Annotated in this window: 196 protein-coding genes and 4 tRNA genes (2 of these 200 cut by a window edge); 102 read left to right on the top strand and 98 right to left on the bottom strand. The window is 42.5% G+C overall.

What is annotated here, in order from left to right; translation table 11 throughout:
- The 8 genes from hutH to BUC10_RS10700 all read left to right on the top strand — a co-directional run.
- Positions 1-562: the 3' portion of a histidine ammonia-lyase gene (gene hutH / locus BUC10_RS10665; RefSeq protein ID WP_073179364.1), read on the top strand. Its footprint begins 1,016 nt before the window's first position; 562 of the gene's 1,578 nt are visible here — the last part of the coding sequence; its start codon lies off the left edge, out of view; its stop codon occupies positions 560-562.
- 1 nt (position 563) lies between these two features.
- Complete coding sequence (gene hutI / locus BUC10_RS10670; RefSeq protein WP_073179367.1) at positions 564-1,799, top strand: imidazolonepropionase; 1,236 nt, start codon at positions 564-566, stop codon at positions 1,797-1,799.
- 2 nt (positions 1,800-1,801) lie between these two features.
- Positions 1,802-3,811, top strand: a complete 2,010-nt coding sequence (locus BUC10_RS10675; RefSeq protein WP_073179369.1) for a urocanate hydratase — start codon at positions 1,802-1,804, stop codon at positions 3,809-3,811.
- Positions 3,812-3,816: 5 nt separating this feature from the next.
- The gene (hutG, locus tag BUC10_RS10680; RefSeq protein ID WP_073179371.1) at positions 3,817-4,788 is read left to right on the top strand and encodes a formimidoylglutamase; all 972 of its coding nucleotides are present in this window, start codon (positions 3,817-3,819) and stop codon (positions 4,786-4,788) included.
- A gap of 228 nt (positions 4,789-5,016) precedes the next feature.
- On the top strand, positions 5,017-5,244 hold the full coding sequence (locus BUC10_RS10685; RefSeq protein ID WP_084732623.1) for a hypothetical protein: 228 nt from the start codon (positions 5,017-5,019) through the stop codon (positions 5,242-5,244).
- Between the two features lie 10 nt (positions 5,245-5,254).
- Positions 5,255-5,536 (top strand): type II toxin-antitoxin system RelE/ParE family toxin, encoded by a 282-nt coding sequence (locus tag BUC10_RS10690; protein ID WP_073179374.1) that lies wholly within the window; start codon positions 5,255-5,257, stop codon positions 5,534-5,536.
- A 105-nt stretch (positions 5,537-5,641) separates the two neighbouring features.
- Complete coding sequence (gene dinB / locus BUC10_RS10695; protein WP_073179376.1) at positions 5,642-6,856, top strand: DNA polymerase IV; 1,215 nt, start codon at positions 5,642-5,644, stop codon at positions 6,854-6,856.
- Positions 6,857-6,895: 39 nt separating this feature from the next.
- Positions 6,896-9,904 carry a DNA polymerase III subunit alpha gene (locus BUC10_RS10700; RefSeq protein ID WP_073179379.1) on the top strand — a complete coding sequence of 1,003 codons (3,009 nt, stop codon included), beginning with the start codon at positions 6,896-6,898 and terminating at the stop codon, positions 9,902-9,904.
- A 2-nt stretch (positions 9,905-9,906) separates the two neighbouring features.
- On the opposite strand, the gene BUC10_RS10705 is transcribed toward BUC10_RS10700, so the two are convergent.
- The 6 genes from BUC10_RS10705 to BUC10_RS10730 form a co-directional block, all read right to left on the bottom strand.
- On the bottom strand, positions 9,907-11,085 hold the full coding sequence (locus BUC10_RS10705) for an acyl-CoA dehydrogenase family protein (protein WP_073179381.1): 1,179 nt from the start codon (positions 11,083-11,085) through the stop codon (positions 9,907-9,909).
- Positions 11,086-11,140: 55 nt separating this feature from the next.
- Entirely contained in the window at positions 11,141-11,854 is a 714-nt protein-coding gene (locus BUC10_RS10710; RefSeq protein WP_073179383.1) for a tRNA1(Val) (adenine(37)-N6)-methyltransferase, read from the bottom strand.
- Positions 11,851-13,278, bottom strand: a complete 1,428-nt coding sequence (locus BUC10_RS10715; RefSeq protein WP_073179385.1) for a sulfatase family protein — start codon at positions 13,276-13,278, stop codon at positions 11,851-11,853. The genes BUC10_RS10710 and BUC10_RS10715 overlap by 4 nt, the downstream gene beginning before the upstream one ends.
- Before the next feature lie 48 nt (positions 13,279-13,326).
- On the bottom strand, positions 13,327-13,854 hold the full coding sequence (gene rimM, locus BUC10_RS10720; protein ID WP_073179387.1) for a ribosome maturation factor RimM: 528 nt from the start codon (positions 13,852-13,854) through the stop codon (positions 13,327-13,329).
- Between the two features lie 12 nt (positions 13,855-13,866).
- Entirely contained in the window at positions 13,867-14,469 is a 603-nt protein-coding gene (locus tag BUC10_RS10725; RefSeq protein ID WP_073179390.1) for a 30S ribosomal protein S16, read from the bottom strand.
- Between the two features lie 118 nt (positions 14,470-14,587).
- Complete coding sequence (locus tag BUC10_RS10730) at positions 14,588-16,006, bottom strand: sulfatase family protein (protein WP_245812814.1); 1,419 nt, start codon at positions 16,004-16,006, stop codon at positions 14,588-14,590.
- Positions 16,007-16,201: 195 nt separating this feature from the next.
- Between BUC10_RS10730 and dnaE the strand changes: the two genes are divergently transcribed.
- From dnaE to BUC10_RS10785, 11 genes are all read left to right on the top strand, one after another.
- Positions 16,202-20,587 carry a DNA polymerase III subunit alpha gene (dnaE, locus tag BUC10_RS10735; RefSeq protein ID WP_073179392.1) on the top strand — a complete coding sequence of 1,462 codons (4,386 nt, stop codon included), beginning with the start codon at positions 16,202-16,204 and terminating at the stop codon, positions 20,585-20,587.
- A gap of 105 nt (positions 20,588-20,692) precedes the next feature.
- Entirely contained in the window at positions 20,693-21,010 is a 318-nt protein-coding gene (gene trxA / locus BUC10_RS10740) for a thioredoxin (RefSeq protein WP_073179395.1), read from the top strand.
- 81 nt (positions 21,011-21,091) lie between these two features.
- Complete coding sequence (locus BUC10_RS10745) at positions 21,092-22,021, top strand: DUF58 domain-containing protein (RefSeq protein ID WP_073179397.1); 930 nt, start codon at positions 21,092-21,094, stop codon at positions 22,019-22,021.
- A gap of 127 nt (positions 22,022-22,148) precedes the next feature.
- Positions 22,149-22,222: transfer RNA gene (locus BUC10_RS10750), tRNA-Asp, on the top strand.
- A gap of 275 nt (positions 22,223-22,497) precedes the next feature.
- Entirely contained in the window at positions 22,498-22,728 is a 231-nt protein-coding gene (locus BUC10_RS17975) for a hypothetical protein (RefSeq protein ID WP_073179399.1), read from the top strand.
- Positions 22,729-22,873: 145 nt separating this feature from the next.
- Positions 22,874-23,095, top strand: a complete 222-nt coding sequence (locus tag BUC10_RS17980; RefSeq protein WP_245812825.1) for a phage integrase SAM-like domain-containing protein — start codon at positions 22,874-22,876, stop codon at positions 23,093-23,095.
- Positions 23,096-23,326: 231 nt separating this feature from the next.
- A complete protein-coding gene (locus BUC10_RS17985) occupies positions 23,327-23,719 on the top strand; it encodes a tyrosine-type recombinase/integrase (protein WP_073179404.1) in 393 nt (130 codons plus the stop codon).
- A 188-nt stretch (positions 23,720-23,907) separates the two neighbouring features.
- On the top strand, positions 23,908-26,112 hold the full coding sequence (locus BUC10_RS10770) for a peptidase domain-containing ABC transporter (RefSeq protein WP_073179406.1): 2,205 nt from the start codon (positions 23,908-23,910) through the stop codon (positions 26,110-26,112).
- A gap of 4 nt (positions 26,113-26,116) precedes the next feature.
- The gene (locus BUC10_RS10775; protein WP_073179409.1) at positions 26,117-27,427 is read left to right on the top strand and encodes an HlyD family secretion protein; all 1,311 of its coding nucleotides are present in this window, start codon (positions 26,117-26,119) and stop codon (positions 27,425-27,427) included.
- Positions 27,428-27,688: 261 nt separating this feature from the next.
- Entirely contained in the window at positions 27,689-27,871 is a 183-nt protein-coding gene (locus BUC10_RS10780; protein WP_073179411.1) for a hypothetical protein, read from the top strand.
- 176 nt (positions 27,872-28,047) lie between these two features.
- On the top strand, positions 28,048-29,259 hold the full coding sequence (locus BUC10_RS10785) for a lanthionine synthetase C family protein (RefSeq protein WP_073179413.1): 1,212 nt from the start codon (positions 28,048-28,050) through the stop codon (positions 29,257-29,259).
- Between the two features lies 1 nt (position 29,260).
- Here the strand turns inward: BUC10_RS10785 and BUC10_RS10790 are convergent, their stop codons facing one another.
- On the bottom strand, positions 29,261-30,211 hold the full coding sequence (locus tag BUC10_RS10790) for a thiopeptide-type bacteriocin biosynthesis protein (protein ID WP_073179415.1): 951 nt from the start codon (positions 30,209-30,211) through the stop codon (positions 29,261-29,263).
- Between the two features lie 10 nt (positions 30,212-30,221).
- On the bottom strand, positions 30,222-32,453 hold the full coding sequence (locus BUC10_RS10795) for a lantibiotic dehydratase family protein (protein WP_165614886.1): 2,232 nt from the start codon (positions 32,451-32,453) through the stop codon (positions 30,222-30,224).
- A gap of 645 nt (positions 32,454-33,098) precedes the next feature.
- On the opposite strand from BUC10_RS10795, the gene BUC10_RS10800 reads away from it, so the two are divergent.
- The 5 genes from BUC10_RS10800 to BUC10_RS10820 all read left to right on the top strand — a co-directional run bounded on the left by BUC10_RS10800 (position 33,099) and on the right by BUC10_RS10820 (position 38,098).
- Positions 33,099-35,450 carry a tetratricopeptide repeat protein gene (locus BUC10_RS10800; protein WP_084732624.1) on the top strand — a complete coding sequence of 784 codons (2,352 nt, stop codon included), beginning with the start codon at positions 33,099-33,101 and terminating at the stop codon, positions 35,448-35,450.
- A 220-nt stretch (positions 35,451-35,670) separates the two neighbouring features.
- Positions 35,671-35,744, top strand: a tRNA-Asp gene (locus BUC10_RS10805).
- Between the two features lie 261 nt (positions 35,745-36,005).
- Positions 36,006-36,491, top strand: coding sequence for a hypothetical protein (locus BUC10_RS10810; protein WP_073179422.1), 486 nt, complete (start codon positions 36,006-36,008; stop codon positions 36,489-36,491).
- An 84-nt stretch (positions 36,492-36,575) separates the two neighbouring features.
- Positions 36,576-36,905, top strand: a complete 330-nt coding sequence (locus BUC10_RS10815; protein ID WP_073179425.1) for a YegP family protein — start codon at positions 36,576-36,578, stop codon at positions 36,903-36,905.
- Positions 36,906-36,961: 56 nt separating this feature from the next.
- A complete protein-coding gene (locus tag BUC10_RS10820; RefSeq protein WP_073179427.1) occupies positions 36,962-38,098 on the top strand; it encodes a formylglycine-generating enzyme family protein in 1,137 nt (378 codons plus the stop codon).
- Here the strand turns inward: BUC10_RS10820 and BUC10_RS10825 are convergent.
- The 7 genes from BUC10_RS10825 to BUC10_RS10855 all read right to left on the bottom strand — a co-directional run bounded on the left by BUC10_RS10825 (position 38,091) and on the right by BUC10_RS10855 (position 47,808).
- The gene (locus BUC10_RS10825; RefSeq protein WP_073179429.1) at positions 38,091-40,136 is read right to left on the bottom strand and encodes a c-type cytochrome domain-containing protein; all 2,046 of its coding nucleotides are present in this window, start codon (positions 40,134-40,136) and stop codon (positions 38,091-38,093) included. The two genes, BUC10_RS10820 and BUC10_RS10825, sit on opposite strands and share 8 nt — an antisense overlap.
- 9 nt (positions 40,137-40,145) lie before the next feature.
- Positions 40,146-40,985: a chitobiase/beta-hexosaminidase C-terminal domain-containing protein gene (locus tag BUC10_RS10830; protein WP_073179431.1), complete on the bottom strand. Its 840-nt coding sequence runs from the start codon at positions 40,983-40,985 to the stop codon at positions 40,146-40,148.
- A complete protein-coding gene (locus BUC10_RS10835) occupies positions 40,982-42,019 on the bottom strand; it encodes an NHL repeat-containing protein (protein WP_245812816.1) in 1,038 nt (345 codons plus the stop codon). The genes BUC10_RS10830 and BUC10_RS10835 overlap by 4 nt, the downstream gene beginning before the upstream one ends.
- A complete protein-coding gene (locus BUC10_RS10840) occupies positions 42,016-43,506 on the bottom strand; it encodes a DUF1501 domain-containing protein (RefSeq protein WP_073179435.1) in 1,491 nt (496 codons plus the stop codon). Before BUC10_RS10840 ends, BUC10_RS10835 begins: the two co-directional genes overlap by 4 nt.
- A 2-nt stretch (positions 43,507-43,508) precedes the next feature.
- A complete protein-coding gene (locus BUC10_RS10845; protein WP_073179438.1) occupies positions 43,509-45,866 on the bottom strand; it encodes a PSD1 and planctomycete cytochrome C domain-containing protein in 2,358 nt (785 codons plus the stop codon).
- 146 nt (positions 45,867-46,012) lie between these two features.
- Positions 46,013-46,729, bottom strand: coding sequence for a LytR/AlgR family response regulator transcription factor (locus BUC10_RS10850; RefSeq protein ID WP_073179440.1), 717 nt, complete (start codon positions 46,727-46,729; stop codon positions 46,013-46,015).
- Positions 46,726-47,808 (bottom strand): sensor histidine kinase, encoded by a 1,083-nt coding sequence (locus BUC10_RS10855; RefSeq protein ID WP_073179443.1) that lies wholly within the window; start codon positions 47,806-47,808, stop codon positions 46,726-46,728. Before BUC10_RS10855 ends, BUC10_RS10850 begins: the two co-directional genes overlap by 4 nt.
- Before the next feature lie 228 nt (positions 47,809-48,036).
- On the opposite strand from BUC10_RS10855, the gene BUC10_RS10860 reads away from it, so the two are divergent.
- From BUC10_RS10860 to BUC10_RS10920, 13 genes are all read left to right on the top strand, one after another.
- Positions 48,037-50,280 (top strand): GH92 family glycosyl hydrolase, encoded by a 2,244-nt coding sequence (locus BUC10_RS10860; protein WP_073179445.1) that lies wholly within the window; start codon positions 48,037-48,039, stop codon positions 50,278-50,280.
- Between the two features lie 18 nt (positions 50,281-50,298).
- Entirely contained in the window at positions 50,299-52,176 is a 1,878-nt protein-coding gene (locus BUC10_RS10865; RefSeq protein WP_073179447.1) for a sodium:solute symporter family protein, read from the top strand.
- Positions 52,177-52,203: 27 nt separating this feature from the next.
- Entirely contained in the window at positions 52,204-53,181 is a 978-nt protein-coding gene (locus BUC10_RS10870) for a glycoside hydrolase family 130 protein (RefSeq protein ID WP_073179450.1), read from the top strand.
- Positions 53,182-53,200: 19 nt separating this feature from the next.
- The gene (locus tag BUC10_RS10875) at positions 53,201-54,280 is read left to right on the top strand and encodes a carbohydrate-binding family 9-like protein (protein WP_073180091.1); all 1,080 of its coding nucleotides are present in this window, start codon (positions 53,201-53,203) and stop codon (positions 54,278-54,280) included.
- Between the two features lie 38 nt (positions 54,281-54,318).
- On the top strand, positions 54,319-56,556 hold the full coding sequence (locus tag BUC10_RS10880) for a GH92 family glycosyl hydrolase (protein ID WP_073179452.1): 2,238 nt from the start codon (positions 54,319-54,321) through the stop codon (positions 56,554-56,556).
- A gap of 3 nt (positions 56,557-56,559) precedes the next feature.
- On the top strand, positions 56,560-58,908 hold the full coding sequence (locus BUC10_RS10885; RefSeq protein WP_073179455.1) for a GH92 family glycosyl hydrolase: 2,349 nt from the start codon (positions 56,560-56,562) through the stop codon (positions 58,906-58,908).
- Positions 58,905-61,145: a GH92 family glycosyl hydrolase gene (locus tag BUC10_RS10890; RefSeq protein WP_073179457.1), complete on the top strand. Its 2,241-nt coding sequence runs from the start codon at positions 58,905-58,907 to the stop codon at positions 61,143-61,145. The genes BUC10_RS10885 and BUC10_RS10890 overlap by 4 nt, the downstream gene beginning before the upstream one ends.
- Before the next feature lie 219 nt (positions 61,146-61,364).
- Positions 61,365-64,493, top strand: coding sequence for a SusC/RagA family TonB-linked outer membrane protein (locus tag BUC10_RS10895; RefSeq protein ID WP_073179459.1), 3,129 nt, complete (start codon positions 61,365-61,367; stop codon positions 64,491-64,493).
- A gap of 11 nt (positions 64,494-64,504) precedes the next feature.
- On the top strand, positions 64,505-66,187 hold the full coding sequence (locus BUC10_RS10900) for a SusD/RagB family nutrient-binding outer membrane lipoprotein (RefSeq protein ID WP_073179462.1): 1,683 nt from the start codon (positions 64,505-64,507) through the stop codon (positions 66,185-66,187).
- Between the two features lie 158 nt (positions 66,188-66,345).
- Entirely contained in the window at positions 66,346-69,690 is a 3,345-nt protein-coding gene (locus BUC10_RS10905; RefSeq protein WP_073179464.1) for a VCBS repeat-containing protein, read from the top strand.
- A 9-nt stretch (positions 69,691-69,699) separates the two neighbouring features.
- Positions 69,700-70,641: an ROK family protein gene (locus tag BUC10_RS10910; protein WP_073179466.1), complete on the top strand. Its 942-nt coding sequence runs from the start codon at positions 69,700-69,702 to the stop codon at positions 70,639-70,641.
- A 508-nt stretch (positions 70,642-71,149) separates the two neighbouring features.
- Positions 71,150-71,575 (top strand): hypothetical protein, encoded by a 426-nt coding sequence (locus BUC10_RS10915; protein ID WP_073179468.1) that lies wholly within the window; start codon positions 71,150-71,152, stop codon positions 71,573-71,575.
- A complete protein-coding gene (locus tag BUC10_RS10920) occupies positions 71,541-72,209 on the top strand; it encodes a LytR/AlgR family response regulator transcription factor (protein ID WP_245812817.1) in 669 nt (222 codons plus the stop codon). The genes BUC10_RS10915 and BUC10_RS10920 overlap by 35 nt, the downstream gene beginning before the upstream one ends.
- Here BUC10_RS10920 and BUC10_RS10925 read toward each other — a convergent pair.
- The 18 genes from BUC10_RS10925 to BUC10_RS11015 form a co-directional block, all read right to left on the bottom strand.
- Entirely contained in the window at positions 72,204-72,569 is a 366-nt protein-coding gene (locus BUC10_RS10925) for a DUF7009 family protein (protein WP_073179472.1), read from the bottom strand. The genes BUC10_RS10920 and BUC10_RS10925 overlap by 6 nt on opposite strands.
- The gene (locus BUC10_RS10930) at positions 72,559-73,152 is read right to left on the bottom strand and encodes a precorrin-2 dehydrogenase/sirohydrochlorin ferrochelatase family protein (RefSeq protein WP_073179474.1); all 594 of its coding nucleotides are present in this window, start codon (positions 73,150-73,152) and stop codon (positions 72,559-72,561) included. The genes BUC10_RS10925 and BUC10_RS10930 overlap by 11 nt, the downstream gene beginning before the upstream one ends.
- Positions 73,139-73,738 carry a DUF4202 domain-containing protein gene (locus BUC10_RS10935; protein ID WP_073179476.1) on the bottom strand — a complete coding sequence of 200 codons (600 nt, stop codon included), beginning with the start codon at positions 73,736-73,738 and terminating at the stop codon, positions 73,139-73,141. The genes BUC10_RS10930 and BUC10_RS10935 overlap by 14 nt, the downstream gene beginning before the upstream one ends.
- 77 nt (positions 73,739-73,815) lie before the next feature.
- Positions 73,816-74,103, bottom strand: a complete 288-nt coding sequence (locus BUC10_RS10940) for a DUF6958 family protein (RefSeq protein WP_073179478.1) — start codon at positions 74,101-74,103, stop codon at positions 73,816-73,818.
- On the bottom strand, positions 74,096-74,665 hold the full coding sequence (locus BUC10_RS10945; protein WP_073179480.1) for a hypothetical protein: 570 nt from the start codon (positions 74,663-74,665) through the stop codon (positions 74,096-74,098). The genes BUC10_RS10940 and BUC10_RS10945 overlap by 8 nt, the downstream gene beginning before the upstream one ends.
- 61 nt (positions 74,666-74,726) lie before the next feature.
- A complete protein-coding gene (locus tag BUC10_RS10950) occupies positions 74,727-75,560 on the bottom strand; it encodes an alpha/beta hydrolase (RefSeq protein ID WP_165614887.1) in 834 nt (277 codons plus the stop codon).
- 143 nt (positions 75,561-75,703) lie between these two features.
- The gene (locus BUC10_RS10955) at positions 75,704-76,537 is read right to left on the bottom strand and encodes a GIN domain-containing protein (protein ID WP_073179486.1); all 834 of its coding nucleotides are present in this window, start codon (positions 76,535-76,537) and stop codon (positions 75,704-75,706) included.
- Between the two features lie 16 nt (positions 76,538-76,553).
- A complete protein-coding gene (locus BUC10_RS10960; RefSeq protein ID WP_073179489.1) occupies positions 76,554-78,896 on the bottom strand; it encodes a TonB-dependent receptor in 2,343 nt (780 codons plus the stop codon).
- A gap of 195 nt (positions 78,897-79,091) precedes the next feature.
- Complete coding sequence (locus BUC10_RS10970; RefSeq protein WP_073179494.1) at positions 79,092-79,760, bottom strand: hypothetical protein; 669 nt, start codon at positions 79,758-79,760, stop codon at positions 79,092-79,094.
- A 108-nt stretch (positions 79,761-79,868) separates the two neighbouring features.
- The gene (locus BUC10_RS10975) at positions 79,869-80,957 is read right to left on the bottom strand and encodes a hypothetical protein (protein WP_131819068.1); all 1,089 of its coding nucleotides are present in this window, start codon (positions 80,955-80,957) and stop codon (positions 79,869-79,871) included.
- Positions 80,938-81,486, bottom strand: a complete 549-nt coding sequence (locus BUC10_RS10980) for a hypothetical protein (protein WP_073179498.1) — start codon at positions 81,484-81,486, stop codon at positions 80,938-80,940. Before BUC10_RS10980 ends, BUC10_RS10975 begins: the two co-directional genes overlap by 20 nt.
- On the bottom strand, positions 81,483-82,022 hold the full coding sequence (locus BUC10_RS10985; protein WP_165614888.1) for an RNA polymerase sigma factor: 540 nt from the start codon (positions 82,020-82,022) through the stop codon (positions 81,483-81,485). Before BUC10_RS10985 ends, BUC10_RS10980 begins: the two co-directional genes overlap by 4 nt.
- 156 nt (positions 82,023-82,178) lie before the next feature.
- Positions 82,179-84,128: an OmpA family protein gene (locus tag BUC10_RS10990; protein ID WP_073179500.1), complete on the bottom strand. Its 1,950-nt coding sequence runs from the start codon at positions 84,126-84,128 to the stop codon at positions 82,179-82,181.
- Position 84,129: 1 nt separating this feature from the next.
- The gene (locus BUC10_RS10995; RefSeq protein WP_073180096.1) at positions 84,130-85,050 is read right to left on the bottom strand and encodes a PorP/SprF family type IX secretion system membrane protein; all 921 of its coding nucleotides are present in this window, start codon (positions 85,048-85,050) and stop codon (positions 84,130-84,132) included.
- Between the two features lie 37 nt (positions 85,051-85,087).
- Positions 85,088-95,626, bottom strand: a complete 10,539-nt coding sequence (locus BUC10_RS11000; protein WP_073180098.1) for a PKD domain-containing protein — start codon at positions 95,624-95,626, stop codon at positions 85,088-85,090.
- A 427-nt stretch (positions 95,627-96,053) separates the two neighbouring features.
- Complete coding sequence (locus tag BUC10_RS11005; RefSeq protein ID WP_073179502.1) at positions 96,054-96,683, bottom strand: pyridoxamine 5'-phosphate oxidase family protein; 630 nt, start codon at positions 96,681-96,683, stop codon at positions 96,054-96,056.
- Positions 96,684-97,100, bottom strand: coding sequence for a nucleoside deaminase (locus BUC10_RS11010; RefSeq protein WP_073179504.1), 417 nt, complete (start codon positions 97,098-97,100; stop codon positions 96,684-96,686).
- Positions 97,101-97,223: 123 nt separating this feature from the next.
- Positions 97,224-97,305: transfer RNA gene (locus BUC10_RS11015), tRNA-Leu, on the bottom strand.
- Positions 97,306-97,468: 163 nt separating this feature from the next.
- On the opposite strand from BUC10_RS11015, the gene BUC10_RS11020 reads away from it, so the two are divergent.
- The 3 genes from BUC10_RS11020 to pth all read left to right on the top strand — a co-directional run bounded on the left by BUC10_RS11020 (position 97,469) and on the right by pth (position 99,870).
- Positions 97,469-98,410 (top strand): ribose-phosphate pyrophosphokinase, encoded by a 942-nt coding sequence (locus tag BUC10_RS11020; RefSeq protein ID WP_073179506.1) that lies wholly within the window; start codon positions 97,469-97,471, stop codon positions 98,408-98,410.
- A gap of 83 nt (positions 98,411-98,493) precedes the next feature.
- Positions 98,494-99,150, top strand: coding sequence for a 50S ribosomal protein L25/general stress protein Ctc (locus BUC10_RS11025; RefSeq protein ID WP_073179508.1), 657 nt, complete (start codon positions 98,494-98,496; stop codon positions 99,148-99,150).
- Positions 99,151-99,240: 90 nt separating this feature from the next.
- Positions 99,241-99,870, top strand: a complete 630-nt coding sequence (pth, locus tag BUC10_RS11030; protein WP_073180100.1) for an aminoacyl-tRNA hydrolase — start codon at positions 99,241-99,243, stop codon at positions 99,868-99,870.
- Here pth and BUC10_RS11035 read toward each other — a convergent pair whose 3' ends face one another.
- Positions 99,871-100,554, bottom strand: coding sequence for a hypothetical protein (locus BUC10_RS11035; protein WP_073179510.1), 684 nt, complete (start codon positions 100,552-100,554; stop codon positions 99,871-99,873).
- Positions 100,551-104,225 carry a zinc-dependent metalloprotease gene (locus tag BUC10_RS11040; RefSeq protein ID WP_245812818.1) on the bottom strand — a complete coding sequence of 1,225 codons (3,675 nt, stop codon included), beginning with the start codon at positions 104,223-104,225 and terminating at the stop codon, positions 100,551-100,553. The genes BUC10_RS11035 and BUC10_RS11040 overlap by 4 nt, the downstream gene beginning before the upstream one ends.
- 148 nt (positions 104,226-104,373) lie before the next feature.
- On the opposite strand from BUC10_RS11040, the gene BUC10_RS11045 reads away from it, so the two are divergent.
- The 8 genes from BUC10_RS11045 to mgtE all read left to right on the top strand — a co-directional run bounded on the left by BUC10_RS11045 (position 104,374) and on the right by mgtE (position 112,689).
- On the top strand, positions 104,374-105,327 hold the full coding sequence (locus BUC10_RS11045) for a bifunctional riboflavin kinase/FAD synthetase (RefSeq protein ID WP_073179515.1): 954 nt from the start codon (positions 104,374-104,376) through the stop codon (positions 105,325-105,327).
- On the top strand, positions 105,305-106,621 hold the full coding sequence (locus BUC10_RS11050; protein ID WP_073179517.1) for an HTTM domain-containing protein: 1,317 nt from the start codon (positions 105,305-105,307) through the stop codon (positions 106,619-106,621). The genes BUC10_RS11045 and BUC10_RS11050 overlap by 23 nt, the downstream gene beginning before the upstream one ends.
- Positions 106,622-106,672: 51 nt before the next feature.
- The gene (serS, locus tag BUC10_RS11055) at positions 106,673-107,944 is read left to right on the top strand and encodes a serine--tRNA ligase (protein ID WP_073179520.1); all 1,272 of its coding nucleotides are present in this window, start codon (positions 106,673-106,675) and stop codon (positions 107,942-107,944) included.
- A 78-nt stretch (positions 107,945-108,022) separates the two neighbouring features.
- Positions 108,023-109,810, top strand: coding sequence for a tetratricopeptide repeat protein (locus BUC10_RS11060; protein WP_073179522.1), 1,788 nt, complete (start codon positions 108,023-108,025; stop codon positions 109,808-109,810).
- 20 nt (positions 109,811-109,830) lie between these two features.
- Positions 109,831-110,148, top strand: a complete 318-nt coding sequence (locus BUC10_RS11065) for a DUF4286 family protein (RefSeq protein WP_073179524.1) — start codon at positions 109,831-109,833, stop codon at positions 110,146-110,148.
- 2 nt (positions 110,149-110,150) lie between these two features.
- Positions 110,151-110,459, top strand: a complete 309-nt coding sequence (locus BUC10_RS11070) for a gamma-glutamylcyclotransferase family protein (protein WP_073179526.1) — start codon at positions 110,151-110,153, stop codon at positions 110,457-110,459.
- Positions 110,460-110,477: 18 nt separating this feature from the next.
- Complete coding sequence (gene rsmA / locus BUC10_RS11075) at positions 110,478-111,350, top strand: 16S rRNA (adenine(1518)-N(6)/adenine(1519)-N(6))-dimethyltransferase RsmA (RefSeq protein ID WP_073179528.1); 873 nt, start codon at positions 110,478-110,480, stop codon at positions 111,348-111,350.
- Complete coding sequence (mgtE, locus tag BUC10_RS11080; RefSeq protein WP_073179530.1) at positions 111,337-112,689, top strand: magnesium transporter; 1,353 nt, start codon at positions 111,337-111,339, stop codon at positions 112,687-112,689. The genes rsmA and mgtE overlap by 14 nt, the downstream gene beginning before the upstream one ends.
- A 5-nt stretch (positions 112,690-112,694) precedes the next feature.
- On the opposite strand, the gene BUC10_RS11085 is transcribed toward mgtE, so the two are convergent.
- Both BUC10_RS11085 and BUC10_RS11090 read right to left on the bottom strand, forming a co-directional pair.
- A complete protein-coding gene (locus tag BUC10_RS11085; protein WP_073179532.1) occupies positions 112,695-113,399 on the bottom strand; it encodes a hypothetical protein in 705 nt (234 codons plus the stop codon).
- A 6-nt stretch (positions 113,400-113,405) separates the two neighbouring features.
- Positions 113,406-113,807 carry a DoxX family protein gene (locus BUC10_RS11090; protein WP_073179534.1) on the bottom strand — a complete coding sequence of 134 codons (402 nt, stop codon included), beginning with the start codon at positions 113,805-113,807 and terminating at the stop codon, positions 113,406-113,408.
- A 141-nt stretch (positions 113,808-113,948) separates the two neighbouring features.
- Between BUC10_RS11090 and BUC10_RS11095 the strand changes: the two genes are divergently transcribed.
- The 12 genes from BUC10_RS11095 (at position 113,949) to BUC10_RS11150 (ending at position 120,411) form a co-directional block, all read left to right on the top strand.
- On the top strand, positions 113,949-114,827 hold the full coding sequence (locus BUC10_RS11095; protein WP_073179536.1) for a LytTR family DNA-binding domain-containing protein: 879 nt from the start codon (positions 113,949-113,951) through the stop codon (positions 114,825-114,827).
- A 17-nt stretch (positions 114,828-114,844) separates the two neighbouring features.
- Complete coding sequence (locus tag BUC10_RS11100) at positions 114,845-115,210, top strand: cupin domain-containing protein (RefSeq protein WP_073179538.1); 366 nt, start codon at positions 114,845-114,847, stop codon at positions 115,208-115,210.
- A gap of 18 nt (positions 115,211-115,228) precedes the next feature.
- Positions 115,229-116,161: a 2-hydroxyacid dehydrogenase gene (locus BUC10_RS11105; RefSeq protein WP_073179540.1), complete on the top strand. Its 933-nt coding sequence runs from the start codon at positions 115,229-115,231 to the stop codon at positions 116,159-116,161.
- A 9-nt stretch (positions 116,162-116,170) separates the two neighbouring features.
- Positions 116,171-116,587, top strand: coding sequence for a response regulator transcription factor (locus BUC10_RS11110; RefSeq protein ID WP_073179542.1), 417 nt, complete (start codon positions 116,171-116,173; stop codon positions 116,585-116,587).
- A 98-nt stretch (positions 116,588-116,685) separates the two neighbouring features.
- Entirely contained in the window at positions 116,686-117,192 is a 507-nt protein-coding gene (locus BUC10_RS11115; RefSeq protein WP_073179545.1) for a DUF4199 domain-containing protein, read from the top strand.
- Positions 117,193-117,214: 22 nt separating this feature from the next.
- Positions 117,215-117,676, top strand: coding sequence for a DUF1801 domain-containing protein (locus BUC10_RS11120; RefSeq protein WP_073179548.1), 462 nt, complete (start codon positions 117,215-117,217; stop codon positions 117,674-117,676).
- Positions 117,673-118,059: a VOC family protein gene (locus tag BUC10_RS11125; RefSeq protein WP_073179559.1), complete on the top strand. Its 387-nt coding sequence runs from the start codon at positions 117,673-117,675 to the stop codon at positions 118,057-118,059. The genes BUC10_RS11120 and BUC10_RS11125 overlap by 4 nt, the downstream gene beginning before the upstream one ends.
- A 51-nt stretch (positions 118,060-118,110) precedes the next feature.
- Positions 118,111-118,551, top strand: coding sequence for a hypothetical protein (locus BUC10_RS17685; protein ID WP_084732628.1), 441 nt, complete (start codon positions 118,111-118,113; stop codon positions 118,549-118,551).
- Between the two features lie 99 nt (positions 118,552-118,650).
- Positions 118,651-118,974, top strand: a complete 324-nt coding sequence (locus tag BUC10_RS11135; protein WP_073179561.1) for an ArsR/SmtB family transcription factor — start codon at positions 118,651-118,653, stop codon at positions 118,972-118,974.
- Between the two features lie 2 nt (positions 118,975-118,976).
- Complete coding sequence (locus tag BUC10_RS11140; protein ID WP_073179563.1) at positions 118,977-119,474, top strand: DUF6428 family protein; 498 nt, start codon at positions 118,977-118,979, stop codon at positions 119,472-119,474.
- A 12-nt stretch (positions 119,475-119,486) separates the two neighbouring features.
- Positions 119,487-119,978: a GNAT family N-acetyltransferase gene (locus tag BUC10_RS11145; RefSeq protein ID WP_073180105.1), complete on the top strand. Its 492-nt coding sequence runs from the start codon at positions 119,487-119,489 to the stop codon at positions 119,976-119,978.
- 10 nt (positions 119,979-119,988) lie between these two features.
- A complete protein-coding gene (locus BUC10_RS11150) occupies positions 119,989-120,411 on the top strand; it encodes an arsenate reductase ArsC (RefSeq protein ID WP_073179565.1) in 423 nt (140 codons plus the stop codon).
- A gap of 64 nt (positions 120,412-120,475) precedes the next feature.
- Here BUC10_RS11150 and BUC10_RS11155 read toward each other — a convergent pair whose 3' ends face one another.
- From BUC10_RS11155 to BUC10_RS11170, 4 genes are all read right to left on the bottom strand, one after another.
- Positions 120,476-121,495, bottom strand: a complete 1,020-nt coding sequence (locus BUC10_RS11155; RefSeq protein WP_073179568.1) for a carboxypeptidase-like regulatory domain-containing protein — start codon at positions 121,493-121,495, stop codon at positions 120,476-120,478.
- 110 nt (positions 121,496-121,605) lie between these two features.
- Positions 121,606-123,402 (bottom strand): GNAT family N-acyltransferase, encoded by a 1,797-nt coding sequence (locus tag BUC10_RS11160; RefSeq protein ID WP_073179571.1) that lies wholly within the window; start codon positions 123,400-123,402, stop codon positions 121,606-121,608.
- Positions 123,403-123,476: 74 nt separating this feature from the next.
- Positions 123,477-124,727: an aspartate kinase gene (locus tag BUC10_RS11165; RefSeq protein ID WP_073179574.1), complete on the bottom strand. Its 1,251-nt coding sequence runs from the start codon at positions 124,725-124,727 to the stop codon at positions 123,477-123,479.
- Between the two features lie 16 nt (positions 124,728-124,743).
- Positions 124,744-125,235 (bottom strand): GNAT family N-acetyltransferase, encoded by a 492-nt coding sequence (locus BUC10_RS11170; protein WP_073179576.1) that lies wholly within the window; start codon positions 125,233-125,235, stop codon positions 124,744-124,746.
- Positions 125,236-125,349: 114 nt separating this feature from the next.
- On the opposite strand from BUC10_RS11170, the gene fbp reads away from it, so the two are divergent.
- Positions 125,350-126,354: a class 1 fructose-bisphosphatase gene (fbp, locus tag BUC10_RS11175; protein ID WP_073179579.1), complete on the top strand. Its 1,005-nt coding sequence runs from the start codon at positions 125,350-125,352 to the stop codon at positions 126,352-126,354.
- A gap of 1 nt (position 126,355) precedes the next feature.
- Here the strand turns inward: fbp and BUC10_RS11180 are convergent, their stop codons facing one another.
- Entirely contained in the window at positions 126,356-126,778 is a 423-nt protein-coding gene (locus BUC10_RS11180; protein WP_073179581.1) for a tellurite resistance TerB family protein, read from the bottom strand.
- Positions 126,779-126,889: 111 nt separating this feature from the next.
- On the opposite strand from BUC10_RS11180, the gene BUC10_RS11185 reads away from it, so the two are divergent.
- The 3 genes from BUC10_RS11185 to mfd all read left to right on the top strand — a co-directional run bounded on the left by BUC10_RS11185 (position 126,890) and on the right by mfd (position 133,422).
- Positions 126,890-129,352 (top strand): ligase-associated DNA damage response DEXH box helicase, encoded by a 2,463-nt coding sequence (locus BUC10_RS11185; protein ID WP_073179584.1) that lies wholly within the window; start codon positions 126,890-126,892, stop codon positions 129,350-129,352.
- Entirely contained in the window at positions 129,349-129,981 is a 633-nt protein-coding gene (pdeM, locus tag BUC10_RS11190) for a ligase-associated DNA damage response endonuclease PdeM (protein WP_073179586.1), read from the top strand. The genes BUC10_RS11185 and pdeM overlap by 4 nt, the downstream gene beginning before the upstream one ends.
- 75 nt (positions 129,982-130,056) lie before the next feature.
- Entirely contained in the window at positions 130,057-133,422 is a 3,366-nt protein-coding gene (gene mfd / locus BUC10_RS11195) for a transcription-repair coupling factor (protein ID WP_073179588.1), read from the top strand.
- Here mfd and BUC10_RS11200 read toward each other — a convergent pair.
- From BUC10_RS11200 to BUC10_RS11210, 3 genes are read right to left on the bottom strand one after another with little or no spacing between them, the layout of a single operon-like run.
- Complete coding sequence (locus BUC10_RS11200; protein WP_073179590.1) at positions 133,419-135,971, bottom strand: TonB-dependent receptor; 2,553 nt, start codon at positions 135,969-135,971, stop codon at positions 133,419-133,421. The two genes, mfd and BUC10_RS11200, sit on opposite strands and share 4 nt — an antisense overlap.
- 3 nt (positions 135,972-135,974) lie before the next feature.
- Positions 135,975-136,880, bottom strand: coding sequence for a FecR family protein (locus tag BUC10_RS11205; protein WP_073179592.1), 906 nt, complete (start codon positions 136,878-136,880; stop codon positions 135,975-135,977).
- Positions 136,881-136,889: 9 nt separating this feature from the next.
- Positions 136,890-137,408 (bottom strand): RNA polymerase sigma factor, encoded by a 519-nt coding sequence (locus BUC10_RS11210; protein WP_073179594.1) that lies wholly within the window; start codon positions 137,406-137,408, stop codon positions 136,890-136,892.
- 228 nt (positions 137,409-137,636) lie between these two features.
- On the opposite strand from BUC10_RS11210, the gene BUC10_RS11215 reads away from it, so the two are divergent.
- From BUC10_RS11215 to BUC10_RS11225, 3 genes are all read left to right on the top strand, one after another.
- Complete coding sequence (locus BUC10_RS11215; RefSeq protein WP_131819069.1) at positions 137,637-138,683, top strand: putative zinc-binding metallopeptidase; 1,047 nt, start codon at positions 137,637-137,639, stop codon at positions 138,681-138,683.
- Positions 138,684-138,693: 10 nt separating this feature from the next.
- A complete protein-coding gene (locus BUC10_RS11220) occupies positions 138,694-139,125 on the top strand; it encodes a DUF6438 domain-containing protein (RefSeq protein ID WP_131819070.1) in 432 nt (143 codons plus the stop codon).
- A 92-nt stretch (positions 139,126-139,217) separates the two neighbouring features.
- Positions 139,218-139,940 carry a Dph6-related ATP pyrophosphatase gene (locus tag BUC10_RS11225; protein WP_245812819.1) on the top strand — a complete coding sequence of 241 codons (723 nt, stop codon included), beginning with the start codon at positions 139,218-139,220 and terminating at the stop codon, positions 139,938-139,940.
- On the opposite strand, the gene BUC10_RS11230 is transcribed toward BUC10_RS11225, so the two are convergent.
- On the bottom strand, positions 139,932-141,080 hold the full coding sequence (locus BUC10_RS11230; RefSeq protein WP_073179600.1) for a serine hydrolase domain-containing protein: 1,149 nt from the start codon (positions 141,078-141,080) through the stop codon (positions 139,932-139,934). The genes BUC10_RS11225 and BUC10_RS11230 overlap by 9 nt on opposite strands.
- 71 nt (positions 141,081-141,151) lie before the next feature.
- Positions 141,152-143,116 (bottom strand): DUF3352 domain-containing protein, encoded by a 1,965-nt coding sequence (locus BUC10_RS11235; protein ID WP_073179602.1) that lies wholly within the window; start codon positions 143,114-143,116, stop codon positions 141,152-141,154.
- 113 nt (positions 143,117-143,229) lie between these two features.
- On the opposite strand from BUC10_RS11235, the gene BUC10_RS11240 reads away from it, so the two are divergent.
- Positions 143,230-144,669 (top strand): amidohydrolase family protein, encoded by a 1,440-nt coding sequence (locus BUC10_RS11240; RefSeq protein ID WP_073179604.1) that lies wholly within the window; start codon positions 143,230-143,232, stop codon positions 144,667-144,669.
- Here the strand turns inward: BUC10_RS11240 and BUC10_RS11245 are convergent.
- Positions 144,664-145,323, bottom strand: coding sequence for an aspartate kinase (locus BUC10_RS11245; RefSeq protein ID WP_073179606.1), 660 nt, complete (start codon positions 145,321-145,323; stop codon positions 144,664-144,666). The genes BUC10_RS11240 and BUC10_RS11245 overlap by 6 nt on opposite strands.
- A gap of 52 nt (positions 145,324-145,375) precedes the next feature.
- A complete protein-coding gene (locus BUC10_RS11250; RefSeq protein WP_073179608.1) occupies positions 145,376-145,735 on the bottom strand; it encodes a YraN family protein in 360 nt (119 codons plus the stop codon).
- Positions 145,736-145,904: 169 nt separating this feature from the next.
- Here BUC10_RS11250 and BUC10_RS11255 point away from each other — a divergent pair, with 169 nt between their 5' ends.
- Together BUC10_RS11255 and BUC10_RS11260 are read left to right on the top strand one after the other, a co-directional pair.
- Positions 145,905-147,398, top strand: coding sequence for a DUF1800 domain-containing protein (locus BUC10_RS11255; RefSeq protein WP_073179610.1), 1,494 nt, complete (start codon positions 145,905-145,907; stop codon positions 147,396-147,398).
- 10 nt (positions 147,399-147,408) lie between these two features.
- Positions 147,409-149,121, top strand: a complete 1,713-nt coding sequence (locus BUC10_RS11260; RefSeq protein ID WP_073179613.1) for a DUF1501 domain-containing protein — start codon at positions 147,409-147,411, stop codon at positions 149,119-149,121.
- Positions 149,122-149,205: 84 nt separating this feature from the next.
- Here BUC10_RS11260 and BUC10_RS17845 read toward each other — a convergent pair whose 3' ends face one another.
- Positions 149,206-149,370: a hypothetical protein gene (locus tag BUC10_RS17845; protein WP_165614889.1), complete on the bottom strand. Its 165-nt coding sequence runs from the start codon at positions 149,368-149,370 to the stop codon at positions 149,206-149,208.
- Between the two features lie 165 nt (positions 149,371-149,535).
- On the opposite strand from BUC10_RS17845, the gene metG reads away from it, so the two are divergent.
- The 5 genes from metG to BUC10_RS11285 all read left to right on the top strand — a co-directional run bounded on the left by metG (position 149,536) and on the right by BUC10_RS11285 (position 156,158).
- Entirely contained in the window at positions 149,536-151,617 is a 2,082-nt protein-coding gene (gene metG / locus BUC10_RS11265; protein ID WP_073179615.1) for a methionine--tRNA ligase, read from the top strand.
- Between the two features lie 76 nt (positions 151,618-151,693).
- Entirely contained in the window at positions 151,694-153,820 is a 2,127-nt protein-coding gene (locus BUC10_RS11270; protein ID WP_073179617.1) for a Tex family protein, read from the top strand.
- A gap of 7 nt (positions 153,821-153,827) precedes the next feature.
- Positions 153,828-154,730 carry a histone deacetylase family protein gene (locus BUC10_RS11275; RefSeq protein ID WP_073180110.1) on the top strand — a complete coding sequence of 301 codons (903 nt, stop codon included), beginning with the start codon at positions 153,828-153,830 and terminating at the stop codon, positions 154,728-154,730.
- 138 nt (positions 154,731-154,868) lie between these two features.
- The gene (locus tag BUC10_RS11280; RefSeq protein WP_245812820.1) at positions 154,869-155,600 is read left to right on the top strand and encodes a phosphatase PAP2 family protein; all 732 of its coding nucleotides are present in this window, start codon (positions 154,869-154,871) and stop codon (positions 155,598-155,600) included.
- Between the two features lie 36 nt (positions 155,601-155,636).
- A complete protein-coding gene (locus tag BUC10_RS11285; RefSeq protein ID WP_073179621.1) occupies positions 155,637-156,158 on the top strand; it encodes a ferritin in 522 nt (173 codons plus the stop codon).
- A 251-nt stretch (positions 156,159-156,409) separates the two neighbouring features.
- On the opposite strand, the gene BUC10_RS11290 is transcribed toward BUC10_RS11285, so the two are convergent.
- Positions 156,410-156,835, bottom strand: a complete 426-nt coding sequence (locus tag BUC10_RS11290; RefSeq protein WP_073179623.1) for a hypothetical protein — start codon at positions 156,833-156,835, stop codon at positions 156,410-156,412.
- A gap of 137 nt (positions 156,836-156,972) precedes the next feature.
- A complete protein-coding gene (locus BUC10_RS11295) occupies positions 156,973-157,305 on the bottom strand; it encodes a single-stranded DNA-binding protein (protein ID WP_073179626.1) in 333 nt (110 codons plus the stop codon).
- A gap of 744 nt (positions 157,306-158,049) precedes the next feature.
- Between BUC10_RS11295 and BUC10_RS11305 the strand changes: the two genes are divergently transcribed.
- Positions 158,050-158,721 (top strand): 3-keto-disaccharide hydrolase, encoded by a 672-nt coding sequence (locus BUC10_RS11305; RefSeq protein WP_245812821.1) that lies wholly within the window; start codon positions 158,050-158,052, stop codon positions 158,719-158,721.
- Positions 158,722-158,741: 20 nt separating this feature from the next.
- Here the strand turns inward: BUC10_RS11305 and BUC10_RS11310 are convergent, their stop codons facing one another.
- The 4 genes from BUC10_RS11310 to BUC10_RS11325 form a co-directional block, all read right to left on the bottom strand.
- Positions 158,742-159,179, bottom strand: a complete 438-nt coding sequence (locus BUC10_RS11310; protein WP_073179632.1) for a PH domain-containing protein — start codon at positions 159,177-159,179, stop codon at positions 158,742-158,744.
- A gap of 74 nt (positions 159,180-159,253) precedes the next feature.
- The gene (locus tag BUC10_RS11315) at positions 159,254-161,443 is read right to left on the bottom strand and encodes a xanthine dehydrogenase family protein molybdopterin-binding subunit (protein WP_073179634.1); all 2,190 of its coding nucleotides are present in this window, start codon (positions 161,441-161,443) and stop codon (positions 159,254-159,256) included.
- Positions 161,440-162,957: a CRTAC1 family protein gene (locus BUC10_RS11320; RefSeq protein WP_084732629.1), complete on the bottom strand. Its 1,518-nt coding sequence runs from the start codon at positions 162,955-162,957 to the stop codon at positions 161,440-161,442. The genes BUC10_RS11315 and BUC10_RS11320 overlap by 4 nt, the downstream gene beginning before the upstream one ends.
- 131 nt (positions 162,958-163,088) lie before the next feature.
- Complete coding sequence (locus BUC10_RS11325; RefSeq protein WP_073179636.1) at positions 163,089-163,844, bottom strand: LytTR family DNA-binding domain-containing protein; 756 nt, start codon at positions 163,842-163,844, stop codon at positions 163,089-163,091.
- Between the two features lie 158 nt (positions 163,845-164,002).
- Here BUC10_RS11325 and BUC10_RS11330 point away from each other — a divergent pair, with 158 nt between their 5' ends.
- The 5 genes from BUC10_RS11330 (at position 164,003) to BUC10_RS11350 (ending at position 166,861) form a co-directional block, all read left to right on the top strand.
- Positions 164,003-164,842: a methylated-DNA--[protein]-cysteine S-methyltransferase gene (locus BUC10_RS11330; RefSeq protein ID WP_073180112.1), complete on the top strand. Its 840-nt coding sequence runs from the start codon at positions 164,003-164,005 to the stop codon at positions 164,840-164,842.
- A 7-nt stretch (positions 164,843-164,849) separates the two neighbouring features.
- The gene (locus BUC10_RS11335) at positions 164,850-165,551 is read left to right on the top strand and encodes a 2OG-Fe(II) oxygenase (protein WP_073179637.1); all 702 of its coding nucleotides are present in this window, start codon (positions 164,850-164,852) and stop codon (positions 165,549-165,551) included.
- Position 165,552: 1 nt separating this feature from the next.
- Positions 165,553-165,798, top strand: a complete 246-nt coding sequence (locus BUC10_RS11340; RefSeq protein ID WP_073179638.1) for an Ada metal-binding domain-containing protein — start codon at positions 165,553-165,555, stop codon at positions 165,796-165,798.
- Between the two features lie 119 nt (positions 165,799-165,917).
- A complete protein-coding gene (locus BUC10_RS11345) occupies positions 165,918-166,193 on the top strand; it encodes a hypothetical protein (protein WP_131819071.1) in 276 nt (91 codons plus the stop codon).
- 71 nt (positions 166,194-166,264) lie between these two features.
- Complete coding sequence (locus tag BUC10_RS11350; RefSeq protein ID WP_073179640.1) at positions 166,265-166,861, top strand: GNAT family N-acetyltransferase; 597 nt, start codon at positions 166,265-166,267, stop codon at positions 166,859-166,861.
- Here the strand turns inward: BUC10_RS11350 and BUC10_RS11355 are convergent.
- The 5 genes from BUC10_RS11355 to BUC10_RS11375 all read right to left on the bottom strand — a co-directional run bounded on the left by BUC10_RS11355 (position 166,858) and on the right by BUC10_RS11375 (position 174,275).
- Entirely contained in the window at positions 166,858-167,994 is a 1,137-nt protein-coding gene (locus tag BUC10_RS11355) for a glycerate kinase (protein WP_073179641.1), read from the bottom strand. The genes BUC10_RS11350 and BUC10_RS11355 overlap by 4 nt on opposite strands.
- Before the next feature lie 12 nt (positions 167,995-168,006).
- Positions 168,007-169,611, bottom strand: a complete 1,605-nt coding sequence (locus tag BUC10_RS11360) for a sodium:solute symporter family protein (RefSeq protein ID WP_073179643.1) — start codon at positions 169,609-169,611, stop codon at positions 168,007-168,009.
- A complete protein-coding gene (locus tag BUC10_RS11365; protein ID WP_073179645.1) occupies positions 169,608-170,201 on the bottom strand; it encodes a GNAT family N-acetyltransferase in 594 nt (197 codons plus the stop codon). The genes BUC10_RS11360 and BUC10_RS11365 overlap by 4 nt, the downstream gene beginning before the upstream one ends.
- 9 nt (positions 170,202-170,210) lie before the next feature.
- Positions 170,211-171,527 carry an MGH1-like glycoside hydrolase domain-containing protein gene (locus BUC10_RS11370; RefSeq protein WP_073179647.1) on the bottom strand — a complete coding sequence of 439 codons (1,317 nt, stop codon included), beginning with the start codon at positions 171,525-171,527 and terminating at the stop codon, positions 170,211-170,213.
- Positions 171,528-171,611: 84 nt separating this feature from the next.
- Positions 171,612-174,275, bottom strand: a complete 2,664-nt coding sequence (locus BUC10_RS11375; protein ID WP_073180113.1) for a TonB-dependent receptor domain-containing protein — start codon at positions 174,273-174,275, stop codon at positions 171,612-171,614.
- A gap of 184 nt (positions 174,276-174,459) precedes the next feature.
- Between BUC10_RS11375 and BUC10_RS11380 the strand changes: the two genes are divergently transcribed.
- The 3 genes from BUC10_RS11380 to BUC10_RS11390 are packed head-to-tail and all read left to right on the top strand — an operon-like array spanning position 174,460 to position 176,757.
- Entirely contained in the window at positions 174,460-175,485 is a 1,026-nt protein-coding gene (locus BUC10_RS11380) for a LacI family DNA-binding transcriptional regulator (protein ID WP_073179650.1), read from the top strand.
- Between the two features lie 39 nt (positions 175,486-175,524).
- Complete coding sequence (locus BUC10_RS11385; protein ID WP_073179652.1) at positions 175,525-176,226, top strand: SIMPL domain-containing protein; 702 nt, start codon at positions 175,525-175,527, stop codon at positions 176,224-176,226.
- Between the two features lie 39 nt (positions 176,227-176,265).
- Positions 176,266-176,757: a DUF6265 family protein gene (locus BUC10_RS11390; RefSeq protein WP_073179655.1), complete on the top strand. Its 492-nt coding sequence runs from the start codon at positions 176,266-176,268 to the stop codon at positions 176,755-176,757.
- Between the two features lie 5 nt (positions 176,758-176,762).
- Here BUC10_RS11390 and BUC10_RS11395 read toward each other — a convergent pair whose 3' ends face one another.
- Both BUC10_RS11395 and BUC10_RS11400 read right to left on the bottom strand, forming a co-directional pair.
- Complete coding sequence (locus BUC10_RS11395) at positions 176,763-177,341, bottom strand: TetR/AcrR family transcriptional regulator (RefSeq protein ID WP_073179657.1); 579 nt, start codon at positions 177,339-177,341, stop codon at positions 176,763-176,765.
- A gap of 36 nt (positions 177,342-177,377) precedes the next feature.
- Complete coding sequence (locus BUC10_RS11400; RefSeq protein WP_073180115.1) at positions 177,378-178,127, bottom strand: SDR family NAD(P)-dependent oxidoreductase; 750 nt, start codon at positions 178,125-178,127, stop codon at positions 177,378-177,380.
- A gap of 146 nt (positions 178,128-178,273) precedes the next feature.
- On the opposite strand from BUC10_RS11400, the gene BUC10_RS11405 reads away from it, so the two are divergent.
- The 3 genes from BUC10_RS11405 to BUC10_RS11415 are packed head-to-tail and all read left to right on the top strand — an operon-like array spanning position 178,274 to position 182,365.
- Positions 178,274-181,420, top strand: a complete 3,147-nt coding sequence (locus tag BUC10_RS11405) for a VPS10 domain-containing protein (RefSeq protein WP_073179659.1) — start codon at positions 178,274-178,276, stop codon at positions 181,418-181,420.
- 9 nt (positions 181,421-181,429) lie between these two features.
- Positions 181,430-182,002 (top strand): pentapeptide repeat-containing protein, encoded by a 573-nt coding sequence (locus BUC10_RS11410; protein ID WP_073179661.1) that lies wholly within the window; start codon positions 181,430-181,432, stop codon positions 182,000-182,002.
- Between the two features lie 9 nt (positions 182,003-182,011).
- Entirely contained in the window at positions 182,012-182,365 is a 354-nt protein-coding gene (locus BUC10_RS11415; RefSeq protein ID WP_073179663.1) for a hypothetical protein, read from the top strand.
- Positions 182,366-182,382: 17 nt separating this feature from the next.
- On the opposite strand, the gene BUC10_RS11420 is transcribed toward BUC10_RS11415, so the two are convergent.
- Positions 182,383-182,853, bottom strand: coding sequence for a CBS domain-containing protein (locus BUC10_RS11420; protein ID WP_073179665.1), 471 nt, complete (start codon positions 182,851-182,853; stop codon positions 182,383-182,385).
- Positions 182,854-182,974: 121 nt separating this feature from the next.
- Between BUC10_RS11420 and BUC10_RS11425 the strand changes: the two genes are divergently transcribed.
- From BUC10_RS11425 to BUC10_RS11440, 4 genes are all read left to right on the top strand, one after another.
- Positions 182,975-185,254, top strand: a complete 2,280-nt coding sequence (locus BUC10_RS11425; protein ID WP_073179668.1) for a M28 family peptidase — start codon at positions 182,975-182,977, stop codon at positions 185,252-185,254.
- Positions 185,247-186,056 carry a Rossmann-fold NAD(P)-binding domain-containing protein gene (locus BUC10_RS11430; protein ID WP_073179670.1) on the top strand — a complete coding sequence of 270 codons (810 nt, stop codon included), beginning with the start codon at positions 185,247-185,249 and terminating at the stop codon, positions 186,054-186,056. Before BUC10_RS11425 ends, BUC10_RS11430 begins: the two co-directional genes overlap by 8 nt.
- A 121-nt stretch (positions 186,057-186,177) precedes the next feature.
- A complete protein-coding gene (locus BUC10_RS11435) occupies positions 186,178-186,552 on the top strand; it encodes a hypothetical protein (protein WP_073179672.1) in 375 nt (124 codons plus the stop codon).
- Positions 186,553-186,672: 120 nt separating this feature from the next.
- Positions 186,673-187,368, top strand: a complete 696-nt coding sequence (locus BUC10_RS11440; RefSeq protein WP_073179674.1) for a hypothetical protein — start codon at positions 186,673-186,675, stop codon at positions 187,366-187,368.
- Between the two features lie 3 nt (positions 187,369-187,371).
- Here BUC10_RS11440 and BUC10_RS11445 read toward each other — a convergent pair whose 3' ends face one another.
- Both BUC10_RS11445 and BUC10_RS11450 read right to left on the bottom strand, forming a co-directional pair.
- A complete protein-coding gene (locus BUC10_RS11445; protein ID WP_073179676.1) occupies positions 187,372-187,869 on the bottom strand; it encodes a nuclear transport factor 2 family protein in 498 nt (165 codons plus the stop codon).
- Complete coding sequence (locus tag BUC10_RS11450; protein ID WP_073179679.1) at positions 187,859-188,356, bottom strand: hypothetical protein; 498 nt, start codon at positions 188,354-188,356, stop codon at positions 187,859-187,861. The genes BUC10_RS11445 and BUC10_RS11450 overlap by 11 nt, the downstream gene beginning before the upstream one ends.
- Before the next feature lie 64 nt (positions 188,357-188,420).
- Here BUC10_RS11450 and BUC10_RS11455 point away from each other — a divergent pair, with 64 nt between their 5' ends.
- A complete protein-coding gene (locus BUC10_RS11455; RefSeq protein WP_073179681.1) occupies positions 188,421-189,371 on the top strand; it encodes an NAD-dependent epimerase/dehydratase family protein in 951 nt (316 codons plus the stop codon).
- Positions 189,372-189,399: 28 nt separating this feature from the next.
- On the opposite strand, the gene moaC is transcribed toward BUC10_RS11455, so the two are convergent.
- Entirely contained in the window at positions 189,400-189,828 is a 429-nt protein-coding gene (moaC, locus tag BUC10_RS11460; protein WP_073179682.1) for a cyclic pyranopterin monophosphate synthase MoaC, read from the bottom strand.
- Between the two features lie 3 nt (positions 189,829-189,831).
- Entirely contained in the window at positions 189,832-190,272 is a 441-nt protein-coding gene (locus BUC10_RS11465; RefSeq protein WP_185116261.1) for a molybdenum cofactor biosynthesis protein MoaE, read from the bottom strand.
- A 353-nt stretch (positions 190,273-190,625) separates the two neighbouring features.
- Here BUC10_RS11465 and BUC10_RS11470 point away from each other — a divergent pair, with 353 nt between their 5' ends.
- From BUC10_RS11470 to BUC10_RS11495, 6 genes are all read left to right on the top strand, one after another.
- Complete coding sequence (locus BUC10_RS11470) at positions 190,626-191,882, top strand: cation:proton antiporter (RefSeq protein ID WP_073179683.1); 1,257 nt, start codon at positions 190,626-190,628, stop codon at positions 191,880-191,882.
- A 70-nt stretch (positions 191,883-191,952) separates the two neighbouring features.
- Positions 191,953-194,313: a TolC family protein gene (locus BUC10_RS11475; protein ID WP_073179684.1), complete on the top strand. Its 2,361-nt coding sequence runs from the start codon at positions 191,953-191,955 to the stop codon at positions 194,311-194,313.
- Positions 194,314-194,333: 20 nt separating this feature from the next.
- Positions 194,334-195,416 (top strand): efflux RND transporter periplasmic adaptor subunit, encoded by a 1,083-nt coding sequence (locus BUC10_RS11480; RefSeq protein WP_073179685.1) that lies wholly within the window; start codon positions 194,334-194,336, stop codon positions 195,414-195,416.
- Positions 195,417-195,438: 22 nt separating this feature from the next.
- Positions 195,439-198,552, top strand: a complete 3,114-nt coding sequence (locus BUC10_RS11485) for an efflux RND transporter permease subunit (RefSeq protein WP_073179686.1) — start codon at positions 195,439-195,441, stop codon at positions 198,550-198,552.
- 131 nt (positions 198,553-198,683) lie between these two features.
- On the top strand, positions 198,684-199,346 hold the full coding sequence (locus BUC10_RS11490) for an ion channel (protein WP_073179687.1): 663 nt from the start codon (positions 198,684-198,686) through the stop codon (positions 199,344-199,346).
- Complete coding sequence (locus BUC10_RS11495) at positions 199,343-200,365, top strand: DUF6588 family protein (RefSeq protein WP_073179688.1); 1,023 nt, start codon at positions 199,343-199,345, stop codon at positions 200,363-200,365. Before BUC10_RS11490 ends, BUC10_RS11495 begins: the two co-directional genes overlap by 4 nt.
- 8 nt (positions 200,366-200,373) lie before the next feature.
- On the opposite strand, the gene BUC10_RS11500 is transcribed toward BUC10_RS11495, so the two are convergent.
- From BUC10_RS11500 to BUC10_RS11525, 7 genes are all read right to left on the bottom strand, one after another.
- Positions 200,374-201,990 (bottom strand): hypothetical protein, encoded by a 1,617-nt coding sequence (locus tag BUC10_RS11500; RefSeq protein ID WP_073179689.1) that lies wholly within the window; start codon positions 201,988-201,990, stop codon positions 200,374-200,376.
- A 53-nt stretch (positions 201,991-202,043) separates the two neighbouring features.
- The gene (locus BUC10_RS11505) at positions 202,044-202,682 is read right to left on the bottom strand and encodes a hypothetical protein (RefSeq protein WP_073179691.1); all 639 of its coding nucleotides are present in this window, start codon (positions 202,680-202,682) and stop codon (positions 202,044-202,046) included.
- A gap of 281 nt (positions 202,683-202,963) precedes the next feature.
- Positions 202,964-203,035, bottom strand: a tRNA-Arg gene (locus BUC10_RS11510).
- Positions 203,036-203,083: 48 nt separating this feature from the next.
- Positions 203,084-203,497: a DUF6691 family protein gene (locus BUC10_RS11515; RefSeq protein ID WP_073179693.1), complete on the bottom strand. Its 414-nt coding sequence runs from the start codon at positions 203,495-203,497 to the stop codon at positions 203,084-203,086.
- Positions 203,494-204,051 carry a YeeE/YedE family protein gene (locus BUC10_RS11520; RefSeq protein WP_073179695.1) on the bottom strand — a complete coding sequence of 186 codons (558 nt, stop codon included), beginning with the start codon at positions 204,049-204,051 and terminating at the stop codon, positions 203,494-203,496. Before BUC10_RS11520 ends, BUC10_RS11515 begins: the two co-directional genes overlap by 4 nt.
- 36 nt (positions 204,052-204,087) lie before the next feature.
- Positions 204,088-204,213, bottom strand: a complete 126-nt coding sequence (locus BUC10_RS18020) for a hypothetical protein (RefSeq protein ID WP_262493196.1) — start codon at positions 204,211-204,213, stop codon at positions 204,088-204,090.
- A 135-nt stretch (positions 204,214-204,348) separates the two neighbouring features.
- Complete coding sequence (locus BUC10_RS11525) at positions 204,349-204,555, bottom strand: YgaP family membrane protein (protein ID WP_073179697.1); 207 nt, start codon at positions 204,553-204,555, stop codon at positions 204,349-204,351.
- Positions 204,556-204,724: 169 nt separating this feature from the next.
- Between BUC10_RS11525 and BUC10_RS11530 the strand changes: the two genes are divergently transcribed.
- Genes BUC10_RS11530 through BUC10_RS11540 form a run of 3 tightly spaced genes read left to right on the top strand, consistent with a single transcriptional unit; the run spans position 204,725 to position 207,278 of the window.
- A complete protein-coding gene (locus BUC10_RS11530; protein WP_073179700.1) occupies positions 204,725-205,945 on the top strand; it encodes a sulfite oxidase in 1,221 nt (406 codons plus the stop codon).
- 1 nt (position 205,946) lies between these two features.
- Positions 205,947-206,396 (top strand): hypothetical protein, encoded by a 450-nt coding sequence (locus tag BUC10_RS11535; RefSeq protein ID WP_073179702.1) that lies wholly within the window; start codon positions 205,947-205,949, stop codon positions 206,394-206,396.
- Between the two features lie 9 nt (positions 206,397-206,405).
- Positions 206,406-207,278 carry a sterol desaturase family protein gene (locus BUC10_RS11540; protein ID WP_073179704.1) on the top strand — a complete coding sequence of 291 codons (873 nt, stop codon included), beginning with the start codon at positions 206,406-206,408 and terminating at the stop codon, positions 207,276-207,278.
- Between the two features lie 3 nt (positions 207,279-207,281).
- On the opposite strand, the gene BUC10_RS11545 is transcribed toward BUC10_RS11540, so the two are convergent.
- The 16 genes from BUC10_RS11545 to BUC10_RS11620 all read right to left on the bottom strand — a co-directional run bounded on the left by BUC10_RS11545 (position 207,282) and on the right by BUC10_RS11620 (position 222,124).
- Positions 207,282-207,548: a heavy-metal-associated domain-containing protein gene (locus BUC10_RS11545; RefSeq protein ID WP_073179706.1), complete on the bottom strand. Its 267-nt coding sequence runs from the start codon at positions 207,546-207,548 to the stop codon at positions 207,282-207,284.
- 13 nt (positions 207,549-207,561) lie between these two features.
- On the bottom strand, positions 207,562-207,906 hold the full coding sequence (locus BUC10_RS11550; protein ID WP_073179709.1) for a rhodanese-like domain-containing protein: 345 nt from the start codon (positions 207,904-207,906) through the stop codon (positions 207,562-207,564).
- A gap of 17 nt (positions 207,907-207,923) precedes the next feature.
- A complete protein-coding gene (locus tag BUC10_RS11555) occupies positions 207,924-208,268 on the bottom strand; it encodes a rhodanese-like domain-containing protein (protein WP_073180119.1) in 345 nt (114 codons plus the stop codon).
- 42 nt (positions 208,269-208,310) lie between these two features.
- On the bottom strand, positions 208,311-209,723 hold the full coding sequence (locus BUC10_RS11560; protein WP_073179711.1) for an MBL fold metallo-hydrolase: 1,413 nt from the start codon (positions 209,721-209,723) through the stop codon (positions 208,311-208,313).
- A gap of 57 nt (positions 209,724-209,780) precedes the next feature.
- Positions 209,781-211,514 carry a SulP family inorganic anion transporter gene (locus BUC10_RS11565; RefSeq protein WP_073179713.1) on the bottom strand — a complete coding sequence of 578 codons (1,734 nt, stop codon included), beginning with the start codon at positions 211,512-211,514 and terminating at the stop codon, positions 209,781-209,783.
- A gap of 64 nt (positions 211,515-211,578) precedes the next feature.
- Positions 211,579-212,211 (bottom strand): Crp/Fnr family transcriptional regulator, encoded by a 633-nt coding sequence (locus BUC10_RS11570; RefSeq protein WP_073179715.1) that lies wholly within the window; start codon positions 212,209-212,211, stop codon positions 211,579-211,581.
- A gap of 52 nt (positions 212,212-212,263) precedes the next feature.
- On the bottom strand, positions 212,264-212,680 hold the full coding sequence (locus BUC10_RS11575) for a GNAT family N-acetyltransferase (RefSeq protein ID WP_084732630.1): 417 nt from the start codon (positions 212,678-212,680) through the stop codon (positions 212,264-212,266).
- Positions 212,681-212,684: 4 nt separating this feature from the next.
- Positions 212,685-213,836 (bottom strand): phosphatidylserine decarboxylase, encoded by a 1,152-nt coding sequence (locus tag BUC10_RS11580; RefSeq protein WP_073179720.1) that lies wholly within the window; start codon positions 213,834-213,836, stop codon positions 212,685-212,687.
- A 56-nt stretch (positions 213,837-213,892) separates the two neighbouring features.
- The gene (locus tag BUC10_RS11585) at positions 213,893-214,438 is read right to left on the bottom strand and encodes a DinB family protein (RefSeq protein WP_073180121.1); all 546 of its coding nucleotides are present in this window, start codon (positions 214,436-214,438) and stop codon (positions 213,893-213,895) included.
- Positions 214,439-214,446: 8 nt separating this feature from the next.
- A complete protein-coding gene (locus BUC10_RS11590) occupies positions 214,447-214,773 on the bottom strand; it encodes a winged helix-turn-helix transcriptional regulator (RefSeq protein ID WP_073179722.1) in 327 nt (108 codons plus the stop codon).
- Positions 214,774-214,907: 134 nt separating this feature from the next.
- Positions 214,908-215,981: a sulfatase-like hydrolase/transferase gene (locus tag BUC10_RS11595; RefSeq protein WP_073179724.1), complete on the bottom strand. Its 1,074-nt coding sequence runs from the start codon at positions 215,979-215,981 to the stop codon at positions 214,908-214,910.
- A gap of 126 nt (positions 215,982-216,107) precedes the next feature.
- The gene (locus tag BUC10_RS11600) at positions 216,108-217,289 is read right to left on the bottom strand and encodes a Gfo/Idh/MocA family protein (protein ID WP_073179726.1); all 1,182 of its coding nucleotides are present in this window, start codon (positions 217,287-217,289) and stop codon (positions 216,108-216,110) included.
- Positions 217,290-217,295: 6 nt separating this feature from the next.
- Positions 217,296-218,624 (bottom strand): Gfo/Idh/MocA family oxidoreductase, encoded by a 1,329-nt coding sequence (locus BUC10_RS11605; RefSeq protein WP_073179729.1) that lies wholly within the window; start codon positions 218,622-218,624, stop codon positions 217,296-217,298.
- A 2-nt stretch (positions 218,625-218,626) separates the two neighbouring features.
- Positions 218,627-220,009, bottom strand: a complete 1,383-nt coding sequence (locus tag BUC10_RS11610) for a 3-keto-disaccharide hydrolase (RefSeq protein ID WP_073180124.1) — start codon at positions 220,007-220,009, stop codon at positions 218,627-218,629.
- Between the two features lie 23 nt (positions 220,010-220,032).
- Positions 220,033-221,229, bottom strand: a complete 1,197-nt coding sequence (uxuA, locus tag BUC10_RS11615) for a mannonate dehydratase (RefSeq protein ID WP_073179731.1) — start codon at positions 221,227-221,229, stop codon at positions 220,033-220,035.
- A 43-nt stretch (positions 221,230-221,272) separates the two neighbouring features.
- Positions 221,273-222,124, bottom strand: a complete 852-nt coding sequence (locus BUC10_RS11620; protein ID WP_073179733.1) for an SDR family oxidoreductase — start codon at positions 222,122-222,124, stop codon at positions 221,273-221,275.
- Positions 222,125-222,209: 85 nt separating this feature from the next.
- On the opposite strand from BUC10_RS11620, the gene BUC10_RS11625 reads away from it, so the two are divergent.
- Positions 222,210-222,884 carry an NUDIX hydrolase gene (locus BUC10_RS11625; RefSeq protein ID WP_073179735.1) on the top strand — a complete coding sequence of 225 codons (675 nt, stop codon included), beginning with the start codon at positions 222,210-222,212 and terminating at the stop codon, positions 222,882-222,884.
- 9 nt (positions 222,885-222,893) lie between these two features.
- On the opposite strand, the gene BUC10_RS11630 is transcribed toward BUC10_RS11625, so the two are convergent.
- The 7 genes in view from BUC10_RS11630 to BUC10_RS11660 are tightly spaced (at most 17 nt apart) and all read right to left on the bottom strand, a layout consistent with a single transcriptional unit that may run on beyond the window.
- Positions 222,894-224,054, bottom strand: a complete 1,161-nt coding sequence (locus BUC10_RS11630) for an alpha-hydroxy acid oxidase (protein ID WP_073179738.1) — start codon at positions 224,052-224,054, stop codon at positions 222,894-222,896.
- A 6-nt stretch (positions 224,055-224,060) separates the two neighbouring features.
- The gene (locus BUC10_RS11635) at positions 224,061-224,399 is read right to left on the bottom strand and encodes an L-rhamnose mutarotase (protein ID WP_073179740.1); all 339 of its coding nucleotides are present in this window, start codon (positions 224,397-224,399) and stop codon (positions 224,061-224,063) included.
- A 5-nt stretch (positions 224,400-224,404) separates the two neighbouring features.
- A complete protein-coding gene (gene fucP, locus BUC10_RS11640) occupies positions 224,405-225,703 on the bottom strand; it encodes an L-fucose:H+ symporter permease (protein ID WP_073179743.1) in 1,299 nt (432 codons plus the stop codon).
- 17 nt (positions 225,704-225,720) lie between these two features.
- A complete protein-coding gene (locus tag BUC10_RS11645; protein WP_073179745.1) occupies positions 225,721-226,500 on the bottom strand; it encodes an L-fucose dehydrogenase in 780 nt (259 codons plus the stop codon).
- Positions 226,501-226,502: 2 nt separating this feature from the next.
- Complete coding sequence (locus BUC10_RS11650) at positions 226,503-228,578, bottom strand: alpha-L-fucosidase (RefSeq protein ID WP_073180126.1); 2,076 nt, start codon at positions 228,576-228,578, stop codon at positions 226,503-226,505.
- Positions 228,579-228,591: 13 nt separating this feature from the next.
- Positions 228,592-230,127: a sulfatase gene (locus tag BUC10_RS11655; RefSeq protein ID WP_073179747.1), complete on the bottom strand. Its 1,536-nt coding sequence runs from the start codon at positions 230,125-230,127 to the stop codon at positions 228,592-228,594.
- Between the two features lies 1 nt (position 230,128).
- Positions 230,129-230,686, bottom strand: the 3' portion of a protein-coding gene (locus BUC10_RS11660; protein WP_073179749.1) for an alpha-L-fucosidase. It continues 780 nt past the right edge of the window; the window shows 558 of its 1,338 coding nt (coding positions 781-1,338); its start codon lies off the right edge, out of view — the gene reads right to left on this strand; the stop codon is at positions 230,129-230,131.

Below are 230,686 nucleotides of genomic sequence, written 5' to 3' on the forward strand. Positions count from 1 at the left end.
TCTCGATTATGCCGCTCTGGCTGCTTCGGAATTGGGAAATATTTCGGACCGTAGAATCTATCTCGCCCTTGAGGGGAATAGCCCCGGTGTGCCCAAATTATTGATGCAAGACACCGGAATCAATTCTGGATATATGATCTTACAATACACCTCAGCAGCTTTGGCCAGCGAAAATAAAAGTTTGTGTTTTCCTGCAAGTGCTGATAGCATTCCCACCTCTCTGGGGCAGGAAGACCATGTAAGTATGGGGTCCATCAGCGGCAGAAAAGCATTGCAGATCATTGAAAATGTTGAAAAGATTCTCTCCATTGAATTGTTGACCGCGGCCCAGGCCTTTGAATACAGAAAACCACTTAAATCAGGGGTTGTTCTGGATGAAATCCATAAATTCATAAGAACCAAGGTATCTTTTGCTGAAAATGATCGGGTATTTGCCGATGATATTGAAATGGGAATAGCGACCATCCAAAAAGGCGAGATCATTGATTTGGTGGAAGGCGTAATGAAAAGAAAGAATTTAGAATGGAATACCCCCCATCAAGAAGCATTTGAAACATACTAATATGAACCAACCTGTTTTAATCGGCCCTTTTTCACAACTGTTGCCCATGTCGGGCTTACCGCTAAAAGGTTCGTTATCGGACACACAACTTCCCCTTATTGAAAATGGCGGAATTGTAGTTTCGGAAGGAAAAATTATCAGAATCGGGGTCTTTGAAAACCTCAAGTCCGAAGTAGATCATATCCATCGGATTGAAGGGGAACAAGTATGTTTACCTGGATTCGTGGATGCCCATACCCATATTTGTTTTGGTGGGACAAGGGCTCGGGACTATGCCCTAAGAAATGCAGGAGTATCCTATTTAGAAATTGCCAAAGCAGGAGGTGGAATTTGGGATACCGTGACCCAAACCCGGAAGGCAACACAAGCAGAATTAGAACAGGGCATCCATACAAGGGCCAAAGTTCATCTGCAAAGCGGAACCACCACTATTGAGGTTAAAAGCGGATATGGTCTTTCTGTCCAAGAAGAACTAAAAATGCTTCGGGCCATCAAAAATGCCAACAAAACCCAAGTGGCCGATTTGATTCCGACTTGCCTTGCAGCTCATATCAAACCTAAAGATTGGGAAGGTGAAGGTCCCTATTTAGATGAAATCATCTCAAAACTATTTCCTGTCTTAAAATCGGAAAACTTGGCACACAGGGTAGACGCCTTCGTGGAAGACAGTGCATTTACTCCTCAAGAAATTGAACCCTATTTTCAAAAGGCAAGGGAATTGGGCTTTGACATTACGGTCCATGCCGACCAATTTACAACGGGTGGTAGTGAAGTCGCCATAAAATTCAATGCCATCAGCGCAGATCATTTGGAGGCTAGTACGGAAACAGAAATCCAACTGTTCGCCAACAGCAATGTCATTGCAACCGCTTTACCAGGTGCTTCTTTGGGACTAGGCTGCGATTTCACTCCAGCACGTAAAATCTTGGATGCCGGTGGAGCTTTGGCCATTGCCAGCGACCACAATCCGGGTTCCGCGCCCATGGGAGACCTGCTGACCCAGGCCAGCATTTTGGGAACCTTTGAAAAACTCTCCAATGCAGAGGTTTTGGCCGGAATCACTTTTAGGGCCGCCGCCGCTTTAAACCTTTCTGATAGAGGAACCTTGGACCCGGGAAATCTAGCCGACTTTGTAACCTTCCCAACATCCAACTATCAAGAAATTACCTATCACCAAGGGCAATTAAAGCCATCTTCCGTTTGGAAAAAAGGCCATCAAGTTTTTGAAAATCAGTAATCATGGAGCCAAAAGATTTTAAATCACAAATCCTACAGGGTATCCCGGAACAACTTCCCCCATCAAGACCTTATCCCGAGAGAGGAAATCCTGCACCAAAGCGAAAAGACATTTTATCCCAAGAGGAAAAAAAGTTGGCGGTTCAAAATGCTTTGCGATATTTTCCAAAAGCATGGCACCAAGAATTGGCCAAAGAATTTGCTGAGGAATTAAAAACCTATGGCCGAATTTATATGCACCGGTTCAAACCGACGTACAAAATCTATGCCCGACCCATATCTGAGTATCCTTCTCAATCCCAACAGGCCGCTGCCATCATGCTCATGATTCAGAATAATCTGGATCCCGCTGTTGCCCAACACCCTGAAGAATTGATTACCTACGGAGGCAATGGGGCTGTGTTCCAAAACTGGGCGCAGTACCTACTGACCATGAAATATTTGGCCGAGATGACCGAAGAGCAAACCTTGCATATGTATTCTGGTCATCCCATGGGACTGTTTCCATCGTCCAAGGAGGCGCCTAGGGTCGTGGTCACCAATGGAATGATGATTCCCAATTATTCCCAACCCGACGATTGGGAAAAATTCAACGCTCTGGGCGTGACCCAATACGGGCAAATGACCGCAGGTTCATACATGTATATTGGGCCCCAAGGCATTGTACATGGAACCGCCATTACGGTAATGAATGCTTTTAGAAAGGTTTTGGACAAAGGAGACAATCCAAAAGGCAAGGTATTCCTCACCGCAGGTTTGGGAGGAATGAGCGGAGCCCAACCCAAAGCCGGAAATATCGCCGAATGTATCACTGTCTGTGCCGAGGTGAATCCCGAAGCTGCCAAAAAAAGACATGAACAAGGCTGGGTAGATGAGTTATGGAGTGACATTTCAGAACTTGTCCAAAGAACACGAAAGGCCATTGCACAAAATGAAACGGTCTCCCTGGCTTATATTGGAAACATCGTAGAAGTCTGGGAGCAGTTTTATAGCGAAGATATATTTGTTCATCTAGGATCTGATCAAACTTCATTGCATAATCCTTGGGCCGGAGGCTATTATCCGGTTGGCCTGTCTTTTGATGAGGCCAATGTAATGATGGCGGAAGACCCATCAGCATTCAAAGAAAAAGTGCAGGAATCACTCCGAAGACAGATAACGGCCATCAACAAGCATACGGCCAAAGGAACCTATTTCTTTGATTATGGCAACGCCTTTTTGTTAGAAGTTTCCCGTGCCGGCGGCGATGTTATGGCGACAAATCAAATCGATTTTAGGTACCCTTCCTACGTTCAGGACATCCTGGGCCCCATGTGTTTTGACTATGGTTTTGGCCCGTTCCGATGGGTATGTACTTCCGGCAACCGAAAAGATCTCCAAAAAACGGATGCCATAGCCCTGGAAGTAATGAAAGCTATCAAGGGTGAAGCTCCGGAAGAAATCCAGCAGCAAATGCAGGATAACATCAAGTGGATAGAAGAAGCAGAACAAAACAAATTGGTTGTAGGTTCACAGGCCCGGATTTTATATGCCGATGCCGAAGGGCGGACAAAAATTGCGGAAGCTTTCAACCAAGCCATTTCCAAGGGAGAAATCACTGCCCCAGTAGTTTTGGGAAGAGATCATCATGATGTGAGTGGAACCGATTCGCCCTTTAGGGAAACCAGTAATATCTACGATGGCAGTAAGTTCACCGCCGATATGGCCATCCATAATGTTATTGGTGATAGTTTCAGAGGTGCCACTTGGGTTTCCATCCATAATGGTGGAGGCGTTGGTTGGGGCGAGGTAATGAACGGGGGATTTGGAATGGTTCTCGATGGAACCGAAGAAGCTTCCCGTCGCTTACAAAACATGTTGTTCTATGATGTGAACAACGGAATTTCCCGAAGAAGTTGGGCCAGAAATGAGGAAGCACTGTTTGCCATCAAACGGGAAATGGAACGCACTCCAAATTTAGAGGTAACTTTGCCCAACTTGGTAGAAACCGATATTTTGGACCATCTCTTTTGAACGGAATGAAACATTATTTGGCACCGGACACAACTATTTGGAAAGGGCGTATCAGCAATAAAAGCCTATATCTTCACGAAAAAGTGAAGTGCGTTTCCTTGTCCGACATTCCTGAGCCGCCAAAAAAATCCATTACGCTTCTGGGTTATGCCTGCGATGAAGGCGTAAAACGAAATCAAGGTCGTGTTGGGGCCGTAAAAGGTCCAGAAACCATTAAAAATAGTCTTGGAAAAATGCCCAATCACCTGCCCAGTACAGTTCAACTGTATGATGGGGGAAGTATTACATGTTCCAAGGGAGATATGGAAGCTAGCCAAGAAGCACTGTCAGCTGCCGTTGCTTCCTTGCTTCAAAAAAAGCAGTTCCCCATTGTTTTGGGAGGAGGACATGATGTGGCCTACGGACACTACCATGGTATTAAAAATTATCTCGATTCCAAAAAAGAAGGCCAAACCATAGGCATTATTAATTTTGATGCGCATTTTGATTTGCGCCAAAACACCCATAACAACAACTCTGGCACGCCCTTCTATCAAATTGCAATGGAATGCGAAAAGGAGAATACCGATTTTAAGTACCTGTGCTTAGGCATCCGAAAAGATGCCAACGACCGGTCTCTTTTTCAAACGGCCAAGGAACTGGATGTTACCTATGTACTTTCCGATACTTTCCAAATTCAGTTTTTGGATGAGATCAACACTTGGATACACGCTTTTATCAAAACTGTAGATCATGTTTATCTGACCATCGATTTGGATGGGTTTTCTTCTGCCTATGCACCCGGAGTAAGTGCCCCCTCACCTATGGGCTTTACGCCCCACATCGCGCTGGAATGCCTCAAAACCATCATTGGTTCAGGGAAATTGATCAGTATGGATATTGCCGAAATGAACCCGAAATACGATGTGGATGGGCAGACGGCAAAACTCGCCGCTTCGTTGCTACACCATGTAGTGGACACCTTGTACAAGGCATAAAAACCCTATAAACAAAAAAAGCCTTCCAAATGGAAAGCCTTTCATTGGCGAGCATCATCCGATGCCTCAACCTGATTCCAATCGTATAGATTGAAATCCAACACAACGCGACAAAGATAGGGATGATTTTTGACAAATAGCGCCAGACAGTGTAATTATCATTTGTATATCATTTGTATATCATTATGATATACATTAGATTTGTTTACTACCTCAATCCAAAAAAAGATGAAAACGAAACAGGTTGCCCTACGTTTTGATGAAGAATTGATTGAACTTGTTAAGGCAAAAGCAAAAGCGCAACGCAGAAGCCTTAATAATTATATTGAGTTCTTACTCTATAATGACGTTGGCAATATTCCCAATGAGGAAACCAAATCCGCAATTGAAGAGGCAAGGAATGGTGAAGACCTGTCTCCAATCGACGATTTAGACAAGTTCCTAAACGAGCTTTAACCAACACTGCATGTACCAATTAATCCCTACAACCCGGTTTAAAAGAGATTTAAAGAAGGTAAAACACAACGAAAAAGATTTTAAACTGACCACCGCGGTTCTCAAGGTATTGCAAGCAAAAGGGATTAAGGGTATTCCGCTCAAAATGAAACACCACAAACTTGCAGGAAAGTACAGTGATAATTGGGAATGCCATATCAAACCCGACCTACTCATTATCTGGATTCAAATAGAATCCCCCAAAGTCATCAAGCTTATTCGGATTGGCAGTCATTCAGATTTATTTAAATAAGACAATCCCAGAGTATTTTCTAAAGATCTCTTGAGTTTAATTATTTGGATATTTTCCATTTTTTAGGAATTATTCCATATTTTAGCTTCCCTCCTAAACTAAACAATGAAAAAGACCATTTTACACATGGACTTGGACACATTCTACGTCTCTGTGGAACGCATCATCAATAGTGAGTTGAAGAACAAGCCCTTATTGGTGGGTGGCACCAGTGACCGAGGCGTAGTGGCTGCTTGCAGCTATGAGACCCGGGGATTTGGGGTGCATTCCGGCATGCCCATGAAAATGGCCAAAGAACTTTGTCCGGACGCTGTGGTAATCCGTGGCAATGCAGGCACCTACAGCAAATATTCCGATGTGGTAACGGATATCATCAAGGAACACGTGCCGCTTTTTGAAAAATCCAGTATTGATGAATTCTACGCGGATCTTTCTGGAATGGATCGTTTTTTTGGTTGTTACAAATACGCCACGGAAATGCGCCAAAGAATAATCCGGGAAACCGGATTGCCCATTTCTTTTGGTCTTTCTGTAAATAAGGTCGTTTCCAAAGTGGCCACCAATGAGGCCAAGCCCAATAATCAGCTTAAAATCGATTTTGGACTAGAAAAACCTTTTTTGGCACCCTTATCCATCAAAAAAATCCCCATGGTGGGTGACAAAACATATCAAACATTAAGAAATTTGGGTATCCGACAGGTCAGGACCGTCCAGGAGATGCCCATGGATATTATGCAGCGGGTCTTGGGTGCCAATGGAAGGGTCATCTGGAAACGGGCCAACGGCATGGACAATACCCCTGTAATTCCCTTTCACGACCGCAAGTCTATTTCCACCGAACGTACTTTTGACCGTGATACCATTGATGTGGCCAAGCTCAAAGGTATTTTACTTGCCATGACCGAAAATCTGGCCTTTCAATTGCGCAGGGGGGATAAGCTTACAGCTTGCATTGCGGTAAAAATCCGCTATTCCGATTTCAACACTTACTCCAAACAACTTCGGATTCCCTATACCAGTGCAGACCATATCCTTATCCCAAAAATCCTGGAACTGTTCAATGTCCTGTACAACAAACGTATGCTGGTCCGTCTCATTGGAATCCGATTTAGCCATTTGGTTTCGGGGAATTACCAAATCAACCTTTTTGAGGATACAGAGGAAGCTTTGAACCTATACCTGGCCATGGATCATGTACGGAAAAGATTTGGGAGTCGCAGTGTATTGCGGGCCTCTGCCATGGGAGCAAGGACCATTGGAAGCATGCACAATCCCTTTAATGGGGAACCCCCTGTGGTGTTAGCCCATCGGAAACAATAAATAATAGGTGATGGGGAACTAAAAATGAAAAATTGATAATTGTACTTAAACTGTCACACATATTACAGCATGCGCTATGGCACTTTCTCGGAGCTGGAACTCTTGGAATTGGCCCAACAAAACCATGTTACCCAATTGGTGCTGACCGATATCAACAACACTTCTGCCTGTTTAAATTTCGTCCGTAAGGCACCCGAATATGGTATCAAGCCCATTTTGGGAATCGATTTTAGAAATGGCGTACAACCGTGTTTTGTGGGAATTGCCCAAAACAATGAAGGGTATCTGGAACTAAACAATTTTCTATCGCATCATCTCCACAACGAGCTGGAAATACCACAAAGGGCACCTGTCTTTAAAAATGCAGTTGTCATCTATCCCTTTGAACAGGTCTTGCTCCACGAACTGGAGGAATTTATGGATCATGAATTCATAGGGATTTCGATTCAAAACCTTCGGAGGTTGCCGTTCTCCAAATTGGTGAAGCTGAAACCTAAATTGGTTTTTCAGCAACCGGTCACCTTTCGAAACAAATCCGATTTTAATAGTCATCGTCTGCTCCGTGCCATTGACAACAATGTGCTTTTGAGCAAACTTCCAAAGCAAGAGGAAGCAAATGAAGATGAAAAAATGTTCCCAATGCAAAATGTGGCCCTAGCGTTTTCCGAGTACCCCTTTATTTTAGAGAATACCGAAAGATTGTTGAACCGCTGCCATATCCATTTTGATTTTTCCAAAGGCCGGAAACCCCAAAACCTCAGCAGCTATTTGGGTAGTGTGGAAGAAGATGAACAGCTCATTGAAAAGTTATGCAACAAAGGGCTTTCTTATCGATACAAAGAGATTACCGATTCCATTCAAAATCGACTGGACAAAGAGCTAGGGCTTATCAAAAAAATGGGATTTGTATCCTACTTTCTCATCAATTGGGACATTGTATCCGAAGCCCATCGAAGAGGGTTTTATTATGTAGGCCGTGGTAGCGGTGCCAATAGTATTGTGGCCTACCTGCTCCGTATCACCGATGTAGATCCCATGGAATTGGACCTTTATTTTGAGCGCTTCATCAACCTATATCGGGCCAACCCACCAGATTTTGATATTGATTTTTCTTGGCGGGACCGGCCGGCGATGACCGAATACATTTTTAGACGTTTTGATCATGTAGCCCTTTTGGGCACTTATGTCACTTTTAAGGAACGGGGCGTTATCCGGGAACTGGGTAAGGTCTTTGGGCTGCCCAAACAGGAAATCGATTTCTTGGTAGAGGGCAGGTACAACCCAAACCAATTGGACAGCATGTCCAAACTTGTCCTAAAATACGGAGGACTTTTAAAGGGCAAACCCAATTACTTGAGCATCCATGCGGGTGGTATCCTGATAAGCGAAAAACCCCTACACTGGTTTTCGGCCACCCATCTCCCTCCAAAAGGATTTCCCACCACCCAATACGATATGGTGATTGCCGAGGATGTCGGTCTTTATAAGTTTGATATTTTGGGGCAACGCGGACTGGGAAAAATCAAGGAGGCTTTGGAAATCGTGGCCTATAATCAACCGGAGAAACACAAGGACATCGATATCCATGACATCCAGAGCTTTAAAACGGATGATATCATCAACAACCTCATTAAAACCGCCCAGTGTATGGGTTGCTTTTATGTAGAATCGCCCGCTATGCGCATGCTACTCAAAAAATTGGAGGTGGACAATTATTTGGGTCTAGTGGCAGCCAGTTCCATTATTCGTCCCGGCGTGGCCAAAAGTGGCATGATGCGGGAGTACATCCTACGCCACCGGAATGAGGGTCGAGCCGAAGAAAAGGCCCATCCTGTAATGCTGGACATTATGCCCGACACCTATGGGGTAATGGTCTATCAAGAAGACGTCATCAAGGTGGCCCACCATTTTGCAGATTTGGATTTGGGCGAAGCCGATGTGCTCCGTAGGGGAATGAGCGGAAAGTTCCGTTCCCGGGAGGAATTTCAAAAGGTAAAAGACAAGTTTATCTCCAATTGTAGGAAAAAAGGATATGCGGATTCGCTCATTTTTGAAATTTGGAACCAGGTGGCCAGTTTTGCAGGTTATGCCTTCGCAAAAGGACACTCCGCTTCTTATGCTGTGGAAAGTTATCAAAGTTTGTTTCTACGTGCTTACTATCCATTGGAATACATGGTGGCCGTGCTTAACAATGGAGGTGGGTTCTATCGCTCCGAATTTTACATCCACGATGCCCGAATGATGGGCGCTACCATTCATGCGCCTTGCATCAACAACAGTGCTGTTGCCAACCGTATCCAAGGCGCCCACATTTATTTGGGGATGCTATACCTTCGTGATTTGGAAAACAGGGTCATGGAACGCATCATCAAGGAACGAACCCTCAACGGAACGTTTGTTTCCTTGGAAGACTTTCTTGACCGAGTCCTCATTTCGGTGGAACAATTATCCATTCTTATCCGTATCGATGCTTTTCGTTTTACAGGAATCAACAAGCATAAGCTATTGTGGAAGGCCCATTTGATGCTTTCTAAAAATGACCGTTTGGAACACCCAAAGCTCTTCCCTCCGAGACATCAAAAATTTAAGATTCCCAAACTGTACACCACAAATCTGGAGACTGCCTTTGACCAATTGGAGCTTTTGGGCTTTTGTTTGTGCAGCCCGTTTGAGCTCTTAGTAGCACCTCCCAAAAATACCAATGGACAACGAGACCTAGAACGTTACCTTAACAAGCACATTGACATCTACGGGTATTTGGTCACCGTAAAAAACACGAACACCCATAGCGGTAAACGGATGCATTTTGCCACTATGGTAGACCAGCACGGAGAGGTGTTCGATACGGTACTCTTCCCACCCGTGGCCGCCAAATATTTTTTTAGGGGAAAAGGTATTTATCGCTTCTACGGAAAGGTGGTGAGTGAATTTGGGTTTTTGAGCATTGAGGTAATCAAAATGCAAAAACAGGATTATATCCCTGACCCACGTTATGCGGATATGAAAACGAGCAAGAAATTGCTCAAACCAAAAGCTGTAAAAGAATGATACTACTTAAAAGCCTGATGTCCTGTAATATCGGCTCCTGTGATCAGAAGATGGATGTCGTGGGTACCTTCGTAAGTGATCACACTTTCCAAATTCATCATGTGGCGCATGATGCTATACTCGCCAGTGATTCCCATTCCACCCAATATCTGTCGCGCTTCACGGGCAATCTTAATGGCCATATCCACATTGTTTCGCTTGGCCATGGAAATTTGAGCGGTAGTGGCCCTTCCTTCATTTTTAAGCTGACCCAATCTGAACGCTAACAACTGTGCTTTGGTGATTTCCGTAATCATTTCAGCCAATTTCTTTTGTTGCAATTGATAGGCCGCAATGGGCTTTCCGAACTGAACACGTTCCTTGGCGTAGCGCAATGCGGTATCATAACAATCCATGGCCGCGCCTATGGCTCCCCAAGCAATACCGTAGCGGGCGGAATCCAAACATCCTAAAGGTGCGCCCAAACCATTTTTTCCGGGAAGCAGATTTTCCTTGGGCACTTTTACATTATCAAAAATAAGCTCTCCGGTTGCCGAAGCTCGTAGCGACCATTTATTGTGGGTCTCGGGAGTTGAAAAACCCTCCATTCCACGTTCCACAATCAAACCGTGGATACGCCCTTCTTCATTCTTGGCCCAAACCACCGCAACATCGGCAAATGGTGAATTGGATATCCAAAGTTTGGCCCCGTTCAACAAAAAGTGGTCTCCCATATCCTTGAACTTGGTTTCCATCCCTCCGGGATTGGAACCATGATTGGGTTCTGTAAGTCCAAAACATCCCATCCACTCCCCTGTTGCCAATTTGGGTAAATATTTTTTGCGCTGTTCCTCCGTCCCATAGGTAAAAATGGGATACATCACCAAAGAAGATTGTACGGAAGCTGTAGATCGCACCCCACTATCCCCTCTTTCAATTTCCTGCATGATCAAGCCATAACTGATCTGATCCAGCCCAGCACCACCATACTCTTCTGGGATATAGGGACCAAAGGCTCCAATTTCTGCGAGACCGCCTATAATCTCCTTTGGAAACTCTGCCTTTTGGGCATAATCCTCAATAATTGGCGAAACATCCCTTTTCACCCATTGGCGAGCGGCATCCCGCACAAGTTTGTGCTCTTCAGAAAGTAAATCATCTAAGTTATAGTAGTCCGGAGCTTCAAATAAATCAGGCTTCATTCAGAAAAATTTTATCAAATGTACTAACGAAATATAACATTGCATTGATCAAATGTTACATTTTTAAATAAAACGCTTTAGTGAGTTCAATATAGTCCTTTGTATACACATGACGTTCATGTTCGATAGTCAATTCTGTGATAATTGGCCCACCTTCGTTCCAAGAAAATTCCATTAAACTCCGTTTAATCTCAGCGTCACCATTTCCCCTAACTCGGGTAATTCTATTCGCAAAAAAACCCAATGCTATCGCCAACCCAATAAGCTCCTTTTCCGAAACAGAAGGCGCAATAACAGCAAATGTTCCCGATTCCGAGAGAAGTCTGGACGCACCTTCAAAGAGTTCTGGAAATGGAAGCGAACTATTTTGCCGTGCCAAATCCCGTGTTGCATCCCCACTGGAAACTTCTTCAACATAAAAGGGAGGGTTGGAAACAATCAAATCATAGGTGTCTTCTATTTCATCCACAAACTCATCCAATCCGGCATGATAACAGAAAAGGCGATCGCCCCATGGTGAAGCTTCAAAATTTTCAACGCATTGCTCGTATGCATTTTCGTCCAATTCAATGGCATCTATGATTTCGGCCTGGGAACGCTGCGCCAATTGAAGTGCTATCAAACCCGTGCCCGCACCAATGTCTAAAATGGAATTTGGATTTTTATCCAATGAGACCCAAGCCCCCAGCAACACCCCATCCGTACCCACTTTCATGGCACACCGGTCTTGATGTATCGTAAATTCTTTAAATCTAAAAGGTTTGTTCATTCCAATCTTCCCGGCTCCCTTGTTTCGGTCCCTTCCAGTTCCAATAAAGAATCTCCAAGTCTTGTCCGCATGGTGTTTGCCAAAAGTTTGATTTCCTCGACCACCTCCGGATTTTCAGCAGCTACATTTTTAGTTTCACTGATATCATTTTCCAAATCGTACAGCTCAATTTCCTCCAAATCCACCATACGATAATCGCCAGGCTCCCCATCCCATCCCGGTTCTTGACCTTCCATGGTTCTATAGCGATGTGGAAAATACAGTTTCCATTTCCCGGAACGCACCCCGAACATTTCATTTACCCGATAGTAAAAGAAATACGCTTCCTGCACAGGTTCTTTTTGCTCTCCCGTGAAAACCTTGGCAATGCTTTTACCATCAATTATCTTTTCAGGCAGTTTGGCATTTGTCCATTCCGCTATGGTTGGCAATATATCAATCGCCATTACCGGGACATCCGTCACTTTACCTCCCTCCAATTTATTCGGATACTTTATGATAAAGGGTTCCCGTTGTCCGCCTTCCCAAGCTGTTCCTTTGCCTTCACGGAACGGAAGGGCGCTTCCCGCATGGTTGCCATACGAAAGCCAAGGTCCATTGTCCGATGTGAACATTACAATGGTGTTTTCCTCCAGCCCATTTTCCTTCAGCGCCTCCAAAATTTGGCCAACAGACCAGTCAATCTCCATGATCACATCCCCATACAGTCCCCTTTCCGACTTCCCTTTAAACTTATCCGACACAAACAGAGGAACGTGGGGTTGCGGGTGCGGTACATATAAAAAGAAAGGATTATCCGTATTTCTTTTAATAAAGTCCACGCTGCGTTCCGTGATTTGCGTAGTCAGCATGGATTGTTCCGTCAAGGTGTCGATAACGGTTTCATTTTCATAAAGTGGCAGGTCCGGGAAGTTAAAAATGGGTCCCTGTTGTGGGTGATAGGGCCACATATCGTTGGAATAGGGAATTCCAAACCATTCATCAAAACCGTGCCGTGTGGGCAAGAATTTTTTATGGTGTCCCAAGTGCCATTTACCAAAGATGCCCGTGGCATATCCCTTTTCCTTGAGCATTTCGGCCAAAGTGGTCTCGGAAGCATTGATACCATGCGTGTTATCCGGACCAAGTGCATTATGGATTCCGATACGATTTGGATAGCAACCGGTCAAAATTCCGGCTCTAGATGCGGAGCATACCGCTTGGGCAGAATAATAGCTTGTTAACCTCACCCCTTCCGAGGCCATTTTATCCAAGTTTGGGGTTTTGATGTTAGGCGAACCGAAAACGCCTACATCCTGATAGCCCTGATCATCGGTAAAAATCAGTACGACATTTGGAGGACCTACAGGTTTTTCTTTTTTTTCCTGCTTTTTTCCACAAGAAATGACACTTAAAACCAAAAGGAAAAGACTAATTCGAAGCATGGTTGGGATGTTAGGGTTTAAAGATAACCCATTACTATGAATCCATGATTACTGTAAATACAAATCCACCAAACCTTCCGGGGTCTTTACATGGATGGTTTTGGCCTCACGGTCTACTTTCGTAATAATGTCATCACTTATTGGAATCAGCAATTCCTTTCCATCCTTTTCAGCTTCGAACAATTCTTGTGAAGCACTGTCATTAACCGCCTTGATGATTCCTATATCGCCATGTGTCTCATCCAAAAGGGTAAACCCTATGACCTCATGAAAATAGAACTTGTCTCCTGTCAAAGGTGGGAGCATGGTCAAGGGCAGGTACAATTCAGATCCTATGATTTTATCGGCTGACGACTCCTCCTTCACCTCTTCAAAATCGATGCGAAGCAAAGCAGATTTGTGCAATCGGCAACGGTCAATAAAAAATGGAACCAGATTGTTTCCGAGAGAAACAAAAACTGATTCCATGTTTTCGTAGATTTCGGGTTCATCGGTATCCAGTTTCACCAACACCTCACCCTTAAAACTGTATCTTGAAACGACTTTGCCCAGGTAGAAGCAATCTTCCTTGCGCATCGTTAGAGTATTTTACTCTTCTTCCTTACTTGCCTCAGCAGCTGGAGCTTCTTCTGCCTCAGCAGCTGGAGCGGCTTCCTCTTTAGCTGGTTCTTCAACGGCTGCAGGCGCTTCCGCTGTTTCCGTTACCTCTTCGGCAACTTCTTCCACAGCCTCTTCTTCTACCTCTGGCAATGCAGCAGCGGCTCTTTTATCGCTTACTTCTTTTTCAGCTTCCAAAGCTTTGGCTTTTGCTTCAGCTTGTGCTTTGTCCAAACCGTCAACCTTGGCCGCAACGGCTTTTTCTTTTTCTTCTACCCAAGCCTTGAATTTTTCTTCAGCTTGCTCCTCGGTCAAAGCTCCTTTGCGAACCCCACCCAACAAGTGGTGTTTCAACAAAACACCTTTGTAGGAAAGGATGGCCCTGGCAGTATCCGTAGGCTGAGCTCCATTGTTCAACCATTTTACGGACCCATCAACATCCAAGTTGATCGTTGCAGGATTGGTGTTAGGGTTATAAGTACCTAACTTTTCCAAAAATTTACCGTCCCTTTTTGCTCTTGAATCTGCGGCAACAACCCAATAGAAAGGTTTTCCTTTTTTACCGTGTCTTTGAAGTCTAATCTTTACTGGCATATCACATTAATTTGTAGGGTGCCCGACCCTGGTTATTAATTCTTTTTTATTCGCTTGCTCTTTAAGCGGGTGCAAATATACTTGATTTCTTGTAATCCGCAATGGTATTGCGGACTTTCTATTCCCTTTCTGCCAATTGATCTTTGCCCCTCATCAATTTGGCCCGATGTGACTGGACCAGCTCTTTGATTTCTGTGATAACTTCTGGGTTTTCTTCGGCAATATTGAAGTGTTCAGAGGCATCATGATTCAGCTGATATAATTGGGGAGTTTCATGTTCTTCCCTATCCCCAAATTGTCCGTATGCACCCTGTGTAATAAAATGCGCCTTATAATCCCCAAGCCGCACGGCATACAGTTCCGTACCTCGATAATACATGATATGCTTCCTTGTACTTGAATCATGGTTCAACAAGGTTGGCCCCAAATCGTAACTATCCATAATCCGGTCCTTGGGGATTTCAACTCCCGCCATCCGGCTAAAGGTGGCGAACAAGTCCATAGTGGAGCCCAAGTCGGTTACCAGTCCAGGTTTGATAAATCCCGGACCCCAAAATATTCCGGGTTCGCGCATGCCACCTTCCCAAGTGGTTCCTTTTCCTGCTCTTAGAAGACCGGCACTACCACCGTTTTCCTTAAATGGCAGCCAAGGCCCGTTATCAGAGGTGAAGACCACGATGGTATTTTCATCCAAACCCTCATCTCTAAGGGTCTCCAAAATCAGCCCAACACCATGGTCAATTTCCTGAACCACATCACCATAAAGCCCTCGCTCACTTTTACCTGTTGCCTCTTCAGAAGCAAACAAGGGGATGTGGGGAAGATTATGTGCCAAATAAATAAAGAATGGCCCTTCTTTATGCTCTTTTATGAACTTAACCGTCTCATCACTATATCGTTTGGTGATGGTATTCTGATTGGCAGGTCGTTCAATAATTTCAGTGCCGCGAAGCAACGGAACATTGAAATGTTCTGTTTTAATGGCATCATCCTGTTGGCTCCAATAGTCTCCATTAGGATATTCGGCCACCCTGTCCATATCATTGGAATATGGAATTCCGTAATAGTAGTCAAACCCATGATTGGTGGGCAGGTACTGTTCTTTATGCCCCAAATGCCATTTACCGATGGCCGCGGTGGCATACCCTGCCTTTTTCAGTTGCTCCGCAAGTGTAATTTCAGTTTGCGGCAATCCATTTTTGGAATCGGGAAAAAGTACCCGATTTTTATTACTTGCCATCCCACTCCTCACAGGCAATCGCCCTGTAAGCAAAGCCGCCCTACTCGGCGTGCATACGCTAGCACCCACATAAAAGTTGGTCCATTTTTGACCTTCAAAGGCCATTCGATCTAAGTTGGGGGTATGAATGGTGGGATTACCATAACAACTTAGGTCCCCATAGCCCAGATCGTCCGCAAAAATGACTATAAAATTGGGTCGATTCTGACTTTGGGCATATAATTCTACGTTGCATAATCCCGCTATGGAGATTATTAAAATCAGCATAATATTTTGGGAAAAACGCGGTGGTTTCATCTATTGTAGTTTATCGGTGGCTATATATAAGACCTAAAAATAGGAAGAACGACATCAACTGAGGCGGAATTTATCCCGATAAACCACACTATCCCATGGATGGACCTCAAGTTGATAACTCCTAAAAACTAGTTTTTAATATACCTTCCTGTTTCTCTATTTTTAAAGGCTCATTTTTTTGATTGAAAATCGCCCATGTATCTAATTTTTGACACAGAGACCACCGGATTGCCCAAACGCTGGGATGCTCCCATAACCGATACCGACAACTGGCCTAGATGCGTTCAGATTGCCTGGCAACTTCATGATGAACTGGGGAATCTGGTAGAGCACAAGGATATGTTGGTAAAACCTGATGGATTCAACATTCCTTACGAATCGGAGCAGGTACACGGCATTTCAACAGCATTGGCAGAAGAACAAGGTATTTCGTTGCAAGAGACATTGGATGCTTTTAACGAGGCCCTATCCAAAGCCAAATTTATCGTGGGTCAAAATGTGGGTTTTGACGTTAACGTCATGGGCTGCGAGTTCTACAGACTGGATGTCAAAAATAGTTTGACATCGCTTCCCGTTTTGGATACCTGTACTGAGGCTACTGCCGAAATGTGCAAAATCCCAGGAGGTCGTGGTGGAAAATTTAAATTGCCGACCCTAACCGAACTCCATGAGCATTTGTTTGGGGAACCTTTCGCAGAAGCCCATAATGCCACCGCTGATGTTGAGGCCACCACGAGATGCTTTTTGGAATTGGTTCGGAACAGACACTTTTCAATTCAGCAGCTGGATGTTCAACCTGATTATTTTGAAAAGTTTTCAGCCGCCAACCCTCAGGAAATCGAACTTATTGGCCTCAAACACCTCAACCTAAAAAAGGCCTCCAAAGAAATTGCGGATGCACTTTGGGCCAAGGATACTGGCGGAATCTCCGAAGATGAAATCAACCAAAATGTTGCCCATCTTGCCGATGTACCTTTTGCACATTTGCACAACCACTCCCAGTTCTCCGTACTGCAGTCTACCATAAACATTAAAAGCCTGGTTAAATCAGCAGCTGAAAATGACATGCCGGCCGTTGCCCTAACGGACCATGCCAATATGATGGGGGCTTTTCATTTTGTGAAAGAGATAAAAGCCCACAACAAAGGTGTTAAGGAAAGAAATGCTGAACAGGAAGCCAATGGGGAAACTCCTTCCGAAAAAGAGATTACCCCAATTATTGGATGTGAATTTCATGTATGCGATGACCATACCAACAAGAATGTAAAAGACCACGGTTACCAAATTGTCCTATTGGCCAAGAACAAAAATGGCTATCACAACCTGGCCAAGATGTCCTCCATCGCCTATACGGATGGTTTTTATTACGTTCCCCGAATAGATCGAAAAATCATATCGCAATACAAAGAGGATGTCATGGTCCTCACAGGGAATCTGTATGGGGAAGTACCCAATAAAATTCTCAACACCGGTGAAAAACAGGCAGAGGAAGCCCTACTATGGTGGAAACAGGAATTTGGAGACGACCTATATATTGAAATAATGCGCCATGGCCAGGAAGATGAAGATAGGGTCAACCAGGTTTTGCTCCAACTGGCCAAAAAACATGAGGTAAAGTTAGTTGCCACCAATAACACCTATTACTGCGCTAAAGAAGATGCAGAGGCGCACGACATTTTATTGTGCGTAAAGGACGGCGAAAAGCAGACAACACCGATTGGAAGAGGTCGAGGTTACCGATATGGCCTGCCCAATCAGGAGTATTACTTCAAATCCTCAGACGAAATGAAGTCCCTTTTCAAAGATGTTCCGAAAGCCATTCTGAACATTCAAGAAATTGTGGACAAGGTGGAACCTTTTGATTTAGCCCGAGATGTTCTGTTGCCCAAGTTTGATATTCCAGCCGAATTTAAGGTTGAAGCAGATATGGCCGATGGCGGGAAACGTGGAGAGAATGCCTATCTCAAACACATTACCTATCAAGGTGCGGAAAAACGGTACGGCACCATTACAGATGAGATTACGGAACGAATAGATTTTGAGTTGGGCACTATCGAAAATTCTGGATATCCCGGTTACTTCCTCATTGTGGAGGATTTCATCAGGGAGGCCAGAAATATGGGTGTTTCTGTAGGCCCTGGCCGTGGATCGGCCGCAGGGTCCGTGGTAGCCTATTGTCTGGGAATCACAAATATAGACCCTTTAAAGTATGACTTACTTTTTGAGCGATTCCTTAATCCGGACAGGGTGTCCATGCCCGATATTGACATTGACTTTGATGATGAGGGGCGCGGCAAGGTCATGGATTATGTTATCGATAAATATGGGGCCAATCAAGTGGCCCAGATTATCACCTATGGCACTATGGCCGCCAAATCTTCCATTAGGGATACGGCGAGGGTGCTGGATTTACCCTTAAGCGAAGCGGATAGAATTGCCAAGCTCATCCCGAACATGTCCAAACTGAACAAAATATTTGGAGTGGACGAGGCAGACCTTAAGAAAAAGTTTCGTTCAGATGATCTGGATAAAATCCATCAACTCCTCAATATTTCTGAAGGCGATGATTTAGAAGGACAGACGGTCAACATGGCCCGAGTGCTTGAAGGCTCACTAAGAAATACGGGAATTCATGCCTGTGGGGTAATCATTACTCCGGATGACATTACCAACTTTGTTCCTGTTGCCACGGCGAAGGATTCGGATTTATATGTTACCCAATTCGACAACTCTGTTGTGGAGAGTGCAGGTCTGCTCAAAATGGACTTTTTAGGGCTTAAGACGTTGACGCTGATCAAGGATACGGTAAAAATAGTAAAAGCAAGAACCGGAGTGGAACTTGTTCCGGATGATTTTCCTTTGGACGATGAAAAGACCTATGAGCTTTTCCAACGGGGTGATACGGTTGGGATATTCCAGTACGAATCTCCGGGGATGCAAAAGCATATGAAAAACTTAAAACCTACGGTTTTTGATGATCTTATCGCAATGAATGCGCTCTACCGCCCCGGTCCTATGGAATATATTCCCAGCTTTATTGCCCGGAAGCATGGGGAGGAGGAAATCACATACGACCTTCCAGATATGGAAGAGTACCTTAAAGAGACCTACGGAATCACCGTTTACCAAGAACAGGTGATGTTGCTTTCCCAGAAGCTGGCAGGTTTCTCCAAAGGTGATGCAGATGTGTTACGGAAAGCCATGGGGAAAAAAATCTTCGCTCTACTGCAGAAACTAAAACCACAATTTTTAGATGGTGGGGAAAAGAACGGTCATCCTAGGGAGGTTTTGGAGAAAATATGGAAAGACTGGGAAGCCTTTGCTTCCTATGCCTTCAATAAAAGCCATTCCACCTGTTATGCGTATATCGCCTACCAAACAGCATACCTTAAGGCCCACTACCCCGCTGAGTATATGGCAGCGGTGCTTTCCAATAATATGAACGATATTAAGCAGGTGACCTTCTTTATGGAGGAATGTAAGCGGATGGGACTTGAGGTGCTTGGGCCGGATGTCAACGAATCCTATTACAAGTTTGCGGTAAACCAAAACAACGCTGTACGTTTTGGAATGGGGGCCATAAAAGGTGTTGGGCGTTCTGCTGTGGAAACCATTGTGGAAAATCGAAAAGAGGATGGTCCATACACCTCTGTTTTTGATATGGCCAAACGCATTGACCTGAGAGCGGCCAATAAGAAATCGTTCGAGAATTTGGCGCTCGCAGGAGGGTTTGATTCTTTTGGCGGCATCCATCGGGCCCAATATTTCCATGATGAGGGTGATGGTGTTGTTTTTCTGGAAAAGCTCATTAAAAACGCTTCCAGATTTCAGGAGAGTCAGAATGCATCACAACTGGACATGTTTGGTGAATCGAGTGAAGTTCAGATTCCTGAGCCTGTTGTTCCGCCTTGCGAAGATTGGGGCACTATGCAAAAGCTTAGGCGCGAAAAGGAAGTGGTGGGCATTTATATTTCGGGACACCCTCTGGACGATTTCAAAAAAGAAATCAAAGCATTTTGTAACACCGGTGTTTCCTTCGTCCATAATCTTGAGGACTATGTGAACCGGGAGCTTTCATTCGCTGGGGTCATTACCGACGTTCAACATCGAACTTCAAAGAATGGAAAACCCTGGGGCATTTTCACCTTGGAGGATTATACGGAATCCTATGAGTTCCGAATTTTTGGTGAACAATACCTGGAGCATCGTAAGCATATGCTTATCAATCATATGGTTTATGTCAGGGCTTTTGTAAAAGAAGGATGGGTGAACAGGGAAACAGGTAAAAAATCTGACCCACGATTGGAATTCAGGATGATCAAGATGATTCAGGATGTTATGGAGACCTTTGCCAAAAAACTGACCATCAAGCTGGACATTGCCCGTTTGCAGGAAAAGAGAATCCAAACCCTAAAAGATACACTTCGTTCCCATAAGGGCGACCATACCTTAAATTTTGTGGTCTACGAGATGCAGGAGGAAATCAAACTCAATCTATCCAGTAGAAAACAAAAGGTAAAAATCAATAGCGAATTACTTTCGGCCTTGGAAGAGAACGAGATACATTACAAATTAAACTAGGAGACGTATAACAAACGCTGATGGCACAATAATGAAAACGAATACCTTAGCAGTAAGGAAAGTGGGCATTATTTGACTAAATTTGCGAATATTAAAACAAATACAATGGCACTAGAAATAACAGATGCAACTTTTGATGACGTGGTACTTAAGAGCGACAAACCTGTAGTCGTGGATTTTTGGGCAGCTTGGTGCGGTCCTTGTAGAATGGTAGGTCCTATCATCGAAGAAGTAAGTCAAGAATATGAAGGCAAAGCGGTTGTTGGTAAGGTTGATGTTGATGCCAACCAGCAATTTGCAGCTAAATATGGAGTGCGTAATATCCCCACAGTATTGGTTTTCAAGAATGGAGAAATTGTAAATCGTCAAGTTGGGGTATCGCCCAAAAAGGTATATACCGATGCCATAGAGGCTGTGTTATAAACAAATTAATCCTAAAGGATTTTAAAAAAGGTTTGGCAAATGTCAAGCCTTTTTTGTTTTATATTGAGCCTGAATTTGATTATGGACGTAAGATCGGAACTTCATAAATCGCAGCTCTTCCAAAATCTGGAGTTGTTGGCCAACCAAATTGTGGAAGGCTTTATTAGCGGTATTCACAAAAGTCCGTTCCACGGTTTTTCAGCAGAGTTTGCGGAACATAAGATTTACAACCCTGGGGAGAGCACCAAACATATAGATTGGAAGCTTTTTGCTAAAACGGACCGATTGTATACCAAACGCTATGAGGATGAAACCAACCTCAGGTGTCATATGATATTGGACAATTCGACTTCCATGTACTACCCAAAAGTGGAAAATTTAGGAATTGACAATCTCAACAAGATTGGTTTTGGAGTACTGGCCATTGCTTCCCTAATGCAAATTTTAAAACGACAGCGAGATGCCGTTGGATTAAGTATTTATTCCGATATGTATGATTTCCATACCTCTGAAAAAAGTAGTGAACGACATTTTCAGATGCTCTATTCCAAACTTAACGAGGTTTCAAGGGTACTCAGTGCATCTCAAGAGACGAAGACTTATACCTTTCTACATCAAATTGCGGAAAAAATACATAGACGAAGTCTTATTTTTTTGTTTTCGGACATGTTCCAGACCGAAACTGAGGAAGCCCAGCTTTTTGAAGCCCTCCGGCATTTGAAGTACAATAAACACTCGGTCGTCCTTTTTCATTTGTTGGATTATGAGCATGAGCTTGAGTTCAATTTTGAAAATTCCCCGAAGCGTTATTTGGATGTTGAGACCGGGGCACATATTGATCTTTATGCCGAAAATATACGGGAGGTATATCAGGAAAAAGTGAAGCAGTACCAAGAAGGATTAAAACTTAAATGCGCGCAATACAAAATCAAATATGTTGATGTGGACGTGCGCTCCAATTTCTCGCAAGTACTCAACACCTTTATGATTGAGCGGCAAAAATTTGTTTAGCTCAATTTTTAAAAAATTCTTTTGTTGAATACGAAACGGAAATGTATATTTGCACTCGCTTTGCAAAAAGCAAATGAACAAGATTTGAATCTGGCTGTTGCCAGAGTCTGCAAAAGATAAAATCATTGGTCTGGTAGTTCAGTTGGTTAGAATACCTGCCTGTCACGCAGGGGGTCGCGGGTTCGAGTCCCGTCCAGACCGCTGAAAATTTATTAAATTTCAGCATAAAGCCTGTAGGTCAATGATTTACAGGCTTTTTCATTTTATTTAGTTCCAAAAAAACACCATCTAAAACCATAAAAAAGGTGACTCTCACCATGCCTCTGAACACCCCTTTAAAAGAGTCACCAATGTTTGGAGCAATAAATGTCCTTTTTTACCCTAAAAAAGAGAGTCTGATACAGACGGAAAAGTAACGATTTACGCTAGGGTTACGGTCAATGGTAAGCGGGCGGAATTTAGTTTAAGATGGACTGTTGAAGAACGGCGACGGGAATCCAGAGCAGGCAGATTATGGGGGAACTGGTCTTGAAGTGTCGAAGGTCAATCGATTTTTGGACACAGTCAAAAACCGTTGTTTTAAAATCCGAGATACTTTACTTAGCGAAGACCAAGGTGTTTCCGTCACCACTATCAAAAACATCTATTCGGGTAAGGAAAGTAAAGTACACATGGTTCTAGAAATCTTCCAGGAACATAATGATTAAATGGAAAATTTGTTGGGGAAAGGTTTCACAAAAGAAACTTTACAACGATATAAAGCGGCTTATAAGCACGTTTCGGGATATATCCAACAACTAATCTAGAAATGACATTCCTGTTCGTAGGGTCGACCGTAAGTCTGTCACAGGGCTGGGATACTTTTTAAAGTCAAAACGAAATTGCGAACATAATATGACCATAAAGTATATCGTTAACTTCAAAAAAATTATTCGCATTGCCTATGCCAATGAATGGATCAGCAGAGATCCTTTCTTTCATTGGAAGGCCAGTTGGAAGACCGAGGAGAAACAATTTTTAACCCAAGCAGAGCTGGACTTTACAGAACAAAAAATCCTTTTTGCCACGACTTGACTTAGCGCGTCATATTTTTGTGTTCTGTTGCTATACAGGTCTGGCTTATGCCGATGTGAAACTGTTGAAATAGGAAGATATCATCATCGGGATCGGTGGTTACCGATCAATCAAGATGGCGCGAAAGAAAACAAAGGCCATTAGTAGCATTCCCCTACTACCTCCCGCTGAAACTATTGTTAAAAATATAGTGAACATCCATGCGTTTTGGATGGCTAAGGGGTGTTGCCCGTGCAGACCAATCAAAAGTCAAATGCCTATCTAAAAGAGATAGCGGATGTCTATTGCATCAGCAAAAGCCTGACCACCCATTTAGCACGGCATACCTTTGCGACCACGGTCACCCTGTCCAAAGAAGTTTCAATTTCGACTGTGAGCAAAATGTTAGGGCATCATTCCTTAAAAACCACTCAAATCTATGCCAAGGTTCTCGATAGCAAGATTCCGGATGGAATGGGACAATTAAGAGAAAAGACACAACAGAATGAAACCTCTAGAGTAAAGGCAAAATTGAAAACTAAAACTGTCTACTTGGAAAGCAGATATCCTATCCAGCTGAGCTACGTGGTTTTTTTGCGGGTGCCAAATATTCAACAAAGAAGAAACAGCTATATTAAAATATAAAAATACCTCTAGTTAAAATCTATCAAATTATACCTGCCCGCCAAAGCAATTTGAACTCTTATCAATATCCACATTGGGGCCTTTTACAGATTCAGAAACTTCAAAATGATTTATTGTAGTTTTTATGCTATTAAAAAGAAAGAATATTCTTTACATTTAGAAAATTATTACAACTTCCAACTTAGCCAATGCCCTCAAAAAAGTTTCCTTATTTCAAACAGCTGGATCAAATGGATTGTGGCCCAACTTGTTTGCGAATGATTACCAAGTTCTACGGTAAAGAATATGCTATCGATTTTTTACGACAAAAATCAAATATTACAAAAACTGGTGTCTCCTTAGGGGGTATTGCGGAAGCCGCCGAAGAAATAGGTTTTCATACCATGGCTGTGAGTCTTGACTTTGAAACTTTTGAAAAGGAAGCTCCTTTGCCCCTTATAGCCCATTGGAGGCAAAGACATTTTGTTGTTGTGTACAAAATTGAAAGGAACAAAGTATACGTTGCTGATCCCGCATATGGATTAATACAGTATTCCAAAAAAGATTTTTTGACTGGATGGATTGGGGAGAATGCTAATGAGAAGACTTCCGAAGGGTATTTATTGTTATTAGAGCCCACTCCAACATTCTATAAATCAGAGGCAATAGAAAAAAAGGAGTACGGTTTCAGATTTTTATTTTGGTATTTCAAGCCCTATAAAAAATATATAGTACAGCTTTTTATTGGACTTGCGGTTGGAAGTTTATTACAACTAATTTTTCCATTTTTGACACAGGCTGTTGTGGATTATGGAATTAGTCACCAAAATATCAACTTCATTTATTTGATTCTTATTGCTCAACTCACTTTGTTTTTGTCCCAAACCAGCGTTGAAATCATTCGAGGATGGATTTTACTCCATCTAACAAGTCGAATAAACATCAATTTAATTGCAGATTTCCTTACAAAGTTGATGAGACTCCCAATCTCCTTTTTTGATTCCAAAAATACTGGGGATATTATCCAAAGAATCTATGACCACGATCGTGTACAAAGCTTTCTATCCAGTACTACCCTGAACACCCTTTTTTCTGCCTTTAATTTAGTTGTCTTCGGCATAGTGTTGGCATATTACAACCTAGTGATATTTACCATTTTTATGCTGGGGTCTTTAATTTATGTTGGATGGACCCTAATTTTTTTAAAAAAACGGGCAGAATTAGATTATAAACGATTTGACCAGTTAGCGGATAACCAAAGTAGTATTTACCAGCTCATTTCTGGGATGCAAGAAATAAAGCTTAATGGGTCTGAAAGAAGAAGGCGCTGGGAATGGGAAGCCATTCAAGTCAGGCTGTTCAAAGTGTCGATCAAAAGTTTATCCCTTTCTCAAACTCAAAATGTGGGAGGTCAATTCTTTAATGAGCTCAAAAACATTTTTATAACCTTTATCGCTGCTAAATCAGTTATTGAAGGAAATCTAACATTGGGTATGATGCTATCAGTCCAATATATAATTGGACAACTTAACTTGCCAATAAATAATTTTATAACTTTTCTTCAAACAGGTCAGGATGCAAAAATCAGTCTGGAAAGACTTGCAGAAATTCATGCAAAAAAAGATGAGGAAGAGGCCAACGACAATCTCATATCAGAATTTCCAAAAAACAAGGTTATTGAAATTAAAAACCTCAGCTTCAGATATGGTGGCCAGACATCACCATGGGTATTAAAAGACATTAATCTAAAAATACCTGAGGGTAAGGTAACAGCCATTGTAGGTGCTAGCGGGAGTGGAAAAACCACATTGATCAAACTCTTGTTGAAATTTTACAACCCTACAACTGGAACCATTTCAGTTGGTAATACTAAACTTAAAAACATACATGCCCGATTTTGGAGAAGTAACTGTGGCACTGTAATGCAGGATGGATTTATATTTAATGATACCATTGCCAGGAATATTACAGAATCGCTTTCAGAAGGTATTATCGATAGAAAAAAATTATCCCATGCGGCTCATGTAGCCAACATCGAAGAATTCATAGAGACCCTTCCATTGGGCTACCAATCCAAAATAGGCAGTAGTGGAGCGAATATTAGTGGTGGTCAAAGGCAACGTATATTAATTGCTAGATCTGTTTATAAAGATCCGGCCTACATTTTTTTTGATGAGGCTACAAGCGCATTGGATGCTAATAACGAAAAAATTATCATGAAACGGTTGCAGGATTTTTATAAAGGTAAAACTGTCCTTGTAGTGGCACATAGATTGAGCACGGTAAAAAGCGCGGATCAAATAATTGTTCTGGATGGAGGAATGGTCATAGAGCAGGGAAACCATGATGAGTTAACCTCAAAAAAAGGTATGTATTATACATTGGTAAAGAACCAATTGGAATTGGGAAAATAACTGTATGGAACAATCAAGTAGACATATGGATAATTGGGATGAGCGTTCCGATCAGGTAAGGGAAATTCTTGGAAAAGCTCCTAACTGGGTCATACGGTTCGGGACTACGGTAATATTCGTTATTTTTCTTTTACTATTGTTCGCTACCTCCATAATTAGCTATAATGATATAATCCCAGCCCAAATAATTGTTACCAGTAAGAACCCTCCAGTACATTTGAAATCTAAATCTTCAGGAAAATTAGCCAACATTTTCGTTGAACCAGGCCAGTTTGTTATCAAAGATCAAAGATTGGGTGAAATAGAGAATACTGCAAATATTGAAGATATCTACTATTTATTGGAGAAAACTAAAAATTTAGGGCAACCTATGGCGCATTTGGATAGTCTTAAGGCCGTATTTCCCCCTCACCTTGAGGTGGGAGAAGTACAAAGTGCTTATGGGGATTTCATCACAAGGTACCAGGATTACATTCTATATAATTCCTTGACTCCAAACAAAAAGGAATCTGCTGTAATCAGCAAACAATTAATGGAACAGAAATTTCTTTTGGCGAAACAACAAGAGCAATTATTGCTAATTCAAGAAGATCTAAAACTATCAAATATTGCTTTGGATCGTAGTAAGAGATTATTCGAAAAAGGAGTGATATCCAAAGCTGAACATGAAGGGAATCAAAGGAAATTTTTATTGGATAAACAACAATATGAAGGTTTTAGAACTGGTATCTCCAACACACAAATTGCCATCGCCAGCTTTAACAACTTGCTGACAAAGTCCAATATTGAAGGCATGGAACTTAAAAACAGTCACATACAGCAACTAGAAAAAGCACATCAAAATCTGATAAATAGTATAATGCAATGGGAACATAAGTATATTTTTAAAAGTCCTATCACGGGAAAAGTTACCGTTTTTGACATATGGAACAAATATCAAAATGTTTCTATTGGGCAAACAGTTTTCACGGTAGTACCAAGGGACAATCTAGATGGATTTATTGGTAGAGTGACCTTGCCCATTCAAAACTCTGGAAAGGTTAGATCGGGACAGAGGGTAATCGTTAAACTGGATAACTATCCATTCCAAGAGTGGGGAAGTTTGGAGGGAAAAGTGCAGAATATTTCAGAAGTTCCAAAACAGGATGGACAAACGTTGTATACACTTTACATTGAAATTAAAAGTTTAACCACCTCTTTTGACAAAAAAATCAACTTTAGACAAGAAATGCAGGGTACAGCTGAAGTAGTTGTTGAAGAACTTTCAATTTTGCAACGAATATTTTATCATTTAAGAAAGACTTTTAGCCGTTGAGTATTTTTTTAGTAGTAACCGTTCAATTTTAAATTAAACATATTTATTCATCTAAATTGGTGAATCAAGAACTTGAATATCAAACTAGACAACCTCCTAAGGGTTTTATGCCCCCACAACTAAGTTATTGTCAGAATAAGAAACCCGAACATTTGAAACTTTGAGAACAATAGAAGATATTAATTTAACTTTTTTCTGAATTTTTTGTAAGAATTTATCTATAAATTTATTAATGTATTTAATATTAAAAAGCAACATGTCATGAAAAAAAACAAAAAAAATCTTCTGGAGCTTAACAAAAAGGTTATTTCCAACTTAAGTAAGGAAAACCTCAGAGGAGGAACTTGGACCTTTCCCACTTTCCAAACAGGATGCAACACGGGCAATACCTGCACTTGCGATGGTGGAACAATCCATAATCCCAGTGATTGCGCCTGCCCGTAATTCTTAAACATCTAACTCTTCAAGGTAGGTTATTGGCTAATCTACCTTTTTTTATTCTTGCCCAAATTATATACTTTTTTCATCCATTATTGCCACTCGGTTTAGCCTTTTGAGCTTTTCGGTCATACATTATCATTGATAACCCTTGCCCTTGATGGATTATTTGATACTTCAGCATGAACATTAGAACCACCCTAAAAGAAAAATTAACTGATATAAGCCAAGTCGTCCAGGAGAAATATTCGGAAGAAAAGGACATAGGTGTTTTGGCTGGAATCTCCGGCTGTGCGATGTTTCAATTTTACTATGCACAATATCTAAATTCTGAAAAACAAATGGATTTAGGCCTGGAAATGATCTCACTTTGTATTGACAAAATGAATAAGGGGTATACCTATTCTACATACTGTAGCGGAATTGCCGGTATGGGTTGGACAGTTCAGCATTTAGCTGCTGAAGGTTTTATTGAAGTGGATTGCGATGATTTTTTAGCGCCTTTTGATGAGTATCTATTTACATGCATGAAATCTAGCCTATTAAAGGGCGATTACGATTTTCTGCATGGAGCTATTGGCTATGGCTTTTATTTTTTTAAGCGCTATAAACACACTCAAGACGAAAAGTTAAAAAAAAGATATCGAACATACCTAACGAAACTAATCCTTCAATTGGATTCAATTTCTATCGTTAATGACGACATGCGCAAGTGGCAATCCATTCTATATGCCAAGAACAACGCAAAGGTTTATAATCTTGGTCTATCGCATGGTATGTCAAGTATTCTCAATTTCCTGACAAGGGTATCTGCCATAGATGAAGTTTCTGATAGCTCAATAAAAATGGTTGAAGGAATACTTAATTATTTGCAAGAACAGAAAAATCCAGATGATTGTGGGCTGTCCGTATTCCCAAACTGGGTAGAACCCGGACATCCAGTTGAATATAATGGAAGAATAGCTTGGTGTTATGGAGATCTTGGAATTGGCATTTCACTTTTGCAAACAGCAAAGGAGAGGCAAGATATGACACTGGAAAAATATGCTACACAAATTCTGCTTCAGACTTCGGAAAGAAAAGAACCCAACGAAACCAAGGTGGTAGACGCCGGAATTTGCCATGGTTCGTTTGGAAATGCACTGATATACAACAAATTGCACAAACTCCATCACAGTCATCATTTTAAAAGCTCCGCTGCTTTTTGGATTAAAGATGGAATTGAAAAAGCTTGTCATGCCAATGGATATGCTGGCTATATGCAGTGGGACGGTGACAAACTTGGATGGAACACAAAACTTTCATTATTGGACGGTGTTGCCGGAATTGGGTTGGCAATTATGGATTATTTATCAGAAAAGCAGAACAATTGGGATGAATGTCTAATGTTGTGAACTAGTTACCTTTGACAACTCCCATTTTATGAGCTACCATCTTAGCAGAGGTATTTGGTTTTTTATATTTCTTCCGCGCAACTACCGATTTATAATAACGATAAAGAAAATCATAGCAGACCAATTCATGAAGACGGTTTTTGGATTTAAATAATCGATTCATAAACATATGCAGGTAACTGGCCATTAAATCATTATATCTCACCTTAAGACCGTCTCTTTTCTTGTGCCCATTAATACGCAAAGCCAATGGTTGGATTCGGAACTCTCTTTGATCCAAGATTTCTAGGATAGGGTAAAAAGTCGACTTGTCTTCATTTTTCAGTCGCATGAATCGCTCTATTTTTTTACTTTCTGCACGATACTTATCATCCAGCTGTTTTTTTAAAGGCCTGGAAATTCCAAATTCAATTCCAAATCCAGTTTTTAAACGATCTAAGAGGCTCAATTTCTCCTCAAGTGAATATGCAAAAGTATCAAGGAAGCGGTCCATTGCCCTAAGGGAAAATAACCATCTAAGTTCTTCTCCTTCATCTCCTTCTATCATATCTAAAAAGTTGACGATACAGACACTGTCATGAAAAAAAATCTCCTCCGACAATTCCATGGTATTATCTCCATACCTTTCCAATTCTCGCTGATATGTCTCTATTTGGGTTTTCCAAATTAAATCTTCATTCATAAGCTGTTTAAAATATGGGTATAATCTGTTAATTACCTCGCCAATGTTTTTCAAATCAAAAACTTGGAACCGTAGCCGTAGGTGGTGTTTGGGGTCAGTGTAACGAATGAAAAACCAACTCTTTATTATTTTTTCCTCTAACAACTTTTCCGTAACAGGTTTAATAATATCCGTAAGAATAGAATCCGAGGTTTTCGGGCCTGCGTAAACTTTGTAGTATAGCCATTCATCTCCGGGAATTAAGTTTCTATCAACTTTGATGTTATTCATTTAAAACATTTTAATCCAGTTTGGATGAATTGTAAAATGATACAATTATTTGGTTGGTAAAGTAAGTATCGTTCATTGCTACAACGCCTTCTTTTCCATGTAAAAATTCAGATAGTCTGAAACTATCCCTTTTGGTAATTATATCCAGAAGCATCCTTACCGATGTGAGATTATCCAGATTTACTAGAAGCTCATTATCACCATCTAAAAGCTTAACAAATGAAGGCATGTTCATCCTTTTTTTAAAGACTTTCAGTTCATCAATTAAGGCGATATCATCTTCCTGATTTTCAATCAATTCTCGCACGTGATCTTTTTTCAGGTTCCATGTTGCTTCTAAGAGAATCAAGTTTTCATACTCTATCCTAGGGAAGAAATCAAAATCCTCCGTAAACTTGTCCAAATTCAACCACAACCCTCCCCTGTTTCCTTGATTCTGTATATCAGATAAAAAGTGATATATAGGAAGTGCATTGCTACTATAATTATGTGCGTTGGTCAAACGGGGAATTACTTCAGCATTGTATTTTTTTGATCTGAGAACTAACCTGTTCCCTTTTACCGACACCCACAAGTCATCGATGCTCAGTTGGTATTGTGAAGGTTGAATGGACCTTGCTAAATAAGGAATTTCGTACTTTCGAAAATCCGGTCTCATAAGTATATTGCCCACTCTGGATTCGGGCAGGTGAACAATCTCCGCCATGATTTTGTCCTTATTCATTTGGTTCTCAACCTCAATTATTTTATTAGCATGTTCGAAAAGCTTGGAATCCCCGTGACAAAAACGGCCAATCAGATTGGCTGCACTGGAACCACCGCCTCCATTGAATTTTATTTTCTTTACCCCATCCACATTAATAAGTTCAATCATACATGAGATTGTATCAGGCAAGTCATCCCATATAACCTCATATCCTTCAAAGTCTTCATCAGTAACTTTAATTGTATAAGCACCGGTTTTATGTGCCTCAAGTAATTTTTTTTGAAAGAAAGAATCTATTGTTGTCCATTTTAGGTTTCTTGCTTGACTTTCTTTTTTTTGAGCGTTGACTACCAGATTATCTACCAAGGGATTAACATCTCCCGTATCTTGGTTTTGAATATACCCTAATCCCATTTCCGTATCCAATGCGATGGCCAATGGAACCTCCCTACCTTCGAACCTATCGTAAAATGCATCTTTAAACTTAGAAAGTAGAGTGTCCTCTCGACGAAGAGATATTCTGTTCAAAAAGGTAAACCCTTTTTGGACATCATACATTACTTCATTACTGAGTGTGTTTTTATTGAAGGTAGGTTCTAAATCCACTTGAAATAAGTATTTGGATTCAAATTCTGTTTCCAAGCTTTTGATTTTATTACCTAGTCCCAAGTATTTTTTGTGACACACTCCCAATTGATCGTTCATACTTTCAAATTCCTTATGAACATCGTTTAGAACAGATAAGATTTCGTCTGTTTTTTCCAATCCACTTAGGACTGAGCGGATTTGGTCCATAAATTCAGGCCCCGATACCGATGGTTCTAATTCGCTGACCAGAATTTGATTATCAATTAATTCATATACGAACGCATGTGCTTCTTCAAAAGATATATCCTTGGTAACCAACAATTTGGATAGTTCCATTACAGATGAACCTTTGACGGCCTTGTCAAGTATTTTCCTAATAAACTCACTTCCATCGACAGCGGAAATTTGATGATGCCTCTTTGAACCAACATAGCTATATTCTACATACCGCAATTGGTTTCCTGCTTTATATAAACTGGAATTGGGATAGTAAAGAAGTTGTTCCTTGATTGATCTGTTTTTTGCCAGGTTCTGAGACAATGCAACTAAATAGTTCATATCCAGTCGAGTATGGCGTCTGATTGCGAGCAAACCCCTTGGTTCTATTTTTGTTTCATGTCCAAACTGGCCTATCGCACAACCAGCAAATATTCCAAAAGGTGTGCACCTCGATGTCATTCGGGCATAATATTTTAGAATGGAATGTTGCAGTTTTTTAATCTTTGATCTATCTGTGATACCCTTTTCCAGCCATCTATCTATTTCCATTAGTAATGACGGTGAAGCCAAGAAAAGAGCTTCTCGAGTTATTGGGTCATTACAGATATCCTTAAAATCTTGGTTTGAAACTGTCTTTTGAGTGGTCAGATTTTTATACGCATCAAAGGAAAGTAGAGGTGTGCGTAGCACATAATTCGGAAAAACCTCATATTGACATCTATGTGTCATAAGAAATATACTTTTTAGAATCTTTTTCCTGAGTTTTAGTAAAACATCAAAAATGGACTGCATTTAGGAACCATGATGGTTTGAAAAAGAGTATCCATGAAACCTACTATAGGTACGATTCATAAATCGAATTGGATAGGCCTAGGATGGCTAACTATAAATTAATTGTACTATAAAGTTCCAAAAACCGGCTTCTAGTCCGCACTACAATTGGCTAATCCCCCAGAAAATTTAGCCTTAACTTAAATCGTCAAATAAACAAAACATCGATTATTACGAATAACAATCGATGTTTTTTTGTTATTTAAATAGAGTTACACTTATAGATGATTGCAACCTGGATAATTGGTATGTGAAGGTGGGCTACAAGCATCACAAGTATGACCTGTTTTACCACCTACAATTTTGTTCAACGCGTTCAGGTTGGAGATTACTTTTTTGTTTAATCTCAACTCTTTTAAATCTTTTTTCATAAATGTTTCATTTTAAATTATTAGGCTACAATATATAAAATAAATTCCTACAAATTGAATAAGATATTAGAGTATAATAATTTTTAAATTACTTTTGTATTTAATTGAACTGATGTTTTTTCTAAAAAGAATTTATTTCTTTTAAATGTCAAGTTAGCACCCAAATTATCGTATGATATTTTACTTTTTAAAAACTCACCTGCTTTTATTGACCTTAGGCTGTAGCTCGTTAGTTGGTATGGAATACCATCTGTCCAATAAAAAACCTGCTTCGGAAAGTTCAATAATTAATGAACCCCGTAAAGAGCGAAAAAAACCTTCTCATGTGACTATCCTATGGGATGCATCGTTCTCACTTTCATCCAAAAAGATTGAACAAGAGATTCTTCTTTTGGATGAGTATTTTGAATATCTGAATGATGCGGATGTATCACTATTGATATTAAGCAACGATGTAACATTCTCTCAGAAATATCAAATAAAAAAAGGTGATTGGAGCCATCTAAAATTGAAAATAAGGGATATCACTTATGATGGTGGCATAGCCTATGATATTTGGAATAAAATTGGAAAACTTTCAGGAACGGTATTATTATTTTCCGATGGAATAAATTTTCCAGATAAAACGAACACAGAAAAAGAATTGGTGCTTTTCACCATTAACAGCAGAAAAAAATACAATAGACTTTTTTTAAAAACACTAGGGGAAGCCAATGGGGGAAGCCACATTGATTTAGGACACGGTATTAAACAGAATAAAAGTCCAATAATGTACTTGAAAAGTCCTGAAAGACAAGATTTAACCAAGTTTGAAGATTATTCCTATAAAAATCCAATACACAAAGAAAAATCCATATCTGGAGTAGTAACTGACCTAAGTGGGCCATTAGAGGGTGTCAATGTATCTGTTAAAGGAACTGATCGGATCACCACCACCGATAAAAACGGAAAGTACCGTATAGATGGAAAACCCTCAGAGTCCCTCATTTTTTCGTATCCAGACCGTGATTCCATTGAAGTTCTGATAGATGAAACCACAAATGAGGAAGACATCTTCATGTCTTCAAACCTAAACTACCTAGATGAAGTTGTAGTTGAAGGAGAAACTAAGTCCGAGGCAGGTATTGATAGCAAACAAAAAATCAAAACAAATTTTGGAGTACTTGATAAAAAAAGTTCGGGTTTCTCAGTACGGACAGTGACTTCGGACAAAATCCCTCCTTCTTCTGTGGACATCTATGATGTTATTCAGAATGCATTACCAGGTGTAAGGCTGGCCCCTACCGGTTCAAGTGACAACAAATTAGTATTGATCAGGGGAGGGCATAGAAACTTCTCCGGATTGGTAGGAGCAGCATGGGATATAGATGGTAACATTCTTAAGGACACTGATAATATTCCTTTTATAAGTGCCCATGAGATAGAAACTGTCACCGTTATGCCTGGGAGCTGGGCTGCAGCACGTTACGGCTCAATAGCTGTAGCCGGAATTGTGATAGTGAGAACACGTAGAACATCTAACAATGGGCAGGATAACCCAAGCAATAACGGAAATCCTAATTCAGGGTTCTTGAATAGAAATGTTTATCAAAAGGATGCTATTATTGGGATATCCAAATCCGGAGGCACTTCCAAACCTGTTCAAAAGATAATCGAAAGCAAGGATGCCTCAGAGGCTTATAAAAGATATTTAGAGATTAGAGATTTGTATCGACACTTCCCCCATTTTTTTTCCGATGTATTTGAGGTTTTTGAAGATAAATGGCACGATAGAAATACCTCTTTATTGATTTTGTCGAATATAGAAGAACTTTTTTATGACGATTCAAATGCCCTTAAAATAGCTGCCTACAAATACGAAGAAGCTGGTCAGTTGGAAAGAGCTCTTCAGATTTACAGAAGAATTTTAAGGCTAAGACCCTTGCATTCTCAATCTTATCGAGATTTGGCCAATATCAATACAAAAATAGGAAGGAAGAAAAGGGCATGGAATCTATACAATGGTTATCTAAATTTATTCGCGGAAGGTGCAAATTACGATGACGGTCTTGATCAAATAGTCAAAAAAGAAATGGAACGGCTTATGGAGCATGGAAAAGGATTTAATTCTCCTGCTCCAAACTATTCAACTAACTCATTAGAAGGTCCTATTGAAATCATTGCTGAATGGAACCAACCAGAGGCCGAATTTGAACTTCAATTTGTTCATCCTAATGGCCTTTTTTATGATTGGAAACATTTTTTGACACCAGAAAATGACCAGAGGATGTTAAGTGAAAAAAAACGGGGCTATTCAGCGCAAAGTTTTTTTATCGATTCTTTATCGAAAGAAAGATGGCTAGTAAACATTAGATATAAAGGCAATAAATCCGAGTTCATTCCAACTTTCATAAAACTCACGATAAGGGATACCAGGCAAAAAGGTTTTACAGAAGAAGTAGTAAAAGTTTTGAAGCTGAAAAATCAAGAGATAAATTACAAAGTTGCAAGTATCAACAGTGAAAATTTTGATTTTTTCGAATAATGATTACAAGGATTTTTTTAATCTAAAATATACTTTGATCATTTTTATATAAGTATTTCACCTACTTACTATTTGTACTTTTTAAATGAAGTACATATCCAAACTAAGTATTATTACCAACTAGAGAACCTTGATTATTTTCTATTTTTTTGCTTTGCAAAAAGCATGAACAAGATTTGAATCCCGCTTTTGCTGGAGTCTTGGAAAAGATAAAATCATTGGTCTGGTAGTTCAGTTGGTTAGAATACCTGCCTGTCACGCAGGGGGTCGCGGGTTCGAGTCCCGTCCAGACCGCAAAAACCCCGATAGTTAATTAACTATCGGGGTTTTGTTTTTTGCAGTTTTTGAATTTCAATTCTAACCTCTCTTTTTAGTTTGATCTTAATGATACTTTTTTTTTGCTGAATTGACAATTCACATATAAATGTTCTTATTCCGCAGTACCAAAAGATACCAACTAATACGACCACAGTTAAATCATAAAATATTCCTAACACCCATTACCCTTTGCCACCATTCTTCTGAACTTTAGGATTGATTATTAACACTAACAATATGAGACTGCTTTTCACATTTTCTTTTTTACTGATTTCGACCCTAGGTTTTTCGCAAAATGCTTGGAAACTCATTTATGAGAATGATGCGGAGGGATCGGCACTACATGGAAAACTGGACGAACTTATCTCCGCCATTCAAAATGGCGCATCCATAAGGATTTATTATAATTCCAAGAAATCCATCGATTCGGATACTTATGTGGAACATACTGCCTTAGTTAAATTTTTTACCATCATGAATTCGCCAAAAGGGCAATTCGTTACAGCTCAAATTGATCCTATAGTTGGGCAAATTCCCAACTTTGAGGAGGAGACCATGACCTTAAAGGAAAACTTGGAATGGTCCCTTATTGCTTCCACCAATGGAAAAAACGATACCATGACCAGAAACGTAATCACTGGAGAGATTATTAGTCATGAGGTTAGAAACTGGGGCACCAAATGGTTTGTTGAAGATAATCCAAGGCCAACATCCTCACATTAGGTTGCCCCTTCAAAAAGGATTTCATACCAACCATTAGCAACTTTTCAATAAAATAGCTAGATTTAGGACTCTAAACATTTAATCATGGGTAAATTCGAAATTAAAACAGACAAATCTGGTCAATTCAGATTCAACTTAAAAGCAGGCAATGGTCAAGTTATCCTCAGCAGTGAGGCTTACACCACAAAAGCAGCCTGCGAAAATGGTATCGAATCTGTAAAAACAAACTCTCAAGACGACAACCGTTTCGAAAGAAAAACAGCAAAGAACGGTAGTCCATACTTTAACCTGAAAGCTTCTAATGGGCAGGTTATTGGTGCCAGTGAAATGTACTCCAGCACCTCAGCCATGGAAAATGGTATTGCCTCTGTAAAGAGCAATGCTCCAGGAGCTGATGTTGAGGACAATTCGTAACTCAAAGAAACTTTTAAAGCACGAAAACAGCCCAATAGGGCTGTTTTTTTTGACCAATGAACACTAAAATCTTGATACTTAAAAACTTGTTTCCATACTATTATTCCACTTTGGCCCTCATGCTACTTTTTAGTTGTAAGCAATCGCCGAACAGCCAAAGTAAAGGAGATGCGACCCCAAATATCCAAGTATCGGTAGCCGACAGTATCATCACCAAAATCCCAAGTGGTGTTGAAACTCCCGAAGGCATGGTCTGGATTCCCGGAGGAACATTTCACCAGGGCGCTGTGCCAACCGACAACATGGCCATGAATCATGAGAAGCCGAGACATGAGGTCGCCATAGATGGTTTTTTCATGGACATTACCGAAGTGACCAATGCCCAATTTGAAACATTTGTGGTAGCCACAGATTACATCACACTAGCTGAAAAAGAAATAGATTGGGAGGAAATGAAAAAGCAACTCCCAGAGGGAACCCCCAAACCGCATGATTCCATTATGCAGCCAGGGTCTCTGGTGTTTAAAAAAGGGCAGGTTTCCAATCTTCAAGATTATTCGCAATGGTGGCAGTGGACCATCGGGGCCAACTGGAGACATCCATATGGCCCAAAAAGTTCAATAATTGGGATGGAAAACGAACCCGTAGTCCATATCGCCTATGAGGATGCATTGGCCTATTGCGAGTGGGCGGGCAGGCGATTACCAACCGAGGCAGAATGGGAATATGCAGCCCGTGGCGGCAATGCCAATAATATTCATTACTGGGGAGATGCGGTGGATTCCTTAGCGCAAAACGCAAACACATGGACGGGCAACTTCCCAAAAGACAATGACAAAGAGGACGGTTTTGAACGTAGGGCTCCAGTAAAATCGTATCCTCCAAACGGATATGGGCTTCACGACATGGCGGGTAATGTTTGGGAATGGACCAGTGATTGGTATAACAGTAATTATTACCAAGAATTATCATCGACAGGAACGATAACCAAGAACCCTAGGGGAGCTACGCGGGCATTCAATAGCGGAAATCCCTATGCGGTGGAGCGGGTGATCAAAGGAGGCTCTTTTTTGTGCAGCGCCTCATATTGTGCTAGTTATCGAGTATCAGCAAGAATGGCTACCTCTCTTGATTCCTCGTTAGAGCATCTTGGGTTCCGCACAGTGAAGGATGCCCTGCCAAAAACTAATTAAAAACCAATTCGTCCACAAAAATAAAGCTGGGTCCGCCAGGAGAAATATGCCAATCCGGGTTCTTCAAAGGACTTTCTACAAATAACCTTACCTTTTTAAGGGAAGTGGGTTCAAAATCGATATTGTAAACAAAACGTTCAATATCGTTGGAAGGAGGCACGTCTGGTAATTTTATCGTTTTTATTTTGGAAAAATTCTGTCCATCGGCCGACCCCCAAACCGTATATCCTACTGGTCGAAAAATCCAATTGGTAGGTTGGGACAAGCAACCCACAGCAATATTGGAAATTGTGGTTTGTTCCTCAAACTCAACGGTTGCCGTCATATGCTCAGCTTCATAACCCAGCCAATTCCCATCCACAAAATTAGTGGTACCACGTTTAAAATCCGCTAGCGTCTTACCTCCCTTAGCCGTATACTTGGGATGTGGGTTTTTGGCCAATGAAACGCTGCTCACTTGAACCCTGTTCTTCAAAAAATCCGCTGTGCTTTCCTCGCTAGGTTCCCATTGGTCCAAGGTAGCGTAAGCTCTAAGTTTTGAAGTCTCCTTAATGTAAAAAGGTTGGTGGTATTCGCGGGGAACAGTATCTTTTTTGACGTCTTCCAGCACATAGAATATCTTGGCCCCTTCAAAATATTGTTCAATGGAAACCTGGACCGAGTCCCTAAAGATTTCTTGTTCCGCTATAATCGTTGGTGGGCCTAAACTGCTTGCTGCAAAAACACTATCGGCAATCTGTCCTTGAATCTCTACCGTTTGGTTACCCTGTTTGAAAGATGTAAGTCCATCCGCAGACATTTGGGTCTGCCAGACGAAAAGTTTTTTAAGGTTGGGCAGATCCGAAATACGGGCAAGTGATGCATCATCTAAATCGGTTCCAAAGAGATTCAAAGTCTCCAGAAATTTAAAACCCTTGAGCTGTTTAGCACCTTCATTGGTGATTTGGGTATTCTGTAGTTGTAGTTTAATGAGGTTTTTAAAGGACTTCAATTGTTTTGCCAATTCATCATCAAAGTTGGTATATGCCAAATTTAATTCCACAATGTTTTCCTTATGTTTTTTGAGCAGTTCAAAGTCCTCTGGAGAAACATCTTTTCGTTGCATGAAATTGACGGACAACAACGGCATTTCCTCTGACAGCAATTGCGCCGAGAGCTTATTTGCGGCCAAGGAGGCCATAAAATCCGCAGGTATCCCGTCCACTTTTTCAGCAATCTGCGCTTGTGAAGAGGTATCCTTTTCCAGAGAGGCTAACACGGACTCCAATTTCCCCTCATGGGGCAAATCCTTCACCAGGCAATCAAAACAATTATTATTGGCCATCCACCATTCCAACAACAACACCTCTTCAGAAGTGAGCTGTACCTTTCCCTTGGGCGGCATATGTTCTTCCTCCATTTCTGGGAGATGAATGCGGTGCATCAACAGGGAAGTCCCTTCCTTGGGCAAGGAATCCAATAAAGCCCCAGAGTCACCACCTAACAACAATTCACCTTGGGAGGTCAACAACAGTCCACCTTTGGCCTTACCGCTATTATGACAACTGACACACTTTTTGTTCAAAATAGGTTGAACTATTTCGGTAAATACCCGTGCCTCATCTACATTTTCAATTACAGGCTCTTCATATTTTTTAGCGAACAGAAAGTCTTCCCCATGGGTAAGACTTCCGCCATAATGCCCTGTTAAGGTTAGCAATAGTAAGACCACTACAAATATTGGCATGTAGGCTTTTTGAGGCTGTTTTTTGGAGGATTTCTTCAAAAAATAAAGACCAATTGCCCCAACAGCAAAGGCTACAGCAATCCAACGATGTCTATCTAATAAAACCTCATCATATCCGCCATTGTCCCCCAAAAACCATCCTGAAATGATCGAAAAGACCGCACTAGCAGCACCTATCCCAAGGGTAAACAAAATGGTACCATTGTCCTTTGGGGCAGGTTTCTTCGCATAAAATAATTCCATTAGAAAAGCCAACAACAAAATCCCAATAGGGAGATGGACAAATAATGGATGTAAATTACCTAGCTGCATAGTCTTAAATTATTCTGCCCATATCTCGTCAATGAACACCCAGGGCATTGTGCCCTTGCCCTGATGCCAATCCGGTATTTCAGAAAGTGGTTCAATGGTTATGGTCAGTTCTTTATAATTACCCGTTGTTACCGGAACTTCCAAAAACAACATCTTCTTTTCTCCAGCTTGGGCACTTTCCTTAAAAACAAGGGTTCCAATTTGGTTGCCCAACACCGCTATGGTTATCGTTTCAGGCGAAAAAATCCAGGAACCTTGATCCTGGAGCACACTTACAATGACACTTTCAATATTCCGACTTTCCGGAAATCTCAAATCTACCGTAATTCGATTCTCTTGAAATCCCAGCCAGTGGTTTCCATTCCTAAAATTGGTGGATCCTTTTTGTCCATCCGCAAGCGAAGCCGCCCCATTTCCAGGATAATTCACATGTGGTTCCGTATGTAATTTGGCTTCAACACCAGATAGATTTCCCTTTTGCTTCCGCACCCCAACCTCTTGTGCTTCACTTGTCCTATACGCTGGATGAAAAGCTTTTGCCTTTACAGTGGCCGTGTTATAAGCCTGAATTGGCCCACTATAGGTTTGGGAATTAGCATCTACCTCACTACCATCCAAGGTGTATTTGATCAGGGTACCTTCCTCCTCCAAATGAAGTGTAATTGTCGCCATTTCTCTAAAAAGCACAGAGTCTGCCAAAATTTTTGGCGATGCCAGTTGGATGGAATCGGTCAGCAAAAAAACCTTCTTTTTGGATTGGCATGAGACCATGGTTCCAAAAAGAAAGAAAAGTAACGGTAAACCCCAACGGAAGCCAATGCTATGTAAACCCAAACCTGGTACATTCATACTCTGTACAGTTTTATGGGGTAGCTGGCCCAAGAATTCCATTGCGCCACATAAATGTTCTCATCTTCGTCCACACAGACATCATGGGGGTGCCTAAAGATTTTTAAGGTCTGGTGCATTGGATTTAGTTTTTCCTGTTCGTATACCGGTTTACTTCCGCCAGGAGCGGATATGAGTCGATTATTTTCATCCAAAATGGAAACGAACCCAGTGCCTTCAGAACCATCCCCGGACCAGATGGTGGCCAGATATACATGATTTCCATGAATCACCGGACGACAAATATAGGCTCCTGGCAAATCAATGGAATCCAAATAAGTGCCATCCAAAGCAAAGCGTTTGAGTTTGTTCTGCTGACGGGCAGTTATGAGCAATATTGGATTTTTTGCGTCTCGTTTATCGATGCAAATTCCGTGGGCATTATTGAAAAGATGGTCATCTTCCCCCCTTCCTCCAAATATATTTTTGATATTTCCTTTGGCGTCATAGTGGGTGATATATTGGGCACCATACCCATCGGCCACATAGATATCGCCATTATCTGCAATGGCCGTTTCGGTGGGAATGTATTCTTCTTTCTTTTGATATTTACCACTTTCCTTTGGAAATGGAAACACTTGGATTACCCTTCCATCCAAGGTGGTTTTTATGACTTCATGTCGATTATTGTCGGAAATGTACAGATACTCGGTTCCATTTTCATCATGAAGCGTTAGTCCATGCGCCCCGGGATAGTCTGTCCCCCATGAATCCAACAACTTGCCGGATTTGTCATAGATGAGAACATTGTTCTTGGTATGATTGGTCAACAAAATAATCCTCCCTTTGGCATCCTGTACCATTTCATGACAATCCTGCACAGGAAATTGCTTGCTGTTCAACTTTCCCCAGTCCAAGTCGATTTTATACCGATGGGAACCGTGCCCGATAACGGCATCCTTTGCATTCCATCCTGAAAATGACATGGAACCCATTGCCGCTAAACCCAAAGATGCAACACTGGTCTTTTCCAAAAAGTGCCTGCGTTTCATCATGCCAAAATATCCTTTACCACATGTCCTTCCACATCGGTCAATCTAAATCTTCTTCCCTGGTATTTGTAAGTTAGGCGTTCATGATCTATACCCAAAAGATGAAGTAATGTAGCTTGAAAATCATGCACATGCACAGGGTTCTCGGTGATATTATACCCAAAATCATCAGTTTCCCCATAAACAATACCCGGTTTAATGCCACCGCCCGCCATCCACATGGTAAAGCATCTTGGGTGGTGGTCTCTTCCGTAATTGGTATCGGTAAGTAAGCCTTGCGAGTAATTTGTTCTTCCAAATTCGCCTCCCCATATCACCAAGGTATCGTCCAACATACCACGTTGTTTTAGGTCTGCAACTAAGGCCGCAGAAGCCTGGTCCACATCTTTGGCTTGTTTTTCTATGGCCGAGGGCAGGTTATCATGTTGGTCCCAGCCCATGTGGTATAATTGGATAAAACGCACATCCTGTTCTGCCAATCTTCTTGCCAACAGACAATTGGCTGCATAGGTTCCAGGGATTTTTGCATCCGCCCCATACATTTTATAAATGTATTCCGGTTCGTTTTCTGTATTGATTACTTCAGGAACGGAGGTCTGCATCCTGTAGGCCATCTCATATTGGGCAATCCTACTTTGAATCTCACTATCGCCAAATGCTTGGTATTGTTTTTCGTTAAGCTCGGCAAGATTATCCAAAATTGCCCTTTTGGTAGATTTGGAAATCCCTTTCGGGTCATTTAGATAAAGTACCGGATCTTTTGCTGCCCTAAACTGAACACCCTGATGTAGGGAATGCAAAAATCCATTGCCCCATAAGCGGGTATAAAGAGGTTGACCGTTAGGTCGTCCACTACCTCTGGACAATAACACCGTAAAAGCCGGAAGATTTTCATTTTCACTGCCCAAGCCATAGCTCAGCCATGAACCAATACTTGGCCTCCCTGGTTGCTGCGAACCCGTTTGAAAAAAGGTGACGGCCGGGTCGTGATTAATGGCCTCCGTGTACATTGATTTTACAATGCAGAGGTCATCCACCATTTTTGCCGTATAGGGCAATAGATCACTTACCCATGTACCATTTTTTCCATATTGTTTGAAACCAAAATTGGAGCCCACCAACGGAAAACTATCCTGACCAGAGGTCATACCCGTTAAACGTTGGCCATTACGAATGGATTCGGGCAAGTCCTCTCCCCTTCTTTGATTGAGCAGGGGTTTGTAATCAAAAAGTTCCAATTGCGAAGGGCCTCCACTTTGGAAAAGATAAATAACACGCTTGATTTTGGCTGCATGGTGTGGTGAATTCAAGATTCCCTTGATTCCCATTGGACCATCGGCCTTGGTGAGCAACTCCCCTTCTTTTTTGTAAAAGTTACAGCCCAACAAGGACCCTAAGGCCACACCTCCAACACCTAGGGCGGTTTTTCCCAAAAAAGCCCTTCTGTTGAGATTGATGGCGTTATCCGCAATAATTTTCTTTTCGCTCATAACTATCCTCTTGTGATGGTTTCGTCCAAATTCATAATGGTCTGCGCTGTCAAGGCCAACGCTGTTAGTGCTTCTGCAGGCAAATCCGAAACAACGGCAAATTCCCCGATGGAAAGATATTCTTCCGGAACAATTTCACCATCCTTGATTCGCTCCAAGGTATCCGAGTGGAACTTTTGAAGCACGTTCAGTTCCTCTTCATCCGGAGTTCTGGATGTGGCGTTTTGAAAAATGTATGAAATCTGATTTTGCAATTCCCCGTTGGTTTTGGCAACTGCCTTTACTGCCATTGCCCGGGCCGCTTCTATGAGTTGTGGATCATTCAGCAACACCAATGCTTGAAGCGGGGTATTCGTTTCCTGCCGCTTAACCGTGCACAGATCTCGTGAAGAAGCATCAAAAGTCATCATGCTTGGCGGAGGAACGGTTCGTTTCCAAAAGGTATACAAACTCTTTCGATATAAATCCTTGCCCTCGCTCTGAACATAGGTGGCCGTGCTTCCACCTCCACCACCGGTTGTTTCTTCCCAAATACCTTCGGGCTGATAGGGTTTTACACTTGGGCCGCCCACCTCTGGATTCAGCAATCCACTGATCTTCAAGGCTTGATCCCGAATCATTTCAGCACCCAACCGCAATCTTGTTGCTCTGGCCAAATACGTATTTTCTGGGTCTTTTTCCTGCATCTCTTCCGAGATTTCGCTACTCTGCTGGTAGGTGGCGGACATTGCCATATATTTCAACATCTGTCGAATATCCCAGCCTTCTGTACGGAATTTTACCGCTAAAAAATCCAATAATTCTGGATGGGACGGAAGTGCGCCCTGGTTCCCAAAGTCGTATGAGCTTTCAACAATTCCTTTCCCAAACATCCGCTGCCATAATCGATTCACCGCTACTCGCGAGGTCAGCGGATTATCTTCATGGAACAACCATTTGGAAAGACCCAATCTGTTTTTTGGCAAATCTTCCGGGAAGGGTAAAATGGCATCCGGGGTAGCTGGGAATACCTGATCTGCCGGTTGATCATACACACCCCTGTTCAACACAAAAGTCTCGCGCGCCTTTGGCATGTCCTTCATTACCATGACCTGGACATTGCTTTTTGGACTATTGGTCATATTCACAAAATCCAAAACTCCGTCCGCCTCATTTTTGGAAATGGTGATATAGGGTTTGGGAATGACCTGGGCATTGGCCATAAGTCCATCCTCATCGATATTGTTGAAAAAGCTGAACAGCTCAAAATGATCTTGTTGGCTCAACGGGTCATATTTATGATCATGACATCGGGCGCATTCCATTGTCATGCCCAAAAAGGCCGTTCCAAAGGTATTGGTCCGATCTTCCACATATTCAATTCGATATTCTTCGGGGATGACCCCTCCTTCCGCTGTAATTTTATGGTTCCGGTTGAATCCGGTTGCCAAAATGGACTCTTTGGTGGTATTCGGCAACATATCGCCTGCCAATTGATAGGTTACAAACTCATCATAGGGCATATTTTTGTTGAATGCATGGATGACCCAATCCCTCCATGGCCACATGATTCGTTCAAAATCATCCTGATAACCATGAGTATCCGCATAACGCGCCACATCCATCCAGTCTGCAGCCATGTATTCGGCGTAATCCGCTGTCCCTAATAGGGAATCCACTATTTTTTCATACGCCTCCTTAGAGCTATCCTTCATAAATGCATCCACTTGTTCCACACTTGGCGGAAGGCCCGTAATACTGAAATAAAGTCGGCGAATCAATTGCTCGTTGTTAGCCTTTCTTGATGGTGAAAAACCTCGGGAGTTTAATTTGTCCAACACAAATTTGTCAATTTCATTCTGACTCCAGTCATCTTCATCAATAACGGGAATCTCTTGATTTTCTGGAGCTACAAATGCCCAATGTTTTTTGTAAACGGCCCCTTGTTCAACCCACTTTTTCAAAAGTTCCTTTTCATACTCCGAAAGGGAAAGATTGGACTCCTGTGGTGGCATTACCAAGTTGGGATCTTCGCTCAGGATTCTTTGAACAAGTTCACTTTTTTCCAAATCGCCGGGTACTATGGCGTACCGATCTTTGTTTTCCCCAATGGCGGCATAGGCGTCTTCGGGTTTGTTTAACGAAAGGCCACCTTCAACCGCATTTTTATCGGGACCATGACAAGCAAAACACCTGTCCGACAAAATAGGCTTGATATGAAAAGAGAAATCGATGGAATCCGGGACCTGCATATTGGATTCACCTTCTTGTACAGTAGCATATTCACCTTTTTTTCCTTGACAACTCGACAGAACGAGTGCAACAATCAGGGAGATTGTAAAGGCTACAATACTTTTTATGGTTGATGAGTGGAGCGTCATGCCAAAAAATTAAAGCTGGTTTGTTCTGAAGCTACCCAGATAAAATGATTCTTGGGAAAAATTTCGACAAATAGCAATGCTCAAAAGACTAATGCAGTCTGCTTAACCGCATGGGTCTAAGTATGTTCTGTAAATTAGACGGAAGCTTAGGTTATCGTATCATTAAGGATACGGCTTTTGGCTTCGTTCAAATAGCTGCGTCCAATGGTATATCGTATACCATCGACTTCCAGACTATTACCTTCAATTGCCTGCACTTTATCTATGGCAATTGTATATGATCTATGTATTCTTAGAAACTTGTCTGCCGGGAGCTCGTCGGTAAAACTACCAAGGGTTTTATGGATGATATATTTTGCAGAGGTGGTCTTAATTCGGATATAATCTTTTAGACTTTCAACCACTACAATTTCATCCAAAAAGATTTTTTGCAGTTTTTTCTTATCCACTTTTACAAAAATACTTGGCTTTTCATTGGCGCTCTGGTTTCCACCCGTGGAACCCTGTTTTAGACCAATAATCCGATTCACGGCCTTCAAAAATCTTGGAAAAGGAATGGGTTTCACTAGATAATCAATCACTTCCAACTCAAAACTTTTAAGTGCGTATTCTTCATGTGCCGTGGTAATCACAATCATGGGAGCAGTCTGCAAGGATTCCAGAAAATTAAGCCCGTCCAAAATCGGCATATTGATATCCAAGAAGATAATATCCACCTCATTCTCCTGGAGGAAAAGGTTGGCGTCTATGGCATTGGAAAATGTCTGCACTAGCTCCAATTGGCTTACTTGTTCCGCATAGTTTTTCAGCACATTTATGGCCAAAGGCTCATCATCAACAATTATAACTCTTAGAGCCTTCATACTTTTAGTTTTAAATCCACATGAAACATTTTTTCCTTCTCAAAGATGGAAAGTTCATAATCATTTTGGTCATATCCCAATTCCAAGCGCTTTTTTACATTGGAAAGGCCAATACCACCGCCTCTAGTGGCAACTTTGCTATCCGCCTCGTTTTTCGGAATAGTATTGGATACATTAAAATACAAAAAATCGTCATCTACGTTGATTTCAATATCGATATGCATGTCCCCAATATTTTTGCTGGCCCCATGTTTAAAGCAATTCTCAATGAGTGGAACCAATAGCATTGGTGCAATTTCCTTGTTTTCCAAATCCCCTGAAATACCAATGTCTATCTGAAGTGCATCATTGAATCGAATGCGTTCGAGGTCGATATAGTTCTGGATACAATCAATCTCACTTTTAAGGTCCTGCTTACGTTTACGGGTGGCGTAAAGCAGATATCGCATTAGTCCGGAGAGCTTTAATATTACTTCTGGGGCCTTATCCGATTTCTCCAGGGTAAGTGAATAGATATTGTTCAAGGTATTAAAGAAAAAATGTGGTGACACCTGAGACCGCAAAAACTTGAGCTCCGTGGTCAACTGCCTCTTTTCAAGATCATGTAATTTGCTATGCTCCCGTAACCAGTCCACAGTAATTTTTATCGCAGTGGCGAAGGCGACCACATAAAGTTCACCAAACATGGTAATAATAGCATAGTTTAAGGTAAGTGTATCGGTTTCAGGGCCCTCGGGCATTACATTGGTGCTCACTAGATAATAGGTAAGATTAAACTTCACCAAAAGCATTACAAAAAGACATGCCACAACGAGCAAAGCATATGTGATATACTTCCTTGTGTACACATACCTGGGCATTAAAAAGTAAATATTGAAGTAAGAAAGGGCAATATGGATTGGAAAACCGATCAAGTTCGTTTTAATGGACAATGCAAAATCATTGTGAATACTTCCCCAGCGCAAAGTATTCAGCAAAAAATAGATGGCCCAAAAAATAATGTGGTGCTTATAGGTAATCTTGTATTGCTGAGGAGATTCAACTTTTAAAAGCTCTTCTAACTTATCATTTATATACATTATTGACACTGTAAATTAATCGAAGGGTTTTTCTGTTGTTTAGCTTTTGGGCTTTGTTGTTGGTCTAATTTTATTCCGCTGCAGGATAAAATTATAAATATTTAGATATACATTTTTTAACCTAACTGAACCATTGACTCTAGCACTACCAACACTTTTCCGCTATAAGAAATTCATATATAATTCGCCGAAAAGTATAAAAAATATAAATACTAATAGGAAGCGCCCATGAAGAGGACCTTTTACTTCATATGTGCCACGCTATTGCTGACGGTTCTTTCTTGCGAGACAGAAAAGACAGAAAAGAAAACGGAAAAAGTTAGCTCACACGTGGATCCTTTTATTGGTACGGGAGGTCACGGACATACATTTCCTGGGGCCACTGCCCCATTTGGGATGGTACAGGTTAGTCCAGATAACGGAACTGCCGGATGGGACTGGTGCTCTGGATACCATATCACAGATTCCATTATATCAGGATTTGGTCAATTGCATTTAAGCGGTACCGGCATAGGGGATCTCGCCGATCTGCTACTAATGCCCACCCATGGGGAAGTGGACCTTTCCCTTTTTGGCAAGACCAGGGATAGCCTACCCTATACTTCTGGTTTTTCTCATAACCAAGAACAAGCAACCGCTGGATATTACAGTGTTGATCTGGAGGACCCTCAGGTCAAGGTTGAATTAACAGCCAACGATTATATTTCTTTCCACAAATACACCTACAACCAAGGCAATCCCTCCTTTATATTGGATTTGGGCTATGCCGTGAATTGGGACAAGCCTTTGGAGACCTCCATCACCAAGGAAGGCACCACCCATTTGGTCGGACACCGGTTCAGCACGGGCTGGGCCAAAAACCAAAAGGTTTTCTTTGTCATTGAAACTTCGGCACCCATTAAAAAGTTCAAATTGGTCGCTGATGGACAAGTAAAAGCTGAGGTCAGTGAAGTCCAAGGAAAAAATACAGGGGGCCAATTCTTTTTTGACCAATCGGAGTCAAATCAAATCGAGATTAAAATAGCCGTTTCCTCGGTAAGCGTGGACAATGCCAGGGAGAACCTTCAAAAGCATGGTTCATCCAAATCTTTCGACCAGGTAAAAGCGGAAACCCAAGATCAGTGGGAAAACATACTTTCCAAAATACGCGTTGAAACCCCCACCGATTCTTTAAAGACCATTTTTTATACCGCACTCTACCACACCCATGTTGCCCCAGTGCTTTTCAGCGATGTCAACGGAGAATTCAGGTTGCAGAACGATAGCATTGCAAAGACTTCTGGATGGAATGCTTATTCTACCCTCTCACTTTGGGATACGTTTAGGGCCGAGAACCCATTATTGAACATTTTACAGCCGGAAAGGGTAAACGACATAGTCCAATCCATGTTGGTCTATTATGACGAGCAGGGAAGACTGCCGGTTTGGACCCTTTATGGCAATGAAACAAATACCATGACAGGCAATCACGGAGTATCCGTAATTGCCGAAGCTTTTTTAAAGGGAGTTAAGGGTTACGATGTGGAAAAAGCTTATGAGGCGGTGCGGACCACCATGATGGATTCCATCCGAGGTTTACAGCCCTACCAAGAATTCAGCTACATTCCATTCGATATCATGGATCAATCGGTAACCATAAGCTTGGAATTTGCTTACAACGACTGGTGTATTGCACAAATGGCCAAAGTGTTGGGAAAAACAGAGGATTACGAATATTTCAGCAAGCGCTCCCAGGCCTTTGAGTACCTGTTTGATGCAGAAACTGGTTTTATGCGCGGGAAATCAAAAGATGGCAAGACCTGGAACGAGCCCTTTGACCCGAAGCATTCCAGCCATATTGTAAACACGGATTATACAGAAGGCAATGCATGGCAACACAGTTGGTTTGTGCTCCACGATGTTCCAAAATTTATTGAACTGCATGGCGGACCAGAGCCCTTTACCCAAAAATTGGAGCAGTTGTTTACGGAAAGTTCTGAAATCCCAGGTGAAAATGTTTCGGCAGATATATCAGGATTGATTGGGCAATATGCTCATGGCAATGAACCCAGTCACCATATCGCCTACTTGTTCAATAAAGCCGAAAAGCCATGGAAAACCCAATATTGGGTTCGGGAAATCATGGATTCCCAATACAGCACCAAGCCAGACGGGCTCAGTGGCAATGAGGATTGTGGTCAAATGTCGGCTTGGTACGTTTTCAGTGCTATGGGATTTTATCCCATGAACCCGGGATCGGGTCAATATGAGTTGGGAAGTCCCGTCTTTGAAAACACTGAGATAAAAGTCGATGCCGAAAAAAGCTTTAAGATCAGTGCAAAAAATACTTCATCAATCAACAGGTACATTCAATCAGTCAAACTAAACGGAGAATTATTGCAGCGTACCTATATCACCCATGAGGAGATTATGGGTGGCGGCACTTTAGAATTTGAAATGGGTCCAGACCCCAACAAAGATTGGGGCAACTAACAAGGCCAATATGAATTTATGGATGTAATAGACATTTCAATAATAGCAATCTATGTATTGCTTACGCTCTTTATTGGTATTTGGGTTTCCAAAAAAGCTTCCAAAGACCTCAACTCCTACTTCTTGGGCGGAAAAAACATCAAGTGGTACTTTCTGGGTTTAAGCAATGGTTCTGGTCAGTATGATGTTTCCGGTACGGCTTGGATGGTTGGCATGCTGTTCTTATACGGCACCAAAAGCTTTATGCACATGTGGACATGGCCCGTATGGAACCAAATATTTGTAATGATGTTCTTGGCCGTATGGATAAGGCGTTCCAATATCATGACGGGTTCCGAATGGATATTGACCCGGTTTGGCGATGATAGGGCTGGGCGGGCTTCGCATAGTATTATTGCCATATTCGCCGTGGCTTCGGCACTTGCCTTCATTTCGTATTTTTTTGAAGGTGCAGGTAAGTTTTTGGCCGTTATCCTACCTTGGGACATTCCTTTTATAATTGATGGGTTAATTGTCTTTACTTCGGAACAGTCCTATGCCCTGATCATTATTTTCCTCACAACAATTTATACCGTTAAGGGAGGCATGTTTTCCGTAGTTGCAACTGAGGTACTCCAATATATCATCATGGTCATTGGAGGCGTTCTAATTGCAGGGTATACATTTTTCCATATCACGGATGTAGAGATAAACGCAGTGATTTCGGAGGAATGGAGAAATATATTCTTTACAAATGAACTATCCCCGCACTGGAGCAGCAAATACCAAGCTTTCAATGATCTGATCGACACGCAGGGCTATAAGATGTTTGGCGCCTTCATTGGGATGTCTTTATTCAAAGGATTCTTTGCAAGTATTGCCGGCCCGGTCCCGAGTTATGATTTTCAGCGTATTCTGTCCACAAGGAATATCAAGGAAGCAGCTTATATGAGTGGGTTTACAAGTATCGTACTTTATATTCCAAGATATCTATTAATAACTGGTATTGTGGTCATTGCCCTGGTAGTATTGGCCCCTGAAATGGCAACAACATCGGGATTATCCAATGACCACCTTGAAGTTATCTTACCAAAAATCATTAACAATCATATTCCGGTGGGTATAAAGGGATTATTACTAGCTGGTCTTTTGGCTGCTTTCATGTCAACCTTTTCAGCCTTTGTAAATTCCGCTCCGGCATACATCGTAAATGATATCTATAAAAAATATTTTAAGCCCAAAGCCACAAATAAGCACTACATAAAGGCAAGCTATATTGCCTCATTTTCAGTTGTTCTGTTGGGGGTAATGATGGGGTTCTTCGCAGAATCCATAAATTCATTGACACTCTGGATCAGCACCTCTCTTTACGGGGGCTACATTGCCGCCAACTTTTTGAAATGGATTTGGTGGCGCTTTAACGGGTGGGGGTATTTCTGGGGCATGTTGGCCGGTTTGGTAATTGCAACCTTGCAGTTTTTTCTCGACCAGAACAAAGGTCACTTGACCGAAGGGTCATGGCTTTATGAGATGGCCAATATGCCAGCATTTTATCTGTTCCCTTTGATATTTGGATTTTCACTTTTGGGTTCGTTTTTGGGGACCTATCTCTCTCAACCCACCAATAATGAGGTACTGAAATCATTCTATAAAAATGTAAGACCCTGGGGTTGGTGGAAACCCATTTATGATCAGCTCAAAGCAGAAGACGGCAGTTTTGAAAAGAACAAGGATTTTGGAATGGATATGCTCAACTGTGCCATTGGCATTGTCTGGCAATCCAGCATGATTTTGCTGCCAATTTATTTGCTCATACGTGATTATCCAAAAACTTTGGTCACACTACTGGTATTTTTAATAACTTCTGTTATTCTGAAATTTACCTGGTTGGACAAAGTGCGTAAAATTCCAGACTAGCAATCCACAACAGAAATGACGAATCAAATGCTAAAAAATACCGCTACCCTCCCTTGGCAAGAAAGGCCGGAAAACAGTTCCGATGTGGTTTGGAGATATAGTGGGAATCCCATAATTAAAAGAGACGCCATTCCGTCTTCCAACAGTATTTTCAACAGTGCGGTTGTCCCGTTTAAAGATGGCTACGCTGGGGTCTTCCGCTGTGACAACAAAGCGGTCCAAATGAACATTTTTGCCGGATTTAGCACCGATGGACTTCATTGGAATATCGATCATGACCCCATAGATTTTCAGGCTGGAAATACAGATATGATCCATTCGGATTATAAGTATGATCCACGAGTCACCTTTATTGAGGACCGGTATTGGATCACATGGTGCAATGGTTATCATGGACCAACTATCGGAATAGGTTACACGTTTGACTTCAAAGAATTTTTCCAGTGCGAAAATGCCTTTCTTCCGTTCAACAGAAACGGAGTTTTACTTCCAGAAAAAATTGACGGGAGGTATGCCATGTTAAGCAGACCTAGTGACAATGGACATACCCCATTTGGGGATATTTATATCAGCTATAGTCCAGATATGAAATATTGGGGCGAACATCGCTGTGTAATGAAAGCAACCCCTTTTGAGGACAGTGCATGGCAATGCACCAAAATTGGAGCAGGCTCCGTACCTATTGCAATCAATGAAGGGTGGTTAATGTTTTACCATGGCGTCATCAATACCTGCAATGGGTTCCGATATGCTATGGGCGCGGCCATATTGGACAAAGAGCAGCCGGATAAGGTCAAATACCGCACCCAACCCTACTTGATGACCCCAGAGACCCCCTATGAATGTGTTGGGGATGTTCCCAATGTGATTTTCCCCTGTGCATCGTTGCATTCCATGGAAGAGGACAAAGTGGCCATCTATTATGGAGCTGCCGATACCGTAACAGGCATAGCCTTCGGACGAATTTCAGAAATTGTAAAGTTTACTATGGAAAACAGTTTATGATTGAGTAATGGATGATTTCATGGAAAAATATAGAAAACTCATCAGTCTTATCCTCTTCTTTCTGTATGTGGGATGTATTATTCTAATTGCGCAGGAAGAGCCAAGAAGTTATGTTGCCTATAAAACTTCCGATTCCATGATTATAGATGGAATTCCAGACGAATCGTCCTGGACCAAAGCACCTTGGTCTGATCTTTTCATCGATATTGAAGGGATCAAAAAACCCACTTATGATACCCGGGTAAAAATGCTTTGGGACGAAAACAATATCTACTTCTTTGCCCAAATGGAGGAACCCCATGTCTGGGGGGACATTACGGAACATGACGCTGTAATCTTCCATAACAACGATTTTGAGGTTTTTCTAGATCCCGAAGCTGACGTGCACGGCTATTATGAATTGGAATGGAATGTTTTGAACACAATTTGGGACCAATATCTTACCGCTCCCTATAGAGCAGGAAACGAAACCATAAATGGTTGGGAATCTTTGGGACTCCAATCTGCGGTCGCTGTTGAGGGAACCTTGAACGACCCTTCTGATGAAGATCAGGGATGGACCTTGGAAATTGCAATTCCATTCAGAGATCTACGTACAGGATATTATCAGGACAACGTCCCAAAAAGCAAATTTTGGAGAGTAGGATTTTCAAGGGTGAACTGGGATTTTGATATCACCAATGGAAAGTACTCTCGCAAGAAAAACCCTGAAACAGGTGAGTTTCTGCACGAGTACAATTGGGTCTGGTCTCCTCAATATGTGATTAATATGCATGAACCAGAGCGTTGGGGCTATGTCTATTTTTCCGAGAAAGAAGTGGGCAGAACCCCCGAAGAATTCATCATCCCCCAGGATGAACATATCAAGTGGTTCCTCTACGAGTTATATAGGGACTTAATTGGTGAAGACCAACGAAAAATCAAATGGCAAAGTGCTGACGGAGAAATATTCCTAAAGCCGAAACAAATTTTAGGCAAACCGGTCAGGGTTATGCTGGACAAGCACGATTTTGGGTTTACGCTTTGGACAAAAAGTCCGTTCACAAAGAACAAGCTTTCTGTAACGGCTGACGGGAAATTTAGAACGCATAAGAAATAAAAAAGTCAACTTACCAATAACGAAGACATAGGGAATCAATGAGGTTGGGGTATTTGTACATAGGGTTATTTTTCATAGGGTTAAACTGTTCCCCACAACCGAAAAACCCTGAAAAACACAATAACATATACACCTATGTAAACCCCTTTATTGGAACAGATGGCCCCGGTAACACTTATCCCGGGGCCACAACCCCTTTTGGCATGGTGCAATTAAGTCCCGATATTGGAATCCCAGGCTGGGACCGGATTGCCGGCTATTACTATCAAGATTCCATCATCACTGGATTTTCGCATACCCACCTTACGGGAACAGGAGCTGGTGACCTATACGATATTTTGGTGATGCCCACCAACGACCGATTCTCGCAACAAATCGAGGCAAACAACTTTAAGCCCTTTTCACGTTTCAGTCATGATGAGGAAGGTGCTTCACCAGGGTACTATTGGGTCAATTTATTGGACTACGAGATTAAGGCAGAAATGACTGCTACGCCCCGAGTCGGTGTTCACCGATACACCTTTCCGGAAAATGATAGCACAAAAATCCATATAGATTTGGGCTATTCATTAAACTGGGACAGTCCAACGAAAACCTTTATCAAGGTAGTCAACGATTCAACACTGCAAGGACACCGCATGTCCACAGGTTGGGCCAGAAACCAACGCCTGTTTTTTGAAATGCGGTTTTCCAAGCCCTTTACGTCCTTTGTTCAAGAAGGGGATAGTACCTCATCCAAAATTGTTTTGCATTACCAAACCAAGGATGAGGATCAACTTGTCATCAAGACCGGACTCTCATCCGTAAGTTCGAGTGCAGCAGGTAAAGCCATCCAACAAGAGGCAAAAGGAGGTTTTGAGGAAATCAAGCAGAAGGCAGAACAGGAATGGGAAAGGGAGTTGAACAAGATCAGTATCGTTACGACCGACACCAATAAAAAGTCGATTTTTTATACCATGCTTTACCAATCCATGTTGGCGCCTACCCTTTATAGCGATGCCAATGGGGAATACAAAGCAGCCAATGACACAGAAGGCAAGCATCTAAATGACACCTTGGCCAAAGCCGAAGGATTTAGTAGGTACGACACTTTTTCTCTATGGGACACATTTAGGGCCGCACACCCCTTGTACACCATACTGCAACCGGATCGGGTCCCTGACATGGTCAAATCCTTATTGGCACATTACCAAGAAACGGGAATATTACCTGTTTGGTCCATGCAGGGCAGCGAAACCAATATGATGATCGGTTACCATGCCGTACCCGTAATTGTGGATGCCTATTTCAAGGGGTTTGATTTTGATGCCGAACTGGCATACCGGGCTTGCAAAGAAAGTGCCATGCTGGATGAACGCCAAATCGATGTTTATAAGGAAAAAGGATTTATCCCGGTTGACGAGGGACATGAGAATTGGTCCGTTTCAAAAACCATGGAGTACGCCTATGACGACTGGTGTATTGCCATGTTTGCCAAAGCTTTGGGCAAAACGGAAGATTACAGCTATTTCCTAAGACGTTCAGAGAATTGGAAAAATCTTTACAATACCAAACGAACCTGGCTTCAGCCGAAAGACCCGGAAGGCAACTTCATAGAACCCTTTGTGCCAAAAGAATATTCTCCCTATTTCTGCGAAAGTAATGCTTGGCACTATTACTGGTTTGTTCCCCAAGATGTTGACGGCTTAATCTCCGAAACAGGAGGCATGGAACCTTTCACCCAAAAGTTGGATTCCATGTTCAGCTATGCTCCAGAACCCGGGGATAAATTACCATTGTTCAGTACTGGCATGATTGGACAATACGCGCATGGCAATGAACCCAGCCACCACGTAGCCTATCTATACAACTACGTGGGTAAGCCTTCCCAGACCCAAAAACTGGTACGTCAAATCTTATCGGAACAATACAAAAACGAACCCAACGGACACTGCGGGAACGAAGACTGTGGACAGATGTCTTCTTGGTACATTTTTAGCGCTTTGGGTTTTTATCCCGTAAATCCTGCCCAAGGGGTTTATGATCTGGGAATCCCATTGTTCGAGGAAGTCACAATCCAAGTCAACAGAGATTCCATTTTTACAATAAAGGCCAAAGGCGTAGCTCAGCTTCCCTATGTTGAAAAAGTACTTTTGAACGGAAAAGAATTACAACGGAACTACATCACCCATAAGGAAATCAGCACTGGAGGTCTGCTGGAATTTATACTCACAGACGATCCTGCACTTGCTGACAAAAATTCCAAACCAACCCCAATGGTTGATGAAATATATTAGAAAATGAATCGTACTAAAGTAAAATTGAATGTTGGTGGCCTAACCATAGGTCTTCTTTTTCTAGGATTGATTTCCTGCGAAAACAACACTAAAAGCGATATCGCTGAACTGACATATCCAAGCTCGGAGGAGCTATTGGATTTCGTTAACCCCTTAATGGGTACCGATTCGGATTTCAGTCTTTCCAACGGGAACACCTATCCGGCCATCGCCACACCTTGGGGCATGAATTTCTGGACCCCCATGACATCCAAAATGGGAGACGGATGGACCTACAAATATGATGAGAAGACCATCCGAGGTATCAAACAGACACATCAACCAAGTCCATGGATCAATGATTATGCGGCCTTTTCGCTCATGGCGGTTACGGGGGAACTAAAATACAAGGAAGATGAACGGGCCTCCCATTTTTCGCATAAGGCAGAAACGGTGCGCCCGGATTATTACAGCGTCTATCTGGCCGACTACGATGTGGTTGCTGAGGTAACCCCAACCGAGCGGGCGGCCCATTTCAGATTTACCTTCCCGGAAACGGATGAAGCGTACATTTTGCTTGATGGTTTCTTTAAAGGTTCCATGGTTAAGATAATTCCTGAAGAACGAAAAATTATTGGGTATTGCCGAAACAATAGTGGGGGCGTCCCAGAAAATTTCCATAATTATTTTGTTGCGGAGTTCGATAAGGCCTTTGAACTCAACCATACCTGGGGCGATGATTGGTCGCTCCAAAAAAACACTTCAGAGAGCCAAGGTGAGCATGTAGGTGCAATCATTGGCTTTAAGACAAGAAGAGGCGAAGCCGTACATGTGAAGGTAGCTTCCTCATTTATCAGTCCAGAACAGGCCCAATTGAATTTGGATAGGGAAATCGGGAAAAGGACGTTTAAGGAAACCCGAAGCGCTGCAACGGAAGCCTGGGAAAAGGAATTGGGTCGGATTCAAGTGAGCACGTCAAATATAGACCACTTGCGTACCTTTTATTCTTGCCTATATCGAGTGCTGTTGTTCCCAAGAAAATTTTATGAGTTTGACAGCTCCAACCAAGTGGTTCACTATAGTCCATACAATGGTGAGGTCTTACCAGGTTATATGTTTACGGACAATGGATTTTGGGATACGTTCAGGGCCGTTTTTCCCTTTTTTAATATGATGTATCCTGAACTCAATAGCAATATCATGGAAGGATTGGCCAACACCTATAAGGAGTCCGGTTGGCTTCCTGAATGGGCCAGTCCAGGACATAGAGATTGTATGATTGGGTCCAATTCAGCACCCATTATTGCGGATGCCCACTTAAGTGGGGTCAGCGGGCTGGACGAAGAAACTCTGCTCGAGGCCATTATTAAGAACGCAACGGTTCCTGATGGCAGACCTGTGAACAGCGTTGGGCGGGCAGGCTTGGATTATTATAATGAGTTGGGGTATGTCCCTTACGATGTAGGTATCCATGAAAATGCCGCTAGGACCCTGGAATATGCCTACGCAGATTTCACCATTGCCCAAATGGCAAAATCCTTGGGGAAAACCGAATTGGCCAACGAATACTACCAGAAATCATTGAACTACAAAAAACTCTTCGACCCCACTACCAAGTTAATGCGGGGAAAAAATAAGGACGGAAGCTTTCAAAGCCCTTTCAACCCCTTAAAATGGGGCGATGCCTTTACCGAGGGAAACAGCCTCCATTATACTTGGAGCGTCTTTCATGATGTTCAAGGGCTTATTGACCTAATGGGGGGGAGTCAAGAATTTGCAGGTATGCTCGATGGTGTTTTTAATATGCCGCCGGAATATGACGATTCCTATTACGGTTTTACCATTCATGAGATTCGAGAAATGCAGATCATGAACATGGGCAACTATGCCCATGGCAATCAGCCCATTCAACACATGATCTACCTTTATAATTATGCCAAGGAGCCTTGGAAAACCCAGAAAAAGGTTCGGGAGGTGCTTACAAAACTATATACTCCCGCTCCCGATGGCTATTGTGGTGATGAGGACAACGGGCAGACTTCAGCATGGTACGTTTTTAGTGCTTTAGGGTTTTATCCAGTAGCTCCTGCCACCAATCAATACGTACTTGGCAGTCCTTTATTTGAGGAAGCTAAACTCCATTTACAAAATGGAGAGACCTTCACCATAAAGGCCAACGGTAACGGCAAGCATAATCCATTTATTCAATCAGCAGCGTTAAATGGAAAGACATTCGATAGCACTTGGATCTCCACGGAAACCGTGCAAAATGGAGGCTCACTTTTTTTTGAAATGGGTCCTGAGCCCAACAAGAATTGGGGGACTTCTGATGAAGCTGCTCCATACTCATTCTCCAATTCATTGAACCAATGAAAAAATTTACACTGACATCGGCTTTTTTAGTTTGCGTGGTAACCATGTATGCTCAAAACCAAACTGTGGATTATGTAAACCCATTTATTGGCACCTCCAATTTTGGAACCACAAATCCTGGACCTATTGCAGTTAGGGGCATGGCCAACATATCCCCGTTCAACGTGGCTGGACCAGAAAATCTTCCCTTGGAAAAAGATAGTCGGTGGTTGTCAACACCTTATGTGCACGAAAACAAATTTTTGACGGGGTTCAGTCATGTCAACCTCAGCGGTGTTGGGTGTCCCGAACTGGGTGTCATCTTGGCCATGCCCACGACCGGTGAAGTACAGACTGATCATTTAAAGTACGGCTCGACTTATTCGGAAGAAGTTTCCAAGGTGGGTTATTATTCCAATACTCTGGACAAATACCAAGTTAAAGTTGAAGCTACGGCAACTACCCGAACCGGGGTGAGCCGGTATTCATTTCCCGCGGGGAAATCAAACATTTTATTGAATTTAGGACTGGGACTGACCAATGAACAGGGAGCTCAGGTCAAAGTTGTTTCGCCAACAGAAATAGAAGGTATTCGAAGCGTAGGTTCCTTCTGTTATTACAAACCGGAAGAGACCTATCCGGTGTATTTCGTGGCTCAATTCTCGGAACCGGCAGATGAATTCGGAACATGGAAAAAACCGACTACCTACAAAGGAGAAGAAGCCCAATGGATGGGATACAACGGTAAAACCCGTTTGATGAAAGGATACACCAAAGAAGTTGTTGGAGATAGTATTGGAGCTTATATGCGATATAACTTTGAAGCTCCTACCCAAGTGGAACTAAGAGTTGGAGTTTCTTATGTGAGCATCGAAAATGCAAGGGAGAATCTGGAAAGAGAAACCTCAGGAAAGACCTTTGAGCACATCATGAATGCCACCAAAAAAGAGTGGGAAGAGCATTTGTCCAGAATAACCGTGGAAGGTGGAACAGATGATGACAAAACAATTTTTTACACAGCACTTTATCATACTCTGATACATCCAAGCACGCTGAATGACAGCAATGGGGAATATCCCAAAATGAAAACGCGGGAAACCTTAAAAACGAATGGTACGCGATACACCGTTTTTTCCCTTTGGGATACCTATAGGAATCTACATCAATTGATGAGCTTGGTATATCCCGAGCAACAGTCCAACATGGTAAAAAGCATGTTACAGATTTATGAGGAATCCGGTTGGTTGCCCAAATGGGAGTTGAATGCCACCGAAACCACTACCATGGTAGGAGATCCTGCAGGTATTATCATTGCCGACACCTATCTAAAGGGCATAAAGGATTTTGATGTTGAAAAGGCATATGCTGCCATGCTTAAAAGTGCTGATATGTTGGAAGGAAACCCATTACGTCCCGGAATTGTAGATTACATCAAAAAGGGATATCTCACTACAAAGACCACCAACAGCGGATCGGTATCCACCACTCAGGAATACAATATTACGGATTACGCCATTGGGCAATTGGCCAAGGCCTTGGGCAAAAAAGAAGATTATGCCCGTTTCAGAAAGCGAAGTACCTCCTACCGAAAACTGTTCGATAAAGAATTCAACCTGTTAAGGCCCAGAAATGATGATGGAAGTTGGCTTACCCCGTACAATCCAGAAACAGGAGCCAACTTTGTAAAGAACGTTGGTTTTATTGAGGGCAATGCCTGGCAATATACCTTTATGGTTGCTCACGATGTAAAAGGACTTATCAAACTAATGGGTGGACCGAAATCCTTCTCTAGCAAGTTACAGGAAGTTTTTGACAAGAATCAATTTGACATGGCCAATGAACCGGATATTGCCTATCCCTATTTGTTCAACTATGTAAAGGGCGAGGAATGGCGCACTCAGAAAACAGTATCCGAGCTTTTACAGACCTATTTCAAGAACAAACCTGACGGACTCCCAGGAAATGACGATACCGGAACCATGAGCGCATGGGCCGTGTTCTCCATGATGGGAATGTACCCTGTAAGTCCTGCCAACCCTATTTACGCACTTACCAGTCCGGTTTTTAACAAGGTCACTCTTCGTTTAAACCCAAAATATTACAAGAACCCGGTCCTAACAATTACAAGGGAGCCGTCCACAAATGATGCTGGAAACAGGCTTCAGGATATTTATCTGGATGGTAGAAAACTACGAGCTAGATTCGTAGACCACAAGGATCTCGTAAACTCCAAAAACCTGACGTTTATCGTAAACTAAACAGGATTTTCAGCAACAACCATTGCGGGAATCTTCTTGCTAGACAAAGGTTTTCAGGCAAAATGGGGGTCGCAAACGTTTTCGTTCTTACGCCCTTTAGCTTTTCAGCATCGTTATTAGTCGAAATTTTTTCCTATATATATAAGGAATTAGAACTTTTATGAAGCGAACTTTAAGCTTTTATTAAGCTTTATAACTAATAACCTAACTCAGAGTAGTATGAACAAAAAACTTCATTACTTTTTTATGCTTGCGTGTATCCTATGTTTTCAAGGAATACTAGCGCAAGGAAAAACCGTTACAGGAACGGTTACTGATGCAAGTACTGGAACTCCGATTCCAGGTATTACAGTTGTGGAACAGGGCACCACTAATGGGACCTCCACAGATTTCGACGGAAATTATTCCATTTCTGTTTCCGGCAATTCAGCCGTTTTGGTGTTTACCGGAATCGGCTACACCACTCAAGAAGCTCCAGTCGGCTCGCAATCAGCAATCAACATTCTTTTGGTTGAAGACGTGGAACTACTGGATGAAGTAGTGGTAACCGCCTTAGGTATTAGTCGGGAGAAAAAATCTCTTGGTTATGCCGTTACAGAAGTTGGCGGAGATGCGGTGTCCTTGGTAAAGGAACCAAACGTGGTGAATTCACTGGCTGGTAAAGTAGCTGGGGTAGTAATCTCTCAGGGTACAGCCGGTGCAGGTAGTGGTTCCCGTGTGGTAATCCGTGGAAACAATTCCATTACTGGTAACAACCAACCTCTATACGTAGTTGACGGGGTACCAATCGACAATACCGCTTTGGGAGCACCTGATGGTTCAGGTCAATTTAACATTAACAATTTAGGTGATGGTATCTCTGATATCAACCCAGATGACATTGAATCCATTTCGGTACTTAAAGGTCCCAACGCTGCGGCTTTATATGGTTCTAGGGCAAGTAACGGGGTAATCATCATCACTACCAAAAAAGGAGATTTGGATAGAGGTTTAGGTGTTTCTTTTACATCAAACGCCTTGTTCGATGACCCTTTGGTACTTCCTAAATATCAGAATGAGTTTGGAAGGGGTACGGATGGTGCTTTTCCACAAATCAACCCAGACGACCCATTGGCGACTCAGGTAAATACGGTTGCGGGAGCTGGTTCTTGGGGTCCAAGATTTGATGGTTCGCAACAACTGGCCTATAATGGGCAGCAAAGAGCTTATGTGGCACAACCTAACAATGTCAAGAATTTCTTTGAAACGGGAACGAGCTTTATCAACACAGTTGCGCTAAGCGGTGGTAGTGAAAATGCGTCTGTCCGTTTTTCCTATACCAATTCGGACATAGAGTCCATCCTTCCAAATTCTGGAATTGATAGAGACAACTTCAACCTAAGGGCATTTGCTAATCTATCGGATAAACTGAGTTTAGATACTAGGATTACTTATTTCAAACAAACCGCGCGTAATCGTCCAAATCAAGGTACGGAAGGTGTAGCCGCTTATCTATGGACTTTGGCAAGAAACGTGAGACTTTCTGACCTTCAGGTTTTTCAGGATATTGAAAATCCAATCAATCCAGATGATATTTACAGAGTTATTGCTCCTACCGCCTCAGGCGGTAACCCATACTGGATTCTTCAAAATGATTCTAATGAAGATAGAAGAACCAGAATTACGGGCTTTGCCAAATTGCAATACCAGTTTAACGATTGGCTATCGGCTTTTGTTAGGGTAGGTACGGATGATATCACGCAAGATGTTGAGAGTGTAACACGGGTAGGACACCACTTCTTTGGAGATGGTAGGATTAGATTTCAGAAAAACGACCGAACAGAAACCAATTATGACTTCTTGGTTATGTTCAATAAGGCTTTAAGTGATAAGTTCAGTTTAACGGCCAATGCTGGTGCAAATGCACTACGCTTCTCATCCATAACCTCCGAGACACGCGGGGAGAACTTTAAAATTCCTGGAAGACCATTATTGGACAATACAGAAGAACTTTTTGCCACACAAGGCCAAAGAGTGCCAAAGGATATCAACTCGGTTTACGGTTCGGCCTCATTGGCCTATGATAACACGATTTATCTTGACTTGACAGGTAGAAACGACTGGTCTTCAGCATTAGCTGACGGCAACAACTCTTATTTCTATAGCTCTGCCAGTTTGAGTGTTTTGCTGAATGAAGCATTTGACTTGGGAAGCAAGGTTGACCTTCTTAAACTAAGGGGTAGTATTGCTACCGTTGGTAATGATACCGACCCACAGCAATTGGTCAACGTATTTAGAGTTGCCGCCGATGGATTCTTAGGCAATATCACTGTTAGTAGGGACAACATTCTCTTTAGTGAAAGTCTTCGTCCAGAAGAGGTGACTTCTACCGAATTAGGTCTTGAATACCGAGGCTTCGGAAATCGTCTTTATGCGGATCTTTCATACTATGACATTAAATCCCAAGATTTGATTTTTGACGTACCATTGGGCACTGGAGCTGCATTTGACTCCTTCAGAACCAATGTTGGTGAAATCAGCAATAAAGGTTTTGAGATATTGGTTGGTGGAACTCCTCTACAGACCAAGAATTTTTCTTGGGACACTTCCATAAATTTGGCGAGAAACAAAAACGAGCTTGTGAGTCTAGTTGATGGACAGGACTTTTTCGAGTTTAGCCGGGACAATGGGGGTACGGTAGCAGTGGTAGCTAGAGCCGAAGAGGGCTTTGGTGATATTGAGACCACAACTTGGCTAAGAAATGACCAGGGCCAGCTCATCGTAACCGCTGAAGGTCGGCCACAAGCGACAACTGAAAGGGAAAAATTCGGAAACTATCAGCCTGATTTAACCGGTGGTTTTACCAATACGTTCCGTTACAAAGATTTCACTTTAAACACCCTAATCGATTTCCGAATCGGTGGTGAAGTATACTCCTTTACCGATGCAGCTTTGGATGCAGCAGGGGTTTCAGAACGATCTTTACAGTTTAGGGATAGTGGAATTCTTGTTGAGGGTGTTATTGATAACGGTGATGGAACTTTCACTCCAAATACCACAACAATTAGTGCCCAAGATTATTGGGGAGCTGTTAGTGGTATTGGATCCGAGTATGTTTTTGATCAAACCAACTTCAGGTTAAGAGAGGTAAGTTTGAGTTATACTTTCCCAAGTAAACTCCTGAAAAACACATTTGTACGTAGCGCTACCTTGAGTGCAGTCGGAAGAAATTTGTTATTTTTATATAAAAAAGCTGATAACTTCGATCCCGAATCAAGTTATTCCACATCCAATTTTGCCCAAGGAGTGCTGTTTTATGCGCTTCCGACTACAAGAAGTCTAGGACTTAGCCTAAATGTCAACTTTTAAAAAATTGTGAAATGAGAAAAATTGAATTAGTAATCTGCATGTTGCTGTGCCTAGGATTGGCCAGTTCGTGCACTGAGAATTTCGAAGAAATGAATACCGATCAGGAAGGTTTCCTTGCTGAAGAGGTAAGTGCCAAGTTCTTCCTAACGGACGTACAGTTCCGATTGTATTCCCCTGATCGTTTTCCATATTGGAGGGCCCATTTGATCCATGCGGATCGTTATGCCGGACATTTTACGTTTGGACATACATCCTCCTGGTGGTCAGATGAACTCTGTTATTCCTACAATGCAGGATATACAGACGCTTCCTTTGACTGGCTCAACAGTTACCTTGGACGTGTAATTGAGTTCCAGAATTTTGTTAAGGAAGGTGGGGATTTGGAAAACGAATTCATGTTTGCCATGTCCTTAATCATTAAAGGCCTCTACTATCAGATGTATACCGATACTTTTGGTATGGTTCCTTATACTGAAGCAGGTGTTGAGGGTATATTAACACCCAAGTTTGATGAACAATCCGTTATCTATCAAGGTGTCATTGCTGACTTAGATGCCGCCATGGCAATCATAGGAGATACTGAAAGAACAGGAATCGGTGTTAATGATGCTGGGGACAACGACATCTATTGTGGTGGTGACTTACAACAGTGGAAACGTTTGGCCAATACATTAAAACTGAGAATAGCCATGCGTGCTTTAGGTGCTCCTGGAGAAAGTTTTGCAGAATCTGCAATCAATCAGGCTTTGGCCGCTCCCCTTTTGGATGATGCCAATGGAAGTGTGGTGATGACCAAAGATTTTGTGATCAGTCAATGGGCGGCAGCTGCATATGGAGATATCTGGCATAACTTTGGCGGAGGGTCTGATTGGACCGTTGGTGCTCCTCTAATTAACATGTTGAAAAACAACAACGACCCAAGGTTATCGGCTTATGCCAAACCTGCAGTTGGTGGCACTTTCAAATTTGTTGACAATCCCGAAACTCCAGATCCAAATTATCAGGATCGTGTGGACTTCATAATAGCCTCTCTTGACGATGCTGGAGCTACATACGCCTCATCAATGAGTGGAGACACTACTATCATAGAAATGGGACCAGGTCAGTATGTAGGGCAACCCGTCAGAATAAATGGAGACACGAAATCCTATGTTCGTTACGACCTTTTCAGCACCCCTAGCGATAGGGTAATACAGGAAAAAGGTTCTCAAGTAGATGCCTATCCTGAGGTTATTTTAACTAGTGCAGAATCTTACTTCTTGCAGGCTGAAGCTGCTGTTCGAGGATTATCTGGTGGTGATGCCCAAATGTTGTTTGCAACAGGGATTAAAGAAGCCATGAAACTTTGGGGTATTCCGGAAGGCGATGCGGACACCTATATAGCTACTGAGGCAGCGGCGGATATCACGGCCGGCACCACGGATGAGAGATTGGAAAAAATAGCGCTTCAAAGATGGTTGGCAAGCTATACCGATGGTTTTGAAGCATGGGCCGTAGTTAGGGATACAGGTTATCCATCAGAATTGGCAGCTGGAGTTTCTGACCAGATAATTTATGGGCTTGGTAATTTAAATGGTGATTACCCGCAGCGTATGAGATATGGTTCAGGAGCACAGGACAATCCAAACTTCAGCGCTGTTGCAGGTGCCCAAGGAGAAGACGTGCAGGCAACCACATTGTGGTTTGCCCAATAAGAACTTACTGTAGAGTAATCCATTGAGTTGATTAATTTATAGTTTGAGTTAGTTTCATTTATAGTTAATTTCAAGTAAAGGAAGAGCAATCTTCCTTTACTTTTTTATAATTTTCTTTCAATTAGTACCGGTCTTTTACAGACCATCAACCTCTTCTAATGAAAAAGAAATCAACCTTCCGTTTATTGGGAGCGCTTATTCCATTGCTAATGGTATTGTGCTCTTGTATGCCTAAAAAACAAGAATCATCATTTCTCTTCCACAATCTGGATAGCGATTGGACCAACATCCACTTTAAGAATACTATAGTAGAAAATGGACTGACAAACTCATTTCTCTACGAATATGTATACAATGGCGGGGGTGTAGCTGTGGGCGATCTGAACAATGACGGTTTGGAAGATATTTATTTCACCTCCAACCTAAGCAAAAACCATTTGTATCTAAATCAGGGACAGCTCCAATTTGAAGATATCACTGCCGAATCCGGGACAGCGGGAAACAAGGGTTGGACCACCGGAACAAATATGATAGATATAAACAACGATGGATTGTTGGACATCTATATCTGTAAATCTGGCCCGTACAAGAGAAAGGCTTTGTTACAAAACGAACTTTACATTAACCAAGGGCCAAATGAAGATGGCGTTCCGACATTTAAGGAAGAAGCAGAAAAATTTGGTTTGGCCGATGCTGGCAACTCCATTCAATCCGCCTTCATTGATTATGACCTGGACGGAGACTTGGACATGTATCTCATGAACCACAATCCTCAAACTTTCGGAATGGGCAACACTGAAAGTCTCTCCCCACTGGGCGACCAGTTCTACGAAAATAACAATGGCAAATATGTAAACGTCACCAGAAAAGTCGGTATTTACTCCAATGCCATTTCCTATGGTCTTGGAATAGGCGTTGGCGACCTCAACAAGGATGGTTGGCCCGACATATATGTTTCCAATGATTATGATGAGCCGGACTATATGTACATCAACCAAAAGGATGGTTCATTTAAGGAGGTTGCCAAACAAGCCCTCAACCACATGTCCAATTTTTCCATGGGCAACGACATAGCCGATTTTGATAATGACGGTTACCTAGATATACTTACGCTCGATATGGTTTCAGAAGACAATTATGGGATGAAAACCAGTATGGCAAGCATGAACCCGGAAAAATTCCAAAACAATGTGCAGGCTGGCAAGCACTATCAATATATGTACAACACACTCCAAAAACATAGCTCCCATGTTGATAGTAATGGAATACCCTTCTTTTCAGAGGTCGCCCAAAAAACTGGCATATCCAACACGGATTGGAGCTGGGCTCCTTTGATGGCGGATTTCGACAATGATGGATTAAAGGATGTTTTCATCTCCAACGGTATTAAAAGGGACTTTAGGAACAAGGACTTTTTCGCAAAAATGAAGGAGTACATGAACCAGCATCAAGATGCACTTTCCAATCCTGAAAAAATCACCTACCTCATCAATAGCACCCCTCACCGACCCTACCAAAATTATTTTTACAAAAATACCGGAGGTTTGGCCTTTGAGAATGCCACCAACCTATGGCTACAAGATTCCATCACCACCTATTCCAACGGTGCCGCTTATGCGGATTTGGACAACGATGGCGATCTGGATGTTGTGGTAAACAACGTTGACGAAAAAGCTTCAATTCTAGAAAACAATTCCAATCGTCTATTGGAAAACAATTATATCAAATTACGCTTTAAGGGACCTAAAGCGAACTCCATGGGTATTGGCGCTAAAGTGAAAGTATACACCCAAGGTGAGCTTCAGGAATATACCAACTATAGTGTTCGGGGGTATCAGTCTTCGGTCCCACCAAATTTAACCATTGGCTTGGGCATGGCCGATCAAATAGATTCCCTATTCGTGTATTGGTCAAAGGATGAAGTACAACTGGTTGAAAATCCTCAGATCAATATTGATAACATCATCAGTTACGACCAAAAAGCAATTATCAACAAAAAGAAAATCCAAGATTCAGAAAAATTATTTCAAGTCGCTCATGTAGTTGAGGGCATTTCCCACTTGGAAAACTACTATGACGACTATGAAAAGCAAGTGCTGTTGCCCCATAAACTGTCCAAATTTGGCCCGGCTCTAGCGGTGGCCGATATCAATGGGGACAATAAGGAAGATTTTTTTCTTGGCCAAAGTACCGGGACACCCTCTTCCCTATATGTGCAACTACCCAATGGCAGTTTTAAAGAGCATCAGGTTTTTCATGACTCAGCAATATTTGAAGACGTTGATGCCCAGTTTTTTGATTACGACAACGACGGTGACCAAGATTTGATTGTAGCCTCAGGAGGAAATGAATTTGAACAAGGTTCGCCCAATTATGCGGATCGTTTGTACGAAAACAGAGGTGGCAGATTCTACCTAAGGTCAGACTTAATGCCCCAAATACATAGCAGTAGCTCCAGGATCAAAGTATCGGATTTTGACCGAGACGGTTTTATGGATGTTTTCATTGGAGGAAGGTTTGTTCCCCATGATTACCCCTCCCCTGCCAGCAGTCATTTACTTAAAAATGACAAGGGCAAATTTGTGGATGTCACAAATGAAATAGCGCCGGAACTTAATGCCATCGGACTGGTCACGGATGGCGTTTGGATGGACTATGATCAAGATAAGGATTTGGATCTATGCCTAGTTGGTGAGTGGATGGGGCCTACCTTTTTTGAGAATCAAAATGGAAAATTCAAGAAAAGGGACCTACCTGTAACGGAAATCTTATCCGGTTGGTATTATGCCATAGAGTCCATGGATATTGATAACGATGGGGATGAGGACTTGATTTTGGGCAACCTAGGTCAAAATTACAAGTACAAAGCAAGCAAGGACGAACCATTTGAAGTGTATTACCATGATTTTGACACGAATGGAAGCAAGGACCTGGTACTGGGTTATTACAATTTTGGAGAATTGTTTCCCGTCCGAGGCAGGGAATGTTCGTCCCAGCAGATGCCATCAATCAAAAAAATAACGCCTACGTACGACCTATTTGGAAAATCGACAATTAGCGATATCTATGGCCATGAAAATCTTAGTGAAGCATTGCACTTGACCGCGTACAACTTTAAAAGTGGAGTTTTGCTGAACAACGGAAATATGGATTTTGAGTTCATCGCTTTTCCAGAAATGGCTCAGTTATCATCCATAAACGCCATTTTGGGCCATGATTTTGATGAAGATGGTAAAATTGATCTTATTATCGGTGGAAATCTGTTTTCGTCCGAAATCGAAACCCCCCGAAATGATGCTGGCTATGGCTTAGTCCTAAAAAACTTGGGCAAGGGACAATTTACTTCGTTAAATGCAAATAAAACAGGCCTATTCGTCCCTACCGATTTAAAAAATTTAAGTTTTATTGAAATTTCCGGAACAATGCATCTTTTGGCTGGAAATAACGATGACGCTTTACAATCTTTCTCCATTAAACAAAAAAGGCCCAACTCAAACCTTTAGCCCCTAACAATGAACAAACATGGCACATACGTTGTTGGAGTGGATGTAGGTGGAACACACATCGCATCAGCTGTTGTGGATGTCCAGAAAAAGAAGATTTTGGAACACACCTACGCTTCCAGTCATGTGGCCAATATGGAGCCTTTTGAATCCATAATGGAACTATGGGGCAGCACCCTTAACAAGACCATTAGTGCCACATATCCATTACCTATTAAAGGAATAGCCTTTGCCATTCCAGGCCCTTTCAATTATAAAGACGGTATTGCCCTATACCCGGAAGGTTTCAAATATGGTGAACTATATGGAATGAACATTGAGCGGACGCTCTCCGCCCTTTTAGACCATACCCCTCCCCTAGCACTACGTTTTTTGAATGATGCCACTTCGTTTGCCGTAGGAGAAGCATGGCTATCGGAAGAAAAAGGGCATAGCCGCCAGCTTTGCATTACACTTGGAACAGGCCTAGGAGCCGGGTTTATAGCGAACGGAATACCGGTGGTACACGGATCATCAGTTCCAGAAAATGGCTGCCTTTGGAATCTTCCCTACAAAAACGGTATCGCTGATGATTATTTTTCCACTAGAGGATGCATCAATGCCTATTATGACTTGACAGGTGAAACAGTTACTGGAGTAAAGCAATTGGCTAATCTCTATTCCAAAGACTTGAATGCTCAACAAATGTTTGCTGATTTCGGGAAAGAACTAGGAGACTTTTTAGCCCCCAGATTGATTCGGTTTAGAGCCAACACCTTGGTTTTGGGAGGAAATATCTCCAAAGCCTACGCCTGTTTTGGGCGCGAACTCCAAACCAGTCTCAACCACAATGGTGTTTCACTTCCCATACGGATATCAAACCATATGGAAAAAGCGGCCATTATGGGATGTACCAGAGTGTTTGAGCCTCATTTTTGGAAAGGAATCAAGAATAATCTCCCTGTTTTATAGAACCTCTTTGTCTGATTTTTTTTTCTCAAGGATGTATATCCACCAATTCAAACTGCCCATTCATGAACTCAAACACCCCATTCGTTAATTGGCAACCATTTTCTAAAAGGCTATCCATTAAGTTTGAACCATACGTATTTAGCAATGTCAATTTGATTGAAGTGGTTCAATTCGTTTTGGCTTAAATACATAGCAATGCACTTTTAGGCTGATGGTCACAAAGTGTTTAGTTTAGTTGAGGTTTCCATTGCACCAGGGAATTTATTTTCCCTGGTCGTAATGGATTTTTTGCTTTCCCCTACTTTCCATCCCAATATTATATTACCCAACACCAAATCTACCCTCTTAAAAAGACTTCAATTTTGCCAACCGTTAACCCAACCGCTCCATCCGTCAATTGAAACAGGGCATACGTTCATTTATCCTCACCCACACCCACCATTTACATTCTCTTTGCAGCCAGTTAAACCATAACCCTTCCCTAAATGGGGTTTAATAAGATTTTATCATGAACTTTAAGATTTTTACATTGGGTCTGCTTTTTTTCATCACAACCCAAATCAATGCCCAATCTTACTCCGGTTTTCTGGCGGACAATTATAATGGGGTCCATGGAGTGCTCCAAAATCCTGCAAACATTGCTGATTCGAGACTAAAACTGGATCTTAATCTTTTTGGCATCAGTACATTCTTTGGAAATAACTATTTGGGCATTAGACTGGACGATGCCTTTTCGAATGTAGGTTCTGTTTTTGATACGGCCGAGCAAACGCCAAAAAGAGACAATTTTCTGAGTGCCAACCTAGACATTTTGGGACCTTCCATAATGTTGGGCATCAACAAAAAAAGTGCAGTGGCCCTATTCACCAGGGGACGTTTCTTTTTTAATGCGGATGATATTGACGGGACACTTTTGGACAAGGAAGGTGGATGAAGCGGTAAAGGTACTTTCCGTTATGAGTCCTGATGTGGTATTCTTGGATATTGAACTACAAACCGGCCAGGGTTTTGATGTTTTGGACAAGATCAAGGACCCTACCTTTGAGGTCATATTTACAACTGCCTTTGAAAAATATGCCATCAAGGCAATAAAGTTCAGCTCCCTGGACTATCTGCTCAAACCCATAGATCTTGATGAACTAAAACAAGCTGTTGAAAAGGCCAGAAACCGGATGGACACCAATGTGTACAGACAGCAAATAGACACCCTGATGCAGAACCTTTCCAAAGAGACCTACAAACAGGAAAAAATATGCCTCGCCACCACCGGAGGTATGGAATTTATTGCCATTGAAGATATAGTTTTCTGCAAAGCGGATGGCTCCTATACCTGCGTGGTCCTAAAAAATAAGAGCAAACTTTTGGTAAGCAAGCACTTAAAGGAATATGAGGCTCTTTTGGGCGACCACGACTTCATGCGAGTGCACAACAGCTATGTAATCAATTTAAAAGAAGTGAAAAAATACATTAAAGCGGATGGAGGCTACATTATGATGAGCAATGACATGCATGTTAGCCTATCCCCTCGAAAAAAAGAGGAACTTATCGATGCAATGAAACGATTATAACGCCTTGGGGTTTGGGTAATTATCCGATTGGTCCTCAATGGTTTCGTCCATGCACACAAAATCCTTCTCCACTAAAAGGTTAAGTGCCTCTCCATTGTTGAGCTGGAAAGTGTTCTCATACCCAACCCTGGGACTTCCGGCCCATACCTCGGTTTCCTCACGGGGCAGATAGATGGTAATTGTATTGTTTTCAAAAGAAGCTTCCAATCCGGAAATCCCATCTTTGGCCACCAAACGATATATGAAGGTTTGGGTATTAAATTGGGTTTCATCGCTATAACTACCCTCCTTGCAAAAAGTCTCAACCTCCGTTCTGGTGAGGCGGTAACGTACCGAATTTCCTCTAATCCTAATCTTCATGTTTTCCTTTTTTCTGAACCAGGCCCTTCGTGAACTCGTTCAATGCCTCAACCTTTTCCTCAAAATCACCTTTTAGTGTTTTCCTGTATTCGTTCAGGTTTTTGACCAAATCATCAATATCCTCCGGCAATACATCCTCAAAAAACTGCCTTAACCGCTTTGCCGTTGTTGGAGACTTACCGTTGGTGGAAATAGCCACTTTTACATTACCCTTGGTCACAATTCCGCCCATATAAAAATCGCAAAAAGGTGGGTTGTCCGCCACGTTGACCAAAATGCTACGTTCTCTGCAATCATGATATACCTCCTCATTGACTTTAGGCTTATCGGTGCAGGCCACTACCATGTGCTTCCCATTCAAAAAACCCTTGCGGTAGGGTTCCACAGTCAATTGAACCCCATGTTTTTCCGCCAACTCCCTGGTTTCCCTTAAAAACTCCAGAGCCACCATCTGTACTTGGGCCTTGGGACTGGATTTGAGCAAAAAAGTTAATTTTTCCAAGCCTACGTTCCCGCCTCCGACAATTAGGACTTGTAGTTGGTTTACCTTTAAAAAAATGGGATATAACTCATTCCGCTCCATGGTCAATCGCTTTTTGTATTACATTTTTTGCTTTCCGGGAAATTGTAAGTTTTAGGGCCGCACTTTGTCCCTTAGTCGACATTTTTTTCCAAGTCTTTCCGAGGATGTCGATGACCTTTTTCTCCTCATGTTTTTCCGCAAAGGGTTCAAAATAGTGTTTTAGAAAGACCAAACAGATCACATCTTCCAGAGTCTGGGTTTCTTTATTTTTCTTTAGCTGTTTTTTTTGCAGCAATAGCTGTACCTGGTCAATGGTTTCATTGGTGAAGCCAACTTCCTGAAGTATCCCAGCCGCTTTTTCAGCATGAAACTTTTTAAGTTCCTGACGCCATTTTAAGTAGCCCACCCGATCCATTTCGTAGGTGTTTCTGGGGACCTCCCAGCGACAAATATGTTGGCTCCGGGCCGCAAGTTTCAGGGCCATACTGGCGTTTGGCTCAAAATCATCCAGGGTTTCCGTCATCCTTTGGGCATAGAGCAACTCTTTAGGATAGGCTTTGCCATTTACCTCCTCTATATTCGGGTCCCTGGCATTGGCCTCGTCAAATAGGTCAAAAGCCTGCTGTAATTTTGGGGAAATGCCCATAAAACGGATTTTTTCTAAAGCTATTTAGAAATCCCATCATAGGCAAAGCCGAGGCAAATTTTAACTGGATCGCTGCCTTAATTTTTCATCCGAAGTTGATGCGGGCTTGTTTTGGGAATGCGTTCAATAATGCCCCTGGCCTCCAAATCCAATTTTACCGTTACTATATACCAAAGCACCTTTCCATCGAATTGGTCCGTTAATTCTTCTATCGCCATGTCCCCTAATTTCTCGAAGGTAATAGTGCCATGCTCCCTCACCGTTTTTACGATGTAATCCTTGATAAAATCGTACCGTCGTTTCAAGATATTCACCCCCGACTTGCCTTGGGGATGCAGGGTCAAGATTTTTTCTTCTTTAGCCATCTGATGTGTTTTTAAATGTGTATATGCCAAAAAGAACTCCCAAGAGTCCAAAAGAAACAATTCGGTCCATTAAGTTTACTAGGGTATAGTCCAACGGAAAAAAGTACCAATTCATTAGGCTCAAGTCCGAAATAAGCGCAACGATTCCGCCCAGTGCCAGAGCATACAAGAAAATGGACTTGGGGTTTTTGGGTGAAAGCTTTTTAATAAGGAAATAGGCCAGGGTCACTGTAACCAGATTAATCATCAGGCTCCAAAAAAATTGAACGGGGTCAAACAACAAGGTGGGTTCTTTTTTGACCACCATAAAAGGTATTCTCGGTTGTGATTGGAGTAGTTGCTCCATAGTGGCCATAGCCTTTGGGGATTGACTATCAGGAAATCCGGGGTAGTGGTACACGCCACTTTTTAAATCCGACTGTTTCAACGCCTCAACATCCAATACGTTTTCAGGCAAACTGTTCAAGGTTTGCGAATGAAAAGGAAGTACCATCCATGAAACGGCATTCCAAATAAAAAGAAGGAAGGTTCCCAGTACTAGGGTGATGATTGTTTTTTTCATTAGGTCTATTTTTTGGTTGTGGTTTTAAGATAACCAAAATAGCTAAATCACTGATGCTAGGTCAATTGAAAAACTTCCATATTTGATCATAACAATCCGTCAACTCTTCGGCAGAGAAACCACCATGTTTTTTTCCAGGTACAATGACCAGTTGGTTTTTCACTCCAAGTTGATCCAATTTCCTGTGTAATTCACTCGATTGGCCCACATCCACATTGATATCAGCATCACCATGAATGCTAATGATCGGAGGAACATCTTCGGTCACATAACTTATAGGTGAGATTCGCTTATAATGGCTATCAGCAATACCTTTTGACCCTTGATCAATCAACCGGGTATATTCCGGGTCGTTCCAAAAGTCCACCGCTTTGCCCACATCGGTAATTCCAAACCAATTAATGATTCCTGCTACCTTTTGTGTTCGTTTTTTGGCAAAAAGTTCACGCATACTTTCCTGATTCATCATTCCCGTTAAAAGGGCCAAATGACCACCGGCAGATTCCCCGGAAACATATACCTGAGCAGGATCAAGATTATATTCCACAGCATGCTCGCCCACCCAATTCAGGGCATCCAAACAATCCTCAATTCCGCCGAACAGGTCGGTTTCTTGTAATAATCTGTAATCAACATTGATTACGGCCCAACCTTTCTCTAAATACGGCAAAACCTCTAAAAATCTGGAAAAGCGATCTCCCTCGACCCAGCCTCCCCCATGATAATACACCAAGGTGGGCGTTGGCCTTTCTAAAAGTTCATGCCAAGGTTCCTCACCAAGTTTTTTGGATGGAACAAATACATCCAACTGAAGTTGTCGCCCATCAACGGACTTATAGGTAATATTGCATAATGAGGTTATTTCTTCCTGCAATTTATGTATAGGATGAACCATGGTCTGCTGTTTTGTCTGGCAAGCCCAACAACATATAAGGCACAACCCAATTCCCATATGTTTTATAAGCCGCTGGATCACATTCAAATTTTGGTCAAAATAAACCTTATTCCAATAAAATCTGTAAATCCGTGTAGGCCAACTTACTTTTTAATGACTCTTCCGTCACTGGAAAGTACCTGTCTTACGATATCTGCATCACCCTTATAGAACAGCCTGGCATCTGAATTTGCAGTAACATCTATAGTTCTGGCAACAGTTAAATAGGCATCACTATCTGAGGTGAGGGAAATTTTAAGGTCCTCAACCTCCAACCCATAGTCCCGCAACTGGCTATCCGAGGAAAGACTGGCATCCAAATCGTCCATGGTTCCAATCATATCCAAAACACTGTCTGAACTTAGCTTTAGGGTAGCTTCCGAAGTTTGTACTTCCCCATCAATCTTCGCTCCGGATGAAAGGCTCATATACGTCCTACCTGCCTCTAAAAATAGGTCGGCGCTGGCATCCGAAGACGCCCTAAGTTCAAAGTCATCCGTTGTTATATCCCCTTCAAAACGGGCATCCGAGCTCAGTTCCAAGCTGACATTATCGGCCACAAGAGGGTCATCCAAGAAAATTACGGCATCTGAAGAAGCGCTAAAATCCCTAATCTCCCTTGTTGTGATATACAATTGCAAGGTTTCTTTGCCTTTAAGGCGAATATTATTCTTGAGTCGCACTATAAGTCTGCCTCCTTCCTGATACACTCTGATTTTCCCAAAAAGATTGTCATTCGCCCTTATTTCTACCCTTTCCGTGTTTTCAGAAAAGCTAACGTAGGCTTTAAAATCCGTTGCCACACTTAGTGCGGTAACATTATCAAAATTGTAACTACGGGTCGATATCTCATCGGATACTCTAATGGTCTCATAGGAGCACGAACCGGCAAAAAAGGCCATACCTATGGCTAGCAAAGTGTTTTTGATTGTTTTCATGATGTATGTTTTTTGATTAAAATTCTATGCGATAATTCAGTAATGGTAAAAGTTCCAATTGGTATTCCGGAACCATGGTTCTTGTCCTGGTATTGAAAACCATCTCATCGATGTTCTGCCGATCTGTTACATTCTGAATGTCCAATGAAATCACATGGGCCACCTTGGGTCTGTTAATGCGATAGGAAAAACTTGCATCCAACCTCCAATAGTCATCAAATTCAAGGGTGTTTCTTTGGTTCTGCACCAGGCGAACCTGACCTGTTTGATCAAAGAAATCCAAATCCACAGGCGTACCTCTTTTCCCTCCGTTCCATAGCAATTTGGCATTGACACCAAAAATATTGTTCCCAGTTTTTCCAGCCTTAAACTCCTTTCCTCCCACCACGTTAAAGGTGTAGTTGGCATTGTATCGGCTGTTGTACCAATTACCATCTCCCGCCCTATACTTCGAATCGAAAAGCGAGCTGGTGACCAAAAAGTAATATTGGTCGGAGAAGAATTTTTCAAAAGTCAGCTCCAAACCATAATTTCTGGCCTTACCAGAATCCACCATGGGACCACTGATAAATTGACCGTTCAAAAACGAATCCGTTCGGGAAGGATCAGCAGAAATCGCCACTTTTCTAAGATCTTGGTAGTAGGCTTCAATTTTCAAATGCCCATTTTTAATAATGCGCCAATCATACCCCAGCACATAGTGGGTCGCCCGCATCAAATCCAAGGTAGTATTCGGAGTTGTAACGTTCCCTTGACCATCCTCGACTTCAATAAAGTATTGATTCAAGGGCATTCTTCTAGAGTGCAGTCCAATCCCACCGCTTAGCGTATGCTTGGGAGCTAGCTGGTACTCGAATCCTCCCCTGGGCTCCAGTACAAAGTCCTCGTTTACCGAAAATGAAGAGGCATGAAGGCCAAAAGTGGTGGAAAATTTTTCCGTAAACCGATACTTCGCTTGGGAGAAAAACTGCAAAAATGTTCCATTGCCATCGGCATTGACCAAAGTTGCGGTATTCGTACCCTGTGTCTCATCGGATAACACATCGTAAGCCAATCTACTGTATATCAATCCCGTTTTTAAAGTGGTTTTTGCATTAAATTTTTGGTTGAGATTGGAACTCACCCTGAAAGCGCTATTACGCAATATGTCCCGCTCCCTAAAGAAATTCCCATTGAATCGGTTGTCCACAGAAAAATCATAATCACTTCGGTTTCCGGAGTATGAGATGGCACCGTCCAAGGAGGTATTGGGGTTAAAAAAATGTTTAACATTGACCCCTCCCATAAAGGTTTTGGATTCGAAAATCTCATCTTCGAACACATCAGGTATCACTTGTTCTTGGTTATCTTGGTTATCCTCACTTACACCACCAATTCCCCATGCAGATAGGTTTGTTTTATCGCCCAACGGCAGATTCACCTTAAATGCAAGGTCTTGGAACGTTGGTACAGAACCTTCGGAAACCTCGATGATATTGTTTAAAATGGTAAGTGTGGAATATCTATAATTTACCAGATAAGAACCTTTATAATTTTTAGAGAACGGGCCTTCAATGGCCAAATCCGTTCCCAAGACCCCAAATTGAAAGGCGTATTCTGCATTCTCGGAATTTCCGTTTCGCAATCGAATATCGAAAACACCTGAAGTGGCATTTCCATATTCCGCAGGGAAAGCCCCGGTAAAGAAATCCGAATTCCCCAGCATATTGGTACTCAATAAACTTATGGCTCCTGGGGAATAGCCCTCTTCCGAAAAGTGGTTGGGTTCTGGCACTTCAACACCCTCAATTTTCCAAAGTAATTGGTTAGGGGCATTCCCGCGAATCACGATTTCATTGGTAGTGTCATCCGAATTGGTTACCCCGGCAAAAGAAAGTGCCATTCTTCCTGGGTCACTAATACTCGCAGGGAAACGTTTGGTCTCCTCCACCCCAAATGAACGTGCGCTCACTGTTGCCAACTTGTTATTGGGTTTGATTTGATCTTTACGGGCAGAAACCACCACTTCGCCCAATTGATTCAGGGATTCCGTTAACCTAAAGGTCAGATTGATCTGCTTGGCAGAACCTACCAAGACCTCCGAAACCAAGGCATCTTCATACCCCAAAAAGCTACAGGTAAAAGATTGTCTGCCCACTGGAACGTTTTCCATGGTAAAAAACCCTTGCATGTCGGTAATCACTCCAAGTTCGGGCTCCGAATCTAAAAGTACAATTGTAGCTCCCATCAAGGGACTTCCTGTGACAATGTCAGTCACCCTACCTTTTACGGTCTGCTTTAAATTCTGCCCGTGTCCCATAAAAAAGGATGCAAAAAGCAGTCCCAGTAGCATTGGGATACGTTTGTTTAGTTTTTTCATGGTGTGGTGTTAGGTAATAATTTGTTCTAGCGGAGTTCTCTTTCCAACCTTAATACCGGCATCCAATAAAAATTGATGACCGACCATTCGTCTGTTTCCAAATTTTGTGAGCTTCGGATGAAAACCGATCCGTTTTCTGAAAATACATGCTTGGCCACTAGACCATTTGTGATTGACTGTTGGTTTTTTGATTTGCTATTGTTCATTGCGGATGTGTTTTTTATATCGATTTCTACCCATATTGAAAATCCCCACTTTAATCCCAAATCCTGCAGAAAATCCATTGATATTTTTCACCCGATTGGGCTCTAAATCAATTCTGCTTGAGAATCTATATCGCATTCCTGCCTCCAATTGAACAAACCTGGAAAGGTTAAAAAGTAAGTTCACACCTGGTTCCACTACAAACACTTCGTCCCAATCGTTGCGGTCAAAATCGATATCAACATCCCTATTATTATCCTCAACATAAACAACTGCACCAGCTCCGAGCATTACCGGAAAGGACAAGTTCAACTTGGATTTCCCAAATAAGATGGGTTCCACATGCAATCCCGCATAACCTCCTGCAAAATCAAGGTTTTCAAATGTATTGAGGGGTATATTTTGTTGGGAATAGAAACCTACGGCTGCAAAACCCACCTCTACCTGCTGGTTGGCCACATACGCAATCTTAAAGTTCCCGTGAAAAGTACTTTTTCCATCAATTTCGCCCAGGTATGTGCCCAGGCCCAAATAGACACCGTGCACTACATTACGGCGGTCATTAAATTCGATGTAGTCGCCCTCGTCCTGATTTTGGTCTTGGGCCCAGCCGGCTCCCCCTGCAAGCAGAAGAAGTAGCCAAATTTTACTTTTTATCATTAGTGTTGTTTTTTGGTTGTTGCCTTAAAGACAATATTATTCTGGAAAGGTTGCACGTTGCCAAAAAATTTTTATAACTATTTTTTAGATTAACCTATTTCCATTCGTCTAATCAGTGATTACGATTACCCCTTTGATACCGTTTATGGTAAAATCGCCTCCGGTTCCCTGTCCATAGTCGGCCGTAATTTCCCTTACCTTTCTTCCAGGGTTGGTGACGTTTGTACCGATGTTTCTAAACGTTTTTGGTACTCGTAACAGTCCCTGTTCCAAAGTGGCTTTAAAATCAAAAACCATACCGGATACGTTTATATTGACTTGGGAGGATTCCTGCACGATATCAATTCCAGCATCTGACCTAAGTACTTTTTTAATTTCCACTTCGGCAATACGAAGGGTCAGGAACATTTCAGAATCAACGCTCCCTATGTCCACATTGGAGAATTTAAAATCACCCCGAAGGCTTCCGACAGCTTCCAGGTAAACCTCATCCTTACTTGAGTAAAGTTCCAAGTTGGCCACATCATCCAGTTTAATATCACTCCCGCTGCTTATGATTTTCAATTTTTGGGCATTTTCAATATCTATGGCCCCATTGCTCATTTTTATATTTCCATATCCGACATCCCCAAAATTGAGCTTACCAAAACGCATGTCTACTTTAGCCGTGGAAACTGGATCGTTTATCCAGATATCACCATGCTGCAGATTGGCTTCCAAATCTCCGTTCCATGCTCCAATGACCACATCCCCAAATTTGTTTGTGATGTTTAGTTCCGCATTTACAGGCATGTAGACCTCATAATCAATTTTAATATTGGACTTATCAAAGTCAAACGGGTTAGCCTTGTTGAAATACCGACTGAACAGGCTTGAGCTTCGGTCGACAATTTCAGAGGTGATTCGGATAAAATCACCTGCCTGGGTGACCTCCGGCTGAATCCGGTCCAACAACTTTTTGGCGTTTTCATCCTTACGATGCACCACCTTGATGTCAATAACCACCTGCAACTCTTCCCTGTCCCAACCATTAATGGCCACATTGCCATATTTGTTCTCTATCTGGACGGTACCCGATGCGGGCAGGTCATAACTCTTTTTCCACTGTTTGGTTCGTTCGCTCTGAGCGGCCAACGAGGTGGTAATCAGCCCAAACAGCAGGGCCAGCATCATGTTTCTACAAAATATACCCTTCATAATCCGTTTCATTTTTAGATGCATTGATCTGCTTCAACAAATTCTCGATCAATTCAATGCGTTTTTTATAGTTGTTTACAATGGCTTCCAATACGAGTTCGTTATCCAAATTATTCTGCATTTCCTGTTTGAGCTGCTCATACTCTTGATCCAACTCATCCATAAAGGATAGAAATTCCTCCTTGTCCCCCGCACTTAGCTTTGGGTGGTTCTTTACCAGCTGTACTTGTTGGTAGACCAAGTTTTTATAATGTAAATCTATCTCGAACAGCTCTTCACTGGCATAACCCTCCATACTTTGCGTTGAAGGATTACCAAGCATTAGAAATGTCAAAATGGATAATCCAATCACAACGGCAAGGGAGGCAGCAATCCGAAGCTTCCCTGATTTCCATAATGGAACCACCTTTGGCTCTTCTTTCTCATCCAATTGATCCGAAATCCCCTGCCAAAGCTTGTCCTTATCCGCCTTATGGACATTAAATGCTTCCTTGTTTTCCTTTATGTATTTTTCAAAATTGTCCATCATAGCTCATTTACAATTTGAATCAGTTTCTTTTTGGCCCTGTGATATTGCGATTTGGAAGTAGAGGTACTGATTCCAAGTATTTCCCCAATTTCCACATGATCGTATCCTTCTATTAGATATAGCGTGATAATTTGCCTATAACCCTCCGGCAATTGACTAAGGCCTATTTTTATTTTCTCGATTTCCAGCTGATCTACCTCTACAGTGTCATCCTCCTCCAAAGGTTCTCCTTCATTTTCCAAGGAACCCAGCATCAATCTCTTTGTTTTTAAATGATTAATGCTTCTATTGATGACAATTCGCTTTAACCAGGCCCCAAAGGTGCTTTCGAACCTGAAAGTGTCCAGTTTCTTAAAAGCCTCCACAAAGCTCTCCTGCAATACATCCTCCGCGTCCTCACGTATGGTCAACAGTCGCATGGCCACATTGAACATGGCGTCCACGTATAGGGCATACAGCTGATACTGGGCGTTCCGATCCCCTGCTTTGCTCTGTTCCACCAATGCTTGGTGTGTAAAACGTACGTTTGCTTCCAAAAATCTAGGCCGATTATTCAATGACAGCTAAAAATAATCCTTATTCATCTATTCCAAAGACAGTTTAAAAATACAAGGGTTGCATGAAGAAGTGTTTTAACAAAAAAACCTTCAACAAATGTTGAAGGCTTCTTGGTGTTTATTGGTGATTTTAGTTTAATCCAACTTTACGATGATAAACTCAGAACGACGGTTTGCATCGTGTTCTTCATTACTACATTTTACACCGTTGCTACATTGATTCAACAACAGTTTTTCTCCGTATCCTATTGCGCTTTCTATTCGAGTGGCCTCAATACCCTGGGAAACAATATAATTCCCCGTAGATTTTGCCCTTTTGTCCGAGAGGGTCTCATTGTAGCGATCACTTCCCCTGGAATCGGTATGGGCCTCAATCTTGATGACCATTTTTGGGTACTCCTTCATAACCTCCACAATTTTGTTCAATTCTTGGGCTGCATCCGGCCTTATATCAGCCTTGTTCAAGTCGAAGTAAATATTATCGATTTTAATTTTGAGCACTCCATTTTCCCGAACGATAAGTTTGTTCAACTCTTTGGTAATCTCGAGAGGAACATCGTTCACAAAATCCCTCATGTCGGTGGTGCTGAAAGTGGTCTTGTTTGGTAAAAAGCCATCCTTGCTAATTTTGATTTCATATCCCACCTCACAGTTCAGAATAGTCTCAAAGGCAAAAGCTCCGTAAGGGTCGGTTGCCGTCCTGCCCAAGGAAGTTCCATCGGCATCAAAAAGCTCTACGACCACATTAACCATGGGCTGGGCATTCGATTTCCGAATTACACTTCCCTTGACCGTCTGTTCGCAAGATTCCTCCATACGCTGGAAGGAATAGATATCATCATCTCCTTTACCGCCTTCGCGATTTGATGAAAAATAGCCCCTTTGGGTCGACTCATTAACGATATACCCAAAATCATCCCGATTGCTATTCAGTGGTTGGCCCAAATTCACCGGGGTTCCAAATCCAGTAGTGCTAATTTCGCTTTCAAACACGTCTAAACCACCAAGGCCCAGATGTCCATCAGATGCAAAATACAATTTTCCCTCCGTCAGGTACGGAAACATTTCCCGCCCGCTGGTGTTGATGGTAGGACCGAGGTTTTTAGGCTGTGAATAGTTGCCATCACCTAGTACTTCCACCATAAAAATATCCGTTCCGCCAATACTACCGGGCATGTCGGAAACAAAGAACAAAAACTTTCCATCTGGGCTCAGGGACGGTTGACCAACGGAGTAATCCTCACTATTGAAGGGTACCTCCTCGGCTTCGGTCCATTCCCCACCGTGCAGTTGGGCGGTGTACATTTTAAGGTGATTGGTGCCTTCATCATCCCTTCCCAAGGATTCTTGGGTGTAGTTATTTCTGGTGAAATAGATTTCATTGCCTTCGGGCATAAAACTGGCCACAGCTTCGTGGTATCTGGTATTCAAAATTTCTGAAAAGGGGGATACCGTGGCCAAATCCGAACCCAAATCAATAGTATCTGCCATAAAGAAATCCAGATAGGGTTGTTGGTTCCATTCATACACCCGGGTTTCAAATCTCAGCGAGTCGCGGCTCGAGGAAAAAACAATCTTGTCCTTATAGTACATGGGGCCAAAATCTGCTACCGGGGTATTGATCGCCAAATTGGTAACGTAAAACTGCGGCTGCCTTGCCAAAAGTTCGTCCAGAGCCTCATCGTTATTTTGCAACTGGGCCACTTGATAATCCGTAAGGTCCAGTTTCTGGGTATAGATTTTCATGATGCCCTTGGCCAATTTATAATCCCCAACACCTTTTAGCGCATGAACATATCTAAAAGCGTATTCGGGTTTCAGTACTTTCTCGTATTTGGAAAACAGCACCCCATACCATTTAGCTGCGTTTTCCATATCCGTATTCAAAAAATAGGCATCTCCCAAACGTTGCAGCACATGTTGTGAATCATCACCTTTCTGTACCAGGCTTTCATATTGCTTTGCGGCCTTTACGTAGAGTAGATTTTCAAAATTGACGTCCGCATCATTATACTTTAACTGGGCCTGAATTGTTATTCCCAGGAACAATGCTAAAACGGATATGTATGTTTTCAATATTTTCATCTTAGTAAAATCTTGGAGATTTAAGTCGTTTTTCCACAGTCTTGAACTCGTATCGTAAGAATACCTCATGGGTACCACTGGTATAGCTTCTTAAATCTGAGGTAGTAAGGTCATAAGCATAGCCTACACTAAGGTCAGGGGATATCTGCAATCCCATTAGGGCGGAGAACGAATCATCCCAACGGTAGGCCAAACCAGCTGTAAAGGTTTCCATGAGCATGGCATTCGCAGAAATGTCGGCGATTACCGGCGCTCCGGGTACCCATTTCACAAAAAAGGCCGGTTTAAACTTAATATCCGGAGTAAGGTCAATAATTTTTCCACCTATCAGGAAATAATGCAGGCGTTCCGCGGCAATCTCCTGTTCTTCCCCATCGTAATGGTCTTGAGCGAAGAAATTGGGCACCGCAAGTCCCAAATAACTTTTCTTGGTATGATAATACACCCCGGCACCTATGGTTGGAAGAAATTTGTTTTTGATGTTGTTTTGAAAGGCCACATCGGGGTTTTCCACCAGCCCTTTTGAAAAATCCACATTGAACATGCGTCCCCCTCCCTTTAATCCGAAAGAAAGTCGTTTATCGTCTGCATCCAACCTGACCGTATAGGAAAAATTGGCGTCGGCAAAGACCTCGGAGGCAGGCCCTAGTGCATCATGTGAAAGCACCAAACCCAATCCAACGTTATTGCCCATTGGTCCGTCCACCGCCAGCACCTGTGTGGTAGGAGCTCCATTAACACCCACCCATTGCGAACGGTGCATCAGGAGTGCTGTTAGATGTCCTCTAGACCCCGCGTAAGCGGGATTCACGTTCAAGGTATTGTACATATATTGGGTGAACTGCGGATCCTGTTGCGCGGAAACGGAAACCATTCCTGCTAGAAGTACCATAAAACAGCTAATTCGGATTTGCCTTGTCATTCGTTGTATTTTTCTATCGTATCCCATGTCCATTTTCCTATCTGTTTATGTATAACCAATCTGTTCGTGGTTCTGAGCCATCGCCCAAATCTAGGACGTAATAATAGGTACCCACGGGTAGTAAGTCTCCTTTTTGGACGGTGGCCCTTCCGTTGGAAGTACCATCCCAATCGTTATTATAGGAACGTTGTTCATATACAATGTTGCCCCACCGGTTATAAACCTGAAGCACATTATTAGGGTATCTTGAGATACAATCGATCTTAAAAAATTCGTTGACACCATCCCCATTGGGTGAGAATTCGTTGTATACGGTCAAGCATGAAGGTGATACTTCTGCTTGGTCCGAATCATTGGAACTATTGGTATCCAATTGGTCTACAAAGGCTAAACTGGCGGTGTTGATGTAATCATCTATATCGAGTACTTCCACGGTGAGCTGCAAATTGGCCGAGCCTAGGGCCGATACTGTTGGCAGTTCCCAAAAACCGGAAACCTCATCGTAGATTCCATCCGAAGTCTGAGCCGTTATAAGTCGATAACCAGACGGTAAAAGCTCCTCTATGCCGACGTTGGTGGCATCTACACTTCCCTGATTGGTTACAACAATTGTGAAGATCACTTGCCCGCCAATATTGGGTGAAGCATTGTCCACGGTTTTGACAATGGAAATATCGGTGGTTTGAGGGGTTACCATCGCTACAGCTTCATCATCGTCCATTCCTCCGTCCGAAAGATCATCCACATCCAAACCTTGGTTTGGATCACTATCAGGGTCCGCTAAATCACTTGCGGTAATCTGAGCTACATTCAGGTATTCATCCGCTGCTCCTGTAGGTGTATTTACCGTGGCCAAGACCACTAAGGTTTCTGTACTCGAATTGAAAATCGGGCCGTTCAGGTTCCATAATCCCGTGGTTGCATTGTAAACCCCTGCTGTTGTGATATGCGATTGATAGTTGTATCCTGATGGAAGTAAATCCGTAATCTCAACTCCAGTGGCATCACTAAATCCGTTGTTGGTCACATTTATGGTAAATTCCACCACATCGCCAACATTTGGCGTTGCATTGTCCACCACTTTGGTCAATTCAAGGTCGGCTAAGCCGTTTGGCAACACCACTATAGTATCCTGATCATCTTCAGAACTTAAATTGTTATTTGGTGTTGAGTCTGGATCAAATGTATCCATAGCAATTAATTCCGCAGTATTACGATAATCCCCGCTGGCCAATACCTGGGCGGTAATCTGTAAGCTTGCTGAATTTCCGTTGGTTAGGCTACCCACATCCCACGATCCGGTATTCTGGTCGTAGGTGCCAATAGAAGCATTTGCAGTTATAAAGCTGAATCCGGAGGCCAACATATCCTCGATAACGATGCCTGAAGCATCATTGGGACCGGCATTGTTTACCGTAATGGTGAAAACAATCTGATCACCTGTGGACGGGCTTAGGTTATCCGCTGTTTTGGTTACAGAGACATCCGACACACTTCTTGGTGTTGTAGATTGTTCTGTCTGATCATCTTCCGATGGATCATTGTTTCCGGGCACGGAATCCGGGTCGTCCTGTATGACAGCAATCACTTCCGCCACGTTATTATAATTTCCTGTCGGATTAACCTGGGCAATAACGTTCAGGGCTATACTATTGGTTGAGATCAAGGCTCCCACGTTCCAAAGACCACTGGCCTGGTCATAAGTGCCTCCCGAGTCATCAGAAACATAGGTGTAGCCCGAAGGCAAGGCATCAGAAACCACAATTCCGGTGGCATCGCTTAAACCATCATTGGTCAAGGTAATCGTGAAAGTAACATTAGATCCTACATCCGGGATGGGATTGTCCACTGTCTTGGTCAAACTTAAATCTGAACTAGGAATAGGTGTTGTCCCAGCGCTATCCTGATCATTTTCAAAAACATTGTTGTTGTTGGGTGTGGAATTTGGATCCAAATTGCTGGATGAGAAAACCTCGGTGACATTAAAGTAGTCCCCCGCAGCGTTTACCGTGGCCACTATGTTCATCGTCTCCGTAGTACCATTTGGAATAACACCGTTCAATTCCCAGATTCCGGTACCAGGTGTATACACCCCGGCCGTTCGATTGTTGGAAACATAGGTGTATCCAGAGGGCAGCAAGTCCAGCACTTCTACCCCGGTTACATCGCTAGGTCCGTTGTTGGTGATACTGATATTGAATATCACCTCTTCGCCTACCAATGGGCTAAGGATATCCACCGATTTCCGCAAGACCAAATCCGATACCAAAACCGGCACCGGTTCAATGGTTTGCTGGTCATCTTCGGTATCGTCATTGTTTGCAGGTACCGAATCCACATCCGTTTCGGTCAAATCGGTCAATTCAGCGATATTGGTATAATCTCCATTGGCCAGAACAGTAGCAGTTATAACTAAGGTCTCTGAAGCCGCATTGGCCAAATTCCCCACAGTCCAAGAACCATTCAAAGGTTCATAGACCCCTGTGGAAGGCACCGCGCTTACAAAAGCATAACCCGAAGCCAAGAAATCGGTCACCACTACGTTGGTAGCATCGTTTGGTCCATCATTCTGTACCGTAACCGTAAAGACAATTGGATCACCCACATTTGGTGTAAGGTCATCTGCCGTCTTGGTTACAGATATATCCACTAAAGGATTTGGACTGATTGCAATATCATCTTGATCATCTTCCGTCAAAAGACCATTATTTGGAGTGGAATCACTATCTGGTTGATCCACAGCAGTAATCTCGGCCACATTATTATAATCCCCAGTTGGGTTGACGGTTGCTGTAATATTTAAGGTTGATAAACTACCATTTACCAGGTTTCCAACGGTCCATAATCCGGTTCCGTTTACATAGGCCCCAGTACCATCGTCAGAGACATAGGTATAACCCGAAGGCAATACATCCGTCACCACAATATTGGTGGCATCACTGGGTCCGGAATTGGATACGGTAAGCGTGAAAACAACATTGGTATTCACATCTGGGCTGGTATTGCTCACATCTTTGGTAATGGATAAATCCGCCACCGCGACCGGAGCTATAACCACCTCATCCTGATCGTCCTCGGCACCTACTCCATTGCTAGGAGTAGAGTCAATATCAAATCCATCCGAAGCGGTAATCTGAGCCACATTGGTATAATCACCGGTGCTGTTCACCAACACATCAATAATTAAGGTCTCATTGGTTCCGTTTGCAACCGTTCCCACCTGCCATTGTCCGGAGGCATCATCATAAGTTCCAGCTGTTGCACTATAAAGTACATAGTTAAACCCTGATGGCAGCACATCCTGAACCACCACATTGGTAGCATCATTTGGTCCAGCATTTGAGACGGTTATCTCAAAACTTATTTCTTCACCTACATTAGGGTTGATATCATTATCTACAACAATCTTGGTCAGTGATAGATCCGCTTGTTCCGGTGCAACCGTGATTGCCGTTTCATCATCCTCGCTTTGATCACCATCGTCATTGTTTGGTGTACTGTCCGAATCAAATTGGTCACTTAAAGTTACCTCTGCAATATGGGTAAATTCACCAGCTGTTCCGGTTGGACTTTGAACCGTTGCATTAAAAGTCAATGCAACTGTATTGGTTCCCACTGGGACATTCAAGCCGGTCCAAGTTAGGATATCGGTAATGAAACTAAATGTACCCCCATTACTGATAGCCGTTATCGAACCAAATCCAGATGGCACCAGATTTTCTATGGATACCCCTGTGCCCGGATTGGGTCCGGAGTTACTAATATTAACAGTAAAGGTTACCACATCACCCACATCCGGAGTGGGATTACTCGCCAACAACTCAATCTCCAAATCGGTGACTTGAGGTGTAGTTATAAAAAAGTCTTCATCGTCCTCGCTTTGATCCCCATCATCGTTTCCAGAATCACTATCGGCATCGAATTGGTCTGCAGATGCGATTTCGGCAGTATTCAGGTACTCATCTGAAGTTGCTGTTGGGGCATTTACCGTTACTTCATACGAAACGGTTGTGGATCCTACCGGAAGGCTGGCAATTGTCCAGCTCAAAAAGGTTCCGGCTATGTCGGTTCCCCCATTATTGATGGTCTGAAGGGTGTATCCTAAAGGAACAATATCCTCAACTACAATATTGGTTGCAGTGCTTGGGCCCGCATTAGTTACAGTCAATTCAAAAGTAACCGTGTCACCTACATTAGGGGTTGCACTTGATGTGCCATTAATATCTTTCGCCAAGCTGAGGTCCGAGGCTTGCGGAACCACGCTAGCATTGTCTTCATCGTCTTCGCTCTGATCCCCATCGTCATTATTGGGTGAGCTATTTGAATCAAATTGGTCTGAAGCGGTTACTTCAACCGTATTGAGATATTCTCCGACAGTTCCTGTTGGAGCATTTACAGTAGCATTGTAGGTAAGTGTAATTCCTGCCAATGGGACTGTGGCCAAATCCCAAAGTACTTCAGAACCCCCAAGATTAAAAATCCCACCATTGGAAACACTTCCTCCTGCAATGGTATATCCGTTAGGAATAGCATCGGCAAGGGAAACATTAGTTGCTGCTGAAGGTCCAGCGTTGTCTACCTGAATGGTAAAAGTTACTTCCTCACCCACATTAGGCGTTGCATTGCTCACTGATTTGGTCACAGAAACGTTCGCTTGTTGCGGTGCCAAGGTCAAGGTAATTTCATCATCATCCGCCACGGCATCCGTTAAGTCATCTACCCCAAAACCAGAGGTTGGGTCACTATCAGGATCAAATTGATCGCTGGCGGTAATCTGGGCGGCATTGGCATATTCTCCAACCGCTCCTGTTGGTGCGTTCACCGTTGCAACATAAGTCAACGCGATATTTCCTCCGCTGGGAACAAAAAGTCCCGCCCAACTTGCGGTATTTGCAGCCGCAGAACCTCCTCCGTTAACCGAGTTAAGCGTAAAACCAGTCGGAAGCACATCTTCAATAGCGATTCCTGTGGCATTATCCGGACCGGCATTGGAAACAATAAGTTCAAACGTTATGGCATCCCCTACATTCGGTGTAGTGGTTCCCACGATAACACTTTTGGAAATACTCAAGTCAGATACCGCTGGTACGGTTATGCTTATACTATCTTCATCATCTTCACTTTGGTCGCCGTCATCGTTGTTGGATGTGCTATCCACGTCAAATTGATCGCTCGCGGTAACCTCGGCGGTATGGGTATATTCCCCAGCCGCTCCGGTGGGTTCCAAAACGGTAGCTTGAAAAGTCAAAATTGTACTATTTGTTCCCAAATCCACATCCAAACCACTCCAGGTAATGGTACCTGCCCCAGCACTGTAAACGCCTCCATTATCTATGGCTGTAATATTCCCATAGCCTGAAGGAATTGTACTGACCACAGAAATTCCCGTAGCATCCACACCTTCAAGATTGCTTAGATTTAAGGTAAAGGTCACCACATCCCCAACATTGGGCGAGGTATCACTTACCAAAATTTCCAACTCAATATCGGTGGTTTCAGGAACCGAAATCGAAACCGAAGCTTCGTCGTCCTCACTCTGGTCACCATCATCATTGTTCGGGGTACTGTCCGGATCTTGCTGATCCACGGCCGTAATCTGGGCCGTATTCAGATATTCGTTTACCGCACCTGTTGGAGCGTTGACGGTGACCTCATAGGTTACGGTGGTATTTCCACCTGATAAAGAAGCAATGTTCCAGGTAATCACGCCTCCCGATAAGTTTCCACCATCATTTACCGTGGTGACGGTATAGCCAGAAGGTACCACATCTTCAAGGGTAATGTTTGTTGCAGTATCTGGCCCTGTATTAAAAACTGTCAGTTCAAAAACAACCGTATCGCCAACATCGGGGGTGGAACTTGAGCCAGAAGCAATTCTTTTTCTCAGGCGTAAGTCGGATGTGTTTATACTAACTTCCGCAGTATCTTGGTCATCTTCCCCGGCCAATCCGTTGTTTACGGTTGAATCGAAATCAAAAATATCGTTGGCCGTAATCTCCGCAGCATTTAAATAGTTCCCAGATGCATTAACTGTTGCATCAAAGGTCAGACTGGTAGTGTTTCCATTCAAAATAGAAAGACCAGACCACGAAATGGACAGATCGCCAACATTATAAATTCCTCCGTTGCTTACCGTTCCGGGAACCAAGCTATACCCGTTTGGAAGTACATCCCGTACGCTGACTCCAGTGGCATCGGCAGAGCTGGCCGCATCATTGTTGAACACATCTATAGTAAATGTAACCGTATCACCAGGGTTGGCCGAGGTTGGAAGTACCGATTTGGTCAACTCCAAATCAATTCCAACCAAAGAAACTTGAACTGTATCCGAAACAGGGGTACAAGTACCATTTGAAACGGTCCATTCAAAAACATAAACCCCTGAATTTGCACCGAAAACCTCCGTGTTCCGGTCATTTTCATTTACAAAGCCCACCGTAGTAGGTCCAGAAACCTGAGTCCAAGTACCAGTACCTGCGATGGGGGCATCCGCAGCTAAAACCACAGTTGCAAACTGATTCAAACTCTGGTCTGGGCCAGCATCCGTGCTTATGGGGTCTGCATAATTGACCACTTCCATGGTATCATCAAAAGTACAGCCTCCGTTTACCACGGTCCATGTGAATTCGTAAGTACCCGCTTCCAACGCATCAATTAATGTCGTCTCACTATTTGGAGTTACAATATTGGCCGGAGTTCCCGGGGTACCACCAACTCCAGGGCCGGCGGTCTGTGTCCATGTTCCCGTTCCAACAGCAATTGCTGTAGCTACCATATTGGTTTGGGTAGCCCCGCAAAACTCTTGGTCAGGACCAGCATCAGCAGTCGAAGGTGCATCAGCCGGAAAGGTTATATTCACAGTATCTGTTGATGGGTCACATGCAGAAGGACTGTCCACAAAGGTAATCCCGTTATGGGCCACTGTCCAGGTTAACTCATAGGTTCCTGTAGCTGTAATGTTAGAGAGAGTTGATGTTGGTGAATTTGGATTGTCAATTACTGCGGCTCCACCCGAAGGATCAATGGTCAAGGTCCAGGTTCCTGTTCCTGAAGTTGGGGTCACTGCATTCAATTGTGCTTCCAATTGGCAGGCATTATTTTGATCTGGACCAGCATCTGCTGAGGACGGGGCATCATATACTTCTATCCGAACCACATCTGAAGTATTAAAACAAAAACCAGATTCAAAATTCCATTCCAAAATATAAGTTCCTGGTACGGTCAGTCCGGTTATGGTCGATGTTGGATTAAGAATATCCGTAATCACCGCTGTGCTACCTGCGGGTTGTTCCGTAAAGCTCCAAGTGGCCTCATCCACATCATCGGGAGGGGTATTCCCTGCCAATGTAGTTTGGTTTGCGATAGCCAAGTCACCCAGACACAACAATTGATCGGGACCAGCATCCGGCAAAACGGTAGGTAATCCACTGGACTCTACCCTTACTTGATCTGAAGTATTTCCACATCCTGTTGCTCCAGGATAGTTGGTTGTAAACTCAAAAATGTAAAAGCTTCCCAACACAATATTACTTACTTCTGCAACATTGCTTCCTACCGGATTTTGTGTAATGGTTGCCGGCGTTCCCGGGGTAACACCGACTCCAGGGCCAGCAATCTGTGTCCAAGTGCCCGTGGAACCAAATGTAGCCTCCAGTAAGAAATTCTGAACGTTGCACAGCTCCATATCCGCACCGGCATCTGCGGGCACAAATACATCTACTGTTTTATCCACAAATGAAGTAGGGCAATTGCTATCTCCAGCTATGGTCCACCGGAAAGTATAGGTTCCCGAAACCATTCCCGAAATCATGGCATTTGGATCATTTACATCTGAAAAAGTCGGTGTATTGGGAGCACCGGACAACAAGGTCCAATACCCACTTTCAATATCGCTGTTAAAAGGGTTTCCATCCAAGGTTATGGTGGTGGAAGAGCAAATGGTTTCATTGGCACTGGTTACCGTGGCCGTTGTTGGAGGTATCCCTACGTTCAAAATCACCTGGTCTGTATCCGAGGAGCAGGAACCATTGGTAGCGGTCCACTCAAAAACATATTGCCCTGAAAATAAAAAGGTCAATTGTGCAGTGGGACTATTCACATCATCTATGGAATATCCCCCGGGTCCGGAAATCTGTGTCCAAAAACCTCCACTTCCCACGGAGCCCGTAGCGTCCATGATAAACACGGATTGACAAGCAGTTTGATCCGGTCCTGCATTGGCTGCTGCATCAGGACCGATGGTTATTTCAACTTCATCGGTAGTAACCTGACAGCCTGGTGTTACCTTGGTCAAGGTCCATGTCAAAACATAACTTTGTTCTATGGAAATAGTGGCATTGGTATCAAACTGATTGGGATCATCGAAGGCTATTCCTGTTGCCGGAATGGCTGTCCATGTTCCAATTTCATCAGCAGCAGGTTCATTTCCATCCAGAGATACCGATACAGTTCCTGTTGACAAACATTGATCGACTCCTGCGTTTGCAAGGGTAGGTCCCTGAGTTGTATTGGTGTTTATAGTGACTGTATCTGTTCCAGGATTCGGACAAGTGGGGTTTCCCGGATTGGCGATGGTCCATCTAAAAACATAGGTTTCACTTGGGTCGGCTAGACCGGACACCAAGGTATTTGGGTCATTTTCATCTTCAAAAACAATAGTGGCACCGGCCGGTGCAGAATCTACCGTCCAAGTACCTTCCAAATTGGTTGAAGGAGGTACATTCCCATTTAATTGAATTGGTGCACCGTAACAAACCGTTTGATCAGGACCTGCGGTGGTGGCCACAGCAGCATCAGAGGAAACTACGATTTCAACGGTATCCTCCTGGGAGGGAGCGCAGGAGTTCCCCCCCGAAATCGCATATTGGAATACATAGGTTCCGGGAATTAGGTTTGATACATTGGTTGTTTGTGCATAAGGTGTCGCAATAGTAGCAGAATTCGGTCCACTTACTTGGGACCATAATGAATTTCCGATGGTTACTGTATTTCCCGTTATATCTGTTGCGTTAACATTACAAGCCAAGGTCTGGTCTGTACCTGCATTGGCTGCAGTAGGCGTAAGGGCCACTGTAACATTAATTACATCTGTTGCAACATCACAACCCGTTTGGATAGAACCACTTAAAGATCTTGTAAAAAGAACTGTATAGGTTCCTTCAACATCAAAATCAATGTTTAAGGGTGTGCCTCCCGTATTTGTAGATGTAGCTGGGTTGACCAGGGCACTTCCGCTTGGTCCATTAATAATACTATAGGTGTTAGATCCATTTCCTGTAGTAGTAAACGGTATATCCACACTCGTTACCCCACAAGTTGCAACAATATCGCTTCCGCCATTAGCGGTTATGGAAACAGGGTTCGTTGAATATCGCACGGTTGCCGTAGCAACATCCGTACATAATGTGGTACTATTTTCTATGGTATAGGCGAATTGGTAGGTGCTGGACCCATCCAAACCGGTAATTTGGGTGGTACTGGAATTTGGAGTTAAAATATTAACTCCCGCCACTGGACCACTTACCTGGGTCCAAGTTGCTGTTTCATCCGTAAAGAGTGGAACGGACCCCACTAAGGTCACTGTAGTGATACCCGCATCACAAAACCGTATATTATCATTTTGAATTGAGGCTGTGGTTATATCCTGTGTGGCCTCAGCCACAGTGATGGTCATGGTATCTTCACCGGTAACGCAAGGCCCGTCCACCGACCACCGAAAGGTATAAACACCTTCAATAAGATTGGAAACTCCCGTATTGTTACTGTTAACGTTAGCAATGGCAGGGGTACTTGGCCCGCTTACAAACGACCATGTCCCCACTTGTCCGTTAACATTGTTCCCTCCAAAGCTGGCAGCCATGTTGGTGGATTGGGTTACTGAATAGCAATTATCCAAACTCTGATTACCACCAGCGCTCACAATGGCTTGCCCTCCATTGTTCGTAACCGTTATGGTAGAGCTGGATTCGCAAGATTGTCCGGGTGCATACTCCGGACCGGTGATGGTCCATTGCAATGTTGTATTTCCCGCACTTGTTTCGGCTAGGGTTAACGTTGTAGTCGGCGAAGAAGGTGAGTTAATGGTCACACCTGCATTATTGGCACCCACTATGCTCCACAATCCAGATTCTCCTGCATTAAGCGGTGTGTTTGCACTCGTGCTTATACTTCCTGTATTATCAGGACAGGATACAATATCTGTTCCTGCATTGGAAGTAGTTATTGGTTGAACGGTAATATCCACATCCTGTAATAGTGGTGTTCCATCGGTGCATACCCCACTAAGCCGAAATGTATACGTATTTCCTCCGACCAATCCATTCACTACTGTGTTCAGATTTGCAGGGTCCACAATAATCACGGATGGTCCTCCTACCTGCGACCACGTTGGCCCTGTCTGAACCAGGCCAGATGAAGAACCGGATAAGGTGTACGCCGTTACATTTTCACATACGGTTTCTGGTATTCCTGCATTGACTGAACAGTTCTGTGCGTAGTTTGACTGAAACGCTAAAAGGACAAAAAAAAGGAATGAAAAAATGCTCTTTTTCCTTGGTGAGGTTAGTAGTATGTTCATAATCAACAGAATGAGGTTCTTCACATGTAAGAATATTCAAACATATCCGTTTGGATCCGATAAACGGAAAATATGTTGTATTTCATCGATCATATGTTGTGAAACATCGGATAAACGATGAAAGGTTTTTCATTCCATAACCCATTTTTACAAATACAGAAGATTCCTCCTATAGCGGCGACCTAATTTAACGTTTCAAAGCAATTGATTATTAGCGAGTTAACTTCCAGTAAAATAGGTGATAGCTAGTTACTTCCGACAAGGTATACGAACCTAAAAAAAGATGTGAAACCGCAAGGCTCCTACGTAGAGCCAAAGTACACGAGCAGGCTTATCTATTTTTTGCGATAAAAAGTGTGGAAAAATATTCAATGATAAGAACTATTATCATCTAAGCGTAACCGAATTAGAAAACCAATGAGGAGGTTTACGACCTATTATTTGATTCGAAACTGCTCAATTTTTGGTTTAAAGCCTTAACCTGATTTTCCAGTTTCAGTATATAATCTTCTTTTTCTTTATTCATTTTTGAAATGTCCACATGTGTATATCGAGGTGTAATATGTTGCGGACAATTCCAGTCAAAAGCTTTAATATGGAAAAGAAAAATGCGCTCAGCTTTGTAATCATAATCCAATTCCATGTCTTTTGCCAACTCTTTGTTGTCTTCCAATGAAACTGTTTCGGCTTCGGCATAAATTTTTAATCGTGCTCTGTTGGCATAATCCATAAGGATTAAGGAAACTTTTTTATGCGTTTTTATATTTCCTGTGGAGATATACTGCTTGTTTCCAGTAAAATCTAAAAATGCCAACGTTTTTACATCGATCATCTTTAAAAATCCCTTGGGTCCACCTCGGTGTTGAATATAGGGGAACCCATTTTCCCCAAACGACGCCATATAAAAGCTATCCCGTTCCTGGATAAAGCTCATTTCCCGAAAAGAAAGACCATCCGGTAGTTCCATGCGTTCCATTCTGGCATAGGCATTTCTACTCCCCTGCTCCTCTTGTAGTTCTTTAATGGCATCCGTAAAAGCCAATTTTGAGTAGTTCATTTATTCTTCTTGTTCTAGTTGAATACATTGTACCGGAGAACCCCAACTTTTGGGAACATTATCGGAAGTCAGCAAATTATAGGCACTGCTAAGTCCCCCAAGTTCAGCTGACTTTTCTTTAAACACTACGGTACCTATCTTATGAAATCGAATTGCGTAGCTACACATAACACATGGCTCTTTTGTAGTGTACAAAATGGCCTTGGACATATCTTTTCCCAAAGTTTTTCGCGCTTCCCGAATCACCTCCATTTCCGCATGGCAACTAACATCTTGTTTTGTAAATCCCGCTTCTTCTGCCTCAGCGATGACCTCATTGTCAACACTAATCAAACTACCTACTGCACTGTTTCCTTTAGCCGCAGCTTGGTTTGCAAGTTGTTGACATCTGGCCATAAATTGATGTGCATTTTCCATACTTCACCTTTAGCCATTAAAATGCCCAAAACCTTACAGAATACACTAAATATTGATTGGATTTTGAAAAAATGATTGGGAACAAAAAAGGCCAAGATTTTTAAAATCTCGGCCCTTTTAAAGTACCTTGGGTGGGAATCGAACCCACACTCCCGAAAGAACTGGATTTTGAATCCAGCGCGTCTACCAATTCCGCCACCAAGGCTTAAATAGTATCCCATTCCTAAAATGGGACTGCAAAGCTAAAAAATTATTTCATTTACAACCAAAAATACCTCGAATTATCCTTTAGCAACCCGAATTAATTTTTAAATTTGCACCTCTTTTGCAAAAAAGAACTTTAATAATCTAGTCGACAAGAGATTACAATGCCTTACCAAGTTCCTGAACCCAAAATTTTTGCCTGTACCCAGAGTACCGCACTTGGAGAAAAGATAGCAGCGTCCTATGGTGCCGATTTGGGAAAGGTGCATTTTTCCAGATATAGCGATGGGGAATTCCAGCCTTCTTTCGAAGAATCCATTCGTGGGGCACGGATTTTCATCATTGGTTCCACCAACCCTAGTTCGGAGAACCTTATGGAAATGCTATTGATGTTGGACGCCGCTAAAAGGGCCTCAGCCAGACACATCACTGCCGTAATGCCTTATTTTGGTTGGGCAAGACAGGACAGAAAAGATAAACCTAGAGTTCCCATTGCGGCCAAATTGATCGCAAAGATGCTCGAAACAGCAGGTGCAACCCGTATTATTACCATGGACCTGCACGCGGATCAAATTCAAGGTTTCTTTGAAAAGCCAGTGGACCATCTATTCGCTTCCACTTTGTTTTTACCCTATTTAAAGAAATTGAATCTTGACAACCTATGTATAGCCTCTCCCGATATGGGCGGGTCTAAAAGAGCTTATGCCTATTCCAAGGCCTTGGAAAGTCATGTTGTGATTTGCTATAAGCAAAGAGCCAAAGCCAATGTAATTTCCCATATGGAGCTGATTGGTGATGTAAAGGGTAAAAATGTGGTTTTGGTAGATGATATGGTAGATACTGCCGGTACATTGACCAAGGCAGCGGATCTTATGATGGAACGTGGAGCTTTAAGCGTTAGGGCTATCACCACGCATGGATTGCTATCCGGTAATGCCTACGAGAAAATTAAAAATTCAAGGTTAGCGGAATTGATCGTTACCGATTCTATTCCTGTAAACCCCAACAAGGAAAAGATAAAGGTATTGAGTTGTGCCGACCTATTCGCAGATGTAATGCAACGGGTACACCACAACACATCCATATCGTCTAAATTTTTAATGTAGCCATCGACTACGCTCTGGTCTTTAGACCAAGCAACTCGAAAATGAATAAGAACAAATTAAATTTTATATAGATAACAGAAGTTATGAAGTCAATTACTATCAAAGGATCTCAAAGAGAAAGCGTGGGCAAGGTCTCTACCAAAGCCTTACGTAATGCTGGAAAGGTTCCTTGCGTGTTGTACGGAGGGGATAAGCCATTGCACTTTTCAGCAGATGAACTAGCGTTCAAAAAATTGGTTTACACTCCAAACGCACACACGGCTGTGATTGAGTTGGAAGACGGACAAAAATTTGACGCTGTATTGCAGGATATCCAATTCCATCCCGTGACCGATAAAATCCTTCACGTGGATTTCTATCAGCTATTTAAAGATAAGCCCGTTACCATGAACATTCCCGTTCGCCTTGAAGGCAACTCGCCAGGGGTACGAAACGGTGGACGTTTATTGTTCAGAAAAAGAAAGCTGTCCATTAAGGCTTTACCGGATTTGCTTCCTGATTTCATTACCATTGATATTTCCAAACTAAGGATCGGTGGAACAATTCCAGTGGAAACACTTTTAAACGATGATTACACCATTCTTCATCCTGACAGCACTGCTGTTGTACAGGTGAAAGCTTCTAGAACATCCGTGGATGATGAAGAGGAGGAAGAAGAACTTGAAGAAGGAGCTGAAGGAGCTGAAGGAGCAACTGCTGAAGGAGCGGCAGAGGCCCCAGCAGCGGAAGCAACCGAATAGTTTTTCTCCATATAGAACAGGGCATCCCCGGTTATCTTACACGGTAATTGGGGATGCTTTCTTATTTTTACGCGAAAGACACCTCTTTTGATTATACGTTTTTTAAAAACCCTTTTTGGTGCAGATGAGCCCCTTATACAAGAAAGTGATTCCATGAAAAAGTTTCTTATCGTTGGATTAGGCAACATTGGAAGTGAATACGAGGAAACGCGACACAACATCGGTTTTAAAGTCTTGGATTTTCTTTCTGAGCAGGAAGATTTCAAATTTGAGAATGCCAAATTGGGTACTATCGGGACCTTCAAACACAAGGGACGAAGTATCCTTTGTCTAAAACCATCCACCTATATGAACCTTAGTGGAAAGGCAGTTAAATATTGGATGGAAAAAGAGAAAATTCCTCTGGAAAACACCTTGGTAATCACCGATGACATCAACCTTCCCTTTGGAACAATTCGCTTAAAAACAAAAGGAAGTGATGGAGGACATAACGGCCTCAAGGATATCCAAAATACCCTTCAAACAATTCAATACCCTAGATTTAGATTTGGAGTTGGTGCTGAGTTCAGTAAAGGACGCCAAGTTGAATTTGTATTGGGCAAATGGGGTGCTGAGGAAGTCAAAACCCTTCCTGAAAGATTGGAAAAATCTGCAGATTTAATTCGTTCCTACATTTTCGCCGGTGCCAAAAACACCATGAATACCTTCAACGGAACCTAATCAAAATACCCTGAACTCAAAAATTCCGGAATCGGAAGTATTTCCCTCGGCATCTGTTGTTATCACCTGCCAATAGTAAATTGTGCTAGCCGATACACTCACGGCAATCTCAGCAGTGTCTTCACCTACTGTAGCTATGGAGGCGGGTGGGTTTTGGTTCGAAAAGAAAACCTCAAAACCTGTAATATCATCTTCAACATCAGCCCCCTGCCATTCCAGTACGACTTCTCCAGAGCCATTCATTTGAACCGTAGATCCGGAAATGGGATGGGTCAGTTGAGCAGGAAAAGGTGCGTAGGTTGTTTGTGAGCCCGCATTGTAAAACAGCCAGGTATCACTTGTTGCTATTTGATCCGAATTCGAGTTCATTGAATTCACAGACCAAGAAAACGGCGTTCCTTTTTCTATGGACAAACTAGCCGAGGTTGATGCTGTTGAAATGGTCTGGGGAATATTTGTATCCAAATTAACCACATTCAAGGTGTAGCTGTCCGTATTTTCAGAAGCCTGCCATTGAAACGTAACCTGACTTAAGGCTGCATTGACACTTACACCAGTAGTGCACTCGGAATTCTCATCGGGAAAGACCAAGGTAGCCCCTTCTGGTACCGGTGGCGGATCATCATTCCCTCCACAAGAAACAAGTAACCCCAATAGGGCTATAGTATAAAATATCGGTTTCATTCTTTCATCATTTTAAATACTTTGCTCATAGTGTCAGTTTTGACACTTAAATAATATGTTCCCCGAGCCAAAGGGGATACATCCAGCTCAAGGTTATTTCCGTTTACCTGCCGTTGTTCTGACTTTATCAGTTGTCCATTAGAAGAAAACATTTGTACTGTGACTCTTCCTCTGTAGCCATTAAGAAATATATTGGCATTTTGGTTTACGGCATTTGGATACAAAATAGGTTTTGAAGCCACAAAGAACGACTCTTCGTAAACACCTTGACAAGGCAATCCCGTGAAGACCCTCACCACATTCATTCCGTCAACCAAATCCAGTTGAATTTCATTTTCGGTGGTCTGAGTCACCAATCCATTGAGCTCTACATTATACAGACTGCTTCCAAGCATGGTAAGTTCCACAACTTGTGCATCCAAAGCCGCCAATACGGTCAAAAGTTCTGGTTCTGCAATTTCAACCGAGAAACAAGTTTCCACATAGTTGATATTTCCATCCGTCCCTGATATACATAGACTGTATGTCCCCGACCCTAAGTTTTGAAAAGTATGGGAGCTTCCAAAATCCATATTTTGAGTAGTTCCTCCTCCATCCAACACGGCTGAATAGGTTACCGAACTATCGGTGCCAGTAACTGTAATGGCTCCATCATTGTTATTTCTGCAACTTTCACTTAGAATTTCCACAGTAAAATTATCTGCAGGAAATCTATTGATAGGACACCCGCTTGTATCCACTTCAACTCCCTTTGGGGTACCCAAACACAAATCGTCCCCATCATCAAAAACCCCATCTTCGTCCTCATCGGGTCTAAATGCACCCTCTGCACATATTTCCATCGAAAAGGCCACTAAAGAACCACCATCTCCTGCTGCGGTATCGCGTATCTCCAAAGTCCATTCCCCAATAAGTGATTCCCCATTGAAGGAGGAAAGGGACCCCAGGGGTTTAACCGTACCTGAAATAGCTGGATTTCCATCGCAGGTAATTTCTGTTCCGTCATCATCAAAAACAGCATTGATGTTGTTGAGTTCTCCGCAGCTGTTAGCAATCAGGGCAACTCTTGTTCCTGCAGGAGAAATTAGATTCACAATGAGGTCTCCCAAATAGGTATGGTTCAATTCTAAATTAATATTGATATCGGATACGACCAAGTCTTCAAAATATTGCTTAGTAGTGGAAACAATAGGTGTCCCGGCCGAGGGAATCACCAAGGGCAATCCGTTAACCTCAAAGTTTTTACAATCCACCTGAATGGTAGTAAAACTAAAAGGAGTTCCAAAAGTACCAGAGCCACAATCATTATTTGGGCGTACTCTCCAAAAATATTCCGTTTCCGGTGTCAATCCATTAGGCCTGAAAAAGTTAAAAGGCGTACTGTCCGAATCAACGATATTGGTAAATCCAGCATCCGATGCGACTTCAATATCGTAAGTGGAGAAAAGAGCGTTGGCTTCCCATCTTAACTCCGGATTAACCGAAGTATTGGTCTGCGCATCTGTTGGTGATGAAAGTACCACATCCAAAAAGCCTGCGTCCTTGACCACAAGCGTAAGAGGCACATTTTTGGTAATTGATGCTGAAGTGGCAGTAACCGTTATGTCGTATGATCCAGGGGTCACACTATTGGTATTGGAAATCGTAAGCTGAATATTGGTATCGTTGGCGCTGGCCTCAGTGGGCGTAAAAACTCCTGTCAACCCTACAGGAAGATCTGCAGAAAACGTAGCGGTTTCATTGAAACCAGAAAAGGTTTGGTAAGTAAATGGGATAATAATATCATCTGGCTGACATAGTTCAAAGGAAAGATCCTGGAAACTCAAGACCATTTGTGATTCCTGAATGGTAAAATTGGAGGAGTTCACGGCAAAGAAAACGTTATCACTGGCCTTGATCATAATTCTGGCCTGTGTTGTCGCATTCCCTGGAATCAACACCTCTTCACTTCCATCATTTAAGGTGTCATCTGCCAAAACAATCGGAAAAGTAAGGCCTCCATCAGTAGAAAGCATTATATCCACCGTCTCCGCATCAACTGGAAGGATATTGGTATTGGCCACATCCCAAGTAATGACTTGGGTGGTGCCCGCTTCATACAACTCATTGGAAGTTTGGGAAGTCACCAGAAATGGCCCTGCAGCGTTAACCACTTGCACATCCAGCACATCAGACACCACCTGCCCACCTCCTGTGGCATTGTCCCTAACCGTAAAGGCAAAGCTTAGATTTCGTTCTATATTGGAAACTGTTTCCCAAGCATCCCCTTCTTCCGGATTGACCTGCGTCAGTTCCCCTTGGATTACTCTGGAAAGTTGCGGAAAGTACCTTACCGGATCTGTGGTGGGGGGTAACGACCTAAAATTGGCCCCACTAGGATTATCCGGGCCAAAGGTGCTTGTAGTAACAACTCCGTTGTCTATCTGTTCCCATGTATAGGTGAGCACATCGCCCACATCACTGTCCGTTGCAATGCCCTCCAACACGAAAGCTGTTCCTTTTGGAATCACATAGTCTCCAACTGGTGTTAAAACAGGTGGGTTATTTACCAGACCTGTTTCTTGCGCACAGGAAACGGATTGTAGGTAAGTGGAAACTTGCTGAATACTATAAAAGTGAAAGTAGTCGCTCCCATTGGGCGCCACATTGTTTCCTGGGACAATTCCTGCATATCCCATAATTGTGGTGCCACTTGCAGGTTCTGCCTGCACTCCGGTTCCTTCCAACTCAAAAGACCAGGTATGGTTTGCACCAAACTGATGTCCCAATTCATGTCCAACAAAATCCAAATCAAAAACATCACCCTCTGGATTGAAGGCTGCCGAAAAAGCACTTCCCTTGCGATTATCCGAACAAACAGAGCCAATAAAACCCGCGTTCCCGTTATCTTGTCCTTGCCCCACTTTGTGGAATAAGTGCCCTACATCATAATTTTCCTCACCAATGGTTGTTGTTAGGGTATTTTGAACCTCGGCATTTAAGTTCCCATTGTAAGGATCGGTATTCGAATTGGTAAAAATAATCTGATCATTGTTTGGAATCAGCTCCAGTGTTACACCCAAATCAGTCTCGAACACCTCATTGACACGAGTCAGGGTTGTATTAATGGCAGCCAAGGCATCCGCTACGGTACCTCCATGATGCGAGGTGTATTCCCCACTTGCGGAGACCGCAATTCTATACTTTCGCAACAGTTGATCATCCACCAAAGGTGTAATGGTTTTGGCAATAGTTTTTTCCAAATCGGCCGTTTTGCACACAAAACTTTCTTTGTCTGATGCACTGCCTTTCTGGTACACTACGTACATGTCTTTGGTATTAGCCAGTTTTTCGATAAATGATGTCCTTTGATCGGTCAAATCCACAATCATCCCATCAAGACCCTTTCCCGAACTACTTAATTTCACCTTATATCTCCCATCCGAACTTATCCCCGTAAATGATTTGATATCAGGATATTTCCTTGCCAACTCTGGATGAAAAACTGGGGTTTCCTCAAGAACAAATTCTAACATCTCTGTTTTATCCTTAGGTAGATAAACCCTTCTCTTTTGTCTTTTGGAAGCATTTTGTGGAACAAGGTCTTCAAGTATCCTAGCCCTATCCAAGGTAAGCACCGCCTGAGCCTTGTCCATATCTTTGAGCGATGCACTTTTGTAAGAAGATCTCACGGGAACAGTTTTCCAATATCCTTGTTGACCGTAAGTTGAAAAGCAGACAAAAAATATGGATATTGAAAAAACAAGATGTAATTTAGCTTTCATACGAAAAGGGGCGTCGGTCAAATTCAAAAATAAGCCTTTTTTATTTCTTTACTAGGTGGAAACAATCCAAGGTATTTCTAAGTTTAAGGATGCATCGTTCCAGACTGCAGTGACCATTGGCACGTTCGATGGAGTGCATATTGGTCACCGTAAAATATTAGAACGCCTCATAAATAATGCCAAAGCTGCAGGGCTAAAATCTACAGTGCTAACCTTTTTTCCCCACCCTAGAATGGTCTTGCAAAAGGATACAGATATAAAACTCCTTAACACCCTGGAAGAAAAGGTGCAGATTTTGGAAGACATGGGGCTGGATTACCTTATTGTCCATCCCTTCACCAAAGAATTTTCGAGACTTTCAGCCACTGATTTTGTAAGGGACATTTTGGTCAACAGCCTTAGGACCAAGAAAATCATAATTGGTTACGATCATCGGTTTGGAAGAAACCGAAATGCCAATATCCAGGATTTGATTGCTTTTGGAAACACCTTGGATTTTCAGGTGGAGGAGATTCCTGTTCAGGAAATAGACGAAGTCTCGGTAAGCTCCACGAAGATTAGAAACGCCCTTCGGGAAGGCGATGTGGTCACCGCCAACACTTACTTGAACTACCCCTATATGCTTACAGGAGCCATTAAAAAAGGTAAAGGGCTTGGCAAACAATTTGGATTTCCCACCGCCAACCTTCACCTAGAGGAATCTTATAAGCTTGTTCCCAAAAATGGAGTTTATGTGGTAAAAAGCACTTTAGCGCAAAGGGAGTGTTTTGGAATGATGAACATCGGGTACAATCCTACCGTAAAAGGAACCCAAAAAAGCATTGAGGTCAATTTTTTCGAGTTCGATGGAGATTTATACGACCAAAAAATCCAAGTACAGCTATTGCATCGAATTCGGGACGAACACAAGTTCGATTCCATTGAAGATTTACAGGAACAACTAAAAAAGGATAAGAAAACTTCGTTAACACTAATTTCCAAATCAGGTGATAAACCAATTTCTCTTTAAAAGAATAGACAACGCCCAACTCGTAGTTTTTCGAATATTCTATGGGCTCTTGGTAAGTGCTGAATGTTATGGTGCAATTGCCACTGGTTGGGTCCGAAAGACTTTGGTTGAACCCAAATTTACCTTTTCATTTATAGGTTTTGAATGGCTACAACCCCTTCCGGGAAATGGAATGTACATCTACTTTGCCATTATGGGTACCCTAGGGATATTGATTACCCTGGGATACAGATATCGCTTGAGCGCCTTTGCCTTTGCCATTATGTGGACTGGGGTATACCTCATGCAAAAAACATCCTATAACAATCACTATTACTTGTTAATGCTCCTGGGCTACATTATGGCTTTGTTTCCCGCAAGCCGTGATTTTTCATTGGACGCAAAACGCAATCCCAGTTTCCGTTCGCAGAGTATGCCCAATTGGATTCGTTGGACGATAATTTTACAATTGTTCATTGTCTACACCTATGCCTCCGTAGCTAAACTTTATGGGGATTGGCTGGATTTCAGCATTATTGAAATCTTGATGAAATCAAAAAAGAACTATTGGCTCATTGGCGAAATCCTACAGGAAAAATGGGTGCACAAGATCATTGCTTTTTTTGGAATTTTCTATGATTTGCTTATTGTCCCGGCCTTGTTGTGGAGGCCAAGTCGAAAAATAGCTTTGGCCCTCTCGGTGTTCTTTCATCTGTTCAACAGTATTGTGTTTCAAATCGGCATTTTTCCCTATTTGTCCTTGGCATTTATCGTCTTCTTTTTTCCTCCCCAAACCATCAGAAATATCTTTTTGAAAATCAAGACGGTTTCAATCAACGCTTCACCCATAATCCCCAAGCATAAAAGCATTATCCTTTATGGACTTGGAGCTTACTTTATCATTCAGATATTGCTCCCGCTTCGTCATCACATCTTCCAAGACAATGTACTCTGGACTGAAGAGGGGCATAGACTGAGCTGGCGTATGATGCTCCGCAGTAGATCTGGTCTAGTCACCTTTAAAGTTTTGAACAAGGATACGGGAAAAGGAAGTCATATTAAGTTAGACGATTACCTCACCAAAAAACAGCGGCGTAAAGTTGCTTGTTATCCGGATTTCCTTTGGCAATTTGCCCAACATCTTAAAAAAGAATATGCTGCCAAAGGTGAGGAAGTGCAGGTGTTTGCTAGCAGCAAGGTCCGCGTGAACAACTCAAAGTATAGCGAATTTGTAGATCCCACCGTAGATTTGGCCAATGTCCCTTGGAAACATTTTGCCCATAATGAATGGATCAAACCTTCTCCTTTGGAATAATAGTTGGGCAACGTTTCAGATTGACTTAAATTTGCGGCTCAAAACAAGGCCATGCTTCAATTACAGCACATCAGGGAAAACAAAAACGGAATCATTGATGCCCTAAAAAAGCGCAGTTTGGATGCCGAACCCATGCTCTCTGCAATTTTGGAGCTTGATGAAAAAAGACGAGGCCTACAAACCGAGTTGGACGCCACATTGGCCGAATCCAATAAACTTTCCAAGGAGATTGGAATGCTTTTCAAGTCAGGAAATGCAGCTGAAGCCAATGCCTTGAAAGAACAAACTGCCGGACTTAAAGAGGCCTCTAAAAAATTAGGTGAGGAATTGACGTCCACCACCTCGGCCCTGGAAGAGCAATTGTACCAAGTGCCTAATGTACCCCATGAATCTGTGCCGGCAGGTGCCTCGGATGAGGACAACGAAGAGATCTTCCGGGAGGGTGATATCCCCAAACTTGCCGAGGGAGCATTGCCCCATTGGGAACTGGCTAAAAAGTATGACATTATCGACTTTGAGCTTGGGGTAAAGGTTACCGGCGCTGGTTTCCCTGTTTATAAGGGCAAAGGGGCTCGTTTGCAGCGCGCTCTTGTTGCCTATTTTCTAGATAAAAACACAGAAGCTGGTTACACAGAGGTACAACCCCCGCACATGGTCAATGAAGCCTCCGGCTATGGCACGGGTCAATTGCCGGACAAAGAAGGGCAGATGTACCACGTGCAGGCCGATGATCTGTACCTGATTCCAACTGCAGAAGTGCCTATTACCAATTTGCACAGGGGCGATATGCTTTCTCCAGAAGACCTACCCATAAAGTATACCGGATACACTCCATGTTTTAGAAGGGAGGCAGGGAGTTATGGTGCACATGTGCGAGGACTAAACAGGTTGCACCAATTTGACAAAGTTGAATTGGTACGTATAGAACGTCCCGAAGCATCCTACACCGCTTTGGATGAAATGACGGAGCATGTAAAAGTCATTTTAAGGGAGTTGAAATTACCGTACCGCATCTTACGACTTTGTGGAGGGGATTTGGGTTTCACCTCCGCCCTAACCTATGATTTTGAAGTTTTTTCCACTGCCCAAGACCGTTGGCTGGAAATCAGTTCCGTTTCCAATTTTGAAACCTTCCAGGCCAATCGCCTAAAACTTCGCTTTAAGGATGAAAACGGTAAACGTCAGTTGGCACATACCCTAAATGGCAGTTCATTGGCTTTGCCCAGGGTACTTGCCGGAATCTTGGAGAATTACCAGACCAAGGATGGTATTGAAATTCCGGAAGTCCTGATTCCGTATTGCGGATTTGACCGTATTGATTAGACCGTCAGCCCAATTAATTTAGAATCACTTAACAGGTTTCGGTGATTTTGTACGTTATATTTGAAATAAAAGCCCGTATTGCGATTCTTTCTATTTCTTAGTTTTTGCTTAGCTGCCCTGTCTTTCTCATTTGGCCAAGAAGACTTTCTGGCGAAACAATATTTTAACGATGGAGATTACGAAAAAGCCGTAGTTTTTTATGAAAAGTTGGTACAAAAGAATCCTCGCCGCACAGATTATTCCGAAGGCTTGGTGGCATGCTACCAACAACTGGAGCGCTATTCCGATGCAGAGACTTTTTTATTGCAAAAGCTTGAGGACACTTATGCCTTTCCTACATTTTTCATAGAATTAGGGTATAATTACACCTTACAGGACCAAGCTGAAAAGGCGACCGGGTATTACCAAAAGGCCATTCAAAAGATTGAAGAGAATCCCAACTTTGGCTATAGCATTGGGTATCGATTTCAAAAATATGCCCTGCTAGATCAAGCCATCTTGGCCTATAACAAGGCAATGACACTTAAACCTGAGCTCAACTATGATTTTCAGCTTGCCAGAATCTACGGGGAACAGGGTGATATTGAGAAAATGTACCAATCATATCTCAATCTTATCTACGAGGGCCGTACATCCCGCTCCAATGTCCTCAGAAACATAGACGACTTTATCTCGGATGATCCAGTAAACGCAAACAACATACTGTTGCGGAAGGTTCTTTTGAAAAATGCGCAAAAGAATCCGGATATCCTTTGGAATGAGCTTTTAAGTTGGCTCTTCATCCAGCAAAAACAATACAATAGTGCCTTTGGACAGGAAAAGGCCATCTACAAGCGTACGGAACAAGCCTCCTTGGACCGGATGGAAAATCTAGGTCAGGTCACCCTGGAAAACAAAGATTTGGAAAGCGCCACCACAATCTTCAAATACATTGTGGAAGAAAGCACCAATCCACTTGATAAGTTAAATGCTGAATTGCACCTTATTGATATTGAGCTAGAGGAAGTGGATAAGAAAACGCTCCAAACGGTGGACAAAAAATTTCAGGAACTTGTTGCGGAGTACGGTAATGAAAGTCGCACTTTACAACTTCAGATTGCCTATGCCAACTTTCTCACCTTCAAATTGGAAAACCCTACCCAAGCAATTGCCATACTGAAGGAGAGCTTGAGGCTGCCTTTAGGTCGAATGGCAAAAGCATATGTAAAATTGGCATTGGGAGACATCTTGGTCTTTGATCAGAAATTCAATCAAGCCCTTATTTACTTTACACAGGTCCAAAAAAGTCTCAAGAATGATATTTTGGCCCAAGACGCTCGATTTAAGGTGGCGCAGACCAGTTTTTATAAGGGCGATTTTGATTGGGCCCTCACGCAACTGAAAGTGCTTCGGGGATCAACTTCCCAGCTTATTGCCAATGATGCCATGCAATTGAGTTTGTTGATTTCTGACAATTCCTTAGAAGATTCCACGCAGACGGCACTTAAAAAATATGCAAGGGCGGATCTCCTCGCCTATCAGAATCAGAAAGAGAAAGCGATTGCTGCTCTGGAGGACATTTTACAAAACCATAAAGGCGAAAAAATTGAAGATGAAGCCCTGTTACGACAAGGGCAATTGTTGGAATCCCAAAAGAAATATGAGGATGCCGAGTTCAACTATAAAAAGATTGTAGAATTCTATACCCATGATATTTTGGCCGATGATGCCTACTTTGCCCTGGGAGAGTTGTACCGAACAATATTGGATGAACCCGAAAAAGCAAAAGCCCATTACGAAAAGATTATTTACAACTACCAGGATAGCTATTATTTTCCAATGGCCCGGAAATATTTTAGAAGGCTCCGGGGCGATGCCATTAACTAATTCTTCCCTACTTTTGGCCCATGCTGATTTACAATGTTACCATCAATATAGATGAAAGTGTCCATGATGAATGGCTAAGCTGGATGCGGGATAAACACATACCGGATATGTTGGCCACCGGAAAATTTTCACATTCCAAAATGACCAAGGTTTTGGTGGAAGAGGATATGGGCGGAATCACATATTCCGTGCAATACACCACAAAAGATCGTGCCACCTTGGAATCCTATTACCAAGAAGATGCGGAACACATGCGATCAGACGGGCAAAAATTGTTCGCCAATAAGTTTGTGGCTTTTCGTACAGAATTAGAGGTTGTGAGTCAGCAAATTCCCTGAGCATGGCTTATTTGTTTACCTATGGAACATTGCAGGATGCGCAGGTTCAACACTATATTTTTGGAAGGGAACTAGAAGGAAAACCAGATGTCCTACCCGGATTTCAAAAACAAGAGAATGCAGTTTATGGTAGATATCCATTGGTTATTGAAACAAATGATGCCCAAGATGGGGTGGCGGGTGTGGCCTATTTGGTCACTGATGAAGATTTGAACAAGGCGGACATCTATGAAACCAATGCCTATAGAAGAAAATTGTACACACTTGCCTCTGGTCGTGAAGCTTGGCTCTATGTTAAAAACTCAGATTAACTTGTAAAAAAACGCCCTGTGTCCCACAAAAAGAAGAAGAAATTTGGGAATGGAAAGCCCAAAAAAGCTGCAAAAGGGTACAAAGATGATGCTGTAAAGGCCAAAAAACATTTGGGTCAGCATTTTCTAAAGGACGAATCCATAGCCCAAAAAATTGCTGATACCCTCTCCTTGAAAGGTTATAAAAACGTTCTGGAAATAGGTCCTGGAATGGGTGTTTTGACCAAATACCTTTTATCAAGGGATTTGGATTTAGTCGCTATGGACTTGGATGAAGAATCCATAGTTTACCTGAACCATAGTTTTCGTTTAGAACATCCTAAATTATTCGATCAAAATAATCGGCTGAACATTATTGAAGCTGATTTTCTAAAGTTCGATTTAAACCAACTCTACGGAAAGGAGCAGTTTGCCATAACAGGTAATTTTCCTTATAATATTTCCAGCCAAATTGTTTTTAAGCTTTTGGAAATGCGACAACAGATACCTGAGTTTTCAGGAATGTTCCAAAAAGAAGTGGCCCAACGTATCTGTGAATCCCCTGGCAGCAAAACTTACGGCATACTCTCCGTTTTGGTTCAGGCTTTTTACACCGCAGAATATCTTTTTAGCGTACCTCCACAGGTATTTGACCCACCACCAAAAGTACATTCCGGTGTACTTCGGCTGGTGCGAAAAGACAACCTAAAACTTCCCTGCGACGAGCGTCTTTTCTTCAAAGTGGTTAAGACGGCTTTCAACCAAAGAAGAAAGACTCTACGGAACAGCCTTAAAACTTTTCATCTATCCGATAATCTAAAAGAAGATACTATCTTTGACCAGCGCCCGGAACAGCTTAGTGTAGCTGATTTTATTGGGTTAACACAGAAGATAGCCGATGACCCCGTTTAAACTCACAGATGAGCTTATTGTTGAAATCCAACAATTGATCGAGGACAAAAAGAACACTGCCCTGCGATCAATGATGAAGGAATTTCACTATGCCGATATCGCAGAAATTGCGGAGGAGCTCAAGGTGGACGAGGCTACCTATCTCATCAAACTTCTGGATAGCGAAAAGACTTCAGATATCCTAGCCGAAATGGATGAGGATATCCGGGAAGCCGTATTGAACAACCTTTCCGCAAAAGAAATTGCCGGGGAGTTGGAAGAATTGGATACGGATGACGCTGCGGATATCGTTGGGGAATTGCCCAAAGAAATCGTCCAAAAGGTAATTTCACAAATAGAGGACAAGGAGCATGCCGCCGACATTGTAGACCTATTGCGTTATGATGAGGACTCGGCAGGTGGACTTATGGCCAAAGAGTTGGTGAAGGTAAACGAGAATTGGAACGTACTCACCTGTGTTAAGGAAATGAGGGCCCAGGCAGAAAATGTAACCCGCGTCCACTCTATTTATGTGGTTGATGATGAGGAAAAACTAAAGGGCCGACTTTCACTTAAAGACTTGCTTACGACCTCTACCAAAACACATATCAAGGATGTATATATTTCCAAGGTCGATGCAGTTAACGTCAACGAAAAATCTGAGGAAGTAGCAAAAATAATGTCCAAATATGATTTGGAGGCCATTCCGGTCGTGGATGAAATTGGAAGATTGGTGGGCAGAATTACCATTGATGATATTGTCGATGTGATCAAAGAGGAAGCAGATAAGGATTATCAGCTGGCAGCGGGTATCTCCCAAGACGTAGAAGCCGATGACAGCATTTGGGAATTAACCCGTGCGCGACTTCCCTGGCTTATCTTGGGGCTGTTTGGAGGATTGGGTGCGGCAGGCATTATGGGAGGATTTGAGGAAATGATTGCCCAACATGCCATTTTATTTTTCTTTACCCCTTTAATTGCTGCTATGGCAGGTAACGTGGGCGTGCAATCCAGTGCCATTATCGTCCAGGGACTGGCCAATGATGATTTGAAGGGAAGCATAAGCAATCGCCTGGTCAAAGAAATGCTGCTGTCCCTTTTAAATGGACTAATTCTGGCCGCACTATTGCTCATCTTCACATGGATTTGGAAAGGGGATTTTGCCACTGCACTGGCCATTTCCATATCTTTAGTTGTTGTAATTATTGTAGCCGGTATCATTGGCACTTTTATCCCCTTGTTTCTGCATCAAAGGGGAATAGATCCCGCCATTGCAACAGGTCCTTTTATTACTACCAGTAATGATATTTTTGGTATTCTAATTTACTTCTGGATTGCCAAGCTTGTTTTGGGTATTTGATTTCTTTAAAATACCCACACCAAAAATTTGGATAGCTGTGCGCCAATAGTTTGCCAAGCCACTGTTTCTTGGAATCCCGTTGATAAAAGTGTATGCACCAATGCAAACGACAACAGGCCTTGCACATAAGGCTTAATTTCTGCCAATCTTAATCTATCCCAAAGGAGAAAGCCAAGTAAAAATGCTTCCATAACCAACAAGTCCCAATCCAAACCGGGTAGTCCAAAGGCTTCAAAATCAATCCTGCCAATGGTGGGACCCAATAGGGAAACCGACGAAACAATGACATACCGCATATGTATTCTTGGTTTTCGGGCATTCTTCATGGCTATTAGATAAAACAGTCCAAAAATAAAAATCTGTGTGAATGGGAAAAACAGCTGCTGCATGCTCTCATCCGTCAATGTTATTCTTTCGTCAACAAGCAAGGAATGATAAAGCATCATAAACATGGAGATGAGCAAAATGGGCACAAGGCCGTAGGAACATCTTCCAATCCATTGATGTGCTTTCCGTTTTCCTTGCAAAATCAGAATGGGCTGTGCTATCAATATTCCACACCATAGGGTCATCAATACCGCATGAAAATGCACATAGAAATGTTGCTTTTCCATAAGTGCCAATCGATTCAGGTATTTCTGAAATCCGATGGGTGCCAAAATCAATATCAAAACAAAAAACCAGGGTAGATATTTATAGGTTCGTTCCATTAAAGTTTAGTTTTTGCCCCGATATCCAGAAATAGAAAGCTTCCCCGGTCCAAGAAACACTAAAGAAATAAAAGCTCCTAGATAGAGTAAGGAAAGTTCTTTGTATTCAAATGGATCACCATGGTGCTGCAAAAAAAACGCCACCAAAAAAATGAACACAAGCGGAAAACAGGCCCATCTCAGCCGCCAACCCAACAACACTAAAGATGCACAGAAAAATTGCCCCAAAACCACCATGACTTTGGATATCCCCATTCCGATGCCCAGAGGATCCGCGTACTCAAAATTCCCGTTGACCATATCACTGAACGTAGGTAGGCCATAATTTAGAAGGAGTGTTCCGCCAAAAATCAATCGCAACAGCAGTTTACCAATATCTTCTGAATAGGAAAGGTTTTGTAACTTCATTTGTAAAGTTTTATGTTTTTGTTTAAAAAGTGTTTTTTAAAAATAGATTATCTTGAAAGTTGCCTAACAACACTTTCATTGCCATAGCTTCAAATAGGGGTTTTGGGTATTGAAATAGGGGTGAATCATTAACCAACACCTATGTCAAAAGCAAGCTTTTCTTCCCATTTTAGAAATCCGTTGTTCATTTTTATGTTCTATCTGGTGATGGTACTCCCCCATTTTACCATCTTTTGCGCTATTGATTTATCAGGCACATTGTTTTGGACGAATATGGAAGTCTGCGCAAATACTTTTATTGTGGATAGTTTTTTGGAAAATTCCATTTGGTCACTCCTATTTATTGTCCTCATTTTTGAGTGTCTTCGCTGGGGTGATAAAGTGTTCGGAGTGGATAAAAAATCCCTAAGTGCACAAACACAGGCAAAGGTTTTTCTTATGCTTTTTATTGCCTTTGTGTGCTGGCTTGCCATTTCCTCCGCTTTTGAATGGCTAGCGACATCCATTGGAAGAACATTCCCGGTAGAACATCCTATTAATTTGTTCTTTAAAGTGCAGGCCTATGGATTCATTGCCTTCCATTTGAATAGCTATTTGCAACGTCGATATCTCAAAAAACATCCTTTGCAAAAAACCATAGAGGTCCACGATGGTATAAAATCGCTAACCATTATACTTGGTGATATACAATGGGCCGAAAAGATTGGAAAGAAATATTTTCTGTTCAGCAAAGCAGGAAGGTTCAAGGTAGATAAAAATCTTCAGGAGCTGGAAACGTTGCTTCCAGGTTCTAATTTCAAACGAATCAATCGTTCAGCAATAGTCAACATAAATGAAATAGCGGGTTTTTCCTTTTGGGAAAATGAAAAGTACGTGTTGAAATTGAACAATGGAAAGGAGTTTGTAATGACAAGAAAGAGACTAAATGAACTTAAAAATGACATACAGCAAACTCCTAAAACGTCATTTTTCTGGGGAAAAGTTCCACTTTTGAAAGTATTCCCGTCGCTCCGCAACTAAAAAACACAATCCGTTTTATGAAATCGATTAATCTAGAACAGAAACACATGGAATTTGCAAAACAATGGCATCCTCATCAAATAGCCGTGGTTGATGATATGCAGGTGTTGTTGGCAAAACTGCAAGGAGAGTTTGTATGGCACGCCCATGAGCACGAAGACGAACTTTTCCAGGTAATCAAAGGAACCTTGTACATGCAGTTTAGAGATCGCACCGAAATTGTTCGGGAAGGTGAGCTCATTGTGGTTCCCAAAGGTGTTGAACACAATCCCATGACCAAAAACAATGAGGAGGTGCATGTGATGCTCTTTGAAAAATTGACCACAGCTCACACTGGTGATGTTCAACATGAGAAAACCCAAACGAACTATCCCAAAATCTAGTAATTGTATATTTGATCAATGAAAGTTCTCCACCTAGACATCAACCACCCCTTACTTTTAGAACAGTTTACAGCCTTGGGTTTTGAAAACCATGAAGACTACGAGTCCAGCAAAGCTGAGGTCGAGACGAAAATTGATTTGTATGATGGGGTCATTATTAGAAGTAGATTTACCATTGACAAGCAGTTTTTGGACAGGGCCACCAACTTAAAGTTTATTGGTCGCCTTGGAGCTGGCTTAGAAAATATTGATACCTCCTACGCCAAGCAAAAAGGTGTTTTTTTGGCCTCTGCCCCTGAGGGGAATCGGAATGCAGTTGGTGAACATACCTTAGGAATGCTCTTGTCGCTTATGAACAAGATGTCCAAGGCCAACAGGGAGGTAAAAAAAGGAAAATGGGACCGTGAGGGCAACAGAGGCGTGGAACTTGATGGTAAAACAGTAGGCATTATCGGGTATGGAAATATGGGCCGGGCCTTTGCCAAAAAACTTCAGGGTTTTGATGTGGAGGTTATCTGTTATGATATTATTGGAGGCGTTGGGGATGAAAATGCCAGACAGGTTGGGATTATGGAATTTCAACAAAAATCGGACGTCGTAAGTCTACACGTGCCACAAACCGATTTGACAATAGGCATGGTCAACTCGGAATTCATTGAAAAATTCCATAAGCCATTTTGGTTACTAAATACTGCCAGAGGAAAATGCGTGGTCACTAAAGATTTAGTAACAGGGCTCAAATCGGGCAAGGTGTTTGGAGCGGGACTCGATGTGCTGGAATACGAAAAGAAATCCTTTGAAAATATGTTTGCCCAAAAACCAAAGGCATTCAAATACCTAAGAAAGGCCAAAAATGTGCTGCTGACTCCTCATGTGGCCGGATGGACAGTAGAAAGCAAGGAAAAGTTGGCTCAGACCATCGTGGACAAAATCAAGGATAGATTTTGCTAAATTTAACGGGTGAAGAAAACCGTTTTTGTTTTTTCTGCCCTGATCATTGCTATACTTGCCCTGTTTCAGCTTAGCAAGTATGCTTACATCTCCGGAGACATCTCCATAGAAATTGGTATTGCGGTCATTGCATTGGTCTTTTTTGTGATTGGGGTTTACATCAATAAAAAAAGCCTTCGAAAGCAAAAAGTTGCCTCCCCAAAGATAGATTCCAAAAAAATTGAGACCCTAGGGATCAGCAAGAGAGAATATGAAGTTCTTATTGGCATTTCAGAAGGGTTATCCAATCGGGAAATTGCCGACAAACTTTTTGTTTCGGAAAGTACCATAAAGACACATGTGTCCAATCTCCTGGTTAAGCTGGACGCCAAACGAAGGACCCAGGCCATTCAGAGAGCCAAAGCACTACAAATTTTACTGCCTTAGCCCTATTTCCACTAAAGTTCCAAGGTTTTGGTACTTTAGTATGAGTCCTTTTGATAAGAACCTATTTACCTTTAATCCAACCTTCTAAATAACGGAATATGAAAAAAACAGTCTTACGTTACGGAACTTACGGAGCCATAACCATATGTGTCCTCTTTCTTCTGAGTTGGTTCCTTTTGGGAGATTTACCATTTTCAACCCAAGAAGTTTTAGGATATGCCTCTATGGTTATTTCTTTGGGCTTTGTCTTTTTTGGCATAAAGCATTTTAGGGACAAGGAAAATGGCGGCATCATAAGTTTTAAAAAGGCCTTGACCATTGGCATTCTCATAAGTCTTATTACGGCCTTGGCATTTGGAATTTTGGATGTTATCTATACAGAAATCCTCAATCCCGATTTTATGGAGGCCTATTATCAAGCTACAATTTCCAACCTTAGGGAAAACCTCCCTCCAGAGGAATTTGAAGTGCAACTTGCAGAAATTGAAGCACAAAAGACCATGTTCTCCAACCCCTTGTTTTCCTTTGCCTTAATGGCGATGACCGTTTTCGTTATCGGATTTATAATCTCATTGATCTCCGCGCTTATTTTACAACGGAAGTAAAAGGTGCTCTAAAACTAGTATTATGACCATAGAAGCCAAAACTCCGGATGAGTATATCAGTAAACTGCCGGAAGACAGAAAAGATGCGGTTTCCAAGCTACGGGAAACCGTTAGGACCAATCTTCCTAAAGGGTATCAGGAGTGCATTAGCTACAAAATGATAGGATTTGTGATACCACATAGCAAATACCCAGATGGGTACCATTGCGACCCCAAACTGCCCCTGCCCTTCATCAATATTGCTTCGCAAAAAAATTATGTGGCCCTTTATCATTCCGGCATTTATGCCAGTAAAGAACTATTGGATTGGTTTGTTGGCGAGTACTCCAAACATGTAAAAACGAAGTTGGATATGGGGAAAAGTTGTATTCGATTTAAAAAAGTGGATCAAATCCCTTATGAGCTTGTCGCCGAGCTTTGCCAAAAAATGACTCCAGACCAATGGATTCAGTTGTATGAAAAGAACATAAAAAAACAATCATGAAAAAAAGAGTGACCGGATTGGGAGGTTTTTTCTTTAAATCCAAAGATCCAGACAATACAAAAGAATGGTACAAAACGCATTTGGGATTGAACACCGACCAATATGGCTGCACATTTTGGTGGAAAGACAAAGAGGGTAATGACTGTTCCACCCAATGGAGTCCCTTTAAAGAGGACACGACCTACTTTCAGCCCAGTGAAAAACAGTTCATGATGAACTTCAGGGTGGAAAACTTAAAAGAATTATTAGCGGCATTGAAAGAGGAGGGTGTTACCATAGTAGGTGAAATCGAAGAATACGACTATGGTAAATTTGGTTGGATCATGGACCCAGAAGGTAACAAACTGGAGCTTTGGGAACCTGTTGATAAAGCATTTCTTTAGGTATCGATTTATTTGCTACATTTAAAACTCGTTAACCAACATATTAAAACCATGTCTGAAGAAAAAAAAGATTTAGGAGATAAGGCCGAAGAGGCTTTCGACAATGCCAAGGACGCTGCCCAAGATGCTGCGGAAGATGTAAAGGAAGCTGCCCAGGAGTTTAAGGAGGATGTAAAGGACGCCTTTGACCCCAAAAACCCTGAAAGCGGTAAAACTGTTGCCATTATTGCCCATTTAACATTGATTGGGTGGATCATTGCCATCATCATGAACAGCAGCAACAAAACGGAAATTGGTTCCTTTTATGTACGTCAGGTACTCGGGATTTTCCTTGTAGGGCTTGTTTTAGGGCTTATCCCTATTGTAAATCTTATCGGTTGGATTTTCCCATTGATCCTCTGGATAGTAAGTTTAATTGGGGCCATCAATGGAAACCAAAAACCGGTATTCTTGGTAGGTGAATACTTCCAAAACTGGTTTAAGGGATTATAAAAAGTTTAATAAAAAGCTAGAAAATCATGCTCTAGCTTTTTTAACTACTATCTTTATCGTAATATTGCAATAATAAATTATAATTCTTGGATCTTTTTTATGGGAGCTTCCAAAACTCATATGTTCTCCGTAACCCAAAATAAATTGGCGCAAGCTGCCAAGGTTCTGGCCCATCCCGCAAGGATTGCCATTTTGGATTATATAAGTAGACAAGAGAATTGCATCTGCAACGACTTGGTGGATGTCATAGGCCTATCGCAGCCTACAATTTCACAACATCTTAATGAGATTAAAAAAATTGGACTTCTAAAGGGAACTTTTGAAGGAAAAAATCTTTGTTACTGCATCAACCAAGAACGCTGGGAGGAATTGCAATACTCTTTTAATGCGTTCTTTTCTAATATTAATCAAAACTGTTGTTAATTATGTACACATCAGAATTTCTTTCTCTATTGAAACAGCATCAGGATAAAAGTTTGCTATTTGAATATGCTCCCGGTAAACTGGTCGGGGCCAACTATCATATTACGGAGGTCAAAAACATCACCGTGGATTCCGTGGATTGCGGAGCACGTCCTGATTATTGGCAAGAGACCGTGGTTCAACTCTGGGAAAGTCCTAAAGAAAAGGACAAAACAGAATTCATGAGTGCCTACAAGGCACTTGCCATCCTCAACAAAGTGGACCGTATCAAACCCATGGTAAAAGACACCGAGATTAAATTTGAATATAGCAATGCCGAATTTCATACTGCGCAGCTTTTCGTGGATGACTACACATTGGGCGGTAACTATCTTACCTTAAAACTTTCGGTCCAAAAAACGGACTGCAAGGCCAAGGAAACCTGCGGGGTCGAAATCAAATCCGAAGATTCCCAAGTAGAGGAAGCAGCTTGTTGCGAGCCAGGAAGTGGCTGTTGTTAAAACCATATGAAGATGCACGTTCGAAAAATGACCTCCACTGATTGGGCACAAGTATCCAATATTTACGCCGAAGGCATAGCCACAGGCTTTGCTACATTTGAACAGGACGTTCCCGACTATGACCAATGGGATCAGGCGCACATCAAATCTTGCCGTTTGGTCGTTGAAGATGAAGGTTGCATCCTCGGATGGGCAGCCCTATCACCCGTATCGAGCAGGTGTGTTTATGGTGGAGTTGCGGAAGTCAGTGTGTATGTGGGTGCCAAAAGCCGGGGAAAAGGAGTTGGTCAATTGATTATGAAAGAGCTTATTGCCCAAAGTGAGGACGCCGGATTTTGGACCATTCAGTCCGGCATATTTCCTGAAAACGAAGCCAGTATCAGTCTCCACAAAAAAGTTGGTTTCAGGTACATTGGTAAAAGGGAACGTGTGGGTAAGATACATGGTCTATGGAAGGACAATTTATTATTTGAGAAAAGAAGTAAAGCCATCGGAATAAACTAATTTTTAAACAATGAAAAACGTATTGGTGCTGTGCACCGGAAATTCCTGTCGCAGCCAAATGGCCCATGGGTACCTGAATCACTTTCAAGACGCCCTTGCAAATGTATACAGTGCCGGAATTGAAACCCACGGTCTAAATCCTGGAGCAGTAAGCATCATGAAGGAGGACGGGATAGATATTTCTTCCCATACCTCCAACCATGTGGATGATTATGAGGGAATTGCATGGGACTATATCATCACGGTCTGTGATCATGCCAAGGAAAACTGCCCATTCATTCCAGCCGAAGATGCGGAGCGTATCCACCATAATTTTTTCGACCCCTCAAAAGTAAAAGGTACTTCGGAAGAGAAACATGCGGCTTTCTTGAAAGCTAGAAATGAAATCAAGGAATTTTGCCACGATTTTGTGAAGGAAGAGTTACTTAATTAAACTCAGATATAGTTAGTTTTATAAATGGCAGTTGGGAATAATCCAATTGCCATTTTTTTCTTGATTACAGCCCGTAATCCATTGGCAACATTTCACCAATTCTGAAATTGGCCATATAACCCCCAAAGACCAAACTCTGAAAGGGTTTATAATTGCCAAAACGATCTAAGGTATGGACCGAATCCGGTTCATTAATGTTCAAGGTAGACCGATAAACGCTCTTACCTTTTCGTTTGTGGTAAATGATATAGTTATCCCCAACAAAGCGAATCGCTTTCATATCCCGTACTGTATCTTTTTGGACAGTATAGAATTCGGATAACTGCAAATCTCGAAACTTCTTTTTGAGTTTAAAATTCTGATCTGTTAGATTCCCGTACCAACAGGCCCTCATAAAATGCATGGAAGACCCTAAATATGCATTGCTCCTACGTTTCAGGATTTTGGGGTCTCCATTGGCGGTATCAAAAAATTGGGTAGAACCGTCGTACAAAGTCTGATGGATGTTATCTATACGATCCAAACTTTGGGTCTTGAAATAGATTTTAAACTCTTCAATCTCAAAGTAGATACGGTACCCAAGGTATTCGTTTGCAATGATTATGGGCACATCACTATAGGCGGATAAGGTGTTATTATAGGAATTGAAGTATAGCTTAATATCCTTTTTATTCACAATTTCGCTATTTCTGCCTCCCTTGGTATCACCCAAGAATTCCAAGGTAAAAACCTTCATTTTTTGTTTTCTCGAAAAAGGATCAGAGGTAACTACAATCTCGTTAAGGCTCTGAACCTGCTCTTTCAAAGCGATTTTTAATATTCCCTGATTTCCAGCATCTTGGATTTTTCGCGTTTCATAGCCCAAATGCCTAACCACCAATACGGCATTGTTCTGATACTGTGATTTAATGGTGAAGTTACCTTCCAAATCAGTAATGGCGCCTATTGTGCTTCCATCATAATATAGGGTTACACCGGCAATGGGTTCTTTGGTTTTGGCATCAAATACATGTCCTGTTATTTCCTGGGCCGTCATCTTTACGATAAGCAAGAAAAAAAACAGAAAAATACTATTGATATTCATTGTTTGTAGGGCTTTTTGCAAAGAAAGCCCAATCCTGAATAAAAGAAGCCATGAATTTTACAGATACCCAATTTAAACCCATCAATGCCATCTTTGGATTGATGAATGCCTCAATGGTTGAGTTTTCGCTCCAATTCTGCTTGAAACTCTTCCATCACTGGTTTGACCGTGCTTTCCGGAAGGTCCGCAATTTTAATGTACATCAATCCGTCCACGGAATTATTAAACAGGGGGTCTACATTAAACGCCACTACCTTCGCGTTCTGTTTAATGTACTTTTTGATCAATACGGGCAATCTCAAACTCCCCGGTTCCACCTCGCTGATCAATTTGTCAAACTTGTTCAAATCGGCTTGGGTCTCGTCAAAAATAAATTCCTTATCTGCATCCTTCAACTGCACCTTGAATTCCTTTTTAGGCCGAACATACTGCGCCACATAGGGATCCCAATAATTGGATTTCATAAATTCAATCATCAGGGATTTGGAGAAATTGGAGAACTGGTTGCTGATACTCACCCCACCAATCAAATATTTATGTTCAGGATGCCGCAGGGTAGTATGCACGATTCCTTTCCATAACAAGAACAAGGGCATTGGTTTTTGCTGATATTCCTTAACGATATATGCCCTCCCCATTTCTATGGATTTTTCCATCATGCCATACAATTCTGGCTCAAACCTGAACAAATCCTGAAGATAAAATCCGTCTATACCGTAGGTCTTGAAAATCTCCGTACCCAATCCCATTCTGTATGCTCCTACGATACATTTCTCCTCATCATCCCATAAAAAAAGATGATGGTAGTATGCGTCAAATTCATCCAGGTCCACAGCATTGTTGGTCCCTTCACCCACCTCCCTAAAGGTGATTTCCCTTTGTCTTCCAATTTCATTCAGAATAAAGGGCATGTCTTTTTGCTGCGCCAGGTACACCTCATAATTCTTGCTCTGGAGCATTCTACAATCCTTCTCCCTTAATTTTTCTATTTCACCCTGCAGGACTTCCGCACTGACAGCTGTGGCAATTTTCTTGGGTGGCATTGGAATTTTTAAGGTGGTCGGAACCTTATCGATCAATCTTTCCTTTTCAAAGGCATTGGCCAAGAGATAGGTTTTCTTTCGCAAGAGTTCCGTAAAAGATTCCAAGGTTTCCTCCTCTTTTTGGGAGGCCACGGATATGGGCTGCCCTACCCGTACCTTAATGGGTCTTCTACTTTGGGACGTTAGTTCAGAAGGTAATTTAGCGGTTCGGAAAACGTCGTTCATTTTAGAAAGGCGATAAAAAAGTCGACTGTTCCGTGCATGAAAATATATGGGCACCACAGGCACTTCTGCCTTCCTGATCAGCTTAATGGCGGCTTCTTCCCAGGGTTTGTCAACAACTAACTTCCCATCCCTATATGTGGAGACCTCCCCAGCTGGAAAAATTCCTAGTGGATGTCCTTCTTTAAGGTGCAAGAGTGCATTCTTGAATCCCATTACACTGCTTTTGGCATCCTTATGATTTTCAAAAGGGTTTACCGGCATGATAAAGGGTTTCAAAGGCTCGATACGGTGCAATAAAAAATTGGCAATGATTTTAAAATCACTTCGTTCTTGCAGCAGCAACTTTAAAAGAAGTACCCCATCAATTCCGCCCAAAGGATGGTTGCTAATGGTAATATAGGGGCCAGTTTTCGGAAGCCGCTTCAAATCCTCTTCCGGAATCTCAAAATCAATTTCGTAATGGTCCAGAATGGCATCCAAGAAGTCGGTGCCGGCCAATGATTTGTTTTTGTTGTAAAAACGGTTTATGGTGGTAATCTTGGTGGCTACCATCAACATCCAACCCACGAAGGTACCCAAAAAGCCATATTTGTCAAGATGAATGACCTTTGCTACCTCTTTCGCCGTAACCAACCCCATAAAAAAAAATTAGGTAGGCGTAAAGATAGAAAAATACGGGAATCGGAATTCAGACCCGTATTGGAAAACGAATATTATTTTACCACCAACTGAACCGTCTCCCTTCCACGCTGTTCCACCAGTACTGAACGCCCATTTTGAAGGGATTTTACCGAATTATCATCAAAATGACGTATAGTATACAACGAAACATCTTCATGGCAGACTACTTTAAATCTTCTCTTAAGTTCATTTAACATGGGTTGCAGCCCATTGAACTTATTATCTAAACAAACAGAAAAGCTGATGGCCGAATTCTGAATCAGGTCCACTTTCATTCTGTGGTCATGGAACAGTTTAAAGATTTCGCTGATATTGTTTTCCACGATGAACGAAAAGTCCAAAGAGGAAAGCTTAATCAGCACTTGGTTCTTTTTAACGATGAAGCATGGAATTTTAGGGGAGATATCCTCGCCCTTACCCACAGTGGTTCCGTTGTCTTTGGGACTTACAAAGGATTTCACGTGAAGCGGTATTTCTTTGCGCTGAAGAGGCTGAAGTGTTTTAGGGTGGATAACCGATGCCCCGTAAAAGGCAAGCTCAATGGCCTCTCTGTAGGATATTTTGTTCAAGAGCTGGGTTTCTTTAAAATTTCTGGGATCAGCATTCAAAACTCCAGGTACATCTTTCCAGATAGTAACCGATTCGGCATTTAGACAATAGGCAAGTATAGCAGCAGTATAATCCGACCCTTCCCTTCCCAAGGTGGTGGTGAAGTTATTGTCATCACTCCCCAAAAATCCTTGGGTAATATTAAGTTTTCCAGTATCCAATTCTGAAGAAACTTGGTCCTGTGTACGTTCCCAGTTTACCGCCGCATCCCTATAATTGGTGTCGGTCTTAATCAGATTTCGAACATCTTTCCAGACATTGGATAAACCCACTTCATTCAGATATTCGCTTATGATGGTAGTAGAAACCAGTTCCCCATAACCTACCACCTGATCATATACGAACGCATTCTTTGGAGATTTGTTCCATGCCAAGAATCCGCGCACTTCCTCAAAAAGTTCTTTGACCTTGGTATACACGGGATGCGAATTGTTTTCAAACAACTCCTCCAAAATAGCTTCGTGATATGTCCATACCTCATGGACAAGACCAGCAACCTGCTTTTTATCATCAAAATAGGCAGCTACCACTTTTTCCATGGCATTGGTGGTCTTTCCCATGGCAGAAATTATCACCACGGTGTCTTTGTGACCTACCTCTTTTAGTACCCGTACCACATTCCTTACGGCATCAGCATCTTTTACCGATGCGCCACCAAACTTAAATACTCTCATGTATTGTGTTGATTTTTTAAGAGGAAACTGCTAAGTCTTCCATATATTTTTCAATTGCAGATTGGTTGAGCTGTACCACATCCCAATCCCGCATCACCTTAGCTCCTTTTTTCTCATAAAATGCTATGGCAGGTTCGTTCCAATCCAGCACTTCCCAACTAATTCTTTTTACGCCCAAACTATGACCATATTTGACCACTTCGTTAAGCAATGCACTCCCTAAACCGCTTCCCCGCATTTCTTGGGCCACAATCAAATCCTCCAAATGTACTACCGGACCTTTCCATGTAGAATATCGAGGATAGATTAAAGCAATACCCACAACTTGGTTCTCTTTTTCGGCTACAAAACAATGAAATTGTTTACGCTCCCCAAAACCATCTCTAATCAAATCCTCCTCTGTGACCTCAACAGCATTGGGTTCTTTTTCAAAGGAGGCCAGCTCATGGATTAAGGCCATTACCCCTCCCATGTCTTCTTTTCGCGCTTCTCGAATTGTAAAATCCATAATTGTTACAAATAAAACTCAAAGTTATAAATATCTAAATCTTTGTTCAAACGAAAACGTTGTAGTATCACAAAATACACGATATTTGCTCTCAAATAAAACAGCACTGTTTTCATGTTTAGCAAGAACAAAACTTTAGGCGAATTTATTATTGAAAACCAGACCGAATTTCGCTTTTCCACCGGAGAACTCTCTAAGTTAATCAATGCCATACGATTAGCGGCTAAAGTAGTTAACCATGAGGTCAACAAAGCGGGTCTGGTAGACATTTTGGGTACTGCTGGGGATACCAATATTCAGGGAGAAAACCAGCAGAAACTGGATGTGCTTGCCAATGAAAAATTTATTCAAACCTTAAAGAACAGGGAAATTGTCTGTGGTATCGCCTCAGAAGAAGAGGACGATTTCATTAGCATCAACAGTTTGGATGAAAACCATCAAAACAAATACGTGGTTTTGATCGATCCTTTGGATGGTTCCTCCAATATTGATGTGAACGTTTCCGTGGGAACCATTTTTTCCATCTATCGAAGAATAACTCCTGTAGGAACCCCCGTCACCTTAGAAGATTTTCTACAGCCTGGAAAGAACCAGGTTGCAGCGGGCTATATCATTTATGGAACTTCCACCATGTTGGTCTACACTACGGGGCACGGGGTAAACGGATTTACATTGAACCCGGCCATTGGCACCTTCTACCTCTCCCACCCCAACATGCAATTTCCGGAAACTGGAAAGATCTATTCGGTGAACGAGGGGAATTACATCCATTTTCCGCAGGGAGTGAAGGACTATATCAAGTATTGCCAAAAAGAAGAAGGGGATAGACCCTACACCTCAAGATACATTGGTTCATTGGTTTCGGATTTCCACAGAAACATGATCAAAGGGGGCATTTATATGTACCCAAAGAGCAGCAAGGCCCAAAAAGGGAAACTGCGTTTATTGTACGAATGCAATCCCATGGCATTTTTAGCGGAGCAGGCCAATGGCAAGGCTAGTGATGGCCATCAGCGAATTATGGAGCTGCAACCCACCGAATTACACGAACGGGTTCCGTTTTTCTGTGGAAGCAAAAAAATGGTGGAAAAGGCAGAAGAATTTATGGCCGGTTCCTAGGCTATTTATCCATAAGGAACAGATAATCCTCAAAATCAATTTTACCGGTAAAGATCGCTACGGATTTATCCACAAGTGTGTGGGCTTTTTCTGGAGAATAACCCAATCCCACGGCATACTTTACAATCAAATCCTTTTGGGCCTCGTCAATATTTTGGTCAGCCAAGGCCATTCCGAAGAAATCGAAAAGTCTTTTCAACCTGCGTTCAGAACTATGTGGAGTTTCAATCGGATATTTGTTCTCCTTTTTCATCACCTCCTTATATTCGGCATCGGTTATATTTAGACGGAATGCAAATTTGTCCAAAACAGCTTTTTCTTCCTCGCTAATAATTCCATCTGCGGCTGCCAAACTGGCCAAAGTTGCAAAATGGGCAAGGTTTCTTCGCTGTTCTCCGTGCTCGTAAAGATCTAAAATGGGCATATGCTAAAATTTGTTCGGCAAATATAAATCTTAAACCATAAAGGAGTGTAAAATTATCCCCAAAAGAAATTTGTAATTTTCGTTTCGATTGAACCTCATTAAACTATTCCGCTGAACAAACCAGAACTTTTTCATATCGCCGAAAATTGGTTCCATCAACAGGGTTGGAAGCCTTTCCCCTTCCAAAAACAGTCTTGGGAAGCTTTTTTGGATGGGAAGCACGGCCTATTGAATGCCCCAACCGGAAGCGGAAAAACCTATGCCCTTTGGTTTCCCATCGTTTTAAATTACATCCAAAAAAATCCCGAATACCGGACAAAGCACAAAAAAGGACTTAAGGCCATCTGGATAACCCCTTTGAGGGCACTATCCCAAGAAATAAAACAGTCTGCCGAACGCATTACCCAAGACCTAGGCACGCAAATGACCGTAGGTATCCGAACTGGGGACACTTCATCATCAGAGCGCGCCAAGCAAAAGAAGAACATGCCCGATCTACTGATCACTACTCCGGAAAGTCTTCAGTTGTTACTCTCTTCCAAGGGCTACCAAAAGGTTTTCAAGAATTGTTCTGCCATTGTCGTAGATGAATGGCACGAGCTTTTAGGTTCCAAAAGAGGTGTTCAAATGGAGTTGGGGCTTTCGCGCCTAAAGACTATCACTGCCGATTTAAGGATTTGGGGTATCTCCGCCACCATTGGAAATTTGGAGCAGGCCAGGGAGGTGCTATTAGGTCCTGCAAGTGAAGCCTTGACCAATTCGGTCCTCGTCAAAGCCAACCTCAACAAGAAAATTACAGTTAAAAGTATCATCCCAAAAAAAATGGAAACTTTTCCTTGGCGCGGGCACCTTGGACTGCACCTCATGGAGGAGGTTGTCCCAATTATCAACAACAGTAAAACCACCCTCCTTTTTACCAACACCCGTGGTCAATGCGAAATCTGGTTCCAAAAAATATTGGAAAAACATCCCGAATATGCCGGGGAAATAGCCATGCACCATGGCAGCATCAACAAAGAAACCCGATTATGGGTGGAACAAGCCATTAGAAACGAGAGCCTAAAAGCGGTAGTGTGCACTTCCAGTCTGGATCTAGGTGTTGATTTTGCCCCAGTGGAGACCGTAGTGCAAATTGGAGGCCCTAAAGGGGTAGCACGTTTCTTGCAACGTGCCGGGCGTAGCGGACATCGTCCCGGAAAGGAAAGTGTAATTTATTTTTTACCCACCCATGCCATAGAACTGATTGAGGCATCGGCCATGCAGAAAGCGGTTAGAAATGCTGCGGTGGAAGACCGTATCCCTTATTTGAACAGCTACGATGTACTCATCCAATACCTGACCACCTTGGCCATTTCCGACGGATTTTATCCGGATGAGATCTATCTCGAAGTAAAACAGACTTTTTGCTATCAAACCCTTACCAAAGAAACTTGGCAATGGTTACTCAATTTTTTGGTCATGGGCAGTCAAAGCTTAAAAACATACGACGAATACAAAAAGGTAGAAGTAGAGTCCGATGGGAAGTTCAAAGTGAACAATTTGGCCATTGCCCGTAGACATCGATTCCAGATTGGGACCATTGTGGGTGACGCCAGCCTATCTGTTCGTTACCAAAAAGGGGGATATATCGGCACTATTGAAGAATCGTTCATTTCCAAAATGAATCCTGGAGATGTGTTCACCTTTGCAGGACGAAATTTGGAATTCATTCGCATTAAGGGTATGACTGCCCAAGTGAGGAACTCTCCAAAGCGGACGAACAAGATTCCCTCATGGATGGGAGGAAGGTTAAGCTTTTCGGCCAAGATGTCCGAGATATTGAGACAAGAGCTCTACTCGGCCAAGTTGGATTCAAAATTCCAATCTATAGAAATTAGCGCCTTGGCTCCAATGTTTGCGAAACAAAGGGAGGAAAGTATTGTTCCAAAACCCAATCAATTCCTTATTGAAACTTTTAAAAGCCGGGATGGGTACCATCATATTTTTTATCCTTTTGAGGGTAGGGCAATCCATGAGGGTATGAGTAGTTTGCTGGCGTATCGGATTAGTTTATTAACGCCCATAACTTGTTCCCTTGCCTTTAATGATTATGGATTCGAGTTGCTTTCCGATAAAGAAATCAACATGCAAGATGTGCTGGACAATAACCTGTTTTCTCCGGAGTATATGCTTTCAGACCTACAAAAAAGCCTAAATTCCAATGAAATGGCCCGTCGTAAATTCCGGGATATCGCTGTAATTAGTGGAATGGTCTTCACCGGATATCCCGAAAAAGGGGTCAAAATGAAACATCTGCAAAGCAGTTCCCAGCTGCTGTTTGATGTCTTCAAGGATTTTGAGGAAGACAATCTGTTGTACCAGCAAGCATTCACCGAAACCTTTGAACATCAACTCGAGGAAGGTCGACTTCGTTTGGCTTTGGAGCGAATTTCCAGCCAGGAAGTCGTTTGGAAAAAATGTGAAAACCCTACCCCATTTTCGTTCCCGATTATAACAGATAGGTTGAGGGAAAAGCTTTCCAATGAAAAACTTGCGGACCGAATCAAACGGATGACTAAATTGCTTACCAAATGACCCAGTCCATACACATCAAAAATCAAACTTTTGTGCTACATCCCTGTGGAGGTATGTTTTGGGAAGAAAAATCCATGTTGCTTATCAGCGATGTACACCTTGGTAAGGTAGCACACTTTAGAAAGTTTGGCGCTGCTGTCCCCAGAAAGGCCATTCATAAAAATTATGTATTGTTGGATTCTATTGTATCCCATTTCAATCCATTCCAAATATGTTTTTTGGGAGACTTGTTTCATTCCTCCTTGAACAAGGAATGGGAACTCTTTCAAAACTGGGTAGCCAAGACCCCCGCAGAGATTGTACTTGTTTCCGGGAATCACGATATTATTTCACCTCTTAAATTTGAAAAGCTGGGCATTTCTGTTTTTGAGGAATTGATCATTGAAGACTTTCTCCTCACCCATCATCCCGAAGAACGCCAAGGTTTTTTTAATTTTTGTGGGCATATTCATCCCGCAATACGACTTCGAGGATTTGGAAGGCAAAATTTGCGCTTATCGTGTTTTTTCAAATCCAAGAACCAGCTCATTTTTCCAGCGTTTGGCAAATTCACTGGAACACACACCTTACAACCCAAAAAAGGCGATGAAGTTTACGCCATTGTGGAAGATGAAGTGGTTCAGGTTTAGGGTCCCGCCAAAGTGATGCATCTTAAGCTTTAGGTTTCAAATTGTACCGTTTATATTTGCAGCAAATTTCTTGGATTGACCAAATCGTCCATTTCCCAATTTTTTGAACAGTCTCCCCAAATCGGGAAACTGCAGGACGCTATATCCCCAACCCAAACAAGTCCCACAAAAATTCAGCTTAAGGGTCTTACAGGTTCTGCCCTTTCCTTTGCAATTTCTTCCGTATTCAAGCATGCTGAGCTGCCTTTTTTGATACTCCTCAACGACAAAGAGGAGGCAGCCTATTATCTCAACGACCTAGAACAGCTGATTGGTGAAAATCATGTTTTATTTTACCCTGGAAGTTATAGACGGCCGTATCAAATAGAAGAAACGGATAATGCCAACGTGCTGCTGAGAGCCGAGGTGTTGAACCGTATCAATTCCAGAAAAAAACCAGCGGTAATTGTTACTTATCCAGATGCCCTGTTTGAAAAAGTGGTCACCCGTAAGGAGCTGGACAAAAACACCCTCAAAATAAAACTGGAGGATACGTTATCCCTAGATTTTTTGAACGAAGTACTGTTTGAATACCAGTTCAAACGTGTGGATTTTGTAACGGAACCCGGCGAGTTTTCGGTTCGGGGAGGGATTGTGGACGTCTTTTCATTTTCGCACGATGAGCCTTACAGAATTGAATTTTTTGGGGATGAAGTGGACAGCATCCGAACCTTTGATGTGGAAACCCAACTTTCTACGGATAAAGTAAAACGGATTACCATCATTCCCAATGTGGAAAACAAATTTCTACAGGAAACCCGGGAGAGCTTTTTAAAGTATGTAGCTACAAAAACCGTAATCTTCGCCAAAAATCTGGATTTGGTTTACGGGCGCATCGACTCTTTTTTTACCAAAGCGGAGGAAAGTTTTGCCCAGCTCAGTGAGGAAATCAAACATGCCAAACCGGAAGAGTTGTTTGTGACCTCGGACTTGCTTAAAGAGCAGCTGGAGGGTTTTAAGCTGGTGGAGCTAGGTTCAAAAGAGCGCTCGACGGCACTTGAGGTGACTTTTAACACCAAGCCACAACCGTCCTTCAACAAAAAGTTTGATCTCCTCATTGAAAATCTAAACGAAAACCATCAAGACGGATATTCCAACTATATTTTTTGTGCGACGGAACAGCAGGCAAAACGTTTCAATGATATTTTTCAGGATATTGAGGGAGAGGTGCACTACAAGATCATCGTTTTTCCGATATATCAGGGTTTTGTTGACCAAGATTTAAAATTAGTCTGCTACACGGATCACCAAATCTTTGAGCGGTACCACAAGTTCCAGTTAAAAAACGGCTATGCCAAAAAGCAGGCCATCACACTAAAGGAACTCAACAAACTTGAAATTGGTGATTATGTGACCCATATTGATCACGGCATCGGCAAATTTGGCGGCTTGCAAAAAATAGATGTAGAAGGTAAAAAGCAAGAGGCCATAAAACTGGTCTATGGGGACCGGGACATCCTATACGTCAGCATCCATTCGCTTCACAAAATCTCCAAATTTAATGGTAAGGACGGAGCGGCACCCAAAATCTACAAATTGGGCTCGGCCGCCTGGAAAAAATTAAAGCAAAAGACAAAGAGTCGGGTTAAAAAGATTGCATTTGACCTCATCAAGGTATACGCGAAACGAAGACTGGAAAAAGGCTTCCAATATGCCCCTGACAGTTATTTGCAGCACGAATTAGAGGCTTCATTTTTATATGAGGACACTCCTGATCAGGAGAAATCCACCCAAGATGTAAAACGGGATATGGAGAGTGAGCGACCCATGGACCGCTTGATCTGCGGGGATGTTGGTTTTGGAAAAACGGAAGTGGCTATCAGGGCTGCCTTTAAGGCGGTGGACAATGGCAAACAAGTGGCGATATTGGTTCCTACGACCATTTTGGCATTCCAGCACAACAATACTTTCAAAAAGCGATTAGGAGAGTTACCGGTAACAGTGGATTACCTCAACCGATTTAGAACCGCAAAAGAAAAAAGGGAAATCCTAGAGCGATTGGCGGAAGGAAAAATCGACATTATCATTGGCACGCATCAGTTGGTGAACAAAAACGTACAGTTCAAGGACCTTGGGTTGCTTATTGTGGATGAGGAACAAAAGTTTGGAGTGGCTGTAAAGGACAAACTCAAATCCATAAAAGAAAATGTGGATGTACTCACCCTGACGGCCACCCCTATCCCCAGGACCCTTCAATTTAGCTTGATGGCAGCGCGTGATCTTTCCGTCATCAACACCCCTCCCCCAAATAGATACCCCATTGAAAGTAGGGTGATCCGATTTAATGAAGAAATCATCCGAGACGCTGTTTCCTATGAAATACAACGTGGCGGGCAGGTCTTTTTCATCCACAATAGGATTGAGAACATCAAGGAAGTGGCCGGGATGATCCAACGTTTGGTTCCAGATGCCAAAATTGGGATTGGCCATGGACAAATGGAAGGTAAAAAACTGGAACAGTTGATGATGGCCTTTATGAATGGGGAATTTGATGTGTTGGTCTCCACCACTATCGTGGAAAGTGGTTTGGATGTCACCAATGCCAATACCATCTTTATACATAACGCAAACAATTTTGGACTGAGCGACCTTCACCAGATGAGGGGGCGAGTAGGTCGAAGTAATAAAAAAGCGTTTTGTTTCTTCATTACCCCACCTTATGAAGTCATGACTCCTGATGCTAGAAAACGTATAGAGGCCTTGGAACAATTCACAGAACTGGGCAGCGGTTTCAACATCGCCATGAAGGACTTGGAGATACGGGGTGCAGGAGATTTACTGGGTGGTGAACAAAGTGGGTTCATCAACGAAATTGGTTTTGAAACCTATCAAAAGATTTTATCCGAAGCCATTGAGGAACTCAAGGAAAACGAGTTTAAGGAACTGTATGAAGAGGTGGAAGGCAAACAGGAGAAGACCTATGTGAAGGACACCCAATTGGATACGGATTTCGAATTGCTGTTCCCGGACGATTACATCAACAACATAACAGAACGGCTCAACCTTTATACGCAGTTGAACATTGTTAAAGATGAGGAGGGTTTGCAACAATACGAAACGCAACTGGTCGATCGTTTTGGAGAATTACCATCTGAGGCCATAGATTTAATGAATTCTGTCCGAATCAAATGGATTGCCAATAACATTGGATTGGAGAAGGTAGTGTTGAAAAAAGGTAAATTCCTGGGTTATTTTATTGCTGACCAACAATCCGATTTTTACCAAAGTCCTGCCTTCACCAAAGTGTTGAATTACGTGCAATCCAACCCCGGAACATGTCAGCTTAAAGAGAAACAAACCCGCAATGGACTGCGTTTGCTCCTGGTTTTTGATCAAATAACTTCCATCAATAAAGCATTGCTCGCTTTGGCGCCTTTTTCAGATGAGCTTGCAGTTTCTTAAAAAATAATACGAAGCACCAGGTTTGGGGTTGTTCCTAAAGAGAGACGGGTATTCTCTTCCAGTATGATGTTTTGATTGCCTTCAGAATCTGTCACCTGAAAGAGGTCAAAGTCCTTTCTAAGGATGTTTTGCCTTCCATACAGATTTAAGAGGGAGAACCCCAATCTGCCGCGAACATCTTTAGCTTTAGCCAATTTGAATTCGTAACTCAGTGAAGCATCCAACCGATGGTAATCTGGAAGCCTACCAGCGTTAAGTTCACCATATTCGATGACGGTGCTTTCCCCGTCGGTCACGGTGCCCGTAGCCTCTGTAAAAGGAATTCCTGTTCTGTATTTCCATCCCAGCGAAAATTGAAGGTTTTTCCACTGGTAAAAATGGGACCATGTAAGTGAGTGCGCAATGTCATTGTTCCCCGGAAAATCGTTTCCATTGTTTAGTTGCTCAAATTCGAAATTGGTATCGGAAATGGTATAGCCCAACCATGTGGAATAGCGCTTCCATTTCTTTTTAAGGAAAACATCGACTCCCATGGTTTTGCTTTTTCCTTCGGAAAAATCCAAGGTGGTAGTTTGAAATCCTCTAGTGAACGAAGTCAAACCTTGGGTGTTTTTGTAGTAGGCATCAACATCAAGGTTCCATCCACCAAGATTCCATAAAAATCCCCCAGTAAATTGTGTACTAGTAAGCAACGGAATATCGTCACCATTGGCCAAGGCCCAGACTTGGTTTTCCAAACCAAATGCAAATGTCGCCAATTCCAAAATCTGGCTAATGGATTGAACCCTGCGCTCGGCTGAAGCCTTAAGACTGAAATTTGATGCCACTTTTTGTTCGGCATATGCCCTAGGTTCAACCAAAAAGCTTTTGATAATCGAATAATAGGTGCTTCTTAATCCCAATTGTACTTGTCCTTTTGATGTTTTGAAAACAGCGTTCTGAAACAAGGAGTGTGAGTTGTTACTAGCCGATTCACCCTCGGTGAAATCGTTCACCCGTAAAGCAAAATCCACCTTGTTATTGAACATCTGATAACCATTGCTTAAAGACCAATTTTTGCCAATATTCCATTGATGGCGCATAGATGCCCCAAACTCCTCGATAGCGTTATCCTTAGTCACTGTTTCAACAAAAGCCGTGTTTTCATCCACTCCGTTATAACCTAGTTGATAACTGGAAAAATAGGACTGGAAGTTTAGTGAGGAAACATTGTTGATTTTGTGTTCCCATTTGGCATTTACACCAAAATTCTCGACATCCAGAAGGTCGCTGGAGTTATCCGCGAAATCGACATCGCTAAAAGAATAGTCCAACTTGTTTCTGGTAAGCAAGGTTGATAGGGTTAGTTTGTCCTTGTCCGAAATCTGCGCCAATGTTTTCAAGGCCAGGTCAAAAAAATAAAATTCCTCCGTACTGTTCGTGAACTCGGGTTCAAAAAATTCCTGATTCCTTCTTACTCTTGTATTTTGAAAGACCTTATCCGAAAACCTGTTAAACGTAGGGGAATCAAATACATCGGTCAAAGCCCTTCTTGTAGAAACAATAAGTCCCACTTTTTCGGAAATAGGCACTTTTAACTGCGCATCTGCATGGGTCAGGTTAAATCCTATCGCACCCTTTAACTTGGTGGGCAACTCATCCTCCAATTTAATGTCCAATACACCGGAAATCCGATCTCCATATTCTGGTTGCGCCCCGCTTCGATACACCTTCATTTCTTTTACGATGTAGGGATTAAAAGCGGAAAGTGTTCCAAAAAAGTGATCTGAACTGTACATTTTTATTCCATCCCAAAGTATAAGGTTCTGGTCTGGACTGCCGCCACGAATGTACAACCCCGTAGCCGTTTCTGAAGGACTTTCAATACCTGGTAGCAGTTGGGCACTTTGCAGCACATCCGGCTCTGCTAATCCAGAAAGTATCTCCTGTTGTTGGGGATTGGTGGTAATGGCCCCGTCGTTGCTTTTGGAAACTCCCTTGGCAAGATATTCTCGAACCACCACCTCTTGAAGTTCTTCGAACTCTGGGATCATGAGGTATATGGGGCAGTCTTCTTGATTGCCATCCTTTCCATCCATTTCCAAGGTTTGATACCCCAAAAAGGAAATTGTTATGGTGGCATTCCCTGGTACTTTTTCCAGCTTAAAAAAACCATTATCATCCGAAACAGCACCTCTAGTATTATTTGAATCAAAAATAGAGGCACCAACAATGGGGCTGTTATCGCTTTCATCCCTCAGGTAACCGCAAAAGATTACTTTCGCCTCGCTCACAATAAAATATCGGTCGTCAATGGACTCAATGGAAACCTTGGTGTCATTTTCCAAAACCCTTAGAATTTCCTGAAGATTTACCTCATGGGTTTTAAGGGAGACCACCTTATCCTCTAGCAAATCTGCTTTGTACGAAAATCTGACCTTATAGATTTCCTCTAGGTCCAAAAGAACTTTTGTCAATGGAACCTTATCATATTCAAGGATGGTTCTTGTTTCCTGAGCAGGGCCCAAAAAAGAACACCCCATAAGGAGGAGAACAAAAAAATGCTTCATTTACTATTGGCCAAGAACAATGGTGTTCTTATCCCTAAAAGTAACCTTAATCTGCATTGATTCAAAAACTGAGCGTAGGGCCACATCAAGATCAGTATGTGTAAAACTCCCCGTGAAACGTTGTTCCAAATCTACTTTTCCTGTTTGAATGTTGATACTATATTGGTTTTCCAAAGCCCTCACCACCTGATGAAGCGGCGCATTTATAAAACTGCTCTCTTCCTGCACCCACGAAGGAGCGTTATCTTCCAAGGAGTAGCGTTCCAACGCTCCCTCCAATACTCTAACGGCTTGTCCCTGGGTCACCACTTCTTCCATTCCCAAGGTAGCCACTCTCACTTTGCCCTCATAGCAAACAACCTCAAAGAAATCCACATGGGAATTGACCGTGAATTGGGTTCCCAAAACGGTAACGATTCCATTTGCAGTGGTTACAGCGAAATCCGATCCTTTTTCAACCTTAAAATAGGCCTCGCCATTCAAGTCCAACTTTCTTAGACCCTTTTTCCATTGCTTTTCCTTGTAGGTAAGTTGGGTGCGGGAATTTAATATCACGGAAGAATTATCCGGAAGTTGAACACTCATTTGTTCCCCAAATTGGGTAGAATGCTTTACAGTTCCATCCATCACCCAGAGATATCCAAAAAACAAAACTACCGATGCGGCCACCGCATAAGCCCATTTTGGTATCAAGGAAATAACTTTTCCTTTTTCCACTTGTCTTTCCTTTAAGGATTGAAAAGCTCCTTTTTTATCAAAGTCGGGTACTTCGAGAGCTTCTGTGCCTTCCAAAATTGCTTGGTACATTGGATAGTCCTCAGATTTTCTGAAGACCTCCATTTCCTGTTCAGAAAGTGCACCACTAGCCCATTTGGCTAAAAAATCTTCTGTGTTTTCAGGTTTTTCCATGGGTTTTGATTAAACGGATCTTCCTATACTTTTCTTCAGCTTCTGCAATGCCAAGTGCATTCTTCGCTCCACCGCCTTTTGTGTGATTCCAGTAATTTCAGCAATTTCCCTATAGGTCTTCTTATCCTTTCTACTCAATAAAAAAACCACACGTTCCTTTTCAGGAAGGTTGGAGATACTTTGCTGCAGTTTTATCATAAACTCTTTTTCCTCCATTAAAAACTCCGGGTCCTCGGATATAGCTTTACCCTTGGAAACAGATTGGTTGTACTTTAAAATCACCTTCTCATGGGCCACTTCGTTGAAAAAGGCATTTTGAGCCACCTTCATTACAAAAGATTTTGCCTTTCCCCAGACTACCTTTTTACAATTCTGCCATAGCTTAATAAAAGCATCTTGTGTAATATCCTCCGCCCTTTGCAGGTCCTTGCACTTGTAATAGATAAAATTTCGTATTACCTCCGCATGCTCATCGAAAATTCCTTTAAAGACTTTCTCATCACAAACAGATTTAGCTTCAGTACCCATATAGTTTGAAAATGGTTTTCACCAAAACTAATTATTTCAAACCAATGGGCCGTTCGGTTAATAGACCTAAAACATTCCGCTTTAATCCACAACAGCCTTCTTCTGAATTACCCTATTTCTGGTTTGAAAAATTTCATTCCAAAAAAAAATCAAAAAAATAAATAGGGTGTCTTGCCTGCTTCCTGTTGTGAAAGAAAACAAGTGAAAGTTGAATTAAAACTGAAAATTATGAAGCACCTACAAAAATTAAGATGGTTACTGTTATTGTTGCTACTTATAGGAATAGCCCAATCTTGCGAGAAGGACGAAATAATAGTTTCCCCTGTTGCCGATACTACGGAAACCAAAGATGACACCCCACCCAATACCGGTTCAGATAACGACAATCCCGAACCCACTCCTGATCCAGAGCCCACCCCTGATCCGGATTCTTCGGACGGAGAAGCCGAAACGGACATTACCCTGTATACCTTGGAAGGGGACAACTTAAAAAAAGTCAGGGACTATGAAGTATCCGGAAGTGCATTGGAACTTCAGCAAGATGTTGCCAAGCATGAGGAGGTCTGGAATCTTGTCAAAAAGATCATTCCTTCCAATTATTTGGCCAAAATCAGTGATTTTATGATTTATGAAGGTGGTCAAAGCGGTATTGCTGGGTATGTCTTCAACACGAAAGAAGATTTAACCAAATGGAGACTGGGACTAGCCATTGACTATGCCTACGAGGGCGGTTTTAATTCGGATGGCCAGTTCGCCTATACCGTGATTCATGAGTTTGGACATATCCTTACCCTGGATAATACCCAGTTGGATTCTTCAATTGGTGAGGCGAGCTGTCAAAATTATTTTGTTGGGGAAGGATGTGCTAAAAAAGAAGCTTATATAAACGAACTGTTCTCCAACCATTGGTCCGATATATGGTCTGAATACAACAATATTGATGAAGAGGATTTTTCAGCCTTAGATGCTTTTTATGAAAAATATAAAGACCGTTTTGTAACTCCGTACTCAGCCACAAACCCTGCTGAGGATATTGCAGAGGTCTTTGCAACATTTGTGACCAGAAGCAATACGTTCCAAGTAGGCGAAAAGGCTGAGGCCAAGATGCAGTCCCTTCAGAATAAGAACGAATTGGTTGCCCTGAAAGATTTTATTCTTCAGAATACAAGAAGTTCCAAAAGAAGGGCTTTTTTCTCCAAAGGCGGCTCCTGGAAGCATGGAAAACATGTGGGAAAATCTAAAAAAGGGTGTACACACCGTAGAACCACCTCCTAAAACCAAGCGTATGAAAAAAGTAATCATGATAATGACTTTAGTACTGTTCTCCTGCAGGACAAACGAAAAAGTTATGGGTCAGGAAATGGCAAATGAAACGTTGGTTTCCTATTCAAAAGGACCTTGTTTGGGAGGCAGGTGTCCCGTATACCGTCTTGAAGTCTATGTGAACGGAACCTATTATCTCAAAAAATCCAAGGGTGCATATTCCCAAAGGGAATTGGAAGGAAAATTATCTGATGATGAGCTGAAAGTGCTCAATCAGGTCTTGGCTTCCATCCCAAGTGAGGTTGCACCTTTTAAGCGTATCCGTGATGTGCCGGTGACCGGTCTTACCTATCAAGGTAAAAAACACAGGTATCATGCGTCTCGGATTGAAGGTCCGCTTCATACAATCAATTCCCGCATGGAGGAATTGGTCAGTACAATACATGCTAGGTAGTCCCAAAAACCATGTTGTACACTGTAAAAGGTCGTTTCTTCGGAAGCGGCCTTTTCTATTTTGATTTGGTTGTCCAACAAGATACCTTGTGAATGGTTTATCTTCGAGGCATGTCTCAAAAACCGAAAACCTATTTCAATTGGAGTTCTGGGAAAGATTCGGCACTCGCACTGCATCATTTGCTGAAACAAAGTACACATAATGTTGATCGATTGTTGACCACGGTCAATGCTCACCACGATAGGGTATCTATGCATGGACTTCGCCGAGAGGTTTTGATCGCCCAAGCCAAATCCATTGGGATTCCGTTGGATATTTTAGAAGTGCCCGAAAAACCGTCTATGGAATCTTACAATGCCTTGATGGAGTCTAAGGTAAAAGCACTGGTTTCCACGGGTTATTCCCATGCTGCCTTCGGGGATATTTATTTGGAAGACCTGAAGGAATATCGCGAAAAGATGTTGGGCCAATACAACATTTCCTGCGTTTTTCCCATCTGGAAAAGGAACACCAAAGAACTGATTACGGAGTTCCTTGAGCTTGGATTTCGGACCATTATCATATGTATCAATAATTCTCTTTTGGACGAATCATTCCTAGGGGCTGAAATAACCTCAGAACTGTTGGAGCGTCTTCCAGATAACGTTGATTTCTGTGGCGAAAATGGAGAGTTCCATACCTTCTGTTTTGATGGCCCTTTATTTGATCATCCCATTGCCTTTGAATTGGGCGAAAAAGTATTTCGCACCTACGACAATCCTTCGGATGCGACTACACCCATCCCATTTGGGTTTTGTGATGTACTCCTAAAATGAATCATAGACCAACTTCACAAATTCCCCGACCTTTTGCGGCTCCAACCATCGTGTTACGATCAACAAGCCGTTTTCTTGGTCCACCACAATGAAGTTGCCTCCAAATCCCGCGGCATAAAATAAATGCTCCGGTACACCTTCCCAATATCTGGCTCCCTTTTGGTTCAACCACCACATATAACCATAATTAATGTTGGGGACGGAGGGCTTTGTGGCTTTTGTAATCCACGCCTCACTAATGAGTTGTTCTTTAGCCCATTTGCCATTATTTAAAAAGACCATTCCAAATCGGGCCATGTCCTCTGCACTTATAAAAAGTCCTGCACCGGAGTGCCCACCACCGGTAACCGATTTCATTTGGACGCCATCCACCTCTGTCCAAGCATGATCATAGCCAAACCAGCGCCATGTTGTGGAAGCTCCAATCTTATCCATTAACTCTTGCTTAAGAACCATGGGCATCGGCTTGCGCCAAAGATGGGTAAGTGAGTAGGCCAACACATTCACTCGCACATCATTATATTCCATCACGGTACCGGGTTCATTTAGTTTTCTAAATTTCCAATCATCCAAACCTCCTTCTTTGGCAGGGCGATCCGCCCAATCTTTCAAGCCCCAAAGTTCTCCGGACCAATCCGAGTTCTGCTGTAACAAATGTTCCCAACTAATTTTACTGTTGTGATTCCCATTAAAAGTGCCATCCCAAATATAGCTCCCAACCTTGTCATCAGTATTTTTAATAAGGCCTTGGTCCCAGGCCAATCCGGCCATAGTGGACAGGAAACTCTTGGTAACACTAAAGGTCATATCCACCCGCTGGGTGTCTCCCCAAGATGCCAGGATGTAACCGTTTTTCAGTATAATTCCCGCAGGTCCACCTCGTTTTTTGGTAGGCCCCAAAATTTCGTGGAAGGGCTCTCTTTCAAAGCCCTTTAAAATCGCTCTTCTTAGATCCCTAGAACCGGAATATTCGTTTTGCATAGCAAAATCCACAGCCTCTTGGAGTTTATCCGTTTTGAAATTAAATTGTCGGGTTTCAGCTTTTTTCCAAACCTCATTGCGTTTGGGAAAATATAGGTCTTGCCCGAGAACGGGGAGACTAAGAACCAGACCGAACAGGAGGCAATAAATTCTTTTCATATCACTGCTTAAAAATGAAAAATCAAGTTAGTGATTGAAAATTGAAATCTGAAGGTTTTTGGAAGCAATCCCTAGAATTTCTTTTTGAGCTTCAACTCGCCCATTGGGTTATAATAGCGCCAGGTCCCTATCTGCTCATCCTTTCTATATCTTCCGGTGATTTTTTCAGCGCCATTAAGATGATATTCGCGATATCTACCATGTTTAAGTCCATCCTTAAGATCAACCTCAAACCGGATGTTCCCATTGGCGTATTTTTTGGTGAAGGATTTTGCATTCAGGTCAGACGGATAGATGGGCTTTAAGTCAAAGATGGATTCCGAAATCCCCATGGGTGGCTGAATGGGTCTTTTGGGATTTGGGGCCGAGATGAATGGTTCCAAACGGTCGACATCTTGGTAATTCACCACCATGCGGCTCTCAAATAGATCATCGTCCGGACTGAGCTGAAGTCCCATTTTGGAAAAACATACAATAAAGTTCTTATTCTTTTTTAACTGTGCTTGGGTTTTGGCATCCACAATGGACCTCATGTTTTCGTAGAGCAAAGGAACATCGCTATAAAGGAATAAACTGGATTTGTTTTTGAACTTGGCATCAAAATCCTTAAAATCCTTTGATTGTTTCATAGTGTTTCCTTTTTGGAAGTCATCTATGATTCCTTTTAAGGTGTTTGGATTATTACTGAAGATTACATAGTCAGCAACCTGCGTGAAATAGGGTTTGTCAAATTCCTTAAATCGGTTCCCCAATAAAATTTTAAAGAAGCCCTTGATCGAAAGAAAATTGATTTCATAGCCCTTGTAGTCCACGGCCTTAAACTTTACCGGAGTCTTCTTTTTAATTTGCTTAAGCACAAAATCCAAGTTCCTTTTGGCCTCCGAGGAATCTTTGGCCTTTAGCACCAAGGCCAGATCATTCTTCTTTTTGGATATACCCGTGTTGATTTGCAACAATGCAATTTCTTCCCCGATCCAATCGACAAAATTTTTCCTCACATCTATTTTAAGGAACTTTTCCACCTTCACTATCCCAGATTTATATCCCTCAAACTGTTCTGGATTCTTTTGTTGGATGGTCTCAAAATTTTCATAAAACGTTTGAAAGGAATCGAATCCATAACTTATATAAAGGGCAGTTCGGGCAGGGGCTATTTTAGGAATACTTCGTTTTGCCGTGCCCGACTTTTGAAGTGCCTTCAAATAGGTATGGTTGGTTGTGCTTATGTTGGTATAGCCGTCCGCTGTGATAGTGCTGTTCTCATCCAAATCGATATGAAAGCCAGAAAACAAAAAGTTTTTGCTCGCACGATCTAACCATTCATTTTGCTGATCGGAAAAACGTGCATAATACTCATCCAAAAAATCGTATTGCAGGTACACGCGGAACAAATTCTCATATCCCACTCTGGAGTTGATTTCCAAAAAATCAAGGTTTCTTCCCAGTTTAGGTTCATCGTATTGATCTATGGAAGCCTCGACCAAGGTATGGGTATAGGAGGCCACCAGCTGGTTTTTGATAAAAGATAGATAAAGAGTCTCCTTATTTATGCGATCGAACACTTCCAAAATCTCGTGTTCATGATAAATACGCTTGCTCATCGTATAGTTCTCGTTGAGTAGTGTGTTCAGATACGTTTTTAAGAGTTTTAGCTTGGCGATACGTTTTAGGTCAAGGACATAGAAAATGCCGTAGTCCTTTTTGCTGATCATGTGGATAGAAATAAAAAGGGAACGACCATCAAAAAACTCGAACAACTTATGATTGTTGTTGAAGACCGTGTCCACCTTTTGTATGTTCTCTGTTAACTGGGCGAAGTAATCATTTTTTTGAAGATGTCGCCAAGCTTCGCTTTCACTTACCTTGGCCCAGCTGTCAACAGGCTTCTCAGATTCTATAATAAATACGGCATCTTCCGGAATTAGATAGATGGATTGTAGATTGGTTTTGGGAGATAAAATAAAAATATAGGCCAGGTAGCATAGGTAAAGTACCAATAAGGCCAAAAGTCCAAGTAGAATTCTTTTTTTGGTCATGGTTCCCGAAGCTTCTTATACCAAAACGACGAAACCGAATTTTTAGTTCGCCGATTTACATTAAATTGATTTTAGCCAATGAATGGATTATTTTTACCCTTTAACTCTAACTCATGAATACGCTTAAAAAACTGCTCAAGGGAATCACACTATTGGTAGTGCTACTTTTGCTTTTTGCTGTTGGGACACTATGGATAGATGCTAACCGTACCTCCTACCTAGCTATTGATGAAAATCAGGAACTGGCGAACAACAACTATCTGATCACCAACGTAAACATCATCCCAATGACCAGCGATACGGTATTGATGGGGAAAAATGTGTTGGTAAAACGAGGTCGCATAGCAGAAATAGGGGAGAATCTCCAAGCAGATGATGTCCCTCAAATTGATGGTGAAAATGGATATCTCACTCCTGGATTGACAGACATGCATGTACACCTTTGGGACCGTCAGGATCTAGGGGTCTATCTGGCAAATGGGGTAACCACTATTCGTAACCTTCGTGGGTTCCCCATGCATCTAAGAATCAAAAGGGATATCGAAAATGAGAATATCATATCCCCGCAGCTCTTCACTTCTGGTCCTATCTTGACAGGCCCCAATGATCTGGGTGATGAAAAAATCCAGGTTGCAGATGTTTCAACTGCCCGTGAGTTGGTCAAAAGACAAAAAGATCAAGGTTATGATTGTATTAAAACCTATGCGGGAATGCCCGAGGATATTTTCAATACAGTTTTACAACAAGCGGAAGCTTCCCAAATAGATGTAGTGGTTCACCCAAGTTTTGAGGTTCCTTATGGGGCCAACTTTCATCGCCAGATAGCCAGTGTGGAGCATGCGGAGGATATTGTGCAACAGGCCTTGGAGTATCAATTGGACACCACCATCTTAAAAAGCGTAGTTGCCCAATATGGTGCATCCAGACAAACTTTTAGCCCAACGCTCACAGGGTATCACAAAATTGTGGAAATGCTTATCGATGATACTATTGAATCTTCGGAACAGATGGACTATATAAATCCGTTGGTCAAGAAAGTTGACAGCAAAATACAATTGGAACGCTGGTCAAATGAGAAAAAACATAATCCAGATATTGTCCAACAGGTGCAAGCCCAGCACAGATTTCATTTGGGGATTGTGAATCAACTCAACCTGACTGGGGTCAATATTATCTGCGGTACCGATGCTGGAATCGGGATCACCGCCCCAGGATTCTCCATTCATGAGGAATTGGGGTTCTACCGTGAAGCCGGAATGACAAACTACGGAGCTTTGAAAACTGCCACCATAAACCCATCCAGAGCGCATCGGGAACTGCGAGATATTGGAACTGTGGAGATTGGAAATAGAGCAAACCTATTACTACTGGACAAAAATCCACTTCAGCAACTTGAAACTTTAAAGAATCCCAAATGGGTGATGGTCAATGGAAGAAAACTAAATCCCGAACTGCTTCAGATGTTCAAGAACAAAGCCAAAAATCGCAAAGGAATTGTTGCCGCTGGACTCCGTTGGGCTGAATATTTACTTTTTGAAAAATGGATGTTATAGTCCCTTTAAGTCTTTTATCGTTTTGAAAGCCACATCAACCTGGTCCTCGTTCACCAAGATGGTAAACTCGTTGGTAGTGGAAATTACCTCATACAAGATGATACCCTCCCAAGCCAAACGCTGAAAAATAAAATAATAGATTCCTGGAACGGAAACATTTTCAGCAGGAAGTTTAACCGTGATGGAAGATAGGTTTTCAGCTTTCTGGGTACAACGTTCATGCATAAAGTATTTTTCAACCACCCCGTCCATTAAACTGCTGATGACAATATTGATTTCGTTGACCCCTCGGGAGGAAGTATAAAAAACATCTTGATTGGCATTAACCTCTTCCAAAAGTTTGGCCTGTTGCCCTAAAATGGTCTCGGAGGCCAAAAAAGTATAATCCGTTAGTGAGGAGCGTACGGTAATCTCCCCAATATTCTTCAACACTTTTACAATTCTATGGGTCGCCCTAAATTCCAAATCATCAGAAAGGCGTTTGAGCGCCATCACAATGGCCCCATCTTTTACATCCTTTCCCAAAGCCTCGGATATTTCGGGTTTGATTTGACGCGAAAGGGAAGTAAGGTTGATGATACCCTGGGCTAGGGCACTTTGTAAGAAGGGTTTCTTTTTAATGTAGTGTTCAACTACTGCAGATATGGTTTTCATTTTTGCCTGGTTTAAAGCAAAAATAACATATTGTTACAAATAAAACAAATGGTTAGAAATGATAGAAGGCATTTTTCAAATGTTCCACTTTATAGGTATCCTTAGTTTTAACGACCGTGATCAAATCGAAACGTACTTCCTCATCCAAATTATGTTCCTGAACAAAGAAATCTGCAGCGTTCACAAGAAGTCCGATTTTCTTTTGATTGACAACTTCGTTCAGGTTTGCCAAAAAACCGGATGTTCTTGATTTTACCTCAACAACGGCCAAAAATTCCTCCTTAATCGCAAGTATATCTATTTCCGCTTTTTGGTGCCGATAGTTTCGTGCCAAGATGGAATAACCATTGTCCATTAGAAAATCTACCGCGATTTGCTCTCCAAGCTTCCCAAATTCATTGTGTTTCCCCATCGTTTTTGAAAAATATTAAAAAATATGTGCAGTTCATCGAAAAAATTGGTAGTTCACGGCCAAAACAGCGTTTAGATTGTAATTTGTTGGCTGAATTGAACCACACCCAACGTTAACTAAACATATAGTTGCCCCAAAACTATGGACCTATTTAACGCCAATCATTGCTATGGAGTACTTTATCAATTGTAATTCCTCAACCTTGGCGCTGTACACTGATCCACTGGATGAGTTACGTGCGGCCCATTTGTACCGAAGGCTGGGTTTTAGCGCCTCTGTGCAAACAATTAATGCGGCAGTTGGACAAACTGCGGACACCCTTGTGGACAATTTAGTGGACCAGGCTCTTGCCACTCCTCCAATTCCTGCCCCAGCTTGGGCAGATTGGAACAACGCCAATTATCCAGCAGACGATGATCTGGCCCGGCAGTTGCGCAGAGCACAACAGGAAGAGTTTGCTACAGCTTATGGCAACGCCCTGCTGAACAATAACCTCTTGGATAGGTTAAGCTTTTTTTGGAGCAACCACTTTGTGACAGAAATCGACATATATAATTGTAATTCCTTCCTTTACTATTATATCAACTGTCTTCAACGAAACGCCCTAGGTAATTTTAGAACATTCGTGAGCGAAATTGGTCTTACGAGCGCCATGCTATATTATCTGGATGGTGTCCGGAACCGGGGAAACAATCCAAACGAGAATTATGCCCGTGAGCTATATGAGCTTTTCACTTTGGGCGAGGGCAACAATTATACCGAGGAGGATATTATAGAAACCTCCAAGGCAATTTCAGGATATACCAATCGCGGGGAAGAAGGATGTACGCAAGTGACCTTTGACGCTGAAGATTTCAACACCGAGAACAAGACCATTTTTGGCCAGACCGGGAATTGGAACTACGACGATGTCATCAATATCCTTTTTACAGAGAGACCAAATGAAATCGCTTGGTTCATCTGCAAGAAATTATACGAGTTTTTTGTGCATCCCGATTCGGACGATGAAGCTGGGAATGCCGCAGCCATTATCAATGGTATGTCGGCAACTTTCATCGCCAACAATTTTGAAATCGCTCCAGTCCTTAGACAGCTGTTCAAAAGTCAACACTTTTTTGATGAAGATGCCATTGGTGTCATTATTAAAAGTCCGTTCGACCTTTATATGAACCTGCTTAAGGAAACTGGTTTTACATATGACGACAGCACTGTCATCAACGTCATTGATGCTGCGGGAATGATCGGACAAAACTTGTTCGACCCATTTGATGTGGCTGGATGGCAACGAGACAGGGAATGGATCAACACCAACTTTATTATTGGTCGTTGGTTGACTTTAGAGGTGTTTTTAGAACGATTCTTTCAAGACAATCCCGAACAGTTTAGGGATTTTGCCTTGGCCTTGACAGGAAACGACGGGCTTACCAGTAACAACCCGGACCTTATTGCAAGACCAATTATTGATAAGATGTTACCAAAGGGTTTGCTTACCGATGCGGAATATGAAAAGGCATTGATTGCCTTTAGAAGCGACGTGGACGAAACGTATTATGAAGGTGGTGCCACACCAAGTTGGACACTTGCTGTTTGGCCTTCAGCCCCTTCGCAGGTTTATCTACTGCTTAGACATCTATCAAGAGAACCCGAATTTCAACTAAAATAACCCCTACATCATGTGCGATACTCACCACAATCACAATACATCACCACATAAAGGCCTGGAACACGATGGCCACGATTTAGAACACAAAACATGGAGCAGACGTTCCTTTATCCAAGCATTGGGTATAGCCGGCTCTGGGTCCATGTTTTTGGGAAGCAATATGCTTTCAGCTTCAGCTCCATCTCCCTTCACTTCTGCAATTGCAGATGCTGAAACCGATAACATCCTGATTCTTATCAGACTTTCAGGAGGTAACGATGGACTGAGCACGGTTATTCCCATCCAACAATATGATACTTATGCTAACGCAAGACCTAACATTTACATCCCAGAAAGTAAGGTCCTAAAACTTACCGATGATTTTGGTATCCCTACCTATATGAATGCCGTGGAACCCATGTGGGGAGACGGACAGTTCAAGGCCGTACACGGGGTAGGTTACGAAAATCAAAGTTTGTCCCATTTTACAGGTTCGGATATCTATGCCAATACGGATTTGACCACGACAGGTTTTACCGGATTGAATACAGGATGGATGGGCAGACATTTTGAACAATGTTACCCGGATTACCTGATCAATCCGCCTGAAGCGCCAGCGGCAATCCAAATCGGAAATCTTTCCAACTTGGTTTTCCAAGGTGAAGAGACCAATTACGCTTTCGTGACCAACAATATTGATCAGTTGGAAGAAATTGCGGAAACAGGTTTCTTCTACGATATTGAAAATGCGCCGTTTGGCGATTGTATGTATGGAGACCAGTTGCGCTTCTTGAGAGGTGTTGCCAACACCACTTACGAGTACGCAGGTAAAATACACGATGCCTACGAAAGGGGTCAGAACCAAGTAGAGTACCAAGACAATGGCTTTGCCAGACAATTGGCTTTATTGGCCCGTTTGATAAAGGGAAATTTGGGCACCAAAGTGTATATGATTTCTATGGGTGGATTTGACACCCACGGGAACCAGCCTTTGGCCCATGAGCGCTTGATGACCAATCTTTCCATAGCGGTGAACAACTTCTATGAAGATTTGGCCTTTACAGAGCAAGATGATAAGGTATTAAGTATGACCTTCTCCGAGTTTGGGCGAAGAATTTTTGAAAATGGTTCCAACGGAACAGATCACGGAAAAGCGGCTCCTACCCTTTTCTTTGGTTCCGGTCTTAACGGAAGTGCCTTCGTTGGTGACCATCCAGCATTGGATAGCCCCAACAGTAGAGGTAACCTTGAATACACCATGGACTTTAGGGATTTATATGCCACGGTATTGGCAGAATGGCTTTGTGTCCCCATTCCTTTGGTAGAGCAACACTTACTGGATCACCCTTACGCTCCAGTAGATCTTGGATTCAACTGTAGTGGGGTGGATTTCCCAGATATCGTTTATAGTGATGATCCGCCAACTTTGCCGGATACACCTCCTAGTCCTGATGGATCTGATCCCGATCCGGATGTCTTGAACACCATTGTGCACAGACCCTACTATCCTACAGAACGAACCCCACATATCTATTTAGAGATGCCTGTCGCGGCTCACGTGGACATTCAGTTGTATAATATTCTAGGGCAGAATGTGGGAACCGTTTTCAATGAGATGATGTTGGAGGGCTCCGCGGAGATCAACATTAGAGAGCGGATGCGCGATAGTTTGGCCACTGGAAAATACATCTATAGAATCCAAGTCGCCGATCAAAAGATGAGTAAATCGGTCATGATCATGTAGATCAGATTGTAACACATACATTCCAGAATCCTCCGATAGTGCGACCCACACCCCAATCTGGTTGCACCTTCGGAGGTTCCTTTTTTAAGCCGGTTTGGGCTTATCCCTATCGGTCTTAAATGCCAACTCCTTTTTTACCTTGTGGTTTTTGTCCTTATGGACCCTGGATATTTCATCCTGTCCCTCTTCGTTCAAAACTGTTTTTAGTTTTTCAAGCTTCTTGAATTTCTTTGGATTGCCAATACTCATAATTTTCCGATTTGTAGGTATATTCCTATACATAACAAAAGTGCTGTACTTTTATTTTCCAGAAAGCACTTTTTTTGACGCTGAAACCTCTTAAAAATCCTATTGGAAAAGGATGGAAACACTCTAACGAAATTCAGTATTTTTGAGGCTTAATTAGAATTATACATGTCCGAGAGCAATTCTCCATCACGATATACCATTACCGCTGCCCTTCCCTACACCAATGGCCCCATTCATATTGGGCATTTGGCGGGAGTCTATGTCCCAGCGGATATCTACTCCCGTTACCTTCGGTTACAAGGGCACGATGTTGCCTTTATATGCGGAAGCGACGAACATGGAGTGGCCATTCCCATGAAGGCCAAAAAAGAAGGGGTTTCCCCAAAGGAGATCATCGATAAGTACCATGGCATCATCAAACAGTCCTTTAAGGAATTTGGGATTTCGTTTAATAACTATTCCAGGACCTCTGCCGAAGTACATCATGAAACTGCCTCCGATTTCTTTAAAAAATTGTATGATCAAGGTGATTTCATAGAGGAGGTTACCGAACAACTCTATGATGAGGAGGCCAAGCAATTTTTGGCGGACCGTTTTGTTACCGGAACCTGTCCCCGATGTGGGTATGAGGAAGCCTATGGTGATCAATGTGAGAACTGTGGTTCTTCCTTAAATGCAACGGACCTCATCAATCCAAAATCCACGATTACAGGGGGCGTGCCAACCCTGAAAAGTACCAAGCACTGGTTTCTGCCCTTGGACCGCTATGAGGATTTCCTAAAGGAATGGATTTTAAAAGGCCACAAAGATGATTGGAAACCCAATGTGTACGGGCAATGCAAATCTTGGATCGATGATGGCCTAAAACCACGCGCGGTGACGCGGGATTTGGACTGGGGTATCCCCGTGCCTGTTAAAGATGGTGAAGGAAAGGTGCTCTATGTTTGGTTTGATGCCCCAATAGGTTATATCTCTTCAACCAAGGAATGGGCCAAGCGAGAAGGAAAGGAATGGGAACCTTATTGGAAGGACAAAGACACTAAACTGCTCCACTTTATCGGGAAGGACAATATTGTTTTTCACTGTATTATTTTCCCTAGCATGCTAAAAGCCCATGGTGATTTTGTGCTCCCGGAAAATGTACCGGCCAATGAGTTCTTGAACTTGGAGGGCAACAAACTTTCCACCTCTAAAAACTGGGCGGTTTGGCTGCACGAATATTTGGAGGAGTTTCCGAACATGCAGGATGTACTCCGTTACGCCTTGACGGCTAACGCTCCTGAGACCAAAGACAACGATTTTACCTGGAAGGATTTTCAGGCCAGGAACAACAACGAGTTGGTGGCCATTTTTGGGAATTTTGTCAATCGCGTTTCAGTGTTAACCCATAAATACTACAATGGAATCGTACCGGAACCTGCCAACTTTACCGAAGTGGATCGGAATACCTTAGAAGCCTTAAAAGAGTTTCCGAAAACCCTCAATAGCTCTTTAGACCGCTACCGATTTAGGGAAGCCAGTCAAGAGTTGATGAATCTGGCACGATTGGGCAACAAATATTTGGCGGATGAAGAACCTTGGAAATTGATTAAAACTGATGAGGAAAGGGTAAAGACCATCATGTATGTGGCCCTCCAAATTGCAACAGGATTGGCCGTCCTGAGTGAACCGTTCTTACCTTTTACCTGTGTTAAATTGAAGAACATTCTCAATATCGTTTCGAGTGATAGCGAGAAACCCCTATCATGGGATGCAGTCAGTTCAAAGGAAACCTTGCTTGCCTCCGGACATCAAATCAACAAAAGTGAATTGCTATTCCGAAAAATAGAAGACGCCGAAATCGATGCACAACTGGCCAAATTGGAAGCCACTAAAAAAGCCAACGAACAAATGGATAAGGAAACAGTGCCACAAAAGGAAACCATAACCTTTGACGACTTCACCAAACTGGATATGCGTGTAGGTACTATTCTTGAGGCAGAGAAAATGCCCAAAGCCAACAAACTGCTTGTATTAAAAGTGGATACGGGCTTGGATATCCGTACCATAGTTTCCGGCATAGCCGAAAGTTTTAAGCCCGAAGATATTGTTGGAAAACAAGTCACTGTTCTGGTCAATTTAGCCCCAAGGAAATTGCGGGGAGTTGAAAGTGAGGGCATGATTTTGATGACTGAAAACGCGGAAGGGAAATTGGTTTTTGTAAATCCTGATGAGACGGAGGTGGATAATGGCGAAGGTATTAGTTGATGGTTCCATAAGACTTTCATAAATCCCAATCTCATTTAAAGGTTTCCATTCAGGAACAATTAAAAGGTAAAAGTCAATGCAACTCATCCCCTACATCTTAAAGCACACACAACTTCCTGAGCAAAGTGTGGCCAATACCATCGCCCTTTTAAACGAAGACTGCACCATTCCCTTTATTGCCCGATATCGGAAGGAAAGAACGGGTAATCTGGATGAGGTTCAGCTTGGGTCCATCGTGCAGTTCAAAACCGCTTTTGAAGCTCTCGAAAAAAGAAAAGCAGCCATTTTAAAGGCCGTAGGGGAACAAGGTCTATTAACACCGGAATTGCAAACACGGTTCCAAAACTGCGAGGACCTTGCCACTCTGGAGGACCTCTACCTACCTTTCAAAAAGAGTAAAAAAACAAAGGCGGAGACGGCCCGTAAAAATGGGTTGGAGCCGCTGGCTAAAATCATCATGGCCCAGCGTAGCGATGCCATCGAGTTCATTGCTTCCAAATATCTAAATAATGCCATTCAAAATGAGGATGAGGCCTTGGAAGGTGCCCGACATATTATTGCTGAGTGGATCAACGAGCGTTCCGATATCCGAAATCAGTTGCGGAGCCAGCTAGAGCGTTTCGCACTGCTTTCGACCCAGGTCGTCAAAACCAAAAAAGAGGATGAAAAGGCTCAGAAATTCCGAGATTATTTTGACTGGAACGAAGCGTTGAATCGTTGTCCCTCCCACCGATTTTTAGCCATTTCAAGAGCCGAAAAAGAAGGCTTCATTCGGGTTAAAGTTGAAATTGACGATGAGAGGGCCATCGAAAAAATTGAGAGACGGATCATTAAGTCGCATTCCGATTGTGCTTCGCAAATCAAATTGGCCATCGCAGATGCCTACAAAAGACTGTTACTGCCATCCCTCTCCAACGAAATCCTAAAAAAGGCCAAGGAAAAAGCAGATACTGAGGCCATTCAAGTGTTTTCAAAGAATTTAAAACAACTTTTACTTGGAGCTCCCTTAGGTGAAAAACGGATTCTTGCTATTGATCCTGGGTTCAGAACGGGTTGCAAATTGGTCTGTCTGGATGCGCAAGGAGATCTAAAGCACAACGAAACCATTTACCCGCATGCTCCTCAAAACGATAGCAAAGGCGCCCTGAAAAAAATAAGTTCCCTTGTAGATGCCTACAAGATTGAAGCGATAGCCATTGGCAACGGAACGGCTTCCAGGGAAACCGAACGCTTGGTGAAACGAATTCCATTCAAAATCGATGTGGAGGTTTTTGTGGTGAGTGAGGCTGGGGCATCCATCTATTCGGCTTCCAAAATAGCCAGGGAAGAATTTCCCAATTACGATGTTACCGTGAGAGGGGCGGTATCGATTGGGCGAAGATTGGCCGACCCCTTGGCCGAACTGGTAAAAATAGAGGCCAAATCCATAGGTGTTGGGCAGTATCAGCATGATGTTGACCAAAACAAGCTAAAAACCTCCTTGGATACCGTGGTGGAAAGTTGTGTGAACTCGGTTGGGGTGAATATCAATACAGCCAGTGTGCCCTTATTGAGCTATGTATCGGGAATTGGTCCGAAGTTAGCGGAAAACATCGTTGCCTATCGCAATACAAATGGTGCGTTTACCAATCGCGATCAAATTAAAAAAGTGCCTCGTTTGGGTGGAAAAGCTTTTGAGCAGGGTGCTGGATTTTTACGCATTAAAGCGGGCGACAATCCCCTGGACGATTCGGCCGTGCATCCAGAAAGCTATGCCTTGGTGAAACAAATGGCCAAGGACAAGCAAGTACCGTTATCGGACCTGATCCGAAATAAAACCGTTTTGGAAGGTATCGATTTAAAAAAATACTGCACAGATACCATTGGCCTACCAACCTTAAAAGACATTTTGGAGGAATTGGAAAAGCCAGGTTTGGACCGAAGGGAGAAGGCTAAAGTGTTCACCTTTGATCAAAACATCAAAGAAATTACCGATTTGCGACAGGGACAGTTATTACCAGGCATAGTGAACAACATTACCAATTTCGGTTGCTTTGTGGACATAGGCATCAAGGAAAGCGGCTTGATCCATATTTCCAACCTCGCCAATACCTTCGTCAAGGATGTGAACGAGCATGTAAGCTTACACCAACAGGTCATTGTTAAGGTTCTCGATGTTGATATTCCGCGAAAACGAATTCAATTGGCTCTTAAGCAAAGTTGATTATTTGATGCTGAAAATCGCCTATCATCCCATCTTCAAGCATCCACTCCCGGAAGGACATCGGTTCCCGATGGTCAAGTATGAGCTTTTGCCCCAACAGCTCCTCCATGAAGGTACCTGTACTTCGGAGAACTTTTATACGCCGGATTTCCCCCAAGACGAAGTCATTTTAGCGGCCCATGATAGTATCTATTATGAAAATCTGGTTCAACTCAACCTAAAACCCAGTGAGGTTCGTAAAATTGGATTTCCCTTAAGCAAAGAGCTTGTTCAAAGAGAACGGATTATAGCCGACGGGACCCTCAAAGGATGCGAATATGCCCTAAAGCATGGCATAGCCATGAATATAGCAGGAGGCACCCATCATGCCTATTCCAACAGGGGCGAGGCCTTTTGCATGTTGAACGACCAAGCCATCGGTGCACAATATCTAATTGACCATAAGGTGGGCAGTAAAATCTTGATTGTAGATTTAGATGTCCATCAAGGAAATGGAACCGCTGAAATCTTTCAGGAAAACGAAGCCGTATTTACATTCTCTATGCACGGAAGAGGAAACTATCCCTTCAAAAAAGAAACTTCTGATTTGGATATCCCCTTGGAAAAAGGAACTTCGGACAAAGAATACCTATCCATCCTCAAAAAAACATTGCCCCAACTGCTGGAAAAAGTGCAGCCCCAATTTATATTCTATTTGTGCGGAGTAGATGTTGTGGCAACGGACAAATTGGGCACCTTGGGCATGAGTTTGGAAGGTTGTAGGGAACGAGATCGCTTTGTGCTTCAGGCCTGTAGAGACAATAAGATTCCCGTACAATGCAGCATGGGGGGCGGCTATTCCCCCGATATTAAAACCATAGTGGAAGCACATGCCAATACCTTCCGTCTGGCCCAAGAAATTTATTTTTAACTTTAATTCACAACCTAACGTTCTTCAGTCATGAGATTATTCTGCTTTTGTTTGCTATTATGCTTCGCCCTACCCCTGCAAGGTCAAGATCAAATTTATTCCCAACGAAAGAATACTTGGCAAAACTTCACCTATGATATGGGGAATGTTTTTGGGGGTATAGGACACTCGTATTCTAGACCTTTTCATTGGAATGGAAACGATTGGGCCAACTTCGGTTATCTTTCGGCAGGAACCCTGGCCTTATTCTTTGTGGACGACGAATTTGACCATTGGGTAGGTGGTTTTGAAGATGATGTTCCCGACCTATTGGTAGACTACGGGAACGAATACGGAAGCCCCGAAAACAATTATATGATTACTGGGGGTGTATACCTTGTGGGCCTCTTTACGAAAAACGAAAAATTACGTCGCACAGGGGTACTGTTAATATCATCTGCGACCGCTGGAGGTTTTTTACAGCAGGTCAGTAAACGTATTATTGGACGGGCAAGACCTAGGAGTGGGGACAGCTCGAATGTATACGACCCCTTTCATATTGATAGGGTGCGCAATTACGATTCCTTCCCCTCGGGCCACGCCATGTTGGCCTTCACCAATGCCTATGCCATTGCCAAACAGTTCAAGAATCCTTGGGTAAAAGCGGGAATTTACACCGTTGGACTCGTTCCTGGTTTTGCCCGTATTGTAGATGGGTACCATTGGATTTCAGATGTGGCTTTTAGCACAGTATTGAGCATTTTCATTGTGGAATCCATAGATAAATATCTTGATTCCAAGTACAATGAAAAATATAACAACCAAGCCAAAGCTGTGAGCTGGAACCTAAGTTTTGGACCTGGGACGATGGGGGTGGCTCTTCGGTTCTGAAGGGTTTCGTAATTTTGTACCTCTTAAATCAAAGACATGTTATCTAAAAAACTTGAAAAAGCGCTCAATGAGCAAATTCGAATAGAAGCTGAATCGTCACAGGTGTATCTCTCCATGGCATCATGGGCAGAGGTGAAGGGTCTGGAGGGCGTGGCCGGATTTATGTATGGCCATTCCGATGAAGAACGTATGCACATGCTCAAATTGGTCAAATATGTAAATGAGCGGGGCGGACATGCACATGTTTCGGAGCTTAAGGCACCAAAAACCGAATTTGGCTCGCTACAACAGATGTTTCAACAGCTCTACGACCATGAGATTTTTGTTTCCCAAAGCATCAATGAACTGGTGCATGTTACCTTACAAGAAAAGGACTATGCCACACATAACTTTTTGCAATGGTACGTGGCTGAACAATTAGAGGAGGAGGCATTGGCACGTACCGTACTCGATAAAATCAATCTTATAGGAAATGACAAGGGTGGACTTTATCTTTTTGATCGCGATATACAGCAAATCACTGTTGAAAGTGCCGCTTCGGACACCGCAGGGGAATAATTGTTGATAAATCTTTTATTTAGATTAAGTTAAAATAGTTATTTTTGGCCCATCGATTCTCGAAGATGGGGAAAAAGAAAAAAGATTTAAAGAAGAATTCTAAGGCCTTATTAAGGGAACTTCCTTTGACCAATTGCAAGATTAAATGTTGCAAAAAGTATAAAAAGGGTGAAAATAAACGCTGTAAGCGATGCCCATGTTTTGACCTGCTGAAAAAAGTAGCATAAAAAAACCGCCATTAGGCGGTTTTTTTATTGTTCCTTACCTTTCTTCTTTGGCAAATGTTGCACCACCTTGCTTTCCAACTGACCAAATAGGTCATCGTTATCTGATAGTGATAGGTACTCCCTTGCCTTTTCCAAATAGAGTGGGCTATGGATGCAAGAGCCGTCACAAGCTTGTATATGCTCTTGATAAGCTTGTTTTTTTACCCGCATATAGACCAGATAAGCGGAAAAATTAGCTTTGCCCAACTGCAGTTCATAATTGCGCTGGTCCAACCAGTAATCCAATTCGTCCTGGGCACTCAGATTATGAAGTCCTTGCTCGTAGTGGGCATCGCGTTCCGCAAGGTTTTCGTAGAACCGTAATCCCTGGACATGGGCTCTCTCCTGCGACCAAGCCGTTAGGCTTAAACCGCTGATCAAGAAAACCAAAAGGACACGGGCAGTTTTCATAGCAATACCTTCTTTTATATTGGACGCAACACCACCCCAGTCGTTGCACCTACTTTCATTAAGTTATTGTTAAAATTGAGCAAAAACAAAGAAAAGGGGCAAGAGCTCCCTTTTCATCGATTATCCGTAAAGTTGAATTATTTACCCAACATTAAAAGTTCATTGCACTTAATCTCAGTAACATAGCGCTTTTCCCCCTCTTTGGTCTCATACGATCGATTGACCAACTTGCCCTCAATAGCCACTTCCTTGCCCTTTACAAGATAGTTTTCAGCAATCTCCGCGGTCTTGCCCCAGGCTACCACATTATGCCATTGGGTATCCGTAACCTTTTCGCCTTCAGCATTCTTGTAGGTCTCATTGGTGGCCACGGAAAATTTGGCCAATTTGCTACCGCTTTCCAAAATGACAACTTCTGGGTCGTTACCCAGGTTTCCAATCAATTGTACTTTGTTTCTTAGTGAATTCATGATAAAAATTTAGGTGTTAAACAGTTCATACTATCGAGCTTCATTGCATCGACAGGGCAAACGTATGGGAAGGAAAAAATGGGAATCGGTTGTTAAACGATTGCTTTCGTTTGTAAACGGATGTAGTCGGTTAAAAATGATAAATGTTACCGCCTACAGGGGTAAATCGCTTGATTCTTTTTCTGGTTCAGACGGGATTTTTCTTGGATTGATATCTTCTGTAGATCCAAACGGCCAAAAGGGCAACTATTGTTAAGCTAGCGCTTGATACTATTGCTGTAATTTCGTTTTGGGGTTCCATAATCAGGAAATGCGGATTTATACCCTGTAAGTTACAAATTTGTAATCGCTTTGTCCTACTCGATATATACCCCCTTATCGGTCTGTCCCTCTACTTTCCTTTCCAATTCTGGAAGAATTCTACAATAAGTATTCAAATCCCTCGTTTTGTAAGTGTATTCTTACTGGTTTAGTTAGGTTGATTTTGGGAAAGCAACTATAATAGAGTACAAACAATTATACATAGGGATAAAGGTCGCCATGCCTTTATCCTTTTTTTTTGTGATGTTTAAGTAGGCTCCGTGAAAAAAATCATCCTGGGACCAAAGAAAACTTTGGAATTCCTATTTTTAGGGAAAAGAAAAAATGATTCGCCATTCCTTCCTGATTGTATTTCTGCTCCTAATTTGTTTGACTTCCTGCAAGACCGAAAAAAAAGAAAGCCAAACCTGGCAAACGAAAAAATTGGCCATCGAAAGCCAGGTCCATAATCAATTATTGGACATTGAAAAAGAGCAGGGCTGGTCACTACTTTTTGATGGTGAAACCCTAAAGGGATGGCATCTTTATAATAATTCGGATTCTACCCAACTTTCGGCTTGGGAAGTAAGGGATGGTGCTCTTTTTTGCAACGCCACGGATGAAACCAGAGTTTTTGGTGATTTGGTGACCGATAGGGAATATGAAAACTACGAACTGGTATTTGACTGGCAAATGGCCCTTCGTGGAAATGGCGGGGTTTTTATCAATGTACAGGAGTCTCCTGAATATACCGCCACCTATAAGACCGGACCAGAGTATCAATTGTTGGAACCCGCCCACATGGACACCAAAACCCCTTTAAAACGGCCAGGATGTCTATGGGGTCTTTCTCCCCAGCTGAACCAAGTTGAAGCTAATCCCACAGGACAATGGAACACCACGAAAATTGTCCAAAAAAATGGAGAAATAGAATTTTATCTGAATGGAAAACTCACCGCCAAAGAAGATTTGACTTCGAATGAATGGAGGGAAAAAATCGCAGGGTCAAATTTTAAGGATTCACCGGCATTTGGCAAGGCCACGAAGGGAAAAATTGCGCTCCAAAACTGGTATTTTGAGGCCTGGTTTCGAAACATGAAGATTCGCGAGCTTTAAGAAAATAGAAACCTCTAAAGTCAGGTTGCCTTGCCACCTTGGCGATCGCTTGTCTTATACCGAACCTCAATTTCCGGGTTGATTCGCCTCAAATGCTCAATCAATCCTGATTTATCCTTTGGAGATATTAAGATGTCCTTGTTTGCCCCGTAAACGACATTAAGTCGATCCAAGGACACGGCGGGACCGCTAATCAGACTACTGGTTTCCGAAATCCTGATGATTGTACCAATATCTATTTTCTTACGAACCAAAAAACCACATTGGACATGCAACCAGTTTCCATCAATTGTATAATGCGTAGTAGCAAAAAGGTATAAAATGAATATCAACACGGCCAAATTGATGCCTATAGCGGGCCATATTGGGGGTGATAGTACTGGAACCAAGGAACCAATAAGTACCACCAGAATAAATCCCAGTAACCCAATTCCAATCTTTGAAGGATACTTTTTCATTTTTAGTCCATGTAGTTTGCGAAAGTTCCGGCGCAAACGAATACTACCGTACTTTAAAGTTACCTAAAAACGAATTACAGTTGCCCCATAATCGGTAATTTCCTTAGTCGCTTTCCCGTAGCTGCGAAAATAGCGTTGGCCAAGGCGGGAATCGCTGGTGGCAACGGAGGCTCCCCCAAGCCCCGGGGCGGCAAATCGTTTTTAATGAACTCCACGTACACATCCGGTGCATCTTTCATTCTGATCCACGGATAGTTATGAAAGTTGGATTGCTCTGAAGCACCATCCTTAAAACTAATCTCCCCATACAACGCGGCACTAAGTCCCTCCAAAATACCACCTTCTACCTGCGCTTGCGCGCCTGAAGGATTCACCACGATTCCGCAATCCACCACGGCTTCGACTTTCAGTATTTTCAAATTATTGGTATCATCCACTTCAACAGTAACCACTTCGGCTATAAAAGAACCTGCCCCCTTCCGGGCCGCAAATCCCCTGCCCTGTCCTTTGGGCAACGGAATATCCCAGTTGCTATTTTGCCGCACCTTCTCAATCACATGGATAAACCGGGTAGCATCAAATTCGTAGTCCCCCACCACGGGAACCATTCGTGCCGGACCAATAAATTTTAAAAAATAATCTATGGGGTCCATATTATGTGCATGGGCCAGTTCATCCAGAAAGCAGTGCACTGGAAAGGCATTCGCTGAAGCAGCTACGGCCCGCCATTGGCCCAAGGGAATATCGCTCAGCACATGACCATACTCCAGTTGAAGGTTGGGTACAAAACCTGCTGGGAAATCGTACTCATCAATTTCTGTGCCCGCAGGACCCCCTTCCCTACCCAAACTCGTTTTACGGGACGCATTGGCCAAAATATGCTGCCAACCTGTAACGCTTCCATCCGAATCCAAGGAAGCTGCCACTTTATGAACACTGCCTGGACGGTACCAATCGTGCATAATATCGTCTTCCCGTGTCCATGTGAGCTTAACCGGTTTTCCCATTTTTTTGGACAGAATCGCGGCATCCATTGCGTAGTCCACGTAATACCTTCTACCAAATCCACCCCCGATTCTTGGAATATGAATTTTGATTTGTTCAGGTTCCAATCCAAATAATTTGATCAATCCATTTTGCAGTGCCTCCGGATTTTGGGTAGGTGCCCAAACCTCGCAAACATCCTCTCGAAAATAAACCGTACAATTCATGGGTTCCATGGTGACATGTGCCCAAAACGGAACTTCATAAATGGCTTCCTTGTGGGAAGCAGAATTTCTCTTCGCAGCTTTGATATCCCCATCTTTCCGCTCTATGGTTGTATCTAAAAGTTGGTTATGGAAACGCTGGAACAGCTCCTCTGAGTTTTCGTTCCTCAATCCTTCGTTGTCCCATTCCACCTCCAATCTTTCAGCTCCTTTAAAAGCTGCCCAGGTAGAATCGGCCACCACGGCAACCCCATTCACAAAATTGGGGCTGTTAGGAGCCAAAAGTCGGCCACCGTACTCCGCATTGTTCAGTTCAATGACCTCCAATACTCCATGCATCCCCTTGGTGGCGGTAGCATCAAAATGTTTTACGCGGCCTTCAAAAACAGGGTTTTTTCGTACCGAAGCGTATACCATATTGGGTAATTTTACATCGATTCCAAAAGTGGATGATCCCGTGACAATCTGGTCCAAGTCGGTTTGCGGGGTAGCCTTGCCTACAATATCATAGTCCTCCATGGATTTGAATTCGACCTCTTCTGGCAATTCTACCAAAACGGCTTCTTTAAGCAAAGCTTTAAACGGAACGGAATCTCCCGATGCCTTATGAATAATCTTATTGTTTTTTGCGGTGAGTTCAGCTGCAGGTAGCTGCATTTGTTTTGAGGCCGCTTCAATGAGGGCATACCTTACCTGGGCACCGGCCTTCCGCATTAAATCCCAATTAAGGATGATGGCATAACTGCCACCGGCCCATTGTTCATCATACTTTTTGTCAAAATCGGCCTGATCTATCTTGACCTTGTTCCAATCGGCTCCCAATTCTTCAGCCAAAATCATGGGTAGGGATGTTTTTACACCCTGGCCAATCTCGGGGTTTTTAGCAATCAGAGTTACCCATCCATCGGTATCGATTTTAATAAGTGGCGAAAACTCATGGGACACAGCAGGCTCCTTTTCGGTAAGACAGGATTGCAATTGTACCCCAACAAGGAGGGCGCCACTTGCCGTTGCCGTTAGTTTGATGAAATTCCTGCGTTGCATTGTTACTTTCATTGCTCTATTTTTTTGATTTCTTTGTTCTCTTCCAAGTAATAGATTGTATCTACATCCAAGTTTGAAAATGATTGTTGCATGCCGGAGGGCCAATTAACCTCCAATCTCTCAATTTGCTTGCTGGTTGGAATCCCAAAATGGATTTCAGGAGCATTTTCACTGCCATATCCTGTTTCCCGAATTGCATATCGGGTCTGTTGACTTCCATTTTTTATGGTAAGGGTAAGCCAGCTGCCTATACCGAAGGTATTCGAGGCAGTTCCCCTCAGTCTAATTTTTATCCATTGATTGGATTGGTTTTGGTTGAGATAGTAGTCGTTGGGTTCTGCTTCCCCTCCCCAGTTACAGACATAGAAATCTAGATCACCGTCATTGTCAAAGTCGCCATTGGCCGTTCCTGCGGAAATATGGGGGTCAACCGCTGGTAAAGGGTGGTACTCCCTTTGAAACGCTTCATTTGGAACTCCTGAAAACAAAAAATTCTGAATTTCTGGGTAGCCCTCCGTGCCATTGGCCACATATAGGTCCAAAAAGCCATCGTTATTAAAATCCCCCCAGGTTTGCCCCTTGGAAGGGCGATGGATTTCATAAGCAATGGCGTTGTCCGTTAGTTTTTTGAAAGTTCCATCGCCTTGGCTATGGTATAAGGCATTTTCGTCCTTAATCGATACATTGGTGACATAGATATCCAAATCGTGATCATAGTCATAGTCGACAAGTGACACACCATATGAAGCATTTAATTCTTCAACCCAAATCCCCTCTTTCTGTTCCGAGAAAGATTCCTTTCCAGAATTGAAATACAGGTAATTCCGATGCTTTGCAGTGACCCTCCCATTTTCCTTCGTAACAAAATTGGCCACGTACAGGTCGGGGCTACTGTCCCCGTTTAAGTCGCCCCATACGCACGACCTTCCATCCCCTTTATTGCCTATCCAAGGTCCTTTTAAAACACGTTTAAAGCCATTTTTACCTAAATTCTGATAGAGCTGGTCATCTTCGCCATCCCTGTTTACCACAAAAACATCCATGTCTCCGTCCAAATCATAATCACACCAGCACGCGCCGGGTGAATTCGTCAAATCTGAGGTCAATTCCCCCGCATTGGATTTAGTGAAATTCCCTTTACCGTCATTCAGATAAAGTAAATTGGGTGTTCCGAATTGGGTAGTGAAAAACAGGTCTAAATCATAGTCGCCGTCCACATCAACGGTATGCACTGACTCGCTCCACGCCGCCACACTGTTTTCTGCGACAAACACTTGCTTAAATCGATTCCCATAGTTGAAATGAATGGCATTTCCCAGGAGTTTCAGGGAATCAACCTGATTGGCCACCACAATGTCCAGGAAACCATTTCCGTCCAAATCGGCTACCGCAACCCCTCTTGATCCCTGTGGGATACTGTCCAAATTCTGTGAATTAAATTGGAACTCCTGCCCAGTTACTTCGCACAGAAAGAAACCTAAAAAACAGAGATAAATACAGGAAAGCCCATAACACCGTTTGCTCATAACAGAGAAGGATAGATTGATGAATTATCTCGGTCAACTATGCCCGAAATCTTATCTCATAAACTTACCCAATACTTGAAAAGATGATGCACCCTTGCAGTAAACGGTCAGGGTTTTGATAGTGAATGGCGTTAATAGGTCCGGTCCTTGAAAAACCGCTTGACCTCCTTGATGTAATTTTTACTCACCCGTTTGCGGGTACCATCCTTCATGACCACCTCAAGCGTACTCCCATTTCCCCTTGCCAACTCGGAAACTTGTTCCAAGTTGATGATGGTGGATCTATGGATTTTTTGAAAGGTCCGGTCGGGGAGCACCTCCAAAAATGATTTCAAGGGTCTTCGCATCACAAAAACCCCTTCGGAAGTAAAGAGTTTGGTATAATAGTTCTCGGCGGCCAAAAGGTGAATCTGTGAAGGTTCACAGAATACTGTATTTCCTCCCCTGGTGAGTTCCAATAGCAAAGGAGGATCCTGTTTTTCATGCTCCGAAGTTTTAAGTTTATCAATGATAAACCATACCAGTCCCAGATCAATAAACGTCCAAAAGATGAAAAAATAACGGTATACGCCAAATTTAGAGCCTTCCAAGTGCAAATAGGGACTTGCATTTGAACTCAACCAAAAGAACCATCCAAAATGAAGCACAATTAAGATTAAGCTGGCGGTTATCAGCAAGAAAAGGTTGTTTTTTATATTCCTACTCCACTTTTCCAACCCTTGCAATGCCATAAACCCTAACAACCAAGGCATCCAAATGCCAACTTGCCAGAGTACCACCTGGTATACTTCCACCTGGTCCCTTGTGGCATATTCCCGCCAATAAATCAATAGTCCGAGGATAGAGGCAATGACAATGATAAGACCTGTAAAATTTCTAATTTTCATCTGATGCCGAGCATTTGCATAAAGTTACTAAGTCCTTTTAATTTTTCCTCCTTTTTAGAATCCCTTGTTAAATTTACCATTGGGTATCATGTCCGCAAGAATCGGGTTTTAACTCCAGAATGGCCTTTATAGTTTTGACCCAGCAAAATGAGTACATCATGAATGAACAGGAAAACATCAATTACGAACGAATCGCAAAGGCCATTGCCCATATCAAGGATAACTTCAAGGAACAACCTTCCTTGGATGAGATTGCCGAACAGGTGCATTTGAGCCCCTATCATTTTCAACGCATGTTCAAGGAGTGGGCTGGGGTTACCCCGAAACAGTTTCTAAAATATACAAGTGTACAGCATGCCAAATCCCTTTTGAAGGAAACCAACGCCACGCTTTTTGACACTGCCATGGAAACCGGACTCTCGGGTCCAAGCAGATTGCATGATCTATTTATATCGATAGAGGGCATGACGCCAGGGGAATACAAAAACGATGGCGAAAATTTGACCATTAATTACAGCTATGCCCAAAGTCCGTTTGGATTGGTCACAATTGCTTCTACTCCAAAAGGACTCTGCCATATTGCCTTTATTGACGATGAGGAAAAAGGGCTGTACGAACTAAAACAACAGTTCCCTAGAGCTACCTATCACCAACGGGTAGACCAAACCCAGGTGAACGCGCTAATGATCTTTGCCAACGATTGGAGTCAGATTCCCAAGATTAAACTGCATTTGAAGGGGAGTGACTTTCAGATAAAAGTTTGGGAATCCCTCTTAAAAATCCCAAAAGGACAACTCTCAACCTACGGGGCCATTGCTAAGGAAATTGAGCAGCCCAAAGCTTCACGAGCCGTTGGCACCGCAATTGGAAACAATCCTATTGCCTATTTAATTCCCTGTCATCGGGTAATCCAATCCTCAGGACAACTGGGAGGGTACCGCTGGCATCCCACGCGAAAAACGGCCATTATAGGATGGGAGTCGGCCCAAACTCAATAAGCAGGCTATGGAATATATCAAGAAAAACGATTGGGACGAGCTACAAAATAGCTTGTCCCAAAAGGGGTATGCCCTCATGGAAAATGTTCTAACCCCTAATGCATGTGAGACCTTAATTAAGGATTTTGGGGTAGACCAGCTGTATCGTAAAACGGTAGAGATGGAGCGCTATCGATTTGGATTGGGTACGTACCGGTATTACACCTATCCACTTCCAGATGTAATTGCAGCTATTCGCGAACAGGTCTACCCAAGACTTGTGCCCATAGCCAACCAATGGATGCAGCAATTAAAAATGGGTGTTTCGTATCCAGAACAACTCATTAAACTAAAGCAGTTGTGCGAGGAAAAAGGACAAAATTTGGCCACTCCCTTAATCTTAAACTACGGAAAAGGCGGACATAACACACTACATCAAGATCTGTACGGGGAAGTCTATTTTCCCATGCAGGCCGTCCTTTTTTTGAATGATCACAGTAAGGATTACCAAGGAGGAGAGTTTGTACTTACCCAACAAGTTCCCAGAGCCCAAAGCAAACCTATTGTCTTGCAACCGAAGCAAGGATCCATGCTGGTTTTCCCAACCAATTATAGACCGATATTGGGAAAAAAAGGGCACTATAGGGCTACCATGAGGCATGGTGTTAGTGAGGTTCATTCCGGTGAGCGTTTCACCTTGGGGATTATTTTTCATGATGCGGCTCAGTAAAATGTTTAGGCATGATCAGCTGTCCAAACCCGAATTGTTCCATTCCCTGAAACACAGAAAAATCAAATGGGCAGGAAACCGAAAGCTCAAAATCTACGGGACTTTACAATGTGGGTCAGGAAAGCGAATGAAAATGGAAAACCGAGTGTTTTTTACTTCGGAAGAAGAAGCTATTCACAACGGATATAGGCCTTGTGGACATTGTATGCGTAAAGCATACCTATCATGGAAGAATACCAAGCTTTAGAACCTGATCATCCTGAACCGCAAGATTCGGATTGCATACAGGTTGGGTTTGAACCAACTTGCCTTCTAAATCTGACCTTCATGAAATTCTTTTTTGTTTTCCCTCTAATCCTATTTCATATGGGATACTGTCAACTCCCTGTTGCAGAACAACTACAACTAATCGAAACCTCAGAACACTTGGACGACCCCTATGATCTAATTGGGGAACTTCAATTGTTACAAGCCCACGACAACCTAGCCTTAATCACCTTTTCCAAGGCTTCGGGGGAGTTGTTGGACTATTGCAACACCAATAAGGAATCTGTTTTGATAGATTTACAAACAACTGGATTCCAAAAGCGTTTTTTTGTGGTGCTTGTTGACAAAAAGGCCATTTTCTATTTAGACAACTAGTTCTCTTTTTAATCGAACAAATGAAGGTTTAAAAAAGGATCATCCTATATTTGAACATAAAAGGCAAACAGATGGAAACTTGGCTCGAACCACTCGAACTGGAAGGGAAATTAGTGAAGCTGATTCCTTTGCAAAAGTCACACAAAACAGACCTTTTAAAGGCAGCGACCGATGGGAAATTATGGGAATTATGGTACACATCGGTGCCTTCGGAAACTACCATTGACAATTACATAGCAACGGCACTGGAAGATCAAAAAGCTGGCACTGCCCTTCCATTTTGCATTGTAGACAAAAGCACCAATACCATTGTGGGTTCCACAAGATATTTGAATGGCGAAGCCCAAAATAGAAGAGTAGAAATCGGGGCAACCTGGTATGCCAAAAGCGTGCAGCGGTCGGGTATCAATACGGAATGCAAATATCTTTTGCTGAGTCATGCCTTTGAAGAGCTCAACACCATAGCTGTGGAATTTAAGACCCATTTTTTCAATTTCCCATCGCGGAATGCCATCCTCCGCTTAGGGGCAAAACAGGAAGGAATTATAAGGAACCATAGGATTGATGCCAATGGAAAGTACCGGGATACCGTCATCTTTTCCATATTGGAAAGTGAGTGGCCCACAGTAAAACATTCCCTTGAGTATAAAATGAACAAAAGATACTAGGCTTGACATTTCTTTAGAAGCTGCGCGAAGTTAAAACTGGCCTGTTCCAAGTTTTGAAAGCTTTTTGCCTTGGCCTGCTCCAATGAGCCTATTTGATTGAGAATTGAAACTGCATAACTAAGCCCAAGGCGCTGCATTTCTTGTACTGAAATGTCCACTGAACCACAGAGGGCCGCAACAGGAATATTTCGCTGCTTTGCCATTTTCAACACCCCATTAATAGTTTTCCCAGACAGGGTTTGTCCATCCAATTGCCCTTCTCCCGTGATTATCCAATCCGCATCCTGTAAAGCTTCTTGGAATTGGGCCATTTCCATAATCAAATCCACTCCTGAGGTAAGTTCTGCATCCAAAAAAACAACTGCCCCAGCACCCATGCCCCCTGCGGCGCCAGCCCCTGAAATTGACTGCATATCCATATCTGAAAATTCACGAATCACCTCAGCAAAATTGCGGAGTCCAGTATCCAGAAGTTCCACTTCCTTGGTCGAAGCTCCCTTTTGGGGACCGTATACATAAGCTGCCCCATTTTTCCCATATAGGGGGTTATTCACATCGCAAGCCACTTTAATTTTTGCCGTTTTCAACTTGGGCAGAGCCTCAGAACCATCTATCCGAAATACCTTTTCCAAATTCCTCCCGATGGGATTCAGGGTATTTCCGTCTTTATCTTTAAAGACATAGCCTAAGGCAGATGCCATACCCATCCCGGCATCGTTGGTTGCGCTGCCCCCTATACCCAAAACGATTTCCTTGGCTCCCTTTTTAAGGGCGTCGGCGATCATCTCACCTGTGCCGACAGTAGTGGTATCCATGCAGTTCAACTCACTTTTGTCCAAAAGCTTATACCCAGATGCTTCCGACATTTCAATGTAAGCGATTCCCTTGTGTTTGGAGAGCAAATAGCTGGCTTCGATTTCTCGAAACAATGGGTCTTTCACCTTGATGGTTTCTTTATTGGCGTCCAAGTATTCCTTGACCACCTCCAAGGTACCATCACCTCCATCTGCTAAAGGTTTTTTAATGATTTCCGATTTGGCGAAGACCATTTTTAGTCCATTTTCTACGGCCTCACAAAACTGGAAACCGGTTAATGAGCCTTTATATTTATCAGGAGCGACAACAAATTTCATTCGAAAATGGCATTAGCTAAAAAACTTGGGCAATCCAATGCTAAAGAGTATAATTAGCAGGAAAAAGCCAAGTAAAATATACAATTCCTTTCTTCCAGCGTAATATACCACTTCCAATCCTTTATTGGCCTTTCTTTTAATGATATGACTAAAAACAACAGCTACAAGTATTGTGACCAAACACCCAATGGCATTCCACCAGAACCAAAAAACTTCCGGAACATAAAGCCATAGGTACATATTGAAAAGTACCCCCACCACGATTCCCAAATTGGCACCCAGGGCATGGGTTTTTTTGGTAAGAATTGCCAACACAAAGGCAGCTAATATAGGACCATAAAAGACGGAACTCACTTTATTGATCACTTCTATGACCGTCCCCTCGATATTTCCGGCAAAGAAGGCGAAGAACAAACAGACCAATCCCCAAAATAGGGAAAGCAATCTGGATGTGAACACATACTTTTTATTGTCCATATCAGGTTTGAACCTCTTTACAAAATCCTCCATGGTAACGGCGGAAAGGGAGTTGACCGTTGAGCTTAAGGACGACATGGCCGCGGACATGATTGCTACGATCAGAATTCCAATAATACCATTAGGCAGGTAGTTGATGATAAAAACCGGCACCATCAGGTCGGCCTTTTTTCCTTCCAAAGAATCAATGTTTGCATTATATACTGCATCCATAGTTGCTTGAAAACCTGCATCTTGCAACAATAACGTTCCAAGCACCAAACCCATGATACAATAGGTAAGGGTCAAGGGGAACCTAAAAAGACCGTTGGCCAACAATAGTTTCTTTATGGTGGGCATGCCTTTGGCCGAAAGCAATCGCTGTGATTGCGTTTGATCTGTTCCATAATAGGAAGCATACAGGAAAAAACCTCCAATCACCATGGGCCAAAACCCGAATTCATCCTGCTTGTCGCCATTATTGAATCCCCATTTACCAAAATCAACGGCGGTAAGCCGTTCTTGATCCACATGAGTAAGGAAATTTTCAAAACCACCCAATTCGCTAATACCATAGGCAAGGCAAATCACGATCCCCAGGAACAAGATTACCATTTGAATGACATCCCCCCAAATCACGGCTTTCATTCCACCTTGAAAAGAGTACACCAAAGTAATTACCCCTATGATGAGGATGGAAATCCAAAAATCCACCCCAACGGTGGCCTGTAAAATCAGGGCCATGGTATAGACCATCACACCTGTTGCCACTGACCTACTCACCTGAAACACAAAACTGATCAGCAAGCGGGAAGAGGCATCGAATCGTTTTTCCAAATATTCATAGACGCTGACAATTCCGGATTTATACAAGCTTGGAATAATCGCGATGAGTAAAAAGGCCATGGCCAAGGGCACCCCAAATTCATAGGTAAGCCATTGCAGTCCTCCTCCATCCTTTAATCCCACAAAGGCCGGTGCGGAAATAAAACTGATGGCCGATAATTGGGTAGCCATGGTAGAAAGGCTCAAGGGCAACCAACCCATACTTCGTCCCCCTAAAAAGTAATCCCCGGAGCTTTTGTTTTCCTTGAAGAAATAGCCGATTCCCAAAAATCCAACCAAATAGACCACAATGATGATGTAATCGATGTAATTCATAATCTATGCTTTAAGTTCTCTTTGACACCGGCGTGCCATTCCGATTTAAGTAATCCCAACAGTACCGCATCCGCCCTTCCAGGACCCTTGATGGAGGGAAAAAGATTACGTATCTTGCCTTCCCGTGTGCAGCCAACACTTTCCATGGCAGCGATGCTTATTTTGTTCTCGGCATGGGCACCCAGACCTACCCGTTCCACTCCAAGTTCCTCGAATGCAAACTGAAACATTAGGAACTTACAGTTTTTGTTCAACCCCGTGCCCCGGGATGTTTTGCCATACCAAGTGTACCCCAGTCGAATCGTGTTAAGGTCTTGCTGGTAATCAAAAAAACGAGTTGAGCCGATAAACTTCCCCTGCATCTTATCATAGACCGCAAAGGGGTATTCCTTATGTGCTTTTCGCGAGGCAATAGCATCTTCCACATAGTGCTGAAAATCCTCTCCTCCATCTGACCTCCCCAAAAAGTAGGTCCAAATGGCTTTTTCGGAGGCAATTTCTTTGAGTTCATCCAAATGTTCAGGCATCAAAGGCTCCAATCGGACCCGTTGGTTTTCCAGCACATAGGATTTGTCAAAGTCGATGGGCATATTTAAATCTTAGGATTCATCTTTTAAAAAATCAATCAGCAAAGCTGCGCTCCAAGAAAAATTATCCCCTCCATAGCCGTTTTTTTCTGCATCGGGGTTGTCTTTTCTGGAATCAAAATATTCGAAGAACCCATTATTATCTATGAGCTCCAGAGAGTCATTTTTTACACGTTGCGCCAAGTCTGTAAAACCATATCGCTTAAGCCCGTGATGTAGCATCCAGTTGAGATTTATCCATACCGGACCTCGCCAATACTTGCGTGGATTGAATCGTTCATGGGTTGGGTCAAATGAGGCACATAGATAGCGCCCTTCGTCCCCAAATTTATCCATTAAGGTGTTCACCAAAATTTTGGCCTGTTCTTGGGTTGGCGCACCCGCATAAAGTGGTGTGAAAGAAGAGGAGCAGACGTACAGAAGCTGTTTGTTGTTTCGCAAATCGAAATGCACATAGGCCCCCAAGTCCTCATTGAACAATTTGCTATTGAGGCCAGCTATACTTTGCGCTTGCTTTTCCCCTAAAAATGAAATCTTGTCCTCATTCCCCCCCAAACGACCATACAACTTGATCAGGGCTTCATTAGATCGAATGAGCATGGCGTTAAAGAGCGGGTCCAGCACCAAAAATGGTGAATGTTCCGCGATTTTGGCATCGTCATAGTTGTATTTCTTGGCGATGTCGATAATATATAGGTAATGGTCGTACTCCCTTTTTGATGGTCTTTGGGCCGGGTCCACATGAGTGGTGTCCCTGCGTTCAAACTCGTATTCCGGGGGATCCATGGTGTCCCAAATATCATCCCATATGGGAGAATTATCCGTACCAGACTCCCAGTTGTGGTAGATATATACCAAGCCATTCTTTTCCAAATCACGATGCGTATAGAAGTATTCATGATTGTGGTATACCTTGTCAATATGTTTTGCGATAAAGTCCAACATCTCATGACTTTCCCCCGAGATTTCCAGAAGTCTTTCCAAAATAAAACCGGTTACCGGAGGTTGGGTCATCCCCGTAGAGCGATACTTTTTTGAAGCTTGTGGATGCAAATGCGATTGATGAAAATCGGGACCAGGGAAATAGGAATCGCTATCGTTATGGAAAACAATATGCGGGATAAATCCATTTTCCCATTGGGCATCCATCAAGGTTTCTATTTCCCCCATGGCCTTTTTCAAATCGTAGTGGGCAAATCCCAAGGCTATAAAACCAGAATCCCATTTCCATTGAAATGGATATAATCCCTCGCTGGGGATGGTAAATCCCCCCTCTTGAAAATTCCTTTCCAAAACCTGAATTGCGTTGTCTATCAATTTCTCTTTCATAAACGTATGATAAAACGTATTGGCGGTCCTTACCGCCAATACGCTACATGAACTAAAAAACTAACTTAAACTATTTTTAGCTGACTAAAAATTGAACGTTGCCGTGAGGAAGAACCTTCTAGGTAAAATTGGACGTCCAAAGAAAAAATCCTGGTTTCCAGCTTCCCCGGCAACACCCGCCCTGGGGTTACCTTCGGTAATTCCGTCACTATCAAATAAATTAAATATAGAGAATCCCAATCGTACGGAGTTTTCATCATTGGTATTAAAGGTATACCCTGCTCCCAAACGGGCAATGGTAATGGCGTCCAGTTCCACATCGTTGATATCCGAAGTGAATTTTTTTCCAGTATGATTTAGAGAGAAAAGGGCGTCAAAAGCTCTATCGTCATAGTTCAATGCAATGCTTCCCAAAATGTTGGGTTGTCTCGCCAATTCATTTCCTTCGTTTGTAACTGTAGAACCACCATTAACCAAATCTTCTTGAATATTTTTCGTGATTTCATGATTCTGATAAGTAGCAGTTCCTTGCAGGCTCAACACATCGGTAAAGCGATAATCCCAAGTGGCTTCAAGTCCAAAAGTGGAGGTGTTTTGCTCGCTTCGTGTTTGATCCACCAACAATCCACCTACAATGGCCTGGTTGATTCTTACCCTATCTTTTAGACTTACGTAATAGGCCGCAGCAGAACCTGAAAATTTGGAGGTCCCAAACTTGGCACCGGCTTCAAACTGGATAATGTTTTCTGCATCATAGTTGGATTCCGGTATTCCTGCCACGGGAGCAAAGCTTCTGATCTGCGGAAAAAAGAACCCTCTAGAAAAGTTGGCGTACAAATTGGTGCTTTCCGACAGTTCGTAAAGTCCCGCCAGGGATACCGCCCAATCCGTCGCACTGATTCTGGCCCGGGTAAAGCTGCCATCCGCAAACTGTACATTCCGCAAATCATCGGTCAGCTCAGCATTGTCATAAACAGCGGATTCAACCAGTCCCCCATTGCTAAAGTTTCCTTCTGTAGATTCCAATCTAAACCCAACATCAAATCGCCATCTATCAAAAACCATTTCATCCGTGATGTAGAATGCGGTGCGATTTTGATCTAGGAATCTGTTGGATGTCATTCCCACACGATTGGTGAGGCCTCCTTCAGAAAAAATTACGTTGGCCCCGCCGGCATCGGTATAGCTCAAGTTCACCAATCTTGGGTTGTTATTGAACTCGGAAAGCACGCGGTACTGGTAGTTAACATCTTCGGCCTCGGTCCTAGACAAGAAGGTACCCAAGGTGAAGTTGTGGAAGCCATCGTTGGACCTTAAGGTCAAAGACGCTTCTCCAGAATAATCGGTCATGGGTCGTAGTCGGTCCACATGAAGGTTGTCCACTACCAAATCCGAACCATTGATTTGTGCATCACCACCTCCTTGATAAGTAGCACTAAAACCAAGGTTTCCCGGAGCCACACTTTCTACATAGTTATTCAAAGAAATTGGATTTCCGTTGGTTCCATTTCCACCCACGTAAAGGGCAAAATTGTGTTCGTAGTTGGCATAACGCACTTTGGATTTAAATCTGAGGTTATCAGAAAAATTATAGGAGAAATCCCCCATGATATAGCCACCTTTGGTAAAGACCCCATCTTCTATAGGGCTTTCATAAACGCCACCCGCAGTCAGAAACGAGGTTTCTTCCAATTGCCCGGAAAGCAACTGCTGAACGGGTTCTCCATCATTTCCATTAATTCTTTCCCTATCGGCACTCAATGGCAAAGGCAAATAAAATTGAGCCCTATCATTAATAAATTGGGCATGTACGGTAAAAGTTCCCCGCTCAAAGCGTTTTTTGATATTTCCACGAAACTGCACCCCTCTGGTAGCAAGGCCAGTATCTAATGGGCCTTGATCTGTTCTTACAAAACCCGTAAAGGCATAAAAGGTATTGGAGTCCTCCCCGCCAAGTCGGCCTCCACTATAGAAGTCTGTTTTCAAACGGTCGCCATCTCCCCATTCCACATTAATGGTGTTCCCAGGATTGGTGTCTCCTGTTTTACTGGTATAGTTTATAATTCCCGCAACTGAACCGGCACCATATAGGATAGCGGCACCACCACGTACAAATTCGACACCTTTGAATCCAATATCTGGTCTGGCATACACATCGTGCGCCGACGAGTTTAACCCAAAAGAGCTTATCAATGGCATACCATCATATTGCAAGGGATTAAACACATATTGTCCTCCCGAAGGGAGACCTCTTACAAATAAATTCGTGGCCGTTTCACCACCACCACCTTCTGCGGTAATACCAGGAACGGTTCGTAAGATATCTGCCTGGCTATTGGCGGAGAGCTTGGTAATTTCAGCCATTTTCTTGGAACTGATCGACAGCGGTGCCTGCTTCTGTGACCTAAAGGTACTGGAGGCCGTAATCACCACTTCATCCAACTGTTGTCCGCTTTCTTGCAAAACGATATCCAATGTTATGGCAGAGCCATTTAATTCCACAGTATTTTCCACTGCGGTAAATCCCACAAAAGACACTCTTATGGTTTGGCTCCCGGTCAAATTGGTGGTCAATAGAAAATTGCCATCAAAGTCCGTAGTGGTCCCCTCTGTGGAACCCATAATCAGCAAATTCGCCCCAAGAATTGGAACTCCGGCTTCATCCTTCACGTTGCCCGTAATCTCGGTTTGTGCGATGGCCGTCCCAAAACATAAAAGGGTAATTATCGCAAAGACTAATTTTTTCATAATCATTCAGTAATTAGTTAGACGTTTTTGAGTTATGTTATGTTTTTGTCAACAACAGGCTAAAATTATTTGAATACCCTAATGATTTTACCAATTTTTTAGGAATTTGCTATGCAAACGTTTGCGAAAACGTTTGCGAACCACTTTATTTTATTATTTTGGTTTTCCTTCGATGTCAATCCACATGAAAAAGAAGCAAAACATCACGTTAAAAGCACTGGCGAAGACGCTAGACCTTTCCATATCCACGGTATCCCGAGCCCTTAATGACCATCCGGATATTAGCTGGGAAACTAAGGAACGGGTAAAGACCTTGGCCGATAAACACAATTATGTTCCCAATCTGTTCGCTAGTGGATTTAGAAGTCATAGGACACATATACTTGGAGTCATAGTTCCCAACATCTCCCATTACTTTACCACCACTATTTTAAAAGGGGTTTTGGAGGAAGGTGAGAATTTGGGCTATCGGGTAATTATCTCCGAATCCAAGAACGACGAAAAAAAGCAGTCAGAGATGCTACGGACCATGGTGCAGTTTGGGGTGGATGGGGTGTTGATGGCGTTGTCCCGGAAAACCAAATCCGTGGATGAAATTCTGAAGGTGATGAATCGTTTGCCATTGGTTATGTTCGATAAAGTTTCCGGGAAAATTCCCTGTACCGAGGTGGTTATCAATGAGGAGGAGGCCGCCTACAATGCGGTGGAGCATTTGATCAATACCGGAAAAAGGCGCATTGCCATTATCAAAGAAACCGAAGGGTCCTATAATTCTGAAAAGCGATATCAAGGGTACCTAAGAGCTCTAAAAGAGTACCATATTCCCGTCGACGAGAAAATTGTGCTCAGCACAGAGGACATCTCATTGGCAAAAGGCCGGATGATGGCCAATATTCTTCTCAGTCTCAAAACGCGACCTGATGCCATCTTTGCCATCACGGATAGTGCCGCCATTGGGGTGATCAAGGCCTTGAATAAATTCAAGGTAAAGATTCCGGAAGAAATTGCGGTGGTTGGTTTTAGCAATTCGGCCAGCTCCACGATTATCAATCCGTCCCTCACTACAGTAGATCAACCCGGAAACAAAATCGGGAGGACTGCAGTCAAATATCTTATCGACGAAATTGAAAATCCCAAGGAAGACATGTTCTCCAAAACCATCGAGATCAAAACCAACCTTATTGTTCGCGATTCATCCTTTAAAGCGTAATTTTGGAATGGAAGTTGCAACCACATCTAAAAATATATCATGAAAAAAACACTTATTCTATTATTATTTACGGCATTTACTATGACAACATATTCGCAATCCAAGAATTTTCTGGATATCCCCTATCTGGAAACATCAGCACGGGTAGACACCTTGGTGTCCCCGGATAAAATCTATTTGAACATCACCATCCAGGAAAAAGATTCCAAAGGGAAGAAATCCGTGGAAGAGCAAGAAAACAAGATGGCCAACAGTCTAAAGAATTTAGGTGTTGATTTGGAAAAGCAGTTGGTCATCAAAGACTTGAGCAGCAACTTTAAAAAGTATTTTCTTCGCCAAAAAGATGTGTTGAAAAGTAAACAATACTCGCTTTTGGTGTATTCCGGAAAAGAGGCCGGTGAAGTGTTGATGGCTTTGGAAAAATTGGGAATAGCCAACACTTATTTGGAAAAAACAGAGTATTCCAAAATGGACGCCTTGGAATTGGAGCTGAAAACAAAAGCGGTGGCCAAGGCCAAAAAGAAAGCGGAGGCACTTACCTCTCCGTTAGGCCAAAAGGTTGGGGCGGCCATTCACATTTTGGATACCTCAACCCCCTATTACCCAAGATACAACCAAGCTCCTAGAATGGAAATGAAGGCCATGTCTATGGATATGGCTGAGGCCGAGCCTTTGGATATTGGTTTTGAGAAAATAAAAGTGGAGACCTCTGTCAATATTAAGTTTGAATTGTCCAAATAAGTCCCTTCCAATCGTCATTGAAAGAAAAGGGAATATCTTATGAGAGCTTTTATTCTAATTTTTCTTTTCGGAAGTGGACTGCTTTGCGCACAACACACAAAACAACTTAAGGCCGGGGAGACTTCCCCGAATGCTTCCCTGGATGATCTGGGCTGGATTGAAGGGCATTGGCGCGGGGAGGCCTTGGGCGGAATTGCTGAAGAAATCTGGAGTCCTGCCTTGGGTGGCTCTATGATGTTCTCGTTTAAAATGGTGCATGAGGGCAAGGTGACCTTTTATGAACTTGGGCATATCCAGCAACAAGATTCCACGCTCATCTTGCAACTCAAACATTTCAATGGGAATCTAAAGGGGTGGGAAGCCAAAGAGGAGACGGTTGATTTTAAGCTGGTGGCCTTGGAGAAGGACAAGGTTTATTTTGAGGGGCTCACCATGGAAAAAATCAATGCGGACCAAATTCGGGTTTATGTTGTCATGAAAGACGACGACAAAACGGAAGAATTGGTTTTCAACTATAAGAGGTACAACTAAAATGATCAGCCCAAGAGTGAAAGGGCAGCGTCAATCATTTTTTTCAACTTTTTTGGATTTGGGTCCACCTTGGTCACCACCCGAAGTCCACTGTAAACGGTATAGAACAAACTTCCTAGACTACTGGCATCTTGTGTCGGTTGAATTTGACCCTCATCAATTCCTTTTTGGATATAGGAAACAAACAGATTTTCAACGGCGGATTTATTCTCATTCAGAATATGTAGCAAGCTGTCGTCACCGGGAACCAATTCGGTGGTAGTGTTTACCACAAAACAACCTTTTCTGGGTTCTTCATGGGCTTCTTCAATTGCGGTGTGGAACAACTTTATAAATCCTGCCTTCACAGATTTTTCCTTGGCGAAGAGACTTTTAAGCCATTCTTGGGTTGACGCTCGATAACTGGCGAAAGCCCTGTTAAAGAGCTCTTCTTTCCCCCCGAAGGTATCGTAAAGGCTTGCCCTGTTTATACCTAGTTCAGTGACCAAATTTTGCATTGAAGTAGCATGGAACCCTTTTTCCCAAAAGAGTTCCATAGCCTTGTTCAATACTTCTTTTTCATCAAATTGTTTGGTCCTTGGCATGGCAATGGAATCGATATTCCAAAAGTATCCAAAAAACTACACTTGGGCCAGTCCGCCATCCACTGGAATTTCAGCACCAGTAATATAACTGCTGTCCGAAGACGCTAAGAAAAGGGCGGTGGATGCAATCTCTCCAGCATTGCCAAATCTCCCCAAGGAAACCAATGATGGAAAGGTTGAGGCCATAGCATCAATATTCTCCTGTGGCACATTGTGCTTTCCGTAAATAGGTGTGTCTATAGGACCGGGAGCAATCGCATTTACACGGATGCCTTTAGGCCCAAATTCCGCGGCCAATGTCCTGGTCAACGATCGTAAGGCCGCCTTGCTGGAGGAATAGGCTGCCATTCCTGCAAAGCCCTTTACGTTGACAATGGAGGTGTTGAAAATAATGCTGGCCCCTTCGTTGAAATGGTCATACGCCTCTTTAATAGTAAAGACCGGACCTTTCACATTTACGTCGTGCACCTCATCAAAAATCTCTTCGGTAAGGTCGTTGATGCCTTCTACCCTAAAAACACCTGCATTCAGGAAGAGTACATCAATTTTTCCAAATGCCTCCACGGTAGTTCTAATCAAGTTTTTGCTGTCTGAAATACTTGAAGCTTCGGCCTTTATCAAAAGATAGTCTCCTGAAAGTTCTTGTTTTAAGGCATTCAGTTTTTCTTCACTACGTCCGGTCAAAACCACTTTGGCTCCTTCCGAGAGGTATTTTTTTGCGGTCGCAAGACCAATTCCACTTGTTGCGCCGGTTACTACGGCTACTTTGTTTTCTAGTTTTTTCATCGTATCTATTTTTATATTGGAACGTTCATTCTGAAACAAACTTATTACTTTTGGAACAATCATTCCAAATAAAAATTGAAGTTTATTATTTCCTTAACAATTTCATTCCGGTTTTGTATCTTCCCAAAAGCTAAATCAACTCCGTAATGAAAGCAATTTCCTTCCTGTTCACCCTAGTACTTTTCATCTCTTTTGACGGTTACACCCAACGCCGAAATAGAAAACCCGTTCCTCCCACGCAAGTGTTGAAAGATTCCACTTTTCATGGGCTAAAGTGGCGCAATATTGGTCCCTTTCGTGGGGGACGTAGTGTGGCCTCATCTGGTGTTGTGGGTCAACCCATGACCTATTATATGGGAACCACTGGCGGTGGAATCTGGAAAACTGTGGATGACGGGATTACCTGGAAAAATGTTTCTGACGGTTTCCTCAAGACTGGGACTGTTGGCGCCATTGCCGTTTCCGAAAGCAATCCGAATATTGTGGTGGCCGGGATGGGCGAACATGCCGCCCGAGGTGTCATGACCTCCATGGGTGATGGTGTATACAAATCCACAGATGGCGGCAAAACCTGGAAGCATATTGGCTTGGATGAAACCCGACATATTTCGGATGTGATCATTGACCCAACCCATCCAGATATCATTTTTGTGGCGGCTCAAGGAGCACAATATGGTCCCTCCACACAACGGGGTATCTTCAGAAGCACTAACGGAGGGGATTCCTGGGAAAAAGTTCTCAGTGTTGACGAAAATACCGGAGCTTCATCCTTGTCCATGGATATGACCAATCCCCTTATCCTCTACGCTGCCATGTGGCAACATCGAAGATACCCTTGGACCATGGAATCTGGTGGGGCATCCTCCGGGCTCTATAAATCCGTGGATGGGGGCTCTACCTGGAAACCCATGAAGGAAGGTTTGCCCGAGGAATTTGGTAAAGCTGGCATCTCGGTATCCCGTGCCAATCCGGAGCGCGTTTTTGCCGTAATTGAAGCTGAAGGGAAAAAAGGTGGGGTGTACCGAAGTGATGATGCTGGGAAAAAGTGGACCCAGATCAACTCCAACCGAATCAATATTGCACGATCTTGGTATTATATGGAAATCTTTGCCGACCCGCAGAATGAGAACATCGTTTATGTGCTCAATGCTCCGGTGACCAAATCCATAGATGGAGGTAAATCCTTTACGCCACTGCCCACCCCGCATGGGGACAACCATCACTTGTGGATCAATCCCAATGACAATTCCAAAATGATCAACTCCAATGATGGGGGTGCCAACGTTTCCAACAATGCCGGCAAAAGCTGGAGCAGCCAGAAAAACCAACCTACGTCACAATTTTATCGTGTAATCACAGATAATTTGGTACCCTACAATGTTTATGGGGGTCAACAAGACAATTCGGCCATCGCCATTGCCAGCAGAACCAATGATAATGGTATCGATTGGAAAGACTGGTATTCCGTAGCAGGCTGCGAAAGCGCCTATTTGGCCTTCGACCCAGATAATCCTGAAGTCGTTTTCGGTGGCTGTTACCAAGGCATTATTGAGAAGTGGGTGAAAGCATCCAACGAGGGAAAACCAATCAAGGAATACCCAGAACTTGGCCTAGGCAAGGTTCCGAAAGACTTCAAATTCCGATATAATTGGAACGCACCGATTATTAGTTCTCCCCATGATCGGAACACCATCTACCATGCAGGAAATGTTGTTTTTAGAACCTCGGATGCCGGACAAAGTTGGGAGGTCATAAGCCCAGATTTGACTCGGAACCAACTAGAAAAGCAAGGTCTCGGCGGGGGGCCTTACACCAATGAGGGTGCGGGTGGCGAAAACTATAATACCCTGATGTATCTTGTGGAGTCTCCCCATGAAAAAGGGGTTTTATATGCCGGAAGCGACGATGGACTGGTCCATATCACCAAGGACGGTGGACAAAACTGGGAAAATATTACCCCACCCAACCTTGCGGAAGGAATTATCAACAGCATTGAGGTTTCCCCACACGATCCCGCCACAGCTTATATGGCGGTAATGCGCTATAAATTCATGGATTTGAAACCCTACGTTTTCAAAACCAATGATTACGGACAAACCTGGACCAAAATCACCAACGGCTTTACCAACAAGCACACTTTTGTTCGTGCGGTACGGGAAGACAAAAAACAAAAAGGTCTCCTTTATGCCGGAACCGAAACCGGACTCTATATTTCTTTTGACGATGGCATGAACTGGCAACAATTTCAACTGAATCTTCCCGTAGTACCTATCAATGACCTTATGATTCAGGACAACGACTTGGTGGTGGCCACCGCTGGCCGCTCCTTTTGGATTTTGGATGATCTGGGCGCTATTCAAGGCAGTAAAGGAGTTGGAAACGCACTACATATTTTCAAACCGAAAAACACGTATAGGTTGTTCGGACAAAGTCCAGAAAAACTACCTCCGGGGTTGGGACAAAATCCCAAGCAAGGAGTCACTTTGGATTACTTCCTACCCAAAAAAGCGGATTCCTTAAAGTTGACATTGGAAGTGCTTCAAAATGGCGAGGTCATTCGGACCTACACCAATTCCAAACCCAAGGATTTTAAGACTTGGCCTGGTGGCCCGCCAAAACCTGCGGTGCTTCCTTCCAAAAAAGGATACAATCGCTTTACTTGGGATTTTAGGAAAGAAGCCATTCCGGCTATTGACAAGGTTTTTGTCTTTGGAAATTATAATGGAGCACGGGTAGCACCAGGAACCTATTCCCTGCGTATGACCTTGGAGAACGAAACTGTGGAAACCGAGGTGATCATCCTTCCCAATCCCAAATTACAAGCTTCACAAGCCGCTTATATGGAACAGCAGCAGGTTTTGGGCCAAATTGAAGAAAGTCTTCATGGTATGCATGAGGCAGTCAACCAAATGCGTTCGGCAAAAGCACAATTGAAGGCATATGGGAAACTCTTAAAGGATAAGGCTGCTGCCGAAGAACTTGTTCAACTGGGCGATTCTCTAGTGAAACGTATTAGCGCATGGGAAGAAAAATTGATTCAACCCAAGCAGAAGACCTTTCAGGATGTAATCAACTTCAATAACCAACTGAATGCCGACTTTATGCACCTGAAAGGTTTTGTTGATGTGGCCGAACCTCAGGTGACCACCGGAGTGAAAGAGCGATTACGTGACCTTCTGGACCAATGGAAGACCTTTGAAAAAGAAAAGAACGCCTTGGTCCAAACGGAAATGACGAAGTACAATAACAAATACAAAGAACTTCAATTGCCAGCCATCCTATTGGACGATTAGTATTAAAATATGCACAAGCAGTTCATAGCGGACAAGAAATATAAAGGAGAGGATTATTCCCAAAATCCCCTTCCTAGGGCGGATTATGAAAACTGCGTGTTCACCAATTGTAATTTTGCGGGAGGGTTTTTGGACAACCAGAATTTTATGGAATGTGAGTTTGTCGACTGCGACCTTACCAACACCAATATCAAACACACCATTTTTAAGGAAACTGTCTTTCGAGGAAGTAAATTGGTAGGCCTCCGCTTTGAAGATTGCAATGATCTACTACTATCGATGCGGTTTCAATCCTGCAATCTTACCTTGGCATCATTCTTTGGGCTTTCACTCCAGGGCACCCATGTAGTGGATTGCCTCTTGGTGGAAACCGACTTCTCCGAAGCAGATCTTTCTCAAGCGTTATTTGACCAGTGTAATCTGGAAAAAGCCCTGTTTCATCGCACCCTGTTGTACCAAACCGACTTTACCACTTCTTTTAATCTAGACATCGACCCCGAACAAAATCAGCTTAAAAAGACTCAATTCAGCAAGGAAAACCTCATCGGTCTATTGAAAAAATACGATATTGTTGTAACCTAACGATGAGGCATGACGGGAAAAAAGTGTTTGGAATGTGGAGACCCTTTGAAGGGAAGAATTGATAAAAAATACTGTTCTGACTATTGCAGAAACGCATATAACAACAGAATCAACAAGGACAGTAAAAACTTGGTCCGCAATATCAATAACCGACTGCGTAAAAATTATCGTATTCTGGATAGTTTTCCCTTGAAAGACGGTAAAACAAAGACCACCAAAATGCGGTTAGTGGACAAGGGTTTCGATTTTGAATACATTACCAATCTGTACACCACCAAAAAAGGAGCTACTTACTATTTTGTCTACGATTTAGGGTACCTACCCCTAGACCATGACCATTACATCATCGTAAAAAGGGAATAAAAAGGAAATGAAAAAGGTTATTTCCAGTTCTGCGCACTCAGTTTAAGTGCTGCGATAACGATATCCTTTCGGCTAATCTGCCCTACCAGGATATCATTTTTCATCACCGGTAATCGTCTTCTATTGTGTTTATCGAACACACCTGCAGCATCAAAGATGCTCATGTCGTGTGGAATGGTCTGGACATTTTTCGTCATAAATCGCTCCACACTTTTGTCCAAAATGGGCTGATTGAAATACCGACTTTGGGAAATTTGCTTCATAGCATCGGCTTCCGAAATGATTCCGACCAAGAAACCATTTTTGTCCATCACGGGGCCACCGGAAATATGGTGTTTGGCAAATGCTTCCATGACTTCCAGAATGGATTGTTCTGGCGAAAAAGTAATCAACTTTTTGGTCATATAGTCCTCTACCAGTATTGGAGCGTCATATTCCTTCTTCGATGCATCTTTAGACCGAACGCCTTGAAAACTCTTGATTGCCATAACGTTACTTTTTGGGTTGATTAATAAATATATGATTTTTTAACGAATTATTTAAATAATTGACAATGAATATGCGAAGCTTTCGTAAATTCATATTTTTAGTTGCCAACTTAATCAAACAATGAAACTTTCCAGAACAATAGCCCTTTTACTCGTCTTTTTCTCTGTCTATTGGAGCTACAAGGCACTTATGCCTGAATACAAAAACGATTCGGAAAAAGCCATGGGCCTTTTTTCCACCGATAGGGCACTTGAACACATAAAAAATATCTCCAAGGAGCCCCATGCCGTTGGCTTTCCCGGACATGCCAAGGTACGGGGCTATCTTATTTCCGAGCTCAAAAAAATGGGCTTGGAAACCGAGATTCAAGAAGGGTATACTGCTGGAGATTGGGCCAATTTGAGCAAAGCCACAAATATTTTGGCAAGAATCAAGGGAACTTCGGAGGGTAAGGCGCTAATGGTTTTGACACACTATGACAGCAGTCCACATTCCTCTTTGGGAGCCAGTGATGCCGGCAACGGTATCGGCACCATTTTAGAGGGCATCAGGGCATTCCTAGCGGAAGGAAGTGGTCCTAAGAACGATATCATTATCCTTTTTTCGGATGCTGAGGAACTCGGTCTTAACGGAGCAGATCTATTTGTAAACAGACACCCCTGGGCCAAAGAGGTGGGATTAGTTATCAATTTTGAGGCCAGAGGTAGCGGTGGCCCAAGTTATATGCTTATAGAAACCAATAGGGGCAATGGAAAGCTTATTCAGGAATTCACTGAGGCCAATCCCAAATTCCCGGTCGCGAATTCGCTTGCCTATAGCATCTATAAAATGTTGCCCAACGACACCGATCTTACCGTTTTTAGAGAGGATGGGGATATCGAAGGCTTTAACCTTGCCTTTATAGATGACCACTACGACTACCATACGGTATTGGATTCCTATGAAAGGCTGGACAAAAACTCATTAGCGCATCAAGGAAGTTATTTAATGCCGCTGCTCAAGCACTTTAGCCAAGCCGATTTGGGCAATCTCAAAAGCTTGGATGACTATATCTACTTTAATCTACCCTTCTTCCGGTTGGTCTCCTATCCATTCGAATGGATTTGGCCCATGTTTGCATTAGCGGTGGTGTTATTTTTGGTTTTGTTGTTTTCAGGGTTCAAGAAGAAACGCCTTCATCCAAAGGAAGTTGCACTTGGTTTTGTCCCAATGCTTGTTACGCTTTTAATAAATGGCCTCATAGGATACCTTGGCTGGTCTGCCATAAAATTTTGGTACCCTGGATTCAACGATATGCTACATGGTTTTACTTACAACGGTCACACTTATATTTTGGTTTATGCGCTGCTTTCACTGGCCATCTGTTTTTGGGTCTACCACCAGTTTAGAAAGACGGGTACCACAAATCTTCTTGTTGCGCCTCTGTTCCTTTGGCTTACCATCTGTGGTTTGGCAGGCATATATCTACAAGGAGCCAGTTTTTTTATTGTACCCTTGTTCGGAACGCTTGCAGCATTTATGGTGTTGATCAACCAGGAAGAACCAAATCCCTTTTTGCTTGTCTTTCTGGCCTTGCCGGCCATTTTCATCCATTCTCCATTCATTAAAATGTTTCCAGTGGGTCTTGGACTGAAAATGCTGGTCGCTGCCACGGTGTTTACCACCCTATTGTTTTATCTGGTACTACCCTTTTTTGGTCAGCTCAAAAACAAGGATCGACTTGCTTATTTAACCCTTGTCCTTTTTGCTGCATTTAGTATTTCCGGGCACATTAAATCTGATTTTAATGAGAACAGACCAAAACCAAGCAGTTTGCTCTATGTGTACAACACAGATTCGAATGCTACCATTTGGGCTACTTATGATCAGGAGCTTATTGGTTGGAACGCCCAGTTTTTGGGAACCGACAAGCGTGTTCCAGAAGCTGGGGAATTTAAAACCTTACCCAGCAAATACAGAACGGACTTTACCTTTGTACAAGATGCCCCGAAAAAGGAGATTCAACCACCTTTAATCGACACGATCCATGACACGATAATTGGCAATGAACGTATTTTGGAACTCTGCGTGACCTCAAAAAGAAAAGTCAATCGCCTCGATATCTACTCCAATCCCATTCGCCTGAATACTGCCAAGGTAAATGGCATTGTGTTGTCCGATGATTTTCTGAAGCAAAGAAAAAGAAGATTAATGACCCATTACATCAGTAACAATGATTATACGGAACTGCAGTTGAGTTTCCCAAAGGATTCGATTCTGGAACTTACTTTTTATGAATCCTCAAACGATCTACTCTCCCATGAGGATTTTACAGTTCCCGCTCGACCAGAAAACAGTATCCCCATGCCTTTTGTGCTGAACGATGCCATTTTGGTAACCAAAACCTTAAGATTTGAATAGAAATATTGGTGTATTAGGTTGTGGTTGGTTGGGCCTGCCCTTGGCCAAAACCCTTGTGGAGCAATCCTATTTTGTAAAGGGCACCACGACCTCGCTTGAGAAACTCCCCATTCTAGAAGCGGAAGGAATCACCCCATTTCAAATATCCTTTTCACCTGTGGCAATTGTTGGGGACATCTCCGGCTTCCTTGCAGATTTGGACATTCTTATTGTCAATATCCCACCGAGACTTCGGAGTGGAAACCAGGAAAGCTATATTGATAAAATGAAGCTGCTGTATGGCGCCATAAAAAAGAGCACTATTTCAAAGGTAGTTTTTGTAAGTAGCACATCCGTCTACGGTTCGGTGTTAGGCCTGGTTTCGGAAGAGACAGTAACAAATCCAACCACCGCTTCCGGAATTCAATTACTTCAATCTGAAAAGCTGTTCAGCAGCGACGATGATTTGGAAACTGCAATTGTCCGTTTTGGAGGGCTGATAGGTCCCAAACGGCACCCTGCTACCATGTTATCCGGCAGAAAAAACCTTACCAATGGTGATGACCCTATCAATTTGATTCATCTGGACGATTGTATCCACCTAATTTCCACAATCATACGGTATGGCTATTGGGGAGAAATCTTTAATGGTGTTTTTCCTTCTCACCCCATAAAAAGGGATTATTATACAAAAGAAGCCATTAAATTGGGCATAAAACCTCCTGATTATGTCGATAAAAAAGAACAAAAGCGCGGCAAAGTGATCCAGAGCAGGAGTTTTCTTAACAAAGGCCATGCTTTTCATACTCCCATAGACTCCTAGTTGACAACATCCCAAGAACATTTCACAACAATTAAGATAATTTTAAGTTAATTAAATATTTGATTTTTAATAAGTTATGAAGTCTCACGTTACCTTTGTATACGAATAAGTTAGTAGTGTCATGGGAAATTCAAGATTAACAACAAGAATCTTGATGGAGATGGAGAATTTGATTACAAAAAGTAGTACAAGGGAAAACATAACCTCAAGATTTAAGGAATTGCATCGGTCCATTCTAAGAAAACATTATAATGCTGCCGATGTTGAGATAGATTATCATCACCACCGCATAAAAATGGATGTGGTTTTGAATGATCAAGAATACGATCCAAAGACCATTAATATGGTCGTATCCACCATGCCCGTAAATCTTTTCTACAAGGATTTATGTGGTTTTCTGAAATCTTGCCTAAGCAAGGATGTAAAAAGCTTGGCTTTTTATGCAACCTTGTTAAAACAACATACAGATAAGGACATCAGCATGATGGCGTTATAAAAAACTATTGCTATTGAAAAAGGTGCCAATGGGCATCTTTTTTTGTTTATGGCATATAGTATTCTTTAACAGCATTATACCGATTATTTTTTTAGTTTTGGCGCACGAAAATCTAGATAAATGAAAAAGATTGTTTTGTTGTTGCTTTTGATGATGGGCATCAACGGTATAGCTCAGACCAAAAATGAGCTTTTGGACCACTACCAGGCTTACTACAAAGAAATGCGATTGCAAGGGGATGTAAGCGGGGTTATCGGAGCGCTTACCCATCTAAACGTTTTGGCTCCTTCTACGGAGCGAAGGGATACGCTCGCTTTTGTTTATATGAACAACAACCAGCACATGCAGGCCCTAAATACAATTGGTATTGAGAAAAAGGGTGATGACTCCGATCTTGCGGTACAGGTAAAGGCCGTATCCTTGAAGGCCCTGAACCAACCAAAAAGAGCCTTGGAACATTTTCAGGTTCTTTTTGACCGCGTACCTTCAGCCTATTTGGCCTATGAGATTGCAGATTTAAAAATCCAAACGGGCGACAATGATGGCGCCATGTCTAGCATAGATTATGGTATCACCAATTCACAGGACGACATGAAATATGCTTTTTATGAGCGTCAACAACCTTATGAAGTTCCGTTAAAAGCTGCCTTTTTCCATCTAAAGGGGTTGGTTACTTACAATAAGGACAAAAACAATATTGAAGCCGCCATAGCTGCCATTGATGAAGCCCTGAAGTTGGACCCAAATTTCAATTTGGCCAGTCTTAGCAAGCAAGCCTTACAATCAAGAAAGGAAAAGCCGGAGGGGGAAAACTAGGTATTAGCGTTCTTTAAGTTGGAGCAGCAATAGGCTGTCCTTCTCTTTTTTGATTTCAATTAATTCGGTCACATTTTCATTTGGAACGGCTATTGAAAGCACATAATGGGCAATTCTCCATTGCCCATTTTCTTTTTTAAGTACCCCGGAACCTCTGCAAAGTTTCATTTGGGTATCCAAAAGCTCATCGAACCAGGCAAAATCTCCTTGGCCGTTGATATAAATATTTCGTTCCACTGCCGTGAAGCTCCAAGCTTTTCCCCGATCAAAATAAGGTTTTGAAAATGACCTGAACTCTTCATTTTGCCAATTCTCTGTGGCGTCGGTCCCGATGAAGACCCCATCCTTGGTCATTTTTCCAAAGTAACTTTCAAAATCAGCTTGGGCAGCCGCCAGATGCCAAGTATCCAATACACTATTAATTTCTTCCTTTTGACTTTTTTGCGCATTGGTCCAACAAAGCGATGCCAACATCAATAGGGCTGTAATCTTAACTTTCATCTAAAATGAGTTTTTTATCCAGTTGACTGTTCACCAATACATTTAGCTGGGCCCTAAACGCATTATATGCTTTAATCATCTCAATGGTGGGTTCCGTGGTTTTTGTATTGTTGACTATACTAGCCTTTACTTTGAACAAATAGGTCTTTACCACTCGCTGCCTGCTCTTGATTTGAAATTCATCAAACGTTTCAGGGTATTCTGACTTGGCAAGCTCTTCTTCCTTTTTAATCAATTCGTCTATGGCCAAAACCAAATCTTCATTGTTCGTAGCCTTATAAAGCACGGTAAAGCTGGAATTAAAATCTTGAAATTCCGACCATTCATTTAATATCTCAGTGGCTTCAGGATTTATACCAGTCCTTTTGGGCATTTTTTGATAGTCGAATTCCAGAGTATCCAAACTGTTTTGGTCTGGGGATTGTTCTTTTTCCTTACAGCTAAAAAAGGTTAAAAAAAGCAAGAGGATGCATGACAATTTTCGCATAAGCGAATGTACAAATTTTAATAAAGGCTATCTTTACGGCATAACGCAATTAACTTCAATTTAAATGCAAAAACCCATTCTTATTCTTGGTGCCTGTGGACAGATCGGTACCGAGTTAACCATGGAATTGAGGGCCAAGCACGGCGCAGAAACCGTTATCGCCAGTGATATTAGGGAAGGTAGTGAAAGCTTAATGGATTCAGGTCCCTTTGAGCTATTGGACGCTACCAATTATGAGGCCATAGAGGATGTGGTAATGCATTATGAAATTGATGAGGTCTACCTCATGGCCGCCATGTTGAGTGCCACCGCGGAGAAGTTTCCGATGCGCGCCTGGAATTTGAACATGAATTCCCTTTTCAACGTTTTGAACCTTGCGAAGGAACGAAAAATTGGGAAGATATTTTGGCCTAGTAGTATAGCTGTTTTTGGGCCCAACACGCCAACTGAAAACACTCCTCAGAACACCATTATGGAACCTAGCACCGTTTATGGCATCAGTAAACTTTCAGGGGAACGATGGTGCGAATACTACCATGAAAAATTTGGGGTTGATGTGCGAAGTGTTCGTTACCCAGGGCTGATCAGCTGGAAAACAATGCCCGGTGGAGGCACCACAGATTATGCCGTAGAAATTTATCACAAAGCACTTGAAGATGGAACCTATGACTGTTTTTTGAAACCTAATACCAGACTTCCCATGATGTATATGGATGATGCCATAAGGGCCACCATAAATCTGATGGAGGTGGAGCCCAAAAAACTTAGTATTAGATCGTCTTACAATCTGGGCAGCATGAGCTTTTCTCCATCTGAAATGGCAGAAAGTATCAAACAGCACCTCCCAAATTTTGAGGTTGGCTATACCCCTGATTTTAGACAGCAAATAGCTGATTCGTGGCCCAGCAGTATTGATGACAGTGTGGCCAAAACAGATTGGGGATGGCAACCACAGTTCGATTTGGACAATACCACCAAGGCGATGCTCGGGAATTTAGGTCCCAAAAAAGAATGATACAATTTCACTGGGCAGCAATATACGTTTACGTTCTGTTGATATCAGATTTGCCACCTGTCTTTTGCAGTAGTTTGATATGGTGAATTTCCACTCCCTTGTCAATGGGTTTTAGCATATCGTACATATTTAGCGCCACAATGCTGGCGCCATGCATCGCTTCCACTTCCACACCAGTTTTATAAAAGGTTTTAACCAAGATTTCCACAGTGATTTCCAGACCGTTTATTTTATAGTCAATAGTACAATGCTCTACGGGAAGTGGATGGCAATCTGGTAGCAAATCGGCAGTTTTTTTAACCCCTAAAAAGCCAGCAGCCTTACTCATGGCAAAGACATCCCCTTTGGGAACCTTACCCTCTTTGATTGCGGTTATGGTGTTTTCAGAACTTACCTTGACCACGGCTTGGGCAATAGCTGTTCTAAGTGTGGATTGTTTTTGGGTAATATCAACCATAACCTACGTGTTAACCTTCCATTGATAGGAGTTATCTTCAAAAAGTTCTTTTCCAAAAACGGGCACTTGTGATTTTATTTCTTCAACGACGAAACGGATTGCCTCAAAAGCAACTTTTCTATGCGGTGAGGAGACAAATACAAAAAGACAGAGCTGTCCAACAGCAACCTGACCAAGGCTGTGATAGATATGCATACAAGTAAGATCGAACTCGGCGAATGCACGCTCTCGAATTTCATGGAACTTAAGATTGGCCATTTCCTCGTATGCAGTATATTCTATGGCACTGACCGTCCTACCCTCAATCTCATCTGCCCTAACCTGTCCCAGAAAAATATCATGGGCTCCAATTTGGGTCTTATGCTGATGATGTGCTATGGAATCTGCAATAAATGTGGGGCTTATGGCACCCTCGATAAATACATTTTTGATCTTCTTCTCCATTTGGGCCTCGTTTTATGCTAAGGTAACCAAGAAAAGTGAAAGAAAAAGTAGCTCCAATAAGAATCAAGCCTTTTCCTTGACCGATAATTTCGATTCATTTTGCCCATGGATTTGGTCTGTTAGTGGCATACCTAGGTTTTATTTGAAAGATGACCCAAAGGTTTTGACAGCTTCCTAGCTTTCACTAAACCTAAGACCGATCATTTTAGTTCATGGATTATACATGTTTTGATACGTTAGCGACCATAAAGCTTAAACAAAATACTATTTCTTCTACTTTATTTACCGAAGTCTTGAAATAATTTCTAATTTGAAAGGATTAATCCAATTACCAACCAAAGCTTTGACTTAGAATGGACTATTTCGTAATAACCAGCATTCTTGTCTTTCTATCCGCCGTTTTTGGATATGTGAATCTTAGGGTCTTTAAATTGCCAAATACAATTGGCTTAACGCTGATCACCATTCTTTTCACTTTAGCGGTTTTTGCGCTTAGCTATTATGATGACACTCTTTTGAAAGCTGAGCGGTTTATTATTTCAAAAATAGATTTCAAGGTAGTTCTGCTCGATATTATGCTGAGCTTTCTCCTTTTCGCGGGAGCACTCCATACAGATCTTAATAAGTTAAAGGAACAACGTTGGCCCGTGTTGGTGTTTGCCACTTTTGGCGTATTGGTATCAACATTTTTGGTAGGAAGTGCAGTGTATTATTTATTGATTGCCTTGGGCCTCCATGTAAAATTTGTCTATTGCCTGTTATTTGGGGCTTTGATTTCCCCTACCGACCCCATAGCTGTTTTGGGAATCTTAAAAAAAGCTGGGGCACCCAAAAAATTGGAAATTAAAATCGTTGGGGAGTCTTTGTTCAATGATGGGGTTGGTGTAGTGGTATTCCTCACCATATTTGGCCTGGCCAGCGGGTCAACAAGTTTTTCATTGCACGGGGTTCTTGAGCTTTTTGTGGTAGAGGTTTTTGGTGGATTGTTTCTGGGACTTATCCTTGGTTGGCTCACCTTTTATTTTCTCAAAAAGATTGATGATTACAATATAGAAGTGATCATTACCTTGGCCACTGTTATGACGGGTACCGTCATCGCTACCCACTTGCATGTCTCCGCTCCTTTGGCCATGGTAGTAGCAGGACTTATGGTTGGAGGGAATAAAACACGCGAGCATGCCATGTCCGAATTGACCGAAGATTATGTGGACAAGTTTTGGGAGTTGATTGATATTCTCCTAAACATGATATTGTTTGTATTGATCGGTATGGAAATGCTGGTTCTGGAATTCAACACCACTTATATTTATGCCGGACTGCTGGCCATACCCATTGCCTTGGCATGCAGATACATCTCACTTATAGTTCCTGTCAAATTGTTTCAAAAACGGTTGGATTTTGTCCCCAATACAACATTGATCATGACCTGGGGCGGTTTGCGGGGAGCAATTTCCATAGCACTGGCCCTGGGCCTAACAGAGTCCATGGAGAGAGATCTTTTTCTAGTTGTCACCTATGTCATAGTCATATTCTCCATATTGGTTCAAGGGTTGACCATTGAAAAACTCATTGCTAAACTTAATCTCAATACCAGTGAAAAAGAAAATTGATTTTCTGGCATATTCTAAAATACGTATCAACCTCCCAATGCATTTACCGCATTGAAATAGAAACCTTTGTATGAAGTCCAACAAAATACTTTTTGTCCTTCTTTTTCTTTCGTTCGGCCTGCTATCGGGGTCTGCCCAGGAAAAGCGCACATATAAAATTGGAGTGCTCCTGGATCGTGTAACAGCGGAGCTGTCCCCATTAATTGAAAAGCTTCAAAACGAAATTACAGCTGTGGTTGGGGAAGATGCCATTATTGAGTTTTCTCCAGAAAACATCTTGGTCAACGATTTTAATCTGGAAAAAGCACGTAGTAACTACAATCAGCTTATCGCAGGCAATGCAGATATCATTTTGGCCTTCGGGGTGCTCAACAATGAGATTATCAGCCCTATGACTGTTCACAAGAAACCTACTATCCTTTTTGGAGCGGTAAATAGGGATGTACAACAACTGGACCTTTCCAAAACCAGTTCGGGAATTGAGAATTTCACCTATTTGATAGAATCGGAATCTTACCATGATGATTTGACACGATTTAAGGAACTAAGTGATTTTAAGAACTTGGGAATTGCCATAGATGCTCCCATTGCCAACATTTTGCCCTTAAAGGAAATCTTTGATGCCGAATTGGCTACTCTGAATGCAGATTATCGGCTAATTCCTTTTGAGTCCGTGAATGATATCACCTCCAATCTTGATGGGATAGACGCACTTTACCTTGCCGGTGGTTTTTTCATGACCATCGAAGAAAAAAAGATCTTGGCCCAAGAACTTATAACTCGGAAAATGCCCTCTTTCTCCGTGAACGGTCCAAGCGATGTAAAGCTAGGTTTTTTGGCCACTTTACAGGCGGAGGAGAATCTCGACCAATTTTTTAGGCGAATAGCTTTAAATATCGAGGCCTATGTCACCGGAACACCCCTATCAGAGTTACCAATCTACATAGATTATAACCCAAGACTGACCATAAACTACAATACATCCGACGCCATCGGGTTTCCAATCAAGTACAGTTTAATTGGAGAAACAGATTTTGTCGGTGAATTCAGAAATGTTTTATCTGAAAAGGAATATGACCTTCTAACGGTAATCAATCAGGCATTGGAACAGAATTTGTCCATTCAATCTGGTCAGAAAGATGTTGATTTAGCCTCTCAGGAAGTAAAAACAGCCACAAGCAATTATTTGCCATCGCTAACCGCTTCAGGGACCGCCTCCTATGTGGATCCTGATCTAGCTGCAATCAGCAACGGACAAAACCCTGAATTTTCAACAGCTGGAAGCCTTACGTTAAATCAAACCATATTTTCGGAGGCGGCAAATGCCAATATTGCCATTCAAAAGAAGCTACAGAAAGCCCAGCAGGAAGATTTTAATGCTTCCCAATTGGATTTGATTTTCGATTCCGCCAATGCGTATTTCAACGTGCTAATACTAAAGGCAAACACGCAGATTCAAGTAAGGAATGTGGACTTAACAAAAACGAATTTGCAAATTTCCCAACAGAATTTTGAAGCCGGGCAGTCTGGAAAATCCGATATGCTACGTTTTCGAAGTGAAATGGCGCAGAACACCCAAGCCATGGTAGAGGCGATAAACCAATTGGAGCAAGGGTTTTTGGTGCTCAATCAACTATTGAACAATCCTGCTAATCTAGAAATTGATGTTATCGATGCTGAGCTGGACGAGGGGGTTTTTGAGGATTATAATTATGATGAACTCTTTGGTCTTTTGGATAACCCGAGCTTACGCGAACCATTCATTGCTTTTTTAATTGAAGAGGCCTACAGGAATGCCCCGGAGTTAAAATCCCTAGGTTACAGTTTGGAGGCAACAGAACGTAATATTCGGCTTAATGGATATGGTCGTTTTTTACCTTCAGTAGCCTTACAGGGACAATATAATTCAACTTTTAACCGCTCCGGTGCAGGTAGCACGGTTCCCGAAGGTTTGGGATTTGGTTTGGTCGATAACTATTACACGGCGGGAGCTAGTATATCAATCCCCATTATCAATCAGAACTTGAACAACATTAACAGACAAACTGCAATTATCCAAAAGGATCAGTTGGACATCAATAAGGACAATTTGGAACTGGGCATTGCTGTGAACGTGAGAAATGGAGTATTGAATCTTGTGAACCAAATGTCCAATATTCAATTGTCAAAAATATCCGAGGAAACGGCAGCAGAGGCTCTTGAGCTCACTCGCGCTTCCTATTCCGAAGGGGCAGTAAATATTGTCCAGTTGCTGGATGCCCAAAACAACTATTTGGATGCGCAATTGGCAAGGACCAATGCGGTATATAATTTTTTAATCAATGCCCTGCAATTGGAGCGGTTTCTGGGCTATTATTTTCTGCTGAATACAGAGGAAAAAAATAACGAGTTCAGGCAACGATTTTTTGAATTCCTGAACAATCAAAATTAATTGACCAAAATATCTGGAACATGAAAAGAATACAACACTACGGTTATTTATTACTTAGTATACTTCTGTTTTCCTGTGGGGGCGAGGAAAAGAAAGAGGAATCCGTATTGCGTCCGGTGAAGTATATGGAAATTGGTTTCTTGGGTGGTGGAGAATCCAGAACTTTTAGTGGTACCGCCAGAACGGATAAAATCATCAACCTCAGTTTTCGAAATTCGGGCATTATTACACAGTTCGATTTAAAGCTTGGTCAAAAAGTGAAAAAGGGTCAACTATTGGCAAAATTGGACAACGTGCAGGCCCGGTTGGCCTATGAGCAGTCCATTACCCAGTTGAACAGTGCCGCTTCACAAGTGAATACGGCTAAGTTGAGCCTTAATCGAGTACGAACGCTCTATGAAAAAGGGAGTACTTCCCTGAGTGACTTTGAAGCGGCCAAGAATTCGTTCAGAAATGCTGAGGAAAGTTATAAATCGGCCAAAAGAGGTGTTGAAATTCAACAGGAACAGATTAATTATGGTTATATATATGCACCTGAAGATGGCACTATCGCTTCTGTTTCTGCGGAAATAGATGAAAATGTAAGTCCTGGGCAGGCTGTTGCTGTTTTAAATGCCGGAACGGACATGGAAATTACCTTGGGCATACCCGAAAGTATCATCAATGGCGTTCAACCCAATATGGATGTGGTCGTGGATTTCACCTCTATCGAAGAAGACCAGTTCAAGGGTAAGGTATCAGAGGTGGCCCCTGCAGTGGATGCCAATACCTCTACCTATCCTGTGAGGGTTATAGTGACTAATCCCAGTGACGCAATAAAGAGCGGAATGGCCGCTAATGTCACTTTTGATTTTGGGGATTATAAATCCACCAACAATGTTTTGGTCGTACCTGCCCATGCTGTTGGAGAAGATAGTAACGGACGTTTTGTTTTTCTCGTCGAAGGGGATGAGGAAACATCAAAAGTAAAAAAACAAGAAGTTCAATTAGGCAATTTAACCGCTCAAGGTTTTGAAGTTACCTCTGGACTTTCCTCTGGGCAAAGAATAGCAGTGGCAGGCTTGCAGACCCTTTTGGATGGGCAAGAAGTAAGGTTGCAATAACAACACCATAACCACTCAAACAATGAATTTAGCAAAATTCTCCATCGATAAAAATCGTATCACCTTTATGGTGTTGGCCACTATCGTTCTATTGGGAATCAGTATGTACTTCAATCTATCCCAAGATAGCATGCCCCCTTATACCGTTCGTGTGGCTACAGTTGTTTCCCAGTTTCCCGGCGCCGGTCCAGAGCGGGTTGAGCAGTTGGTCACCGATAAAATTGAAAAAGTGGCACAAGAGCTTCCGGAACTTAAGGAAGTGACCAGTACCTCGCGGACCGGGCTTTCTGTGGTTAGTGTTTCATTAAAAGATGAAGTTTCACCAGAAAAGCTCCAATCTGTTTGGGACCGATTGCGTAGAAAATTAAGCTCCATTCAAGGTCTTCCATCCGGGGTAACTCCCAATTTGAACGATGATGGCATCGGCGATGTATATGGAATTGTTGTGGGACTCACTTCTGACGGGTTCAGCTATTCTGAAATGAAAGACTACGCTGATGACATTAAGGATGATCTAATCAAACTCCCCGATGCTGCCAAAGTAGAACTTGGAGGGGTGCAGGATGAGCGTGTTTTTGTGGAGTTTGACAATACCAGATTGAAGGAGTACGGATTATCAGCTTCCAAATTGCAACAGAGTATTGGAGCGACCAATATTTTAAGTTCTGGTGGGCAAATCAATGTAGGCGACGAACGTATCATTTTGGAGCCTACAGGTAATTTCGATTCCATAGAGGATATTAAAAATATGCTCATTGCCGTCGGAGATGGGTCTCAATTGGTAAAGCTTGGAGACATCACCACAGTTACCAAAGGTTATATTGATCCTCCAACACAAATTGTCAGTGTAGATGGGAAAGAAGCCATTACAATGCATATTAACCTCAAGGAAGATAAAAACATTGTTTATCTGGGAGAAGCCGTAGATCAAGTAGTGGGCCAATGGCAAAATCGTCTCCCAATTGGTTTGGAATTGACAAGGGTATCTTCATTGGATGATTATATCAATATTAAGGTCAGCGATTTTATGGTCAACCTAATGCAGTCCATCAGTATTGTATTGTTGGTCATGCTACTCTTTTTGGGTTTTCGCACAGGATTCGTTATCGCCAGTTTAATTCCGATTGTTACCATCATGACCTTGATGCTCATGGGCATTATCAATATGGGACTAAACCAGGTTACCCTTGCGGCGCTCATTATGGCTTTGGGCATGTTGGTTGATAATGCTATTGTAGTGGCAGAAACCATTATGGTCAAACTGGAACAGGGCATGGAAAAGTACAAGGCCGCCATTGAGGCCTTTTCTGAACTCTGGATGCCATTGTTGATTTCAACTTTGACCACCTCGGCGGCATTCTTGGCCTTCTATCTATCCCCAACCACCATGGGGGATATTGTTGGGCCCATTTTTGTGGTGATAACCATAGCATTAATGTCATCTTGGTTAATAGCACTCACAGTAATTACCATGTTTTGCTTTATGTTCTTAAAGGTAGCGCCCAGAGGGGAGAAAAAACCAAGCCTTATTGATCGCGTCATCAACTCGGCCAAACGCTATTACAAAGATTTGATATTACTGGCCCTAAGGCATAAATACAAAGTAATTGTGGGCATATTTTTGGCCTTCTTTCTTTCTTTATATGGATTTGGCTATATCCCTTTCATCTTCTTCCCGGATAGTGATCGTAACATGATCACTATTGATATAAATCTTCCCGAAGGCAATAAAATAGAACGTACTACCGATGTGGTCAATCAAATAGAAGCCTTCATGACAGATTCCCTTAAGGTGAACCCCGAAAGGGAGCAAGGGGTCGTAAGTTGGTCTTCCTATATCGGTGAAGGACCTGAATCCTATGATTTAGGGTACTCTCCGGATGAGGCCAACTCCAATTATGCGCATATATTGGTTAACACTACCTCCTTTGAGGAGAATGCTGAAATGGTAAGGCGTTTAGATGGCTACGCCTTTCAAAATTTTCCAAACGCAGATATTAAAGTAGGACTACTAGGTTCTGGTGGCGGGGGTACCCCGATAGAAATCAAAGTTTCTGGGCCGGAACCAGACCAATTGTCAAGCATAGCAGAAACCGTGAAGCAGAAGTTGTCTGGAGTGGCGTTCACTAAAAATGTTAAGGACGATTGGGGACCAAAAAGCAAAAAGTTCTTGATTGAAATCGATCAGAATCGAGCTCAAACTGCTGGAATCAGCAGTTCAGATATTGCCACATCGCTACAAACTGTTTTAGATGGTTTCCAAACCGGGGAGTATCGTGAAGACAATAAGTCCATCCCCATCGTTATGCGAAGTGGAGATAGCCAGCAACAAACATTGGCTTCTTTGGAAACCTTAAATATTTATTCGCAAAATAGCGGTAAAAGTGTGCCCTTATTGCAAGTTGCTTCCATTGTGCCAGCATGGCAATATGCCAAAATAAAACGCCTCGACTTAAGACGAACCATAAATATAAGCAGCGAATTACGTGATGGTGGGAATGCCTCTGCGATTATGTCGGTAGTTACTCCTTGGTTGAATGAACAAGTGAGCGGTGTATGGCCGGAGGGTTACACCTACGAACTGGGAGGTGATGCCGAGCAAACGGCGGAAAATATGGGGCCAATTATTGGTTACCTCCCTATTTCTGGGTTTATTATCGTTTTGTTGTTGATTATTCAATTCAATTCGGTTCGAAAAATGACCATGGTAGTACTCACCATTCCGTTAGGGGTAATCGGAGTAGTTGTTGGATTATTGGTTTTTCAGGAAGCCTTTGGTTTTATGCCCTTTTTAGGAGTTATATCTTTGGCGGGTATAGTGATCAATAATGCTATTGTCCTTATTGATCGGATGGAGGTAGAACTGGCCGCTGGACGAACTGATCAAGATTCGGTCATTGCGGCATGTTTACAGCGGTTTAGACCTATATTGTTATCCACGTTCACCACAATCTTGGGCCTAGTTCCACTATACCTTTCCGGAGGAGAAATGTGGGAAGGAATGGCAATAAGTATTATGATAGGCCTTTTGTTCGGTACGGTAATTACCTTGCTTTTTATTCCATCTCTTTATAGTGCGCTCTTTAAGGTCAGTTATAAGGGATATGAGTTTGACGAAGCCTTATTGCATGCATAGCTAAGGGGCCACGGGGCGACAAGAATGGTAAAACTTTTTGGAAGGTATAGGCCAGAGAATTTCGTTTTCAAGCTTTCCGCTTGAAATCGTTTATCTCCATTGCCATAAACTGAACACTTTAAGTACAGCCAATGTTTGATAAGTTGTATCATACCCGTTTTGAACTATTTCTATCCAGTCAAGTAGCTATTTTATTTGGTTCACTGATAGTACCCTCTGCCATTTTTGAAAATGTTTTGGAACCTATTTTGTTTTTGGTCAACTTGTTCGCGGGCGTGGTTTTAATTTCCAAAAAACCCAAGTTAATGTGGTTTGGTATGGCCATGTTGTTTGTTAGTGCCGTGGTTTTTGCTATTTCAACCGGGTTGGCAATAAATTCCAGAGAGTTGGGATTTATCAGGATGACCGGGTACTTTTTATTCTATTTGGTGGTTACCTTAGAGATTTTGAAACAGGTTTGGTTCGCTGAACAGGTTAGCAAAAATGTCATTTTTGGACTGATCAGTGGGTACATCTCCCTTGGACTAATAGGTTTTTTTATTTGTCTTACCATTGAACTGGTTATTCCAGGATCTTTCATGGGAGGGGCATTGAGTGGACTGGGGAATAATGGGCTATTGGCCGAGGAGCTTATGTATTTTAGCTTTATCACCTTGATGACCATTGGTTATGGGGATATATTGCCGGTCACTGGACTGGCCCAAAAAGCTACTATGTTTATTGGATTGACCGGACAGGTCTACCTGGTGATTATCACAGCCGTTGTTGTGGGTAAATTTTTACAGCAAAAATGAAGTTGTCATTTAAAAAAATATTCCTGTTCCTAGTAATAATTCCGGCCGTAAGCCTAGAAGCCCAAAATGATTTTGATTTTAATAATTATTTGGTGCTTGGTGTGGAGTCTGCAGAAGAATTGGCATCTCTATATCTGGAACCCTTAAGTGAAGGCCTTCTTTATGGATTAATCGGAGGATGGAACAACTCGGCTGAAGTCAAAAAAGCTTGGGAACTTGATATTTCCTTAGTGGCAAATGGGTCTTTTGTACCCAGTGAAAAATTGTCCAAGGAAATTGATATTTCATCAATAGATAATCTAGAGGTACTAGGAGGGGCAAACCGCGTTCGGATACCAACAATATTGGGAGCTACCGAATCGGAGGTCACCTTCGTGGCAACTTTAAATGGAGAGGAGTTTGTGTTCGATGCTCCCACAGGCATAGGTCTGTTCTCAACGAATTTATTGCCTAATGCTTTTTTACAGGCAAGCTTGGGCCTACCCTTTAATTCAGAATTGAGTTTTAGGTTTTTTCCAAAATTGAAAGTGGAAGGAGTTGCGTTGGGAGTTTTTGGTTTCGGGCTGAAGCATGAGGTGACTAAAAGTGTCCAATCAATGGAAAAATGGCCATTGCACATTTCCCTTTTCGGCGCATTTACCCGATTGGACGCCGACTACGACTTTCAGGCTGACGGCTTTGTTACCGGGAATTCCCAAAAGGTTGATGTATACCTGAATTCTTGGTTGATGGAGACCTTGATTTCCACCAAATTTCCGGTTTGGAATGTCTATGGCAGTCTCGGATATGCAAATGGCAAATCAAACTATGCGCTTTTAGGAACCTACACGATAGTGACAGAACAAGAAACATTTAATTTTGTAGATCCTTTTGATGTTCAGGGAGAAATATCAGGTTTTAGGACCAGTCTAGGTACCACTGTACGATTAAACCGCTTTAAAATCAACTTGGACTATACCTTTCAGGGATTTAATAATCTAGCATTGGGCATTAATTATAACATACTGAAAGCCAAATAGTAAGTTCACTAATATTTTTTCCGATTCCCGAAGGGATAAACGGAATTGGTAAGCCCGGATTCAATGGTTTTGAACATATAATTTCCAAACCCTTTATAGGGCACCCGTTGATGCTCCATACTGGCCACCTTTATCTTACCGTTCTTGGGATTTTGTTTTCGAACGGTAGCATTGGCCAACCAAGAAAAGGTTTTATTTTTCTTATGTCCTTTACGTTTTAATACGGTAGTGGTCAAATCAGTGTATAACATCACAAATTCACCGGATGCTCTCTCTGCATTCCCGGTTCCATTAAAATTGATACGCTGCACATGGCCCGATTCGAATTTTATGTTGGAAGTCGGGACCATAATTGGATTAAAGGTTTCAAAGTGGAAAGGACCTGTAGAACCCTCAAACTGGAATAGGTCGCTTTGCATTGGCTTTGGAAACATAAAGTGTGCCCTAACGGGAAAATCATAAAAAAACCGCCCTTGAATGGCAACTTCCATTGACTTTTCCTCTTGATTTTGGGATCTCACAGTCCCATGCCCAAGGTTTTCAATGGTCACTTGCAGTTGATCAATCGGGATTTCAATCTCGTCAGTCTTGGCAACTTCAAAGTATTGTGTTTTTGCATCCTTGATCTGTACCCTTTCAATTGCAATATTTTGTTTTTTGCTTCGCAGTAATTGTTGGGGCAAAGGAATGATTGTGTTCGTGTCCCAAGGTTTTGCAATATTTTTGATTATGGTAAAATGCGCATGGTCCAGAATTAGGCTGTCCGCAACAAAATTTCCATGTTTCAATAAACTGTCTGTTTGAATTCCAAAACATTCCATCACAGGAATATGGGCACTATTGACAGGTTTATTATACTTCTGATGTTTTGCAATTTGCCTTGACGAATCGGGGTTGCCAATTCGAAGGCTATCAAAACGGGCAAAGGAATTTTTGGCATTAAATTGAAAATTTGAGAGCATTAATTCTGTATTGCCCAATTTTCCAAAAAGGTTTGACGCATGTAAAGCCACCTTGGAAGGATTCAAAGAAAGTTGTCCTTCCCTAAGGGTTCTTTCAAAGGCAACCCCATTTATAGAAAAGTTTTCACCTTGTAACGTTGACAATGAATCCTTAAGGTCCGTGCTTAACTCTGTGATGAAATAGTCCCTGATCTCAATTGATTCAACAGTCAGCTTCTTTAATGGCTGCTTCTTTTTTTGCTTTGTATTTGATGATTTGTTTTGTTTTTGCCCATTACCTTTTCGGGTGCTATAGACCATTTCCAAATTATTCATATCGATTTTACCAATATTGAGGTGCCGATTAAATAACAGCGGTAAAATCTCAAAATCATGGGCCGTAATTGAAGCTATGGCCATATGTGGTTGTAAGCTTTTTCCATCTCTTGGAAGGCTGTCCGGCAAAACCATCACGTTCGTTAACCAAAAAGATTGTTTCAAAATTGATATGTCAAGCCCCTTGTAGCTGATTTGATAGGGAGACTGATTGCTTATCAGGACCAATTTGCTTTCAAAAGCTTCGGTTAGCAATCGTTCAGTCTGTTTCAGTGTCAAATAGCCCAAAAGAAAAACGAGTGCAGAAACTGCAACCAACAGTATTGATTTTTTTCTTGAAAGCATCATTTTTCAGCACATTGTAACGGCATATATATCACAATACAATCCATCTGCGATCGCTAATTGGACACACTGCTCTTTACAAGGGCACTGGTTAGGTCCTTTGCGTAGTTTTTAACCGTTTTCTCCAAACTACTGGGGTCTTTAACTTCAAAGCGCCCTACCCATTGCAGATTCTCACCCGGGTTTTCGTTTAACCGATAAAGCGTGCTTTCAAAAATAAATTTGGTTCCGGTTTTTAACTGGTCCGGTTCCCAAGTCGTGATAGGGTAATATGTGAGGTATCTTCCAAATCTACCTACACGTGTGGGTATGTAGGCCGTAGAACTCCCACCTGGTAAAACATCGGTATATTCTTCCGTATTAATAAGGTTGGTAACGAGTACACCATCATATTTCTTGGACACCAAACTTTTCTTTAAGGACACCAATTCACTTTCCGAATACTTCTTGTTGATATTTATAATATTTTTTGTGGCATGGGAGGCAATGGCGTTGACTCCATTCGCCGCCAATTCATTGACCACATTATTTTCAAATTTGATCCGTGCGGTTTTGTCCTTTGAACGACCAACAACCAATATTTTGTTGTAGCTGTTCTTGACTTTACCCACATTTTCCGAACTGGTCAAATAGGAGGAGCAGCTGGAAAGTAAAAACATTAAGGTCAATACGTTAAGGATGGCTGGTAATTTCATTTTAGATAGTGTTTAGATGTTAGATAACAAACTGGATGTTTCTAAATTTACAAAATTAGCCGTTGCCATGAGGTTTAGTCTTCTGGTCGATAATAGCACTATTATCTAATACCAAAGTAAAGCGGGACAATGATGGTTGTTCGGAGGGTCCTTAAGGCAAAATCTGCTATTCTATTGTCAAATCAGATATGGTCTTATTCCAACAATTGGGAAGTTCTAAAGAATAGGTGACAGTGTTGGTGATTGGCAAACCCATTGATTTGGAGTCAACCAAAGAAAAGTAGCCCCGGCAAGAATCGAACTTGCATCTAAAGTTTAGGAAACTTCTATTCTATCCATTGAACTACGGGGCCATTCTATATAAATGGATTGCAAAAATATGTTTTTTTGGACATCAATTACTAATGGGGTAGCTTGGATTTTAACCCTCCGTAGGCAAGAGCTCCTAACAAGGCTCCAAAAATAACGATCAAAATAGGTAGGAATCCTGCACCCAGAAGCGTGTACATAGGTCCAGGACATGCGCCGGCCAAGGCCCATCCTAGGCCAAATAAAATACCACCCAGTGCATTGGACACAAAAGTCTTTTTTTTATCCGCAATCGTAATTGGGTTGCCGTCCAAGGATTTGGCCTTTGTTCTTTTTACCCACTGAACAAATCCCGCACCCAAAAGCACAGCAGACCCAATAATACCATACATGTGAAACGATTGAAATTGGAACATCTCATAGATTCGGAACCAAGAGGCGGCTTCGGATTTATAGAGCACAATCCCAAAGAAAATCCCAATCATAAAATACCCTAGGTTCTTCATGCACCAAAAATTAAAGGGAATAGTAAATGGACCATAATCAAGCCACCGACGAAAAAGCCCAAGACAGCAACTAAAGAAGGAAGCTGTAAGTTGCTCAAACCCGATATTGCGTGGCCAGAAGTGCACCCACCCGCGTAACGGGAACCAAAGCCCACCAAAAATCCTGCTACCAAAAGTAGAATCCAAACGGTAGGTTCGGTTAAGGCCTCAACGGAAAAAAGCTCTGTTGGTAAATAGGACGTTCCGGCACTATTGAATCCCAATTCTTGCAAAAGGGCAATGGACTTTGCAGAAATATCTACCTCGTCAGAATTGCTTAAGAAATTGGCTCCAAGAACCCCCCCTAGAACAACTCCGGCGATCACAACAAGATTCCATCTTTTTGCAGCCGTATCAATTTTAAAATGGTCCAGAAACCTTCCAGCTCCTCCCAAGGTGCACAAGGTTTCCAAATTGGATGACATCCCCAGACGCTTTCCCATCAAGATGAGAATCGCCATTATTATGGCAATCAATGGGCCGGACACATACCATGGCCACGGCTCAAACAACATAAGCTGTAAATTTAAAAGTTTGTCTTAGGGAAAAGCCTACTTCTTTCCGCTGTTCATCAACGCCAAAACAGAAAAAACAAGGACTACGACGACCACGGCGAAAACGCCAATCATCCAAACTCCGTTTTCCCAAGAAACTAAAGGAATGGTAAGTAATTTCACTTTTATTGGATTTAAATATATTCAAATGTATCACGGGAGATTTTTAAATAGTATGACATTTCTCAAGTTAGCGAAAAGATTAAAATAAACCCCAATCCATGGATTGGGGCCTATTTAGAAACAACCGATCAAAAACTATTTTTTGTTTTTTTGGGAACTCAGTCCAAAAAGTGCATATAATGGGCAAAAGCTGATGAACCCAGTAAGCGTAAAAATTGCTGCCAGTCCCAAAAGGACATAAGCCAGAGTGCCTTCAAGAATCTTGAAATAATATAGCACCACCACTACTAAGGCAACAAGTATCCGGAAAACGCGGTCAAAACCGCTCATATTCTTCTTCATCCCAACTGATTTTAAAAGGACTTCTGGAACTTAAGCCTACATCTGGCATCCATTACCCTTTGGTTAGCAACTTGATCAAAACTATGTTATATTCATATGGTTTTTGGTAACCTTGGTTACACAGCTGCCTAAAATTTTAATCTATTTTTGATTTTGGTATTCGTCGTACATGAAAAGAAGGGAATTTAACCAGAGGTTGTCTTTGGCTGCATTATCCGGCCTTTTGGGAACCCGTATCGTCTTTGGAAATAAAATGCCTTTGGGTTATATCCCACTTGGCCTTCAGGACCCCGACCCATTTGAACTGTTTCAAAAAAACAAGGAAATGGTGGTGTTGAACGATAAACCTTGGAACATGGAGGCTCAGGCCCATTTGTTGAACGACCGAGTAACCCCAAATGAATTCATGTTTATCCGAAACAACGGAAAAATACCGGAGAATATCAATCCAAAGACTTGGGAACTGGTTCTTGATGGGGAATCCATTCGAACCAAAAAGACGTATTCGCTCCAAGAACTTAAAACCAAATTTCCCCATTATACCTATCAATTAACCTTGGAATGCGGAGGGAATGGCAGGAGCGAATTTACCCCCCCTGCAAAAGGAAACCAATGGACCGTTGGGGCCGTCTCCAGCGCAAAATGGACAGGTGTCCGACTTCGGGATATTTTGGAGGATGTGGGGTTTAAATCCGATACAGTTTACATTGGCTACCACGCAGCCGATACGCATCTAAGTGGTGACCCCAGCAAAGAACCTATTTCTAGGGGGGTTCCCTTGGAAAAGGCATTACAGGATGAAACTTTGGTGGCTTTCCAAATGAACGGCAAGGATATTCCGTTGGCTCATGGTTTTCCATTGCGCCTGGTTTGTGGCGGTTGGCCTGCCTCAGCTTCTGGTAAATGGCTTACCCGATTAAGCATCCGAAATCAGGTTCATGACGGTGCAAAAATGGGAGGAAGTTCGTACCGGGTGCCCTGTGAAACGGTCGCTCCCGGTAGCGAAGTGAATAAAGAAAATATGTGCATCATAGAATCCATGCCCGTAAAATCCCTTATTACATCACCAAGGTCTGGAGCGCTCATACAAAGCGGTCAAAAACTAAAAATAAATGGGCATGCTTGGGCAGGGGAACTCAAGGTTGAAAAGATGTCCTATTCCCTGGATTTTGGAAGTACCTGGCAAAATTGCGCACTGGAAGCACCTGCCAACCGATTGGCGTGGCAGCACTTTAGTGCTACAATCGCATTCCCAAAAAAAGGGTATTATGAAATTTGGGCCAGCGCCACCGACGAAAACGGAAAGAGTCAACCCATGGTTCTGCCTGGCTGGAATCCCAAAGGCTATTTAAATAACGCTTGCCATAGAATCGCGGTAAAAGTGGTATAAAATGAATGGTGATTTTGAACATCAGGTAAAACTTTTGTCCAAAGTGCTTTTCGCATTTTTGGCCTTGTTCCTTGTGCTGTTTGGAGGGCTTTTTTATTTGGCAAACAAACCCCAAGAAACCCCTGAGGTTCTAGTAGAAGTTGAAGCCGCACCCCAAGATGACCTCATAGAAAATGGGATTCATGTCGCCACTGGCTTTGTTGAGGATGAAGGAATGAAGGTCACCATTCAAAATTGTACCAGTTGCCACTCGGCCAAATTGGTCACCCAAAATAGGATGAACCGGGAAGGTTGGGAAGCCACCATACGATGGATGCAGGAAACACAAAATCTTTGGGACCTAGGCAACAATGAAGAACTTATCCTTGCCTATTTGGCCAAAAACTACGCTCCTGTTTCAAAGGGTAGGCGTCAAAATTTAAAGGATGTGGAGTGGTATCCACTTCAATAATGGATTAGCATGGAATATTTAGATGCCTTTACAAACAGTATCGTGGGAACGGCCAATTGGACATGGAAATCAATGGTCTTTCAAGTACCATGGCATTCCAATTATTTCTGGGGCCTCATTCTAATATCCTTAATAGTTTGGTTGTTGGAAATACTTTTTCCCTGGCGTAAAAACCAATCTAATTTCCGAAAGGATTTTTGGCTGGATGGGTTTTATATGTTTTTCAACTTCTTCATTTTCGCCATTGTAATCAGTGGGGTTTATGATGTACTGGGAATTTGGTTCAAACAATTGGGGATAACAGCGGACAGTCTGGCACTTTTCAATATTTCAACTTGGCCAGCCTGGACGCAATTGCTGGTCTTCTTCGTCCTTTTGGATTTTGTGCAATGGTTTACCCATGTGCTCTTGCACAAGGTTCCATTACTCTGGCGTTTTCATGAGGTGCATCATAGTGTGAAGGAAATGGGGTTTGCAGCCCATTTACGCTACCACTGGATGGAGAATATTCTCTACAAGCCTTTAAAAACCTTTGGGGTGATGTTGCTGGGAGGTTTTGAACCCGAACAAGCTTACATTGTACATTTTACGGCTATCGCCATTGGCCATCTGAATCATGCCAATATTAAATTAACCTATGGCCCTCTGAAGTATCTGTTTAATAATCCGGTTATGCACCTGTACCATCATTCCTATGTACTTCCCAAAGGTGCTTTTGGAGTTAATTTTGGGATAAGTCTAAGTCTTTGGGATTACATTTTTAGAACGAATTACATTCCTGAAGATAGTGGTACGATCTCTTTGGGATATCCTGGGGATGAACAAATGCCCAATGGTTTTTGGGGACAGCTTTGGTATGGATTCAGGAAGCGAAAACAATAATTCCTAACCCAGTTTTCCGATTGCACAACTTACATAGGATTTGGCCTTTAACAGCATACCATTTTCCTCATCCACAACAGGATAACCAAGGGTCTTTAATTTTGTTTTCACCTGTTGAAGCAACTCAGCATCCTGATGTTCTAAAGTGATTGAAGCGGTCTCTGCTTCTATTCCAAGGGACTCCATCCCTTCAATTTTATTAAGATGGTCGGCAATCGTATTGGCACAACCTCCGCATTTTAGATTTTGAACCTGAAGTACCGTTTTCATAAAAATTTCATCTTTAATGGTTCCAGTTTCGGTAACCTCCCTTTAAATCGAATACACTTACAAATCCCATCTTCACAAGCCTTTTGGCCGCTTTCTGGCTCCTCATGCTGGATTGGCAATAGAGATAGACCGGTATTTCCTTATCCATTTTGGAAAAAGCTTTATTAAATGCTTCTTTTTGAAATAGGTCAATGTTCTTGGCTCCCTTAATATGGCCAGAGGAATACTCCTTGGCGGTTCTCACATCCACCAAATTAATCTTGGAACCAGCAATGGCCTTGCCATAGGCTTCCCGGTCCAAGACCTTAATTGCACCAGTATCCGTATTTCTTTTGAAAAGATTGCTTAAAATGGACATTTTTTTAACTTTTAATACTATTCTGAAATCCAGTCTTGGTATCCCCCTGAGTAATCATAAATTTTCTTGAACCCTTTGTCCTTCATCAGTTCTGCGGCCCTGTTGCTACGCCCTCCCATTTTGCAGTATAAGTATACCGGTTTTTCCTTGTCAAGCAACGTTATCTGCTCTAGAAATTGCTCCTGATTATTGATGTCAAAATTGATGGCGTCGCCTATATATCCAAGCTTGTATTCCATAGGAGTACGTACATCTATCAGTTGTACATCTTGCCCAATGGCCATTTGTTGTAGGGTAGCTTTGTCAATTTTCTCGCTAAAACTATCCCCTTTGGGGTCTCCGCAGGAAAATTGCAAAAGCATAGTGATGCAGAATACGAAAAGTTTGACCTTCCCCAACATCATTTATTTCTTAATCGTGGTAGGACAAACAAAGTCGGTTACGGGAATCCCGGCCTCCTTAATCGCCTTGAATCCTCCAGCAATATCCACAAGGTTATGGATGCCACGACTCTTTAAGATTGAGGCGGCGATCATACTTCTATATCCTCCGGCGCAGTGTACATAAAAGGTTTCACCTTCCGGAAACTCGGCCAGATGGTCATTGAGGTAATCCAAAGGTGTAAGGGCAGCGTCCATGATATGTTCCGCTTCAAACTCGGTTTCCTTTCGCACATCGAATACCGGAACTTTTTCTGCCACCAAGGGTTTAAAGGTTTCTGCACTGATACTCTTCACCGTATCGACTTCCTTACCTGCTTTTTCCCAGGCTTCCAGTCCTCCATCCAAATATCCTATGGTTCCATCAAAACCAACGCGGGAAAGTCTGGTAATGGTTTCCTCCTCTTTTCCTTCTGGGGTAATGAGTAAAATGGACTGTTTCACATCGGCTATCAATGCACCAACCCAAGGGGCAAAGCTCCCTCCCAAACCAATAAAAATGGACCTAGGCACATGACCTTTTGCAAAGTCATCCTGATGACGCACATCCAAAACAACTGCTCCCGTTTCGTTGGCAGCAGTCTCAAAAGCATCCGGGGTCAAGGCCTGGGTCCCTCTTTCCAAAACGTCATCTATATCCTCATACCCTTCTTTGTTCATCTTTACGTTCAAGGGAAAATACAATGGAGGAGGCAGCAACCCATCGGTGACCTCCTTTATAAATTCTTCCATAGTCATATCTGCCCTAAGGGCATAGTTCATTTTTTTCTGATTCCCCAAGGTGTCAACGGTCTCCTTCATCATGTTTTTACCACATGCCGAACCCGCTCCATGTGCAGGGTAGACAATCACTTCATTAGCAAGGGGCATTATCTTGCTCCTAAGGCTATCGAACAGAATTCCCGCTAGTTCTTCCTGGGTCATATCAGCTGCTTTTTGCGCCAAATCAGGTCGTCCCACATCACCAAGAAACAACGTATCTCCGCTAAATATGGCGTGGTCCTTCCCATCTTTATCCTTCAATAGATATGTAGTACTTTCCATGGTATGTCCAGGCGTGTGTAAAACTTTTATGACCAAATCTCCCACGGTAAACTCCTGACCATCTTCAGCGATAATTGCCTCAAAAGCTGGGTTGGCATTGGGTCCATAAACAATAGGAGCTCCTGTTTCCTTCGAGAGGGTGACATGCCCACTTACAAAGTCTGCATGAAAATGGGTCTCAAAGATATATTTGATCTGCGCTCCATCTTCTTCCGCTCTCTTGACATATGGTTTTACCTCGCGAAGCGGGTCTATGATAGCCACCTCACCTTCGCTTTCAACATAATATGCGCCTTGGGCCAGACATCCTGTATAAATTTGTTCAATTTTCATGGGATTTCGTTTTTGGGCAAAGATACACCCCGTTGATATATTATTTGGTTACTCAGGTTACAATTGATTGGTTTTGGACTGTAAGGATATTTTTTCCTGTATCCTATTTTTTTCTTTTTGATGGGAGCAATAGTCAACAGCTTCAAAAGTCCGAACAAAAAGATTCTCCTTTCCTATGACGTTGATGAGGTCACTGCTGTGAAAAATGTCCCTTGTTGGACCTATGGCGCCAGCAATAATGAACTGAATCTGTTTGGAACGCAGGTCTTTCACTATCCGTTCCACCATGGCGACAGCGCTGCTGTCTATATAATTAATGGCTTCGGCATTCAATATTACATACTCTAATTTGTTCCCCTTACGCCCTATTTGTTTATAGAGTTCCTTTTTGAAGAAATCTTTGTTCCCAAAATACAATTGTGCATCAAACCTAAAAATCAGGATATTATCCAAAACCTCTATTTCCTCAGCAAAGCGATTCACATTTTTGAAATAGTCTGTTCCTTTTATTCGTCCCAAAATGGCTATATGGGGATTGGAAATTCGATATACCAACAACAAAAGGGAAAGTAAAATTCCCAGAAGAATCCCTTCTATCAAGCCAATAAAAAGTGTCATAAGAAAAGTGGCTAAGAGAAGAAAAAACTCATCCTTTCTATGTTTTAGGAGTGCCTTGGGATAGCTGAAATCTACCAGACCAAAAACGGAAACCATGATAATGGCACCCAAGACTGCAATGGGCAGGTAATAGAACAAAGGAGTCAAGAACAATAGGGTAGCCGAAACAAGGATTGAACCAAAAATGAGGGCAACTCCGGATTTTGCTCCCGCTTGATCAGCTACTGCTGTCCGGGAAAAGCTTCCAGAAACAGGAAAGGATTGAAAGAATGACCCAATGAGGTTGGAAAGCCCAAGAGCTCTAAGTTCTTGATTAGGTTCAACTTCATATTCCGAATGTCTTTCCTCTACCGTTTTGGCAATGGATATGGATTCCATAAATCCAAATAAAGCGACCGTAATGGCAATAGGTAAAAGCTCACCGAAGCTCTTGACCTCCATCTCCGGCACTTGAAAAATTGGCAAACCTTCCGGAATCTCCCCTACTATCGATATTCCATATTTTGAAAAATCAAAAAGGTAGGTCACCATGATGCCTATAATGACTATCAATAGGGCAGTTGGAATTTTTTTGCTCATTCGACCCAATAAAACAATTATCAGAATGGAAGTGATACCAAGCCCAAGAACAAAAGGATTTATATGTTCCAAATTCACGAAAATACTGGATAGTAAGGTGTAGATCTTGTTGGATTGGGAAAAGTCCACGCCTAAAATATGTTTCAACTGCCCCAAACCTATCAAAATAGCTGCTGCTGAGGTAAATCCGCTTATGACCGGTTTAGATAAAAAATTGACAAAGAATCCCATTTTCAGGATTCCCAACAACAGCTGCAACGAACCGATTATCAACGTTAGAAAAAGAACAGTGGAGATATAATCCTCAATGTTGGCCAGATGCAAAGCGCCTATTCCCGCAGCTACCAGTAAGGAGTCCATGGCCACAGGGCCCACTCCCAACTGCCTGGAAGTACCCGTAAGAGCATAGATAACCGGAGGGACCAGAGCTGCATACAACCCATAAATGGGAGGCATTCCGGCTATTATGGCATATGCCATACCCTGAGGTATAAGCATTACACCTACCGTTGCACCGGCTATAATATCGCTCAGGAAAGCATCACGGTCATAGGTCTTTATCCAAGATAAAATAGGCAGGCACCGTTTGAACATTCAGTCAAAGTTTGTGTAAATGTAAGCAGCAACAATATGATTTACAGTAACCCAAGGCACAAAATTAAAGGTCAAGTATTTGGATATAGTTCCTGTGGAGCTGCAGTTTTTTCATTTTTTCCAGTCGTTTCAACAATCTGGATACGACAACCCTGGAGGTGTGGAGATCCACCGCAATTTCCTGATGCGTATTCCGGATATTGTTATCCTCGCTTATTTCGGATTTTTTCTTAAGATACTCCATCAAGCGCTCATCCAGATTTTTGAACGCAATGTTATCCACGGTGTGCAAGAGTTCGTTAAGCCTATGGTGATAACTTTCAAGGATGTAACTGCGCCATCCCTTGTATTTGGCCATCCATTCTTCCATTTTCTGTACGGGTACCATAACAATAGTTGCGTCCGTCTCGGTAACCGCTCTTATCTCGCTTTTGGATTGTCCCAAACAGCAGGACATGGTTACCGAACATGTTTCCCCCTGTTCCAGATAATAGAGTAACAGTTCATCACTGTCCTCATCTTCACGCAATACTTTAATCACCCCGGAGATAAGGAGTGGTATTTGTCTGATATAGTTCCCAATATCCATCAAGGTCTCCCCAGCGGGCACCTCCATCCAAGTACCAATGTCCGCGATTTCTTCTATTAGGGATCTTTCAAAACGACTACCAAAGGTTTGTACAAGTTCCGTCTTCATTGCATTGCAAAATTCTCCTCTAAGGTAGCCATTTTGTCAATTTGAAGAGCCGCTATTCTTCGTTCATCACCATGAACATTCCCGGGGCGCCGGCGATACGTTCCTTAAACCCAAATTGGTGGTAAAACTCGCCAACCCCATGTGCTGCCATAAGCCCAATGAAGGCGTATCCTGAAATAGAAGCCTTCAAAAAGGTCATGATTTTTTCCATGATTAATTTTCCGACACCGATACCCTGATATTGCGGATGAACCACAACATCTTGGATGTAAAAATAAATAGCACCATCGCCAACTACACGCCCCATGCCAACAGCTTCTCCATCCACATAAAGGCACACCGAGAACAAATCCCGCCCCAAGGCACTGATTACCTTAGCATCTTCCAGAGAATTCCAATCAGTTGTGGCCCTCAGTATTTGATAACTCTCCATCGTTAAGGGCCTTGACTTTACCGCTTCGATTTTCATGGAATTAATTACTCAGACTTCCTATTTGCTGGCCAAGCCTGACGCTTAAACCGCTAAGCTTTTTTTTCTCGAACAACAACAACACCGTAGATCCGCCATAAGCAAAATGACCCAATTTGTCGCCTTTATATACCTGTACCGGTTTCACGTCCTTAATATTTTTGAATTTATCTTCGAGCACCACTGAGCCAATGGTCTGCAAGCCAATTGGAACCATTGCGATATGTCCGTACGTTTTGGTATCGATAATATAATATCCGTGCTTAAAATCCTGAAAAACACTGTAATCCTTATTGTAAGCAACGTTCCCATCGTTAATGATATCCAAAATATCGGGCATCCCAAACAGTCTATCTCCTACTTCCTCTTTGGACTCGACCATGGTTCCCGAAATTGGAGCATGGAAATGATGGTAATTGGTAGGTAACAGGAAGACCGCAAGGGCCGTCCCACCCACAAATTTTTCCGCATACTTGGACCCGTCCAACAACTCCATCAAACTTAGGGTCATTCCAGCTTTGGTTGGAATTTTGGAATCGAGTTGGACATCATTGTTAATCATATTGATTACGCCGTCCGCAGGGGAAACCAGCACCGAATTGTCGTCCATCGCCGTGATGGGTCTGGCTCCAGGTCTTAGATCCCTAGTGAAGAACTCGTTGAAAGATTTAAACCCATCAAGTGGCATTACGTAATCCTCATGCTTTAGATTTTTATCCGACAGCCATTTGCCGATGTTGGCTGTAGAAGCAGGACTATCCATAAATGCCCCCCTTTCTGCTATGAAATCCAAGGACCAGCTTAGTCCAGGTTCCTCCTTGATAAACTTCATCCCAATTGGGTTTTTGTAGTATAGGAATGAGAATTCTATTATCCTATCCAAACCATCGTCCGTATGTGGTAGAAAGTAAAACCACTCATTTAAAAACCCATAAAGGTCTTCAACATTCTTACCTTCCCAAGGATTTGGCGAACCATCCGGGAGTGGGTGCACATTTTTGAACATCTGGTCCACTGTTGTCCTAAATTCTGGGTTCTTTTTATAGAGTTCCCTTAGCTCTGCTACCGATTTACATTCCTGTTGGGCAAAGACGCCCCAACATCCAATGAACACAAAAAACAAGAGTACCATACTCTTTTTTAACTGCTTTCCCATAGTTACTTCATTTTAAGATTATAATTATTGATTCATATGGGGGAACGAAAAGTTATTTACAAATTCACATACCTTTCTTTAATGATATTGAAATGCCGAAGCTCGTGTCCGGCAATGTGATAGGCAAGTGCCCTAACCGTCCTTTTGTTGATGATGCTGCCGTCATAATCAATTCCCTCTCCAGCCCTTAGGTGGGTTTCCTCATGAAGGTTTTCAAATAGAGTGAGTGTTGCCCTTCTCACGGATTCATATTCCTTGAAGATGTTTTCCAGACTTCTTTCATTTGCTCTAGATTCCAAAGCGTAGGCATCCTGGTCGAACCCATGCAAGGGGGTGTCGTCATTCCGACCATAACGCAAGGCACGATAAGCAAAAATCCGTTCATCATCTATTAGATGCACCAAAATTTCCTTTATGGTCCATTTGCCCTCCTCGTATCGGAAGCACAATGTCTCTTCAGGAAGTCCATAGACGAAAGCCTTTAACTCCAAATAATTGTTCCAGAGTTGCTCCAACAAGGGTTTATCCTCTCTTACTAAATCCATGTAAATGCTGGAATATGAAGGGTATTCTGATGGCTCTGGTCTTGATATTTTTTGCATGGTTTGCATCATTTAAAGTTCTTCGCCCAAACCTTGGCCCAGAGGCCTAAAGGTTCTATTAATTCATAAAGTTCTTTACCATGTGGGGTAAGCGCATATCCTTCTATGGTCCGCTCAATCAAATGACAATCCCTCAATTCTTTAAGTCGTTTATTCAAGGTGGTCGGGGAAATGCTTTCGCAATACGCTTGAAGTCTCCTAAAAGTGCTGGGGCCGCTATATAGATGCCAGATGATGCCCATGGCCCAACTTCGACCCAATAAATCTAACAGTGCCATAACTGGAGCTCCTGATTTGGAGCCCCTAACGGGTTTGCCTGGAATTGGTAATGACATAGTTTGCTACATATTTAATAGCAAAGCTACATATATTGTAGCGTCTTGCCAAACCTTGAAATAAAAAGACCCGCACAAACGTGCAGGTCTTTACAATTAACTCGCTAACAATGCCTTAAACCAAACCTATTCCATCATTTTATAGGCAAGGCCGTCATTTGGTTCGAATCTATTTCCAAACCAAGCCAATTCAGAATTGTTGGCGCAACTTGCGTGGTGTACAATTGTTCTTCGATTGCCACTTCACCTTTTGTTTGAATTCCTTTACCAAACATAACTAGCCATACTTCATCTGCTCCATCAACTTTGGATCCGTGGCCTGTCCACGTATCCAGAGGTTGGGTACCCCGGCCATGATCTGTTGTAACAATAAAAGTAGTTTTGTCCCTGTAGAATTCATCGCTTTGGGTAAATTCCCAAAGTTCCTTTATCATACCGTCTGTGTTGTTGGCCGACTTAAGATAGGCTTGATAATCACCCTCATGGGCAAAATCATCAGTTTCACCATAGGCTATGTAAACTAAATCTGGATGCTCCTTTTTCATATACTCCAAAGCAAAGTGGTGTGTAAAAGCATCCAAACGAACGCTTCCCCATGGACTTGGAACTTGTTTTTGCAATTGGTTTAAAAAAGTTTCCCGCTCACTCAAATTCCCAGTTGCCGATTCAAACCCCGCATTGACGGAAATACCGGAACGTTCTTCATTTATGATAAAGGGAAAAACATCCCAACTACAAAAAGCGGCTACTTTTCCCTTACTGCTTTCCTTATACAACTCCAATACAGTTTTGTTTGGGTTGTTAAACTTGTCATTGCTATCGATACGGGCATCGTCTGCCTTTCCAGTAAGAATCTCGTTGTAACCTGGGTATGAAAACCACATTTTATTGGTTAGGTTCATCTTGCTTTCCAGGTCTCTGTTCCCATGAAGCTCTCCCATATTTACCACCTCCGTCCAGAAAAAGGGCATAAGCGCATGTCTTCTAGCACTTGGAGAATCCCTCCAAAAAGATTGTTTTAAAGCTGTAGTGTCGTGAACGTAGTCTGTATTGGCAATCAATTTTGAGTCAGCACCGCCAAAAAGCTCCTGCCACCTAAGGCCGTCCAATGTAATAAGAATCACCTTGGTATCATTTCCTTTCTGTCCCATTACACATATTCCCCACAACAGAAGAATACATAGGAGTTTGTTCTTACTAATTTTCATAGTGCTTTTGGTTTTTGGATTGATTGTATTTGTTGACTCTTTAAAAATCCTTGGTAGGTCTAGGTTAGGACTTCAGGTCCTATCCAATTAGTATGGCTTTCACAATAACAAGTTGTTGGAAATCCTCTATACCTCAAAATCCCATACGGCAATTTTATTATCATACATGGCATCCAACCCCATCTGCACACAAGCTGCCGTATTTGCCCCTGTTAGGATATTGGAAATGGGTTCTTCATTTTTAAGAATGCTATTTCTAAAATCTATCAATGCCTGTTTACTGGGATCTAGATGCTCCACATGAATGGGAATTCCTTTTCCCTCAACCCAGTTTACGGTAGCTCCGGAAACACCATCCACTTCTCCAATTTCCTTTTCGTGGGTACCCTCTGGGTAAAACCAAGCTTTAACATAATCCAATATAATGGTCCCCTTATCACCCATCACTTTTATCTGATAATCCCCCATGGCATTTCCTGTTAAACAGGTGAAGGTTGCCTTCACCCCATCTGGGTAACTGTAGATGAGCTGAATGTTATCGTAGGTTTCCCGACCATCTTTCCAATAATCGATTCCCCCAACCCCCATAACGGATTTTGGCGTGGTCTTTAGTACCCAATTGACAAAGTCGAGCTGATGGGAACAAAGTTCTGCTAGCAGACCCCCAGAATATTCCCTGTACATACGCCAATTGATCATGCGTTCCAACTTTGGGTCCGGAACGGGTCGCCTCCAATTCCCGTTTCTGTTCCACTGGCAATCAAAGGCAATCACCTTTCCAATTTTACCATTGGCTATTAGCTCAGCTACATGCGTATACAGCCTTGAGCTATGATATTGGTGTCCGGTTTGGACAATGGTATTGGTCTCTTTCTCTTTTTGAACCAATTTTTTTAGGGGCTCATACCCTTTTGCCAAGGTCTTCTCGCAGTACACATGCTTGCCGGCGTCCAGAGCATCCCAAGCAATTTGGGCATGTTCGCTGAACGGTGTGGCCACCAAAATGGCATCGACTTCCTTATTATCCAACACCCTTCTATAATCCGAGTACCCTTTGGATTTTCCTTGGGTTTTGGTCAAAGCGCTTTCCAAACGAAAAGGAAGAATATCGCAGCAAGCCACTACCTCCAAACCCTCAATATCCTGGATGATAGGAATAAGGCCTCCTCCACGATCACCAGTACCAATAACCCCTATTCGTAATTTACCACCCACTTTTTCCTTTCTTGCATAAACCTCGAGAGGCCCTACCGTTGAGATTGCCGCCGCAGCCATTCCAGTCTTCGCCATAAATTCTCTTCGCCTCATACTAAACTATAGTTTTGGTTCCCATCCTTTTTCATATTCCCGGCCCCAGTGCTTCATTGCCATTTCACTATTTAGCACCTTCCCTGTGGTTCTATCAATTTTTAGGGTGTGTCCTGCATCCTGTGCCATATTTCCTAAATGACAAAGCATTGTGGAGATGCTGGCATCGGCTATTGGGGCGTTCATTTGCGTATCTTCCCGAATTGCATCGAAAAAGTTACCCACATGATCTACATCCAACCCACCTATGCCCTGTGTATTGGTTGTGGCACTTGCCGATTTTTCAAACTCAAATTTGATTGGATTGCCTCCAAGATCATACAATTTATAAAAATTTCGGTCTAACTGAATGCTTCCCTTGCTTCCATAAATGGTAACCCCGCGACCAGGGCGTGAGGGTTTCATGATACCTCGGCTATGACCCGTCCATGTAATGAATTTATCGCCCTCAAAACCATAGGTAACCTGTTGATTATCAACAAATTCCCAATCATCTTCATAGGTGTACTTACCCCCGAAAGAGGTCACCGTTTCTGGAAGATCTACACCAAGGGCCCATCGGCAAATGTCAATTTCATGAGTACCATTATTATGGATTTCCCCAGTACCCCAATTTCGAAACCAATGCCAATGGTATGGGTGTACATTGTCTTTATAAGAAGTTCTTGGTGCTGGTCCCTGCCATAAATCCCAGTCGAGAGTTGCGGGAACATCAATAACATTTCCCTTACCTATGGAACCACGGTTATTGGAGTAGTAAGCCTCCCCTTTATACACCTCACCAATGATTCCGTTTTTAATATCATTTATGGCCATTTGTGATGTCTTTGCCGATCGCTGTTGATTCCCCATCTGCACCCTTTTATTATACTTCTTTTGGGCAGCTACCAGTAAGGTGTTTTCATGTGCATTATGGCTGCATGGTTTTTCAACATAAACATGTTTTCCCGCCTGCATGGCCATAATGGACATTGGCGCATGCCAATGTTCTGGGGTAGCTATAAAAACGGCATCTACATCCTTGTCTTCCAAAATCTTTCTAAAGTCCTTTTCCACTTTTGGAATGTATCCGATGTTTTTCTGGCACCAGGCATTGTGTTCTTCAATGATGATATCATCAACATCACAGTTGTATAAAATCTTGGCAAAAGGATAGGCATTAATTGCAATGATGTGGGCCTTGGCCCTGCTTCTCACCCCAATAACCGCACAATTGACCTGTTCATTTGAACTTAATATCTGGCTATAGCTTTTGGCAGAAAAAACCGCACTGCCCAAGGTTACCGCCGCGGTACCCGCGGTGGTCTTTTTAATAAAATCTCGTCGCGTTCCCATTGTTAATCTTCAATTATTGGTTTTATCTTGATGTTTTTGAAGCTTACCAAATCCCCATGGTCTTGAAGCAATATATGTCCTTTGTCCACTTCTCCAAAATTGGGCCATTTAACATATTTGCTCTCAGCAACCAACTTTTTGTATTCGGGGCTTTTTCGTTCATATTCCAGCACCTTTACCCCGTTTAGCCAATGCTCTATATGGTTGTTTTTTGAAACGATACGTGCCGTGTTCCATTTCCCAATGGGGTTGATGGGTTTATCCGGATTGGCCTGGATCAGATCATATAGCGAAGCTACCGTTCTACTGCCTTCGTGGTTACCCAATTGGGCATCCGGGTGTCTTGCGTCGTCCAAAATCTGATATTCCAATCCTATGGAAGAACCAGGCCCCTTGTTCAAATCAGTATCAACATAATATTTGATACCGCTATTGGCTCCCTCACTAATCTTAAAGTCCACCTGAAGTTCAAAATCACCATATACATCGGTGGTTACAATATCCCCTCCAGCATTGGATTCTTCCCCTCCTGATGCCAAAACAGAGAGCTCGCCATTTTCCATGGTCCAGCCCTGCGCAGGGAAACTATCCAGTCGAGCACCTCTCCAACCTTCAGAGGTTTTGCCATCCCAAAGTAGCTTCCATCCTTGTTTGGCCTCTTGATAGGTGAGCTTGTTTTTTGTCAATACGGGTTCTAAAGATGTTGGTTTCGCATATTTGGCAACACTATCGGTAACTATTTTAATATTTCTCCAGAGAATTTCAGTTCCTTCCTTTTGATCTTTTCCAATACTATGCACCTGTAGCCCAATGAAACCACTATCTGTTTTACCATCGACTAAATGTGCTGCTGGAGTTCCGTTAATCCAGGTTTTTATGGTATCTCCAATGGCCTCAATACGATAATGGTTCCATTCATTTTGCTTAAACGCAGCGCCGGCCTCAGGATTTTCTTCCAAGGGATTGAGCCATCCTCTGCGACCTTCATCATATATTCCGGCACTCCAAGCTCTATCCGAGGGGTCAATTTCCACTTGATAACCATGCACTCTTCCTTCTAGATAATGGGGTAAGCTATTACTCCGGATTTGGATTCCTGAATTCATGGTAGAATCCACCTTATATTCCAGTTCTAGAATAAAGTCATCATACATCGCATTGGTAGTCAAAAATGAGTTTGGTGTATTGTGAACCGTAATTCCCACAATATTGCCATCCCTAACTTCATAATTTGCATCCCCGCCTTTTTGGTTCCATCCGTCAAGATTGGTCCCATCAAAGAGACTGACCCACGGGGTGGAATCTTTTTCTTTTTCCGTGCACCCTACAAGGCATAACACCAATAGGAAGGTTCCAAATTTTGTTTTGATTTTAAGCTTTTTCATTTCCATTCATTTGTTTATTGTTGTTAAGTTGATGTGCTTTCAAAGGATTTTTCAATGCCCAACATGAGCCCCCTTAATTCTGCAAGACCTCGCAGCCTCCCAATAGCAGAGTAACCCGGATTGGTTGTTTTGTCTAGATCATCCAACATTTGATGGCCATGGTCAGGACGCATGGGCAATCTATGATCGGTTCTGTTGGATCTAACCCTTCGCTGCTGCTCTTCCATAAGAGATTTAACCACCCCAAACATGTCTACATCACCATCCAAATGATCAGCTTCGAAAAAATTCCCTTCTTGGTCCCTTTTAGTACTCCTTAGATGGATAAAATTGATGCGATGCCCCAAGCGATCGACCATTCCAACCAAGTCGTTATCATCCCTAACCCCATATGACCCCGTACAAAAACAGAGTCCGTTATGGTAAGTATCGTAAGCCTGTATCAATTGTAATGCATCCGATTCGGTACTGACCACCCTTGGCAACCCAAAAATGGGAAAAGGAGGGTCGTCAGGGTGGATGGCCAACACCACCCCCGCTTCCTGGGCAACACGAGCAATAGCCCCAATAAATTGATATAAGTTATTCCGCAGTCCTGAATCTCCAATGCCCTGATAGGTGTCCAATACTTGTTGAAACTGATCTAGGGTATATCCCTCTTCAGCACCCGGAAGTCCGGCGATGATGTTTTTCGTCAGCAGCTCTCTTTGGGCAATGTTCATGGCATCGAATGCTGCCTTGGCCCGCTTTTGCTCCTTCTGTGAATAATCATTGACCGCAGTGGGTCTTTTTAAAATATAAAGATCAAATGCTGCCAGTGCAGCAGCATCAAAACGAAGAGCTTTTGAACCATCGGGTAGCTCATATGCCAAATCTGTTCTGGTCCAATCCAGTACGGGCATAAAGTTATAGCATACTGTATCTATACCACAGATTCCCAAATTACGGATGCTCTGTTGGTAATTCTCTATATATTTTACATAGGAACCGGAACGTCTTTTAATATCTTCATGCACCGGTATGCTCTCCACCACAGACCAAGCTAGACCTGCATCCTCTATATGCTTTTTTCTTTTTCGAATTTCATCCAGGGACCAGACATTTCCGTTGGGAATATGGTGCAGGGCAGTTACCACACCAGTAGCACCTGCCATTTTAATATCTTCTAAGGAAACTGGATCATTGGGACCGTACCACCTCCAAGTCTGCTCTAATGCCATACTCTATCTTTTATTGGTCTTTCAAACATTACCTGTTCATGTTTTAGACTCCGCTATACGCGCTAAATCCACCATCTATGGGAATGGTAACTCCAGTAACAAATTTGGATTGGTCACTGACCAGCCATAAGGTAGTTCCCACCAAATCTTCGGGTTCCCCAAAACGGTTCATGGGTGTATGCTGTAATATGGTTTCCCCTCTGGGCGTAAGGTCTCCATTCTCTTGGGTCAACAAGGTTCTGTTCTGCTCCGTAAGAAAGAAACCTGGGGCCAAAGCATTTACCCGAATACCTACTGGGGCAAAATGGACCGCAAGCCATTGGGTGAAATTGCTGACAGCGGCTTTCGCTCCGCTGTAGGCCGGGATTTTGGTCAGGGGTCGGTAGGCGTTCATAGAGGAAATATTAAGAATGCAACAACCTTCTTTTCCAATCATATCTTCTGCAAAAATCTGTGTTGGCAGAAGAGTTCCAATAAAATTTAAATTAAAAACAAATTGAATGCCTTCGGCATCCAGATTAAAAAAAGTCGTTAGTTCTTTGTCATTGCCAATATCCTCAGGAAAAAGGTGGGTTTTGGTTGTTGTTCCCTTTGGATGGTTTCCCCCAGCACCATTGATAAGGATATCACAGGGGCCAAAAGTTTTTTTTAATGTATGACGGGCTTCGATAAGGCTCTCCCTGTTCAATACGTCGGCCTTGATCCCAATCGCATTTCCTCCCTCAGCATTGATTCCTCGGGCCACCTCCTTCGCTGCCTTTTCATCTAAATCCAAGATGGCTATTTTGGTTTGTTGCAGGGCAATATATTTGGCCAAGGTGGAGCAAAGCACCCCTGCGCCTCCGGTAATTACAACAATTTTACCAGCAAGGTTTTGGAATTTGGGTTGAAACATTGGTATTTTATTCTGTGTATTTTTTACACAGATAAATATATGGATTTTTATTCTAGAACAAAAATTCTACATTAGCCAAAGTACTATGGATCGATACGAAAATCTTGAAAACATACAGGTAAGACCAGATTCTTTTGAGTGTTCAATTACTGCGGACATCACCGTTTTTGGTTATGTGGACAACAAGCTAAAGGTATTGCTCCTTAAAAAAACTGTGGGTGACATTAAAGATCATTGGATGGTTCCTGGAGGTGTTATGGAGGCCGAGGAAACCATAGAAGATTGTGCCTCCAAGGTTTTGCATGCACTTACCGGTTTTCAAAACATTCATTTTGAACAGGTAAGAACATATAGTTCTATAGATAGACATCCTCTTAAAAGGGTAATTACCGTTTGTTACTATGCCCTTATTAAACCCGAAAATCATCCGCTGACCTTGAGGAGCAATGTGCAAAGCATAGAGTGGTTTGACATGGATAAATTGCCTGATAATATGGGTTTTGATCACCGCAAGTTGATTCAGGATGCTTACGCTTTCGTACAAAATAATCTCAGGGACAGACTTGTGGTAGGAGAACTTTTGCCCAAACAATTTACGCTGCCTGAACTTCAAAATCTCTATGAACATATCCTGAACATTAAACTGGATAAGCGAAATTTTCGCAAAAAAATGTTCCAAATGGATATTCTTAAAAGTACCGGTGAGAAAAAAGCTGGAGTGAAAGGAGGGCCATTACTTTACGAAGTAAAACAATTGTAGCCTGGGTTTTTATGGTTTTTTGAAACTGGGAAAATCGGAGACTTGGGTACAACCAATTTGCTCCATTACCTGTTTTAATTGAGTCTTCACAAGGGATATCGTGTGTTCTCCACCAGATGTTCCCAAAGCTGCCACCCCATACATAAAGGACCTGCCCATAAATGTAAACTTGGCACCGCTGGCCAATGTCCTTGCAATATCAGGACCTGAGCGGATACCACTATCCATCATCACGGTAATTTGGTTGCCATAGTTTTGTGCAATTCTGGTCAAGGGTCTTATGGTCGATTCCCCCGCATCCAACTGTCTTCCGCCATGATTGGAAACAATAATCCCATCTAAGCCCAAGGCGACAGCTTTTTCAGCATCCGCTTCGGTGGCCACTCCTTTAAGCACCAATTTTCCTTTCCAGATATCTCGGATAGCAGCAATCTTGTCCATATCCATACGCTTGCTAAAGGTCTGATCCATAAACTGCCCCAGTTGCTTCAAATTCAGGTTTTTTGGCATGTAGGGTCTCAACACCTCAAAATTGGGTTGACCGTGCTTCAGAGTTTCCAAGGCCCATTTTGGCTTACCCAAAATTTGCAAAATATTCCTCATGGACATCTTTGGGGGCATGGATAATCCATTCTTAATTTCCTTAGGTCGAAACCCAAAAGTGGGCGTATCACAAAGCAAAACTAAAACCGGGCATTCTGCGGCTTGTGCCCTACGAATCAAATCGTCCCGAACTTCTTGCTCCGCGGGATGGTATAATTGGAACCACGCATTTCCCTCCGTCAACTCAGCTATGCGCTCTATGCTGGATGTGGTCACCGTACTCAATACAAACGGAACGTTACTTTCGAAGGCTGCCTTGGCCAAAATTTCGGCCGCATTGGGCCACATAAGACCTTGAAGTCCCACAGGAGCAACCCCAAATGGTGCGCTATAGGTTTTTCCGAAAAGCTCGGTCGCCATACTGGCACCTTCAAAGGCATCCAGATAACGGGGCTGCAATTCCACTTTTCTTATCTCTTCCGTATTTTTTTTGAGATTGACCTCCTCATTGCAAGCACCATCCAGATAGTCAAACGCGAATTTTGGTATCCTTGTGCGCGCTTTTTCCCTTAAATCCGCTACCGAGGGATATCGGGAATCAAAGACGATTTGTTTTTGGTTTCGCATACTGAGTTACAAACTGAATATTTTTTTCATGAGCAGCCATTTTTCCCCTGGTTTTGCAGAAGGCAATGCTTTTTGATAGTTCCACATGAGTTTTTCCCACTCCGCTACTTTTGGGTTTTCAGCATCCATCTTAGCCTTTTTCTCAAACGAAAACGATTCATCCACTTCCATTAACATGAACAAACGGGTCTCAATTCTATAGATTTCCATCATTTTGATACCTGATTCCGTTATGCTCTTCAATATCTCTGGCCATACTTTTTCATGGTAGGCCTCATATTCCCTGATGCTCTTCCCATCATCCACTAAATCAAGTGCAAAGGCATATCTGCTGCGGTGCTCCATATCAATTATCCTTCAAAACGTCTAAAAACCTTAAACCCAAACCATGCGATATATAAAAAACAGGCAAAGGGCAACACAAAGGAAAAATTGACTTCCGAGACTCCCATCAACTGGGTATCCGCCACGCCATTTCCACCCATGTCGATGATCATACCCTGTAATTTGGGCATCAAGGCACCTCCAACAATGGCCATAACCAAACCGGCAGCCCCTAATTTGGATTCCTCCTCGCTAAGGCCGTTCAACGCAATTCCGTAAATCGTGGGAAACATTAAGGACATAAAAAAGGATATGCCGACCAAGGCATACAATCCCGTTTGCCCTTCGATGAAAATGGTAGCCAATGCACATGCTCCTGCCAAGATTGCAAACCACATCAAAAGTTTCCCTGAACTGTAAAATCGGAGCATATAGGTTCCAATGGCCCGTCCAACCAAAAAGACAATGAAGGCCACAAACTGATAATTTGCGGCTATAGTAGCACTAACCCCAATGGCTTCGGCATATTGGTAGATATAGGTCCAACACATAATCTGCGCACCCACGTACAGTACTTGGGCCAACACGCCCAATCCATATTTTGGTTTTTGAAACAATCTTTTGAAAGTTTCACCCAAGGGGGGAATTTTTCCATCACCCACAGCTTGCGGCATTTTATTCACCAAAATGACCACAAAAATTCCAAGAATAACCAGTCCCAATACCACATAAGGATCGCGTATGACCATTAAATCAGAAGTACGAATAAGGGCCTTCTTGGCCATATCCAAGGCTTCATAGTCGGCAATATCATCGGATTGAAGCTTTCTCAGTACAAATTGTTGTGCAACAAGTAATCCTAGAATGAGGCCGACTGGGTTGAATACCTGGGCCAAATTCAGGCGCTGGGTAGCTGTTTCCTTGGCACCCATGGCCAAGATGTAAGGATTGGCCGTTGTTTCTAAAAAAGCAAGGCCGAAGGTAAGTACATACAGTCCCAAACAAAAGAACCAAAACTTTTCGGTGACGGCAGCGGGATAGAACATCAGGGCTCCCGCCGCATAGAGGGCCAAACCAATCAGCACCCCAGTTTTATAGGAGTACTTGCGCACAAAAAGGGCAGCGGGAAGGGCCATACAAAAATAGCCTCCATAAAACGCCATTTGCACCCAAGCGGCCTGCGAGTTTGAAAGTTCAAGTACTTTTTTAAAGGCTTGCACCATCGGGTCGGTAACGGCATTGGCAAATCCCCAAAGGGCAAAAAGCGAAGTAATTAGAATAAAAGGAAAAAGAACTTCTTTGGATACTACTTTGGTTTTGGTCATAGTTTGGTGTTTGCGGTTTAAAGTGATCTATCGAGATGGGTGTAACCTCCATCAACAAAAATGAGTTGACCTGTGGTATGACTTGATTTTTCTGAAAGTAAGAACGCAACAGTGTTTGCAATTTCTTGGGCGGTGGTCATTCTATTTCCCAATGGGATTTTTTCTGTAATTGATTTTAGTTTTTCCTCGGGGTTCTCAAAACCTGTTATCCATTTTTGATACAATGGCGTAAAACATTCCGCCACAATTACTGCATTTACTCGAATGGAATACGGTAGGAGTTCCAGCGCCCATTCGCGCGTTAATGAGTTTCTTGCTCCATTGGCCGCAGCATAACCAGAGGTGTTTCCTTGTCCAGTGAGCGAAGTCTTAGATCCTATGTTAACAATGCTGCCCATACTTTTTTTTAGCTCAGGAAGAGTATGATGGGCCATAGTGTAATAATGTCCAACATTGCGTTCCAAGGAACGTTTGAAGTCTACATAATTTCCATGCTCCAATCCAATACCATCATTGATTCCTGCATTGTTTACCAAACCATCAATTCTTCCGAACGAGTCCAAGGTTTTGGCTATCGCAGCTTTGCATTGTGCCTCATTTGTTAGTTCTGCTATTGCTGCAAATGCCCTCCCGCCGCTATTTTGTATAGAATCCACTGCGGCCATTACATCTCTTTCGGTTCTCCCAATTATTATAGGAATCGCCCCTTCTTCTGCAAGAACTTGACTTATGGCATTGCCAATGCCCTTATCTCCTCCGGTCACCAAAACAACTTTGTCCTGCAATCCTAAATCCATGATCAATTTTTGGTCAGCACGCCCAATTCCCCAAATGAAATTCTAGGGTCATCCCCATGCTTGCTAATAGCCTTCAATTTAATATATCTTCCCGTAACGGGTGTGAAATTCACTTTTTGCTCGATTCGGTTATTGACAACATTACCAAATTCCCCTTTGCTTGCCAGTTTCCATTTCTGGCCATCAGAACTGGTCAAAAATTCGTATTGCGTAATAATTCCAAAAGGGTAACGTTCCTGAATCGGCCAATAGGAAAGCCCTACAAGATTGTAATTTTTTCCCAGGTCTATAGTAACTTCATCTTTGCCCGTGGCCCAATAGGTATTGGGATTCCCATCCATCATTTTTAGCGATTCCAATTCATCTTCCACATTAAGTCCCATTACGTTCCAGTTCTTTTTGACAATATCAAAATCTTTAGAAACAGATATCGTCTGAGCCCCATTATCCGGATTTACTGCTATCGCTTTTACGGTCAGGGGGGCATTACCTATGAAAGGACCGGTGTACAGTTTTGAGGTAATGGATGGCTCGCTTCCATCGATAGTATAATAGAGATCCACAGTGGGGTCGGGTACATGAAGGCTTACCAAACCTTCGCGGTTTCGACTGACATCAGGTTCAACCAATAATTTAGGTGCCCTGTACAATTCCAGGTTCGCTATGGTGATTGGGCCTTTGGAGTCTAAAATATCAACCTTTATTTTTTCCGCTTTGATGGTTTCAAACTTTAAAATCCGCTTATACCCTATTGTGGTTTGTTGATCAATATGTTTCCATTGTCCATCTATAAGGGCACTTAATGCAAAACTGTTGATCCGTTGCCCCAATGGTATGTATTCCTGAACCAATAGACGGTTTATTTCCATAGGTTCTTTGAAGGAGACTGTAATGGAGGCTGTGGTAACTGTATCGCTGGTGGCCCAATAGGTGCTGGGTAATCCATCAATGGCTTTTTCCGCCGTGTAAATCCCTCCTCTGGACTCTGAACTTTCCACTTCATTTCCTTTGGCCAGTTCATGTTCAAAATCGAGGTCAATCTGACCTTTTAACCCCATTAAATGAGCACTGTCCGCCTCATGTACCAGTCCTCTAGCATCGACTGGAAGATTCAATAGAAAATTTCCATTCCTTCCTATGGATTCATAAAAGGTTCGCACCAATCTTGGCACGGACTTTACTTGATGATCTTCCCTTTGATGGTAATACCACCCAGGTCTTATGGAAGTATTCACCTCAGCCGGCAACCAATGAGTGCCATCCTCATGCCCGGACCGCAGTTCAACATAACGTGGCCAACCCGGGTAAATCTCATCCCTCCTCATGATACTCCAATTGGTTTCATTGGCCCATCCTTCTTCTGTTCCCACCCACCGAATATCCGGGCCGCCGTCGCTAAAAATAACGGCATTCGGCTGCAGTTTCCGTATCATTTGGGTGGTTTTATCCCATTCATAATAGGTTTTGTTGTCAATTTTCCTGGTTTCATTGGCTCCTCCGTAATAGCCATGTCCCCCGTTGGCGCCATCAAACCATACTTCAAAAAGTTCCCCATAATTGGTCAAGAGTTCCCCAAGTTGTTCATGAAAAATTTCCACATATTTGGCTGTGCCGTAATGTTCGTTGTTGCGATCCCAAGGGGAAAGATACAATCCCAGTTTAAGGTCATATTCCCGACATGCGTCCATCAAGTCCTTCACAACATCCCCTTTCCCATCCTTCCAAGGTGAATTTTTGACCGAATGCTCCGTGGTTTTGGTTGGCCAAAGGCAAAAACCGTCATGGTGTTTGGCGGTTAGGATAATGCCTTTCATCCCGGCGGCTTTAGCAATTCTAGCCCATTGTCGAGTGTCCAAATTGGAGGGGTCAAATTGTTCGGGACGTTCCCCTCCCGTTCCCCATTCCATATCGGTAAAGGTGTTCATGTTAAAATGTACGAAGGCGTAATACTGCATATCATGCCATGCTAACTGGCGTACAGAGGGAACTGGACCTACAGCCTTGGGTGGAGGCACCTGATTACATGAGATTATTGTGATGCAACTTATTAAGGCAAGCGTTTGGTAAATTCTATTCATTGGGTAGATTGATCTATAAAACTTCATTCGGAAATGGAACTTTTTCTCCAGTGGTTTTGTTCGAAGGCATTTGTGCTTTCACTTCAATCAAATATTCAGTAAGCACATTGGCAAGTGATGCTGTCGTATCTGGTTGGGTTGAAACCAGATTGTTCGTTTCACTGATATCCGCAGGAATATTATAGAGTTCCAAGCGCTGGTCTTCATGGAAATATATCAGCTTCCAGTCCCCCAATCTTACAGCACTAAATGCCCCAATTCCAGGGCCATCAGGTCCCCATTCGTTGGGATAATGCCAGAACATGGGCTTGGACTTACGCTTATTACCTTCTAAAATGGGGACAAAACTTTCCCCATCCACAACCTGATCTATGGCAGCTCCGTTGATGCCTGCCATTTCCAATACCGTTGGGAAAAAGTCTTCAATAATTACCTGTTCTTCGGTTACGGAACCTGCCTTGGTTATTCCAGGCCATTTCACCAACATAGGTTCACGTATACCACCTTCATAAATGGACCCTTTACCACTTGACAAAGGTTTGTTGTGTGTATGGACTTCCCCTCCTCTTGCCACAGCGCTCAATCCACCGTTGTCCGACATAAAAAGAATGATGGTGTTATCTGCCATCTGTTTTGCTTCCAGGTAATCCATGATATCACCAAGGCTTTTGTCCATGCCCTCAACCAGAGAAGCATATTTGGCTTCAATGGTATCCATTCCCTTTTCCAGATAGGGCTCCAAAAACCTATTATCGCCCATAATTGGTGTATGAACGGCATAATGCGACATGTAAAAGAAGAAAGGTTTTTGTTGTGAAATGGTATCCAAATGGGCCAAAGCCTCTTTGGTTAGCGCTTCTGTTAAAAAAATATCTTGTCCATGGTATTTTTCCAAACCTGGTACGGCCCAAACTTCCTTTTCTGCCTTTCCATTTCCAAAACTTTCAAGACCCAAATAGCTTTCCGGGGCACCGGCGGCATGGCCAGCGATGTTAATTTGAAACCCTAAGTTCAAAGGATTACTTCCGGGGGTACCTATGGCTCCAAAATGGGCTTTCCCGCTGTGAATCGTGGTATAGCCAACATCTTGCAACAACTGTGGCAAAGGGGTGGCATGCACAGCGCGCCAATCACCTTCGGTTGGACTTACACCATTCACATTCCAAAGGGGGAATTGCAAAGTGGGATGATTCACCTCCATAGGTTGAAGTGCATCTTTATACAAAGTCCAATTAGTTACCCTATGCCTTGCGGCATTCATTCCCGTAATTAAACTTACTCGCGTAGGCGAACAGACAGGAGTTGCATAGGCTTGGGTAAACTTCATTCCCTCCGCCGCCAAGCGTTCCATGTTTGGAGTTCGGTACAGGTGATTGTACTCAGTGGTCTTATTCCAGAAAGGAACAGAGGTGTCCTGCCATCCCATATCATCGACCAAAAAAAGAACAATATTAGGTCTGGTATCCAGCTCCAATGTTTTTGATTCTTCACAACCTGGAAAAGCTATGACAGCGACAAAAAGGGCAATCCAACGTTGGTATGTTTTCATATCAATTGCTTTCAATAACCGACCCATCCTCCCTATATAAATCAACCTTTCCATCCAGCAGAAGTGCCAGAACCGTCATGTTTTCATCCAGGACCTTATCGGGAAGGTCTATATAGGTAATTCCGGGGTAATGGCTCCAATACACTTTGCCCACCACCTTGTGGGATAATTTGGTGCCGTTACCAACCACCCAGATACGGTTGATCTTATTCTTTAAGCCACGCACTACAATCTCCCCATTGGGATTTCCTTTGACAAACACATAAAGAATGTTACCATCTTTGGAAAGGGTTGTGGGCCCATAAAAATGCTCTTTGGGTATCCCCGCGCGCGTGCCATAAATAGCTTCCTGGTGTTTGGAGGTCCATTTACCCAATGTCTCTAAAATTTGAACCTGTTTTTGCGGAATGGTTCCATCTGCTTTGGGACCAATATCCAAGAGCAGATTTCCACCATTGGAAATAACATCAGCAAAAATTCCTATGATCTGATCTGGAGTTTTATAATCCAAATCGTTGTGCTGGTATCCCCATGAATTGTTCATGGTCATGCAGAGTTC

The organism is Flagellimonas flava (assembly GCF_900129665.1).
Classification (GTDB): Bacteria; Bacteroidota; Bacteroidia; order Flavobacteriales; family Flavobacteriaceae; genus Flagellimonas; species Flagellimonas flava.

What these genes read in the sequence shown, in the direction of transcription:
- BUC10_RS11470 (WP_073179683.1), top strand. Translation starts at nt 190,626, where the DNA reads ATGGACTATTTCGTAATAACCAGCATTCTTGTCTTTCTATCCGCCGTT.
- BUC10_RS10990 (WP_073179500.1), bottom strand. Translation starts at nt 84,128, where the DNA reads ATGAAAATATTGAAAACATACATATCCGTTTTAGCATTGTTCCTGGGA.
- BUC10_RS11325 (WP_073179636.1), bottom strand. Translation starts at nt 163,844, where the DNA reads ATGAAAATTAGAAATTTTACAGGTCTTATCATTGTCATTGCCTCTATC.
- BUC10_RS11585 (WP_073180121.1), bottom strand. Translation starts at nt 214,438, where the DNA reads ATGCAAAAAATATCAAGACCAGAGCCATCAGAATACCCTTCATATTCC.
- BUC10_RS17845 (WP_165614889.1), bottom strand. Translation starts at nt 149,370, where the DNA reads ATGAGTATTGGCAATCCAAAGAAATTCAAGAAGCTTGAAAAACTAAAA.
- BUC10_RS11535 (WP_073179702.1), top strand. Translation starts at nt 205,947, where the DNA reads ATGAATGGTGATTTTGAACATCAGGTAAAACTTTTGTCCAAAGTGCTT.
- BUC10_RS10900 (WP_073179462.1), top strand. Translation starts at nt 64,505, where the DNA reads ATGAGAAAAATTGAATTAGTAATCTGCATGTTGCTGTGCCTAGGATTG.
- BUC10_RS11095 (WP_073179536.1), top strand. Translation starts at nt 113,949, where the DNA reads ATGTCAAAAGCAAGCTTTTCTTCCCATTTTAGAAATCCGTTGTTCATT.
- BUC10_RS11115 (WP_073179545.1), top strand. Translation starts at nt 116,686, where the DNA reads ATGAAAAAAACAGTCTTACGTTACGGAACTTACGGAGCCATAACCATA.
- BUC10_RS10840 (WP_073179435.1), bottom strand. Translation starts at nt 43,506, where the DNA reads ATGAGCGAAAAGAAAATTATTGCGGATAACGCCATCAATCTCAACAGA.
- BUC10_RS11180 (WP_073179581.1), bottom strand. Translation starts at nt 126,778, where the DNA reads ATGCCCATTTTAGATCTTTACGAGCACGGAGAACAGCGAAGAAACCTT.
- BUC10_RS10710 (WP_073179383.1), bottom strand. Translation starts at nt 11,854, where the DNA reads ATGAACAAACCTTTTAGATTTAAAGAATTTACGATACATCAAGACCGG.
- BUC10_RS11010 (WP_073179504.1), bottom strand. Translation starts at nt 97,100, where the DNA reads ATGGAAAATGCACATCAATTTATGGCCAGATGTCAACAACTTGCAAAC.
- BUC10_RS11425 (WP_073179668.1), top strand. Translation starts at nt 182,975, where the DNA reads ATGAAACTTTCCAGAACAATAGCCCTTTTACTCGTCTTTTTCTCTGTC.
- BUC10_RS11560 (WP_073179711.1), bottom strand. Translation starts at nt 209,723, where the DNA reads ATGAAAATTGAACAAATTTATACAGGATGTCTGGCCCAAGGCGCATAT.
- dnaE (WP_073179392.1), top strand. Translation starts at nt 16,202, where the DNA reads ATGTATCTAATTTTTGACACAGAGACCACCGGATTGCCCAAACGCTGG.
- dinB (WP_073179376.1), top strand. Translation starts at nt 5,642, where the DNA reads ATGAAAAAGACCATTTTACACATGGACTTGGACACATTCTACGTCTCT.
- BUC10_RS11250 (WP_073179608.1), bottom strand. Translation starts at nt 145,735, where the DNA reads ATGGGGAAACACAATGAATTTGGGAAGCTTGGAGAGCAAATCGCGGTA.
- BUC10_RS11155 (WP_073179568.1), bottom strand. Translation starts at nt 121,495, where the DNA reads ATGAATATCAATAGTATTTTTCTGTTTTTTTTCTTGCTTATCGTAAAG.
- BUC10_RS11435 (WP_073179672.1), top strand. Translation starts at nt 186,178, where the DNA reads ATGGGAAATTCAAGATTAACAACAAGAATCTTGATGGAGATGGAGAAT.
- BUC10_RS11385 (WP_073179652.1), top strand. Translation starts at nt 175,525, where the DNA reads ATGAAAAAAACACTTATTCTATTATTATTTACGGCATTTACTATGACA.
- BUC10_RS10715 (WP_073179385.1), bottom strand. Translation starts at nt 13,278, where the DNA reads ATGCTTCGAATTAGTCTTTTCCTTTTGGTTTTAAGTGTCATTTCTTGT.
- BUC10_RS10725 (WP_073179390.1), bottom strand. Translation starts at nt 14,469, where the DNA reads ATGCCAGTAAAGATTAGACTTCAAAGACACGGTAAAAAAGGAAAACCT.
- BUC10_RS11290 (WP_073179623.1), bottom strand. Translation starts at nt 156,835, where the DNA reads ATGAAAACTGCCCGTGTCCTTTTGGTTTTCTTGATCAGCGGTTTAAGC.
- BUC10_RS10970 (WP_073179494.1), bottom strand. Translation starts at nt 79,760, where the DNA reads ATGATAAAAAGTAAAATTTGGCTACTTCTTCTGCTTGCAGGGGGAGCC.
- BUC10_RS11285 (WP_073179621.1), top strand. Translation starts at nt 155,637, where the DNA reads ATGTTATCTAAAAAACTTGAAAAAGCGCTCAATGAGCAAATTCGAATA.
- BUC10_RS10850 (WP_073179440.1), bottom strand. Translation starts at nt 46,729, where the DNA reads ATGAAGGCTCTAAGAGTTATAATTGTTGATGATGAGCCTTTGGCCATA.
- BUC10_RS11230 (WP_073179600.1), bottom strand. Translation starts at nt 141,080, where the DNA reads ATGAAAAGAATTTATTGCCTCCTGTTCGGTCTGGTTCTTAGTCTCCCC.
- BUC10_RS11370 (WP_073179647.1), bottom strand. Translation starts at nt 171,527, where the DNA reads ATGAAAGAGAAATTGATAGACAACGCAATTCAGGTTTTGGAAAGGAAT.
- pdeM (WP_073179586.1), top strand. Translation starts at nt 129,349, where the DNA reads ATGACCCAGTCCATACACATCAAAAATCAAACTTTTGTGCTACATCCC.
- BUC10_RS11150 (WP_073179565.1), top strand. Translation starts at nt 119,989, where the DNA reads ATGAAAAACGTATTGGTGCTGTGCACCGGAAATTCCTGTCGCAGCCAA.
- BUC10_RS11270 (WP_073179617.1), top strand. Translation starts at nt 151,694, where the DNA reads ATGCAACTCATCCCCTACATCTTAAAGCACACACAACTTCCTGAGCAA.
- BUC10_RS10685 (WP_084732623.1), top strand. Translation starts at nt 5,017, where the DNA reads ATGAAAACGAAACAGGTTGCCCTACGTTTTGATGAAGAATTGATTGAA.
- BUC10_RS11235 (WP_073179602.1), bottom strand. Translation starts at nt 143,116, where the DNA reads ATGACCAAAAAAAGAATTCTACTTGGACTTTTGGCCTTATTGGTACTT.
- BUC10_RS10980 (WP_073179498.1), bottom strand. Translation starts at nt 81,486, where the DNA reads ATGATGGACAATTTTGAAAAATACATAAAGGAAAACAAGGAAGCATTT.
- fbp (WP_073179579.1), top strand. Translation starts at nt 125,350, where the DNA reads ATGTTTAGCAAGAACAAAACTTTAGGCGAATTTATTATTGAAAACCAG.
- BUC10_RS11205 (WP_073179592.1), bottom strand. Translation starts at nt 136,880, where the DNA reads ATGGAAAAACCTGAAAACACAGAAGATTTTTTAGCCAAATGGGCTAGT.
- BUC10_RS11200 (WP_073179590.1), bottom strand. Translation starts at nt 135,971, where the DNA reads ATGAAGCATTTTTTTGTTCTCCTCCTTATGGGGTGTTCTTTTTTGGGC.
- BUC10_RS10930 (WP_073179474.1), bottom strand. Translation starts at nt 73,152, where the DNA reads ATGGAGCGGAATGAGTTATATCCCATTTTTTTAAAGGTAAACCAACTA.
- BUC10_RS11225 (WP_245812819.1), top strand. Translation starts at nt 139,218, where the DNA reads ATGGTTTATCTTCGAGGCATGTCTCAAAAACCGAAAACCTATTTCAAT.
- BUC10_RS11650 (WP_073180126.1), bottom strand. Translation starts at nt 228,578, where the DNA reads ATGAATAGAATTTACCAAACGCTTGCCTTAATAAGTTGCATCACAATA.
- BUC10_RS11090 (WP_073179534.1), bottom strand. Translation starts at nt 113,807, where the DNA reads ATGAAGTTACAAAACCTTTCCTATTCAGAAGATATTGGTAAACTGCTG.
- BUC10_RS11475 (WP_073179684.1), top strand. Translation starts at nt 191,953, where the DNA reads ATGAAGTCCAACAAAATACTTTTTGTCCTTCTTTTTCTTTCGTTCGGC.
- BUC10_RS10780 (WP_073179411.1), top strand. Translation starts at nt 27,689, where the DNA reads ATGAAAAAAAACAAAAAAAATCTTCTGGAGCTTAACAAAAAGGTTATT.
- BUC10_RS11365 (WP_073179645.1), bottom strand. Translation starts at nt 170,201, where the DNA reads ATGCCCATCGACTTTGACAAATCCTATGTGCTGGAAAACCAACGGGTC.
- BUC10_RS10940 (WP_073179478.1), bottom strand. Translation starts at nt 74,103, where the DNA reads ATGGCTAAAGAAGAAAAAATCTTGACCCTGCATCCCCAAGGCAAGTCG.
- BUC10_RS10795 (WP_165614886.1), bottom strand. Translation starts at nt 32,453, where the DNA reads ATGACACATAGATGTCAATATGAGGTTTTTCCGAATTATGTGCTACGC.
- BUC10_RS11485 (WP_073179686.1), top strand. Translation starts at nt 195,439, where the DNA reads ATGAATTTAGCAAAATTCTCCATCGATAAAAATCGTATCACCTTTATG.
- BUC10_RS11390 (WP_073179655.1), top strand. Translation starts at nt 176,266, where the DNA reads ATGAGAGCTTTTATTCTAATTTTTCTTTTCGGAAGTGGACTGCTTTGC.
- BUC10_RS11135 (WP_073179561.1), top strand. Translation starts at nt 118,651, where the DNA reads ATGGGAGCTTCCAAAACTCATATGTTCTCCGTAACCCAAAATAAATTG.
- BUC10_RS10855 (WP_073179443.1), bottom strand. Translation starts at nt 47,808, where the DNA reads ATGTATATAAATGATAAGTTAGAAGAGCTTTTAAAAGTTGAATCTCCT.
- BUC10_RS10955 (WP_073179486.1), bottom strand. Translation starts at nt 76,537, where the DNA reads ATGAAAACAATCAAAAACACTTTGCTAGCCATAGGTATGGCCTTTTTT.
- BUC10_RS11645 (WP_073179745.1), bottom strand. Translation starts at nt 226,500, where the DNA reads ATGGATTTAGGATTGCAGGACAAAGTTGTTTTGGTGACCGGAGGAGAT.
- BUC10_RS11570 (WP_073179715.1), bottom strand. Translation starts at nt 212,211, where the DNA reads ATGAAGACGGAACTTGTACAAACCTTTGGTAGTCGTTTTGAAAGATCC.
- BUC10_RS11530 (WP_073179700.1), top strand. Translation starts at nt 204,725, where the DNA reads ATGAAAAGAAGGGAATTTAACCAGAGGTTGTCTTTGGCTGCATTATCC.
- BUC10_RS11655 (WP_073179747.1), bottom strand. Translation starts at nt 230,127, where the DNA reads ATGAAAACATACCAACGTTGGATTGCCCTTTTTGTCGCTGTCATAGCT.
- BUC10_RS10905 (WP_073179464.1), top strand. Translation starts at nt 66,346, where the DNA reads ATGAAAAAGAAATCAACCTTCCGTTTATTGGGAGCGCTTATTCCATTG.
- BUC10_RS10945 (WP_073179480.1), bottom strand. Translation starts at nt 74,665, where the DNA reads ATGAAAAAAACAATCATCACCCTAGTACTGGGAACCTTCCTTCTTTTT.
- rimM (WP_073179387.1), bottom strand. Translation starts at nt 13,854, where the DNA reads ATGCGCAAGGAAGATTGCTTCTACCTGGGCAAAGTCGTTTCAAGATAC.
- BUC10_RS11580 (WP_073179720.1), bottom strand. Translation starts at nt 213,836, where the DNA reads ATGGGAAAGCAGTTAAAAAAGAGTATGGTACTCTTGTTTTTTGTGTTC.
- BUC10_RS11335 (WP_073179637.1), top strand. Translation starts at nt 164,850, where the DNA reads ATGGAATATATCAAGAAAAACGATTGGGACGAGCTACAAAATAGCTTG.
- BUC10_RS11395 (WP_073179657.1), bottom strand. Translation starts at nt 177,341, where the DNA reads ATGCCAAGGACCAAACAATTTGATGAAAAAGAAGTATTGAACAAGGCT.
- BUC10_RS11490 (WP_073179687.1), top strand. Translation starts at nt 198,684, where the DNA reads ATGTTTGATAAGTTGTATCATACCCGTTTTGAACTATTTCTATCCAGT.
- BUC10_RS11550 (WP_073179709.1), bottom strand. Translation starts at nt 207,906, where the DNA reads ATGTCCATTTTAAGCAATCTTTTCAAAAGAAATACGGATACTGGTGCA.
- serS (WP_073179520.1), top strand. Translation starts at nt 106,673, where the DNA reads ATGCTTCAATTACAGCACATCAGGGAAAACAAAAACGGAATCATTGAT.
- BUC10_RS11520 (WP_073179695.1), bottom strand. Translation starts at nt 204,051, where the DNA reads ATGTTGTTTGAGCCGTGGCCATGGTATGTGTCCGGCCCATTGATTGCC.
- BUC10_RS11575 (WP_084732630.1), bottom strand. Translation starts at nt 212,680, where the DNA reads ATGAAAATCGAAGCGGTAAAGTCAAGGCCCTTAACGATGGAGAGTTAT.
- trxA (WP_073179395.1), top strand. Translation starts at nt 20,693, where the DNA reads ATGGCACTAGAAATAACAGATGCAACTTTTGATGACGTGGTACTTAAG.
- BUC10_RS11360 (WP_073179643.1), bottom strand. Translation starts at nt 169,611, where the DNA reads ATGAATTACATCGATTACATCATCATTGTGGTCTATTTGGTTGGATTT.
- BUC10_RS11635 (WP_073179740.1), bottom strand. Translation starts at nt 224,399, where the DNA reads ATGGAGCACCGCAGCAGATATGCCTTTGCACTTGATTTAGTGGATGAT.
- BUC10_RS11565 (WP_073179713.1), bottom strand. Translation starts at nt 211,514, where the DNA reads ATGTTCAAACGGTGCCTGCCTATTTTATCTTGGATAAAGACCTATGAC.
- hutI (WP_073179367.1), top strand. Translation starts at nt 564, where the DNA reads ATGAACCAACCTGTTTTAATCGGCCCTTTTTCACAACTGTTGCCCATG.
- BUC10_RS11420 (WP_073179665.1), bottom strand. Translation starts at nt 182,853, where the DNA reads ATGGCAATCAAGAGTTTTCAAGGCGTTCGGTCTAAAGATGCATCGAAG.
- BUC10_RS11340 (WP_073179638.1), top strand. Translation starts at nt 165,553, where the DNA reads ATGTTTAGGCATGATCAGCTGTCCAAACCCGAATTGTTCCATTCCCTG.
- BUC10_RS11465 (WP_185116261.1), bottom strand. Translation starts at nt 190,272, where the DNA reads ATGGAGAAGAAGATCAAAAATGTATTTATCGAGGGTGCCATAAGCCCC.
- BUC10_RS11525 (WP_073179697.1), bottom strand. Translation starts at nt 204,555, where the DNA reads ATGAAGAAGAATATGAGCGGTTTTGACCGCGTTTTCCGGATACTTGTT.
- BUC10_RS11170 (WP_073179576.1), bottom strand. Translation starts at nt 125,235, where the DNA reads ATGGATTTTACAATTCGAGAAGCGCGAAAAGAAGACATGGGAGGGGTA.
- BUC10_RS11355 (WP_073179641.1), bottom strand. Translation starts at nt 167,994, where the DNA reads ATGAAATTTGTTGTCGCTCCTGATAAATATAAAGGCTCATTAACCGGT.
- BUC10_RS11065 (WP_073179524.1), top strand. Translation starts at nt 109,831, where the DNA reads ATGCTGATTTACAATGTTACCATCAATATAGATGAAAGTGTCCATGAT.
- hutG (WP_073179371.1), top strand. Translation starts at nt 3,817, where the DNA reads ATGAAACATTATTTGGCACCGGACACAACTATTTGGAAAGGGCGTATC.
- BUC10_RS11240 (WP_073179604.1), top strand. Translation starts at nt 143,230, where the DNA reads ATGAATACGCTTAAAAAACTGCTCAAGGGAATCACACTATTGGTAGTG.
- BUC10_RS11100 (WP_073179538.1), top strand. Translation starts at nt 114,845, where the DNA reads ATGAAATCGATTAATCTAGAACAGAAACACATGGAATTTGCAAAACAA.
- BUC10_RS11480 (WP_073179685.1), top strand. Translation starts at nt 194,334, where the DNA reads ATGAAAAGAATACAACACTACGGTTATTTATTACTTAGTATACTTCTG.
- BUC10_RS11025 (WP_073179508.1), top strand. Translation starts at nt 98,494, where the DNA reads ATGAAGTCAATTACTATCAAAGGATCTCAAAGAGAAAGCGTGGGCAAG.
- BUC10_RS11070 (WP_073179526.1), top strand. Translation starts at nt 110,151, where the DNA reads ATGGCTTATTTGTTTACCTATGGAACATTGCAGGATGCGCAGGTTCAA.
- BUC10_RS11085 (WP_073179532.1), bottom strand. Translation starts at nt 113,399, where the DNA reads ATGGAACGAACCTATAAATATCTACCCTGGTTTTTTGTTTTGATATTG.
- BUC10_RS11140 (WP_073179563.1), top strand. Translation starts at nt 118,977, where the DNA reads ATGTACACATCAGAATTTCTTTCTCTATTGAAACAGCATCAGGATAAA.
- BUC10_RS11005 (WP_073179502.1), bottom strand. Translation starts at nt 96,683, where the DNA reads ATGAACTACTCAAAATTGGCTTTTACGGATGCCATTAAAGAACTACAA.
- BUC10_RS10935 (WP_073179476.1), bottom strand. Translation starts at nt 73,738, where the DNA reads ATGGGCATTTCCCCAAAATTACAGCAGGCTTTTGACCTATTTGACGAG.
- BUC10_RS10960 (WP_073179489.1), bottom strand. Translation starts at nt 78,896, where the DNA reads ATGAAAAAACTAAACAAACGTATCCCAATGCTACTGGGACTGCTTTTT.
- BUC10_RS10835 (WP_245812816.1), bottom strand. Translation starts at nt 42,019, where the DNA reads ATGATGAAACGCAGGCACTTTTTGGAAAAGACCAGTGTTGCATCTTTG.
- BUC10_RS11330 (WP_073180112.1), top strand. Translation starts at nt 164,003, where the DNA reads ATGAATGAACAGGAAAACATCAATTACGAACGAATCGCAAAGGCCATT.
- BUC10_RS10690 (WP_073179374.1), top strand. Translation starts at nt 5,255, where the DNA reads ATGTACCAATTAATCCCTACAACCCGGTTTAAAAGAGATTTAAAGAAG.
- BUC10_RS10875 (WP_073180091.1), top strand. Translation starts at nt 53,201, where the DNA reads ATGGAAAAATATAGAAAACTCATCAGTCTTATCCTCTTCTTTCTGTAT.
- BUC10_RS11505 (WP_073179691.1), bottom strand. Translation starts at nt 202,682, where the DNA reads ATGAAATTACCAGCCATCCTTAACGTATTGACCTTAATGTTTTTACTT.
- BUC10_RS11120 (WP_073179548.1), top strand. Translation starts at nt 117,215, where the DNA reads ATGACCATAGAAGCCAAAACTCCGGATGAGTATATCAGTAAACTGCCG.
- BUC10_RS10825 (WP_073179429.1), bottom strand. Translation starts at nt 40,136, where the DNA reads ATGCAGCTAGGTAATTTACATCCATTATTTGTCCATCTCCCTATTGGG.
- BUC10_RS10915 (WP_073179468.1), top strand. Translation starts at nt 71,150, where the DNA reads ATGAACTTTAAGATTTTTACATTGGGTCTGCTTTTTTTCATCACAACC.
- BUC10_RS11545 (WP_073179706.1), bottom strand. Translation starts at nt 207,548, where the DNA reads ATGAAAACGGTACTTCAGGTTCAAAATCTAAAATGCGGAGGTTGTGCC.
- BUC10_RS11320 (WP_084732629.1), bottom strand. Translation starts at nt 162,957, where the DNA reads ATGAGCAAACGGTGTTATGGGCTTTCCTGTATTTATCTCTGTTTTTTA.
- metG (WP_073179615.1), top strand. Translation starts at nt 149,536, where the DNA reads ATGTCCGAGAGCAATTCTCCATCACGATATACCATTACCGCTGCCCTT.
- BUC10_RS11245 (WP_073179606.1), bottom strand. Translation starts at nt 145,323, where the DNA reads ATGAAAACCATATCTGCAGTAGTTGAACACTACATTAAAAAGAAACCC.
- BUC10_RS10730 (WP_245812814.1), bottom strand. Translation starts at nt 16,006, where the DNA reads ATGAAACCACCGCGTTTTTCCCAAAATATTATGCTGATTTTAATAATC.
- BUC10_RS10745 (WP_073179397.1), top strand. Translation starts at nt 21,092, where the DNA reads ATGGACGTAAGATCGGAACTTCATAAATCGCAGCTCTTCCAAAATCTG.
- mgtE (WP_073179530.1), top strand. Translation starts at nt 111,337, where the DNA reads ATGACCCCGTTTAAACTCACAGATGAGCTTATTGTTGAAATCCAACAA.
- BUC10_RS10975 (WP_131819068.1), bottom strand. Translation starts at nt 80,957, where the DNA reads ATGAAGGGTATATTTTGTAGAAACATGATGCTGGCCCTGCTGTTTGGG.
- BUC10_RS10860 (WP_073179445.1), top strand. Translation starts at nt 48,037, where the DNA reads ATGAAGAGGACCTTTTACTTCATATGTGCCACGCTATTGCTGACGGTT.
- BUC10_RS11210 (WP_073179594.1), bottom strand. Translation starts at nt 137,408, where the DNA reads ATGGGTACTGAAGCTAAATCTGTTTGTGATGAGAAAGTCTTTAAAGGA.
- BUC10_RS11280 (WP_245812820.1), top strand. Translation starts at nt 154,869, where the DNA reads ATGGGGAATGTTTTTGGGGGTATAGGACACTCGTATTCTAGACCTTTT.
- BUC10_RS11600 (WP_073179726.1), bottom strand. Translation starts at nt 217,289, where the DNA reads ATGAGGCGAAGAGAATTTATGGCGAAGACTGGAATGGCTGCGGCGGCA.
- BUC10_RS11400 (WP_073180115.1), bottom strand. Translation starts at nt 178,127, where the DNA reads ATGAAAAAACTAGAAAACAAAGTAGCCGTAGTAACCGGCGCAACAAGT.
- BUC10_RS11450 (WP_073179679.1), bottom strand. Translation starts at nt 188,356, where the DNA reads ATGCGAAAATTGTCATGCATCCTCTTGCTTTTTTTAACCTTTTTTAGC.
- BUC10_RS10820 (WP_073179427.1), top strand. Translation starts at nt 36,962, where the DNA reads ATGAACACTAAAATCTTGATACTTAAAAACTTGTTTCCATACTATTAT.
- BUC10_RS10870 (WP_073179450.1), top strand. Translation starts at nt 52,204, where the DNA reads ATGCTAAAAAATACCGCTACCCTCCCTTGGCAAGAAAGGCCGGAAAAC.
- BUC10_RS10865 (WP_073179447.1), top strand. Translation starts at nt 50,299, where the DNA reads ATGGATGTAATAGACATTTCAATAATAGCAATCTATGTATTGCTTACG.
- BUC10_RS11610 (WP_073180124.1), bottom strand. Translation starts at nt 220,009, where the DNA reads ATGAAAAAGCTTAAAATCAAAACAAAATTTGGAACCTTCCTATTGGTG.
- BUC10_RS11555 (WP_073180119.1), bottom strand. Translation starts at nt 208,268, where the DNA reads ATGCTTTTGCAATTTTCCTGCGGAGACCCCAAAGGGGATAGTTTTAGC.
- BUC10_RS10675 (WP_073179369.1), top strand. Translation starts at nt 1,802, where the DNA reads ATGGAGCCAAAAGATTTTAAATCACAAATCCTACAGGGTATCCCGGAA.
- BUC10_RS11160 (WP_073179571.1), bottom strand. Translation starts at nt 123,402, where the DNA reads ATGGGGTTGGTTACGGCGAAAGAGGTAGCAAAGGTCATTCATCTTGAC.
- BUC10_RS11375 (WP_073180113.1), bottom strand. Translation starts at nt 174,275, where the DNA reads ATGAAAAAATTAGTCTTTGCGATAATTACCCTTTTATGTTTTGGGACG.
- BUC10_RS11020 (WP_073179506.1), top strand. Translation starts at nt 97,469, where the DNA reads ATGCCTTACCAAGTTCCTGAACCCAAAATTTTTGCCTGTACCCAGAGT.
- BUC10_RS11315 (WP_073179634.1), bottom strand. Translation starts at nt 161,443, where the DNA reads ATGAAAGTAACAATGCAACGCAGGAATTTCATCAAACTAACGGCAACG.
- BUC10_RS10775 (WP_073179409.1), top strand. Translation starts at nt 26,117, where the DNA reads ATGGAACAATCAAGTAGACATATGGATAATTGGGATGAGCGTTCCGAT.
- BUC10_RS11415 (WP_073179663.1), top strand. Translation starts at nt 182,012, where the DNA reads ATGACGGGAAAAAAGTGTTTGGAATGTGGAGACCCTTTGAAGGGAAGA.
- BUC10_RS10890 (WP_073179457.1), top strand. Translation starts at nt 58,905, where the DNA reads ATGAAAAAATTTACACTGACATCGGCTTTTTTAGTTTGCGTGGTAACC.
- fucP (WP_073179743.1), bottom strand. Translation starts at nt 225,703, where the DNA reads ATGACCAAAACCAAAGTAGTATCCAAAGAAGTTCTTTTTCCTTTTATT.
- BUC10_RS11165 (WP_073179574.1), bottom strand. Translation starts at nt 124,727, where the DNA reads ATGAGAGTATTTAAGTTTGGTGGCGCATCGGTAAAAGATGCTGATGCC.
- BUC10_RS11605 (WP_073179729.1), bottom strand. Translation starts at nt 218,624, where the DNA reads ATGGGAACGCGACGAGATTTTATTAAAAAGACCACCGCGGGTACCGCG.
- BUC10_RS11000 (WP_073180098.1), bottom strand. Translation starts at nt 95,626, where the DNA reads ATGAACATACTACTAACCTCACCAAGGAAAAAGAGCATTTTTTCATTC.
- BUC10_RS11455 (WP_073179681.1), top strand. Translation starts at nt 188,421, where the DNA reads ATGCAAAAACCCATTCTTATTCTTGGTGCCTGTGGACAGATCGGTACC.
- BUC10_RS10995 (WP_073180096.1), bottom strand. Translation starts at nt 85,050, where the DNA reads ATGACAAGGCAAATCCGAATTAGCTGTTTTATGGTACTTCTAGCAGGA.
- BUC10_RS10910 (WP_073179466.1), top strand. Translation starts at nt 69,700, where the DNA reads ATGAACAAACATGGCACATACGTTGTTGGAGTGGATGTAGGTGGAACA.
- BUC10_RS11495 (WP_073179688.1), top strand. Translation starts at nt 199,343, where the DNA reads ATGAAGTTGTCATTTAAAAAAATATTCCTGTTCCTAGTAATAATTCCG.
- BUC10_RS11310 (WP_073179632.1), bottom strand. Translation starts at nt 159,179, where the DNA reads ATGAAAAAGTATCCTTCAAAGATTGGAATTGGGTTACTGGGATTTATT.
- BUC10_RS11440 (WP_073179674.1), top strand. Translation starts at nt 186,673, where the DNA reads ATGAAAAAGATTGTTTTGTTGTTGCTTTTGATGATGGGCATCAACGGT.
- BUC10_RS10845 (WP_073179438.1), bottom strand. Translation starts at nt 45,866, where the DNA reads ATGACGCTCCACTCATCAACCATAAAAAGTATTGTAGCCTTTACAATC.
- BUC10_RS11215 (WP_131819069.1), top strand. Translation starts at nt 137,637, where the DNA reads ATGAAGCACCTACAAAAATTAAGATGGTTACTGTTATTGTTGCTACTT.
- BUC10_RS11620 (WP_073179733.1), bottom strand. Translation starts at nt 222,124, where the DNA reads ATGTTTCAACCCAAATTCCAAAACCTTGCTGGTAAAATTGTTGTAATT.
- BUC10_RS11255 (WP_073179610.1), top strand. Translation starts at nt 145,905, where the DNA reads ATGGAGTACTTTATCAATTGTAATTCCTCAACCTTGGCGCTGTACACT.
- BUC10_RS10880 (WP_073179452.1), top strand. Translation starts at nt 54,319, where the DNA reads ATGAGGTTGGGGTATTTGTACATAGGGTTATTTTTCATAGGGTTAAAC.
- BUC10_RS11295 (WP_073179626.1), bottom strand. Translation starts at nt 157,305, where the DNA reads ATGAATTCACTAAGAAACAAAGTACAATTGATTGGAAACCTGGGTAAC.
- BUC10_RS11275 (WP_073180110.1), top strand. Translation starts at nt 153,828, where the DNA reads ATGCTGAAAATCGCCTATCATCCCATCTTCAAGCATCCACTCCCGGAA.
- BUC10_RS11035 (WP_073179510.1), bottom strand. Translation starts at nt 100,554, where the DNA reads ATGAAACCGATATTTTATACTATAGCCCTATTGGGGTTACTTGTTTCT.
- BUC10_RS11540 (WP_073179704.1), top strand. Translation starts at nt 206,406, where the DNA reads ATGGAATATTTAGATGCCTTTACAAACAGTATCGTGGGAACGGCCAAT.
- BUC10_RS10810 (WP_073179422.1), top strand. Translation starts at nt 36,006, where the DNA reads ATGAGACTGCTTTTCACATTTTCTTTTTTACTGATTTCGACCCTAGGT.
- BUC10_RS10705 (WP_073179381.1), bottom strand. Translation starts at nt 11,085, where the DNA reads ATGAAGCCTGATTTATTTGAAGCTCCGGACTACTATAACTTAGATGAT.
- BUC10_RS10830 (WP_073179431.1), bottom strand. Translation starts at nt 40,985, where the DNA reads ATGAATGTACCAGGTTTGGGTTTACATAGCATTGGCTTCCGTTGGGGT.
- BUC10_RS10950 (WP_165614887.1), bottom strand. Translation starts at nt 75,560, where the DNA reads ATGGTTCATCCTATACATAAATTGCAGGAAGAAATAACCTCATTATGC.
- BUC10_RS11630 (WP_073179738.1), bottom strand. Translation starts at nt 224,054, where the DNA reads ATGCGAAACCAAAAACAAATCGTCTTTGATTCCCGATATCCCTCGGTA.
- BUC10_RS11220 (WP_131819070.1), top strand. Translation starts at nt 138,694, where the DNA reads ATGAAAAAAGTAATCATGATAATGACTTTAGTACTGTTCTCCTGCAGG.
- BUC10_RS10785 (WP_073179413.1), top strand. Translation starts at nt 28,048, where the DNA reads ATGAACATTAGAACCACCCTAAAAGAAAAATTAACTGATATAAGCCAA.
- BUC10_RS10885 (WP_073179455.1), top strand. Translation starts at nt 56,560, where the DNA reads ATGAATCGTACTAAAGTAAAATTGAATGTTGGTGGCCTAACCATAGGT.
- moaC (WP_073179682.1), bottom strand. Translation starts at nt 189,828, where the DNA reads ATGGTTGATATTACCCAAAAACAATCCACACTTAGAACAGCTATTGCC.
- BUC10_RS11595 (WP_073179724.1), bottom strand. Translation starts at nt 215,981, where the DNA reads ATGAAAATTAGTAAGAACAAACTCCTATGTATTCTTCTGTTGTGGGGA.
- BUC10_RS10895 (WP_073179459.1), top strand. Translation starts at nt 61,365, where the DNA reads ATGAACAAAAAACTTCATTACTTTTTTATGCTTGCGTGTATCCTATGT.
- BUC10_RS10815 (WP_073179425.1), top strand. Translation starts at nt 36,576, where the DNA reads ATGGGTAAATTCGAAATTAAAACAGACAAATCTGGTCAATTCAGATTC.
- BUC10_RS11445 (WP_073179676.1), bottom strand. Translation starts at nt 187,869, where the DNA reads ATGAAAGTTAAGATTACAGCCCTATTGATGTTGGCATCGCTTTGTTGG.
- BUC10_RS10800 (WP_084732624.1), top strand. Translation starts at nt 33,099, where the DNA reads ATGATATTTTACTTTTTAAAAACTCACCTGCTTTTATTGACCTTAGGC.
- BUC10_RS11145 (WP_073180105.1), top strand. Translation starts at nt 119,487, where the DNA reads ATGCACGTTCGAAAAATGACCTCCACTGATTGGGCACAAGTATCCAAT.
- BUC10_RS11405 (WP_073179659.1), top strand. Translation starts at nt 178,274, where the DNA reads ATGAAAGCAATTTCCTTCCTGTTCACCCTAGTACTTTTCATCTCTTTT.
- BUC10_RS10790 (WP_073179415.1), bottom strand. Translation starts at nt 30,211, where the DNA reads ATGAATAACATCAAAGTTGATAGAAACTTAATTCCCGGAGATGAATGG.
- BUC10_RS10925 (WP_073179472.1), bottom strand. Translation starts at nt 72,569, where the DNA reads ATGAAGATTAGGATTAGAGGAAATTCGGTACGTTACCGCCTCACCAGA.
- BUC10_RS10770 (WP_073179406.1), top strand. Translation starts at nt 23,908, where the DNA reads ATGCCCTCAAAAAAGTTTCCTTATTTCAAACAGCTGGATCAAATGGAT.
- BUC10_RS11350 (WP_073179640.1), top strand. Translation starts at nt 166,265, where the DNA reads ATGGAAACTTGGCTCGAACCACTCGAACTGGAAGGGAAATTAGTGAAG.
- BUC10_RS11590 (WP_073179722.1), bottom strand. Translation starts at nt 214,773, where the DNA reads ATGTCATTACCAATTCCAGGCAAACCCGTTAGGGGCTCCAAATCAGGA.
- BUC10_RS11515 (WP_073179693.1), bottom strand. Translation starts at nt 203,497, where the DNA reads ATGAAGAACCTAGGGTATTTTATGATTGGGATTTTCTTTGGGATTGTG.
- BUC10_RS11380 (WP_073179650.1), top strand. Translation starts at nt 174,460, where the DNA reads ATGAAAAAGAAGCAAAACATCACGTTAAAAGCACTGGCGAAGACGCTA.
- BUC10_RS11625 (WP_073179735.1), top strand. Translation starts at nt 222,210, where the DNA reads ATGGATCGATACGAAAATCTTGAAAACATACAGGTAAGACCAGATTCT.
- BUC10_RS11260 (WP_073179613.1), top strand. Translation starts at nt 147,409, where the DNA reads ATGTGCGATACTCACCACAATCACAATACATCACCACATAAAGGCCTG.
- BUC10_RS11410 (WP_073179661.1), top strand. Translation starts at nt 181,430, where the DNA reads ATGCACAAGCAGTTCATAGCGGACAAGAAATATAAAGGAGAGGATTAT.
- BUC10_RS11345 (WP_131819071.1), top strand. Translation starts at nt 165,918, where the DNA reads ATGGGATACTGTCAACTCCCTGTTGCAGAACAACTACAACTAATCGAA.
- BUC10_RS11105 (WP_073179540.1), top strand. Translation starts at nt 115,229, where the DNA reads ATGAAAGTTCTCCACCTAGACATCAACCACCCCTTACTTTTAGAACAG.
- BUC10_RS11125 (WP_073179559.1), top strand. Translation starts at nt 117,673, where the DNA reads ATGAAAAAAAGAGTGACCGGATTGGGAGGTTTTTTCTTTAAATCCAAA.
- uxuA (WP_073179731.1), bottom strand. Translation starts at nt 221,229, where the DNA reads ATGGCATTAGAGCAGACTTGGAGGTGGTACGGTCCCAATGATCCAGTT.
- BUC10_RS17685 (WP_084732628.1), top strand. Translation starts at nt 118,111, where the DNA reads ATGTCTGAAGAAAAAAAAGATTTAGGAGATAAGGCCGAAGAGGCTTTC.
- BUC10_RS11500 (WP_073179689.1), bottom strand. Translation starts at nt 201,990, where the DNA reads ATGATGCTTTCAAGAAAAAAATCAATACTGTTGGTTGCAGTTTCTGCA.